The following is a 229,018-nucleotide window of genomic DNA, read 5'->3' as shown; positions in this document are numbered from 1 at the left end:
GGCGGCACCGACCCGCGCAATCCGGTCGGCAAGGCCGCGGTGCTCGCGCAGCCCTGAGCGGCCCGCGCGATCGCGACGCGCGCGGCGCTAGAGCCGTCGCGCGCGGTGCAGTAGATTGCGCCTTCGACACAACGGTGCGACGGACAGGGGCGGGCGGACAGTGACGGATCAACAGGACAAGCCCTGGTATGCACGCGTGCCGGCGATCTCGGTCGCGGTGCTCGCGTTTCTGGTCGGCCTGACCACCCTGGTCAACAACGTGCGCGACTGGCTCAGCGACGACGCGCGCGCGCAGGCGGCCGCCGCGCCCAAGCCGGCCGCGCTGCCGGTCGCCGCGCCCGCGCCGCAGGCGCCGCGCAAGACCGCGGTGCTGTTGACCCTCAAGCAGATCGAGGTGATCGACGACGGCACCAACGGCAGCACCGCCTGGTCGTTCGAGATCGAAGGCGGCGGCGAGGAGCTGTTCGCGCTGGCCGCGCGCGATTACGTGGACACCGGTACCGACGCGATCGCGCTGCCGCGCACCAGCGACCCCTCGATCGCGCGCGTGGTGCTGGTACCGGGCCAGGAGATGACGATCAAGATCACCGGCCGCGCCTCCGGCCTGATCAGCAGCACGGTCGCGCGCGGCAGCGCCAAGTTGCGCGCCGATGGCGGCCTGGCGCCGATCCGGGTGCTGGCCGAGGGCGGCAAGGCCGGCGAGTTCGTGTTCCATTTCGCCACCGTGGCCACGCCGCAGGACTGAGCGCGGCGGTGGGGGCGCGACTTGCGCGCTCCCTCCATGCGCTTTCGCCGCATCGCGCTATCGCGGCGCTAACGCTCGCGGAGTTACCCTATGCCGGTATCGCGGCGACGCCGTCGCCGCGCTGGCGAGCGCTTGCAGGCGCCCGCGACTCGTTCGTTCCCGCTGATCCGTCGGATGGCCGCGATGAAACTTTGGTCCGTATTGGGTAATAGCCAGAAACTCGACGGCGGCGCCATGTTCGGCAACGCGCCGCGCGCGATGTGGGCGAAGTGGTCGCCGCCGGACGATCAGAACCGCATCGACCTGGCCTGCCGCGCCCTGCTGGCCAGCCCGCTGGCCGGCAAGACCGTGTTGTTCGAGGCCGGCATCGGCGCCTTCTTCGAGCCCAAGCTGCGCGAGCGCTACGGCGTGGTCGAGGAGCGCCACGTCCTGCTGGAATCGCTGGCGCAGGCGGGCTTCGCGCCCGAAGACATCGACGTGGTGGTGCTGTCGCATCTGCACTTCGATCATGCCGGCGGCCTGCTCGCGCCCTGGGTCGAGGGCCAGGCGCCGCGCCTGCTGTTCCCGAACGCGAGCTATCTGGTCGGGCGCGCGCATTACGAGCGCGCGCGTCAGCCGCATGCGCGCGACCGCGCGAGTTTCATTCCCGAATTGCCGGGCCTGCTGGAGGCCACCGGCCGTCTGGAGCTGGTCGAGGGCGAGTACTCCAAGACCCTGGGCCACAGCGTGCGCTTCCACTACAGCGACGGCCACACGCCCGGGCTGATGCTGGCCGAGATCGTCGGCCCCGAGACCGTGGCCGGGCGCCCGCACGGCGGCGTGGTGTTCTGCGCCGACCTGATTCCGGGCCGGCCCTGGGTGCACGTGCCCATCACCATGGGCTACGACCGCAATGCCGAGTTGCTGATCGACGAGAAGAAGTCCTTCCTGGCCGACAAGCTCGAGCGCAACGTGCATCTGTTCTTCACCCACGACCCGGGTTGCGCGCTGGCCCAGGTGGTGCGCGACGACAAGGGCAAGTTCGGCACCGCGCACGAAGTGCCGGCCCTGCACGCGCGGGCCCTGGCTGCATGAGATCGGCGCGGGCGGCGCTGGCGCTGCCGATCGCCTTGTTCGTCGCCGCCGTCGCGGCGCAAACGCCCGCGCCGTCCGGCGACGCGGCCAGCGCGACCGCGCCGGTCGAGGAACCGCGCACCGCACGCGCGCTGCGCGACCGCGAGTTCGGCGTGATCAGCCGGCAGTTCGGGCTGGACCGCCGGGTCGAGATGTATCAGTGGCGGGCCACGGCCAACGGTTACGAGCGGGTCTGGAACGCGGCCCCGATCGATTCGCAGGACTATGCGCCCGGCCACCAGAATCCGCCCACGCTGCCGCTGGAGAATCGGCGCTGGTGGTCGGATTCGGCCAGTCTGGACGGTCGGCCGATCGAAGCCGGCGTGCTGCAAGCGCTCGGCGAATGGCGCGTGTTCCGGCCCAATTTCTCGCGCCTGCCGGCCAACCTGGCCGCGACCTTCCAGCCCGAGGGCGACGGCCTGGGCAGCGCCGAGAATCCGCTGGATCCGCAGATCGGCGATCTGCGCGTGAGCTGGCGCGAGCTGCGGCTGCCGCCGCTGGAAGGCAAGCTCGAACTGGTCGACGGCCGCTGGCGGATGTCGGCGACGACCGCGGCGGCGGCCTTGAACGCGGCGCCGGTACCGGCGCCCGTGGCCGCGCCCGAAGCCGAGGGCGCGCACCGCATGTGGCCGTGGTTCGGCGGCGGCGCGCTGGTGATCGTGATCGCGCTGGTCGCGCGTCGCCGCCGGCGCGTGCAGGCCAAAGCCAACGCAGCGGCGGAGTAGGGCGGAACGCCCCCGCTTTCTCCCCCTTTGCAAAAGGGGGGCTAAGGGGGATTTGCTTCTGCTTCAACGGCAGTAGCGACAGTCCGAGGCTGGGACGTTCGCGCCGCGTACCGCCGCGTGCATCAACCGTCGTGCTTGGTGCCGAAGATCTTGTCGCCCGCGTCGCCCAGGCCCGGCAGGATGTAGCCGACTTCGTTGAGGCGTTCGTCGACCGAGGCGGTGTAGACCTCGACGTCGGGGTGCTTGGCCTCCAGCGCGCGCAGGCCTTCCGGCGCGGCCACCAGGAACAGGCCCTTGATGCGGCGGCAGCCCGCGGCCTTGAGCATGTCCACGGTTGCGATCAGGGTGCCGCCGGTGGCCAGCATCGGGTCGAGGATGAGCGCGGTGCGCTCGTCCATGCGACCGGTGAGTTTTTCGTAGTAGCCGACCGGTTGCAGGGTGCGCTCGTCGCGCTGCAGGCCGACCACGCCGACCTTGGCCGAGGGGATCAGCTCCAGCACGCCGGTGAGCATGCCCAGGCCGGCGCGCAGGATGGGCACCAGGGTGACCTTGGCGCCCTTGATGCGGCGGATGGTGACGGGGCCGGCCCAGCCCTGGATCACCGCTTCCTCGGTTTCCAGATCGGCGGTGGCCTCGTAGGTCAGCAGGGTCGCGACCTCGGAGGCGAGCTCGCGGAACTCCTTGGTGCTGTTGCCGGCGCGACGCATCAGGCCGAGCTTGTGCTGGACCAGCGGATGACGGACTTCGACGATCTTCATGGGCGACCTTGTCTGTGTTGCGCCGGCGCGCGATGCCTGGCGCAAGCATTGATGGTTGGCGTGCGCGACGCAAGCGTCGCTGGATTGCGCTCTTTATTGAGGGGGCTGCGGCGTGGGGGCTTTCGCTTTCGACGGTGAGAGCAAAAGCAAATCCCCCCTAACCCCCCTTTTTCAAAGGGGGGAAGCGCACAGCGGCGCGCGGCTTAGTCGGCGCAGGCGTAAAGGTTGTCGCCGTCGGCCAGCGCGGCTTCGACGAAGGCTTGCAGCGCGCGCACCTGCGCCGGGTCGGCGCAACGCGCGGCCACGCGCGCCAGTTCCGCATGCAGGCCGCGCAGCTCGCCCAGCAGGAAGGTGGCGTCGGCATAGTAGTCGCGCATCTTGTGCAGCAAGGGATAGTCGGCGCGCGGTTGGGCGGCGGCCAGCAGCTGGGCGTGCAGGGATTCGTCGAGGGCGAAACCGCGATGCGAGTAGGGAGCGTCGCGGTCGTGCCGGGCCTGGATCAGGTCGAGCGCCATGGGCGTGGCGGGTGTTCGCGCAGGGCCGCGGCCTCGCCGCCGCGGCCGCTGCGCGCGCGCCGGCTCAGGCCGTGCGCACGTACTGGATCTCGACGCCGTCGCTGCTGCCGATCGCCGCGCGCAGCACGGTGATCAGCGAGCCGGCGTTGAGGTGATCGATCTCGATCATGTCGACGGTGGCGTGGTCGATCCAGTAGTTCTGGTCCTTGCTGTCCTCTTCCTCCAGCGCGGCGACCAGGATCTGCAGCTCTTCCTCGCTGATCTCGCCGATGTCGGCGCCGGTGTCCTTGTTCGACAAACGAATCATTCCGCGACTTCCTTGCATCAGTAGTGAGAAGAGAGAAGCGAGAAGCGGGCGAAGGCGGAGGCAGGCAGCGGCTTTCGCTCGCTCCTCACTCCTCCACGCTCACTCCTGCACTTTAAGCGGCGGCCTGCTGCTGCGCGCGCGGGCCTTCCTTGAGCGCGCGCCCGACCATCGACACCAGCAGATCGATCTCGGCGCTGGTGATGGTGAAGTTGGGGGTGAAGCGCAGCGAATTGACACCGCCGTGGATCACGCCGATGCCGCGCTCGCGCAGCCATTCCTCGGTGGAACCCGCGCCGTAGCACTTGAACTGCGGGGCCAGCTCGCAGGAGAACAGCAGGCCGGTGCCCTGGACCTTGGTGATCAGGCCGCCGAGCTCGTTCTTGAGCTGCTCCAGCTTCTGCAGCGCCTCGGCGCCGCGCGCGCGGATGTTCTCGCGCAGTTCCGGGGTGACCTGGGCCAGCACCGACACCGCCACGTCCAGCGCGCGCGGGTTGGTGGTCATGGTGTTGCCGTACAGGCCCTTGCGGTACAGCGAGGCGGCGCGTTCGCCGACCGCGAGCACCGACAGCGGGTACTGGCCGGCGTTGAGCGCCTTGGAGTAGGTCTCCATGTCCGGCGCGTCCAGGCCCTCGAAGCCCGGGTAGTCGATGATCGACAGCACGCCGTGCGCGCGCAGGCCGGCCTGGATCGAGTCGATCAGCAACAGCGAGCCATGGCTGCGGGTGAGCTCGCGCGCGGCGGCATAGAACGCCGGCGGCACGCCGCGGCCCGGGTCGCCTTCGCCCATCACCGGCTCCAGGAACATCGCCTCGATGAACCAGCCGTTGGCGTCGGCGTCGGCGAAGACCTTGTTGAGCGCCTCGATGTCGTAGGGCTCGACGGTGATCACCGAGTCCTCGTTGCGGAAGCTGGCCAGGTACTGCACGTAGGCCTTGCGCGAGGAATCCGAGTACAGCGCCGGACGCTCGGTGCGGCCGTGGAAGCTGCCCTTGACCACCACGCGCTTGATCGCGCGGCCGGCGTACTTGGCGCCGGGGTCGGTCATCAGCTTGGTGTTGACGTCGGCGATGCGCGCGGCCAGCGACACCGATTCCGAACCCGAATTCAGGCACAGGAAGCGGGCGTAGGGACAGCCGCCGCGGGCGACGCCGATCGCGCCGCGCAGGGCGCGCTCGAAGCGCAGCTGCGACAGCGACGGGGTCATGATGTTGGCCATCGCCTGCGGCTTGGCCATGGCGGCGGTCACCGCGCCCGGGGTATGGCCGAAACCGAGCATGCCGTAGCCGCCGGAGTCGTGCAGCACCGCGCCCTTGAGGGTCACGATCCAGGGGCCGCGCGCGACCAGGGCGACGTAGGGATTGACGCCGTCGTCGGTGTAGAAATTGACGTAGCCGCCCTGGACGGCGCGGATCTGCGCGTCTTCGTCCAGGTCGAGCAGGTCGGCGATGTCGGCGCGCACGGCCGCGTATTCGGCGGCGGCGGCCTCGATGGCCTCGATCAGCTCCGGGTGGCTGGCGGCGAAGCGGGTCACGGTGGCGTCGTCCAGGCCGAGGGTGCGGCGCGCGCCGGCATGGGCACGCAGCGGCGCGAGAGGGCTGAGCAGGGTCATCACAAGATCTCCAATGGTCGTCGGCAGTCCGGCCGAAGCATCGTGGGATGAAGAACAGGCCCGGCCTCCGTGGCCGGACGCTCGCAGTTGCAGCGCCCCGGGTGGTTCGGGTCGCCAAGCGCCGCCCTTCATGCAAGTCGAAACGCGCATGTCAGAAACGAAGATCGCCGCGGGCGCCCCTGAAAAGCGCGGCCAGCGGTTGTTTTTCGTTTCAATTCAATAGCTTGTGCGAGTTTATCACGTCCGGAGCACGGCGATAACCCCCATCCGGGCGGGGCGGGTGACAGCTGTCATCCGGGGCCGGTGACGGCGCCCACTGCCGGGCCGGGGCGCGGATCCCGACAGTGGCGCCACCCCGAAGCCGGCCGCGCCGGCGCCCATGGAGCTCCACGATGAAGATTCCCCAACCCACCTGGCTGAGCGTGCTGATGCTGGTCGTCCTGAGCGGCGCGGCGGTCGCGGCCGAGCCGGGTGGCGACGACGGCGACGATGTCGCCATCCGCGACGTGCGCGTGTTCGACGGCGAGCGCATGCTGCCGGCCACCACCGTGCTGGTGCGCGACGGCCTGATCGCGGCGGTCGGCCCCAAGCTCGCGATCCCGGCCGGCGTGCCGGTGATCGAGGGCACCGGCGGCACCCTGCTGCCGGGCTTGATCGACGCGCATACCCACAGCTACGGCGAGGCTCGCCGCGACGCCCTGCGCTTCGGCGTCACCACCGAGCTGGACATGTTCACCGACCACCGCCTGATCGCCGAGGCGCGCAAGGAGCGCGAGGGCCGCGCCCGTACCGACCGCGCCGACCTGTGGTCGGCCGGCACCCTGGTCACGGCCAAGGGCGGCCATGGCACCCAGTTCGGCCTGGCGATTCCGACCCTGGACGACCCGGCCCAGGCCGAAGGCTTCGTGCGCGATCGCCTCGGCGAGGGCTCGGACTACCTCAAGCTGGTGGTCGACGACGGCGCCGCCTACGTCGGCCGCCCGCGCACCCCGACGCTGTCGGATGCGTCCATGCGGGCTGCGATCGACGCAGCGCATCGCCGTAAGAAGCTGGCGATCGTGCACGTGGCCCAGGTCGGCGACGCGCGCAAGGTGGTCGATGCCGGCGCCGACAGCCTGATCCACATCTACAGCGACCGCGTCGCCGATGAGGCGCTGGTCGCCGAGATCAAGCGCCGCGACATCTTCGTGACCCCGACCTTGAGCGTGATGGCGACCCTGTCGCGCGCCGGCGAGGGCGCCAAGCTGGCCGCCGATCCGCGCATCGCGCCGATGCTGCGGCCGGCGCAGAAGGATGCGCTGGGCCAGACCTTCCCACTGCCCAAGGAGCTCGATCAGCATCTGCCCAACGCGCTGGAGAACGTGCGCCGCCTGCACGCGGCCGGCGTGACCCTGCTGGCCGGCACCGACGCCGGCAACCCCGGCACCACCCACGGCGCCAGCCAGCACGCCGAACTGGCGCTGCTGGTGCAGGCCGGCCTGAGCCCGGTGGAGGCCTTGCGCGCGGCAACCTCGGCGCCGGCGCAGCGCTTCGGCCTCAGCGACCGCGGCCGCATCGCGCCGGGCCTGCGCGCCGATCTGGTCCTGGTCGAGGGCGACCCCAGCGCCGACATCACCGCCACGCGCGCGATCCGCACGGTGTGGAAGAACGGCTACGCCGTGGCGCGCGTGGCCGGCAAGGCCGCGCCGCGCGTCGGCGTGGGCGCGGTCGAATTGTTGCGCGAAGGGCAGCCGGCGCCGAACTGGGCCGCGACCACCGACCAGCTGATCGGCGGCCATTCGAAGTCCAAGCTCGCGGTCGGGCAGGGCCGCGACGGCGGGCCGGCGATCGAGGTCGCCGGCGAAGTCGTCGCCGGCGCGCCCAGCCCCTGGGCCGGCATCATCCTGTTTCCGGGCGTGGAACCGATGGCCGCCACCGACACCAGCGGCGTGCGCGAGCTGGTGTTGCGGGTGCGCGGCGATGGCCGGCCGCTGACCCTGCTGGTGTTTTCCGGTGCCGACATGAACGGCCGTCCGGGCGTGCAGCGGGTCGAAACCGGCAGCGACTGGCGCGAGGTCAGCGTGCCGTTGGCGAGCCTGCCCAATGTCGACCTGACCCGTTTGCGCGGCGTCTCGCTGGCGGCGAGCGCGCCGGGCCCGTTCGCCTTCGCGGTCGAGGCGGTCGAACTGCGCTGAGTCGCGGCACCGGTCGCGCGCAGCGGGCCCCTCCCTCGGCCCGCTGCGCGCGATCGGTTTTTTGCGTTCCGGTGCGCGCCACCTGAACTTTCTGCCTCCGGATTACTTACAGTCGCGGCAGCGAAGGAAACACCCGCATGCGCATCAAAGCCCTGATCCAAGCCCACGAACACCCGCCGGTCTGGCGCTGGGTGTCGTTGCTGTACCTGATCTTCGCGTTCCTGCCGCTGTTCTACTGGCCGGTGATACCGCTGCGCGCGGTGCTCGTTTTCGTCGCCGCCGCGCTGGTGTTCGTGCTGCTGTACTTCGCCCATCACTACGCGGCCTCGCGGCGCAGGCGCGTGGCCCTGACCTTGGCGGTGGCGGCGCTGGGTTTCGTGACCATGCCGATGGGCGCGGGCGCGGCCTACGTGATCTTCTCCGTCGGCATGGCCGCGGACACGCTGCCGCCGCGGCGCGCGCTGCCGCTGTGCGTGGCGGTGATGGCGATCGAGGCTGTGTGCTTCTACCGCTTCATGCCGCCCGAGGCGATGCCGCTATCGAGCTACGTGATCAACGTGATAGTGGCGGCGATGGTGTTCGTGGGCGTGGTCAGCATCCGCAACCGCGAACTGCGCAACGCCGAGCTGCGCCTGACCCAGGACGAGGTGCGGCGCCTGGCCGGCCTGGCCGAGCGCGAGCGCATCGGCCGCGACCTGCACGATGTGCTGGGCCATACGCTGTCGCTGGTGGTGCTCAAGACCCAGCTCGCCGCGCGCCTGTTCGAACGCGATCCGCAGGGCGCACGCGCCCAGATCGGCGAGGTCGAGCGGGTCGCGCGCGAAGCCCTGGCCCAGGTCCGCGAGGCGGTCGCCGGCATCCGCGCGACCGGCCTGCAGGCCGAACTCGCGGCCGCGCGCCTGGCCTTGCTCGGCGCCGAGATCAGCCTGGATCACCGGCTGGCGCCGGTCGAGATTCCCGGCAGGGTCGAAACCGCACTGACCCTGGCGCTGCGCGAATCGGTGACCAACGTGCTGCGCCATGCCGGCGCGACCCGGGTCGAGGTCGAGCTGATAGACGAGGCGCGCGGCGGCCTGTGCCTGCTGATCGCCGACGACGGCCGCGGCGGCGCGGGCAGCGAAGGCCACGGCCTGACCGGCATGCGCGAGCGCTTGCGCGAGGTCGGCGGCAGCGTCGAAGTCGACAGCCCGGCCGGCGGCGGCACCCGTCTGCGTCTGATCCTGCCGCGCGAGGCGCTGTCCGCGGCGCGGCGCGGCGACGAGACGCCGGCGTTGGCGTTGGCGCGCACCTTCAACGAACGGGGAACGGCATGATCCGATTGGTGCTGGCCGAGGATCAGGCGATGGTGCGCGGCGCCCTGGCGGCACTGCTGAACCTGGAGCCCGATCTGGAGGTGGTGGCCGCGGTCGGCGACGGCGAGGCGGCCTGGGCCGCGGTGCAGCGGCTGCAGCCCGACCTGTTGGTCACCGACATCGAAATGCCGCACATGACCGGCATCGAGCTGGCCCAGCGCCTGCGCGAATCCGGGCTGGAGACGCGGGTGGTGATCGTCACCACCTTCGGCCGCAGCGGCTATCTGCGCCGCGCCCTCGACGCCGGCGTGCGCGGCTATCTGCTCAAGGACGCGCCCGCCGAACAGCTGGCCGAGGCGCTGCGCCAGGTCCACCGCGGCGGCCGCGCGATCGATCCGCAGCTCGCGGTCGCGGCCTGGGGCGAGGAAGATCCGCTGACCGAGCGCGAGCGCCAGGTCCTGCGTCTGGCGGGCGAGGGCGTGTCCACCGCCGAGATCGGCCAGCGTCTGCACTTGAGCCAGGGCACGGTGCGCAACTATCTGTCCGAGGCGATCGGCAAGCTCGGTGCCGGCAACCGCATCGAGGCCTATCGCCAGGCCCGCCAGAACGGTTGGCTGTAGCGCGGCGGGTTCCTCTCTCGGCGGTGGTGCGGCTGGGACGCGTCGTCGATCGATGCGCAGGCTGCTTGTAGGAGCGGGGCGGGCTGCGGCCGCGAATCCCGGCCACGTTGCCCGTTCCGGATTGGCCCCGCCTTCTGTGGGAAGCGGCGTAAGCCGCGATGGCGAACACCGGCTACGGCGCTGGCTGGGGTTTTGTTGAGATCCGCTGGCATCGGACTTCGGCTTTGGACCAAGGTCCTCCGCCTGCTGCGCGCGCGGGTCACTTGTTTTTGCTACTAGCTCCCTCCTTTGCTTCTAGCTCCCTCCTTTGTCAAAGGAGGGTTGGGGAGGATTTGCTTTTGCTTTGTTGTCGCTTCTTCTGACCGAAGGTCAACGGCTTCCGCCTGCTGCGCATGCGGGTCACTTTCTCTTGCTAGCCCAAGAGAAAGTAACCAAAGAGAAGGGCTAGCTTGACCAAACCTCCCCCGTGGGTTCGGGGCTGGCGCCGGGATTTTTCGAATGGACGTCCCTGTCCATTCGAAAAACGGCGCGCGTCCTGCGCGCCGCCCTTCGGGTCTACGGTTGGCTGTGTGAGTGCGGGGCTTTTGGACTTCAATGCCGCGGCAACGGCAACGGCAACGGCAACGGCAACTGCGGCTGCGGCTGCGGCTGCGGGAGCTGGAGCTGGAGCGGGGCAGGGATGCGCCACGCCTTATGGGCGCCCCGAACGCTGGCTGCCCGGGGTCCATCGTCAGGCTTCTGAACCGGCCTCTGCGCCCGCTTTTGCCCCCGGGGCCTCTGGCGGCCGATAATGCCGGGCTTCCGGCGCCGTTGGCTGCCGGGGCCCAGCGCCCTCGACCGATGTCCGGTCTCATCGCTCCCGACCGCATAGCGGCTCTTCGCCGCCGACCAAGACCCGTCCGTTGAAAAAATCCGATTTCCATTACGAGTTGCCGCCGGAACTGATCGCCCAGGCCCCGTTGCCCGAACGCTCCGCCAGCCGCCTGCTGCTGGTGCCGCCGGCACCGGCGGAGCTGGCCGACCGCAGCTTCCGCGACCTGCCCGAGCTGCTGGCGCCCGGCGACCTGCTGGTGTTCAACGACACCCGCGTGATCCCGGCGCGCCTGTACGGCCACAAGAGCAGCGGCGGCCGCGTCGAGATCCTGATCGAACGTCTGCTCGGCGGTGCCCAGGCGCGCGCCCAGCTGGGCGTGAGCAAGTCGCCCAAGGCCGGCGCGCGCATCGCCCTGGACGCCGGCGGCGAAGCCGAGGTGCTGGACCGCGAGGGCGAGTTCTATCGCCTGCAGTTCCATCTCGACGGCCAGCCGCACGGCGATTCGCTCGAGAACTGGCTGCTGCACGCCGGCCGTCTGCCGCTGCCGCCCTACATCCAGCGCGAGCCCGGCAGCGACGACGACGAGCGCTACCAGACCGTGTTCGCGCGCGAAGTCGGCGCGGTCGCCGCGCCCACCGCCGGCCTGCATTTCGACGAGGGACTGCTGGCGCGCCTGCGCGCGCGCGGCGTCGAGTTCGGTCACGTGACCCTGCACGTGGGCGCGGGCACCTTCCAGCCGGTGCGCGTGGACAGTCTCGAGCAGCACGTGATGCACAGCGAGTGGCTCAACGTCGGCGCCGGCCTGATCGAACAGATCCGGCGCACGCGCGCGGCCGGCGGCCGTGTGGTCGCGGTGGGCACCACGGTGGTGCGCGCGCTGGAGTCGGCCATACGCCACGGCGGCGGCGCCGACGGCGAGCTACGCCCGTTCGCCGGCGAGACCCGCCTGTTCATCCTGCCCGGCTACCAGATCCGTTCGGTCGACGCCCTGATCACCAATTTCCACCTGCCGGAGAGCACCCTGCTGATGCTGGTTTCCGCCTTCGCCGGCCGCGAGCGCGTGTTCGCCGCCTATGCGCACGCGATCCGCGAGCGCTACCGCTTCTTCTCCTACGGCGACGCCATGCTGCTGCAGCCGGAGGCCGCCGCATGAGCGCGCCCGCGAGCAGCCGCATGTCGTTCGAACTGCTGGGCAACGACGGCGCCGCGCGACGCGGCCGCCTGACGTTTCCGCGCGGCACGGTGGAAACCCCGGCCTTCATGCCGGTGGGTACCTACGGCTCGGTCAAGGGCATCATGCCCGAGCACGTGCGCGCGCTCGGCGCGGAAATCATCCTCGGCAACACCTTCCATCTGTATCTGCGTCCGGGCCTGGACGTGATCGGCGATCACGGCGGTCTGCACGGTTTCGCGCGCTGGAACGGCCCGATCCTGACCGATTCCGGCGGCTTCCAGGTGTTCTCGCTCGCGCATCGCCGCAAGATCACCGAGCAGGGCGTGACCTTCGCCTCGCCGGTGGACGGCAGCAAGGTGTTCCTGGGGCCCGAGGAAAGCATGCACATCCAGCGCGTGCTCGATTCCGACATCGTGATGATCTTCGACGAGTGCACGCCGTATCCGGCCACCGAGGAGGTCGCGCGCAAGTCGATGGAGCTGAGCCTGCGCTGGGCCGAGCGTTCCAAGAAGGCCCACGAGGGCAACGACGCGGCCCTGTTCGGCATCGTCCAGGGCGGCGTGCACCACGCGCTGCGCACGCGTTCGGCGGCGGGCCTCAAGGACCTGGGCTTCGACGGCTACGCGGTTGGCGGCCTGGCCGTGGGCGAGCCCGAGGCCGAGCGCAACGCCATGCTCGAACACACCTGCCCGCAGCTGCCCGAGGACCGCCCGCGCTATCTGATGGGCGTGGGCCGGCCGGAAGACCTGGTCGAGTCGGTGGCGCGCGGGGTCGACATGTTCGATTGCGTGATGCCGACCCGCAACGCCCGCAACGGGCACTACTTCACCGCCGCCGGCACCGTGCGCGTGCGCAACGCCAAGTACGAGCGCGACCTGCGCCCGATCGAGGAAGGCTGCGACTGCTACGCCTGCGCCAACGGTTTCAGCCGCGCCTACCTGCGCCACCTGGACCGCTGCAACGAGATGCTGGGCCCGATGCTGGGCACCCTGCACAACCTGCGCTACTACCAGCGCCTGATGGCGCAGATGCGCGCGGCGATCGAGCAGGGAACCTTTGCCGCCTTCCGCGAGTCCTTCTACGCCGCACGCTTATAGGACGCCGTTCGCCCGCAAGGCGGGCGAACCCTCTTTCCCCCTCTCCCGCTTGCGGGAGAGGGCAGGGGTGAGGGTCGCCCAGGCAAGCGAACCCTCTTTCCCCTTCTCCCGCTTGTGGGCGAAGGCAGGGGTGAGGGCCGCCCAAGGCAAGCGAACCCTCTTTCCCCCTCTCCCGCTCGCGGGAGAGGGCAGGGGTGAGGGCCGCCCACAAGGACGGCGAACTCCGCTTCCCATTCACCCGATCGCATTGCGGTCGGGCCGGTCTGGGCGGAGGTGAGGGCCGGCCCGCCAGCGATCCTGAAGCCCCGCTACCGGGCCACCAGGACCGTCCGGCGGCGGCGATCGCCAGGACGCACGGGCCCGTCCCGTTCGCCTCGCGGCCCGTCAAAGCGTGCGCCAGGGCTCATTTCGGGCCCGGCCATGGCCGCCAGCCGGCCATGGCATAATCCCCGGCTATTTTCGTTTCAGGACTTTCGTAGATGAACCTGCTCGACCTTCTGATCGCCCCCGCTTACGCCCAGGCTGCGGCCGGTGCGCCCGCCGGCGGCGGACTGTTCGGCGGCGGCCTCGGCGGCCTGCTGATGCCCGTCATCCTGATCGCGATCATGTACTTCCTGATGATCCGCCCGCAGATGAAGCGCGCCAAGGAACACCGCGCGATGCTGGAAAAGCTCTCCAAGGGCGACGAAGTGCTGACCAACGGCGGCATCGCCGGCGTCGTGTCCGACATCGGCGAGAGCTTCATCACCGTCGAAGTCGCCGACAACGTGCGCATTCGCGTGCAGAAGGGCGCGATCGGCAACGTACTGCCCAAGGGCACCTTGAAGTCGGCCTAAGCCGACGCCACGACACATGAAGCACGGCGGCCGGGGTGGCCGCCGCAGGGGCAATCGATGCTGACTTACTCGCGCTGGAAATATCTGGCCATCCTCGTAGTGTTGCTGCTCAGCGCGCTGTATGCGTTGCCTAACGTATTCCCGCAGGACCCCTCGGTGCAGATCTCCTCTGCCCGCGGCGCCGCGGTGGACGAGGCGCTGCGCAAGCGCGTCGCCGACGTCCTGAGCAAGGCCAGCGTGCCGGCCAAGTCGGTGGCGATCGAGAAGGAAGGCACCCTGCTGGTGCGGCTGAGCAACAACGACAGCCAGAACAAGGTCGCCAACCTGCTGCGCGATCCGCTCGGCAGCGATTACGTGGTCGCGCTGAACCTGGCCTCGACCGTTCCGGGCTGGCTGGAGAAGATCAAGGCCAAGCCCATGCAGTTGGGTCTGGACTTGCAGGGCGGCGTGCACTTCCTGATGCAGGTCGACCAGAAGGCCGCGTTGGACAAGCGCCTGGACGCGACCGCCGAGGACGTGCGGGTCAGCCTGCGCGACGCCAACGTGCGTTACGAGTCGGTCGAGCGCCGCGCCAACAACAGCATCGTCGCCACCGTCGCCAATCCGGCCGACGCCGACAAGGCGCGCCAGATCGTCGCCAAGGGCCAGCCGCTGCTGGTCCAGAACGTGGTCGGCAACACCGTCGAGATCCAGGTGCCCGAGGCCGAGCTGGCGCGCATGCAGGCGGAAGCGGTCGAGCAGAACGTCGGCACCCTGCGCAACCGCATCAACTCGCTGGGCGTGGCCGAGCCGATCATCCAGCGCCAGGGCAACGACCGCATCGTGGTCCAGCTGCCCGGCATCCAGGACACCGCCCAGGCCAAGCGCATCCTCGGCGCCACCGCCACGCTGGAGTATCGCGGCGTGGTCGAGGGCGACGCCCAGGAAGCCCTGCGCAGCGGCAGCGTGCCGCCGGAAGCGCGCATCTATTTCCGCCGCGAAACCGGCCCCGACGGCAAGCCGATTCCGATCCTGCTCAACAAGCGCGTGATCGCCTCCGGCGACCAGCTGGTCGGCGCCACCGCCGCGTTCGACTCGCAAAGCGGCACCCCCGCGGTGCAGATCCGCCTCAACGGCGTCGGCGGCCAGCGCATGTTCGACTACACCACCGAGCACGTCGGCAAGCCGATGGCGGTGGTCTACATCGAGCGCATCCCCGAGGTGCGCACTGTCGACGGCAAGGAAGTGCGCTCGACCCGGATCAGCGAGGAAGTGATCAACGTCGCCACCATCCAGGGCGTCTTCAGCAAGGAATTCAACACCAACGGCCTGGAGAGCCAGCAGGAAGCCTCCGACCTGGCGCTGCTGCTGCGCGCCGGCTCGCTGGCCGCTCCGATGGACTTCATCGAGGAGCGCATCGTCGGCCCCAGCCTGGGCGCCGAGAACGTCGCGCGCGGCCTGAAGGCGGTGAGCTTCTCGTTCGCCTTCGCACTGATTTTCTTCCTGATCTACTACCGCATGTTCGGCGTCATCACCTGTCTGGCGCTGCTGATCAACCTGCTGATGGTGGTCGCGCTGATGTCGCTGTTCGGCGCCACCATGACCTTGCCCGGCCTGGCTGGCATCGCCTTGACGGTGGGTATGTCGGTCGACGCCAACGTGCTGATCAACGAACGAATAAGAGAGGAGTTGCGCGCCGGCCTGCCGCCGCAGGCGGCGATCGCCAGCGGCTACGAACACGCCTCGGGCACCATCATCGACGCCAACGTCACCGCCTTCCTCGCCGGTCTGGCGATGGCGGTGTTCGGCACCGGTCCGCTGCGCGGTTTCGGTATCACCCTGATGCTCGGCATCGCCACCTCCGCCTACACGGCGGTGTCTGTGTCGCGCGGTATCGCGACGCTGATCTACGGCGGTCGTCGCAAGCTGAAAACGATCGCGATCTGACGGAGCACGCGACATGAAACCCTTCAACGTGTTCCCTTACGGCAGCAACATCGACTTCCTGCGCCTGCGCTGGGTGTCGATGGCGGTTGCTGGCCTGATCATGCTGGTCGCGATCGGCGCGATCGCGGTCAAGAGCTTCAACTTCGCCCTGGACTTCACCGGCGGCACCAGCGTCGAGCTGAGCTTCGCCAAGCCGGTCGACGTGGACGGCATCCGCACGCGCCTGGAAAACGCCGGCTACACCGGCGCCCAGGTGCAGACCTTCGGCACCGGCAACGAGCTGTTGATCCGTCTGCAGCCCAAGACCGGCAGCGCCAAGGACTCCAACAACACCATCAACGAAGTCCAGTCGGTCGCATCCACGCCCGACAACCCCGGCAAGATCAAGGGCGGCGGCTACGTCGGCCCGCAGGTCGGCCGCGACCTGGCCGCCAACGGCATCTGGGCGCTGCTGTTCGTGGTGGTCGGCTTCCTGATCTACATCTCGTTCCGCTTCGAGAAGAAGTTCGCGGTCGCCGCGGTGCTGACCACCCTGCACGACGTGGTGGTGGTGGCGGGCTGGTTCGCGCTGTTCGGCAACGAGTTCGACCTGACCGTGCTGGCCGGCATCCTGTCGGTGATGGGTTATTCGATCAACGACACCATCGTGGTGTTCGACCGCGTGCGCGAGAACTTCCGCACCATGCGCGCCGATCCGGAAACCATCCTCAACAAGTCGATCAACCAGACCCTGTCGCGTACGGTGATCACCTCGTTCGTGGCCTTCCTGACCGTGTTCGCGCTGTACCTGTACGGCGGCGGTTCGCTGGAAGGCATGGCGATCTCGCAGATGCTGGGCATCGTGATCGGCACCCTGTCGTCGATCTTCGTGGCCTGCCCGTTGCTGACCATGGGCTGGCTCAAGGTCACCAAGCAGGACCTGATGCCCAAGGCCAAGGACGAGGCGGCGCTGGCGCGCCGTCCCTGAGTCCCGCCCCGGGGCTTCGGCCCCAGGCAACGAAAAGGCCGCGCAGATGCGCGGCCTTTTCGTTTGCGTCGAGGCGGTGGGGCGGGGCGTCGCACAGGGGGTGTGACCGCGCAACGCGCGCTCCGTGGCTTTCTGTTGGAGCGGCGTGAGCCGCGATAGCGAGAGCACGCGCGGCCGCGCGACTTGCATCGCCATGCGGGGCAGGCCTGCGGGTCGCATAGGTCAATGCGGCTACGCCGGCAATCGATCGCGGCTTACGCCGCTCCCACAGGAGGCTTGCGTCGGCTTTGGGGTAGGAGCGGCGTGAGCCGCGACCCGGCGCTGCGACAGCATCGGAACCGGCGCGCTGGCCGGGCTTCGCGATCGCGGCTTACGCCGCTCCCACAGGAGGCTTGCGCCGCTCCTACAGGAGGCCTACGCCGGCTTTGGGGTAGGAGCGGCGTGAGCCGCGACCCGGAGCTGCGACAGCATCGAAACCGGCGCGCAGGCCGGGCTTCGCGATCGCGGCTTACGCCGCTCCCACAGGAGGCTTGCGCCGCTCCTACAGGAGGCCTACGCCGGCTTTGGGGTAGGAGCGGCGTGAGCCGCGACCCGGAGCTGCGACAGCATCGAAACCGGCGCGCTGGCCGGGCTTCGCGACCGCGGCGATCCTTGCGGCAACGAAAAAGGCCGCGCAATCGCGCGGCCTTTGCGTTCGCAGCCTTGCGGCGCCGGGCTCAGTCGAACGCGGCCGCGTAACCGGTGTTGACGATGCGGTTCTGCAGGGCGTCGCAGACCTTGAGGTTGCCGGCGACCAGCTGGCGGCCGATGGTGCCGCGCGCGTCCATGGGGCCGGTGCCGCGGCCGCGGAAGTCGCAGACCTTGCCGCCGGCCTCGCGCACCATCAGGGCGCCGGCGGCGATGTCCCAGGGCTTCACCCCGGCTTCGAAGTAGGCGTCGGCGCGGCCGCAGGCCACATAGGCCAGGTCCAGCGCGGCCGAACCGGTGCGGCGGATGTCCTCGGCCTCGGTCAGCAGCGAGTCCACGCACTTGAGGTGGGCGCTGGCGCGCGGGCGTTCGCGCGGCGGGAAGCCGGTGACGATCATGGCGCCGTTCAAGTCCTTGCGCTCGGCCACGCGCACGCGCTTCTCGTTGAGCTGGACGCCGCTGCCGCGGCTGGCGGTGAACAGCTCGTTGCGCAGCGGATCGAAGATCACGCCGTGGATCGGCTCGCCGCCCTCGACCAGGGCGATCGAGACGCAGTAGTGCGGGATGCCGCGCAGGTAGTTGCTGGTGCCGTCCAGGGGATCGATGACCCAGGTGTAGCGGCCGCTGCCGATCGAGCCGTTCTCTTCGCCGAGGATGGCGTAGTCGGGCGTGGAACGGCGGAATTCCTTGATGATCTCGGCCTCGGCCAGGCCGTCGACTTCGCTGGCGTAGTCCATCCGGTCCTTCTCGACCACGTTCAGCGCGTCCAGGCGGTACATGTGGCGGAGCAACACGTTGCCGGCGGCGCGGGCGGCCTTGACCATGAGGGTGACGGCGGGTTTCTGCATGGCGAACGGCCTCGGGAACGGAGGTGGGGGACGGGCTGGCGGGCTGAAAGAACGAACCGGCGCTATGGCCGGGGCGGGGAGTTTACCATTGCGCATGGCGAACGATCCCAATCCAGACCAAACGCCTTTGCTGGCGCGGCTGCGCATCGTGCTGGTGGGCACCCAGCACCCCGGCAACATAGGCTCCGCGGCCCGCGCGATGAAGACCATGGGCCTGTCCCGGCTGGTCCTGGTCGCGCCCGAAAAGGCCCCCAACCACGAGTCCGCGGCCCTGGCCGCGGGCGCCGACGACGTGCTCGCGGCCGCGGTCGTGTACCCGACCCTGGCCGAGGCACTGACCGACTGCCGGCTGGTGCTGGGCTGCACCGCGCGCAGCCGCCGGGTCCAGCTGGAGCAGTACGACCCGCGAGAGGCCGCCGGCCGCATGCTGAGCGAGGCCGGCGCCGACGCCGAGGTCGCGCTGGTGTTCGGGCGCGAGCGCACCGGCCTGGAAAACGAGGAGCTGCAGCTGTGCCACGCCGCCGTGCACATCCCGGCCAATCCGGGCTACAGCTCGCTGAACCTGGCCGCGGCGGTGCAGGTGCTGGCCTACGAGCTGCGTATGGCCGCGCTCGCGGCCGCGCCGGCGGCGCCCGTGCCCGCCCGCTCCGATCCGCCGGCCTCGCACGCGCAACTGGAGGGCTTCTTCAGCCAGCTTGGCGAGACCCTGGACGCGATCGACTTCCACAAGGGCCGCGCGCCCGAATCGGCGCTGCGCAAGCTGCGCCGGCTGTTTCTGCGCGCCGATCTGGACGAGCGCGAAGTGCGCTTGCTGCGCGGCATCCTCGCCGACGCCGAGCGCATGGCCATGCTGGCCGGGCAGCGCCGTTGACAGCGGGGCGGCCTGGCCGGGTCCCGGTGGTATCGGCCAGGGCCGGTTTCGATTACGCTGCGGCGGGCAGTCCCGATGAGTCACTTTCTTGATCGCTAGCGCGCGTTGCATCGCTGTCCTGCTCGGGCTCGCGTTGGCGGTCGCGGGACTGTCGGTGCCGGTTCCCGCGCAATCGGCCGACAGCGACGCCCGCGGCGTGCTGGTGCTGGGCCGGATCAGCGACGACCCCAAGGCCCACTACGAACAGCTCAAGCCGCTGCTGGACTATGTGGTCCCGCGCATGGCCGACGTCGGCATCCGCGAGGGCCGGATCCTGATGGCCAAGGACTCCCAGCAGATGGCCAGCTATTTGCGCCGCGGCCGGGTCGACTGGGTCACCGAGACCGCCGGCACCGCGATGCTGCTCAAGCAGCGCGCCGACGCTCGCCCGCTGCTGCTGACCGAGCGCGACGGCACCAGCCACTACCACAGCGTGTTCTTCGCCCGCCGCGACAGCGGCCTGCGCTCGCTGGACGATCTGCGCGGCCACAGCGTCGCCTTCCAGCGCCCATCCTCGACCAGCGCCTATTTCGTGCCCGTGGCCGAGCTGCTGGACCGCGGCCTGAGCCTGGAGATCCTGCTGTCGCCGACCGACCGCATCGAGCACGGCGAGGTCGGCTATCTGTTCGCGCGCTCGGAGCTCAACATCTCGACCTGGGTGCACAAGCGCCTGGTCGACGTCGGCGTGATGAGCAACCTGGACTGGGACAACCCGCGCCGGATGCCGCCCGCGTTCCGCCGCGACATGGTCGAGATCGGCCGCACCGGCGATTACCCGCGCGCGGTCGAGGTGGTGCGCGGCGACATCGATCCGCGCGTCGAGGCGCGCCTGCGCGAGGTGTTGCTGGACGCGGCTGGCGATCCCGACGCCGGCGAGGCCCTGCTGCGCTTCTTCAAGACCACGCGCTTCATGCCGATCGACCCGGCATCGACCAAAGCCCTGCAACGCATCGGCAACGGTGTGGCGCAAGTCCGGTCGGAGGTCGAATGAAGCTGCGCTTCGGCTTGCAGGCCAAGTTCCTGGCCATGATGGCCGTGGCCATGCTGGTCGTGCTGGCGCTGATCGTGCTGCTGCTCAACCGCCAGGAGCGCATGCAGCGCGAAGTGGTCGGGGTCAGCCGCGAGGCGATGAGCGGCATGATCGCCGACAACCTCAAGCGGCATAGCGAGGGCATGGTGTCGCAGTTGGCCGAGTCGCTGGCCAATCCGCTGTACTACTTCGATCTGGACGCGGTCGGCGTGCTCAGTCGCGCGACCCTGCGCAATCCCGGCATCAGTTACGTCCTGGTTTACGACACCGACGGCAACATCGTCCACGACGGCAGCGAGGAGATCCCGAGCTACGGCAAGCGCATGGACGACCCGATGGCGTTCGAGGTGATCGCCGCGCGCAAGCTGCACACCCAGTCCAGCGACGTGGTGATGGACGTGTCGGCGCCGATCATGATCGGCAACGAACGCCTGGGCGGCGTGCGCGTGGGCTACGACCTCAAGACCGTGCACCAGTTCCAGGACCAGGCCCTGGGCAACCTGCGCGGGCGCCTGGACGCGCTGGCCCAGCAGCACATGATCTGGATCGGCCTGCTCGCGGCCGGCCTGCTCGCGCTGGGCGCGCTGATGGTCTATCTGATCCAGCGTTTCCTGGTCCAGCCGATCCGCCAGCTCGCCGACGCCTCGATGGAAATCGAGGCCGGCCATTTCGACACCAGCACCCCGGCCAGCAACCGCCACGACGAAGTCGGCGACCTGATGCGCGCGTTCGGGCGCATGAGCCAGAGCCTGGCGCGCCACGACCGCGACATCCGGCGCATGGCCTATACCGACGCGCTGACCGGCCTGGCCAATCGCCTGGCGTTCCGCGAGACCCTGGACCAGCGCCTGCTGCAACTGCGCGGCGCCGGCCGTCAGCTCGGCCTGCTGTTCGCCGACATCGACGACTTCAAGCGCGTCAACGACACCCTCGGCCACGACGCCGGCGACGACGTGCTGCTGCAGTTCGCCAACCGCATCCAGGAAACCGTGACCCGCCTGGGCGGCGAGGACGCGCTGCTGGCGCGCTTCGGCGGCGACGAGTTCGTGATCCTGGTCCAGGACGGCGACGGCCACGAGGGCGGGGTGCGCGCGCGCGCCAGCCATCTGGCCGACGTGCTGGTGGCCGAGCTCGGCCAGCCCATCGTGGTCCACGACCGCCAGGTCTTCCTGGGCACCTCGATCGGCGTGACCCTGTTCCCCGAGGACGCCTCCGGCGCGACCTCGCTGATGAAGAACGGCGACATCGCCATGTACCAGGCCAAGGTCGCGGGCAAGAACTGCTACCGCTTCTACAGCCGCGCCATGGACCAGGCGGTGGAACGCCGCGTGCACCTGGAACACGAGCTGCGCGGCGCCTGGGACCGCGGCGAACTCAGCCTGGTCTATCAGCCGGTGTACCGCCTCGGCGACGGCGCCATGGTCGGCGCCGAAGCGCTGCTGCGCTGGCGCCATCCCGAGCAGGGCCTGGTCGCGCCGTCGGTGTTCATCGACGTCGCCGAGCAGAGCGGCCTGATCGAAACCCTGGGCCCGCAGGTCTTGCGCGCGGCCTGCCAGGACGCGGTGCGCTGGCAGCACGCGCGCCCGGGCGCGGAACCGCTGTTCGTGTCGGTCAACGTGTCGCCGCGCCAGCTGCGCACCGGCGATCTGCCCAACGTGGTCGCGGCCTGCCTGCACGAGACCGGCCTGGCCGCGCAGCGCCTGCACCTGGAACTCACCGAAACCGCGGTGATCGGCGACGAGATCCACGCCAGCAGCATGCTCGCGCGCCTGCGCTCGACCGGCGTGAAGGTGTGGCTGGACGATTTCGGCACCGGTTTCTCCGGCCTCAGCCACCTGCGCCGGGTGCCGGTGGACGGGGTCAAGATCGACCGCAGCTTCATCGCCGACGTGCTGCGCGACCCGGACGACCTGGCCCTGACCACGGCGATCATCGCCATGGCGCATTCGCTGGGCATCACCGTGGTCGCCGAGGGCGTGGAGAAGGAAGGCCAGTACGCGGTGCTGCGCGAGCGCGGCTGCGACCTCGCCCAGGGCTATTGGCTGGGCCACCCGGTGGGCGCGGAAGAGTTCCTGACTCTGTTGGGTTGATCGCGATCGCTGCGGCCTGGGGGTAGGAGTGGCGCCCCACAGGGATTTCCTTGGCTCGTGAGCCGCAGCCACGCAACTCCGGTTGGGTCGCGGTCGCGGCTTACGCCGCGCCTACCCCAAAGCGGTGACCTCACTGCAAGCGGTCGATCCAGCCGCCGATCAGCGTCGCCAGGCTGCCCGAGAGCACGCCGAAGATCGCCACCGCGATCGCGCCCACGCCCCAGGCCACCGCCATCAGGCGGCCGTCGCGCTCCAGCAAGGCCAGCGCGAACAGCAGCAGCAAGCCGCCGAACAGGAAGTTGGTGAACGGGATCGGCAGCGACAGCAGCACGCCCAGCAGCACCAGCAGCAGGCCGGTGAAGGCGCTGGCGAGGCGATGGTCGAGCAGGGCGGTGGCGCGTGGGCGGATCAGGCGCTCCAGCCGACTCAGCCAGGGCGAGAGCAGGTTGCGAAAACGCGCCATCGCCTGCCGGTGCGGTCCGCGCCGGGCCAGGAAGCCCGGCAGCCAGGGCTTGCGCAGCCCGATCAGCAATTGCGCGCCGATCAGGATCACCAGTGGGCCGCTGACCGCGCCGCCCACGCCCGGAATCGGAATGAAGGCCGGGATGGTGGAGACGAACAGCAGCATGCCGAAGGAGCGCTCGCCCAGCCCGGCCAGGACGTCGCCCAGGCGCAGCACCTCGGCCGGATCGCCGGTCGCGAAGTCGTCGAGCAGCGCGCGCGTGCCGGCTTCCTGCGCCGGCGGCGTGCGGTCAGCCGGAGGCGTCATCGGCCACCGGTTCCTGGGCGTCCTCGCGCGGCGCGGCGATGCGCTGCAGCAGCAGCTTGTCGATGCGCGGCCCGTCGAGGTCCACCACTTCGATCCGCCATACGCTCCAGTCGAAATGCTCGCCGACGTGCGGGATGCGGCCGAAGTGGGCGATCACCATGCCGGCGGCGGTGTGGAAGTCGTGTTCGTCCTCGTCCGGCAGGCGGCCGCCGCCGACCAGCTCGCGCAGGTCTTCCAGCGCCAGCGAACCGTCGAGCAGGTAGGAGCCGTCGGAGCGCTCGACCACCGGCGCGGCGTCGTCGTCGGTCTCGTTGGTCTGGATGCGGCCGATCACCGCGCCCATCAGGTCGTTGACCGTGACCAGGCCGGCGACGTCGCCGTACTCGTCCACCACCAGCGCCAGCGACTGCTGTTCCTCGCGGAAGATCTCCAGCAGCTTCAGCGCATGCGTGGATTCGGACACGAACAGCGGCGGGCGCAGGTCCGGAAACAGGTCCGGCGCGGTCTGGTCGAGGCGATCCAGCAGCGACTTGACCTCGAGCACGCCGAGCACGTCGCTGTCGTTGCCGCGATAGACCGGGTAGCGCGAATAGGCGTTCTCGCGCATGGTTTCCAGGTTGTCGGCGAAGCTGACGTTGGCGTCCAGCCAGGCGATGCGGGTGCGCGGCGTCATCAGGCTTTCGGCGGTGCGATCGCCCAGGCTGAGCACGCGGTTCATCATCTTGCGTTCGTCGGCGTCGATCACGCCCTGCTCGTGGCTCTCGGTCACCAGCAGGCGGATCTCTTCTTCGCTGATCTCGCTGCGAGCGTCGTCCTTGATGCCCAGGATGCGCAGGACCAGGCGGTTGATCGCGCCCAAGGTGGCCACCACCGGCCGCGCCGCGCGCGACAGGCCGTACAGCGGCAGCGCGACCGCGCTGGCGATGCGCTCGGGGTTGGTCAGGGCCAGGCGCTTGGGGATCAGCTCGCCGAAGATCACCTGGGCGGCGGTGATCAGGCTGACCGCGGTGCCGATGCCGATCGGGCGGGCATAGGTGGCGGCCTCGGCCCACACGTGCTGCAACCAGGTGGCGATTGCCAGGCCGATGGCCTCGCCGCCGAACACGCCGGTCAGCACGCCGATCAGGGTGATGCCGACCTGCACGGTCGACAGCAGATTGTCCGGATGCTCGGCCAGCGCCAGCGCTGTGCGCGCGCCGCGGCTGGTCTCCGCCATCTGTTTCAGGCGCAGCTTGCGCGAGGTCATCAACGACATCTCCGACAAGGCGAAGAAGGCGTTGAGCACGATCAGCGCAGCGACGATCAGCAGCTCGAGCATGCGGGCTGCTCCATCGAGGGGTCAGTGGCGGGGATGCCGGGGGCGTGAGCGGTAGGCCGCGGGCCGGACAGGGGGGCCGCGGTGGCGCGGGCGGGCGATGTTGGGTCGTCGTCCATTGGGGCAGGGTGGGCGGGGGATGCGCGGCCCCGATCTTAACAGGCGCCGCCGCGCCGGCCGCGTGAGCGGCGGGTGAGGGGCGCCATCGGGCTCGGTTTCGGGCCCGCCGGGGCCGGCACCGGCGCGAAAGACGGGCGCGTTCGCCATCAAACCGTCATAATCGCGCCCGCACAACCACCCCGGGCCGGTCGCGGCCGGCATTCAGAGGCTTTCACGCATGTTCTCGCTGCAGACCATCTTCGGCTCCGGCCAGCAGTTCTACACCCTGCTAGACGAGGCCGCCCAGGCCGCCTACGACAGCACCAAGGCACTGCACGCCATGATGAAGGCCAGCGACCGCCAGCCGGCCCTGGACGCCTTCAAGCTGGCCCGCCAGCGCGAGCGCGCCACCTCGGACAAGATCAGCCACGCCCTGGTCGACAGCTTCATCACCCCGATCGAGCGCGAGGACATCGAGTCGCTGGGCTCGGCGCTGTACAAGATCCCCAAGCAGGTCGAGAAATTCGCCGACCGTTATTCGCTGGCCATCCAGCACCTGGACGGCATCGACTTCGCGCCGCGCGCGGCGATGCTGGAGCAGGCCGCCGCGGTGGTGGTGGAGATGGTCCACGACCTGCAGAAGATGAACATCGACCGCATGACCGAGCTCAACGAGAAGCTGCGCTCGCTGGAGAACGAGGCCGACCGCCTGATGCTGGAGCTGTACCGCGACATCTATTCCGGCCGCCTGGACAACCTGCAGATGTTCCTGCTCAAGGAGTTCTTCGAGATCCTGGAAAAGGCCATCGACCGCTGCCGCGAGGCCGGCGTGGTCGCCTACCAGATCGTGCTGAAGAACAGCTGAGGCTCCCCTCGTGATGCTGACTCTGGTCCTAGTGGTGATCCTGGCCGCGCTCGTATTCGAGTTCATCAACGGTTTCCACGACACCGCCAACTCCATCGCCACGGTGGTGGCGACGAAGGTGCTGACGCCCGGCCAGGCGATCATGCTGGCCGCCACCACCAACCTGATCGGCGCGTTCATGGGCACCGCGGTGGCCAAGACCATCGCCTCGGGCCTGGTCGATACCGAGGTCGTCAACGTGACCTCGCAGGTGCTGATCTGCACCTTGCTGGGCGCGATCATCTGGAACCTGATCACCTGGTGGCGCGGCCTGCCGTCGTCGTCCTCGCATGCGCTGATCGGCGGCCTGTGCGGCGCCGCGCTGGCGGCCTCGCAGAACAACTGGGGCGCGCTGATCTGGTCCAAGGCCGGCGACGGCGACTGGGCCAGCAACAAGGGCCTGCTGTGGAAGGTGGTGGTGCCGATGATCACCTCGCCGCTGGCCGGCTTCCTGCTGGGCGTGGGCATCATCACCCTGCTGTACCTGATCATCTCCTCGATGATGAAGGCCGGCGGCCCGCTGGCGAAGCTGGCCAAGCCGCGCTGGGTCAACGCCTTCTTCGGCAAGGCCCAGTTGGTGTCGGCGGCCTACATGGGCCTGGCTCACGGGCGCCAGGACGCGCAGAAGACCATGGGCATCATCGCCCTGTCGATCTTCGGCGCGCAGTCGTCGGGCATCCTCAACGACCTGCCGGCCTGGCTGTCGTTCCTGCATCCGGACGGCGGCAAGGACGACATCGACACCTGGGTGATCGCGACTTGTGCCCTGGTCATGGCCGCGGGCACCGCCGCCGGCGGCTGGCGCATCATCAAGACCCTGGGCCACAAGATGGTGAAGCTGCAGACCATCGACGGCTTCGCCGCGGAAACCGCGTCGGCGACCATCCTGGTCACGGCCGCGCACTTCGGCATGCCGGTGTCCACCACCCACAGCATTTCCACCGCGATCATGGGCGTGGGCTTCGCCAAGAATCCGCGCAAGCTCAAGCTGGGCGTGATCGAACGCATCGTGTGGGCGTGGATCCTCACCATTCCGGCCGCCGGCGGCATCGCCTACGGCCTGTGGCGCCTGATCGAGGCGCTGGGCTGGGCTTGATGCCGGCGCATCGGTGAAACGAAAAAGCCCGCAGCGATGCGGGCTTTTTCTTGGACGGTATAGCGGACAGGGAACTACAGCAGGTCGCCGTCGGCCGACAGCATGCGCTCCATGCGGTCGCCCAGGCCGCCGATCTCCAGCACCAGGCGGTCGATCTCGGACGCGGCCAGGCCTTCCAGCGGACGGTTCTCGCACAGCTGCAGATAGGGCACGCCGTCGAGGTCGCCGATGGCGAGGTAACCGACATGGCTTTGCCAGTTGAAGATCAGGGCGCGGCGCGCGTCCAGGCCGGTGGTGGGCGCGATCGCGGTGCTCACGCGCAGGAACGGACGCTGGTCGTCGTCCTCCAACTCGGACAGGAAGATCGCCTGATGGCGCGTGCCCTGTTCCAAGGACAGCTCGATGCACAGCACCCCGTCGTCGTGCAGGGTGAGGTGGAAGCCGGACTGGGTAAGGTGCTTGCGGATTTGTTCGAATTTCATGGTCTGCTCCCTGCGGGCTTCTTTGTTCGTACGACTCGATAGCGCGTCATGCCCTTTGCGGCACTGTCCCGCGGGATTGCCGCGAGGCGGCCTGCCGCCCTTGCCAGGGGCCCGCCTTGGCGGCGGTCCGCGCCTCGCAGCGGCTCAGGCAGGCGGATGAAGCACTGCAAAGGGCTTAACACACGCTCTATGCTAACCCTCATGGACTCCGAGGTCGCCGCCCAACGCATCCTCGCCGCGATTCGCGCCATTCCCAAGGGCGAGGTCGCTGGCTATGGCGAAGTCGCCCGTCGCGCCGGCCTGCCCGGGCGGGCGCGCCTGGTCGCGCGCCTGCTCAGCCAGAACGACGACCCCAAACTGCCCTGGCACCGCGTGCTGCGCTCGGACGGCCGGATCGCCCTGCCGGAAGGCTCCAAGGGCTACCGCGAGCAATGCCAGCGCCTGCGCGGCGAGGGCCTGCGGGTGGAAGGCGGGCGGGTGCTCGGCGTTCGCGCCGCCGCGACGCTGGATGCCCAAATCTGGGGGCCGCCGGACTGACCGGCGCGTTCGCGCGCATGCCGTTCAAGACGGTGCGTGGGCGCAACGGCTACCATAGCCGCATCCCCCGGGAGTACCGATGTTCTCCAATTTGCCGCCCGTCACCAAGGCCTTGTTGATCGCCAACGGCCTGATGTTCCTGTTGCAGTTCGCGCTCGGCGACGCCACGTTCTACCCCTTCATGCTCTGGCCGCCCGGCGCGGAGAGCGACCCGTACGCAGGCTACGGTTTCATGCCGTGGCAAGTGCTGACGTACGCCTTCCTGCATGGCGGCTTCGCGCACCTGCTGTTCAACATGCTCACGCTGCTGATGTTCGGCGCGCAGATCGAGCATGTGTGGGGACCGCGCCGTTACCTGAGCTACTACCTGGTGTGCGTGGTGGGCGCGGCGCTGTGCCAGCTCGCGGTCGGCTTCTGGAACATGTCGCAAGGCGGCGAGGCCTATCCGACCCTGGGCGCGTCCGGCGGCATCTTCGGCCTGCTGCTGGCCTATGGCCTGCTGTTCCCGAACCAGCGCGTGATGCTGCTGATTCCGCCGATCCCGATGAAGGCGCGCACGCTGGTGATCATCTACGGCGTGGTCGAACTGCTGCTGGGGATCACCGGGCAGCAACCCGGCGTGGCCCACTTCGCTCACTTGGGCGGCATGCTGTTCGGCTGGCTGCTGATCCGCTACTGGCGCGGGCAGCCGCCGTTCGGGCGTCCGAAGCCGCCGCGGCCGCGCCTGGTGCGTTAGCCGCGCGGTCGGCACCAACAAAAACGGCGCGGAATCCGCGCCGTTTTTTTTACCCGCCGCGGGCGATCACGGGAAAATCGTGATCCGCTGTTCCGGCTTGGCCTGCATCGGCTGGCCGGCCTTGCAGGTGTAGGCTTCGCCGAAGCTGGGCTGGTTGAACAGCGGGCCGTTGGTGCGCCACTGGCCCGGCGCGTGCACGCTGGTGGATGCGCGCTGGGTGGCGACCTCGGTGCTGGCCTGTTGCGCCCACAGCCCGGCCCAGGCGCGATAGAAGGCCTGGTCGGCGTCCTTGGACGGGGTCGGCACTTCGCTACGGAAGGTCTTCCAGGCCAATTCGACGCCGGCGATGTCGGCGATGTTTTCGTCGCGGGTCTGCTGACCGTTGACCTTCACGCCCTTCAGGCCGGGGTATTCGTAAGCGCCGTACTGGGCGGCGACGCGGTTGCCCAGCGCTTCCCAGGCCGCGGTCTCGGTGGGGGTCCACCAATCGCGCACTTCCTGATTGGCGTTGACCAGGCGGCCGCGGCTGTCGAAGCCGTGGCTGAGTTCGTGACCGACCAGGGCGCCGAAGGAGCCGTACTGCGAGGCGGCGTCCTTGCTCATGTCCAGCACCGGCGCCTGCAGCACCGCGGCGGTCACGATCAGGCGGTTCTGGGCGATGTCGTAGGCCAGGGCCGGATCCTGCGGCAGCACGTCCCAGCGGCGGTCGGCGTTGCCGCGGCCGATGCGCTTCATTTCCTCGCGATGGCGCCAGGTCGAGGCGATCAGCATGTTGCTGCCGAAGCTGCCGCGGCCCATCGGCTGCACCGAGTAGTCGAGGTCGCGGTGCGGGGTGCCGACTTCGATCTTGAGCTTGGCCAGCTTGGCGCGCGCCTCGGCCTTGGCCGCTTCGCTGTAGCGGGTTTCGGCGTCGATCGCCTTGCCCAGGGTCGCCAGCACCTGCGACGCGATTTCCTCGGCGCGCTTGTCGGTGGCGGCGGGCAGGTACTTGGCGGCGTACTCGCGGCCGATCATCGGGCCGGCGGCCAGGTTCATCGCGTTCAGCACGGCCTGCTGGCGCGACGGCGGCGCGCTGCCGCGCAGGATGCGGCCGTGGAAGTCGTACTGGGCGTCGCGGAAGGGCTTGGCCAGGTAGGGCGCCATCGAGTCGCCGACGCGCCAGCGCAGGTAGACCTTCCACTGCTCGGGCTTGAGCGTGCCGACCAGGTTGTCGAGTTCGGTGAACAGCTTGGCGTTGCCGATCGACACGCTGTCGTCCTTGACGCCCTGGGCCTTGAGGAAGTCGCCCAACTGCAGGCGCTTGTACTGCTTGGCCAGCGCCGAGACCTGCACCGGGGCGTAGTGGCTGCGCAGCTGGCGCAGCTCCGGCAGCGACTGCGAGGCGCGCGCGATCCGGGTTTCCAGATCGATCACCAGCTGCGACTCGGCCGCCAGCTGGGCCTGCGGCGTGCCGGTCAGGGCCAGGATCTTCTGCACGTAGTTGTTGTAGTAGCCCAGCAGCTGGCGCGTTTCGGCGTCGCTGCGGGTGTAGTAGGCCGGGTCGGGCAGGCCCAGGCCGCCCTGGCCGAAGTAGCCGATGTGGCGGTTGAGGTCCTGCAGATCGACGTCGGCGGCGAAGTTGAACGCGACCGGGATGCCGACCTGGTGCAGGGCGGCGATCGAGGCCGGGATGTCCTTGGCCTTCTTGATCGCGGCGATGCGCGACAGCAGCGGCGCGATCGGCTGGGCGCCGTCGCGCTCGACCGCGGCCTCATCCAGGCCGCTGGCCCAGAAGTCGCCGAGCAGCTTCTGCACATTGCCCTGCGGCGCGGTCATGGCGCCGTTGAGCAGGTCCAGGGTCTGCTGGCGGGTGCGCGCGTCCAGCTGTTCCAGGGCCGAGACCGAGCCGGCGCCGGAGGGCAGCGGGTTGCCGCGCAGCCAGTCGGCATTGGCGTTGGCGTAGAAGTCGGTGCAGGCGGTGGCGACGGCGGCGGCCTTGGGCTTGGCGGCGGGTGCCCGCTTCTTCTTGGCGGCGTCGGCGGTCGGTAGGGCCAGGCCGGCGATCAGGCTGAGGGCGAGGGCGCAGCTAAGCGGGCGTAGGGTCGTCATCGCGGATTCCGTCCTGGTGATCGGGCCAGTTTAACAAGCGCCCGGCGCTTGCCTATGAACGGGTTTCGCGGTTGCGGAAGATGGCGCCGGCCGGTGCGCGTTCAGACGGGACGCAAAAGCGAAGGCCCGGGAAACCCGGGCCTTCGCGCCTGCCGACGAGGGCAAGTAACGCCTGTCGGCGCCGCCGCGGACGGCGGCGCCGGGTTTCATCACCAGATCACGACCTGCTTGTCGCCTTCACGCACCATCGGCTGGCCCGGCTTGCACGAGAACGCCGCGGCGAAGGCCGGCAGGTTCGACGGCGCGCCGATCGCGCGGAAGTTGGCCGGCGCGTGCGGGTCGGTGGCCAGACGCACCTTCAGCTCTTCGGGCTTGAAGTTGCGGCGCCACACGGTGCCCCAGTTGAGGAAGAAGCGCTGGTCGCGGGTCAGGCCGTCGGTCTTCGGGTCCGGCTGGCCGGCGGTGGCCTTGACCATCGCGTCGTAGGCCGTGGCCAGGCCGCCCAGATCGGCGATGTTCTCGCCCAGGGTCAGCTTGCCGTTGACCTTGGCGCCCGGCGCGGCTTCGTAGCCGTTGAACTGGGCGATCAGCTTGTCGGTACGGCCGCTGAAGCCCTTGGCGTCGGCCGGCTGCCACCAGTTCTCGAAGTTGCCGGTCGCGCCGAAGCGGCTGCCCTGATCGTCGTAACCGTGGGTCATCTCGTGGCCGATCACCGCGCCGATGCCGCCGTAGTTGGTGGCGTCGTCGGCGTTCGGGTCGAAGAACGGCGGCTGCAGGATCGCGGCCGGGAACACGATCTCGTTCTGCAGCGGGTTGTAATAGGCGTTGACCATCTGCGGCGGCATGCCCCATTCGGTGCGATCGACCGGCTTGCCGACCTTGCCCAGGTTCCACTTGTAGTTGAACTCGGTCGCGGCCATCACGTTGCCGTAGTAGCTGTCGCGGTTGGTCTGCAGGCCGGCCCACTCGCGCCACTTGTCGGGGTAGCCGATCTTGGGCGTGAAGGCGGCCCACTTGTCCATCGCCTTCTTCTTGGTCTCCGGGCTCATCCAGTCCAGCTTCTCGATGCGGACCTTGAGCGCCTCGCTGAGGTTCTTGACCAGGGTCTCCATGCGCGCCTTGGATTCGGGCGTGAAGGCGACCTTGACGTACATCTGGCCCAGGGCCTCGCCGACCTGCTCCTCGACGGTGTCGAGCACGCGCTTGCTGCGCTCCTTCAGCTCGGTCTGGCCGCGCAGGGTCTTGCGGTAGAACTCGAAGTTCTCCTTGACGAAGTCGTCCGACAGATACGGCGAGGCGCTGTCGACGGTGTGGAAGCGCAGGTAGCTCTGCCACTGCGCGGCCGGCACGTCGGCCAGCATCTTGCTGACTTCCTGATGGAACGCCGGCATCGCCAGCGAGAACATCTTCTGCGCGGGCACGCCCTGCGACTCGAAGAACTTGGTCCAGGGGAAGTTCGGGGTCAGCTTGTCGGCATCGGCCAGGCTGACCGGGTTGTAGTACAGGCTGGCGTCGCGCGAGAGCTGCTCGCTGGTCTTGGAGACCTTGGCCAGGCGGGTTTCGAACGCGATCACGTCCTTGGCCTGCTTGGCGGCGTCGGCCGCGGCCACGCCGCTGAGCTGCAGCACGTTGCCGATGTGCTTCTCGTAGGCGTCCAGCTTTTCCTTCTTGTCGGCCGCCGTGTAATAGGTCGGATCCGGCAGGCCCAGGCCGCCCTGCGAGGCGTAGGCGATGTTGTTCTTGGAATCCTTGAAGTCGGCCTCGGCGCCGAAGCCGAACAGCACGTTCTGGCCCTTGGCGGCGGTGGCGCGCAGGTAGTCGGCGATCTGGTCCTTGTTCTCGAGCTTGGCGATCGCGTCGAGGTCGCCCTTGATCGGGTTGATGCCCTGCGAGTTGATCTTGGCCGCGTCCATGCCGCTGGCGTAGAAGTCGCCGACGATCTTGTCCACGCCGGTGGCGTTGGGCAGCTCGGCGGCCTTCTCGGCGAGCTGCTTCTGCACCGCGGTGGAGCGCTCGTCGAGCATTTCGAACGCGCCCCAGGAGGTGCGGTCGCCCGGGATGGCGTTGGCGGCCAGCCACTTGCCGTTGACGTAGCCGCCGAAGTCGGTGCACGCGTCCTTGGTGGTATCGAGGTCGGCGACCTGGAAGCGGTTCACGCCCGGCAGCTTGCTGTCGTCGATCTTCACCGCGCCGGCGTCGGCGGTCGGCTTGGCGGCGTCGGCGGCCGGCGGCGCGGCTTCGTCCTTCTTGGTGCAGGCGACCATCGCGGTGGTGATGGCGAGGGTCAGCAGCAGAATTTGGGGTTTCTTCAAGGTCACAGCGGGCTCCGGCCTGGCGGCGTTTGGGAGTAGGGCAATGGAAACCGCCCCGGTCGGGGCGTGGCAGGACAATAGACCCCTTCGGCCTCACAAGGGGGTGTCGAAGGTCATGGCGGGGCCGCGCGCCCGGCTGCGTTGCGTGTGCGGCCCTGCGCCCGCCCGGGCAAGGGCCCGGGGAATCGGCGCGTCGCCAGCTTCGGCATAACAATTGCGCGGTTCTCGGCATACTCTGGCGCCGGACGCCGACTAACCCGCGGCACCGGGCAGGGAGCCACGGCGGTTTCCCCCTGCGCGCCGCGCCAGAGGGAACCCTATGAAGAAATCCTTGCTTACCCTGGCCGCCCTGGCCATGGCCGCGCCCCTGCTGCTGGCCGCAGGCTACGTCCGCAGCGCCGACGCCGCGGCTTATTCGCCGCGCGGCCAGCTGGTCTATCAGATCGTGCGCAAGTGGGGCCCGCACGTGCAGGAGGCCTACCGTGCCGACATGAACGTCTGGGCGCGTCAGATGGGACCGATCTTCGCCAAGTCGCCGATGAACGCGCTGCAGCGTGCCGCCGACGCGCGCGATTTCGACGCCATGAACGATGCCCTGCTGGGCAAGGCCGCCGCGAACGGCCAGGTCGTGCCGAGCGCGATCGGCAACCTGGCCGCCGACCTCACCTTCGTGCCGATCGCGCCTTGCCGGATCTTCGACACCCGCCTCGCCGGCGGCCCGATCCTGGCCAACAGCACGCGCGATTTCGACGTGTCCTCGGTCGCCGACTACAGCTTCCAGGGCGGCAGCGCCAGCAACTGCAATGGCGCCGGCTCGGTCGGCGCGATCGGCGCGGCGATGATCAACTTCGCCGTGGTCACGCCCGGCGCGGCGGGTTATATCACCGCCTATCCCTATCAAGGCGTGCGCCCGCTGGCGTCGAACGTGAACTACGCCGGTGGCGACGTGGTCAGCAACTTGGCCGTGGTCACGCTGGACGCCAGCGCCGCCGCCAGCGACATGACCGTCTACTCATTCGCGCAGACGCACTTGGTGGCCGACATCGTGGGTTATTTCATAGCGCCTACGCCGACTGCCTTGCAATGCACGACGGTGCAGACCATCAGCACCATGAACGGCAGCGCTTCGTTCACCGGTACCTCGCCCAGCTGTCCGGCCGGCTACACCAAGACCGGCGGCTACTGCCAGGCCGCGGGCACGGCCGGCCGAGTGGTCGCGTCCTACCCCAACGGAACGCTGCATCAGTGCGTGTTCGCCAACGAAAGCCCGACCGCGATGCAGGTGACCGTTTACGCCGAGTGCTGCCGTCTGCCAGGACGCTGACCGGTTACGGCGCGCTTGCGCGCGATACAGGCAAAAGGCCCGCCTCGTGCGGGCCTTTTGCGTTTCCGGGCCGGGGCCGGTGCGCTCGCCTGGTCTTATCGCCTGTGCGGCGACGGTTGCAACCGTGCCGGCGCCGCAACGCGGCTAGTCGTGACGCGTGGCGGCCTCGATCCGGAGGGGGCGGCACAACAATTGTTTTGTGATGGGTGTCCGGTTTTTGCCCTGGTTCTCGTCTCTGTGCTGGAGCGTCGGCGATACGGGTCCACTGGGACCCGACCCACGATTCGAACCTAAAGGGGATACAGGGATGAAGAAGTTGATTCTGGCGGCAGGGTTGTTCGCGCTTGCGCCGCTGCTGTCGCAGCCGGCCGATGCCGCCGGTCGCGGTGCGCGTGGCGAGCTCGTCTATCAGGTCGTGAAGAAGTGGGGGCCGTACGTGCAGGAAGCCTATCGCGAGGACATGAGCGCCTGGGCCAAGGAAATGGGGCCGATCTTCGCCAAGGCGCCGATGAGTGCGCTGCAGAGCGCCGCCGACGCATCCAACTTCGATGCCATGAACACGGCGCTGCTCGGCCCGAACGTGACCAGCAAGGCCGGCGCCGGGGTCACGCCGAACGCGCTGGGCGACCTCGCCACCGACCTGGTGTTCGTGCCGGTAACGCCGTGTCGCCTGTTCGACACCCGTCTGGCCGGTGGCGCGATTCCGGCCAACAGCGTACGCAGTTTCGATGTCACAGCGGTGGCCGACTATAGCTTCCAGGGCGGCGCCGCCAGCAACTGCAACGGCGCCGGCGCGGCCGGTTCGTTCGCGGCGGCGGCGATCAACCTCACCGTGGTCACGCCCAGTGGCGCGGGTTACATCACCGCGTTCCCGTTCGGCGGCACCCAGCCGGTGTCCTCGAACGTCAACTACGTCGCGGGCGCCGTCGTCGCCAACCTCGCCACGGTGGCATTGGACCAGGGCTCATCGGCCAATGAGTTGAGCATCTATTCGTTCGCCCAGACTCACGTGATCGGCGACATCGTCGGCTACTTCATCACCCCGCAGGCGACGGCACTGGATTGCACCCGAGTGCAGACCTCGCACACCCTCGCCGCCAGCGGTACCTTGAACGCGCCTTCGCCGGCGTGTCCGGCCGGCTACTCCATGACCGGTGGCGACTGCTATTCGGCCAGCTACAGCGGTCGTGTCGTGAGCTCGTACCCCAACGGCGCGGTGCACTACTGCTCGTGGGCGAACGAGAGCGCGGTGGCGATGAACGTCGTCGCCTTCGCCGACTGCTGCCGCGTGCCGGGTCGCCTGTAACCGCAGCCGCCTGGTCGAAGCAAGCGCCATACGCGAAAGGCCCGCCATGCGCGGGCCTTTCGCTTTGTGGATGTCGGCGATGGCGATGCCTGGGGTTAGCCCTTATGCCGCGCGTGGTGAACCGTGTCTGCAAACGTTTGCAGGCAATCGGCGAGTCGGCACGGATGGGCATAAACCCCTAAGTCCCGCTGGATTCCTCGCTACGCGTAGCGCCTGAAAGCGTGACAGATGTCCTCTTTTTCATGTGGTTCTCGTCCCTTTGAAGTGTCGGCGATCGGGTCCAAGGGGGACCCGACCCGCGCTTCGAACCTAAAGGGGATACACCATGAACAAGTTGATTCTGGCCGCTGGTCTGTTCGCGCTTGCACCTCTGCTGTCGCAACCGGCCGATGCCGCCGGTCGCGGTGCGCGTGGCGAACTCGTTTATCAGGTCGTGAAGAAGTGGGGCCCGTACGTGCAGGAGGCCTATCGCGAGGATATGGGCACCTGGGCGAAGGAGATGGGGCCGGTGTTCGCCAAGGCGCCGATGAGCGCGCTGCAAAGCGCTGCGGATGCGTCCAACTTCGATGCCATGAATACCGCGCTGCTCGGCCCGCGGGTGGCCAGCAAGGCCGGCCCCGAGGTTACGCCCAATGCATTGGGTGACGCGGCGACCGATCTGGTCTTCGTGCCGGTAGCCCCCTGCCGCTTGTTCGACACGCGCCTCGCCGGTGGCGCGATCGCCGCCAACACCGTGCGCAGTTTCGATGTCACCGCCGTGTCCGACTACAGCTTCCAGGGCGGCAGCGCCAGCAACTGCAACGGCGTCGGCGCGGCCGGTTCCTTTGCTGCGGCAGCCATCAATCTTACGGTGGTGACGCCCAGCGGCGCGGGCTACATCACGGCGTTCCCGTTCGGCGGCACCCAGCCGCTGTCCTCGAACGTCAACTACGTCGCCGGCGCCGTCGTCGCCAACCTGGCTACGGTGTCCTTGGACCAGGGCGCGTCGGCCAATGAGCTGAGCGTGTATTCCTTCGCCCAGACCCATCTGATCGGCGACATCGTCGGCTACTTCATCAACCCGGAAGCGACCGCGCTGCAGTGCGTCGAAGTCGACGGCACGGTGCTCAACCTCGCTGCGGGCGCGGCTGGCAACGCCTTCGCGGGTACCTGCCCCGCGGGCTATACGGCGGTCGAAACGCAGTGCCGTCCTTCGATCTTCGGCATGCGCGTGGCGGGTAGCTGGACCTCGCATTGCAACATGGTCAACGACAGTGCCTCGGCCGGAACGGTCACCGCGACCGCTCGTTGCTGCCGCGTCCCGGGCCGCTGAGTCCAAGTCCACAGGATTTATCCCGAAGGCCCGCCCAGTGCGGGCCTTCGGTCTTGTGGAGCCCGCGCGCATGCGCGATGGTGCGGACTACGACCGAACCGGCCCCGCCCTCGGAGCATCGCGATGAAAGTGCATTTCCACGGAGCCGCCGGCGAGGTCACCGGTTCGCTGCACGAGGTCGAGGCCGCCGGCCGACGCGTGCTGCTGGATTGCGGCATGACCCAGGGCAGCCCCGAGGCCGAGCGCCGCAACGCCGATCCGTTTGCGTTCGACGTTGCCGCGTTGGACGCGCTGGTGATCAGCCACGCGCATATCGACCATATCGGCCGCGTGCCGCTGCTGGTCCAGCGCGGTTTTCGCGGACACATCCACGCCCAGGCCGCGACCGCCGACCTGATGCGGATCATGCTGTTGGATTCGGCTCACATCGCCGAGAGCGAAGCCGAGCGCAGCAATCGCCGGCGCCGCGACGGCGAGCCCGAGGCCGTGCCCCTGTACACCCAGGCCGACGTCGAGGCCGCGATGGCGCGGGTACGCCCGTTGCCCTACGACCAGCGCAGCCAGATCCTGCCCGGCGTGGAAATCGCGTTTCGCGAGGCCGGGCACATCCTCGGCTCCTCCGCGGTCGAGGTGTATGCCGAGGGCCGCAAGCTGGTGTTCTCCGGCGATCTGGGGCCCAAGGGCACGCCGATTCTGCGCGATCCGGCGCGCATCGACAGCGCCGATCTGGTGCTGATGGAGTCGACCTACGGCGACCGCCTGCACCGCGACCGCGCCGAGACCATTCGCGAGCTCGGCCGCATCCTGGACGAGACCTGGCGCGACGGCGGCAACGTGCTGATCCCGGCGTTCGCGGTCGGACGCAGCCAGGAGCTGCTGTACTGGTTCGCCAAGCATTGGGACGAGTGGCAGATGGCGCGCTGGCGGATTTTCCTCGACAGCCCGATGGCGGCCAAGGTGGTCGCCGTCTATGACCGCCACGCCGACCTGTTCGACGAGGATGCGCAGCAGGTTTGGCGCGACCAGCCCAATCCGTTCCGGCTGCCGAACTTGCAGCTGACCGAATCCAGCGAGGATTCGATGGCGATCAACCGCATCGAGCGCGGCGCGATCGTGATCGCCGGTTCCGGCATGGCCAACGCCGGCCGCATCCTGCATCACTTCCGGCAACGCTTGGAGCGGCGCGAGACGCGGGTGGTATTCGTCGGCTATCAGGCCGAGGGCACGCTCGGCCGGCGCCTGGTCGATGGCGCCAAGTGGGCGCGCATCCACGGCCGCGACGTGCGCGTCAATGCCCAGCGTCACACCGTCGGCGGCTTGTCCGCTCATACCGACCAGCACGGACTCATGGAGTGGTACGGCGCGATCGCCGGCCATCCGCCGCTGGCCCTCGTGCACGGCGAAGACAAGGCGCGCGAAGCGCTGGCGGGCGAGATCGGCGAACGCTACGGCATCAAGCCCGTGTTGGTGCGGCCGGGCATGAGCCTGGACGTCTGATCGTCGCGGCGCGCGCGCGCCGCGCCTTGCCGTGCGCGTCAGGGGTTCGCGCGGATGCCCTGGCTCAGTGCGACGGCTGCAGCGCGCGCCGCAACGCCAGCCACTCCCACGCCGCCACCAGCACCAGGATCGCGGTGGTGGCGCCGCCCAGCGCCAGCGCCGACAGATGCAGGGGCCGCGCCGTCAGCGCCGTCGCCAGCAACAGAACCAGACCCGCCAGATGCGACAAGGGCGGAGTCCGACGGTCGTTCGTCGTCCATTTGAACAGCGCGTTGCCGAGCAGGTAGAGCGCGGGGCCGCCGAGGATCGCCGCGATGCCGGCGCTGTCGGCATGGCCCGGATGCATCAGCACGATCTCGTCGGCGACCGCGCAGACGATGATGCCGGCCACGATCAGCAGGTGCAGGTAGGTGTAGGCCATGCGCGCCTGACGGCCGGGATCGGCGGCATGGGCGATGCGATGGCTGGCGCGTTCGGCGCCGCTGTCGAAGTACAGCCACCACATCGCCACGCTGCCGACGAAGGCGATCACGAACGCGGCCGTATGCTCGGCATCCAGCGGCAGTCCGGCGAAGGTCGCGCCTGTGACCAGGATCGATTCGCCCAAGGCGATGATCACGAACAGTGCGCAGCGCTCGGCCAGGTGGCCGCCGTCCACGTCCCAATCGCCGATGCTCGAACGGCCCAGGCCCGGTACCCAGTAGAACGCGATCGGCCCGCAGAACTCGATCAGCAGCGCGCCCGCCCACCAGGCGAAACGCGCTTCGCCGGCGGCCAGGCCGCCGGCGATCCACAGCGTGCCCGAGACCATCAGCCACACCGCGATGCGCAGGAAATTGCGGAACAGGACCGGATGCACGCCGCGCAGCGCGAACACCATGAACAGCGTGCGCCCGACCTGCATCGAGGCGTAAGCCGCGGCGAATAACAGGCCGCGCTCGCCGAACGCCTCCGGCAGCGAACTCGACAACAGCAGTCCGCCCAGCATCAGCGCGAACAGCAGCAGACGTACCGGGGCGGTGTCCGGATCCAGCCAGTTGGTGCACCAGGAGGTGTAGATCCACACCCACCACACGGCCAGGAACAGCAGCAGGGTCTGCATCGCGCCGAGCAGGCTCAGATGCGCGAGCAGGGTGTGCGAGAGCTGGGTGACCGCGAACACGAACACCAGGTCGAAGAACAGCTCGACCATGGTCACGCGACCGTGCTCGTGGGCGTTGCGATCGCGCAGCAGCGAACGGACGGCGGCGCTCATGCGGCGGTCCCGCTCAGCGCCGCGGCGGGTGGCCGGCGTGCGCGATCAGCAGGAGCAGGCCGCCGATCATGCCCACGTTCTTCATGAAGTGCAGCAGCTGGGCGCCGCGCTCGGCCCCGGCCAGGCTCCAGAACGGGTGCGACATCGCCGCGTCCGCCGCCATCAGCAGGGCCGCCAGACCGGCCGTCCAGCGCAGCTTCCAGCCGCTGGCGATCAGCAGGCCCAGCACCAGCTCGACCGCGCTGAACACCAGGGTCGCGGTCGGCGTCGCGGTGCCGCCCCAGGCGGTGAGCAGGCGGTACAGGCCCATGACGATGAACACGCTCGCCATCAGCGTGCGTGCGGTGGTGGCGAGACTGCGATTGTCCATGGCCCGCTCCCCAGGCTGCGGTGGATCCGGCATTGCCGCGCCGCGCGCCCGGCGGACGCGCGGCTACGACCCTTTCTACCAGTCCACGCGCAATCCTGCATGGCCCTGCACGCTGCGGTGCTCCTCGCCCGACAGCTCGTGGCTGTAGTCGGCGACGAAATACAGGCCGACGCCCGGCGACAGCCGCCCGACCAGGCCGGCGCCGAATTCGACCGAGTCGGCGCGGCTCTCGGTGCGGATGCGGTCGCCGCCGAAGCGGGTGTCGTCGTCGCTGCCCAGCTCGCTCCACAGGTTGAGCTTGAGGTAGGGGCGCCAGCTCGCATCCGCGTTGGCGCCGTGCAGGCGCGCGCCGACGCGGGCGCTGAGGCCGTCTCCGGCGTCGAAGCTCACGCTGGAGAACGCGTCGGCGGTGTCGTCCAGCGAGCTGTGTTGCCAGACCAACTGCGCCTGCGGCTCCAGCACCAGGCGTTCGCCCAGCGCGATCGGCCAGCCGCCTTCCAGCGAGGCGATGAACTGCGAACCGTCGACGTCCGAGCCCAGGCCGCGGTCGGAACGCACTTTGGCGTCCAGGCGCGAACCCAGCAGCACCGCGTCGAAGTAGCGGCCGCGCTCGCCGATGCGCGTCCAGTACACGCCCAGGCTGCGGCTGTCGAGATCGAGTCGGCCGACGCGCTGCATGCGCCCGATCGCGAAACCGTCGACATCGCCGCGGCCGCGGCCGACGCCGACGAACAGGCCGTAGCGATCGCTGCCGCCGCCGTCGCGCTCGCCCGCGTACAGATCCACGCCCAACTGCAGGCCGCTGAGGTCGCCGTCGAAGCGCGGACGCGCCGCACCGTCCCAGCGCTGGCGCGTGCTCTCGCCGTAGGCGCGCAGCCAACCGGCGTCGAAACCGCCGTCGTGTCCTAGCAGCCGCTGCTCGCCCTGACGTTCGTGGAAGCTGCCGATCGTGGTCAGGCCGTTGATGCGCACCAGCGCCGGCAGCGCGCTGTACACCGCGGTTTCCGGACGGTAGAGCGGAATCGGATCTGCGCCCACCGGCGGTGTCGGCGGTGCGGGCGGCGGCGGTTCCGGCGGCTGCGGCGGAGGCGGCGCGGGTGGGGTCGGCGGAGGCGGCGGCACCACCGGTGGCGCGGGCGGCGGCGGCGGGGGTTCCGGCGGTGGCGGTGGCGTCACCGGCGGGGGCGGCGGCGGCACCGGCGGCGGTGGCGCCACCGAGTACGAGCGCAGGTACCAGTTGTCCTGTGTGCCGGCATCGACGCCGCCGCGGAACAGCAGGTACTCGAAGGCGCCGGCCGCGACCGGTTGCGCCAGCGTGAAGGCGCCGGCCTGGGTCTGCGCGCCGGCGATGGCCTGCACCACCAGGATTCCGTTGGTCAGGGTCTGCGCACCGCTGCCGCCGAGGTTGGTCACCCGCATCGAGGTGCTGCCGCTGGCCAGGCCGTTGGAGATCACCAGTTTGTCGGAGGCCGAGTTGTCGGCGCCCAATACGGTCTGCAGATGCAACTGCCCGCCGTTGCCGATGTAGTTGCCGATCACCGTGAGGCTGTCGCCGGCGACCGCGCCGCCGACGCCGAGATCGATGTAGCCGGCGTTGTTGAGGTTGCCGAACTGGCCGGCGCCGAACGGCCGCAACGAGCGCGCGCCGCTGACCAGCAGGGTGCTGGTGGCGTCGATGTTGAGGGCGCCGCCGCCGGTGCCGGCGTCGCCGAGCACCAGGTCCGCATCGAGCGTGAGACGGGTGCCGGTGTTGAGGTCCAGGGTTTCCCAATTGCGCAGCCGCGACACGCCGGCGACCGTGGCGTTGGCGAACAGCAGGCGGTCCGAGCCGGCGCCGCCATCGAAGGCATCGACCTCGGCGATCGCCGCCGCCGTCAGATTGCGTAGCGCGGCGCTGTCGTTGCCCGCGCCCAGCGAGATGCTGCCGCCGACCGTGCCCGCGTTGGCCCAGCTCAAGGCGTCGCTGCCGGCGCCGGTGAGCAGGCTGCCGGCGACGCTGCCGCCGGCTATGTTGAGGGTGTTGTTGCCGTTGCCGAAGTCGACGTTGCCGCCGATCGCGGCGCTGCCGCTGAGGTTGAGCAGGTCGTTGCCTTGCTCGGCGTTGAGCACGCCGTCGATGCTGCCGCCGCTCATGTTCATGATGTTGTCGCCGACGCGCAGATTGACCGAGCCGATCCGCCCGCCGCTCATGTCGACCACGTCGCCTTCGTTGAACGCGCCGATGATGCGGCCGCCGCGGATCACCGCGGTGTCGCGATCGGCGCCCTGATCCAGGGCCTGGATGGTGCCGCCGGTCATGCTGAAACTGTCCTGGCCCGAGCCCTGGTCGATCAGGCCGCCGACGATGCCGTCGCTGATGCTGAAGCCGTCGTTGCGGGTGCCGAAGGTGACCACGCCGCTGATCGTGCCGCCCGTCACCGTGACGCGGTCGCTGCCGCCACCGCTGAGGACCAGCGAGGGCGTGGGATCGGGCGCGCTGCCGTCGCAGTTGATGATGTCGTCGCCGGAGGTGGGCGCGGGCGTGCAAGTCGCACGGGCGGTGAGCGGGGGTAGGGCGAACAGCGCGGCGACGATGGCGATGGCCAGCGCATGCGGTCGGCCGACGGGCGCGACATCCATGAAAGCCTCCTGAAACCGATTGGGGGAAGATCGGGCAAGGTCGGGCGGCGTCGCAGCCAGCGGTGGCTCGCGTCCTGCGGCGACGCCGCCTCTGTAGCACATTCAGTGAGTATTTAGCGTGCATTTAGCTTGCGCCGCGGCCGCTCTGGAGGAGGCGGGGCGGTGCCAGCGCTAGGGGGCCGTGGAGCCCCCTGTACGGCCGGCAGGCACGCTGGCGGGCCGGCGCCCGTCCGCTCGGGGCCGCGCCGGCCGCGCACGTTTTTCCAAGCCCGACAAGAATTTAGCGCTGGCGGTAGCGGCGGCTTTCGCGTACAGTGCCGCCTGTTCAGCGCACGGCTGCCTCCCCGCAAGGGGTACGTTTCCCAGGTTGCCCGCCGCATCGCAAGAGCCCAATGCTCTTAGGCGATCGGCTTTATCCCGCACGTCTTTCGTAGCGCCGACACGGTCCGGAGCATCCGGCACCGTCATTTCGATTACTCGCAGCGCGGTTCTAGGGAACGCTCCGAGTGACTCCGCGACTCCGGTCCGCGGATCCTTAGTACTTGGAGTTCCACATGACGTTTGAATCCCTCGGGCTTGCGCCCGCGTTGCTGCGCGCGCTCGTCGAGCAGAATTACAACACCCCGACCCCGATCCAGGCCGAAGCGATCCCGCTGGCCATGGCCGGTCACGATCTGCTGGGCGGCGCCCAGACCGGTACCGGCAAGACCGCCGCGTTCGGCCTGCCGCTGCTCAACCGCCTGTCCAAGCTCACCGGCAGCAACGGCCCGCGCAAGCCGCGCGCGCTGGTGCTGGTGCCGACCCGCGAACTGGCGGTGCAGGTCAACGACAGCCTGCGCAGCTACGCCAAGCATCTGCGCCTGAGCATCTGTTCGATCTACGGCGGCGCCGGCATGGGCCCGCAGGTCGACATGCTGCGTCGCGGCGTCGACGTGCTGGTCGCCACCCCGGGCCGCCTGATCGATCACATGGAGCGCGGCACCGCCAAGCTCGACGCGATCGAAATCCTGGTCCTGGACGAGGCCGATCGCATGCTCGACATGGGCTTCCTGCCCGCGATCAAGCGCATCCTCGGCCGCGTGCCGCCGCAGCGTCAGACCATGCTGTTCTCGGCCACCTTCGAAACCGAGATCAAGAAGCTCGCGCTGGAGTTCATGCGCGAGCCGCAGCAGGTCCAGGTCGCGGCCAACAACACCATCGCCGACACCATCGCCCACAAGGCGCATCCGGTCGACGGCGGCCGCAAGCGCGACCTGCTGGTGCGCATCCTCGCCGAGCGCAGCACCGACCAGGTGCTGGTGTTCGGCCGTACCAAGCACGGCTGCAACCGCCTGGCCGAACAGCTGGAAGACGCCGGCTTCAAGGCCGTCGCCATCCACGGCAACAAGAGCCAGGCCCAGCGCCAGAAAGCCCTGCGCGACTTCAAGGCCAACAAGGCCCGCGTGCTGGTCGCCACCGACGTCGCCGCACGCGGTCTGGACATCCCCAGCCTGCCGCTGGTGATCAACTTCGACCTGCCGATGGTGGCCGAGGACTACGTGCACCGCATCGGCCGCACCGGCCGCAACGGCGCGACCGGCGAAGCCCTGTCGCTGGTGTCGCCGGACGAAGGCGGCCTGCTGCGCCAGATCCAGCGCATCCTCAAGGACGACATCCAGATGGTCACGGTCGAAGGCTTCGAGCCCAGCCGTCCGATCCGCATGGGTTCCGACGCCCCGGGCGCGCGTCGCCCCGGCGGTCAGCGTCCGGGCGGCAACAACGGCCCGCGCAAGCCGGCCCACCGTCCGCACGGCAAGCCGGCTCCGCGCCACGCCCACGCCGGTCCGCAGCACCGCAGCGGCGGCCGCTCGGGTTCGGGCAACGGCCAGCGTCGCGAAGGCGCGTAAGCGTTTCGCAGCGTCGATGAAAAAGGCCGGCATCGCCGGCCTTTTTCTTTGGCGGCGCGCAGGCGGGCAGACCGCGTCGCGCGTTAGGATTGGCCTTCCCACGGAGGGCTAGGAATACATCCATGAAGGCATTGCTCGCTCTGCTTGCCGCCTTGGTGCTGGCCTTCGCGCCCGCGCGCCTCGCGCATGCCACCTCATCCCTGCTGTTCGACGGCGACGGGTACTCGCTGAATCTGGAAGTCGGCTACGACAAACGCCCCGTGATCGGAAGCGTCTTCCTCTATCAGCCTGGCGATAAGGGGCAGGCGGTGCCCAGGCAGCGGGTGCGCGTCGAGGAATTCGATACCCAGCGCAAGCGTCTCAAGCTGCGCTACACCGCTACGGACGAAGCCCCCGGCATTCCCTCGTTCACGCTGGTCATGACCGAAACCGAGGCGGTGCTGACCCTGGCGGGTCGGCGCATTGTGTCGAAGGCGAACTGGCAGATGTAAGCGGTCATGGCCGCGGGGACGGGAAGTAGGATTGCGACGCGTTTCCAGGCCAATTCAATCGACGCGCTGTAGATCGGCGCGGGCTTGAGGCGTCACTAGGCCCAACAGCGGGCCAAGAAAGCGGCGGCGCGACGCGAATCGCACCGAGGCGTGCAAGGACAAGCAAAAAACGAGGGTCGAATGGATTACGTGTTTCCTATCTTGTTTTTCGGGATCGTCGCTTACTTCCTGCTGCGCTACGTGCGCAGCGGCAGTCTCACCGGTGCGCTGCTGGGCGGTACCATCAAGCGCGAAGTGGGCAAGGTCGAATTGACCGGAGGCGCGTTCACCTCGCAGACGCTCAACGTGATCCGCATGGAGGACTCCGACGGACAGAACTTCGTAGCGCTGTCGGTGGTGTCCAAGGCGCCGCTGGCGATCAGCATGGTGCCGTACCGGCTGACCAAGGCGCAGGCCCTGGAAGTGGCGAAGTTGCTGCAGCAGGCGGCGTTGTGAAGCGGATGCGGCTTGCGCATCGATCCTGCGTCCGCGTCTAGCGATCGACGTGGGCAGGGAGAGGCTGCGCTTCGGCGATCGCGCTCGTGCGCGGGCCAATTCTTGCGCGTGCTAGGGTAATCGCATGACCGATCTCGTCGCCATCGCCTACCGCAGCACCGCCGCGCGGCTGCTGTCGTCCCCGGAACTCGACGCCTTGCTGGTGGACGCGCGCGTGTTCAACGCCGCGGTGGGCGTGACCGGCGTGCTGTTTCATCACGACGGGCGCTTCTTTCAGTACATCGAAGGCGAGGCGGCCGGCCTGAATCAGGTCTACGAGCGCATCCGCAACGCGCGTGCGCATCGGGATCTGGCCGAACTCTTGCACGGCCCTGTGGCGCAACGGCAGTTCGATCGTTGGCACATGGGCTTCTGCCAGGCGCCCGAGAGCACCTTGCAGGAGCTGTCGAACGCCGCCTGGATAGAGGCGATGCCGATCACCCGTGTCAGCGACAAGGCGTCCGAAGGCGTGGGCCTGGCGCTGTACCACTGGAGCAAGTGGCTGGCGGAGCAGCCAGGCGGGGTTTCGGTTTCGAACTGATCCGCGTGGCCACACGCTTCGCCGTCGCCTCTTCGCCCATGTAAAAGCGCCCCGGAAACCGGGGCGCTCGAATCGACGCGTGTCTCGTGTCGATCAGGGGCTGGTGCGCAGGGTCAGGGAGTAGGTGCTGAGGATGGGGTTGATCGGCGTGAAGTAGCTGTTGCCGCCGCCGGTCCGGCCCTGACGGCCCTTGCAGCTGCCGCTGCCGCCCGACAGCACGCCCTGGGCCTGGCCGACGCCGGTGATGAAGGAGCCGCCGGAATCTCCGCCCTCCGCGCATGCGGTGGTCTGGGTCAGGCCGGTCACGGTGCCGTCCGGATTGCCCGCATCGTCCACGTAGGACACGGTCATGTTCTTGCTGCGGATCGCACCGCAACGCCAGCCGCTGGTGCGCCCGGAACGGCACAGCGCGGCGCCCACTGCGGCTTCGGTACTGCCGCGCACGTTGACGTCGCCGCTGCCGTAACCGTAGACGCTGGGCGACAGCGTGTGGGTGCTGTCCACCTTGACCCAGCCGCGGTCGGGCCCGGTCTGATTGCCATTGGGCATCGTGGAGGAAGCGAATGAACCGATGCGTACGCCCGGCGTCCATTGCGAGACTTCGTGATAGACGACTTCGCCTGTGGTGCCGCAGTGACCGGCCGTGGCGAAGCCCGGGGTGCTGCCCTGGGTCACGCTGAAGCCAACCGAGCAGGCGTACAGGTAGCCGTCGCCCGGATCGCGCAGGTAGCCGCGGCCGCCCTGCACCGCGATACGGCGTTGCGGCGCTTCATTGAGGGTTTCGAAACGCACGGTGCTCGCATCGATGCCGCTGCGTGCGACGAAATCGACGGCGGCCTCTTCCGCGCCCGGAGCGACGCCGAGGACCACGCTGTTGCTGGGCAGGTCCACCGCCCAGCTGTACACGCCCTTCGGCGCCCTGGCGCTGCGAGCGAGCTGGCCGTCGAGCTGGCCCTTGGCGGAGTTCAGCGCGGCCAGGCTGTAACGGGCCTGCCGCGTTTCGACGCCGTCGACCTTGCCCTTGGCCGAAGTGCTGGCGGCTACGAAGCCGAAGGAGCCGTCGGCCTTGCGTTCCAGCCAGGCGCCGGCGAAGTTGCGGCCCAACTGCCTTTCCGCGGATTTTTCCTGTTGTCCGGCCAAACGTTCGGCCTTGAGGTATTGGGCCAGCTGGGCACCGGAGAGCCCGAGGTCGCGCTGCATGGCCGACTTCAACGCGGGGGCGAGGTCGTCGGCGGCGAGGGCCGCACCGGAAACCAGCATGGCTGCCGTCGCAGCGATAACCGACATACTGAACTTGCGCATATCCAAAAGCTCCTTGGCAAAGAGAGGGATGCGAACAGTCGTTGCGGCGGGTGTAGTTCAACGCTGGGTCGGGGGCCGGCGATTTGGGCAGCGCTGGGTTGGGCCGCAGGGATAGAACGCCGCGCGATGCGATCACCCCTACCCGTGAACGCGGAAATGGGATGGCCTCGTTGAATTCATAAGTCTGAATGCGCGCTAGTCGCGCAGGCCATCGCCGGACCGCGCCTGGCGATTCGGCTGGGCCTGCGTGGCGGCGATCGGTAGGCATTTGCGAGTTGCAGGCAGGCGATCTCTGTCTGCGCCTGTGCGGCTGACGCGTGGAGCCGCTCGAATGGCATTTCGGCGACCCGGCCGGGCCGAGGTCGACGAGTCCGGTTACCGCCTCGCCATGGCCGCTTGCGTCCGCGATCGTGACGTCTCGGCGCTCACTCTTCCGCCGCTGCCGCTTCGCGTCCCTGTTGGCGGATCAGCGCTTCTTCGCGCGCGTCGTTGATCGCGTCTCGCACGCTGCCCAGGTCCACCGTCGATTCGTCGTGCACGAAGGTGCCGCTGAGTTCGCTGTCGGGGTGCAGCTCGCCGGCCTCGAACAGGGCCCACATTTCCTCGGCGTACCAGGTGTCCAGCAGCTCCGGCGCCCAAGCGCCCAGGCTGGCGGTGAGGTTGTTGACGTCGCGCAGCAGCATCGCGCGCGCGGCGTTGTTGCCGGCGGCGCTGACGACCTGGGGAAAGTCGATGATGACCGGCCCGTCGGGCGCGACCAGCACGTTGTATTCGGACAAGTCGCCGTGGATCAGGCCCACGCACAGCATCTTCACCACCTGGCGGACCAGGAAGCGGTGGAAGCCGCGCGCCTGGTCCGGCGCCAGCTCGACTTCGCCCAGGCGCGGCGCGGAGTGACCGTCGGCGTCGGTGACCAGCTCCATCACCAGCACGCCATGGAAATAGCCGTAGGGTTCGGGCACGCGCACGCCGGCGTCGCGCAGCTGGTACAACGCGTCGACCTCGGTGTTCTTCCAGGCGGTTTCCTGCTGCTTGCGCCCGTACTTGGTGGCCTTGCCGATCGCGCGCGCCTCGCGGCTGCCGCGCACCTTGCGGCCTTCCTGGTACTGCACGCGTTGCTGGAAGCTACGCTGGGCCATGTCCTTGTAGACCTTGGCGCAGCGCACCTCGTTGCCGCAGCGGACCACGTAGACCGCGGCCTCCTTGCCGCTTTTGAGCGGGCGCATCACTTCATCGATCACGCCGTCGTCGATCAGCGCCTGCAAGCCGGAGGGAGTCTTCATCTAGTCCTATGAGCGCGATTGGTCCGGTGGAAAGGGGGTTTTCCGCCGGGCGCGGGCGTATCTTTACACTTAACGCCTTTCCCGCCGACTTTTTCCATGTCTCAGCCCCTACGTCTAGATAAACGCGTCGCAGAACTGACGGGCTGTTCGCGCGCTCAGGCCCAGCAATACATCGAGGGCGGTTGGGTCCGGGTCGACGGCGAGGTGGTGGAAGAGCCGCAGGCGCCGATTTCGAGCCAACAGGTCGAACTGGACCCGGAAGCGCGGCTGGAACCGGCCGAGCCGGCGACCCTGCTGCTGCACAAGCCCGCCGGCGTGGATTTCAAGGACGCGCCGGGCCTGGCCCTGGCCTCCGCGCACGCCGAAGGCGATCTGTCCGGCGTGCGCATGCTCAAGCGCCATTTCCACAGCCTGACCCCGCTGATGCCGATCGACGCCGACGCCTCCGGCCTGGTGGTGCTGAGCCAGGACGGCCGCACCTGGCGGCGCCTGACCGAGGACTACGCCCAGATCGAGCAGGAGTTCGTGGTCGAGGTCAGCGGCGAGCTCGGCCCTTACGGTCTGAAGCGGCTCGCTCACGGTCTGGAGTATCGCGGCCGCCCGCTGGCGCCGTGCAAGGTCAGCTGGGCGAACGAGAACCGGCTGCGCTTCGCGATCAAGAACCCGATGGGTGGGCAGCTGAGGCACATGTGCGCGCAAGTCGGCTTGCAGGTCGTGTCCAGCAAGCGCCTGCGCATCGGCCGCATTCCGCTGAGCAAGATGCCGGTGGGCGAATGGCGTTATCTGCCGGTGGGCGAGCGCTTCTGAGGCCACGCGGGGAGATGCCAGCCGCTGCAAGGGTCGGCAACGGGATCGCCTGAAGTTCTTTCGGCATCGGCCTGGATTTCGATGTGGAGCCCGAGTCCGGAATTTCGAGCCTGCGGACGCGATGGCGGGATACGTTCGCGGATCGTGCGGCGGCTGAGCGCGATCTGATGCGGCGTTTCGCGAGTACATGGGACCCGGCCCCGAGTCGGAAGAGCGATAAGGATCGAATGGAGATGCATCGCTACTGGAACGATCCCGAGCACGCGGCCTGTCCGGTGATCGTCTCTTTCTTGGAGGCCTGGTGCGAGGCCATGCCCGACGAGCAGAGCCGCCACTGGCTGCCGCCGCTGCGCGATGTCGTACGCAACACCCGTGCGAGCGCCACGGTGCAGAGCGTCCGTTGCATCCAGGCGATGGATTGGCTGGTGCGCGAATATGCGCCGCTGTGGCTGGACGTCGATGGCCGGCCGCAACTGGTCGCGCATGCGCGTTCGCTGCGAGCGTTGCCTGCCTTGTCGACGACGGACGATCCGTTCGATGTGTGGATGCGCTCCAACCTGGGGCCCATCGTCGCGGCCGCAGGCGTACTGCCCGACGCCCAGTTCGACAGGGTCTCGCGCGTCGCCGACAGCACGCTCCACGCGATGGCGGGCGAACAGGCATCGGTGCTGGGCGTAGCGGCTTCGCAGGTCATCAAGTCGACCGCCGAAGGAGACGGCGCCGGCCGGGCCGCGGCCGTCGCGATCGGCACCGACGCGGCCTTGGCCGAGGCTTGGGAAACGGTGATGTCCGATGCCCTGTCCATCGCCACCGGCTCGATGCACGGGCGCATCCTGCTGGCGGTGCACGAGGGCCTCTCGCCCAGGATCGAAGCGCTGGTCGTGCCTGCGCTGGAACGCGCCGGCGTCGATTTCTCGCAGGCCCGGAGCGAGGCCCAGTTCGATAAGGCCTGGCGGAAAGTGCGTCGTATCGCGGAGCGGGCCGTGGACGGCGATGGGGCGCTGTACGACCAGGCTTGGCAGATGGGTTGGGACGCCATCAGCGGTGCGATCGAGGAGGCGCAGAGCCGCGCGTTCGAGCTGTTGGTGCGGATGGCCGAACAGCGGTAGGGTCCGGCGAGCGCATGCCGGGGGATGAAGCGTCGGGCGCGATGCGGCTACTCGGCCTCGACCGCCCGCGTCGCCGCATAGCCGTCGCGGCCGTTCTCCTTGGCGCGATAGAGAGCCGCATCGGCCGCGTCGAACAAGGTGCGTTCGCGGGTGTGGTTGCCGGGCACGCAGGTGTGCAGGCCGATGCTGATGCTGACCTTGGCGCCGCCGAGGGCGTCGCCGTGACGCAGGTTGAGGGCACGCATGTCGGCGAGCAGGGCCTCGGCGACCAGGGCCGCGCCGTCGGCGGCGGTGTCGGGCAGGACGATGGCGAATTCGTCGCCGCCGAAGCGCGCGGCGAGGTCGCGTGGGCGGCGCGCATGCGCGGCGATGATGTGGGCGACCTGGCGCAGCACCTTGTCGCCGGCGCGATGGCCTTCGGCGTCGTTGTAGGCCTTGAAGTGGTCGACGTCGATCAGGGCCAGGGTCAGCGGCGCGCGGGTGCGGCGCGCGCTGGCGAGCTCGCGTTCCAGCACATGATCGAAGCGGCGGCGGTTGGCCAGGCGGGTGAGGGTGTCCAGATGGGCCTGACGGCGCCAGTGGCGCAGATGCCCGATCATCCAGGCCAGATACGCCAACGCGATCGCGACGATCGCGGTCGCCGGCGGGAACCACAGATTGCCCATGCGCAGCAGCGCGATGCTGGCGGCGAGGGTGGCGACCGCGGCGGCGGAGGCCAACAGCAAGGGCCGCGGAAAGCCGGGCACGAGGATGCACAGCACCACCACCAGCACCACCGCGGCGGTGAGCGCGGCGGCCCATCGCGGCGCCAGCGGCACGATCGCGCGACCGTGCAGCAGCATCTCCATCACGTTGGCCTGGTACTCGGCGCCCGGCATGCGCAGTTCGTCGGACATCGGGGTCAGGAACGGCGGCGCCAGACCGGCCGCGGTCACGCCGACCACGACCCAGCGACCGCGCAACAGTTCGACCGGTACCCGGCCGGAGATCACATCGGCATAGGAGACCTGGGCGAAGCTGCCGGGCGGACCGGCATAGCGGATGCGCACGTAGTGGTCGCGCGTCCATTGATAAGGCGATCCGCCTTCGCTCGATGGCCGGCGCAAGCCGGGCAGCTGTCGGCGCGCGTACTCCGGATCCAGCCCGATGGTGGCCAGCGCCAGCGCCGGCCAGCGCGCTTCGCCGAGACCGGCACGCAGATAGATGCCGCGCGCGGTGCCTTCGGCGTCGAGTTCGATGTCGGTATGGCCCAGCGTGGCCGCGGCCGCGGCCAGCACCGGCGTCGGCAGCACTTCCACCGGCGGGCCGTTCTGGCTGGGCGCGGCGGCGATCACCGGCAGCGCCACGCGGCCATTGCGGCGCAGCGCCTCGGCCAGCGCGACGTCGTGCGCTTCGCCGCTGCGGTCGGGTTCGGCGAACACCAGGTCCAGGGCGACGCCGCGCACGCCGGCGCGGTGCAAGCGGTCCAGCAGTTGCGCGTGCAGGTCGCGCGGCCAGGGCCATTGGCCGAGTTCGCTCAGGCTCTGGTCGTCGACCGCGACCACGATGACGTCGTCGTCGGGCGGATAGGTCCAGGCCGCCAGGTGCTGGTCGTAGAAGGCGTCGTCCAGCCACCAGAACGTGCCGCTGACGCTGATCAGCGCCGCCAGCCCCGCGGCGGCGAAGGCGGCGACGATGCGCAGCGGCCACGACGGCGCGCGGATGTTCACAAGGTCAGCAGCAACAGCAAGGCGGCGCCGGCGCCGGCGTAGCAGACGCGGCAGGGCAGGCGGATGTCCTGGACCGGGCCATAGGGCGCGGCGTAACCGTCGTCGTCGATGGTCTGCACGCGCACGTACCAGCGGCCGCCGCCGGGACGGTCCAGGCTGACTTGAGGCTGTTCGACTTCGCGATCCAGCAGCGGCTGCGCGAAGTCGGCCTTGCGCGCGATCTGGATATGGAAACGCTGGCCCGGCGCCGCGTTCTTCCAACGCAGGGTCAGTTGGCCTTGCGCGGCTTCGGGCGGCTGCAGGCCGGGATCCGGCGGCGCGTCGCTGACCTCGAACGGGAGCGCGTCGCCGTAAGGGCCGCTGCGGCCGTTGCCGTCGTGCGAGGCCAGGCGCCAGTAGTAGCGACCCGGCGGCAGCGGTTCGGACGGACGATAGCGCTGGCCGTGCAGACGGGTCTGCAGACGCAGGCGTTCGAAGGCAGGGTCGTCGGCCAGTTCCAGGGTGGTGCCGGCGGCGTCTTCGATGCGCGCCCATTCGAAACGCGGGCGCGGCGTGTGCACGGTCTCGCCGTCCAGCGGACGCAGGGTCAGCGGCGGCAGCGGATGCTCGCTGACTTCGAGCACGCGCTCGGCGTCTTCGCCGCCCAAGCCGTTGGCGGCGACCGCGCGCAACAGCAGACGATGGCGGCCGGGCGGCAGGTCGGCGATGCGCAGGCGAGTGGCGGCGGTGGCCGCTTCGAACAGCAGCACGTCGGGCGCGTCGTCGCGCACCACTTCGATCCGATACGCGACCGCGTCGGGCATCGCGGTCCAGCTCAGGGCCATCGGCAACGAGGCCAATTGGGTGCCGGCGTCCTCCAGGGTCGGCGCCGGCAGCAGCCGCGTGGGCGCCGAGGTCGCCGCGCCGCTGGCTGCGACGCTGCCGTAGCCGGGACGCACCAGCACGCCGGCGCCTCGCGCGCCGCCGACCTCGACCTTGCCTTCCAGCACTTCGGTGCTGCCCGGCTGCGCTTCGTCGCCGGCGTTCACGCGGAAACGCGTGCCGCGCACGCTGGAGGTCGCCGACGGCGTTTCGATGATGTAGCGCGAGGCCGGACCGCGCGCCGGGATCACCCGGTTGGTGGCGCGACCGCGCTGCAGGCGCATGCGGGTGTCGACCATGCCGGTCTGGCCGTAGGCGCTGAGGCGGTCGAACACGATGCGGCTGTTGTCCATCAGCATCAGGCGCGAGCCGTCGGCGAACTCCAAGGTGGCGCTGGCGCCGGGTCCGGTTTCCAGCCAGCCGCCGATGCTCAGGCGCAGGCCCTGGCTGGCCGCGGCCACGCCCGCGCGCGCGGACACCTGCGCGCGCACCGCGCCGCGCAGCGCGACCAGACGCGCCTTGGCCGGCTCGATGCGCAGCCAGGACACCGGGAAACGCAGCAAGGTGCCCGGGGGCAGGCGGTAGGGATCGGCGACGCGATTGAGCTGCTGAAGACGGCGCCAGTCGACATCGGCGCGCAGATGGCGCGCGCTGAGCTCCCACAGGTTGTCGCCCGGCCGCACCCGATACGTCCACTCCTGGGCCGAAGCCGTGGCGGAGAGCAGGAGCGTGATCAGGAGAGTGACGAGAAATCGGCCCAGCGGACGCCATGGCCTGGCGTGGTGGGGCGGCACTGCAATGGCGAACATCCGTCTTCCGTGGCTGGCGCAAAGGGCTAGGGCGGGATATCGAGCCCAAAATGTGACGGGCCGCCCACTATTATGGGGCTTGAGGGTGCCCTGTGGCGATTTTTTCGCCGCCTGGGGCGTGGCCGCACGCCACGCCGGGTTCGCGTCCGGGCGCCGTCAACGCGCGGGGCGGCGGGCGCGCCACAGCGCGTACAGGCTGATCAGGACCAGCAGGGGCCAGAGCAGCAGCAGGTCGGCGCGGAGCGCGGCCTGCGGGGTGTGGAGCTGAATGGCGGCCTCGTACAGGGCGTAAGCCAGCCAGGCCACAGAGGCGACCAGCAGCACCGGATGCCCGCGGCGGCGCCAGGCCAGACCGAACAGGGTCGCCAGCAGCAGCGCGCCCAGGGCGATGCACAGGAAGAACAGCACCGGCGGCATGACGGCCTCCCGGGCGCCGGCTACGGCACCCAGGCGGAACTTACGCTGGCTGGGGTGAGGGCGCGGACAAGGCCTGTACGCCGGCACCGGTTGGGGCGGGCGGCGCCGGGCAAAGAAAAAGCCGGGCTAGCCCGGCTTTTTCCGTTCGATCGGGGCGTCGATCAGCCCTGCTTGCTGGCGATCCAGCGGTCGATCTTCTGCTCCAGCACGTCCAGCGCCACCGAGCCGTCCTTCAGCACTTCGGCGTGGAACTCGCGCACGTCGAACTTCGGGCCCAGCTCCTTTTCGGCCTTGCGGCGCAGTTCCTGGATCTTGAGCTCGCCGATCTTGTAGGCCAGGGCCTGGCCCGGCCAGGCGATGTAGCGCTCGGCCTCGGCGGTGGACTGGGTTTCGCTTTCGGCGGAGTTGTCGAGCATGTACTTGATCACCTGCTCGCGGGTCCAGCCCTTGCTGTGCAGACCGGTGTCGGTGACCAGGCGGATCGCGCGCCACAGCTCGTTCTGCAGGTAGCCGAAGTAGTCGTAGGGATCGGTGTAGACGCCCAGGTCCTTGCCCAGCGATTCGGCGTACAGGCCCCAGCCCTCGATGAAGGCGGTTTCGCCGCCGAAGCGGCGGAAGGCCGGAATGCCGGTCAGCTCCTGCTGCAGCGCGAGCTGGAAGTGGTGGCCCGGAATCGCCTCGTGCAGGTACAGATCCTCGGCGTCCCAGGTCTTGCGCGTGGGCAGGTCGTAGGTGTTCACGTAGAACACGCCCGGACGGCTGCCGTCCTCGCTGGGGCTGCGGTATTCGCCGCCGGCCGCGGACTGCGCGCGGAAGGGCTCGACCGCGCGGATCTCGAACGGCGCCTTCGGCACCAGCGAGAACTGCTGCGGAATCTTCAGGTTGATCTTGGCTTCCAGCGCACGGTAGTGCGCCAGCAGGGCGTCCTCGCTCTTGAAGCTGAAGCGCGGATCGGTCTGCATGAACTTGAAGAAGTCCTGCAGCGAGCCCTTGAAGCCGACCTGCGTCATCACCTTGCGGATCTCGCCGTGGATGCGCGCGACCTCGTCCAGGCCGATCTGATGGATCTGCGCCGGGCTGAGGTTGGTGGTGGTGCGCTGGCGCGCGTTGAACGCGTACCAGGCCTGGCCGTTGGGCAGCTTGTCGATGCCGACGCTGTCGCGCGTGGCCGGCAGGTACTCGTCGTTGATGAAAGTGCGCAGCTTCTTGTAGGCCGGCATCAGGCGGCTGGCGATCATCTCGCGGTAGGCCGCGGTCAGGCGTTGCTTGTCGGCGTCGGAGAAGTCCTTGGGCAGGTTGCTGATCGGGCCCCAGAACAGCGTCTCTTCCGGCTTGTCCTTGATCAGCGCGTCCAGCTGCGGAATCACCTTGATCATCAGCGCCTTGGGCTGGACCACGCCGGCCTTCATGCCCTGGCGCATGTTGTCGATCGCGGTGTCGAACAGCACCGGCAGCTTGTTGCCGCGCGCGAGCCAGTTGTCGTAGTCCTTGACCGTCTTGAACGGCTGCGGGCCGGTGCCCGAGCCCATCTGCACGGCGAAGCTGGCCATGCTGCCCATCTGGTTGATCGGCATCATCCAGTCGGGGAACTGCTCGGAGTCCAGCGAGCTCTTTGAGTCGCGCACGAAGGTCTCGTAGCTCAGCAGGTCCTGGCCCTGGAGGCCGGCCGGGCCGATGTCCTGCACGGTCTTGAGCCAGCGCACGGTGAAGTCGTGCGATTCCTTGCGGTATTCGGCGGTGCCGAAATCGGGCAGCTGATCGTTGTAGCGGTTGTCGCCCTGGAAGGTGGCCTGGACGGGGTTGAGCTTCAGCACTTCTTCCCAGTACTGGCCGTACAGGGTGTTGAGCTTGGCGGCCTTGGCCTGATCGACGGCGGCGGCCTTGGGCGCCTGCGCGGAGTAGGCGGGCGCGGCGGTCGCGGCGGCGACCGTAAGAGCGAGTGCGAGAGCGAGCGGACGCAAGGTCATTACGGGTTCCCCGGAGCGATAAGACGCCCAGCATGGCCGAGCGTCCGCGCAGCCGCCCCGGTCGGAAGTCACGGATCGCGCGCGGCGGGGCTCCGGATGCGCCGAACCGCGGCGCGCGTCGCGTTCAGGCAGCGGCTTCGTCGCGCAATTGCTGCGCCCGTGCGGCGCCCAGATAGCGCACGATCGCCGCACGTACCAGGTAGATCAGCGGAATCATCGCGATCGCCGCGAGCATCTTGTAGGCGTAGTTGACCGTGCTGACCGCCAGGAACAGCGAGGTCGGCCACTTCTGCGGCCCCAGCACGAAGGCGATGTAGAGCACCACGAAGCTGTCGACCAGCTGCGAGACCGCGGTCGAGCCGGTCGCGCGCAGCCAGATGTGCTTCTCGCCAGTGGCGTTGCGGATGCGGTGGAACACGGCCACGTCGATCAGCTGACCGAGCATGAAGGCGACCAGCGAGCCGGCGATGGTCCACAGGCCCTGGCCGAACACCGCCGCGAACGCGGCCTGGTAGTCGGCTACGCCCTGCGACTGAGCCGCCTTCACCCACCAGCCGGCCGGCGCCAGCGAGATCGCGGCGAACGCGAACACGAAGCCGTACACGATCAACAGCGCGGCCAGCCAGGAGATCGTGCGCACGCCGCGGCGGCCGAAGAACTCGTTGATGACGTCGGTCATCAGGAACACCACCGGCCACAGCAGGGTGCCGGCGGTGAAGCTCAGCGAACCGCTCTGGCCGAACAGGTTCCATTGCAGCGGCGCGATTCCGAGCGTGTCCTCGAGCGCGAAGATCTTGACCCCGATGAACTCGGCCAGCACCGCGTTCACGCAGAAGAACGCCGACAGAACGATGAACAAGCGCAGCGCGCGGTCTTCCAGCGTCTTGGTCACGATCCCGGGCGCGGATGCGCTCATCGTTTCGGTCTCACGTAATAGATCACGCCGTACTTGTCGTCGGTGAACAGGAACGCGTCGCGGCCCATGCGCAGCACGCCGCAGGGGCGGCCGTTGACCTTGGCGCCGTCGAGGAAGCCGGTGATCAGGTCGCCGCCGTTGCTGCCGTCGGCGTTGACCCGCACCAGCTTGTAGCCGTGGCCGATCTTGGCGTTGGTGGAGCCGTGCAGGGCGACCACGTACTGATTGGCGAGGCTGCCGTCGCCGGCCGGGAACCAGTCCACGCCCAGCGCGGAGGCATGCGCGGGGAACCAGCCGAACGCGCGCGGCACCTTGGCGCAGCCGGCCGGACGCGGGAACTTGGGATCGGCGTAGACCTTGCCGCGGCTGTGGTAGCAATGCGGCCAGCCGTAGTCGGCGCCGTCGGTCAGCTTGAAGAAGGTCTCGTCGGGCTTGTCCAGGCCGAGGTGATCGGCGCCCTGGTTGGTCGCGATCAGGCGATCGTCGTGGGCGATCAGGCCGACCGCGTTGCGCAGGCCGCGCGCGTACACGCGCGCACCGCTGCCGTCGGGGTTGTACTCCATCACCGTCGCGCGCACCGGCTCTTTCTCGATGCAGGCGTTGCAACTGCTGCCGACCGAGACGTACATCTTGCCGTTGTTGGCGAACGCGACCGTGCGGGTGAGATGCCAGCCGCCGTACTTGTAGCTCAGTCCGTAGTCGGGATAGGTCGCCAGCGTTTCCGGCGCCGAGCTGGGCGCGAGATCGCCGGCGCGGTAGCGGTAGCGCACCAGCTTGTCGGTCAGCGCCAGGTACAGCCACTGCTGGCCTTGCTTGTCGGTATGGAAGGCCAGGTTGTTGGGGTTGCGCTGATCGGTCAGGTAGGGGGTGATGCGGGCGAACTTGGCCTTCTTCTCGTCCCAGCCGTCGAGGATCAGCACGCGGCCCTTGCGGTTGTCGCTGAGGTCGCGCATGTCGGTGAGGAAGATGCGGCCGTCGGGGCTGCGCGCGAAGAAGCGGATGCGCTTGTAGCCCTGCGCGACCGGCACGACTTCGAGGTTGGCCGGCAGGGTGAGCTTGAAGCTGCGGCCGTCTTCGAGCTTGATCGTCTGCGGCAGCAGGGCGACCGATTCGGTGGCGCCGGCGGGCAGGGCCAGCGCCATGGCGAGCGACGCGAGCGCGGCGCCGCGGCGGAGGATGGAAAGGGCGGTGCGTCCGTGCGTGCGCATAAGGTCAGTTCGCGGTCTGGGTGTCGGTGGCGACGGGAACGGAGAACGGAATCGTCTCCGGCGATACCGCGCCGCCGGAGATGATGAAACTCATCGCCTGGTCGACGCTCCAATCGGTGGGCGTGATCTTTTCCACCGGCACGATCTCGAGATAGCCCGAGGTCGGGTTGGGCGTGGTCGGCACGTACACCGCCGCGAGTTCGCGGCCGGTGCCCTGTTCCTTGAGCACGCGGGTGACGAAGCCGATCGACTTCATCTCGGTATGCGGGAAGTCGATCAGGACCACGCGCTGGGTGCCGTCGGGCTTGGTCTGCAGGATGTCGAGCAACTGGCGCGCGCTGGAGTAGATGGTGCTGGCCAGCGGGATGCGCTTGATCAGCGCCTCGAAGCCGCGCAGCAGGGTCTGGCCGAACACGCGCCTTGCCATCACGCCCGACAGCAGGATCACGCCCAGCGTGGCGGCCAGGGCCAGCGCGGTGGCGAACCAGCGCTCGGTGAGCCAGCCCAGCGCCTGCGGATTGGTCGCGGCGAGGTTGGCCAGGAGCGGGTCGATCAGCGGCCGGCTGGTGTCGGACAGCAGCACGAACACGAACTTGACCACCACCCAGGTCAGCCAGATCGGCAGCAGGGTGAGCAGACCGGTGAGGAACAGGCGTTGCAGATTGGACATGCGCATGGCGCCAGATTGTAGGCGAGCGCGGGCATGCGCGGCGGTGCCGCGATGGGGGCTTGGGGTCGGCGTGGGCGCGGGCGGTCGTGCGGGGGGGCGACGGGCTGGCGCGAATGGCGCGGCCAGGGGCGTCAGGAGTCGGGCCGGTGTCGTCGGGACGATGGCGCGGCGATGCGGTTCGCCTTTGGCTCACCACCTCCTACGAAGGTCCTAGGGTGCGGTGATAACCACACCGTCGTCCTCGGGCCGGTCGCCGTGCGATGCGGTTCGCCTTTGGCTCACCACATCCTACGAAGGCTGTAGGGTGCGGTGATAACCGCACCGTCGCCATGGGGCTGGTCACCGGGCGATTTTGGCGCATGGCGTGCTACGAGGGGCTTGGCTTGAAGCGGAGCGGCGCTCCGCCGCTGCGCCCTTAGCGTTCGCGCACCAGGCGGAAACCGACGTCGTCGTAACCGCGCGCGGCGGCCAGCGGACGCTGGGCCTGGCCGCTGCGCCAGGAGGCGCCGCTAGCCTGGCGCTGCTGGCAGTCGCGGCCGCAGTCGCGCAGCCACATCGACAGCGCGCGGCCGGGAGTGTCGTTGAGGTTCTCGGCTTCGGCCGCCGACGGCAGGCGGTAGCGCCGGCCGGTCTGCTGGCTGTACCACTGCGCATAGGCCTCGGCGTCGGCCTGCGACACGCAGACCACCGGCTCGCCGTCGCTCTGCTTGAAGCCCGGCGATTCCCAGTTGCGCGGCGCCAGCACACGCAGCAGCGAGGCGCGTTCGCGGCACAGCGCCGGGCTGCGGTTGCTGGCGCTGGCGAAGCGCGCGTACTCGGCGCGGCTGACCGGACGCGGGCTGAGCGCGACGGTGATGCGGCTGTTGTCCTGGATCACGCTGCCGACCGCGACGGTCTCGCCGGGGCGCAGACCGCCGATCGCCTTGGCCTGCGCGATCAGGCGCGCGGAGGTGGCCTTGGGCAGGTCCAGTTCCGCCGCGAGCGCGGCCGAGCGCTGCGCGTCCTCGCGATCGTTGCGCTTGCCGTCCAGTTCGATGCGCGCCTGCAGCGCGGCCGCGGCCTGATCGCGCAACGCGCGCATCGCGGGCGAATCGGCGCTGCCGGTCTGCTGGGCCAGGGTGGTGGCGTTGAGCATGTGTTCGCGTGCGCGCTGGTCGTTGCGCTCGCGCACGGCCACGGCGAGTTGGTCGCCGAGCGCGCGGGTGAGTTCGGTCACGCCCGCGCGCACGTCGGGACTGGTGCTGTCGGCGTGCCAGGCGGTCAGCAGGCTGTTGTAGGCGTTGCCGTCGGCGGGCGCGGTCAGCTTGCCCTGGCGGATGTAGCGGCGCGCCTCCTCCAGCGAACGCTGCAGCGGCGCTTCGGGCAGCGGCGCGAGCATGGCGTCGGTGGGGTCGCCGACCGCCGCGCTGGCGGCGGCGCTGGCCGGCGCGGCGGCGCGCTCGACCCGGAAGAATTCGTCGTCCTGGGCGCTGCTGAGGCCGAAGCCGATCGCGACCACCGCCACCGCGGCCACCGCGACGCCGGCCCACAGCGGCACCGCCCACTGGCGCAAGCGTTGGGCGCGCGGTAGCAGGCGCTTGAGGCTGTGCACGAAACCGCTGCGCTGCACGTCGGCCAGCGCTTCGGTCATTTCGGCCGCGTCCTGGAAACGCTGGCCGGGTTGCTTGGCCAGCGCGCGGTTCATGAAGCGCTGCCAGTGACGCAGGTGCTGCGGCAGTTTGGGAATCGGGTCCTGCGCGTGCATCACCGCCATCGACAGCGCGTCGGCGGCTTCGAAGGGCAGGCGGCCGGTCAGCATTTCCCAGCCCAGCACGCCCAGGCTGTAGAGGTCGGCGCGGCCGTCGACGTCTTCGCCGCGCGCCTGTTCCGGCGCCATGTAGGCGGTGCTGCCCACGGCCAGACCGGCCGCGGTCACGCGCGGGCCGAAGCCGCGGCGCAGGGCGATGCCGAAGTCGGCCAGCAGCGGACGCTCGGCGTCGTCGAACAAGACGTTCTCGGCCTTGACGTCGCGATGCACGACGCCGCGCGCATGCGCGTAATCCAGCGCCGACAACAGGGTTTCCATGATCGCGATCGCGCGCGGCTCGTCCTTGCTCAGATCGCGCTGGCCCAGATGGCCGCGCGCCAGATACGGCATGGCGTAGTAGGGCAGGCCTTCGCGCGTGCGTCCGACTTCGTGGATGACCACGACGTTGGGGTGTTCGAGTCTGGCGATGGTGCGCACTTCGTTTTCGAAGCGGCGGCGGCTGACTTCGTCCGACAGCGCCAACGGCAGCATGACCTTGATCGCGACTTCGCGCGCCAAGCCGATCTGTTCGCCCAGGTACACGGTCGACATGCCGCCGTGATTGATCACGCGGCGCAGGCGATAGCCGGCGATCTCCGGCAACGGCGCTGATTCTTCGTGCGGATTTTGTGTAGACCTGGACATCGCGGCCCCCTGTCGCGAGTGCCCAGCATACGCCGATGCGCGCCGGGACTGACCACACTCACATCACGCAAACTACGTGAAGACGCGCCATCCATTGTCGCGCACGCCTATTGTGCCTCGTCGGAAGCGCAAGGCGACAGGCCACAGCATGGCGGCGGGCGCGCAGACGCCGCGACTGCGTCGGGAATGGACCCACCGCGTCAGAAATAGACCGTGGCCGGTCTTCACATCCTGCCAGCCGACCTGTTGCGCACAGTGCCGGGGTTCAGTCGCGGCCGGGTTTGCGCCGCACGTAGAGCTGTTTGCGCACGCGCGCGACCACGTCGCCGCCGGCGTCGATCACGTCGGTGTCGAACCAGCGCAGGGTTTTTTCGCCGCCGGCGGTGGCCTCGCGCAGTTGCTGCAGCACCTGCTCGTCGAGCGTGAATTCGGCGTGCACCGTGCCGCGTCCGGGCTTCACGAATTCGATCGCGCCGGCCTTGTCCCAGACGATGTAGTCGCGGCCCAGCGCGTTGAGCGTGAGCAACATCCAGAACGGATCGGTCATCGAGAACAGACTGCCGCCGAAGTGGGTGCCGACGTAGTTGCGATTCCACGGCCGCATTCGCAGCTCGACCCGCGCGTGGCGGTAGTCGGCTGCGATCCGGCAGACCCGGATGCCGCTGAACAGGAACGGCGGCCACAGGTTGAGGCCGAGTTTCAGGGTGCTGGCTTTCATGCGCGGTCGTGGCGGGCGGGGGCGTTCAGCCTGCCATACGCATGCGTATAGTCAAGGGCGGGGAGTGAGTTTGGAGGAGTGAGGAGCGAGCGAAAGCGGACGCTCGCTCCCGGGTGAGCGTGCGGCTCAGAACAGCAGCGAGGACATCTTGCGGCGGTAGCGGCCGACCAGATCTTCGTCCTCGACCACGCGGAAGGCGTCGATCAGGGCCTTGCGCGGCAGGCCGTCCTGGTAGGCGCGGTCGCGCCGCAGCATCTCGATGAACTGCTCCAGCGCGGCCTCGGACTGGCCGCCGATCAGGCGGTGCGCGCCGAGCAGGTGGCGTGCGCGCAGGTCGGTCTCGTCGCTGGCGATCGCCGCTTCCAGCACCTCCGGCGCGGGCGCGTCCTTGAGCAGGGCGGCGAAGCCCAGGCGCGCGCGGGCGCGCAGGGCGCGGTCGTCGGTGGCCAGGTTGGCGGGCAGCGCGTCGAGCAGCTGTTCGGCCTCGTGGGCGGCGCCGGTGCGCAGCAGGGCCAGCGCGAGTTCGAGCTTGCGCTCGGCCTGATCGGGCTCGGCCGCGACTTCGGCGCGCAGGCGCAGCACTTCGGCGTGCGGGTCCAGCGCGGGCTCGGCCTCGTCGGCCACGGGTTCCTCGACGGCCGCGGCCGGCTGGATGCCGTGGTGGCTGAGGAATTCGCGCAGCTGGCCTTCGGGCAGGGCGCCCGGGAAGCCATCGACGAGCTGGCCGTCCTTGACCAGGTACACGGTCGGGATCGAGCGGATCTGGAACATGCCGGCCAGTTGCTGCTCGGCGTCCACGTCGACCTTGGCCAGGACGAAGGCGCCGTTGTACTCGCCGGCCAGCTTTTCCAGCAGCGGGCCCAGGGTCTTGCAGGGCTCGCACCAGGCGGCCCAGAAATCGACCAGCACCGGCGTCTGCAGCGAACGCTGCAGGACCTCGGCCTCGAAGCGGTCGGTGGTGGCGTCGAAGACGTGCGGCTGCGGAGCGGAGACGGTCATGGGCGGTCCTGCGTAAACGATCAGCCGGACATGGTGCCAGCCCGGGGCGAATCCAAGACATGTAAAAAATACTTGACATGCTTTGGAGTGAATGTAATGTACAGCGTACATATTGTCTGGTCAGGGGTACACCATGATGACGCGTAGCTGGGGTCTGGCCGGTTTGCTGGCGGTGGCGGGGCTGTCGCTGTGGCTGCTGATCGCCAGCCCCTCGGCGCTGCTGGGCTTCGACGGCGGCAAGCTCGGGGTGGCCCTGTTGGTCACCACGGCCTGGGGCTCGCTGCTATTGCTGCATCGGGTGCCGCGTTCCGAGTTCGAGGGCCGCGCCGCGCTCGGCGAATGGCGGGCCTGGATCGGCCTGGGCTTCATGCTCGTCGCGGTCGCCTATTACCTGGCCAAGGTGCAGGTGTTCCAGGGCGCCGAGCTGTGGCGCAATCCGGAGGCCGGCGCGGTCGGCCGCCATCTGGTCCTGCTGCTGATCGCCTGGGCGGTGCTGTCGCAGGTGCTGAGCTCGCGCTGGCGCGGCGCGGTCGGCGAGGACGAGCGCGATCGCGAGATCGCCCGCCACGCCGCCGACTGGGGCCACGGTGCGCTGATTTTCGGCGTGATCGGAATCGCGGTGACGCTGGGCCTGAGTCCGGCCTCGCGCCTGGCCTGGGCGACGCCGGCGATGGTGTCCAGCCTGCTGGTGTTCGCGCTGATGTGGGGCTGGCTGTGCGAGTACGCGGCCAGCGCGGTCTACTACTGGCGCGATCGGCACTGAGCGCGCGCATGGTCGCCACCCCGATCCGCAACCACATCCGCCGCCTGCGCTTCGAGCGCGGCGAAATGACCCAGCAGGCGCTGGCCGATGCCTGCGGCGTGACCCGCCAGACCATCATCGCGCTGGAGGCCGGACGCTACGCGCCATCGCTGGAACTGGCGTTCCGGATCGCGCGCGCGTTCGAAGTCGGAGTCGAGGACGTATTCGTATGGGAGTTGTCGTGAAAGCCTGGAAAACGATCGCGGCCGCGGCCGCGCTGCTGTCCTTCGTGCTGGCGCTGGCGGGTTTCGGCGCGCTGTTCGACGGCTATGCGCATACCCAGCATCCGGTCGCCTGGCTGGGCGGTTCGGGGGTGCCTTACGCGCGGTGGTTCAACCTGTTCGCGTTCGCGCTGCCGGGCCTGCTCGCCGCGGCGGTGGCGCTGGGGCTGCGCGAAGCGCTGGCCGGCACGCGTTGGAGCGTACGCGTGGGCTCGCAGTTGGTGTTGCTGTCGGCCTTGGCTTTCGCTGCGCAAGGCCTGCTGCCGCTGGACACGCAGGACTTCGACTCCGCGCCCAGCCGCCTGCATGCGACGGTGTGGCTGCTGTGGTGGCTGGCCTTCGCCGCGGGCGCATTCGCGATCGCGCTGGGCAGCCGCAGCCGCGCGCGCCCGGAGCTGCACACGCTGAGCCTGGCCAGCCTGGTCGCCGCGCTGGCGGTGCTGCTGTTCGCGCTGGTGCTGCCCTCGCTGCTGCCGGCGGGCCTGGCCCAGCGCGCGGCGTTCGCGACCTGGCTGCTGTGGTGGCTGGTCGCGGCGCGCGCGCGGGCGGCGCCTCGCTGAGCCTCAGCCGTACTTGAGTTTCAGGCCCAGGATGGTCGCCGCCAGCGCGAAGGTGATCGCGTTGGACACGATCATCGGCCAGGAGTGCAGGGCCAGGCCGTAGCCGAACCAGAAGCCGACCCCGACGGTGAACACCACGTACATGCCCAGCGAGATGCCGCGCGTGTCGCGGCTGCGGATGGTTTTCACCGCCTGCGGCAGGAACGACAGCGTGGTCAGGGTCGCGGCGACGTAACCCATCCATTCCAGATCCATCGCGGCGCTCCCCGTGGTTGCCCGGCCTGGAGGCCGAAGCTAGCGCCTCATGCTAGCCCCGCAGGGGTTTGCAGGGCAGCAGAAAGTCGATGTGATAGTGCTCGTCGTGGCGCACCCAGGCTTGGCCCTGCATGAAGCGGATATGCCGCTTGAGGTAGGCGCCGCGCCGGGTCCGGTACAGCTGCGGCAGGTAGGCCGGTTCGAAGATCACGCGGGAGATGCCGACGCCCTGTTTCGCGGCCGCGACATGCACGGCGTGCAGGTGATCGGCGATCGCCTCGAAATCGATGCGCAGCTCGCCGTAACGCGCCTGGGCGTCGAACTCGATGTCGTAGCCGAACCGGTTGGCGAGGCTGGTGGGCAAGGCGAGCGAGCGTCCGCGTGCGTCCAGCACCGGCACCATGAAATCCACGGCCAGACCGTTCTGATGGGTGCGGTGCGGCTGGATGCGACCGCCCCGGGCCCAGCCGGATTCGCCGTACATGTAGGTGGTCGCGGGGCGCGTGCGTGCGAGCTCCGCATAGGCATCCACGATCGAGCGTCGCACCTTGGCATGCGCGTAGGTGCGCCCCAGTCCCACGCCGACGCTGCTGTAGGGCACGAAGTTGCGGCCCGAGACCGGCAGCTGCACGCCGTGCTCGAGCCGGCCATTGCCCGGCGTGCCGTAGCAGACGCTGTCGGCCGCGCCGGCCCAGGCCGGCGCCAGCGCGAGGATCAGCGCCGCCAGGCGCCGCGACGCGGGCGGCCTCAGTCGGTCGCGCCGGGCTGGCGGTAGACCTTGCCGTCCTTCATCACGAAGTCGACCTTCATCACCGCGTTGATGTCGGCGATCGGGTCGCCGGGCACGGCGACGATGTCGGCGCGCTTGCCGGCTTCGATCACGCCCTGGTCGTCCACGCCCAGCACCTCGGCGGCGCGGATGGTCGCGGCCTGCAGCGCGGTGGCGGCCGGGATGCCGGCTTCGACCATGTAGACGAACTCGCGCGCGTTGTCGCCGTGCGGACCCACGCCCATGTCGGTGCCGAACGCGATCTTGACCCCGCCGTGGTAGGCGCGGCCGGCGGTGTCCTGGATCTGGGCGCCGATGCGCGCGGCCTTGGGGCGCACCACTTCCGGGAAGTAGCCGTCGATCTTGGCCTTCTCGGCGACGAAGCGGCCGGCGTAGATGGTCGGCACGTACCAGGTTCCCTTCTGCTTCATCAGCGACATCACTTCCGGGCTCATGTAGGTGCCGTGCTCGATGCTGGTGACGCCGCCGAGCACCGCGCGCTTCATGCCTTCCTCGCCGTGCGCGTGCGCGGCGACGCGATAGCCGTAGTCCTTGGCGGTGTCGACGATGGCCTTGACCTCCTCGACGGTGAACTGCGGCGCGTCGCCGGACTTGGCGTAGGACAGCACGCCGCCGGTGGCGGTGATCTTGATCACGTCGCTGCCGTCCTTGTAGCGCTGGCGCACGGCCTGGCGCGCGTCGTCGATCGAATTGATCACGCCCTCGGTGGGACCGGGCGGGCCGATCAGGTGCGAGAGCGCGTCGTTGTAGCCGTTGGTGGGATCGGCGTGGCCGCCGGTGGTGGCGATGGACTTGCCCGCGGCCCAGATCCGCGGCCCGTCGACCAGGCCCTGGTTGATCGCGTCGCGCAGGTGCGGACTGACTTCGCCGCCGAGGTCGCGCACGCTGGTGAAGCCGGCCATCAGGGTCTTCTTGGCGAATCCGACCGAGCGGAACGCGAAGTCGACGTCGTCCAGGCGGAAGCCCTCGGAGTAGCTCTGCGGGCTGGACTGCGAGCCCAGGTGCACGTGCAGGTCGGTCCAGCCGGGGGTGCAGGTGTGGCTGCTCAGGTCGATCGCGCGCGCGCCGGCGACCTCGGCGCGGCCGGGCAGCACTTCGGCGACCTTGCCCTCGCGCACGACCACGGTGCGGGCATCGAGCAGCTGGCCGCTGCGCGCGTCGAACAGCTTGCCGCAGTGCAGCGCGGTCGGGGCTTCGGCGGCGGCCAAGGCGGGCGGGGCGAGGAGGGCGGCGAGGACGAACGATACGGCGGCGGACGGACGAGTCATCGTGGATTCCGGCTGTACACGTGAAATTGGGGCGCGCCATACGCTGGCGCACCGGCAGAGAATGCGACCGACTTCGCACATGCCGGTCCGAATGCGGTGACAATCGCCCGCGCGGCCCGGGAATGGGCCGCCGCAGCATGCAAGCGAACCTTTGCGGAAATCAACAGGAGTTCGTCCATGAAACTGACGCTCTGTCTGCTCCTCGCCGTCGTCGCGCTGTTGCCGACCCTGGCCATCGCGGCAAACCAGCCCCTGCTCCTGTGCCCGATCGGGCAAAGGGCGACGCCGGTATACGACAGCAACGGCAAGGTGATTGCCTGGGTGTGCACCAAGCGCTGAATCCTCTGCGCCGGCAAGGCGCGCCGCGGCCGGCTTCGGCCGGCCGCGGCGCATTGCCGGGCGCGATCAGCCGCCGGCGACCACGCGGTCGCGGCCCTCGGCCTTGGCCCGGTACAGCGCGACGTCGGCGATCTCCAGCAATTGCTGCGGCGTTTCGCGGTCGCCGTGGCTGGTGGCGACGCCGATCGAGGTGGTGGCCGGGCCGAAGGTCTTGCGCAGGTGCAGAATCGTGGTGGAGGCGATCGCCTCGCGGATTTCCTCGGCGCGGCGCAGCGCGGTCTCGGCGTCGGCCTCGGGCATGACCACGGTGAACTCTTCGCCGCCGTAGCGGCAGGCGATGTCCTCGTTGCGGGTCATCGCCTCCAGGGTCTGGCCGACCTTGGCCAGCAGCGCGTCGCCGGCGGAATGGCCGTTCTGGTCGTTGAAGCGCTTGAAGTGGTCGATGTCCAGCATCAGCACCGACAGCGGCAGGCCGCGGCGCTGGCAGCGCAGCAGTTCGCGCTGCAGGTTCTCTTCCAGATAGCGGCGGTTGTACAGCCCGGTCATGGCGTCGCGCAGCGATTGCACGCGCAGGGACTCGCGCAACTGCAGGTTCACGATCGCCAGGCTCAGCTGCTCGGCCACGGCCTGGATCAGGCCTTGATCGCTGGGGTCCAGCGGATGCTCGCCGTCGCCGCACAGGTAGAGCAGGCCCAACGAGGTGCTCTGCGCCATCAGCGGCACGCACAGGGTCCAATCGTCGTGCTCGGCGTCCAGCGCGCCCAGGTGGTTGCAGCGCATCGCGGTGTGGCGGGCCTCGACCAGATGGCGCTGCCCGCGGCGCAGGGCCCAGCAGTCGTCGGGGTGCAGCACGTCGTTGCTGGTCACGGCCTCGGCGCCGAAGCGCGCCGCGGTTTCGGCCAGGTTCTGCGAGGCCCGCAGCACGTAGCAGCGGCCGCCGACCTGCGGGATCAGGTCGGCGATCACGTGCGCGGTCATGTCCATCGCCTCCTGCAGGCTCTGGCAGCTTTGCAGCATGCTGGCGTAGCCGCTCAGCGCGCGCCGTTGCTCGGACAGGCGATCGCGCTGGATCAGGGTGGTCTGCAGTTCGTCCAGGGCGCGGCGGGCGTCGCGCTCCAGGGCGCGGCTGCGCCGGTTCTCGCGCATCAGGCCGATCAACAGCAGGCCGAGCAGGATCAGCGGCAGCACGATGCCGGCCACGACCAGGGAGATCAGCAGGTTCGCGCGGTGCTCGGTGCGCTGCAGGCGGGCCTGCAGCAGGCCCGCTTCGCGCTCGCGCACGGTCTGGGCCAGGCTCACGATCCGCTGCATCTGCTCGCTGCCCTGGCCGGTCAGCGAGGCCTCGCGCGCCTTTTCCGCGCCCTCGCGGTTCTGCAGCTCGACCAGGCCCTGGATCTCGTTCAGGCGCTCGAGAATCCGGCGTTCGAGCAGGCGCGTGTCGCGCAGCTGATCGGGGTTGTCGCGGGTCAGGCGGATCAGCTGACCGGCCTCGGCCTGGGCCGCCGGCACCGCGGCCAGGTACTCGGCCTGCAGCGAGGCGCGGCTGGTCAGGCGGTAGCCGCGGGCGCTGGATTCGGCTGAACGGGTCGAGGCCAGCGCCGATTCCAGCGTGGTCATGACCTGGTAGGAGTGATCGACCCAGCGGCTGCTGCTGGCGAAGCTGCGGATGCCCCAGATCGTGGCCACGCCGACCGACATCAGCAGCACGGCGGCCAGAACGAACGCGGGCAGGCGGTAGCGGCGGTTGCTGGGGCGCCGGTGGGGGCGGTCCGTCGACAAGGGCGGGACTCCTGGGGGACGTCGGAAACTATCCCATACGCGGATCGGGGCGCGTCGGATTCGTCCCCGCCATGGCGGGCTTTTGTGCGCTGCGGTAGGCTTTCCGGTCTTTCCTTGCCCTGCCAGACCCCCTCCGTGTCCAGCGACGTCGCATTAGCCCCCACCGACAGCAACGCCTTCGACCCCAAGTCCGTGGAGGCCGCCGCCCAGCGTTACTGGGACGGCACCCGCGCCTTCGAGGTCGACGAGCGCTCCGACAAGCCCAAGTACTACTGCCTGTCGATGCTGCCGTACCCCTCGGGCGCGCTGCACATGGGTCACGTGCGCAACTACACCATCGGCGACGTGATCAGCCGCTACAAGCGCATGACCGGCCACAACGTGCTGCAGCCGATGGGCTGGGACGCGTTCGGTCTGCCGGCCGAGAACGCCGCGATCAAGAACAAGACCGCGCCGGCCAAGTGGACCTACGCCAACATCGAGCACATGAAGGCGCAGCTCAAGACCATGGGCTACGCCATCGACTGGTCGCGCGAGTTCGCGACCTGCCGTCCGGACTACTACGTGCACGAGCAGCGCATGTTCGTGCGCCTGATGAAGCAGGGCCTGGCCTACCGCAAGAACTCGGTGGTCAATTGGGACCCGGTCGATCAGACCGTGCTGGCCAATGAGCAGGTGATCGACGGCCGCGGCTGGCGCACCGGCGCGCTGGTGGAGAAGCGCGAGATCCCGCAGTGGTTCCTCAAGATCACCGCCTACGCGCAGGAGCTGCTGGACGGCCTGGACGCGCTGCCGGGCTGGCCGGATGCGGTCAAGACCATGCAGCGCAACTGGATCGGCCGCAGCGAGGGTCTGGAGATCCGCTTCGACGTGCGCGACGAGGCCGGCCACGCGGTCGAGCCGCTGACCGTGTTCACCACCCGTCCCGACACCCTGATGGGCGTGACCTACGTGTCGATCGCCGGCGAGCATCCGCTGGCGCTGCAGGCCGCGCAGAGCGATCCGGACCTGGCCGCGTTCCTGGCCGACCTCAAGCGCGGCGGCGTCACCGAAGCCGAGCTGGAGACCCAGGAAAAGCGCGGCATGGACACCGGCCTGCGCGCGCTGCATCCGGTCACCGGCGAGGAGTTGCCGGTGTACGTGGCCAACTTCGTGCTGATGAACTACGGCACCGGCGCGGTCATGGCCGTGCCCGGCCACGATCAGCGCGATCACGAATTCGCCCTGCGCTACGCGCTGCCGATCAAGATGGTGATCGTGCCCGACGAAGTGCGCGACGCGCTGGACGAAATCGGCCGCCACGTCGCCCGCCACGACGACCCGATGCGCAGCGCGCTGGGCGAGGCGGGCGCGGTCGACGTCTACGACACCGGCGCCGCGGTGCAGGTGGTCGAGGACTTCCAGCGTCGCATCGCCGAGGAAAGCGCCTACACCGAGCGCGGTTGGCTGGTGAACTCAGGCGACTTCGACGGCATGGATTTTCAGCAGGCCCTGGACGCGATCGCCGCCCGCTACGGCGACGACGGCCGGGTCGTGCGCCGGGTCAACTACCGCCTGCGCGACTGGGGCGTGAGCCGCCAGCGCTATTGGGGCTGTCCGATTCCGGTGATCTTGTGCCCGCGCTGCGGCGACGTGCCGGTGCCGGAGGATCAGCTGCCGGTGGTGCTGCCCGAAGACGTGGAATTCAGCGGCGTGGCCTCGCCGATCAAGTCCGACCCGCAGTGGCGCAAGACCACCTGCCCGAGCTGCGGCGGCGATGCCGAGCGCGAAACCGACACCTTCGATACCTTCATGGAATCGAGTTGGTACTACGCGCGCTACACCTCGCCGGGCGCGGCCGCGCAGGTCGACGAGCGCGCCAAGTACTGGACCCCGGTGGATCAGTACATCGGCGGCATCGAGCACGCGATCCTGCACCTGATGTACTTCCGCTTCTATCACAAGCTCATGCGCGACCAGGGCCTGGTCGACAGCGACGAGCCGGCGGTCAACCTGATGACGCAGGGCATGGTGATCGCGGAAACCTTCTACCGCGGCCCGAAGGGCTCGGAGGACTGGTTCAATCCGGCCGACGTGGACGTGATCCGCGACGAGCGCGGCCGCATCACCGGCGCGACGCTCAAGGCCGATGGCCAGCCCGTCGAGATCGGCGGCACCGAGAAGATGTCGAAGTCGAAGAACAACGGCGTCGATCCGCAGCTGATGGTGGGCAAGTACGGCGCCGACACCGTGCGCCTGTTCTCGATGTTCGCCGCGCCGCCGGAGCAGTCGCTGGAGTGGAACGAGGCCGGCGTCGAAGGCATGGCGCGCTTCCTGCGCCGGCTGTGGACCATGGTGCACAAGCACGTCGCCGACGGCCCCGCGCCGGCGCTGGACCTGGCCACGCTGGACGCCGCGCAGAAGACCCTGCGCCGCCAGCTGCACGAGACCATCCAGAAGGTCGGCGACGACTACGGCCGCCGCCACAGTTTCAACACCGCGATCGCCGCGGTGATGGAACTGCTGAACCATCTGTCCAAGTTCGACGATGCCAGCGCCAACGGCCGCGCCCTGCGCCAGGAAGCGCTGGCGGCGGCGGTGCTGCTGCTCAATCCGATCACCCCGCACGCCAGCCACGCGCTGTGGCAGGTCCTGGGCCACGCCGAGACCCTGCTGGAGGATCTGAGCTTCCCGCAGGCCGATCGCTCGGCGCTGCAGCGCGACGCGGTGACGCTGGCGGTGCAGGTCAACGGCAAGCTGCGCGGCACCATCGAGGTCGCGGTCAACGTCGCCAAGGAAGACGCCGAACGCCTGGCCCTGGCCGAGCCGAACGTGCTCAAGTACCTGGAAGGCCTGACCGTGCGCAAAGTGATCGTGGTGCCGGGCAAGATCGTCAACATCGTCGCGAGCTGAGCCCGCGCGCATATCCCGCTCCGGCCAGCGGGCATGGCCCGCTGGCGTTCGGTCGCGCAGCAAGCTGCGGTTCGTAAACGCACGCCTTCACCCTATTCAAAGGGGAAGCGAAGCCGCGCGAGCAATCGGCTGATCCGCCTTTGCTGTTCCCCCCTTGGAAAAGCGGAAGCGAAGCCGAGCGAGCAATCGGCGGTTCCGCCTTTGTCGTTCCCCCCTTTGGAAAAGGGGGGCAGGGGGGATTTGCTACTCGCAACCCCTGAAGCCTCGTTCAGCCCAAGTCCGCCCCGCTATTGATGCGCGCGGCCCGCTCGTCCAGACTTCGCGCATGACCCGTCGTCCGTTCATCGCCGCCGCTACGGCTGCCCTCGTGCTGGCCTTGTCGGCTTGCGGTTTCCAATTGCGTAGCGCGCTGACGCTGCCGCCGGACCTGGGTCCGGTGCGCGTGGTGTCGGTGGACCGCTACAGTCCGCTGGCCGAATCGCTGGCCACCGCGCTGACCCGCGCAGGCGCGGTACCGGCCACGCCGGAGACCGAATCGGCGGCGGTGCTGGACCTGCTGTCCGAGCGCTGGGGCGATACCCCGGTCGCGCTGGACCAGCTTGGCCGTACCCAGGAATACAGCCTGCGCTACGCGGTGATCTTCGAGCTGCGCAAGGCCGACGGCACTGCCCTGGTGCCGCGCCAGACCGTCGAACTCTCGCGCGACTACGTCTCCAACCCGGTCAACTCGCTGGGCACCGAAGGCGAGCGCGAAGTCCTGCAGCGCGAAATGCGCCGCGAAATGAGCGCCTCGGTGCTGCGCCGCATCGACGCGGTGGTGAAGAAGGTCGACGGCGGCGCCGCCGCGCCCAGCGCCCGCCGCGAACGTCCGATCGCCACCGATGCCGCGCAGGCGGCGATGGAAGCGGCCGAATCGGTCGCGCCGCAAGCCCCCGCGAAGACCGAACCGGCACCGCCCAAGCCGCGCTGACGATGGAGCTCAAGCCGGAACAGCTGGCGACCCAAGTCGCGTCCGAGCCGCTGCGTCCCGCCTACCTGATCGCCGGCCCCGAGCCGCTGCGCGTGCTCGAAGCCGCCGACGCCGTGCGCGCCGCCGCGCGCCAGCAGGGCATCGCCGAGCGCGAAGTGTTCGAAGCCGAAGGCAATCAGCGCGAACCGGATTGGAACGCGCTCGAAGCCAGTTTCCGCGCGCCCAGCCTGTTCGCCAGCCGGCGCCTGGTCGAGCTGCGCCTGCCTACCGGCAAGCCCGGCAAGGACGGCGCCGAAGTCATTTCCGGTTTCTGCGCCGACCCGCCGCAGGACGTGTGCCTGCTGGTGACGTGCGGGGAGTGGAGCAAGCAGCACGGCGGCAAGTGGAGCGAGGCGATCGGCCGGGTCGGCCGGGTCGCGATCGCCTGGCAGATCAAGCCGCACGAACTGCCCGAATGGATCGAGCGCCGCCTGCGCGCGCGCGGCCTGCGCGCCGACCGCGATGCGGTGCAGAGCCTGGCCGACCGCGTCGAGGGCAACCTGCTCGCGGCCGCGCAGGAAGTCGACAAACTGGCCCTGCTGTCGGACGGCGAGAGCATCGATCTGGCGCGCATGGAATCCCTGGTCGCCGACGCCGCGCGTTACGACGTGTTCCGGGTGGTCGATGCGGCCATGAACGGGCAGGGCGCACAGGTCTCGCGCATGCTCGCCGGCCTGCGCGCCGAAGGCGAAGCGGTGCCGGCGCTGCTGGGCATGGTGGTGATCGAGTTGCAGCGCGGCGCCGCGCTCGCGCGCGTGAACGCACGCGGCGGCAACCTGGCGGCGGAGTTCAAGGCCCAGCGCGTGTGGGATTCCAAACAGCCGATGTACCGGCGCGCCTTGCAGCGCCACGACGCGCGGCGCTGGGACGTGTTCGTCGCTCAGGCCGGTCGCGTCGACCGCATGGCCAAGGGCCGCGAGGCCGGCGATGCCTGGGTCGCGCTGGAGCGCCTGCTGCTGGCCGTGGCCGAACCGCGCGCGGCGCGCCTGCTGACCGCGGGCAGCGCGTGAGCCGCCACGTTCCGCGCAGTTGCGCGGCGGTCGCGACGGCGGCGGCATGAGCCTGTTGGTCTTCTACGGCGGCACCTTCGATCCGATCCACGACGGTCACCTGGCGATCGCGCGCGCCGCGCGCGACGCCCTGGACGCCACGGTGCGCCTGATGCCCGCGGCCGATCCGCCGCATCGCGCGCCGCCGGGCGCGAACGCGGCCCAGCGCGCGCGCATGCTCGACCTGGCGGTCGCCGGCGAGCCTGGTCTGGTCGTGGATACGCGCGAGCTCGCGCGCGCCGGCCGTTCCTACACCGTCGAAACCCTGCGCGAACTGCGCGCCCAGATCGGCGCGGACGCGCCGGTCGCGCTGCTGGTGGGCGCCGACAGCTTCCTGGGCCTGCCGCAGTGGCGCGAATGGCAGGCTTTGTTCGATCTGGCCCATTTCGTGGTCGCCCAGCGCCCCGGCAGCCCGCTGGAACAGGGCCTGGCCCCGGAACTGAGCGCCCGGATCGCCGGCCGCGAGGCCGCCGGCGCGGACGCCCTGCGGCGCGCTCCGGCCGGCCTGGTGCTGCGCCTGAACCAGCCCCTGCACACCGAATCGGCCAGTCAGGTGCGCCAGCGCATCGCCGCCGGCCAGCCCTGGCAGGACCTGGTCCCGGCGCCGGTGGCGGTCTATATCGAGCGCCATGGCCTGTACGCGGGACAGGCCGGGGCCGGCGCTCCGCTATAATCTCCTGGCAAACCTCCGCGAGCCCCCCAGAGTCCTTTCCTTGACCAGCCAAGCCCACGTCATCAAGACCCGCATGCCGACCCCGCCCCCGTCCACCGACGCGCTGTTGAGCACGGTGCGCGCCGCGGTCGAGGAGCTCAAAGCCAAGGACGTCGTCGAGATCGATGTGCGCGGCAAGAGCAGCGTCACCGACTACATGGTCGTCGCCTCGGGCACCTCGACCCGCCACGTCAAGTCGATCGCCGACGAAGTGGTCAAATTCGCCAAGAACCTCGACGTCATGCCCTTGGGCGTGGAAGGCGAGCGCGAGGCCGAATGGGTGCTGGTCGACCTCGGCGACGTGGTCGTGCACGTGATGTTGCCGCGCGTGCGCGAGTTCTACGCGCTGGAGCGCCTGTGGACGGTCGGCGATCAGCCGCCCAGCTACGACGACGAATTGGAGACGGACGAGGAAGATCGGCTGTAAGCCGTTCTTCGTTCGCAACAGACGACGGCGCCCATGGGCGCCGTTTTCGTTTGCGCGATGGCGTAAGAGCAAATCCCCCTCAATCCCCCTTTTTCAAAGGGGGAGGCCGGTTCTCATTTGCGAGGGGAAAGTTGTTCCCTCCTTTGAAAAAGGGGGGCTAGGGGGGATTTGCTTCGAGTCGCGACAAGCCTCTACAACGGCCCACGCTCCCAAGGCCCCGTGATCGCCACCGTGATCCCCGGCGTCTGCATGTTCACGAACAAGGTGCGCGCGAACGGATCCCAGCAGGCGCCGCAGAACTCGGTGTCGCGGTAGTCGCCTTCGGGCACCGTCTTGCCGGCATCGGCGATCTGCTGCGAGGTCAGGGCGACGTTGTTCTTGGCGAAGTAGAAGGATTCTCCGGCCCGGGTCAGGCCGATCAGGCGTGCGCCGGGGCCGTACTCGTCCGGGCTCTCGCCGCCGTCCTCGCACAGGATCACGCCGCCGCGCGCGCTCACGCTGATGTTGTCGGGATTGTGCGCGGCCAGTTGGTTGCCGCTCACGAACAAGGCGCGCAGACGCTGGCTGGCCAAGTCCAGCACCCACACCGCGCCGTTGCCGCGGCCTTTGCGGCCCTGGGCGTCGACGCCGGTGCTGGTGTCGACGATGAACATCTTGCCGTAGCTGTACCAGATGCCTTCGCCGCGGCTCATGCGCAGCGCGCCTTCGCTCCAGGCCTGGGCGAAGGTGCCGCTCAGGGTTTCGCCGGCGGAGATATCGGGGTAGCCGGCGGGCGCGGCGATCGAGTCCAGATCCGGATCGGGCACATCCACCCATTCCAAGGCGTACTCGGTGCCGATGCTGGCGACGGTGAGGTCGGCGTTGCGGCGTCCGCGCACGCGCGCCGCCTGCAGACGGCCGCCGTGCTCCAGCGAGCCGTAGCGGCCGGCGCGGTCGTTGGGGATGAAGCGGTAGAGGCCGGCCTTGTTGCGGTCGTCCTCGGTGAGATAAACGATGCCGGTGCGCGGATCGATCGCGACCGCCTCGTGGCTGAAACGGCCCAGGCCGATCAGGGGCCGGCCGCTGGTGCGCTCGCTGCGCGGATCGACCTCGAACACGTAGCCGTGCTTGCGGCCGGTGCTGGAGACCGCGTCGCTCTTGATCTCCTCGCAGCTCAGCCAGGTGCCCCACGGGGTCGGGCCGCCCGCGCAGTTGACCAGGGTGCCGCCCAGGCTGGGTTCCAGGCTGCCCCATTCGCCGTTGCGGTAGCTCAGGGTGGTGGTGCCGCCGCCGGCATGCTGGCCACCGCCGAGGTCGCCGGTGTCGTACATGCCCGGGGCCTGGATCGGGCTGGCGGCGCCGCGCTCGTGATTGCGGATCAGCACGTATTCCGGGCCGTGCGGACGGAAGCGCTCGGCGCCGCCGCCATGCGGACGGCGCCGGCCCGGGCGCACGCTCACCACCGCCATGCCGTCGTGGCGGTCGGGGCAGGGCTGGCCGTCGTCCATGCGGTCGCCGCTCCAACCGAAGGAGCGGTAGCTGAAGCCGCGCGGCAGCTGCAGCAGCGGCAGTCCGGTGCTGCGGTCGGCCACCGGGGCGAGCGGGCCGTAGCGGCTGGGGATGGGGGCAAGCCGGGTCGGGTCGTGGGCGGCGAGCGCTTGGCGCGAGTACAAAGCGCCTAGCGAGCCCATCGCGCCGATCGCCATCGCGGCGGCGCTGCCCTTGAGGACCTGGCGGCGGGAGGGATCGAAAGCATCCATGGTGCGGCTCCTGCTGGCTGGGGGAGCCTGCACGCTAGGTCGGCGCGGTAACCGTTCGATGACACCTCGGCGACATCGCGTCTGAATGCGACGCAGACGGCGTTTAGTCCGTGCCTGCGTCGCGGACCGCTACCATGTGGCGATGAAAGCGAAACTCATCGCCGTCGGCGAACGCGCGCCGCGCTGGGTCGCCGAAGGCTTCGGCGAGTACCAGAAGCGGCTCTCGCACTGGCTGCCGCTGGACCTGGTCGAAATCGAACCCGGCCTGCGCGGCAAGGGCCGCGACGCCGCGCGCGCGACCGCCGACGAAGGCGCGCGCGTGATCGCAGCCTTGCCCAAGAGCGCCTGCGTGGTCGCGCTGGAAGGGCGCGGGCGGCTGTGGACCTCGGAGCAACTGGCGCAGCGCCTGGAACATTGGCGCGGGCAGGGGCGCGATCTCGCGTTCCTGATCGGCGGCCCCGAAGGCCACGCGCCGGAGGTGCTGGCGCGCGCGGACGAGCAATGGTCGCTGGGGCCGTTGACCCTGCCGCATATGCTGGTGCGGCTGGTCGCGGCCGAGCAGCTGTATCGCGCGGCGGCGCTGCTGGCGAATCATCCGTATCACCGCGCTTGAGCGTGCGCTCGGCTGTTGGCCGCGTGCCGTCGCGCCGTCTCGTTACGCGTCTCACCTCTTTGCTTGTCTCCCCTCTTTGCAAAGAGGGGCCGGGGGAGATTTGCTTTTCGCTTCTTTGGGGGCGGGGCAAAAGCAAATCCCCCCTAGCCCCCCTTTTTCAAAGGGGGGATGACAGCGGCATTTTCGCTGCGGCAGGTCTGCCTGCGCTGGTTTCCCCTCTTTGCAAAGAGGGGGCGGAGGAGATTTGCTTTTCGCGGCGCAAAAAAACGGCCCGTCCATACCGGCCCGGGCCGCCCCTCGCCAAAGGACCTAGCGTTCCAAAGTGAATTCGATCGGCACCCGGCCGCGCGCCTGCACCGGCTGGCCGCCTTCCATCGCTGGCTGGAAGGTCCAGCGCGACATGACCACGCGCTTGGCGGCCTGGTCGAGCACGCGATGGCCGCTGCTCTTGACCACGGTCACCTCGATCGGCTTGCCGTCGATGCCGACCAGGATCTCCAGCATCACCGTGCCGGTGAGCTGATTGCGCACCGCCTCGCCGGGGTAGGTGGGCGGCGGGTTGTTGACCACCTGCAGGGTCACGCCGGTGAGGACTTCGCCGCGGCCTATGTCGTTGCGCGCGAAGGTCTCGGGCTGCGGCGGCGTGTCGGGCACGACGATGCTGTCGCTCGCGATCGGGTCGACGATAGGCGGGGTCGGCGGGATCTCGATCGGCACCGGCTTGGGCGTCGGCGTGTTCGGGCGGATCTTCTCGACCTTCACGACTTCAGGCTTGGGCGGGTCGACCTTCTCCTTTTCAGGAGGGATGAAATTGACGATGACGTCATCGGGCATTTCCATCCATTGCGGCGCCGACATCGGCACCATCAGCAGCATCAGCAGCGCGACGTTGACGGCGATCGCGCCTGCGGTGCCGACGATGCGGCTGGGGTCCAGTTGACGGTCGGGGTGTTCGATCGCGTGCGCCATGGAAGCTCTCCTGGAGTGGTCTGCACGGATCGAAACGGACCGGAATTGCGGGTGGGGTTAAGCACGACGAAATTTTTTTCGGGGCTGCCGCGAGGCCGGTCGGGCAGAGCCTTGGGTCGCGCGCGCCGACGCGGTCGCGCCTGCCTGCCGGGGCGCGGGCGGCGCGGTGCGGACCTGCGTAGGGCGGCCGGTTTCGGGCCCCACAAAGCCGAAGGCCCGCTTGCGCGGGCCTTCGGTGCGACAAAGCGGCTTGCTCAATCCTTGGACGGATCGGGCTCGGTCACCGGTTCGCGGTCCAGACCGCCCTCGTCGGGATTCGGCGGCCGCTTGGGGTGCGGCTGGCGCGCGTCGTCCGGGTTGCGCGGCTGCGGCTCGGGGTAACCGGGCGTGGGCTTGCGCGGGTCGGGGGCGGTCATGGCGCTCACTTGCCCAGCTCGAACACCACATCCAGGTTGACCGACAACGCGCTTTCGCCTGGCGAGATCGAGGTGTCGGCGGCGGCGCCGGCCTTCTCCATGCGCATGGCCATCATCGGCACCGGCGGGTTGAAACGGCCGCCTTCGCTGATGCTGACGATGCGGCGCACCTTCATGCCCAGGGTCTTGGCGTACATCTCGGCGCGCGCCTGGGCCTTGTCGACGGCGCCGCGGCGGGCCTCGTCGTAGGCCACGTCCTTGACCTTGTCGTCGATGTCGAAGGTCGGGCCGTTGATCTGATTGGCGCCGGTGGCGACCAGGGCGTCGAGGATCTTGCCGAGCTTGGCGATGTCGCGCACGGTCAGGTTGACCGTGTTGCTGGCCTGGTAGCCGGTGATCACCGGCGGCTGGTTCTCGGCGTAGCGGTACTGCGGGTTGAGGTTCACGCCGCTGGTCTGGATGTCGCGGTCGGCGATGCCGGCGGCCTTGATCGCGGCCACGACCTTGGCCATCTGGTCGGCATTGGCGCGCATGGCGCCATTGGCGTCGGCGGCCTGGGTGACCACGCCGGTCGAGATCACGGCGATGTCGGGGACGCGCTTGACCTGGGACTCGGCCGAGACCGAGAGCAGGGTGCCGTCGGAGGCCACATAGGCCGGAGCGGTCTGGGCGGTGGCGGACATGGCGGTGACGGCTCCGAAGGCGAGGGTGGCGGCCAGCACCAGGGGGCGCAGGGCGAAACGGGACTTGGACGGCGAGGCGTGGTGCCGGCTTGGCGAGGACGACATTTTCAACTCCTGTTGATGATGGGAACTAGGGTGTTGCCGATCCAGTGAACGAATCGTGATCCACGGCGGGGTTGTCGCAACCCGCGTGGGCCGGCGCTCAGTCAGCGCGGGTTATGCTTCGCAGGATGCTCTATCTCGCCTCCAAATCGCCACGACGCCACGAATTGCTAAGCCGCCTGGGCCTGCCGTTCGGGGTCCTGGACCTCGATATCCCCGAGCATCGCCAGCCCGGCGAGCCCGCCGAGGACTACGTGCGCCGGGTCGCACGCGAGAAGGCCGGCGCCGGTTTGCTGACCGTGGTCGCCAATCCGAGCGCGCTGGTGCTGGGCGCCGACACCGAGGTGGTGCTGGACGACGAGGTGTTCGGCAAGCCGCGCGACGGCGACGATGCCGCGGCCATGCTGCGCCGCCTGTCCGGACGCAGCCACCGGGTGATCTCGGCGGTGTCGCTGGTCTCGCCGGCGCGCGAGTCGCAGACCGTCTCGGTGTCCGAAGTCGAATTCGAAGCCCTGGACGAGGCGCGCATCGCCGCCTACGTCGCCAGCGGCGAATGGCAGGGCAAGGCCGGCGCCTATGCCATCCAGGGCCGCGCCGAGGCCTTCGTGATCCGTCTGTCGGGCAGCTATTCCGGCGTGATGGGCCTGCCCCTGCACGAAACCGTGCGTCTGCTGCGCGAGGCCGGACTCGATGCGTGACCCGCGCGCGCCGGCCGCCGCGCTGCCTTCCCTCCACCGTTGACGACCCGCAGAGCGCCTTCCACGCCATGACCGAAGAAATACTCGTCAACGTCACCCCGCGCGAAACCCGAGTCGCGGTGGTCGAAAACGGCATGCTGCAGGAGCTGCACATCGAGCGTGGCTGGCGCCGCGGCGTGGTCGGCAACATCTACAAGGGCAAGGTCCAGCGGGTGATGCCGGGCATGCAGGCAGCCTTCGTCGAGATCGGCCTGGAGCGCGCCGCGTTCCTGCACGCGGCCGACATCGTCAAGCCGACCCAGGTCAGCGAAGGCGAGGGCGACGAGGCCCCGCTGCCGCCGACCCCGACCCGGCCGATCGCCGAGCTGCTGCGCGAGGGCCAGGAAATCATCGTGCAGGTGGTCAAGGACCCGATCGGCAGCAAGGGCGCGCGTCTGACCACCCAGCTCAGCATTCCTTCGCGCTACCTGGTGCTGCTGCCGCGCACGCGCGTGGTCGGGGTGTCGGCGCGGATCGAGGACGAGGCCGAACGGCAACGCCTGAAGGCGCACGTGACCGCGCTGGCGCCGGCCGGCGAGAACCACGGTTACATCGTGCGCACCAACGCCGAAAGCCAGCCCGCCGAGGCCCTGGCCGAGGACGTGGCCTACCTCAGCCGCGCCTGGGCGCTGATCGCCGAGAAATCGCGCAGCTCGCGCGTGGGCGAGCGCGTGTACGAGGATCTGAGCCTGCCGCTGCGCGCGGTGCGCGATCTGATGCGGCGCGACGTCGAGAAGGTCAAGGTCGATTCGCGCGAGACCTGCGAGCGCCTGCGCGTGTTCGCAGCCCAGTACATGCCGGGCCTGGACGAGAAGATCGAGCACTACACCGGCGCGCGTCCGATTTTCGACCTGTACGGGGTCGAGGACGAGATCCAGCGCGCCCTGGACAAGCAAGTGCCGCTGAAGTCCGGCGGCTACCTGGTGATCGACCAGACCGAGGCCATGACCACGGTCGACATCAACACCGGCTCCTTCCTGGGTCAACGCAACCTGGAGGAGACCGTTTACCGCACCAACCTGGAAGCGGCGCAGTCGGTGGCCCGACAGCTGCGCCTGCGCAACCTCGGCGGCATCATCATCATCGACTTCATCGACATGACCGACGCCGAGCACAAGCGTCAGGTGCTGCGCCAGCTCGAGAAGTCGCTGGCGCGCGACCATGCCAAGACCACGGTGTACGAGTTCTCGCCGCTGGGCCTGGTCGAGATGACGCGCAAGCGCACCACCGAAAGCCTGGAGCGCCAGCTCAGCGAGCCCTGCCACGAGTGCGGCGGCCGCGGCACCTTGAAGACGCCGGAGACGGTGACCTACGAAATCTTCCGCGACATCGTGCGCCAGGTGCGTCAATTCGACGCCCCGCGGCTGCTGGTGATCGCATCGCCGAAAGTGGTCGCGCGCATCACCGACGAAGAGTCGGCGGCGGTGGCCGAACTCGAGGAGTTCCTGGGCAAGTCGATCCGCTTCCAGCCGGACGACCAGTACGCGCAGGAGCAGTTCGATGTCGTGTTGCTTTAAAAAAACGCCTCTTGCAGCGCCCGTTCTCCCGCTAGCGGGAGAAGGGGGGCCGCAGGACCGGATGAGGGCACGCGCGGCCACAGTTGCGTCGCGACTCGCTACCTCGCGTCCCCTCACCCCAACCCTCTCCCGCAAGCGGGAGAGGGTGCGAGTGCTTTCGTGTTCCCTTCTCCCGCTAGCGGGAGAAGGTGGTCCGCAGGACCGGATGAGGGCACGCGCGGTAGCAGTTGCGTCGCGACTCGCAACCTCGCGTCCCCTCACCCCAGCCCTCTCCCGCAAGCGGGAGAGGGGGCCGGTGCTTTCGTGTTCCCTTCTCCCGCTAGCGGGAGAAGGTGGTCCGCAGGACCGGATGAGGGCAGGTGCGGTGGCAGTTGCGTCGCGACTCGCAACCTCGCGTGCCCTCACCCCAGCCCTCTCCCGCAAGCGGGAGAGGGGGGCGGTGCTTTTGTGTTCCCTTCTCCCGCTAGCGGGAGAAGGTGGTCCGCAGGACCGGATGAGGGCACGCGCGATCGCAGCTGCGTCGCGACTCGCTACCTCGCGTCCCCTCACCGCCCCCCTCTCCCGCAAGCGGGAGAGGGGGGCGGTGCTTTCGTGTTCCTTTCTCCCGAACCTGGGAGAAGCTGGACCGCAGGGTCGGATGAGGGCGCTCTAGTGCCGACCCCGCTGCGCCGCCGTCTGCGTTTCGCCCGCCGTAGCGTCGCCTACACCGGCGCGGTGCTGTTGGTGCTGCTGGCGGTGCTGCTGGGCGTGGCCAGTCAGATCCTGCCGATGGCGGAGCGCAATCCGGACCGGATCGCGGCGTGGTTGAGCCAGCGCGCCGGACGGCCGGTCGCGTTCGACCGGGTCGAGACCCAGTGGACGCGGCGTGGGCCGCTGCTGCGACTGGATGGGCTGCGGGTCGGCGAGGGCGCGCAGGCGTTCGTGGTCGGCGATACCGAAATGCTGGTGTCGATCTATGCCGGTCTGCTGCCCGGCCATTCCTTCTCGGAACTGCGCCTGCACGGTCTGGACCTGACCCTGGAACGCGCCGACGACGGCCGCTGGAAGGTGCGCGGGCTGCCAGGGCAGGAACAGCCGAGCAAGGATCCGCTGGCCGCGCTGGAAGGCCTGGGCGAGTTGCAGGTGATCGACGGCAAGCTGGCGGTGATCGCGCCCAAGCTCGGCGTCGATGCGCGCATTCCCAAGATCAATCTGCGCCTGCGCGTGGACGGCGACCGCGTGCGCGCGGGCCTGCGCGCCTGGCCCAGCGTCGGCGTCGCCGGCGCGCCCGCGTCGCCCCTGGATGCGGCTCTGGATTTCGACCGCAAGCGCGGCGACGGCCGCGCCTATGCCGGCGCGCGCCGCGCCGATCTCAGCGCCTGGGCGGCGCTGCTGCAGGTCGCCGGCATCGGCGCCGAGAGCGGGCAGGGCCGCGCCGAGGCCTGGGCCGAGCTGCGCGGCCACCGCGTCGCCATGGTCACCGTCGACGCCGCGCTGGAGCGTGTCGCCTTGCGCGGCGCGCCGCTGGGCGACGGCGACGACGCCGTGCCGCGGGTGCGATTCGACAGCGTCGAAACGCGCGCGCGCTGGCGCCTGGACGAGGGCGGCTGGCGCTTCGACGCGCCGCGCCTGCGCATCGGCGGCGGCGCCAAGCAACAAGTGCTGGACGGCCTGGCGATCGCCGGCGGCCAGCGTTACGCCTTGCTGGCCGATCGCATCGATGCCGGCCCGCTGCTGCAGGCCGCCGCGCTCAGCGATCGCGTGCCCGCGGGCCTGCGGCGCTGGCTGCACCAGACCCGGCCGCAGGTATCGCTGCAACGCATCTCGCTGGCCGGCCGTCGCGACGGTCCGCTGCGCGCGAGCGCGCGCATCGACGGCCTGGGTTTCGCCGCGGTCGGCACCGCGCCGGGTTTGAGCGGCCTGTCGGGCGACATCGACGCCGACGCCGACGGTTTCAGTCTGCGTCTGGACCAGGCCTCGCCGATGCGCTTCGACTGGCCGTCGGGCTTCGGCGTGGTCCACACCGTGACTCTGGACGGCACCGTCGCCGGTTGGCGCGAAGGCGCGGGCTGGCGCATCGGCACGCATGCGCTGACGATCAAGGGCGAGGGCTTCGGCGCGCGCGCGCGCGGCGGCATGTGGTGGCAAGGCGACGGCACGCGGCCGTGGATCGACATCGCCGCCGATCTGGACGAGGCCGCGGTGCCGGTGGCCAAGGGCTTCTGGATCCGTCACAGCATGTCGCCGAATCTGGTTCACTGGCTGGACTCGGCGCTGATCGGCGGCAGCGTGCGCAACGGCCATGCGATCGTGTCCGGCGATCTCGACAACTGGCCGTTCCGCGACCGCAACGGCCGCTTCGAGGCGACCGCGAAGCTGCACCAGGCGGTGGTCAAGTTCCAGCCCGAATGGCCGGCGGCCGAAGGCCTGGACGCCGACGTCGCCTTCATCGCCGACGGCTTCAGCGTCGACGGCGTCGGCAAGCTCGCCGGCGTCGGCATCCAGCAGATCCATGCCGGTATCGATCACTACAAGGACGGCACGCTGACGGTGCAGGCGCAGGCCGCCTCCGACGCCGCGCAACTGCTGACCATGCTGCGCCAGAGTCCGCTGCAGAAGCAGCACGCCGACACCTTCGCCAATCTCAGCGCCAGCGGTCCGGCCCAGGTCGGCTTCAACATGAAACTGCCGCTGAAGCCGGGCAGCGTCACCGCGATCTCGGGCTCGGTCGATCTGGCCGGCGCCAAGCTCGCCGACGCGCGTTGGAAACTCGCGTTCGAGGACGTGCGCGGCCGCGCCGAGTACGCGCGCGGCGGTTTCGGCGCCAACGACCTGGCGGTGCGTCACGAGGGCCAGCCCGGCAAGCTTTCGCTGCGCGCGGGCGACTACGTGCGCGATCGCGGCAACGTGTTCGAGGCCGGGCTGGACGCCAGCGTCGGCGCGCAGTCGCTGATCGAGCGCGCGCCCGAGTTGGGCTGGCTCAAGCCTTATCTGGATGGCCGCTCGAACTGGACCATCGGCATCGCGATTCCCAAGGCGATCGCCGGCGCGACGCCGCCGACCCTGCTGCAACTGCATTCCAATCTGGTCGGCACCGCCCTGGAATTGCCGGCGCCGCTACGCAAGCCGGCCGCCGGCAGCTTGGCGACCACCGTCGAAACGCCGTTGCCGGTGGGCAGCGGCGACATCCGGGTCGGCTTCGGCAACGTGATGGCGCTGCGCGCGCGCACCGTCAACGGCCGCACCGGCGTGCGCGTCGCCCTGGGCGCCACGCGCGTGGACGAAGCGCCGCCCGCGCACGGCCTGATCGCCAGCGGCCGCACCGGCACCCTGGATGCGATCGAATGGATCGCGTTCGCCGAGGGCGGCAAGAAGGGCGAAGGCGAGGGGCTGCCCCTGCAGCGCGTCGACGTGACCGCGCAGAAGCTGCAATTGCTGGGCGGCGTGTTCGCCGATACGCGCCTGGTGGTGGCGCCGGCGCCGCGCGGCGCCACCGCGGTGCGCGTCGAAGGCCCGTCGCTGGAGGGTGCGGTGCTGGCACCGGCCGATCCCTCCGCGCCGCTGGCCGGCAAGTTCGAGCGCGTGTACTGGCGCGCGCCGAGCGCGTCGGCCTCCGCCGGTAGCCCGGCGATCGGCGCGTTCGCGCCCGCGCCAACGACTCCGGCGCCGGCCGTCAATTCCGTCGACAACAGTTTCGACCCCGCCAAGGTGCCGCCGCTGACCATCGACATCGCCGATCTGCGCCTGGGCGACGCGCGCATGGGCAGCGCGCGCGTGCGCACCCGCCCGACCGCGAGCGGCATGCGCCTGGAACAGATCCAGACCCGCGGCGACAAGCAGGCCATCGACATCAGCGGCGACTGGAACGGCCGCGGCGCGGCCGCGCGCACGCGCCTGACCATGAACATCGACAGCGGCGACACCGGCGCGCTGCTCACCGGCTTCGGTTTCGGCGGCCTGGTCGCCGGCGGCAAGGCCAAGATCCGTTTCGATGCCGGTTGGCCCGGCAGTCCGGCCGCGTTCGCGTTGGGCTCGCTGGACGGCGGCCTGAGTTTGGACGTGCGCGACGGGCGTTTGCTCGAGGTCGAGCCCGGCACCGGGCGCGTGATCGGCCTGCTCAGCATCGCCCAGCTGCCGCGGCGCCTGGGCCTGGATTTCCGCGACCTGTTCTCCAAGGGCTTCGCCTTCAACCGCGTCGGCGGCCACATCGCCATCGGCGCCGGCAGCGCGCGCAGCGACGATCTGGTCATGGACGGTCCGGCCGCGACCGTGAACATCCGCGGCTCCACCAACCTGCGCGCGCAGAGCTACGACCAGACCATCGAGGTGCGGCCCAAGACCGGCAACCTGCTGACCGCGGTGGGCGCGATCGCGGCCGGGCCGGTCGGCGCGGCGATCGGCGCGGCCGCCGGCACCGTGCTGCAGAAGCCGCTGAGCCAGATCGGCGCCAAGACCTACCGGGTGACCGGCCCCTGGAAGGAGCCCAAGGTCGAGGTGATGACCCGCGAGCAGACCCGCAATGCCGGGCGCGAGGCGCCTCCGGCGGGCTGAACGGCCCGCGCGGGGTCGGTGTGCCCACGGCCAGTGGGAACCGCGCCCGAATCCTGAGCGCAGCGCCCAACCGCGGCGTGCCCACGGTTGAACCGGTCCCGCCCAGGCTCCATCTTCACTATCAGCCCCAACTGCCCAGCGGCCGCCCAGGCCGCGCCGGCCCCGGTTGGTTAGCATGTCTCCTTCACCGCCCCCGGATTGCCCATGACGCTGCCCCTGCAACTCGCCGAAACCCGCCTGCTGCTGCCCGCCGGTCTGGACGCCAGCGGCCTGGAACGCACCTTCGGCACCCTGCTCGGGCCGGGCGTGGATTTCGGCGATCTGTACTTCCAGCACGGCCGCCGCGAGAGCTGGACGGTCGAGGACGGCATCGTCAAGGACGGTTCGCATTCGATCGAGCAGGGCGTGGGCGTGCGCGCGATCAGCGGCGAGAAGACCGGCTTCGCCTATTCCGACGAAATCAACGGCGACGCCTTGCTGGCGGCGTCCAAGTCCGCGCGCGCGATCGCGCGCGACGGCGCCGCGCACAGCGCGCGCGCGCTGGTGCGCGGGGGCGGCCGTTCGCTGTATCCGGCCGAGGATCCGATCGACGGCATCGGCAACGAAGACAAGGTCGAACAACTGCGCCGGCTCGATCAGCTGGTGCGCGCCGCCGATCCGCGTGTGCAGCAGGTCACCGTCAGCCTGTCCGGCGGCGTCGACACCATCCTGGTCGCGCGCAGCGACGGCGTGCTCGCCGCCGACGTGCGCCCGCTGGTGCGGCTCAACGTGCAGGTGTTCGTCGAGCACAACGGCCGCCGCGAAAGCGGCTACGCCGGCGGCGGCGGACGCTACGGCTACGCCGAACTGTTCGCCGGCGGCAAGCCCGAGGCGCTGGCGCGCGAGGCGCTGCGCCAGGCGCTGGTGAATCTGGAGGCGATCGACGCGCCGGCCGGCGTGATGCCGGTGGTGCTGGGCAGCGGCTGGCCGGGCGTGCTGCTGCACGAAGCGGTCGGCCACGGCCTGGAAGGCGACTTCAACCGCAAGGGCACCTCGACCTACGCCGGCCGCATGGGCCAGCGCGTGGCCTCGCCCGGCGTGACCATCGTCGACGACGGCACCCTGCCGGGCCGGCGCGGCTCGCTCAACATCGACGACGAAGGCACGCCGACCAACTGCACGACCCTGATCGAGGACGGCGTGCTGGTCGGCTACATGCAGGACACGCTCAACGCGCGTCTGATGGGCATGGCGCCGACCGGCAACGGCCGCCGCGAATCCTTCGCCCATCTGCCGATGCCGCGCATGACCAATACCTACATGCTGGCCGGTCAGCACGATCCGGAAGAGATGATCCGTTCGGTCAAAAAGGGCTTGTACGCGGTCAATTTCGGCGGCGGCCAGGTCGACATCACCAGCGGCAAGTACGTGTTCTCGGCCACCGAGGCCTACCTGATCGAAGACGGCAGGATCACCGCGCCGGTCAAGGGCGCGACCCTGATCGGCAACGGCCCGGAAACCATGCAGAAGGTGCGCATGATCGGCCACGACCTGGCGCTGGACGAGGGCGTGGGCGTGTGCGGCAAGGACGGGCAAAGCGTTCCGGTGGGCGTCGGCCAGCCATCGTTGCTGATCGACGGGCTGACGGTGGGCGGCACTCAGTCGTGAGCCGCGCTAGGGGATCCCGCGCGCATCGTCCAGGGCGCGCAGGTAACGCAACAAGCGGCGCGGCGTGCCGTAGTGGCGATGCGTCGCCTGCGCCTGTTGTACCAGCCGCTTGAGTGCTTTCTTGTCCGCCGCAGGGTATTCCAGCAGGAAGGCGTCGATGGCCTCGATCCCCGTTTCCAGGAAGCGGGCGCGACAGGCTTCGATGCGGCGCAACTGTTCGGAAATCGCCGTGGCGGCGCCTGCGTCGGCTGGTTCGAGACGGGGTTTATTCGGCCTCGTCGTCGTCGCCGCCGGCATCGTTGCCGCCCATCATCACCGCGCGCAGTTCGCGGTAGAGCTCGCGGAACGAGTGCGGCGGCTTGTTGCGCTTGCGCTCTTCCAGGGTGTTGCGCACGAGCTGGCGCAGGCGCTGGCGATCCGCTTGCGGGTGTTCGTCGATCAGTTCGGCCAGGGCCGCGTCGCCGCCTTCGAGCAGGCGGTCGCGCCAGGACTCGGCGCGGTGCATGGCCGCGACCTCGCGCCGGCCGGCCTCGCCGTTGACGTCGAGCGCGTCGCGGATCGCTTCCAGGGTGGCGTCGTCCTCGCGCCGCATCTGCTTGGCCAGGTAGGCCAGCTGGCGCTTATGGGCGATGTGCGCGGTGATGCGCCGGCATTCGCGGATATGCGGCAGCAGGCCCTCCGGGATCGGCAGCCGCGCCAGCTGGGCGTCGGTCAGCTTGGACAGCTGTTCGCCCAGGGACAACACTTCCAGCGCCTCGCGCCGGTTCTGGCTGCGGCTGGGGCTGAAAAATTCGCCGGTTTCTTCGTCTCTGCCGCGCATCGCAAACCACCTCTCGTACCGTCAAACTGAATCGAAATCCCGTGGCGCACGGCGCCACGGCAGCTAAGGATAAGACATTGAACGCAGTCGCCCTCCGTCAGCCCGCTCCGGCCCACGTCATCACCGATCCGGAAGCGCGCCTGGACGCCCTGTCCGGGCTGTCCCAGCGCCTGCTCGCCGCCGCGCGCGCGCGCGGCGCCAGCCAGGCCGAGGTCTCGTGCTCGGAAGAGGCCGGCCTGAACGTGAACGTGCGCATGGGCGAGGTCGAGACCGTCGAGGCCACCCGCGACCGCGGCATCGCCATCACCGTCTACTTCGGCCGCCGCAAGGGCAGCGCCAGCACCGCCGACCTGCGCGACGACAGCCTGGAGGCCACGGTCGAGCAGGCCTGCGCGATCGCGCGCTACACCGAGGACGACCCCGCCGCCGGGCTGGCCGACGCCGAACTGATGGCCCTCGCCCAGGACGAGGGCGGCTGGCGCGCGTTCGACAGCTGGCACCCCTGGATGCTCGAGGCCGATCGCGCGGTCGATCTGGCCCTGGCCTGCGAGGCCGCCGGCCGCGAATACGATGCGCGGGTGGAGAACTCCGACGGCGCCTCGATCGGCACCGGCGCCAGCCTGGGCGTGTACGCCAATTCGCACGGCTTCATCGGCCGCGAGGGCAGCACCCAGCACAGCATGAGCTGCGCCCTGATCGCCGGCCGCGGCGAGGCCATGCAGCGCGACGGCTGGTACAGCATCGCCCTGGCCGAGGGCGACCTGGAAGCGGCCTCCGCGATCGGCCGCCAAGCCGCGCAGCGCGCGGTGTCGCGGCTGGCGCCGCGGCAGATCGCGACCGGCGAGTATCCGGTGCTGTACGCGGCGGAATCGGCGCGTTCGCTGATCGGTCATCTGTTGGGCGCGGTGTCGGGCGGCGCCTTGTACCGGCGCGCGAGCTTCCTGCTGGATGCCGCCGGCACGCGTCTGTTTCCGGAGTGGTTCTCGATCCGCGAGCATCCGTTCCTGCAGCGCGGTTTCCGCTCCAGCGCCTTCGACGCCGAGGGCGTGGCCACGCGCGAATCGGCGCTGGTGAGCGGCGGCGTGCTGCAACGCTATCTGCTGGGCAGCTATTCGGCGCGCAAGCTCGGGCTGCAGACCACCGCCAACGCCGGCGGCGTGCACAATCTCGAGGTCGCCGCCAACGCCGGCGATTTCGACTCCATGCTGCGCGGCATGGGCCGCGGCCTGCTGGTCACCGAGCTGATGGGGCAGGGCGTGAACACGGTGACCGGCGACTACTCGCGCGGCGCGGCCGGCTACTGGGTCGAACACGGACAGATCCAGCATCCGGTCGACGGCATCACCATCGCCGGCAATCTCAAGCGCATGTTCGAGGCCATCGAAGCGGTCGGCAGCGATGTCGATCCGCGCTCGCACCTGCACACCGGCTCGATCCTGGTCGGACGCATGACGGTGGCCGGCGATGCCGGCGAGGGCTGAGCCCGGCGCCGACGCCGGCTTGTCATCCTGACCGGTCATGCTGCGCCACCGTAGCCGTCTGGCCGTTGCCGGGCGGCGCCTGCGTTGCTACGAGGGCCGCGCCCTGCGGATCGTGCGTCGCCGTCCTTGACAGCGGTGGCTACGCGGCTGAGAGTGGGCCGGCTGGGGCGGCCGTACGGTCGTCGCCAATGCCATCCAAACGGGAACTGGAAAGGGGAAACAAGGAATGAGCGATATCAACGAATCATCGGCCGACGGCAGCTCCGAAGATCGGACCCTGGCGCTGATCACCCATCTGTCGGCCATCGTGGCAGGCTTCGTGGTCCCGCTGATCATCTGGTTGATCAACAAGGACAAGCCGGAGAAGTCGTTCCTGATCGATCAGGCGAAGGAGGCGTTGAACTTCAACATCACGCTGCTGATCGTCTATGTGATCTTGACCGTGGTCATCACGATCCTCACGATCGTCACGCTGGGCCTGGGTAGCGTTCTGTCGATCCTGATCTGGCTGGTCTGGCTGGGTTCGATCGTGCTGTTCATCATCGGCGGCATCAAGGCCAACAACGGGGAGCGTTATCGCTATCCGTTCGCGCTGCGCCTGATCAAGTAATCGATCGCGCAAACGTAGTGCCCGACGGGCCCGGCATTGCCGGGCCCGTTGCGTTTTGGGGGCTCGCTATCTCCGCGAAGGCGGGGGGCTGGTGTCTTTGGCGCCCTTCTACAGACGAGTCCTACGCTTCGCTTCTGGCTCCCTTCTTTTTTTTGCTCCTAGCTCCCTCCTTTGGAAAAGGAGGGTTGGGGAGGATTTGCTTTTGCCTTGCTGTCGCTTCTTCTGACCGAAGGTCAAAGGCTTCCGCCTGCTGCGCATGCGGGTCACTTTCTCTTGCTAGCCCAAGAGAAAGTAACCAAAGAGAAGGGCTAGCGGGACCAAACCTCCCCTGCGGGTTCGGAGCTGGCGCGGGGATTTTTCGAATGGACATCCCTGTCCATTCGAAAAACGGCGCGCGTCCTGCGCGCCGCCCTTCGGGTCTACGGTTGGTCGGGTGAGTGCGGGGCTTTTGGGCTTCAATGCCGGGGCAACGGCAACGGCAACGGCAACGGCGACGCAACCGCACTCGTAACCGAACTCGTAACCGCAACCGCCGCGCATCGCTCCTTTGTCGTCATCCCGGCGAAAGCGGAGATCCAGTGACTTTAGATCGCGGCCGAAACTGCGACGCTATTCGCCCGTAGGATGCGGTGAGCCTTAGGCGAACCGCATCGTCGCGGGGCTCCGGGTGATCGCGATGATGCGGTTGTCACCGCATCCTACGAGGCGCGCTCCGAGCGGGCGCTGCGGATGTTTGGGTAAACCGCATTGCTGTGCGGAGCCTGCGGTCGCGCGAGCGTCGCTCGCGCGAGTCAATGATTGCGTCGCGCCGTGAATCCGGCCAGTCCGTAGGATGCAGTGAGCCTTAGGCGAACCGCATCGTCGCGGGGCTCCGGGTGATCGCGATGATGCGGGCGTCACCGCATCCTGCGAGGCGCGCTCCGAGCGGGCGCCGCGGATTTTTGGGGCGGACCGCATTGCCGTGTGGCGCACGCGCTCGCGCGAGCGTCGCTCGCGCGAGTCAATGATTGCGTCGCGCCGCGAACTCGCCCAGTTCGGCCAGCGCCGCGGCCTTGGCGCCGAAGGGTGCCAGCGCGGTGTGCATGGTTTCCAGCAGCGCGTCCAGGCGCGCGCGCGAGCCGTCCAGGCCGATCAGGGCGGGGAAGGTCGCTTTGTCCTGGGCGGCGTCCTTGCCGGCGGTCTTGCCCAGCGTGGCGCTGCTGCCTTCGACGTCGAGGATGTCGTCGCGGACCTGGAAGGCCAGGCCCAGGGCGTGCGCGTAGCGGTCCAGCGCGTCCAGCGCCGCCGCATCGGCACCGCCGCAGAGCGCGCCCATGCGTACCGCCGCGCGGATCAGGGCGCCGGTCTTGAGCGCGTGCAGGCGTTCCAGCGCGGACAGGTCCAGCGCCGCGCCGGTGCCGGTGGCGGCGATGTCCAGGGCCTGGCCGCCGCACATGCCCGCCGCGCCGGCGGCCTCGGCCAGGGTGCGCAGCAGGGCCACGCGCACGCCGTCGGCGGTCGCGGTGTCGGCCAGCACCGAGAAGGCCAGCGACTGCAGTGCGTCGCCGGCCAGGATCGCGGTGGCTTCGTCGTAGGCCACGTGCACGGTCGGTTGGCCGCGGCGCAGGGCGTCGTCGTCCATCGCCGGCAGATCGTCGTGGACCAGCGAATAGGCGTGGATCAGTTCGACCGAGGCCGCGGGCGCGTCCAGCGCGGCCTCGTCGGCGTCGAACAGCGCGCCCGTCGCGTAGACCAGCAGCGGACGCAGGCGCTTGCCGCCGAGCAGCACGGCATGGCGCATGGCCGCGTGCAGCGCCTGCGGCGAGGCGTTCGGGTCGGGCAGCGCGCGTGCGAGCGCGGCGTCGGCGCGTTCGCGCCAGACGGCCAGGCGCGGATCACGCATCGGAGGCGTTGGGCGAGCCGGAATAGGGTTCGGCGCTGGCCGGATCCTGCGGGTCGCTGAGCAGGCGCACGCGCAGTTCGGCCTGTTCCAGCGCGGTCTGGCAACGGCGGTACAGGCCCACGCCGCGCTCGTAGGCGGCGAGCGAATCTTCCAGGCTCATCTCGCCGTGTTCCATCTTCTCGACCAACTGTTCGAGCGCGTCCAGCGACTGCTCGAAATCGGTCACGGGCGAGGGCTCGTTGGCGGCTTTACGTGGCATGCGACAAGTGTGCGGCGCGGGCTGCGCGGGGTCAACGCGTGCGCGTGTCGCGCGCCGCGCTCAGGGCCGCCAGACCAGGCGCGCCCGGCGCTCGCGCAGCCAGCCGTCGAACTCGGCGGAGTAGGCCAGGTCGCCGACCGCCAGCAGCGCGCCGTCGCGCGACAACAGCGGCAGGCGCCGGCGCTCCCAGGGCGGCACGCCCAGGCTCTGCAGGGCCTGCTTGAGGCTGTGGCCGTGCGCGCGGCCGGGCAGGACGATGCGTTCGCCGCCGACCCGCGCATGCGCCTCGCAGGGCGCCTCCAGGGCCGCGGCGCCTTCCAGCCGCAGTTCGCCGCCACCGGGCAGGGCCAGCGGTGCGCGGCCGTCCCAGTGCGCGCGCCAGTCCGCCGGCAGCGCCGGCGCCTGCGCCTGCGCATGCAGCAGGTCGCGCCAGGCGCGGATCACCGCGCCGCTCCAGGCGAACTCGGCCTCGGCGTCGCCGCGCGCGTCCAGTAGGTCGGTTTCGATCCTGAGCACGCCCTGGGCCGGCAGCGACGGCAGCCCCAGCGCGGCGATCCAGCGCCGCAGCACGCGTGCGCGGCGCGCGGGCGCCAGTGCGCGCAAGCCTGCGCGCGACAGCGCCTGCGGGTCGGCGCTGCGCACCTGGGCCAGGGCCAGCGCATCTTCGCGCTCCAGCAGCGTCGCCGCCTGCGCATTCAAGCCGGCCGAGGCCGCCAACGCGGCGTCGGCCTGGGGCCAGCGTTCGCGCAGCAGCGGCAGCACGCGACGGCGCAGGAAATTGCGGTCGTAGGCGTCGTCGGCGTTGCTGGGGTCTTCGATCCAGCGCAGTCCGTGCTCGCGCGCATAGGCCTCCAGCGCGCTGCGCGGCAGCTCCAGCAAGGGCCGCCACAGCCGGCCTGGGCCGCAGTCGCGCCAGCGCCGCATCGCCGCCAGCCCATCCGGGCCGGAGGCGCGCAGCGCGCGCAGCAGGAAGGTTTCGGCCTGGTCGTCGCGGTGATGGGCCAGCGCCAGGGTCTCGCCTGCGTCCAAGCCGGCCTCGAACGCGGCATGGCGCGCGCGCCTCGCCGCGGCCTCGGGCCCGTCGCCGCGATCGTGGGCCACGTTCACCCGCGACACCGTCAGCGGAACGCTGAGTGCCGCGCAGATTTCGGCGCATTGGGCTGCCCAGGCGTCGGCCTGCGCATGCAGGCCATGGTGCACGTGCCAGGCGCGCAGGCCCTGCGCGCGCGCGGCGGGCGTGGCCGCCAGCGCGTGCAGCAGCACGCTGGAATCCAGGCCGCCGCTGTAGCCCACGCACAGCGGCCCGGCCGGCAGATCGTGCAGGGCCTGGTGCAGCGGGGTGGGGGACGAAGACGGCATCCGCCGATGGTGCCACGGCGGTGGGACGGAGCAACCCATCGATGGCGCTGTTACCGCGCCGGCGCGCGCTTACTGTTTCCTCACCCCGTATCGAGACGCTCCGTTGGCCCGCCTGTTCGACCCGTACCCGCAACGCTCCGTGACCCTGCGCAACCGCATCGCGGTGTCGCCGATGTGCCAGTACTCGGCGATCGACGGTATGCCCGAGAACTGGCACCTGGTGCACCTGGGCAGCCGCGCGGTAGGCGGGGCGGGCGTGGTGCTGACCGAGGCCACCGCGATCTCGCCCGAAGGCCGCATTTCGCCCAGCGACACCGGCATCTGGAACGATCGCCAAGGCGAGGCCTGGTCGGAAATCGCCTGCTTCATCCGCGCCAACGGCGCGGTGCCCGGCATGCAGCTGGCGCACGCCGGGCGCAAGGCCAGCGTCGAGCCGCCGTGGCTGGGCGGACGCGCGATCGCGCCGGGCTACGGCGGCTGGACGCCGGTGGCGCCGTCGCCGCTGCCATTCGCCGACGGCCATGTCGCGCCGCGCGCGCTCGACAGCTGCGGCCTGGCCAACGTGATCGACGACTTCGCCGCGGCCGCGCATCGCGCGCTAGCGGCGGGGTTCCAATTGATCGAAGTGCATGCCGCGCACGGCTACCTGCTGCACGAATTCCTGTCGCCGCTGAGCAACCGCCGCGACGACGGCTACGGCGGCGACTTCGACAGCCGCACGCGCCTGCTGCGCGAAGTGCTGGCGGCGGTGCGCGAGGTCTGGCCGGAGCGTCTGCCGCTATGGCTGCGTGTGTCCGCCACCGATTGGGTCGAGGGCGGCTGGGACATCGAGCAGAGCATCGAGCTGGCGCGCATCGTCAAATCGCTGGGGGTGGACCTGATTGACGTCTCCAGCGGCGGGCTCATGCCCAACGTGCGTATTCCCGTCGGCCCCGGCTACCAGGTCCCGTTCGCCGCGCGCATACGCCGCGAAGGCGGCATCGCCACCGGCGCGGTCGGCCAGATCACCGATGCGACGCAAGCCGAAGGCATCGTCGAAAGCGGCGAGGCGGACGTGGTGCTGCTGGCGCGCGAACTGCTGCGCGATCCGTATTTCCCGCGCCGCGCGGCGGCGGAGCTGGGCGCGGAGCTGCATGGGCCGGATCAGTATTTGCGGGCTTGGTAGTCCGTCGCCGCGGCTAGCGTGGTACGTGTTCCGCCCACAAGGCTTCGAACACGGCTGCACTGATGGCGATGCCTTCAAACTGTGGGTCGCTGTTGATCTCTAGCAGCGATGGGACAGGAACCTCGCCCAGTCGAGTGTCCGAAAAGTCGTCTTCACGGCTCGAAGCCGATGCGACCCGGCCATCGAGGAAGAATTCGAGCTTGCGGGTCTCGTAGCCGTCGGCGTCGATTTCCGAGACCAGACGGATGGGGTAGTCGGGCTCGGCATGATGCCAATGCACGTCGATGTGCGTTGTGTTGATCTTCATCTTGGAGGTGCGACTACTGCGTGACTGCGGCGGGAGTGAGGCGGGCTAAATCTCGCTGCGGATCGATATGCGCAGGGTCGATTCCGAGCTCGCCGGCGAGATAAGCGTAACGTTCGTTGAACTGCTCGCGATTACGCATAGGCTCGCGGGATGGGAACTTCATCATCCCGACTAATGCGATGGTTTCGGCTCGCGTCAGTCGATCAGCCGGAACGCCGAAGTAAGCGGGCGCGGCGGCTCGTAATCCACGCGCATTCCGGCCGAACCAAGCCGTATCCAGACTGTAGTCGGCGATCTGCTCCGGCCGCCACTCGTTGCTCAGACGGATCATCGCTGCGATTTCCGCAACTATCCGGTTGGCGGGGCGCGAATCAGTGCGAGCCCGGGATAAGATCAAGCGCGCCGCTTCGCTCATCAGGGAGTGCGATGCGCGCGGGCCGAGCGGCTCTCGGTCGTCGATACTGACTGCGTGCAATACCTTCCAGCACAGCTTCAGCGGGTCCAGGCGCTCCACGCGCATCGGGCCTTCGCCGCCCAGCGATGCCCAATAGATACCGCGTACATCGTCCGAGTACTGATGCTGCGCGCGCGACAACTCTCGCGGCAGTGCGCTGGCGCCTTGCCAATAGAGGCCATACACCATCGACACGAACGCCGCAGCCAGTACCAAGATCGTGCCGACTATCCATTTCGGCCACGCACTCATGGGGCGGCCGGCTTCGAGGCAGGCTTCAAACGCGCCAAATCGCGTTCGAAGTCGATCGTGGAGGTATCGACGCCCGACCGTTCGGCGATGCGCAAGTAATGCCTACGAAAGCGATCCGGATGGCGATCCGGATCGTTGATCGAGGGATTGCCCATCACGGTAAAGAGAGCGAGCTGTTCCGCTCTGGTTAGTCGCTGTGCGGGCAGGCCGAAGTAGGCCTCGGCCGCCGCATCGTAGCCGAAGGCGTCGCGTCCGAATGCCGACTGCTCCAAGAGCAGGTCGATGATCTGTTCCGGCGTCCTTTCGTTGCTGAAACGTATCCAGGACGCGACGCTAGCCAGATGATGGCGCATCATCGAAATGTGATCCGTTCTCCGGATCGTCGCTAGACGCGAAGCGTGCGTTAACACTCGCTCCTCTGCCGTAGGTTTGGGGATGTGCTCGTCGCGAGTGAGGACGAAAACGCGCCAGACCAGCTTTAACGGGTCCATGCGTTCGATCTCGATTGGCTCGCGACCGCTCTCAGACCGCCAGTACGCCTGCCGCACTTCGGGGGGGTATGCACGCTGCGCCGTTGGCAGCTCAGCCGGCAACGCGCTGGCGCCGTACCAGTACAAGCCGTAGATCAGGCAAACGAACAAGGCGGCCAGCAGCGCCACAGTGCCGACGATCCATTTCGGCCAGCTGCTCACGTCCCGGGCCGCGCGCTTACGCGGCCTCGTAAGCCCCGTAGCCGCGCAGGCGCTCGTAGCGGCGCTGCAGCAGGTCCGGTGCCGGGATCTGTTCCAGGGCGTCGAGCTCGTTTAGCAGCACGGCCTTGAGGCGGGTGGCCATCTGCTTGGGGTTGCGGTGGGCGCCGCCGATCGGCTCGCGCACGATCTTGTCGATCAGGCCCAGCTCGAACAAACGCTTGGCGGTCAGGCCCAGTTGCTCGGCGGCGTCCTTGGCCTTCTCGGCGGTCTTCCACAGGATCGACGCGCAGCCTTCGGGGGTGATCACCGAGTAGGTGCTGTATTCCAGCATCAGGGTGCGGTCGCCGACGCCGATCGCGAGCGCGCCGCCGGAGCCGCCTTCGCCGATCACGGTGCAGATCACCGGGATCTTGAGTTCGGCCATTTCCAGCAGGTTGCGTGCGATCGCCTCGGATTGGCCGCGCTCTTCGGCGTCGATGCCCGGCCAGGCGCCGGCGGTGTCGATGAAGGTCAGCAGCGGCAGCTTGAAGCGCTCGGCCATCTTCATCAGGCGCAGCGCCTTGCGGTAGCCCTCGGGGCGCGGCATGCCGAAGTTGCGGCGGATCTTGCTCTTGGTGTCGCGGCCCTTCTGGTGGCCGATGATGACCACCGGACGGCCGTCGATGCGGCCCAGGCCGCCGACGATGGCGGCGTCGTCGGCGAAGGCGCGGTCGCCGGCCAGTTCCTCGAACTCGTCGCAGATCACCCGGATGTAGTCCAGGGTGTAGGGACGCGCCGGGTGGCGGGCCAACTGCGAGATCTGCCAGGGGCTGAGGTCGCGGAAGATCTGCGCGGTACGCAGGCGCAGCTTGTCCTGCAGGGCGTGGATCTCGGAATCGATGTCGACCGCCGGCCCGCTGTTGGCGTGGCGCAGTTCCTGGATCTTGGCTTCCAGGTCGGCGATGGGCTGCTCGAAGTCGAGGTAGTTCGGATTCATGCTCGGGCCGGGGCCGGAAAGGGGCACAGTCTAGCCCAGGGGGGCGGACCGTACCGAGGGGTAGGGGGAGGGGCAGGAGTGAGCGGAGAGGAGTGAGGAGTGAGCAAGGGCGGTGCCAGCTTTCGCTCACTCCTCACTCCTCCACGCTCACTTCTCGCTTCTAGCCTCCAGCCCAGGGCTTGGCCAGGGTCAGCTTGACCGCGCGCACGCCCGGCTGGGCGCGCAGCGTGCCGACCAGGTCGGCGTCCACGCGCACCGATTGGCCGCCGTTGAGGTCGAGCATGCCGGCTGCGCCCGCGCGCAGCAGGTCCAGGCGGATCGGCGTCTGCCCGGGACGGTTCTTGGCCAGCAGCGCGTCCACGCGCTGCCAGGTGCCGGGCACGCGCAGGTCCAGGCGCATCGACAGGCGCTGCGCGTGCTTGGCGCAGACCTGCGAGTACTCCCAGCAGCGCTGCGCGCGCAGGGCGAAGCCGCCGCTGAAGGCGTCCTCGCGCAGGCCGCCCTGCACGACCAGCAGGCGGTCGCGCGCGAGCAGGGAGGCGAACTCGCCGTAGGTCTCGGCGAAGAAGGCGCATTCGAGCCGGCCGCGGCCGTCCTCGATCTGCACGAACATCTGGCTGTCGCCCTTCTTGCGCAGGCCGACGACCTGGCCGGCCACCACCACTTCCAGTTCCGGGCGCCAGCCGCTGCGCGCGCTCTCAGGGCGGTTCTCCCAGATCCGGTCGAGTTCGCCCAGATCGTTGCCGACCAGGCCGCGCAGCTCGTCGCGATAGGGGTCGAACGGGTGGCCGCTGAGGTAATGGCCCAGGGTCTCGCGCTCGCCGGCCAGCAGCTGCGCCAGCGGCCACTCGTCGGCCTCCGACAGGTCCAGGTGCAGCGCCGGCGCGGCGGCTTCGAAGCCGCCGAACAGCGAGACCTGGCCGGCATCGCGCTCGCGCGCGAGCTGGTCGGTGGCCTTCAGCACTTCCGGCAGCTGCAGCATCAGGCTCGCGCGGTTCTTGCCCAGCCGATCCAGGGCGCCGGCCTGGGTCATCGCTTCCAGCGCGCGCCGGTTGAGCTTGCCGCTGTCGACGCGTTTGCAGAAATCCAGCAGGTCGTCGAAGGGGCCGGCGCGGCGTGCGTCGACGATCGCCTCGCAGGCGCCGCGGCCGACGCCCTTCACCGCGCCCAGGCCGTAGCGGATGGTGCGCGCGTCCTTGGCCTCGAACATGTAGGCCGAGGCGTCCACGTCCGGCGGCAGCACTTCCAGGCCCATGGTGCGGGCTTCGTCGAGGAAGCCGACGATCTTGTCGGTGTTGTCCATGTCCGAGGACAGCACCGCGGCCATGAATTCGGCCGGGTAATGCACCTTCAGCCAGGCGGTCTGATACGCGACCAGGGCGTAGGCGGCCGAGTGCGACTTGTTGAAGCCGTACTCGGCGAACTTCTCCATCAAGTCGAAGATCGGGCTGGCCTGCTTGGCCGGAATGCCGCGCTCGGCGCAGCCGGCCTCGAACTTGGCGCGCTCCTTCGCCATCTCCTCGGGCTTCTTCTTGCCCATCGCGCGGCGCAGCATGTCGGCGCCGCCGAGCGTGTAGCCCGCCAGCACCTGGGCGATCTGCATCACCTGTTCCTGGTACACGATGACGCCGTAGGTCGGCGACAGCACCGGTTCCAGCGAATCGTGCGGGTAGGTGACTTCGGTATTGCCGTGCTTGCGGTCGACCCATTCGCGGTCCATCCCCGAGCCCAGCGGGCCGGGACGGAACAGCGCGGCCAGCGCGATGATGTCTTCGAAGGTGTCGGGCTTGGCGCGCTTGAGCAGCTCGCGCATGCCGCGCGATTCGAACTGGAACACCGCGACCGTATCGCCGCGCGCGAACAGCTCGTAGCTGAGCTTGTCGTCCAGCTCCAGCGCGGTGATGTCCAACGGCGCTTCGCCGGCCGCGGCGCGGCGCAGATTGATCGCCTTCACCGCCCAATCGATGATCGTGAGCGTGCGCAGGCCGAGGAAGTCGAACTTGACCAGGCCGACGGCTTCGACGTCGTCCTTGTCGAACTGGGTGACCGGGTTGCGGCCGCGGCCTTCGCCGTCGTGTTCGGCGAACAGCGGGCAGAAGTCGCTCAGCGGCGAGGGCGCGATCACCACGCCGCCGGCGTGCTTGCCGGCGTTGCGGGTCAGGTCTTCCAGGCTTAGCGCCAGGTCGAGCAGGTCGCGGACGTCGTCCTCGGTGCGGTAGCGGTCGATCAGATCGGCCGAGGCCAGCATCGGGTTCTGCTTGGCGGCGTCGGTGTTGCCCAGCGCGTCGTCCAGGCTGATGCCCAGGGTGTTCGGGATCAGCTTGGCGATGCCGTCGACGAAGCCGTAGGGATGGCCGAGCACGCGTCCGGAGTCGCGCACCACCGCCTTCGCGGCCATGGTGCCGTAGGTGATGATCTGGCTGACGCGGTCGCGGCCGTACTTGGCGGCGACGTAGTCGATCACCTCGTCGCGCCGATCCATGCAGAAGTCGATGTCGAAGTCGGGCATCGACACGCGTTCGGGATTGAGGAATCGCTCGAACAGCAGGTCGTAGGGCAGCGGGTCCAGATCGGTGATGCCCAGCGCCCAGGCCACCAGCGAGCCGGCGCCCGAACCGCGGCCCGGACCGACCGGGATGCCGTGGTCCTTGGCCCAGTTGATGAAGTCCGCGACGATCAGGAAGTAGCCGGGGAAGCCCATCTTGATGATGACGTCGAGCTCGATCTCGAGCCGGTCGTCGTAATCCTGGCGGCTCTTGCCGTCCGCCAGCGGGGCCTTCTCCAGGCGCTTTTCCAGGCCCTCGCGCGCGGAGTTGCGCAGCCAGCTCTCGATGGTGTGCTCGCTGGGCACCGGGAACGCCGGCAGCGCGTACTCGCCCAGCTTGAGTTCGACGTTGCAGCGCGTGGCCAATGCCACCGCGTTGTCGATCGCGTCGGGGATGTCGGCGAACAGCTCGGCCATCTCCTCCGACGATTTCAGGTACTGCTCTTCGCTGTAGTCGCGCGGCCGCTTGGGATCGTCGAGCACGCGGCCCGAGGCGATGCACACGCGCGCTTCGTGGGCCTCGAAACCGTCGCGGTCGAGGAAGCGCGCGTCGTTGCTGGCGACCACGGCCAGGCCGCGCTTGCCGGAGGCGTGCAGGGCGAAGGCGTTGAACGCGTCCTCGCCGTCGCGGCGGCTGCGCGTGAGTTCCAGATGCAGGCGGTCGTCGAGCACGCTCTGCCAGTCGGCGATCCAGGCTTCGGCCAGTTCGTGGCGGCCGCCGATCGCCAGGCGTCCGCCCAGGCTGTGGCGGCCGGCCAGGGCGAACAGGCCGCCGTTGTCCTCGCGCAGCCATTCCGGGCGCAGCACCACGCCGTCGACGCGATGGCCTTCCAGCCAGGCGCGGCTGAGCAGGCGCGACAGGGTCAGGTAGCCGCCGCGGTCGCGGCACAGCAGGGTCATGCGCGAGGGCGTTTCGTTGCCGTCGGCCAGGCCGACGTCGGCGCCGATGATGGGCTTCAGGCCCGCGCTCTCGGCGGCCTTGTAGAACTTGACCGTCGCGAACAGGTTGTCGAGGTCGGTCAGGGCGACCGCGGGCTGACCCAGGCTCGCGCAGCGTTTGACCAACTCGTCGATGCGGATCGTCGAGTCGGCTAGCGAATACTCGCTGTGCAGGTGGAGATGAACGAAGCGTGCGGACATGCGACAACCGGCGTGACAGCCAGCAGGTTAGCAGCCCGGCCGCCGCGTACAAGGCTTGACATCGCGGCGACCGCGCCTGGCCCGCGCGGGAGCGCGCGAATCGGCGCCGTTGCGCGCCGATCGCCGCGCTTTCGTGTGCGTTCGAGCGCCCCGGGCCGGCTCGAACGCGTCCGCTTCAGGTCACCCGGAACGGCGACTGCGCGGCATGGAAGGCCGGTGCGTAGTGGTGTTCGTGGATGCGCACGCGCTGTTGCAGCAGGGCGATCTCGTCCAGGCGCTCGCGCACCCAGGACGCGCGCAATTCGGCGCCGTTGGCGTCCGGGTGGCGGACCTCGCGGTAGGCGCAGAAGTCGCGGTAGTCCTCGGCCTCCTCGGCGAAGGCGGGCCAGGCCAGTTCGATCAGCAGCACGTCGTCGAGCAGGCCCAGCAGCGGGATCCGGTCCGGGATCAGGTCGTCGCCGTTGTCGACATAGGCCAGCAGCTTGTCCAGGCGCGCGCGTACCGCCGGCGCGCAGTCCCAGTCGGGATCGGCCAGCATGGCGCGCAGCTCCTGCAGACGCTGCAGGCGTTGATCGACCACCGCGCGCGCTGCTTCCTTCGGCATCGCGCTCAGCCATACGGCCAGGCGCTGCAGGCGGGTGGCGTCGACGCGCGCGGCATCGGGATGGAGTTCGTGGACCAGGGCGTCGAAGGCGGCGATCGCCGCCGGCGTGACCGCCATGGCCGGTTCCAGCGACACCACCGGGGCGGTGTCGGACTCGAACGGCAGGGGCTGCGGGGTCGGGGTCGGATGGGGCATGCGCATGGAGCACCTCCGGTTCCGGCCATGGGGGCGGGGCGTCGGGCACGGCCGGTGTGCGTCGACCCTCATCCTTAGGGATGCCGCGGCAGCATGCGTGGTTGCTCAGCATGGGCGCGCCTGCGGAAAGTCGCCGTGACGTAGGACAGGTCCAGCCTGTTCAGCCGACAGGCGGTCTTCACACGCGCTCGCGCGCTGGTCTTTCCCTTGCGCAAAGGGTGACGGCGCGCGTTTACGAACCGCGGGTTCGGGTGCGACCGAACGCCCGCGGGCGGTGCCCGCGGGCCGGGCGAAGGGAGGCGATTGGCTGTCGCTGCCGGCGCAGGCGTTCGGCAGGGCTCAGGGCACGTCGGTCACCAGCGCCGCGCGCACCGGCGCGAAGCTGCGGCGGTGCTGCGGGCAGGGGCCGTGCGTGGCCAGCGCGGCCAGGTGCGCGGGCGTGCCGTAGCCCTTGTGTTCGTCGAAACCGTATTGCGGCCACTGCGCATGCAGCTCGCGCATGTGGCGGTCGCGCGAGACCTTGGCCAGGATCGAGGCGGCCATGATCGCGCGATCGCGCGCGTCGCCGCCGATCAGGGCCTCGGCCGGGCAGGGCAGGCCGCGCGGCAGGGCGTTGCCGTCGATGCGCGCCAGTTCCGCTGCGTGCGCGACCGCTTCGACCGCGCGCCGCATGCCGGCCATGGTGGCCTGGAAGATGTTGATGCGGTCGATTTCCTCGACCTCGACGTAGACCACGCTCCAGGCCAGCGCGCGTTCGACGATGCGCGCGTACAGCGCTTCGCGGCGCTCGGCGCTGAGCTGCTTGGAATCGTCCAGGCCGTTGACCGGCGTGCGTCCCGGGCCCAGCACCACCGCGGCCACCACCACCGGGCCGGCGAGCGGGCCGCGCCCGGCCTCGTCGACGCCGGCGATGCGCTGGGCGCCGCGGGCCAGGCTCAGGTCGAGCGCGAGTTGGCCGCCGGCCTTAGCCATGGCCGGTCGGCAGCAGATCGGCGACCGCGTCGGCGGCGCGTGCGGAGGCGTCGCGACGCAGGCTGAGGTGGATCTGTTCGAAACGCGCCGGCAGCGCGCTCGCGCGCTCGCGGTCGCGCAGCAGCGCGAGCGTGGCCTCGGCCAGTTTCTCGGGCGTGCAGTCGGCCTGCATCAGTTCCGGCACCACGCGCTCGCCGGCGAGCACGTTGGGCAGCGAATAGGTGTCGGTCTTGAGCAGGCCGAAGGTCTTGACCAGGGTGTAGGTCAGCGGCGCGATCTTGTAGGCGACCACCATCGGGCGCTTGGCCAGCATCGCCTCCAGGGTGGCGGTGCCGGAGGCCAGCAGGACCACGTCGCAGGCCGTCATCACCGTGCGCGCGCCGCCGTCGGTGACGTGCAACGCGGGGCGCAGGACCGCCGCGTCGGGGTGCGCGGCCAGCACGCGCTCGAATGCGGCACGCGCCTGCGCGTTGGCCATCGGCGCGACGATGCTCAAGCGTGGTTCGGCCGCGCGCAGACGCGCCGCGGCGGCCAGGAAGTCGCCGCTGAGGCGTTCGACCTCGCCGACCCGCGAACCCGGCAGCAGCGCCAGCACCGGCGCCTCGTCGTCCAGGCCCAGGCACATGCGGGCGTCGTCGCGATCGGGGTGCAGGGGCATCTCATCGGCCAGCGGGTGGCCGACGAAGCGCGCATCGACGCCGTGGCGTTCGTAGATCGCCGGCTCCATCGGAAACAGGCACAGCACGCGATCGGCCGACTGCCCGATCTTTTCCGCGCGTTTCTCGCGCCAGGCCCAGACCGAGGGACTCACGTAGTGCACGGTCTTCACCCCGCGCTGCTTGAGCCAGCGCTCCACGCCCAGATTGAAATCCGGCGCGTCGATGCCGATGAACACGTCGGGTTTCCAGTCCAGCACGCGCTTGCGCAGCTCGCTGCGCAGGCGCAGCAGCCGCGGCAGATGCTTGAGCACTTCGACCAGGCCCATCACCGCCAATTCGGAGGCGTCGTACCAGGCGTCCAGGCCGGCGGCCTGCATCTGCTCGCCGCCGATGCCGACGAACAGCGCACCCGGGTGACGGCGCTTGAGTTCGGCGATCAGTCCGGCGCCCAGCAGGTCGCCCGAAGCCTCGCCCGCGACCAGGGCGATGCGCAGCGCGGGCGGCGGCGGGGCCGGGAAGATGTCGTCGATGACGGCGGCGGGGGCGGTGGCGTTCATCGGGCGAGTGGCGCTCCAGTTTCGTGCTCGCAGGTCGCGCGGTCGAACGGGTCGCGCGCTGCGGGCGTCGGCTCGGGGGCTGAGCTGCCGGCATTGTGCCCTGCCGCGCGGCCATCGTCGTCCTCTTGGGTCACATCCTGCCAAAGCGCGTGATGGCGGTCCGGTTCGAGGCGGTGGCGGCTCACGGGGCGATGGGCGCGGGCGATGCGGTGGCTAGCGGCCGGAAAGGGCGTTGGGTGACGGGCGTGTGCGGGCGCGTCGGTCGCGGACGGAGGTTGGGCTTGCATGGCCTGCGCCTTCGTTCGGCCGCATGACGTGCCGGTAGGGCCGCGTCACGGGATGGGCGGCTACGCCGACGTGGAGCCGAGCCCGCTTTGGCGGGCATGACGAATCGAGTAGAGCGGCGGCAGCTTGGAGCCGCTATCGGTGCGACGTCGCAAGCGATCCAGGCCAGCGCGTGGCCGACCGTTGTGACATCCAGAGCGGCCGCGGCCGCCGTGCGAGCGCCGCGACAGCCTCAGCGCAGCAGCGGGCGCTCGCCGGCGTCGATGAAGGCCAGCAGCGCGCGCACGTCGTCGCTGTCGCCGGCCAGGGCGATCAGCTTGCCGCGCGCTTCTTCCAGCGAGGTGCCGGACATGTACAGGGCGCGGTAGGCGCGCTTGATCGCGGCGATGCGTTCGGCGTCGAAACCGCGGCGCTTGAGGCCTTCGCTGTTGATGCCGCGCGGGCGGCCGTAGCCGTCCTGCGCCACCATCACGAACGGCGGCACGTCGCCGTTGACGAAGGCGCCCATGCCTATGAAGGCATGCGCGCCGATGCGGCAGAACTGATGGATGCCGGCGAAGCCGCTCAGGATCACGTGATCGCCGACCTCGACGTGGCCGGCCAGGGTCGCGTTGTTGGAGAACACGCACTGGTTGCCGACCGCGCAGTCGTGGGCGACGTGGACGTAGGCCAGCAGCCAGTTGTCGTCGCCGATGCGGGTGGTGCCGCCGCCGTTGCCGGTGCCGCGGTTGACGGTGACGAACTCGCGGAAGGTGTTGCGGTCGCCGATCACCAGTTCGGTGCGCTCGCCGGCGAACTTCTTGTCCTGCGGTTCGCCGCCGATCGCGCACTGGCCGATGAAGCGGTTGTCGCGGCCGATCCGGGTCGGGCCGCGGATCACGCAATGCGGCCCAATTTCGGTGCCGTCGCCGATCTCGACCTCGTCGCCGATGTAGCTGAAGGCGCCCACGCGCACGCCGGCGCCGAGCTTGGCGCCCGGCTCGATCACCGCGCTGGAGTGGATCAGATCGCTCATGCGTACGCTCAGGCCTTGGACTCGGCGCAGACGATTTCGGCGCAGGCGACCTGCTCGCCGTCGACGCGGGCGATGCCGGTGTAGATGGCGACGTTGCGGATCACGCGCTTGACGGTCACGTCCAGTTCCAGGCGGTCGCCGGGGACGACCATCTTGACGAACTTGGCGCCGTCGATCTTGACCAGGTAGAACAGGCGCCCGTCGGCGCTGGACTGGGTCGACAGCTGGGTCAGGATGCCGCCGGCCTGGGCCAGGGCCTCGACCACCAGCACGCCCGGCATCACCGGGTGACCGGGGAAGTGGCCGTTGAAGAAGGGTTCGTTCGCGGTCACGTTCTTGTAGGCCAGCACGCGCTTGTGCGGCTCGAACTCGACCACGCGGTCGACCAGCAGGAAGGGGTAGCGGTGCGGCAGCAGGTGCTGGATCGCGGGCACGTCGATCGGGAGTTGCACGGGTTGGCTCATTTCGGTTCCTTGTCGGCAGCCGCCACCCGCCGTGCGAGCGCGTCGAGCTGCTTGAAGCGGGCGGCGTTCTTACGCCAGCTGCGATTGTCCATCAACGGGGTGCCCGAGGAATACTCGCCGGGCTCGCGAATCGAGCTGGTCACCAGGCTCATGGCGGTGACCGTGACCCGGTCGCAGATCTCCAGGTGGCCCAGCACGCCGGCGGCGCCGCCGATCATGCAGTAGCGGCCGATGCGGGCGCTGCCGGCCACGGCCGAGCAGCCGGCCATGGCGCTGTGGGCGCCGATATGGACGTTGTGGCCGATCTGGATCTGGTTGTCGAGGCGGACGTCGTCTTCGAGCACGGTGTCCTCGATCGCGCCGCGATCGATGGTGGTGTTGGCGCCGATTTCGCAATCGTCGCCGACCGACACGCCGCCCAGCTGCGGCACCTTGATCCAGTGCGGCTCGCTGTCGGGCAGGCGCTCGAAGGCCAGGCCGAAGCCGTCGGCGCCGAGCACCGCGCCGGGGTGCACCAGGACGCGCCGGCCCAGGCGCACGCGGGTGACCAGGGTGACCCGCGCGACCAGTTCGCTGCCGGCGCCGACCACGCAGTCGTCGCCGATCACGCAACCGGGACCGAGGCTGGCGCCGGATTCGATGCGGCTGCGCGCGCCGATGCTGACGAAGGCGCCGATGTGGGCGTCGTCGGCGATCTGGGCGCTGGGGTCGATCGCGGCGGAAGGGTGAATGCCGGCCTCGCGCAGCGGGCGCGGCTCGAACAGCGCGGCCAGGTGGGCGAAGGCGACGTAGGGATCGCGCGCGATCAGGGCGGTGCCGGCGTAGCCCTGCGCGTCGTCCTCGCGCATCACCACCACGCCGGCGTCGCTGTCGGCGAGCTGGCCGCGGTACTTGGGATTGGCCAGGAACGCGAGCTGGTCGGCGCGCGCGCGCGCCAGCGTGCCGACGCCGCGCACGCGCGCCTCGCCGTCGCCGCGCAGGCCGAGCGCGAAACGCTCGGCCAGTTCGCGGGCGGTGTAATCGGGCGTCAACACGGGGCGCCGGGCGCGACCGCCGCCGTCAGAACGTGCCGCCGAAGGTGAACTGCAGGCGCTCGAGCTCGTCGCCTTCCTTGATCTTCTGTCCGGAGGCGTTGAACACAGCGTCCTCCTTGCGCAGCGGGAAGGCGTAGCTGATCGAGATCGGGCCCATCGGCGAACGCCACATCAGCGAGATGCCGGTGGACGCGCGCAGGTCGCCGGCGTCGAATTCGTCGTAGTTCTTGTAGACGTTGCCGACGTCGATGAAGGCCGAGACGCGCGCCTGCGGCGTGTCCAGCAGGGTCGGGAAGTACATTTCCAGCGAGCCGACGGTCTTGAACGAGCCGCCGATGGGCTGGGTGAAGGTGCTGCCCGGCGTCGCGCCTTCGCGCGGGCCCAGGGTGTTGTCGGTGAAGCCGCGCACCGAGCGCACGCCGCCGGCGTAGAAGTTCTCGAAGAACGGCAGGCCGTCGGCGGTGACCGTGCGGCCGGTCAGCGGACCGGCGCCGTCCGGATCCGGGATCACCCGCGTGACCGCGTCGCCGTAGCTGTCGCCGTAGCCGAGTTCGGCGCGGGTGTTGAGCACGAAGTGGCGCGAGATCGGCCAGAACTTGGAGATGTTGTAGTTGAGCTTGTAGTACTCGACGGTCGAGCCGGGCAGGGTCATTTCCAGCCAGACGCGCTGCTGCAGGCCGCGGGTCGGGGTCAGCAGATTGTCCAGCGAGTTGCGCGACCAGCCGAACTCCGCGCGCCAGGCGTGGAAGGTGCGCGTGCCCAGCGCATCGATGTAGTCGACCAGGCTGAAGGCGGTGCCGCCGCGCGTGGTCAGGATCTCGTTGCTGTCGATGCCGAACATTGCCGAGACGGTGTCGGTCTCGGTGATCGGCAGGCCCAGCACGACCTGCGCCGCGCCGCTGGTGGTGGAGTACTGGGCGGTGTTGTAGTCGGAGTTGTCGAACTCGCGCCACCACAGGTTGTAGCCCAGCGACATGCCGTCGTCGGTGAAGTAGGGGTTGGTGTACGAGAAGTCGTAACGCTGCAGGTAGTCGTTGCGGCTGGCCTGCACGGACACGCGGTTGCCGCTGCCCAGGAAGTTGGCCTGCGACAGCTGGATCTGCGTGGTCAGGCCGGTCAGCTGGGAGAAGCCCAGGCCGAACACGAAGCTGCCCGAGGTGGTTTCCTTGACGTTGTAGACCACGTCGACCTGATCGTTGCTGCCCTGCACCGGCTGGGTCTCGACGTCGACGGTCTCGAAGTAGCCCAGGCCCTGCAGACGGATCTTGGAACGGTCGATCGCGGCCTGCGAGTACCAGCTGCCTTCGAACTGGCGCATTTCGCGGCGCATCACTTCGTCGGCGGTGCGGGTGTTGCCCTTGAACACCACGCGGCGCACGTTGACGCGCGGGCCCGGCACGACCTGCATGTTGATGGCCACGGTCTTGCCTTCGCGGTCCACGTCCGGAATCGGATTGACCTGCGCGAACGCGTAACCGACGTTGCCGAGGGTGGCCACGATCGCGTCGGAGCTGATCTCGAGCAGGCGGCGCGAGAAGATCTGGTCGGGCTTGACGATCACCAGGCGCTCGATCTGGTCCTTCGGCAGCACGGTGTCGCCGGTGACCTCGACCTTGGTGACCTTGTACTGCTCGCCCTCGTTGACGCCGGCGGTGATGAACATGTCCTGGCGGTCGGGGCTGATCGCGACCTGGGTCGACTCGATGTTGAAGTCGACGTAGCCGCGATCGAGGTAATAGTTGTTGAGCTTCTCGAGGTCGCCCGAGAGCTTCTCGCGCGAGTACTGGTCGTCGCGGCGGTACCAGCTGAGCCAGTTGTGCTCGCGCGACTCCCAACCGCCGACGATGTCTTCCTGGGCGAACTTCTCGTTGCCGACCAGATTGATGTGGCGGATCTTGGCGGCCTTGCCTTCCTTGACCGTGATGGTCAGGTCGACGCGGTTGCGGTCCAGGCGCGCCACCGTCGGGGTGATCTCGACGTTGTACTTGCCGCGGTTGTTGTACTGCTTGGTGAGCTCCTGGGTGACCTTGTCCAGGGCCAGGCGGTCGAAGGTGTCGCCTTCGGCCAGGCCGGCTTCCTTCAGGCCGCGCAGCAGGTCTTCGCTCTTGATGTCCTTGTTGCCGGTCAGGGTCAGCTTGTTGATCGCCGGACGCTCGGTCACGGTGACCACGACGATGGTGCCCTGACGGCCGATCTGCACGTCCTCGAAGAAGCCGGTCTTGTACAGCGCGCGGATCGCGTCGCCGGCCTTGGCGCCGTCCATGGTGTCGCCGCGCTCGATCGGCAGGTAGGTGAACACCGTACCGGCGGAGATGCGCTGCAGGCCGTCGACGCGGATGTCGCTGACGGTGAACGAACCCGGCGCCGGGGCCGGCGCGCCGGGTAGCGCGAACGGGTCGGCCGACTGCGCCAACGCTGGAGCTGCCGCGGCCGAGGTCAGCGCCGAGGCGAGGGCGAGGGCGAGCATGCGGCGAGGAGGGGTTCGCGTCATCATTACGTCCGGTTGGGGTTCGTTGACGCCCGTAACGGGGCGCCGGTTCGAGGCTTCGAGCGATCGAGGCATCGGGTCGATAGGCAGGGCCGGCATCAGCGCACCAGGTTGTTCACGATGTCGTTGTAGAACGCCAAACCCATCAGGCTGACGATCAACGCCAGGCCGACATACTGGCCGGCGGCCATAACGCGCTCGCTGACCGGGCTGCCCTTGACCAGCTCGATAAGGTAATACAGCAGGTGACCGCCGTCCAAGATCGGGATCGGGAGCAGGTTCAGGATTCCCAGGCTCAGCGACAGCAGGGCCAGCATCTGCAGGTACCACGCCGGACCGTGCTGGGCATGGTCGTTGGCGGCTCGGGCGATGGTGATCGGGCCGGCGACGGTGTTCTGCACCGATAGACGGCCGCTGAACGCACGTCCGATCATCGCCACCATGTCCTGGGTCTGACGGCCCATTTCGCGGAACGCGGCGGGGATGGCGTCGATCGGGCCGTAGCGCAGCACCGCATCGGGTTGCGGCTCGCCCTTGGCCACTTCCAGGCCCAGCAGCCATTGCTGCTTGCCGGTTTCGGGATTCTTGGTCTGCAGCGGGGTCAGCGGGAACGCCAGGCGGTCGCCGCCGCGCTGCACTTCGATCATGGCCTCGCCGCCGCGCTTGCCCAGCGCGTCGACCAGGCCGCCGATGTCGCCCCAGGAGGCGACCGGTTCGCCGTCGATCGCGGTCACGCGGTCGCCTTCGGCGAGCACGCCCCAGGCCGGACGATCGGGCAGCACGCGGCCGATCACCGCCGGCGTCAGCTGATGGCGCCAGATCAGGCCGGTGTGGTTGAGCAACTGGCGTTCGTCGATATCGGCCGGCAGCTTGGACAGGCGCAGGGTGCGGGTGGCCTCGCGGCCGTCCTCGCCGCGCACCTGCACCGGCACGTCGCTGCGGTCCAGCGCCGCCGACAGCAGGGCCAGGGCGGCTTCGCTGGTGGTGGGGGTGGCGCGGTCGCCGACCGCGACGATGATGTCGCCGCGGCTCAGGCCCGACTGCGCGGCCAGGCCCTCGACCTTGCCGACCGCGGGCGCGAAGTCGGGGCGGCCGATCACGAACATCAGCCAGAACAGCGCCACGCACAGGATCAGGTTGGCGATCGGGCCGGCGGCCACGATCGCGATGCGCTTGAACACGCTCTGCCGATTGAAGGCCTGCGCGACCTCGGCCGGATCGACGTCGCCCTCGCGCTCGTCGAGCATCTTGACGTAGCCGCCCAACGGAATCGCGGCGATCGCGAACTCGGTGCCGTCGCGGTTGCGGCGCATCCACAGCGGCTTGCCGAAGCCGACCGAGAAGCGCAGCACCTTGACCCCGCTGCGGCGCGCGACCCAGTAATGGCCGAACTCGTGGAAGGTCACGAGCACGCCCAGGCTGACCAGCAGCCACCAGACCGAGCCGATGAATTCGCTCATGGGAGTTCCACTCTTGGGGTCAGGCCCATGCGCTACGCCTTGTCATCGATGGCTTGCGCGGCGTACCGGCGCGCCTGCGCATCGGCATCGCGCAGGACCGCCAGCGAGGTCGCCGGGGTGGAGGGGAGCGCGGCGAGGGTATCCTCGACCAGCGCCGGTATCGCTAGGAAACCGATACGCCGCTGAAGAAACGCTGAAACCGCCACTTCGTTGGCGGCGTTCAACACCGCCGGGGCGGTGCCGCCCGCGCTCAGGGCCGCGAAGGCCAGGCCCAGGCAGGGGAAGGCGTCCAGGTCCGGCGCTTCGAAATCCAGCCGCCCCTGCGCCAGCAGGTCCAGTCCGGCCACGCCCGAGGCGATCCGCTCCGGCCAGCCGAAGCCCACCGCCAGCGCGGTGCGCATGTCGGGCAGGCCGAGCTGGGCCAGGGTCGAGCCGTCGACGAATTCGACCAGCGAATGGACCAGGCTCTGCGGATGCACCAGCACCTGGATGCGCTCGCCGGACACGCCGAACAGGTGGTGGGCCTCGATCACTTCCAGGCCCTTGTTCATCAGCGTGGCCGAGTCGACCGAGATCTTCGGGCCCATCGACCACTTCGGATGCGCGACCGCCTGTTCCGGCGTGACCTCGGCCAGGGACGCGCGATCGCGGCCGCGGAACGGGCCGCCCGAGGCGGTGAGCAGGATGCGCGCGAGCCCGGCGTGCGCGTGCGCGTCGGGCAGGCATTGGAAGATCGCGTTGTGCTCGCTGTCGATCGGCACGATGGTGGTGCCGGCCTCGTGCGCGGCGCGCATCAGCAGCTCGCCGGCCAGCACCAGCGATTCCTTGTTGGCCAGCAGCAGGCGCTTGCCGGCGCGCGCCGCGGCGAGCGTGGAATCCAGGCCGGCCGCGCCGACGATGGCCGCGACCACGGTGTCGCAGGCGTCGCCGGAGACCAGCGCGACCAGGGCTTCGTCGCCGCAGTGCGCCTGGGTGTCCAGGCCGCGCGCGCGCAGACCGTCGCGCAGCGCCGGATAGCAGGCCGCATCGGCGATCACCGCGTGCGCGGGGCGGTGGCGCTCGCACAGCGCCAGCAATTGTTCGACCCGGCCGCCGGCCGCGAGCACGCTCGCGCGCAGGCGCTCGGGATGGCGCGCGATCACGTCCAGGGCCGAAGTGCCGATGGAACCGGTCGCGCCGAGGACGGCGATGTGCTGCATGTTCAGAAGTCCAGCACGGCCTTGCCGAGCGCGAAAACCGGCAGCGCCGCGAGCACGCCGTCGACGCGATCGAGGATGCCGCCGTGGCCGGGGATGAGATGACCGGAATCCTTGACCCCGGCATGGCGCTTGAGCAGGCTCTCGAACAGGTCGCCGACCACCGAGAACAGTACCGCCACGAACGCGACCAGGGCCACCGCCGGCAGTTGGCCGGGTTGGGCGCCGGCGAAGCTGGCGAAGGCGATGCCGACCGCGACGCCGGCGAGCACGCCGCCGACCAGGCCTTCGACGGTCTTGTTGGGGCTGACCCGCGGCGCCAGCTTCAAGCGGCCGAACTTGCGCCCGGCGAAATAGGCGCCGCTGTCGGCGGCCCACACGATCGCCAAGGCGGTCAGCAGCCAGCGGTGGCCGTTGGGCTGGCCGGCGTGGATCCAGGCCAGCGCGCACCAGGCCGGGATCACGCTCAGCGCGCCGGCGGCGAGCTTGAACGCGCGCGCATAGGACTCGTGATTGCTCGCGAATTGATAACGCTGCAGCCAAAGCAGGGCCAGCAGCCACCAGATCACGCCGACCAGCGAGGCGATCTTGAACAGCACCATCGACGGCACGCCGGCGATCTCGGGCGCGCCCGAGCGCGAGGCCCAGACGATCGCCACCATCAGCGCCAGGTTGGCCGCCAGCAGCACGGTGCGCGACAGGGTGTCTTCGATTTCGGCCAGGTCGAACCACTCCCACAGCCCGATCAGGAACAGCACCGCGGCCAGCGCCATCACCCAGGGGGTGGGCAACAGCAGGATCGCCGCGATCGCGATCGGGGCCATCACCAACGCGGCGAGCAGGCGGGTTCGGGTCATTCAGCGGTCTCGTCGGTGTCGTGGGTGCGCGCGGCGATCTGCGCGCCGGTCAGGCCGTAGCGGCGTTCCCGGCCGGCGAAGTCGTCCAGGGCGCGCTGGAGTGTGGCCGCATCCAGTTCCGGCCACAACGCATCGGTGAACCACAATTCGGTGTAGGCCAGCTGCCAGAGCAGGAAATTGCTGATCCGGGTGTCGCCGCCGGTGCGGATGAACAGGTCCGGCGCCGGCAGCTCGGCCAGGGCCATGCGCGCGCCCAGGGCGGCCTCGTCGATGTCCTCCGGCGCCAGCCGGCCGGCGGCCACGTCCTGGGCCAGCGAACGCGCGGCCTGGGCGATGTCCCAGCGCCCGCCGTAGCTGGCGGCCACGGTCAGGTGCAGGACGTCGTTGGCGAGGGTCTGGCGCTCGGCCGCGGCCATGCGCTCGCGGATCGGCGCGGCGAAGCGCTCGCGCTCGCCGATGAAGCGCACCCGCACGCCGCGCCGGTCGAGCTCGTCGACCTCGCGTTCCAGGGCGTTGAGGAACAGCTTCATCAGGGCGCCGACCTCGTCCTCGGGCCGGCCCCAGTTCTCGCTGGAGAAGGCGAACAGGGTGAGGGCGCGGATCCCGCGCGCGATGCAGAAATCGATGCAGACGTCGACCGCGCGCGCGCCGGCGCGGTGGCCGATCATGCGCGGGCGGCGGCGACGCTCGGCCCAACGGCCGTTGCCGTCCATGATGACGGCGAGGTGGCGCGGGACGCGCGGCGCGGCGTGGGCGGGATCGGAAGGCATGGAGCCGGCGGCGGGACCTGGGTGCGGGTTCAAGTAAGCGGGTTCGGGGCGGCGGCGCGGTGCGCCGTCGCGGACCCGGCGGGCCGGGCCTGCCCGAGCAGGTCAGTAGCGGACCGGCGGCGCCGGCGAAAGTTCGATGCCGGCCGGATCGCGCCCGCCTGGAGCGTGGCCGCATGCAGGCGGGCTTGCGCGGCCGGCACGGGCTCAGACCGCCATCAGTTCCTGTTCCTTGGCCTTGATCACCTCGTCCACGTCCTTGATCGCGCTGTCGGTGATCTTCTGGATCTCGGTTTCGCTGCGGCCGGCCTCGTCCTCGGTGATCTGCTTGTCTTTCAGCAGTTCCTTGACCTGGTGGTTGGCGTCGCGGCGGATGTTGCGGATCGCGACCTTGGCGTTCTCGCCCTCGCTGTGCACGTGCTTGCTCAGCTCCTTGCGGCGCTCCTCGGTGAGGGCGGGCAGGTTGATGCGGATCACGGTGCCGGCGGTGTTCGGGGTCAGGCCCAGGTCGGAGGCCAGGATCGCTTTCTCGACCGGGCCGACCATCTGCTTTTCCCAGGGCGTGATCATCAGCGTGCGCGCGTCGGAGATGGCGACGCTGGCGACCTGCGACAGCGGCATGTCGGAGCCGTAGTAATTGACCTTCAGGTGGTCCACCAGCGCGGTCGAGGCGCGGCCGGTGCGGACCCGGGTGAGGTCGTGGCGAAACGCTTCGACGCTTTTGGCCATGCGGGTCTGGGCGTCTTTCTTGATGTCGTTGAGCATCGCCGGCTCCGGTCCTTATGAACGGTAATCGCGGGATTATATAGGCCCGGGCCGCTTTTGCGGCCCGTGGCGGTCGCGGGGGCCCGGCGCGGGCCCGGCCTCAATGCTCGTGCGAGTGTTCGCCGTGCGGCGCGCGGTCGTGGCGATCGTGCTCGCAGGCGCGCCCGTGTTCGACCTGCAGGGTCGGATGGTTGATGCCGTAGAGGTGGTCGAGCTCGTGGTTGAGGCGGTCGATGAAGGCGTCGTGGTCGGCGTCGTCGGGACGCACCAGGTGCGCGGTCATCGCGATTTCGCCCGCGCCCAGCGACCAGATATGCAGATGGTGCACCGCGGTCACCCCCGGTTGCTGCGCCAGGAACGCCGCCACCTGGGCCTGGTCGATGCCGCGCGGCACCGCGTCCATGGCCGCGTTGAAGCTTTCGCGCAGCAAGCCGAACGCGCCGACCGCGACCACCACGCCGATCAGCAGCGCGATCGCCGGATCCAGCCAGGCCCAGCCCAGCCACCACATGCCCACGCCGGCCAGCACCGCGGCCAGCGACACCGCCGCGTCGGCGACCAGGTGCAGGAAGGCGCCGCGGCGGTTGAGGTCCTGGGCGTGGCCGTCGCGCACGAACCAGGCCGCGCCCAGGTTGACCACGATGCCCAGCGCGGCGACCACCATCACCGGTAGGGCCGGAATCTCGGGCGGCGCGTTGAAGCGGCGGATCGCCTCCCAGGCCAGGGCGCCGGAGAACGCGACCAGCAGCAAGGCGTTGGCCAGCGGCGACAGCAGGGTGGCGCGGCGCCAGCCGTAGGTGTGGCGGTCGGTGGGCGCGCGCTTGGCCAGCACCGCCGCGCCCCAAGCCAGGCCCAGGCCGAGCACGTCGCCGAGGTTGTGCAGGGCGTCGGACAGCAGCGCCAGCGAATTGGTGGCGAAGCCGTAACCGGCCTCGATCGCCGTGTAGGCGAGGTTGATCAGGGTGATGAAGGCGAACGCGCGGGTGCCGTTCGCGGCGTGATCGTGGCTGTGCGAGTGCATGGCCGCAATGCTGTCACGGCGCGGGCGGGGACACTATTACAGCAGGGGTTTTAGCCCTCTAGCCGATGCACGTCGCGGGCCCAGAATCGGATGCCGGGTTCACCGTCGAAACCTCCGACGCGGATCCTGGCGTGCTCCCAGCCGAATCCGGATATGTCCAGGATTTCCAGCCCCATGCCGGCGTACGGAAAGCCGGGGTCGGTTTGGAGCTCGTGTACGTCGATGAAGCGCAGTACCAGCCTGACGCCATCCTTTTCCAGGGTCAGATCCAGTGTTCCGTACGGCGCCGTCGCGGCGATGTAGCGGAGTTCCACAATGTTGTAGCTATAAGGCGCATCGAGCACCTTATGGTCTGGTGCGCCCGCCAGATTCGCTTCTTGCAACGTGCCCATGCGGTACTCCTTGCCGATCAGGCGGGTCACCCGCAAAGGATCTAGCCGCGCCCTGCATCATCCGCGTCAGATCCGCGGCCGGGCCGGTCCTCCCCGATCTGGAAAAGGGGAGGGGAATTCGCTCTAAGCCTTCAGCCGCGCCCCTGCACCAACGTACCGATATTCTCGCCGCGCAGAATCCGCAGCAGCACGCCGGGCTGGCTCATGTCGAAGATGCGCAGCGGCAGGTCGCTGTCGCGGCACAGCGCGAACGCGGCCGTATCCATCACCTGCAGATCGCGCGCGATCACCTGGTCGTAGCTGAGCTTGTCGTAGCGGACCGCGTCGTTGTGCTTCTTGGGGTCCTTGTCGTACACGCCGTCGACCTTGGTCGCCTTCAGCAGCAGGTCGGCGCCGATCTCGATCGCGCGCAGCGCGGCGCCCGAGTCGGTGGTGAAGAAGGGGTTGCCGGTGCCGGCGGCGAAGATCACCAGGCGGCCCTTTTCCAGATGGCGGATCGCGCGCCGGCGGATGTAATCCTCGCAGACGTCGTTGATCTTGATCGCGCTCATCACCCGGGCCTTGGCGCCGAGCTTCTCCAGCGCGTCCTGCATGGCCAGGGCGTTGATGACGGTGGCCAGCATGCCCATCTGGTCGCCGGTGACCCGGTCCATGCCGCCGGCGGCCAGGCCGGCGCCGCGGAAGATGTTGCCGCCGCCGATCACCAGGGCTACCTCCGCCCCGGCGTGCTGGGCCTCGACCACCTCGCGCGCGAGCCGGCCGATCACCTTGGGGTCGATGCCGTAGTCCTCGTCCCCCATCAGCGCCTCGCCGGACAACTTGAGCAGGACACGGCGACAGGCGAGCTGGGACATAGGGACCTCCGGGTGAGCAAACCCAGCGATTCTAGCCGAGTGGGGCGGGTTCCACGAGCCGGGCCGGTTTGCCGGATTGCGATCGGCGTCGCGCTACGCCGGCTTGCGCATAGCCTGGCGCCAGCCTTTGACATAGCGGATTCCATGTTACAAAGCTAGCGCATGCCGGTTCGCCGCCCCGCGCGGCCCCTCCGGCGCTACCAAGCAACCCGCAACAGGGGCCAGGTGCCGATGAACGATCAGGTTTCCAGCGCAGCCACCGGTGCCGCAGGCCGCTGTCGGCCGCGCCCCCGACGCGCGGCTACGGTGGTTTAGGCCTTGGCCCGCCCCGTGCACCAGGCCCAGATGGACGTCTACCCGGATCCGCCGCTGCCGGACCGCCCCGCGCCCGGCCGTCCGGAGGCCTATCCGCGCGGCGACGACGGCTTCGAGCGCTTCGTGCTCGAGCACCGCGACGCCCTGATCCGCTTCCTGTGCAAGCGCACCGGCGAGGAAGACGCCAAGGACATCGCCCAGGAAAGCCTGGTCCGGCTGATGCGCTACCGCGGCCAGCCGGCCGAACAGCTCAAGCTGCTGATGTACCGGATCGCGATGAACGAGCTCAACGACCGCGGCCGTCGCCAGCAGAGCCAGCACGCGTCCGCGCACGTGAGCTTCGATCAGCATTTCCACGGCCTGCCGTCGGCGGATCTCGCCCACGACCAGCGCGTGGCCAACCAACAGGAGCTGGCGCGCGTGCGTGAGGCGATCCTGCGGCTGCCGACCAAGTGCCGGCAGGTCTACCTGCTCAACCGCATCGAAGGCATGAGCTATACCGAGATCGCGCGCCATTGTGGGATCTCCGTCAAGGCTGTGGAGAAACATATCGGCCGTGCGCTGGTCCTGCTGCGCTTGCGTTTGCGAGAAAATCTGTCAGACACGACAGGTGGCGCATGAATACGGCTAGCGCGAATTCCAACCGGTACGACGATCAGGACCAGGCCGAGGCCTGGGTAGCGCGTCTGAATGCGCCCGACAGCGACGCCCACGACCGCGAGGCGTTCGAGCGCTGGCTGGCGCAGTCGCCGGCCAACGCCCGCGACTACCGCGAGGTCGAGCAAATCCATCTGCTCTCGGCCCAGCTCGGCGACGACGATCTGCTGCGCGCGGCCGCGCGCGCGGCCCGCCGCGACAGCGCCGCGACCCGCCGCCGCTTCCACCCCTGGCTGGCCCCCGGCGCGGCGATCGCCGCCACCCTGGCCGTCGCGATCGGCGTGGCGGCCTGGATCCAGCGCGCGCCGCCGGCGCAGGTCGAGCGCTACGTCACCGCGATCGGCGAGCAGCGCACCATCGCCCTCAGCGACGGCACCACCTTGCTGCTGGACACCCACAGCGCGGTGACCGCCCGTTTCGACCGCGACAGCCGCACCGTCGAGGTCGCCCAGGGCCGGGTCCAGTTCGAGGTCGGTCGCGACAGCGGCCAGCGCCGCGGTCCGCGCCCATTCCTGGTCCGGGCCGGCGGCGGCACCATCCGCGACATCGGCACCACCTTCCAGGTCAGTCGCGACGGCAGCGCGGTCGACGTCGGCCTGATCGAGGGCGAGGTCGAAGTGGCGGTCGGCGGCGCCGGTGGCGCCCGCGTCACCAGCACCCTGGCCCCGGGCGAGCAGGTCCGCATCGAAGGCGGCGGCACCCTGGCGCCCAAGCGGCCGCTGGATCTGGCCGTGGCCCAGGCCTGGCCGCGCGGCGACCTGGTGTTCAAGAACCGGCGCCTGGACCAACTGCTGGACGAGATGAACCGCTATTCCAAGACCCAACTGCGGCTGGAGCAGCCGGCGCTGGGCGCGCTCAAGGTCAGCGGCGTATTCCACATCGACGACCAGGACGCGCTGCTGGCGGCGCTGGAACGCGGCTGGGCGTTGCAGGCGCGGCGCGTGGGCGAGCACGAGATCCTGCTGCAGACCGCGCGCCAGTGAGATCGGTTCAGAGGTTGTGCAACCAATAGTGGCGTCGCGTTGCAGGCCTACTCGGGCTTCCGTATGGTGGTCGGTTGGGGGGATAGACGCACCGGATGAATGGCCAAAGTTAGGCACACGTTAGCCATCTCGAGTGCGTTCTTGTTGTGCCTGGCAGCGCAGGGCACGCAGACCGCTGCGGCCGCGCCTTCGGCGCTCACTCGTTTCGCGATCCGGCCCGGCGCGCTGGACGACGCCTTGCAGTCCCTGGCCACTCAGAGCCGGGTCCAGATCCTCTACGCCCCGGCCCTGGTCGCGCGCAAGCGCAGCGCCGGCCTGCGCGCCGAGCTGGCGCCGGCGCAGGCGCTGGAGCGCCTGTTGCAGGGCAGCGGCCTGCGCGCGGTCCGGGTCAACGACGACACCTTCCTGCTCCAGCTCGCGCCGCCGGCGCCGGCCGTGGCCAAGCCCAAGCCGCCGCGTCCCGTGCCGCCGCCGCCGCCGCGCATCGAAGAGCCCACCAACCTGGGCACGGTCCACGTCACCGGCAGCCATATTCCGCGCAGCGACCTGGAATCGGTGCCGGTCTCGCCCATGACCCTGATCGGCCGCGAGGAGATCGAGGCCAGCGGCCACCAGACCCTGTTCGAGCTGCTGCGCTTCCAGCCCGGCATGGTCGGCCACCATCCGGTCGCGGTGGCCGCCGAGGGCGGCCAGCCCTATCAGCAGCCGTTCGCGGCCGCCGCCACCACCAGCCTCAATGCCCTGGGCCCGCGCGCCACCCTGTTCCTGGTCGACGGCCAGCGCATCGCCAACTACGGCCTGATCTCGGCCGACCTGGGCGGCCTGACCGATCTGGACGGGATCCCGCTGAGCATCGTCGAACGCATCGAGATCATCCGCGGCGGCGCCTCGGCGATCTACGGCGCCGACGCCATGGCCGGCGTGGTCAACATCATCCTGAAGAAGGACCAGCAGGGCTCGGAAGTGATCGCGCGCCTGGGCGTGTCCGACCGCAACGACGCCAAGCAGCGCCGCATCTCGGTCAGCTCCGGCGTCGACCTCAAGCGCGGCGGCAACCTGTTCCTCAGCGCCGACTACTTCCAGCAGGACGGCCTGTCCGGCGCGCAGCGCTCGTGGCGGACCATGGACCGCAGCGGCGACGGCCTCGGCGACTGGCGCATAGGTCTGGGGTACCACGACTACAGCACCGACATCACCTGGTCGTCGTGTCCTCGCCAATATCAGGACGCCCAGCGCCTGTGCTACCTGGACACGGCCAAGCATGTGAGCCTGCAGCCCGAGGCCGAACGCACTTCGTTCTACGCCCACTGGCGGCAGCCCATCGGTGCCGATACCGAGGTCTATGCGGACCTGCGCCTGGGCGAAGTGTCGCAGCAATTGCGCGGCGCGCCCTTCTACGCCGAAGTCACCATGTTCGGCGAGCATCCGGACGCGCTGTTTCCCGACGACATCAATTTCCTGCGCTACGCGTTCTACGACGTCGGTCAGATCCGCACCCGCAGCGTCGCCCAGACCGTGGATTTGAGCGCCGGCATCAAGCGCTATCGCGGCGACTGGGAATGGAGCGCGTCGTACGCGCACCACGAGAACACGGTGGTCAACCGCATCGACGGGCTGGTCAGCCTGAGCGCGTTCAACGAGTTGGCCAACGACCTGAGCTACCGCTTCAACCGTACCAACCGCCGCGACGTGCTGTCGGCCCTGTCGCCGCGCCTGACCGCGCGCGGCAAGGCCGAGCTGGACCAGGGCACGCTGGGCATCAACGGCCCCTGGTTCGAGTTGCCGGCCGGACGCACGCGCGTGGCCGCCGGGCTGGAGCTGGGCCGCGACGCGCTGGAGAACCGTCCCGACCCGCGCATGGTCGAACACGACGTCGCGCTCAGCCCGCCCAAGGTACGCGTCGACGATACCCAGATCACCGCGGCGCTGTACGCCGAACTCAGCGCGCCGCTGGCTTCGCGCCTGCAGGGCGAGTTCGCGCTGCGCGCCGACTACCGCGAACGCTACCGCCATAAGCTCTCGCCCAAGCTGGGCCTGAAGTGGAACGCGCTGGATACCTTGACCTTCCGCGGCACCTGGGCCACCGGTTATCGCGCGCCCTCGCTGTACGAGTTGCGGCGTCCGAACGTGGCCGACCAGACCGCGGTGGTGCAGGAGACCCAGGGCTTCGGCCCTTGCGACAATCCCATCGTCGGCCCGAACGGCGAAACCCAATGCCTGGTGTCGCGCAGCGCGTTCGAGAACACCAACCTCAAGCCGGAAACCTCGCGCAGCCACACCCTGGGCCTGGTGTGGTCGCCGAATGCCAGCTTCAGCCTGGCCCTGGACCATTTCGACATCCGCCGCCGCAACGAGATCCTGGCCGTGAACGGCCTGGCCGGCGACCTGATGTCGACGCGCGCGGCCAAGCGCGACGACGAGGGCGAGTTGGTCGGCGTGCAGGACTATTACGACAATGTCGGCGAGACCCACGTGCGCGGTTGGGAATTCGACGCCGAGTACCGTCTGCAAACCCAGCGTTGGGGACGCTTCACGCTGCGCATGGCCGGCAACTACCTCGAGCAATTGTCGCGGCGCATCGATGCCGAGACTCCGGCGCTGGACTACGCCGGCTACGGCGCGCCGGACCGCACGGCGCTGGCGGGCCTGCAATGGTCCTACGGCAACTGGAGCACGACCGTGAACGCGCGCATGCTCGGCTCGTCGCGCGTGGGCATGCCGGATCAGGACTGCCCGAAGCGCAACGTGCTGGCGAAGCATTGCCGCAATCCGGGCTCGACCACGCTCGATCTCAATCTCGACTACAACGTCGAACGTTGGCGCTTCTCGCTCAACGTGCACGACCTCGGCGATCGCACGCCGGTCAACTACGACGTCAGCAAGGGCGGTTACGACATCGCCTACGACGATCCGCGCGGCCGCTACTTCCTGCTGAGCGCGGCCTACCGCTTCTGAGGTCTCGCAGGCCTAACGTCTGCACGCGTTGGCATCTTTTTCGCGCATTTTGCGTTGAGTACAAGTAAGACGGCACGGGGCCGGCGATGCGCGCGGGTAGGGGGCCTGCGCGCGCTTGCGTTATTTCCTGTCAGGGGTCGCGTTGGCGACGGTCCGCATCCACCGGCGATCAGGGGAGCGGCTCGCGTCGCAGCGCACCCCTCCCCATCCCCACGCGATTCGATCGCGCCGCCACAGGAGCACCGGCAGCATGCAAAGCAGTGCAAGCGCAACAGCCACACCCCGTCGTCATCGTCGCAGCCACGCCCGTTCGGCGTTGTCGGCCGCGATCCTGTGCGGCCTGTTGCTGGGCGCGGCCGCGCCCGCGTTCGCGCAGGACGCGTACCAGGAAGGCGGCGTGATCGGCGATGCCGACAGCTGGCGCAGCGACGAGTTCAAGGCCGACTGGGGCCTGGGCGCGATCGGCGCCGAGTACGCGTATGCGCGCGGCCTGACCGGGCGCGGCGTGCGTCTGGGCGTGTTCGACAGCGGCGCGGCGCTCGCGCATTCCGAGTTCGGCGGCCGCGACCATCGCGCCATCCGCATCAGCGACCCCGGTTGCGTCGCCAGCAGCGCCATCAACGGCCCCAACGCCTGCTTCCTGTCCGACGGCGAGATCGCCCAGATCGAGGCCTATTACATCAACGACACCGTGCCGCCGGACCTGTCCTTCGACGGCGAAGGCACGCGCCTGCTCATCGAGTACAACAGCCACGGCACCCACGTCGCCGGCACCATGGTCGCCAACCGCGACGGCAACGGCTCGCACGGCGTCGCCACCGGCGCCAACCTGACCACGTCCAAGCTGTTCTTCAACCGCATCAACGAGTTCTACGCCGACGGCGACGGCTACCCGAGCCGGGTCCTGACCCAGGGCCCGGGCGAGGACGCGCTCAACAGCATGTTCGACCAGATGGCCGCGCAGGGCGTGCGCGCGATCAATCACAGCTGGGGCAACGGCACCGAGCCGACCACGCCCGAGGACATGGATCTCGAGTACGACACCTACCACGATTACTACCGCCTGTTCGCCGACGCCGCACTGCGCACCGGCATGATCAACGTCTGGGCCGCCGGCAACGACTACGGCAACATCGCCGGCGCCTACGCCACCTTGCCGCGCTTCGCGCCGGAGATCGAACAGTACTGGCTCAGCGTGGTCAACGTCGGCGAGAACCTCAGTCTCGACGGCAGCTCCAGCATCTGCGGCCTGAGCAAGGACTGGTGCGTGGCCGCGCCCGGTACCGACATCCTGTCGACGGTGATCGAAGGTGAGATCGACGGCCGCGTCGAGCAGAATCCCGACGGTTCCTACAACCTGGAAATCGACGCGACCCGTCCGGACTACTGGTACGGCTACAAGACCGGCACCTCGATGGCCTCGCCGCACGTGACCGGCGCGCTGGCCCTGCTGATGGAGCGGTATCCGTATCTGGACAATCCGCAGATCCGCGACGTGCTGCTGACCACCGCCACCGATCTGGGCGACGTCGGCGTGGACGAGTTCTACGGTTGGGGCCTGATCGATCTGCGCAAGGCGATCGACGGCCCGGGGCAACTGCGCGTCGACACCGACGTGGTCATGAACCAGCGTGCGGGCGGCGCCAAAGTCTGGGAAGGCGATGCCTGGGACGATTGGAGCAACGACATCTCCGGCCCTGGCCGCCTGACCAAGTCCGGCGCCGGCTGGCTGCGCCTGAGCGGCGACAACAGCTTCGCCGGCGCGACCGTGGCGCAAGGCCGCCTGGAACTGGCCGGCGGCAACAAGCTGTCCGGCGCGGTCGACGTGGCCGGCGGCGATCTGCTGCTCACCGGCGATCTGCACCGCAGCGCCTTGAACGTCGCCTCCGGCGTCGCCCGCATCGAAGGCGGGCTGCACGATCTGGCCTTCAGCGTGAACGGCGGTTGGGGTTTGGTCGCCAGCAGCGGCGTGCTCGACAACGTCGAGTTCAAGGTCAACGGCGGCAAGGTCGCGTTCAACGGCACCCAGCAGGGCGGCAGCACCGTGATCGGCGTGGGCGGCATGCTCGGCGGCACCGGCCGCCTGGGGACGACCCGGGTCGAAGGCACGATCGCGCCGGGCAATTCGATCGGCACCCTGACCATCGACGGCGACTACACCCAGGCCGCGGGCTCCACCTATCAGGTCGAGCTGGCGGCGCCGTCGGCATCGGACCTGCTGCAGATCAACGGCCGCGCGACCCTGTTGGGCGGCACCGTGCGCGTGTTTCAGGGCCCGGGCACCTATCTGCTCGGCCAGCGCTACAACATCCTGTCGGCGAGCTCCGGCGTGGACGGGCGCTTCGCCGCCATCGACCACAGCGCGTTCTCGCCGTTCCTGAAGTTCGATCTGGCTTACGGCGCCGACCGGGTCACCGTGGACGTGGTGCGCGGCGCCAGCATCGCCAGCGCCGCCAACAGCTACAACCAGCGTTCGGCCGCGCGCGCGGTCGATGCGCTGGCGATGAACCAGGGGCTGCCGCAGCCGTTGACCCAGCTGTTCCCGGCGCAGGCCTTGGACGCCTTGGACGACCTCAGCGGCGAATTGCATGCGAGCACGCGTTCGGTGTTGGTCGATAGCAGCCGGCACGTGCGCGAGGCCGCCCTGGCGCGCGCTCAGGCCGGCAGCGGCGCGTTCGATGCGGCGGCCGAGGGCGAGTCCGAATCCGCAGCCTGGATCCAACTGCTGAAGAACGGCGGCACCCTGCACGCCGACGGCAACGCCGGCGAAGTGGGCTACAACGGCGATGCCAGCCTGCTCGGCTACGACTATCGCTTCGGCAACGGCTGGCGTCTGGGCGTGCTCGGCGGCATCGGCCGCAGCGACGCCAAGCTCGACGCGCGCAGTTCGCGCGCCGAGGTGCGCTCGCGTCACCTGGGCCTGTACCTGGGCCAGCACTGGGGCGGTTTCGGCCTGCGCGCCGGCGCCAGCTACGCGCGCCACGACATCGAGATCGAACGCAACGTGAGCTTCCCGGGCCTGGTCGACCGCACCCGCGCCGACTACGACGGCGATACCCGTCAGGTCTTCGTCGAAGGTGCCTACCGCATCGCCACCGGCGCCTGGGAATGGGAACCCTATGCGCAGTACGCGCACGTGCGCGTGGGCAGCGACGGCTTCCAGGAAAGCGGCGGCGTCGCCGCGCTCGGCGGCGCCAGCGCCGACCAGCGCCTGGACCTGTCCACCCTCGGCCTGCGCTTCAACGTCGGCCTCAAGGGCGCGCAACAGGACAGCAGCTGGTTGAACCTGCGCGGCGGCATCGGTCGGCGCCATGCCGGCGGCGCCGAAACCCCGTCGGCCACGGTGGCCTGGCGCAACGGCGCGGCCTTCGACGTCCACGGCGCGCCCTTGGCCGAGGACGCGACGGTGTTCGAAGCCGGCCTGGCCGCGCGCCTGGGCGCCAACGGCCTGCTCGAGCTCAGCTACAGCGGCCAGTGGGCCGACGAAGCGCGCGATCACGCGGTGAACGCGCGCTATTCCCTGCAGTTCTGACCGTCGCACGACGGCAGCGAGCGCGGCGGCTGCGGCCGCCGCGCCGCGGCGACGGACCGCCGGGCGGCAGGGAGGCCGCGCGTGGCCAAGATCGGGATCTCTCCCAACACCTCGGGCCGCCCCACAGGCGGCCTTTTTTTGTCATGCGCGACGCGCGCGCGGTCGCTTATGCTGCCGCTTCCATTGGCGCAGGACCGCATATGAGCATCAAGAACCTCAAGGATTTCGTCGAAACCAGCAGCCAGAAGGATCTCAGCCCGGAGACCTTCGAACTCGAGAGCTCGCATCTGCTCGAGGTCAAACTCAACGGCCGCATCTGGGCCAAGTCCGGCTCGATGGTGGCCTACCGCGGCGGCGTGAAGTTCATTCGCCAGGGCATGCTCGAACAGGGCCTGACCAACCTGCTGAAGAAGGCGATCAGCGGCGAAGGCACCCAGATGATGAAGATGGAAGGGCAGGGCCGGGTCTATATCGCCGACGCCGGCAAGAAGATCACCCTGCTGCGCCTGGCCGGCGAGTCGATCTTCGTCAACGGCAACGACATCCTCGCCTACGAGGACGGCATCGCCTCGGAGATCAAGATGATGCGCAAGGTCTCGGGCATGATGTCCGGCGGCCTGTTCAACATGAAGCTGTCCGGCAGCGGCGTGGTCGCGATCACCTCGCACTACGAGCCGCTGACCCTGGCGGTGACCCCGGACCAGCCGGTGTTCACCGATCCCAATGCGACCGTGGCCTGGTCGGGCAATCTCAGCCCCGACATCGTCACCGACATCTCGCTGGGCACGCTGCTCGGCCGCGGTTCGGGCGAGAGCATCCAGCTCAAGTTCTCCGGCAACGGCTGGGTGGTGGTGCAGCCCTACGAAGAAGTGTATTTCCAGCAGCAGGGCTGAGCGCGCGTCGCTCGCCGACGAAAAGGCCGCGAGCGATCGCGGCTTTTTTTTGAACGTTGCGGTCTTGGGGCAGGAGCGGCGCAGGCCGCGACCGCGCCATCGCGACGGGCACGCCGGCCTCGGCTCGGGCGTTGCCATCGAGGCGCCGCCGGCTGGCGCGTGGTCCCTGCCGCGGCGTCGCCTTCACCTCGGCGCGGACAAACAAAAAGGCCGCGGAATCCGCGGCCTTCTTGCTGTCGCCTTAGCGCGCGACCGAAACAGCGGCGGCTTACGCCAGGCCGGCCTGCTTCATGACTTCGGCGGCGAAGTCGTCGGTCTGCTTCTCGATGCCTTCGCCCACGGCCAGACGCTGCGAGGTCACGACCTCGGCGCCGGCGGCCTTCAGGACCTGCTCGACGGTCTGGTTGGTGTCCAGCACGTAGGGCTGACCGTACAGGGTGACTTCGTTGACGATCTTGGCGATCTTGCCGCCGATGATCTTCTCCAGGATGTCGGCCGGCTTGGCCTTGTCCTTGTCGGTCATCTTGGCCAGTTCGATTTCCTTTTCCTTCGCCACGAACTCGGCCGGGACGTCGCTGGCCTTGATGTGGGGCGGGTTCATCGCGGCGACATGCATGGCCAGACCGCGCGCCAGGTCCATGTCGCCGCCCTTGACCTCGATCAGCACGCCGATACGGCCGCCGTGCACATAGGCGGCGACGTTGTTCGGGCTGTCGATGCGGACCAGGCGACGCACCTGCACGTTCTCGCCGACCTTGGCGATGACGGCGGCGCGGGTTTCCTCGATGGTCTCGCCCGAGGCGACCTTGGCGGCCTTCAGCGCTTCCGCGTCGGCGGCGCCGGAGCTCAGCGCGACCTGGGCCACGGTCTCGGTGAAGCCGAGGAAGTTGGCGTCCTTGGCGACGAAGTCGGTCTCGGAGTTGATCTCGACCAGCACGGCCTTGCCGCCGTCCTGGGCGACCGCGATGCGGCCTTCGGCGGCGATGCGGCCGGCCTTCTTGTCGGCCTTGGCCAGACCCGACTTGCGCAGCCACTCGGCGGCGGCGTCGATGTCGCCGTTGTTTTCGGTCAGGGCCTTCTTGCACTCCATCATGCCGGCGCCGGTGCGCTCGCGGAGTTCCTTGACCAGGGAAGCGGTGATTTCTGCCATGGGGTTACCTCAGGTGATTCGTGTAGCCGAATAGGAAGGCGCGACGGCGATCGCCGCGGGCGCCGCTCCTACTGGGTCGGATGCGTGAGAGACGCAGCCGCGCAGTCTCGCGCGGCTGCGTGACAAAGCGCTTACTCGGCCGCCGGAGCGTCCTTCTTGGCGCCGGCCGGGGCCGGGCCCTTCTTGGCCGGGGCGCGACCGCGCGGAGCGGCCTTGCGGTCTTCCTTCGCGATCGGGTTGCCTTCGGCGTCGAGCTCGACGAACTCTTCCTCGCGCACGCCGACGGCCGGCGCGGCGGCCTTGCCTTCGAGCACGGAGTCGGCGGCGGCGCGGGCGTACAGCTGCACGGCGCGGATGGCGTCGTCGTTGCCCGGGATGGCGTAGTCGACCAGGGCCGGATCGTAGTTGGTGTCGACGACCGCGATGACCGGGATGCCGAGCTTCTTGGCTTCCTTGATCGCGATGTCTTCATGACCGATGTCGATCACGAACAGCGCGTCGGGCAGACGGTTCATTTCCTTGATGCCGCCCAGCGAGGCCAGCAGCTTCTCGCGCTCGCGGCGCAGGCCCAGCACTTCGTGCTTGACCAGCTTCTGGAAGGTGCCGTCGGTTTCGCCGGCTTCCAGTTCCTTCAGGCGCGACACCGACTGCTTGACGGTGCGGAAGTTGGTCAGGGTGCCGCCCAGCCAGCGCTGGGTCATGTACGGCATGCCGCAACGCTCGGCCTCTTCCTTGATCGACTCGCGCGCCGAGCGCTTGGTGCCGATGAACAGGATGGTGCCGCGCTTCTGCGCGATACCCGAGATGAAGTTCATCGCGTCGTTGAACAGCGGAACGGTCTTCTCGAGGTTGATGATGTGGATCTTGCCGCGGGCGCCGAAGATGTACGGGCCCATCTTGGGGTTCCAGTAGCGCGTCTGGTGGCCGAAATGGACGCCGGCTTCCAGCATCTGGCGCATGGTGATCTGGGGCATTGCATGACTCCGATAGGCAGTGGAACCGACCGCCGCGGGAATGAGGGCGGTGCGCCGCAGGCGGGGCCGGCGGTGCGTGGTTCCGGGGTTGGGCCTCCCCGCTGCTTCCGTGTCCGAACCGCGTACGTCTAGCTGTACGAGGCACCCCGGCACGGGCTGTGGCAGCGGGTGTGTATTCGCCGGTGACGCCCGGCGTGGGCGGCGCGGAAGCCCTGGGGGCTCCACATAGCTGCGGAAGTGTAGCCGGATCAGGGCCTTGCGGCAACCGGCCGGGGCCGGCTCAGGGCAGGCTGTCGTAGACCGAGCCGACGAACTGGGCCGGCTTGACCCAGTTCTGGCCCCAGACCGGGTCCAGATCGGCGGTGGGCGCGGCCGCCAGCACCTGTTCGCGGGTCCGGCCGGCGCGCTTGAGCTTGGCGACGCGCTCGCGCACCTCGGCGAGCATGTCTCGCGCGGCCTTGAGATCGGCGCGGATGCCGATCGGGCCATGCCCGGCGACGATCCGGGTGCGCGGGTCGGACAGCGCCAGGCCGCGGTCCAGGGCCGCGATCAGGCCGTCGACGGTGCCGCCGACCCCGGTGTCGATGATCGGGTAGAAGCCGTTGAAGTAGCAGTCGCCCATGTGCAGCACGTTGGCGGCCGGGAAATGCACCAGCAGATCGCCGTCGGTGTGCGCGGCGGGGACGTGGATCAGCCGCGCCTCCAGCCCGTCCAGGCGGATGCGGCCGTCGCCGGCCAGGGTCACGCCGGGCAGGGCGGCGGCGGGCAGGGGCGGGATGACCCGGTTGTGGTGCTTGAGGAAGGTCGGCTCGGCCATGCGCCGGCGCGCGTTCTCGTGCGCGATCAGGGTCGCGCCGGTCGCGGCCAGGGCCTCGTTGCCGCCGGCGTGGTCGCCGTGCCAATGGGTGTTGACCACGTAGCGCAGCGGTTTGCGGCCGGCCAGGGCCTGGCCCAGCGCCGGCGCGGCCTTGGCGGTTTCGCTGTCGACCAGCAGCGCGCCGTGCTCGGTTTCGGCCAGCAGCACGGTGGTGGCCGGGCCGCTCCAGGCCGACAGGCCGGGGGCGAGTTCGACCCAGGCCGGGGTCGGCTCGGCGGCCGCGGCCGGCCCGTTCAGCGCCAGGGCCAGGACCAGAGAGACGACGGAAACGCGGCGCAGCGGCATGCGGATGGCTCCAATGGGGACGGGTGAGGACGGCGGCGGCACGCTGTGGACCGCGCGCCGCCATGATCGCGAGGCGTGAATAGGCGATAATGCCCGCATGCCCATCACCATCAAAACTCCGGACGAGATCGAGAAGATGCGCGTCGCCGGCCGCCTGGCCGCCGAAGTGCTGCAGATCATCGCCCCGCACGTGAAGCCCGGCGTCAGCACCGAGGCCCTGGACAAGCTCTGCCACGACCACATCGTGAACGTGCAGCAGGCGATTCCGGCCAACGTCGGCTACAAGGGTTTCCCCAAGACGGTCTGCACCTCGGTCAACAACGTCATCTGCCACGGTATCCCCAGCGAGTCCAAGATCCTGAAGGAAGGCGACATCGTCAATATCGATGTCACCGTCATCAAGGACGGCTGGCACGGCGATACCAGCCGCATGTACATCGTCGGCGCGCCCTCGGTCATGGCCAAGCGCCTGGTCGACGTGACCCGCGAAGCGATGTTCCGCGGCATCCGCACGGTCAAGCCGGGCTCGACCCTGGGCGACATCGGCGCGGCGATCCAGCAGTACGCCGAATCCGAACGCTTCAGCGTGGTGCGCGAGTACTGCGGCCACGGCATCGGTCGCATCTACCACGAAGACCCGCAGGTGCTGCATTACGGCCGCGCCGGCGAAGGCCTGGTGCTGAAGCCGGGCATGACCTTCACCATCGAGCCGATGATCAACGAGGGCGCGCGCCACACCAAGCTGCTGCCCGACGGCTGGACCGTGGTAACCAAGGACCGCAAGCTCTCGGCGCAATGGGAGCACACGGTCGCGGTGACCGAGGACGGCGTCGAGATCCTGACCCGGCTGCCCGGCGACGACAACGACCTATGACCGGTAGCGCCGCCGCCGGCTCTGGCCCGGCGGAGCCGGGCGCGAAGGCGCACAGCGCCGAGCGGGCGGCGTCGATCCGCACCGCCCTGAGCGCGGTCGACGCGGCGCTGGCGCAGCGGTTCGACGCCGGCGCCGACACCCCCGCCGACGGCATCGACATCGACCGTCTGCTGCGCGTGCGCGCCGACACCGTCGACGCCGAAGTGCGCGCGGCCTGGCGCGACAGCGTGCCCGCCGACGCGCCGCTGGCGTTGTTCGCGGTCGGCGGCTACGGCCGCGGCGAACTGTTCCCGCAATCCGACATCGACCTGCTGGTGCTGGCCGAGCCGCAGGCCCAGGCCGAGCATGCCGAGGCCCTGGGCCGCTTCTTCACCTTGTTGTGGGACGGCGGCCTGCCGGTCGGGCATGCGGTGCGCTCGGCCGCGCAATGCACCGAGGCCGCCGCCGACATCACCGTGCTCACCGCGATGCTGGAAGCGCGCCCGCTGGCCGCCGACCATCACGCCGGCGCCACTCTGCAGGCCGCGATCGCGCCGCTGTACGTGTGGCCGGCGCGCGAGTTCTTCCTGGCCAAGCGCGAGGAACTGCGCCAGCGCCACGCCCGCTACGGCGACACCGCCGACAATCTCGAACCCAATCTCAAGGAAGGTCCGGGCGGCCTGCGCGACGTCCAGACCCTGCACTGGATGGCGCTGCGCATCATCGGCACCGCCGACCTGGAGTCCCTGGTCGCGATCGGCCAGCTCGGCGCCGACGAGCTGGTCACGCTGGAGCGCGAACGCCGCGCCCTGTCGCGCCTGCGCTTCGGCCTGCACCTGGTCGCGCGCAAGCGCGAGGAGCGCCTGCGCTTCGACTACCAGAAGCTGCTGGCCGAGCGCCTGGGCCACGTCGACAACGCCGACAACCTCGCCGTCGAACAGATGATGCAGGGCTTCTACCGCAGCGCCGCGCTGGTGCTGCGGATCGGCGAGCGCCTGCTGCAGCGCTACGAGGAACAGATCGAAGGCGAGCCCACGCCGGTGCCGATGCGCGGCGCGTTCGAGGCCTTCGAGCTGCGTCGCGACTACATCGCCGCGCGCTCGCCGCAGTGGCCGCGCGACGCGCAGGACATCTTCGCCCTGTTCGCGGCCTGGGCCGAACACGACGGCGTGCGCGGCCTGCATTCGCGCACCGCGCGCGCGCTGGCCGAGTCGCTGTCGCGCATTCCCAGTTTCGAGGCCGCCGATCCCTCGCTGCGCGAGCGCTTCCTGGCGATCCTGCGCGGCCCGCATCCGGTGCACGCGCTGGAGCGCATGGCGCGCCTGGGCGTGCTCGGGCGCTGGATTCCGGCGTTCTCGAAAGTCTCCGGGCGCATGCAGTTCGACCTGTTCCACGTCTATACGGTCGATCAGCACACCCTGGCGGTGCTGCGGAATCTGGCCCGCTTCGCCTCCGGCGTGGCCGACGAGCGTTTCAGCATCGCCCACGAGGTCTGGCCGCGCCTGCGCAAGCCCGAACTGCTGCTGCTGGCCGGCCTGTTCCACGACATCGCCAAGGGCCGCGGCGGCGACCATTCCGAGCTCGGCGGCGACGACGCGCGCGCGTTCGGCACTGTGATGGGCCTGAGCGAGGCCGACACCGCGCTGATCGAATGGCTGGTGCGTCAGCACCTGCTGATGTCGGTGACCGCGCAGAAGCAGGACATCGCCGATCCGGAAGTGATCCACCGCTTCGCCACCAAGGTCGCCGACCGCGAGCGTCTGGATCATCTGTATCTGCTGACCTGCGCCGATATCGCCGGTACTTCGCCCAAGCTGTGGAACGCGTGGAAGGACCGGCTGATGGCCGACCTCTACACCGCCACCCGCCTGGCGCTGCGACGCGGCCTGGAGCATCCGGTGGCCGGTGCCGAACGCGCGGCCGAGACCCGCGCCGCCGCGCACGCCATGCTGGCGGCATTCGGCAGCGGCGACGACGAGATCGCGGCGCTGTTCGCGCGCATGCCGGACATCGGCTTTCAGCGCGGGCGCCCGGATCAGATCGCCTGGCAGGCCGCCTCGCTGCGCGGCGTGCTGGTCGGCGACACCCGCGTGCGTGCGCGTCCGGTCAGCGCCCTGGCCGGCGCGCTGGAAGTGTTCGTGCATTCGCCCGATCGCGACGGCCTGTTCGCCGCGATCGTGGCCACGCTGGACCGCCTCGGCCTGGCGATCCAGCAGGCGCGCGTGCTCGACGGCCCGCAGGGCACCATCTTCGATACCTTCGAAGTCGTGCCCACCGACCCGCGCCATCCGCCCTCGGCCGAGGAGGTCGAGCGCCGCCTCGCCGCGACCCTGGCCGCGCCGCTGGACCGGGTCCGGCCCGCGCGCCGCGCCCAGCCGCGCCACCTCAAGCATTTCCGCATCGTGCCGCAGATCGGCTTCAACACGGTCGACAAAGCCGGCAGCGACAGCGCCGGCGGCGCCGGCGGCGCCGGCGAGCGCACCCTGCTCAGCCTGGTCTGCACCGACCGGCCGGGCCTGCTCGCCGACGTCGCCATGACCTTGCGCAACCAGGCGCTGCGCGTGCACGACGCGCGCATCGCCACCTTCGGCGAACGCGCCGAGGACATGTTCCAGATCACCCGCCCCGACACCGACGGGCGCGATCGCGCGCTCGACGAAACGCAACAGCAGGCGCTGCGCGACGCGCTGCTCGCCTGCCTGGAAGGAGACCACCGATGAGCCCCGCCAAGACCGCCAAGAAGACCGTCCGCAAGAAGACCGCGCCCAAGGCGCCGGGCATCGACGAACTCAAGTTCATGATCGACAGCGCCTTCGAGCGTCGCAGCATGCTGACGCCGGACGAGATCGAAGGATCGACGCGGCCGACCGTGGAGCGGGTGATCTCGGGCCTGGAGCAGGGCGAGTTCCGCGTCGCCGAGCCGGACGGCAAGGGCGGCTGGACGGTCAACGAATGGCTGAAGAAGGCGGTGCTGCTGTACTTCCGCGTCAACGAGATGCAGCTGGTCGAGGCCGATCCGGCGCCGTTCTGGGACAAGGTCCCGGCGCGCTTCGAAGGCTACGGCGAGAGCGACTTCCGCAAGCTCGGCGCGCGCGTCGTGCCCGGCGCGATCGCGCGCCGCGGCGCCCACATCGGCAAGGACGTGGTGCTGATGCCTAGCTTCGTCAACATCGGCGCCCATGTCGGCGAAGGCACCATGGTCGACACCTGGGCCACGGTCGGCTCCTGCGCCCAGGTCGGCAAGCACTGCCACCTGTCCGGCGGCGCCGGCATCGGCGGCGTGCTGGAACCGCTGCAGGCCTCGCCGACCATCATCGAGGACCATTGCTTCATCGGCGCGCGCTCGGAGGTGGTCGAAGGCTTCGTGGTCGGCCACCACAGCGTGATCGGCATGGGCGTGTTCCTGGGCCAGAGCACCCGTGTCTACAACCGCGCCACCGGCGAGATCAGCTACGGCTACGTGCCGCCCTATAGCGTGGTCGTGTCCGGCCAGCTGCCCGCGAAGGACGGCTCGCATTCGCTGTACTGCGCGGTGATCGTGAAGCAGGTCGACGCCAAGACCCTGTCGAAGACCAGCATCAACGAGTTGCTGCGCGGCTTGGCGGACTGAGTCAGCCGATGGCGCGTCTGTCCGCCAACACGATGGTGGCAAGGACAATCACGTCGTGGACGGCGGGTGCTCTGGTGATTGCGCTCGCCTCACTCGCAATAGGTCATGTGCTCGGCCTCTACCGATTCCCGCTAGAGCTCTTGTTGATGCTGGGCCTCCTGACGCTCAATAGCGTGGCTTGGTGGCTGTATGCGCGGCGTTTCGCCGATAGCGTAGAAGAGGTGGGCGATGCATTGCGGGTGCGGCGTCGGGGGTTGGAAGAGCTGATACCGATCTCGGACATCGCCAAGGTGTCCGAGCAGATCGAGTGGCGGACCCGGAAAGTGGTGTTGTCCCTACGCGGTTCGAGCAAGTTCGGGCGACGGGTCGAATTCTTCCCGAAACCCAATTCGCCGTTCGGATCGCTCGGCGGCAGCGACGTCAGCCGCGCGCTGCGCGAACGCGTCGCCATGACCGCCGCCTTAGGTGCCATCGCGTCGGCAGGCGCTCGATCGCCGTCTGGCTGAGACAGAGCGAATGATGCGCATCTGCGTTTCGAGCGACCGTCGCGTCCATAAGGACATCCGCATCTGCGGGGACCGCGTCGGTGCAATACGGGCCGATAGCTGGGGTGCCGATTTGAATCGGGCGGAATATTCATGACCATGCGCCGCATCTCATCGTCGATGTCCTACCACTTCAAACGCACCTTCCCCATCGTGACGTTCGGTGCCTTTTCCGCCGCGCTGGTGGCCGCGCTGTTGCAGCGCCCGGTGCCGATCGAGACGGTGGGGGTGTTCGCGGTCGCCATCGTGGTCGGCGGAATCGTGACCTATCGCTACCTGCGCGATGTGCTGGACGAGGTCTACGACGACGGCGATCGCCTGCTGGTTCGCAACGGTGGGGTCGAGGATACGGTGCACTTGCGCGACGTGGTCAACGTCAGCTCGACCCGCTGGCGCACCCTGGTCCGCCTGACGCTGACGCTCTCCGTTCCGGGAAAGTTCGGGGATAAGATCGTCTTTCTCCTGCGCGACACCTTCCTGGACGGGATGCCGTACGCAGCGCCCGCGCAGATCAAGCAACTGCAAGACCGCATCGCGGCACTCAAACGCAATTCGACGGGGCAGCAATGACCACGCTTTATGGCTTGAACAACTGCGACACCTGCAAGAAGGCCCGTAAGTGGCTGGACCGCTTCGGCGTCGCGCACAGCTTCGTCGACTATCGCGACCACCGGCAGGCGGCGGAGACGCTGCTGGGCTGGCGCGACCAGCTCGGCGGTTGGGACGCGATGATCAACAAGTCCTCGACCACTTGGCGCACGCTGCCGCCGAACCGCAAGGAGCCGGCCTCGGATGCGGAATGGAAACTGCTGCTCAAGGAATATCCGCAGCTGATCCGGCGCCCGGTGGTGGTCACCGACGACGGCACGGTCACCCAGGGCTTCAGCGACAACGGTTTCAAGCTGCGCTTCGGAGTGGGCAAGTGAGCGATGTCCTGCAGCTGACCCGCGATCTGATCGCGCGCGCGTCGGTGACGCCGGAAGACCTGGGCTGCCAGGCGCTGATCTCCGAACGCCTGCAGCGCGCGGGCTTCCGCTGCGAGCACCTGCGTTACGGCGAGGTCGACAATCTCTGGGCCGTGCACGGCGAGGATGGGCCGACCCTGGTGCTGCTGGGCCACACCGACGTGGTGCCCTCGGGCCCGCGCGAGGCCTGGGCCAGCGATCCCTTCGTGCCCGAGATCCGCGACGGCGTGCTGTACGGGCGCGGCGCGGCCGACATGAAGGGCAGCGTGGCCGCGTTCGTGGTCGCGCTGGAGCGTTTCGTCGCCGCGCATCCGGGCCACGCCGGACGCGTCGCGCTGCTGCTGACCTCGGACGAAGAGGGCGACGCCATCGACGGCGTGCGCCGCGTCGCCGACACCTTCCGCGCGCGCGGCGAGCGCCTGGACTGGTGCGTGACCGGCGAGCCCTCGTCGACCGCCAAGCTCGGCGACCTGCTGCGGGTGGGCCGGCGCGGGACCTTGTCGGCGACTTTGAACGTGATCGGCGTGCAAGGCCATGTGGCTTATCCGGACAAGGCGCGCAATCCGATCCACCAGGCGATGCCGGCGCTGTCGGAACTGGCCGCGCGGCGTTGGGACGAGGGCTACGAAACCTTCCCGCCGACCAGCTTCCAGATCAGCAACGTGCACGCGGGCACCGGCGCCAACAATGTGATCCCGGGCGAGCTGCAGGTGCTGTTCAACTTGCGCTACAACCCGAGCTGGAACGCCGAAGCCCTGGAGCGCGAATGCGAGCAGGTGCTGCGCGCGCACGGGCTGGAATACGAAATCCGCTGGTTCCGCGGCGGCGAGCCGTTCTACACGCCGGAGGGGCCGCTGCGCGCGGCCGCGCGCGAGGTGCTGGCGAAGTTCTCCGGCGCAGCGCCCGCGGAGAGCACGGGCGGCGGCACGTCCGATGCGCGCTTCATCGCGCCGCTGGGCGCGCAGTGCATCGAGATCGGGCCGGTCAACGCCAGCATCCACAAGGTCGACGAGCACGTGTCGGTGGCGGATCTGGAGGCGTTGCCGGATCTGTACCTGGCCTTGATCGAGCGGCTGCTGGTCCAGGCGTCGTAGTCGTTCGACGCTGGCGATGAGGCGCGCCGCCTGGTGGTGGCGCGCCAAGCGCGGCGTCCTATCGCGGCTTACGCCGCCGCCACACAGGGCCGCGGCGTTTGCTTCCTGTGGGAGCGGCGTAAGCCGCGATCGCGCCGCTGCGCACGACCGCGCCGCTCCCGACGCGCCGCGCCTCAGCGCGGCTTGAGCGTCAGCGTATACCGCGTCGTCCCCGGCAGGAACGGCGAGGCGCGGCCCTCCACCCAGTCCTCGTGGCCTGCGCCCCAGTACGGCGACAGCGGATGTCCGCTCTGGCCGCCGGGCATGTGGATGATGCCTTCGGCTTCGTGGCCGGGCGCCACCACCATGCGTTCGGAGGCGCCGAAATCCTTGCGCTGCACGCGCGGCATGGCGACGTCGCCGGGCAGCTCGTCGGCAGGCATGCACAGCACCGGCTTGGCGAACTCGGGCAGGGCGCGCGACAGCGGGTGGCAGATCGCGGCGGTGTTGCGTTCGCCCCAGCGGCGCTGCGCGAGCGGGCCCTGCTGGGCGAGATCGTCGCGGACCTGACGTGCGGCATCCTCGAACAGCGCGTCCCAGGACGGGTAACGGCGCGGCAGCAGATGCGGCGGCCGCTGGGTCACCAGCGGCCAGGCCACGCCTTCGAACTGCGGCAGCTCGGGCATCTCGAAATCGCGGCCCTGGCGCACGCGCGCCGGCGCGGTCAGGCCGTCGATCAGGCGATCGTGCACGGCCAGGCGCCAGGAGCGCACCAGACGGTAGCTCACCGACTCGGGTATGGCGCGGCCCTCCCAGTGCGCGGACGCCGCGGCCAGTTCCTTCAAGGCCGGCGAATTCCTGGAGCTAGCCGCCTGGTCGCGCAGCAGCGTCCACCAGCGCGACAGGAACACCGCGCGATCGTCGAGCTGGATGCGCAGCAGGTCGCGTTCGTCCAGGCGCTGCTTGCTTATGAGGTCGTCGCGGATCTGCTGCGCGCGCGCGCCCAGGACCAGGCCGCCGTCGCCGATGCGCGCCAGTTCGGCGCCTTCCAGCGTGCGCGAGTTCGCCGTCCACAGGCGCCCGCCGGGCGGATCGATCAATTGCGGCGCGACATCGCTGCGCAGCGACCAGGGCGGGCAGGCTGCATCGGCGGCCATGGGCAGCGCCGGCGTGCAGCCCGGCGCGCGCTGCGGGATCGGGCCGAGCAAGCGCCAGGCGATCCGGCCCGTGCGGTCGGCCACCAGCAGGTTCTGCACCGGCATGGCGACGCCCTGGGCGTCGTCCAGGGCCTCGTCCAGCGACTGCGCGCGCACCAGCTTGGCCAGGCCCAGGTTGAGCCCGCCGGGCAGGTGCGCGGACCAGCGCAGGGCCAGCGCGCTGCCGTCGGGGTTGTCGTGCATCAACGGGCCCCAGGCGGTCTCGCGCACGCGCAGCACGCGCGCGGCCTCGCCCTTGACCTCGATGCGTTCCTCGTAGGTGCGCAGCCCGGCGCAGGCTTTGGGGGCGGGGCCGGCGCAGCCGGGCGCGATCGCCCAGTCCAGCCAGTCGCCGTAGCTGTTGGTGAAGCCCCAGGCGACATGGCCGTTGCTGCCGACCACCAGCGCGGGCAGGCCGGGCAGGGTGAAGCCGCCGGCGTCGATGCGGCCGCCGGGTACGCGCGCATCGGCATAGCGCAGGCGCGCGCGGAACCACAGGTTGGGCGCGCGCAGGCCCAGGTGCATGTCGTCGGCGACGATCGCGCGGCCATCGCCGGTGCGGCTGCCGGCGACGGCGAAATTGTTGCTGCCGACCTCGTTGCGGCGCGGCACTTCCACCGGCGCTTCGTCGGCGGGGATCGGCATGGCGCGCAGGTCGATGGTGGCCGCATCGGGCAGCTGCACGTCGCCGTGCGGATTGCCGAACAGGGGCGCGTCCCAGCTGCTGCTGCCGTGGGTGAGCAGTGCGTACAGGTTCGGCGACAGCGCCGGGCGCAGCTTCCACAGCGCGCGTTCGCGCACGTTGTCGGCGTCCTGCAGGTCGAAGTACATGGCGTAACCGACCAGCGCCGAGTCGGCCAGCTGCCAAGGTTGCGGTTGCGTGCCCAGCAGCAGATAGGGCCAGGGGCGTGCGCGCAGCGCGCCGAGGCCGTCGTTGACGCCGTCGGTGTAGGCCTGCAGCAGCGGGCGCTGCTCGCCGGCGAAGCTCTGCAGTTGCTGTTCGGTGCGTGCGCGCAGGCGATGCATGCGCCGGCGTTGGTCCACGTCGACCGCGATCGGGCCGAACAGCGCCGACAGCTCGCCGGCCGCGGTGCGGCGCAGCAGGTCCATTTCGAAGTAGCGTTCCTGCGCGTGGATGTAACCCAGCGCGCGGATCGCATCGGTCTCGTTGGCGGCGTCGATGGTGACCACGCCCTGCGCATCGCGCTGCACGGTCACCGGGGCCGACAGCCCCTGCAGGGCCAGTTCGCCGTCCAACTGCGGCAGGCTGCCGCGCAGCAACCACCAGGCGCCCGCGCCCGCGATCAAACCCATCACCAGCAGCGCGAGCAGGCCGCGCTTGATCCAATGTGCCATGAGGTGCCCTCCGCGGCGCAGCTTAGCCGATTGGCCGCTTCGGTCCGGAAGAGGGCGCGTTGGCTGGGGGCGGATTCGGCCGGTCCTGGCCCGGCCGCTTGCAAAACGCCCCGGCCTCAAGCAGGATCGGGCCATGAGCCGTCCCTTCGCCACCGTCCTGATCCGCAGCGCCGCCCTCCGCGGCCGCGCGGCCGTGGCCGTGGCGAACAATAACAATCGCAATAACGCCAGCCTCCCGCGGGCCGGCGATTAGCGCGCGCAACATACGCTCTTAATCGTCAACGAAGCCCGCGCCGACCAGCGCGGGTTTTTTTTGGTCTTTGCTGATCGTCCGTCCTTGAACAAGCGCCTGGCCATCCATGGCCAGGGATGCAAAGAAATGCAGTTCAACCTCACCTGGAGACTCCCCCGATGTGCTCGATCCTCGGCCTGTTCGACCTCCGCCCCGGCGCCGACTTGAGACCGCTCAGGCCGCTGGCCCTGTCCCTGTCGGCGCGCCAGCGCCACCGCGGCCCCGACTGGTCCGGCGTCAGCGTCGATCCGCGCGCGCTGCTGGTGCACGAACGCCTCGCCATCGTCGACCCCACCGGCGGTTCGCAGCCGCTGCGTTCGGCCGACGGCGAGCTCGCGCTGGCGGTCAACGGCGAGATCTACAACCACCGCGAACTCGAACAGCAGTTGGTCTCTCCCTACGAATTCCAGACCAAGTCCGACTGCGAGGTCATCAACGCGCTCTACCGCGAAGGCGGCGACCTGGGCGAGCTGCTGAACCGCCTCAACGGCATCTTCGCCTTCGCCCTGTGGGATGCGGCGCGCGGCCGCTATGTGATCGCGCGCGACCCGATCGGCGTGTGCCCGCTGTACTGGGGCCACGATGCCGACGGCCGTTTGTGGGTGGCCTCGGAGATGAAGGTGCTGGCGCGCCTGTGCGACGACGTCGCCGCGTTTCCTCCCGGTCATTACTACGACAGCGAAGTCGGCGTGCCGGTGAAGTACTACCAGCGACCGTGGCGCGATTACGAAGCCACGCGTGGCGTCGAGGTGAGCAAGGAGGAACTGCGCACCGCCTTCGAGCGCGCCGTGCACAGGCAGATGATGAGCGACGTGCCCTACGGCGTGCTGCTGTCGGGCGGGCTGGACTCGTCGCTGGTGGCGGCCTGCGCGGCGCGGTTCGCGCGCCGGCGCATCGAGGAGGACGATCAGGCCGAGGCCTGGTGGCCGCGCCTGCATTCCTTCGCGATCGGCCTGGACGGCTCGCCCGACCTGGCCGCGGCCGAGATCGCCGCGCAGGCACTGGGCACCGTGCACCACGGTTTCACCTACACCTTCGAGGAGGGCCTGGACGTGCTGCCGGACGTGATCCAGCACATCGAGACCTACGACGTCACCACCATCCGCGCCTCCACGCCGATGTTCCTGCTGGCGCGGCGGATCAAGGCCATGGGCGTGAAGATGGTGCTGTCGGGCGAGGGCAGCGACGAGATCTTCGGCGGCTACCTGTACTTCCACAAGGCGCCGAACGCGCGCGAGTTCCACGAAGAGCTGGTGCGCAAGCTCGACGCCCTGCACAGCTTCGACTGCCTGCGCGCGAACAAGTCGATGATGGCCTGGGGCGTGGAGCCGCGCGTGCCGTTCCTGGACGTCGAGTTCCTGGAGGTGGCGATGCGCATGGACGCGCAGGCCAAGATGGCCGGCAAGGGCCGGATCGAGAAGGCGGTGCTGCGCGAGGCCTTCGAAGGCTATCTGCCCGATTCCATCCTGTGGCGGCAGAAGGAACAGTTCAGCGACGGCGTCGGCTACGGCTGGATCGACGGGCTCAAGGCGCATGCCGAAGCCCAGGTCAGCGACCGCGATCTGGCCGCCGCGCCGGTGCGCTTCCCGATCAACCCGCCGCAGACCAAGGAGGCCTACTACTACCGCTCGATCTTCGAGCGCCACTTCCCGGGCACGGCCTGCGCCGAGACCGTACCGGGCGGCAAGTCGATCGCCTGTTCCTCGCCGGCCGCGATCGCCTGGGATGCGGCCTTCGCCAACGCCGCCGATCCTTCCGGGCGCGCGGTCGCGGGCGTGCATCAGGCCGCGTTGGCCTGAGCGGGTTCGATGCGGTCCGGTGCGGCGTGCGCTACACGGCGCGCCGCGCCGTCGGCGTTCGGACGACGCGCAAGGTTTCGACGCATGCGGCGAGGCGCGCATCGCCACGAATACGCTGCGTTATGATCCCGGCCACCACGAATCCGGGATGCGCGCATGGACAGACGCCGATTCATCGCAGTAAGCGGTTTGACGGCGGTCTCGCCCGTGCTCGCGCAAGCGGCGGCCGCGCCGGCGGCGGCCGGCCACGCCGACGCGGACTTGTTCAAGCACGTCAATTTCTACGACGACGGCCTGGGCCTGAGCTCGCGCGAGTACGCGGTGCTGCTGGAGCGCATGAGCGCCGGGGCCGGCATCGAAGCGGACAACTATTCCAACGGCGGCATCGTCGCCGAGCTGGAGGCCCGCTTCGCCCAGAAGCTGGGCAAGCCGGCGGCGATGTTCGTGCCCACCGGTACCCTCGCCAACCACATCGCGCTGCGCAAGCTGGCCGGCGCCGACCGCCGCGTGCTGGTGCAGGCCGAAAGCCATTTCTATAACGACAGCGGCGACGGCGGCGAGATCCTCAGCGGGCTCAACCTGATTCCGCTGGCGCCGGGGCGCAGCACCCTCACGGTGGACGAGGCGCGCGACTGGGTCGGCCGGTCCGCAGGCGGGCGCGTGCCGATGAAGATCGGCGCGATTTCGATCGAGTCGCCGGTGCGGCGCCGCGACCACGAGATGGCCGACTACGACGAGTTGGTGCGCCTGAGCGCGTACGCGCGCGGCGAGGGCATCCGCCTGCACCTGGACGGCGCGCGGCTGTTCAATCTGCCGTATCACTCCGGTCGCAGCCTGCAGGAGTACGCGGCCTTGTTCGACACCGTGTTCGTGTCGCTGTGGAAGCACTTCAACGGCATGTCGGGGGCCATCCTGGCGGGCGATTCGGCCTTCATCGACGGCCTGTATCACACCCGGCGCATGTTCGGCGGCTCCCTGCCGCAGGCCTGGCCGGGGGTCGCGGTGGCCGCGCAGTACCTGGACCGTTACGAGGCCGATTACGCGCAGTCCTGGCAGCTCACCGAGCGCATGCTGGCGCTGCTGGCCAAGGATCGTCGTTTCAAGTCGCGCAAGCTGCCCGCAGGCACCAGCCGCTATTTTCTTGCGGTCTCCGGCGATACGCAGGCCTTTCGCGAGCGCGCCAAGCAGCGCGGCTTGCTGTTGTCGCGGCCGCACCCGCAGACCGGCGAGTTCGCGATGCAGGTCAACCCGAGCGTGCTGCGCTCCAGCGCCGAGGCGATCGCGCAGGGTTTGATCGAAGCCGCGAAGGCCTGAGCCATCGCGCTCGCATGCGAAACGGGCGCCGCCTTGGCGGCGCCCGTTCGTGGCGACGGCTTAAGCGCGCTTACAGACCGCAGCCGACCCAGGTGCGTTCCAGGGTCTTGTATTCCCACTGACCGCTAGGGCAATGCACGCTGACCACGGCGTTGCCGGCCAGTTCGCAGGTCGCGGAGCGGAACGCCATCTTGGTCGCGCTGGCCGGCGAGGCCGGGTAGGACGAGACGCCTTCCAGGTTCTGGTCGTTGGTGGACCAGGCCGAGCCCGCGTCCGGACGGTGCGAGGCCGCGGCATAGACCGCGTAGTACGGCGGCGCGGGTGGGAAGGGACCGGCCGGCGTGCTGATCACGTTGGCCTTGGCGATGACGGTGGCGGTGGTGCCGGTGTTGCCGAAGTCCAGCGACATCACGGCGAAGTAACCGCCGTTGCAGATCGAGATGCGCGCGGTGGCGTCCGGGGGCGGTGTCGCCGCGGCGGTCAGGGGCAGCAACAGGGCCGCAGCGATCAGGGCGAGGCGAGGGTGGGTAGATTTCATGGACGCAGATCCTTGCGTGCTAGTGGGTAATGCCGGCAGCGGCCGTTCCTGACCGGCCCCCGAGGGGGCTGCGGCGGGACCGCCGCCGGCGGCAACGACGGCCGCGTGGCCGTCGTTGCCATTGTCGGATCTGCGCATGTCGCCGTCACTGCAATTCATCCCACGATTCCGTGGTTTCGTCGCATCGCGCGGGCGGCGAGGCATCGTGCCCATCGGGAGTTGCGCTTGGGCTGCGTTCGCATCGCGCGGCGCGAACGCCGGCCGCCATGACCCACCGGCGTCTAGCCTCAGTCGCGCTCCAGCGCGTAAACCACGGTGTCCAGCGCGGTCACGCCGTCGGCGACGAAGGCCGGTTGCTGGGCGAGGATGTCGCGGCGCTCCAGCGTGCGCAGCCGCCAGTCCGGCGAGTACAGGCGATGGACTTCCTGCTCGACCACCGAGAACGGCGGGCCCTGCTTCTCGTGCTGCGGATATTCCAGCGTGATCAGCAGGCCGCGGCAGCCGGCGGGCAGGCGCGGGTAGAGTTCGCCCGCATAGCGTTCGCGCAGCGGCGGCGGCAGGGCGATCAGGGCGGCGCGGTCGAACACGGCCGCGCAATCCGCCAGCAGTTCGGCGCTCAGCGCGAAGGCGTCGCCGCAGATCAGTTCGATCGCGCCGGCCCGGTAGTGGCGGCCGTAGCGGGTCGCCTCGACCGCGGGGCTCAGGCCGTGTTCGGCGAAGAACTCCTCGACCGCGATTTGCGACAGCTCCACGCCGAGCACGCGATGGCCCTGCGAGGCGAACCAGGCCATGTCCAGCGTCTTGCCGGCCAGCGGTACGAATACCCGGCTGGCCGACGCCAGGCCCAGCGACGGCCAATGCTTGAGCAGCAGCGGCGACGGCCGTTCCTGATGGAAGCCGATCTGCCGCTCGCGCCAGCGTTGCTGCCAGAACTCCGCTTCCACGTCGCTCAGCTCACTCGACCGACAAGCCTTCGACCTTCTGCCAGCCGCGCGGCAGCAGGCCGCCGCGGGTCGCGCGCGCGCCCACGTAGGCGTCCAGGTCCTTCCAGGACAGGCTCATGGTGCGCGTGCCCGAACGCACGCTCAGCGTCGTGCCCGGCGCGACCACCGCTACCGCGACCACGCGCTCGGTGCCGAGCTTGGCCTTGGGGATGTCGATGATCTTGTTGCCTTTGCCCTTGTCCAGCTCGGGCAACTCCGAGACCGGGAACGCGAGCAGGTGGCCGACGTTGGTCACCGCGACCACCCGGTCGGCTTCGACCGTGCCGACCGCAGCCGGCTGCAGCACCTTGGCGTTCGGGGTCAGCGACAGCATGGCCTTGCCGGCCTTGTTGCGGCCGGTCAGGTTTTCGAAACGGGTCACGAAGCCATAGCCGTGGCTGGACGCCAGCACGAAACGGCTGTCGTTGTCGCCGCTGGCCAGGGCCTGGAACGAAGCGCCGGCGGCGGGCGAGAAGCGCCCGGTCAGCGGCTCACCGTTACCGCGCGCCGAGGGCAGGCCATGGACCACGGTGGAGTAGGCGCGGCCGGTCGAATCCAGGAACGCGACCTGCTGCGTGCTGCGGCTCTTGACCGAGCCCAGCAGGCCGTCGCCGTCGCGATAGCTCAGGGTCGCCGCGTCGATGTCGTGGCCCTTGGCCGCGCGCACCCAGCCCTTCTCGCTGAGCACCACGGTCATCGGCTCGCTGGCCACCAGCTCGGTTTCCGACAGGGCCTGGGCGGCGTCGCGGGCGACCAGCGGCGAGCGGCGCGCATCGCCGAACTTCTTGGCGTCGGCCAGCAGCTCGTCCTTGACCAGCTTCTTGAGCTTGGCCTTGCTGCCCAGGGTGGCGATCAGCTGCTCGCGTTCCTTGGCCAGCTCGGCCTGTTCGCCGCGGATCTTCATCTCTTCCAGCCGCGCGAGCTGGCGCAGCTTGGTTTCCAGGATGTAGTCGGTCTGGTCCTCGCTGAGCCCGAAGCGCTCCATCAGCACCGGACGCGGTTCGTCCTCGGTGCGGATGATGCGGATCACTTCGTCCAGATTGAGGAACGCGATCAGCAGGCCTTCCAACAGGTGCAGGCGGCGCTCGACCTTTTCCAGGCGATGGGTGAGGCGGCGGGTGACGGTGTCGGTGCGGAACACCAGCCACTCGCTCAGCAGCGCCTTCAGGCCCTTGACCTGGGGGCGGCCGTCCAGGCCGATCACGTTGACGTTGACGCGGTAGCTCTTTTCCAGATCGGTGGTCGCGAACAGATGACCCATCAGCTGTTCGGCATCGACGCGGTTGGAGCGCGGCACCAGCACGATCCGGGTCGGATTGGCGTGGTCGGACTCGTCGCGCAGGTCTTCCAGCCAGGGCAGCTTCTTGGCGCGCATCTGCTGGGCGATCTGTTCGATGATCTTGCCCGGCGAGGCCTGGTAAGGCAGCGCGGTGATCACGAAGTTCTGCGCTTCCTTCACCCAGGTGGCGCGCGCACGCACGCTGCCCAGGCCGGTTTCGTACATCGCGATCAGGTCGGCGCGCGGGGTGATGATCTCGGCGGTGGTCGGATAGTCCGGGCCGAGCACGTGCTCGCACAGGTCGCGGGTGGTCGCGTCCGGGTCGTCGAGCAGGCGCACGCAGGCGCTGACGACTTCGTTGAGGTTGTGCGGCGGCACGTCGGTGGCCATGCCGACCGCGATGCCGGTGGTGCCGTTGAGCAGCAGGTGCGGCAGGCGCGCCGGCATCCAGGTCGGCTCTTCCAGGGTGCCGTCGAAGTTGGGCACCCAGTCGACCGTGCCATGGCCGAGCTCGCCCAGCAGCACTTCGGCGATCGGGGTCAGCTTGGACTCGGTGTAGCGCATCGCCGCGAACGACTTGGGATCGTCGCTGGAACCGAAATTGCCCTGGCCCTCGACCAGCGGGTAGCGGTACGAGAACGGCTGGGCCATGAGGACCATGGCTTCGTAGCAGGCGCTGTCGCCGTGCGGGTGGTACTTACCGATCACGTCGCCGACGGTGCGCGCGGACTTCTTGGGCTTGGCGGCGGCGTTGAGGCCGAGCTCGCTCATCGAATAGATGATGCGGCGCTGGACCGGCTTGAGGCCGTCGCCGAGGAAGGGCAGGGCGCGGTCGAGCACCACGTACATCGAATAATCGAGGTAGGCGCGCTCGGCGTACTCGCGCAGCGGGATCTGTTCGAAGCCGTGGAACACCGGACGGACGGAATCAGTCATGGAACGCAATCAACTCGCTAAGGCGTGACCGCACGATTCTACCCGTCGGCGTACTGCGCCGTGGTCGCGATCTCGCCTGGTGTTGCGCGTGCGGAGCCGCGCGCGTGCGCCGCACGCCACGCCGGCCAGTCCCCGGTGGGCCCCGGGGGCGGCCGGCCTTGCCGATTTCGGCGTTGAGCCGGCGTTGTGACAAAACCGTTGACAGCCGCCTCACCGCAACGCAACATACGCCTCCTCGCAGCGTCGACGGCGTTGCGATAGGCCCAGGTGGCGGAATTGGTAGACGCACTAGTTTCAGGTACTAGCGGGTAAAACCGTGGAGGTTCGAGTCCTCTCCTGGGCACCACTATTCAGAAAAACCCCTGAGAAATCAGGGGTTTTTCGTTTTCGGGCCCCGGAACGAGCGGGCTCATACGTAGGTCACGTGGCGGTTGTTGCGCAGCAGGGTGCTCTGCAGCGGCGACAGCGCGGTGCCGCGCAGTTGGCCGACGCCGCTGCTGCCGAACATCAGATTGGTCGGGTCCGAGACATGCCCCAGCGAGCAGGCGTGGGCGAGCTCGTGGGCCAGCACGGTCGGGTCGGCGCCGGCGCCGACGAAGCAGGCGCGTTCCACGGTGATGTAGTCGGTCAACGGCCCCAAGGAACAGCCGGTCGGGCCGCCCTCGATCGAGCGCACCACGAACGCGATCACCGGGCCGCCGAGGCCGATCAGACGCAGAAAGGATTCTTCGGTGCAGTTGGCGGTGGCGGCGGCCTCGTAGTAGCCGCCCGGTAGCCACAGTTCCTCCCAGATCGCGCCGGCCTCGCTATGCACGTCCAGTGCGTCGCGGGGCGCGGGCTGTCTGGGCTCGTGGATGCCCAGCACCTTCAGGCGCACTTTCGCGCCGCGATAGAACGTCGATTCGGCCAGCGCGATCGCGGTCGCCAGGCTGGCGGCGGGCGCGGTCAGGGCGCCGGAGTCCTCGCGCAAGACGATGATGCAGACCCGCAGGTATTTGGTGATGCGGATGCCGAGCAGGCGCGCGCCCGCGTCGACCAGGCCGACGCCTTGCGACCAGGCTTCCATGATCAGTCGGATCGCGCCGCGCACGATCGGCCCCAGAAACGGCACATTGATCAGCGTCGACAACGCGGCGCCGACCACGTACAGCACGGCGGTGACGAACTCGCAGACGACGCGGGACACCACCCGCACCACTTCGAGTATGACCACCACGACGATGCGGATGGTCTCGAAGATCACCCGCGTCACCAGCTTGCAGAACCAGTCCAGCGGCCAGGGCAGGGACTCGCAGACCTTTTCCTGGAATTCCTTGCGGATGGTTTCGACGGTCTCGCTGATGGATTCGCGGATTTCCTTGAAACGTTCCTCGACCTGCCGGCAGATCATCGCCATGGCCGCCACTCCTCCTGAGTGCTCCAAGGCAGGAAACGCCGCCTGCGCGGCGCGTCGGCCAGCGCCGGGCCGCGGTTTTCGCGTCGGACGACGGACGGCGCCGTAAGCCCCGCCGTTCGCGCCTCGGGCCCGCCCCGGCGGCGCTGAAACCGTCGTCGCCTTCGACGTATCCATGTCATCAACGCGACCGCGCGTCGCGCCATCAGGAGTCGCCTCTGACACCGTCCTCCCATGCCCACTCCATCGCCGTCGGCGCCTGCGTGCGCGTCGACGCCAGTCCCGCCGCCATCTGGGACTGCCTGATCGACCTCGACGCCTGGCCGCATTGGCACGAGCACATCCGCGTCGCCCATCGAATAGGCCCGGCACAGCCGGGCACCGCGCTGTGCTGGCGCGAGCACGAGGCGCTGGCGGTCGCGCGCCTGACCTGGGTGGAACCCGGGCGCCGGCTCGAATGGGCGTTGCTGCACGGGCCCTGGCCCGGACTGCACCGATGGCGGATCGAAGAAAGCGCCGGCGGCGCGCTGGTCTGCCACGCGCGCACCCTGGCGCTGACGGATACGCAGCAGGACGCGCGCTTGCTGCGTGCGCGCCTGCTGGACACGATCAACGATTGGAACAGCCGCCTGCAGGCGCATCACGCGCGCGAGCGGGCCGCCTGATCCCCGCATCGGCGCTTCGGTTCGGCGCATGCCGGCGTCTTTCGCCTGCCCGCCCGCGCCGGCCGGCGTTATTCTGCGGGCGATGGAACGGGGCCGCCTGCGGCTTCGCGGCGAGCGGCAAGCCCACAAGGAGAGCGGAATGTTGGATCGATCCGTCCGGCGCAAGGCCTGGACGATGCTGTGCCTGGCTGCATTGGCCTTGTCGGGCGGCGCCTGCTCGGCGCAGAACCCGCGACTCACGGCGACCAAGGCGGCGACGGGCGTCGGTACCGATCCGTTCGCCGGCGACTGGGGTTTCAGTACCCGCTGTTACAAGGGCCACTACGTCGGCATCACCCTCACCCGCGATGGCGCTGGCTATACCGGCACCTGGAGCGACGGCACCGACATCTGGGGCTCGGACGGCAATTTCCGGGGCAGGCTTCGGGACGACAAGCTCGAGGTGGACGTGTGCACCACCACCGAGCAGCGCGGCGGCTACGCGCGCTGTCCGGCCTATACCGCCGATGCCGCCTATTTCGTTCGCAGTGGCGAGCGATTGCTGTGGTATCGCCGGGAAGGCGAGGTCAGCGATGAGTACCTCAGCCTGAATCGTCAGGCGGCCCATCAGGTGCCGGTCGTCGAATCGGAAGAAGTCTGCGAAGAGTAAGCCCAGGAGGGGCAGCCATGACCGATACGCCTAATCAGCGCCCTGCCGCCAGGCCGGGCCTCACCGATGCCGAGTTGCGCGCGACGATCTACTTCGCGGTCGGCGTCACTTCCGAGAGCGGCGAAAACGCCTATCGACTTGCGGTCGCCGGCGACAACCCGCGCACCGCGCGGATCGAAACCGCCGACAGCAGCGGCTATACCATCGGCACCATCCAGACCGACCTGGGGCAGCACTACCAGCCGGGCGTACGCAACGGCGAGAACGTGCCGGCGGACCTCGTGAACGCCTACCAGGGCTGGGCGCGTACGCATCACCCGGACTGGGTGTTGAACAATGCGCAGGTCGCGCAGACGGTCTCGGATCTGGGCCGCGACGGCGGCCGGATCGGCAACGACCAGGGCCGCGACGTCGACGCTACCGTGCGCTCGCGCCTGGATAGCTTTCTCGCCTCGGATGCCGGCGTGACCTGGGTACACGACCGCGACGTCGCGCAAGTCGACAAGCTCATGGATCGCGCGATCGCCCCACTACAGCGCAGCCAGCTGTACCGCGACGCCAGCGGGGACGATCAGGTCAAGCTGACCGCCATGATCGCCAAGGTCTACAACCAGAACGAAACGCAGGCGCGTCCGATCCTGAGCGCGCTCGAACGCGGGCAGTATCGCAACGTGGCCGACGTCAGCGACGCCATCGGCGACATCAATCCGCGCGCGAACGACTACTTCCAGACAGGCCGCGACAAGGCGGTGCATGGCGCCGATGTGGTCAATGCGCTGCGCAATGCGCACCCCGACAGCCCGCTGCGCCCGGTCTGGGAACACGTCACCGCCAACCCTGTGATCAACCCGACGCGCCTGGATCAGGATCGCGCGCATCCGAACCTGCCCGGCGAGTACGCGACGGTGCGGCGCTTGTTCGTGAACTACGAGCAGGCCGAGCCCTTCATCCATGCCCTGGATCGCGGCGGCGCCTATCAGCAGGCGCGCACCAGCCAGGCCCAGCCGGGCCGGTTCAACGACAACGGCGTGTACGCGGCCGGCAACGACTTCGTGACCTGGGACCGCAAGGGCAACGGCCACGCCTTCGTGCGCGGCGCCTGGAGCGAGGTCGATCGCGACGACCTGTCGCGCGTGAATCAGGCCAACCGCGTCGTCGATCTCAACATCGATCGCAACGGCGCCTCCGAGCGCCTGCTGCGGGTGGATCGCAATGCGCCCGCGCTGCGCGCCGAGCCTGCGCCGGTCACGGCCCAGCCCGCGCCGGTGGTGGCGCCGCCGACCGCGAACCCGACCGGCCCTGCGCAGCCGCTGCCGCACACGCCGACGCCGGCCGAGCTGGACCGCCGCGGCAACGAGATCGGGCCGATCCCGGCGCCCGGCGCGCCGCGTCCCGCCGGTCAGCCCCTGGGCGCGAACGACGCGCGCGATCGTCAGCATCCCGACCACGCCGCCTTCGGCAGCATCCGTGGCGTGGTCGCGGCCGACGGACGCTGGAACGCCGAGCAGTGCGACAACATCTCCGCGCAACTGCTGTGCCGGCACAAGGCCGATCCGCTCAGCCACGCCATCGATCGCGTCGCGATCGGGCGGCCGACCGCGAACGGCGAGGTCCACGTGTTCGCGATGTACTCGCCGGCCGGCGAGCGCGGCCCGCATTTCCACGCCCAGGTCGAAGCCCACCAGGCCGCACGCGTGCCCGCGGCCCAGAGCTTCGACCAACTCGCCCAGATCGGCGCGCAGCAGAGCCAGCAGCAGAGCCAGGGCCTGGGCGGGCAGGACGCGCCCAGCCGCGGCGCGCAGCGCATGAGCTGAGTCCGACCCCGCCGCGCCGGGGCCGCGCACGCGTCGTCGGAAGCGACCCGACGACGCCGCGTTCATGGCGATGTGCGACCATGCCGCGATGAGTAAGAAGACCCCGGCCGGGGGCAAGCCCGGCAAATCCACCCGCGCACCCAGCGCGAAGGCCGGCGCCAAGCCGGCGCAAGGCAAGCAGGCCGCCGCCAGGCCCGCAGGCGGCAAGAAGAGCGCCGCGCCGCGACCGCCCTGGTTGCCCGACACCCTCCAACACGGTCCGCCGAGCAAGGGCGGCAAGCGCGGCAAGGGCGACGCGGCCCCGGCCTCCGCCCCGCGCGCGCGCCACGCGCCGCCGGCCTACAACGATCCCTACGCCGAGCGCGAGGCCAGCCGTTACGAGCAGCCCATCGCCAGCCGCGAAGCCATCCTGCAACTGTTGGCCACCGCCGACGGCCCGATGCGCGCCGAGGCCCTGGCCGAGACCCTGGGCCTGAGCGCGCCGGACCGTTTCGACGCGCTCGGCAAGCGCCTGGCCGCGATGCTGCGCGAAGGCCAGTTGCTGCAGAACCGCAAGGGCGAGTTCGCGCCCGCTGCGCGCATGGACCTGATCCCGGGCGTGGTGATCGCCAACCCCGACGGCTTCGGTTTCCTGCGTCCGGAAGCGGGCGGCGGCGACGACCTGTTTCTGCCGCCGTTCGAGATGCGCAAGGCCATGCACGGCGACCGCGTGCTCGCCAGTGTCACCGGCGTCGACCGCCGCGGCCGCCGCGAAGGCGCGATCGTGGAAGTGCTGGAGCGTCGCCTCAACCGCCTGATCGGCCGCTACACGGTCGAATCCGGCATCAGCTATGTGGTGCCCGACGATCGCCGCATCCAGCGCAACGTGCAGATTCCGCCGGACTCGCGCCTGGAGGCGCAGAACGGCCAGCTGGTGGTCTGCGAGCTGGTGCAGGCGCCGGACGCCAAGCGCCCGCCGATCGGCCGCGTACTGACGGTGCTGGGCGAACGCCTGACCGCGTCGCTGGCGGTGCAGGCCGCGATCCACGGCCACGAGCTGCCGCATGAGTTCCCGCAGCCGGTGCTGGACGAGGCCGCCGCGGTGCCGCTGACCGTGCCGCCGGCGGTGGCCGCGCAACGCGTCGATCTGCGCGCAACGCCGTTGGTCACCATCGACGGCGAGGACGCCAAGGACTTCGACGACGCGGTCTATTGCGAGCCCAACCGCGACGGCTTCCGTCTGGTGGTCGCGATCGCCGACGTCTCGCATTACGTGAGTCCGGGGACGCCGCTGGACGAAGAAGCCATCCGCCGCGCGACCTCGGTCTATTTCCCGGGTTTCGTGGTGCCGATGCTGCCGGAGACGCTGTCCAACGGCATCTGCTCGCTCAAGCCCAAGGTCGATCGCCTGTGTTTCGTCTGCGATATGCAGATCGATCGCGAAGGCCTGGTCGCTCATTCGAAGTTCTACGAAGCGGTGATGAATTCGCACGCGCGGCTGACCTACACCCAGGTCTGGAACGCGGTGGGCGAGGGCGTCGAGCCGGAAGCGCGCGAGGAGGCCCTGGCCCAGATCGGTTCGCTGCTGCCGAACATCCAGCGCCTGCACCAGCTCTACCAGGTCCTGTCCAAGGCGCGCCAGCGCCGCGGCGCGATCGAGTTCGAATCCAGCGAAGTGCGTTTCGTGCTGGACCAGCGCGGCGAAGTCGTGCAGGCCGGCATGCTCCAGCGCAACGACGCGCACAAGCTGATCGAGGAATGCATGATCGCGGCCAATGTCGAGGCCGCGAAGTACCTGATCGGCGCGCACGTGCCGGCGCCCTACCGCAACCACGAGCGCCCGCCGGAGCAGAAGTACGCCGACCTGCAGGAGTTCCTCAAGGAGTTCAAGCTGCGCATGCCGCCGTGGCCGCAGGTGCAGCCGCGCGACTTCACCGAACTGCTGAAGAAGGTGCGCGAGCGTCCCGACGCGGCCCTGATCGAATCGGTGCTGCTGCGCAGCCAGAGCCTGGCGGTGTACGCGCCGGACAACCTGGGCCACTTCGGCCTGGCCCTGGAGGCGTATGCGCACTTCACCTCGCCGATCCGCCGCTATCCCGACCTGCTGGTGCACCGCGCGATCAAGTACGCGTTGACCGGCGCGCGCCCGGACCAGTACCTGTACTCGCCGCGCGAGATGGCGGCGCTGGCGCTGCAATGCTCCGAACGCGAGCGTCGCGCCGACGAAGCCGAGCGCGAGGTCGACGAACGTTACCGCGCGGCCTGGATGGAGCAGCACGTCGGCGGCGAGTTCGAGGGCACCATCAGCGGCGTGACCAGCTTCGGCCTGTTCGTCGAGCTCGACGAATCCAAGGTCAACGGCCTGATCCACGTCACCCAGCTGCCGCACGACTATTACCACTTCGATCCGATCCGCAAGACCTTGCAGGGCGAGCGCACCGCGCGCGAGTTCCGGCTCGGCGACCGGGTCTCGATCGTGGTGATGAAGGCCAGCGTCGAGGACCGCAAGATCGACTTCAAGCTGGTCGAGGACCGCGGCGCCAAGCCGCTGCCGCCGCGCGGGCAGCCGGCCAAGCGCAGCAAGCAGAAGTACTGAGCTACTCCCGTCGCCCCCTTTGAAGAGGGGGCTGCGCCCTGCGCTAGAGCCGATACGCGGCTTGGATCGGGGTGCGGGGGATTTGCTTCTCGGAAGCAAGAGCGAATCCCCCTGGCCCCCCTCTACAAAGGGGGAACTGTCCGAGGGAGGGGGAGAACGCCGCGGACGGGCCTCTACACGCCCACTGGCTTAGAATCTCCCCCCTTGTCCTCCCGCCGCCCCGGCCCATGCCCGGCCGGCGCTCGCTCCCGTCTACGGAACCCTCATGAGCCAGAAACAATGGATCGCCGGCATCAACGCAGTCTCGGCGGCGATCGAGCACGACGCCGATAACGTGCGCGAGGTGCTGATCGAAGCCGGCGCCAAGAACCCGCGCCTGGCCGAGATCGAAAGCAATGCGCGCCGCGTCGGCATCGACGTGCGCAAGGTCGCCAGCCAGGCCGTGGACGGCGTCGCCGGCGGCCTGCGCCACCAGGGCGTGGTCGCGCGTTACGCCGCCGCCAAGACCTGGAGCGAGAACGAACTGCAGGGCCTGATCGAAGCCGCGCAGGGCCGCGCCCTGGTGCTGGTGCTGGACGGCGTGCAGGACCCGCACAACCTCGGCGCCTGCCTGCGCAGCGCGGCCGCGGCCGGCGTGACCGTGGTGGTGATCCCCAAGGACCGCGCGGTGCAGATCAACGCCACCGTGCGCAAGACCTCGGCCGGCGCCGCCGACAGCGTGCCGATCATTCCGGTCACCAACCTGGCGCGCTCGCTGCGCGAGCTGCAGGAGCTGGGCGTGTGGTTGTACGGCCTGGCCGGCGAGGCCGAGGCCTCGTTCTACGACATCGATCTGCGCGGCAACGTCGGCCTGGTGCTGGGCGGCGAATCCGACGGCCTGCGCCGCCTGACCCGCGAGAACTGCGACCAACTGGTCAAGATCCCGATGCCGGGCGGCGCCGACGGCATCTCGGTCGAGAGCCTGAACGTATCCGTAGCCACGGGCGTGACCCTGTTCGAAGCGGTGCGCCAGCGCCTGGCGCCCGTGAAATAATCCACGGGCAAGCAGGAAGCGGGGACGACCCCGCCTCTCCAGTCGCCCGGGGACGGCCCCATCGCGAAGGAGACCTGCCATGCCTTGGATCATTCTCGTACTCGCCGGCCTGTTCGAGGTCGGCTGGGCCATCGGCCTCAAATACACCGACGGTTTCAGCAAGCTCTGGCCCACCGTGGGCACGGTCGCCGCGATGGCGATCAGCCTGGGCCTGCTCGGCATCGCCATGAAGACGCTGCCGGTCGGCACCGCCTATGCGATCTGGGTGGGCGTGGGCGCGGTCGGTACCGTCATCCTCGGCATCGTGCTGTTCCACGAGCCTGTGAATGCGCTGCGCGTGATCAGCGTGCTGCTGATCGTGGCCGGCCTGGTCGGGTTGAAGCTCGCCACTCCCTGAGATTCGTAGCGGCGGCGCCTTGTCCGTCTGTGAGCGCTGCGCACGTTGCACAAAGAGTGGGGCCCTGTGGCCCCGCCACGGACGCATGCGCGCGGCCCTTCCGCCCGGTACCGCGGGACGGCCGTGCGCGGACAAGGAGGAGTCGACATGGAACGTGCTTCGGGTTTGGTCTTACTGCTGCTGTTGGCCTGCGCCACGGCGACGCAGGTGCAGGCGCAGGCGTGCCGCTGGGACGGCACGGCGATTCTCTGCGACGGCACGTGCGGTGCCGACGAGAGCGAGAAGATGCGTTCGCGGGTCGGCGGGCCGGCCATCGACCGCATTGAATCGGTCAACCGGTTCGGTAACGACTGTCTGACCGGCACCAAGGCGCTGTGCTGCAAGACCCCGGGGCGCAGTTGCCGCTGGGACGGCACGGCGCCGTTCTGCGACGGCGGATGCCGCGCCGGCGAGTCGGTCGCGGAGCCGCCGGCGGACAGCAGCAGCGGCATGCCCTGCGCCACCGGCTCCAAGGTCTATTGCTGTCGGGTCACGTCGGCGCCCCCCATCCATCAGCCCTTCGAGACGGCGCCACCGCCACCGCCGCCTCCGCCGCTGCCGCCTCCGCCGGACGCGCCCACCGGTTGCCGCATAGCGCCGGCCAGCACGCCGCGCTGCGGGGCCTTGAGCATCGAATGCGATCGTCCTCTGCCGATGGCCAATCAGATCCTGATCGGCAGCGATTCGGGCACGCGCGTGCTGCGCACGGTGCCCGAGCTAGGCCTGATCCAAGGCGAGTACATCAACGAGGGCAACGCCATGCTTACGGTCTGCGCCAAGAACGAAGGCGGGATGCGTTGCAGCGAGCGTTTCGCCGCCACCCTGGGCCCGACCTTGTGCGTGAATCCGCCGGTGCACCCGGTGTGTCCTTCCGGTTCCAGACCCTGTCCCGGCAAGGGCTGCATTCCGAACAACCGGCGCTGCGACCCCATACAGTGACCGCGGCACCTGCGGCGACGGCTTCGAACAAGCCGCCGCCGCGTCCATGTTCGAAGCATCAATCGAGCAGCGCGACGTTCGCTGCGGCCATCCGCGCCGGGTCGGCGATGATCTCGATCGCGACGATGCGGTCCTCGACCACCGTGAAGGCGAAGGCGACACGCGGCGTGCCGTCCGGGGCTCAGGTCTAGTCTGCGGTTCGCGAGATCGGTGCCGCGCTGGCACCGACCTCGCGCGGACCGACGAGCGCTTGTGGTCGCTAGGCTCAGTTCAGACCGTAGCGCTCGACCACATGCAGTACGGCGGCGTCGTATTGCCACAGGGTGGTGGTGCGATCAACGTCGGCCAGGGGCAGGGCGGTCAGTTGCTCGCCCCAGCGCACCATCGTGGCGAGGTCCAGGTGTCGTTTGAGCGCCGCCCGCAGGGCTTGGGCCTGCGGTTCGGGAAAGAAGGCGAACTGCGGCGCATCGGGCTCAAGTTTGCGAGAGGGATCGCTGCCGTCGTGCAAGAAGGACCAATACCAGTCGATATCCAGATGCTGCGGGTTTTCCAGGCGCTCGGGCTGCCCGGCATCGAGCACCAAGGTGCTGGCGCCCGCGAGCCAGACCACGAAGACGCAACGCCAAGCCGTGTCGTCGATGGCGAGCACCGATGCGAGCCAGCCGTCGACGGCTTTGGCGTCCAGGTATCGCAGCACCAAGCAACAGGCCGCCGAGAAGGCACCATGGGCTTCGAGCCCGTAATAGGTGTTGGACAGCGGCTGCAACAGCCCGTCGCTGCCGCCTGCGCGACCATCGCTCCAGCACGACGGCGCCATCAACCTGCGACCCAAGGTGTCGAGCAGGTCCATGCGGAAGCGAGGCGGGAACTCGGGCAGGGCCGGGTCCAGGCAATGCACGAACACCGCGCTGACCAGCACCTCGTAGACATCGCGATCGTCGGCGCGCTCGAGTACGCGCGGCAGCAGGAACGCGAACCACTCGCTCCATTCGTCGATGTGGCCGAAAGCCTTCGGCCCGGTCGTCAGCGCCTCTAGTGCGTCCCGCAATTCGTGACTGGGCCAGTCCTGCGGATCGGATTGCATCAGGCCGGTGTACATCTTCCGCTCGCTACCCATGAACCAGGCCTCGCCCATCGGCTCTTTCGGCGGCGGCGCGCGTTCGCGCAAGCGCTTCAGCGCTTCCGTATCGGGGCCCTGTCCGGGCGTCCAGAGATAAGGAGCAGCGGTAGGCATGCGGTCCAACCTGCGGCAAGGAGCTACGCGAGCGGCTTAAAACGCGCCGTTGCGCGACTCAGTTGCGCGGCCAAGCGTTGACCACCTTGCAGAACAGCTGTGCGGTGCGTTCGGCGTCGTAGACCGCCGAATGCGCTTCCTCGGCGTTCCATTCGAAACCCGCGGCCTGGACCGCGCGTGCGAGCACGGTCTGACCGTAGGCCAGGCCGCCCAGGGTCACGGTGTCGAACACGCTGAAGGGGTGGAACGGGTTGCGCTTATGGCCGCTGCGCGCGACCGCGGCGTTGAGGAAGTTGAGGTCGAAATGGGCGTTGTGGCCGACCAGGATCGCGCGCTGGCAGCCGTGGCGCTTGATCGCCTCGCGCACCGGCGCGAACACGCTTTCCAGGGCGAGCCGCTCGGGCTTGGCGTCGCGGAACGGATGGTCGATGTCGATGCCGGTGACTTCCAGCGACTTGGGGTCGATCTCGGTCCCCAGCGCCGGCACCACGTGCGCGCTGGAGGTGGTGCCGGGGTAGAGCAGGCCTTGTTCGTCCAGCTCCAGGGGCACCACGGCGATCTCGAGCAGGGCGTGGCGGTTCCAGTCGAAACCGCCGGTTTCCACATCCACCACGACCGGCAGGAAGCCGCGGAAACGGTTGCTCAAACGGGGCGGAGCGGGGGCGGTTTGGGGGGCGGGGCCGGCATCGATCATGCGGAAAGCCTAGCAGACGGCGATGGCGGGGCCGCTGCGGCGACGCGCCCGCGCGTACTTGCGCAGGCGCGGTGCCCGCGCCGCGCCGCCTCTCGCAAGCGGGAAGAGGCCGGCGGGGCGGGGCGTTAGCGGGTGCGCGGACGCAGCCGGCTCGCCGTCAGCAGGGCGATGCCGGCCGCGGCCAGGATCAGGCCCGGCAGCGGCAACAGCATCGCGGCGACCGTGCCGAACAGCAGCAGGCCGGCGCCCCAGCCCAGGGCGTCGTTGCGCGCCTGCGCCGGTGCGGCGCCCAGCGCGCGTTCGATCAGCGCGTCCACGCTGAGACGGCCCGGGCCGCGCAGGATCAACGGCCACAGCATCACCAGGAACAGCAGCGGCAGCTTGTAGTTGCCGGCGCCCTGGTCGGTGATCGCATAGCCCTGGGCGAGCTGGCTCAGGCCCATCCAGTCCTGCGGCCAATGCACGGCGGCGATCGCGACCACGGTCAGCACGAACAGGGCGGCGGCGAAGAAGCGCGTGCCCAGTCCGATCAGCAGGGCGATGCCGCCCAGCAGCTCGAACCAGGTCGCCAGAGTCCAGCTCAAGTCGGCCGGGACGCGGTCGAACGGAAACGGGAACGCGGCCATGACCTCGGCGAACCAGTTCTGGCCGTGCAGCTTCTCGCGTCCGGATTCGTAGAACTCCCAGGCCAGGACCAGGCGCAGGCCCAACGGGGCGGTCCAGGCGCCGAGGCCTTCGAGGCGGTCGCGCAGCGCATGGGCGCAGCGGGTGAGGAAAGGCATGGCGTGCTCCGGCAGGAAACGCGCTGGTACCGCCAGCGCTTTCCCTACAGAGGCGGCGATCAGGCCAAACGGTTCGCGAGCGCGCCGGGCACGACGCCGCTGGCGCGCATTTGCTCAAGCAGGGCGCGGCCCTGGGCGACGAAGGCGTCGATATCGTCGCTGCCGGCTTCGGCGGCGAGCGCGCGCAACTGCTCGCGGCCGCTGAGCTCGGGCGATTCGCCCAGGCGTTCGACCAGGCGGTAGGCCAGCGGGCTGAGTTCGGAGAAACGCACTTCGCCGTCGGCCTCGCGCCGCAACAGCAGCAGGGTGGGTTGCGGCGGCGGCGCCGCGGGCTGGAACGCGGGGCCGATGCGGTGCACCGGCCAGGCGTAGGCCAGCGGCCAGGCCAGCGGCGACAGCACCGGCACGCCGTCGAGCAGATCGGCCCGAGGGTCGATCGTGGACGCATCCAGGCCGGCGTCGGACAGCTGCAGGGCCAGCTCGACCCATTCGTAATGCGCCAGCTCGATCAGGAACGCGGGGTCGAGCTCCTCGCGGTCCTCGAGGTAGCGCAGGAACTCGCGCGCGAGTTCCGGGAACAGCGGCGTGCGGCTGCGGTGGTCGCGGAAGAAATCGCGCACCAGCGCGGTCCAGCGTTGCTCGCCCAGCAGCTCGTGGACGACCGGGAAGTTGCCGGCCAGCAGGCCTTCGATGTTGTTGAACAGCAGCCCGCGGTAGACCTCCAGGCGGCGTTCTTCGATGCCGGCCGGCGCGGGGCTGGCCTGCGGATCGCGCAAGTGACGGGTCAGTTCGAACTGCTGCGCGCGCAGCCGCGCGGGCGCCTGGCTGCGCGGCTCAGCCATGAGCCTGGCGCGCGGCGGCGGGCGCGTGTTCGCGCAGGACCGCGCGCACGGTGTCGAGTTCGCTCACGAGTTCGGCGTAGGGCGGGAAATTGAAGTCGCGTTCCAGCAGGGTCGGGCGCGCGCCGAAGCGGCGGTAGGCCTCGCCCAGCAGCGACCACACCGCGTCCTTGACCGGGGCGCCGTGGGTGTCGATCTTGAGATCGTCGGCCTCGTCGTAGTGGCCGGCGACATGGATATAGGCGATGCGTTCGCCCGGCAGCGCGGCCAGGAACGCGCTCGCGTCGTAACGGTGGTTGATCGAATTGACGTAGACGTTGTTGACGTCCAGCAGCAGGTCGCAGTCGGCCTCGGCCAGCACCGCGTTGGTGAAGTCGATCTCGCTCATCTCCTGGTGCGGAGTGGCGTAGGTCGAGGTGTTCTCGACCGCGATGCGGCGGCCGACGATGTCCTGGGTCTGGCGGATGCGCGCGGCGACGTGGTGCACCGCTTCCTCGGTGAAAGGAATCGGCAGCAGGTCGTAGAGATGGCCGTCGTCGCTGCAGTAGCTCAGGTGCTCGCTGTACAGGCGGACCTGGTGCTGGTCCAGAAAGCGCCGGACCCGGATCAGGAAGGTCTCGTCCAAGGGCTCGGTGCCGCCCAGCGACAGCGACAGGCCGTGGCAGACCAGGGGGTGGCGCGCGGCGAGTTCGCCCAGGGCGTCGCCGTAGCGGCCGCCGACTCCGATCCAGTTCTCGGGCGCGAGCTCGAGGAAATCGAAATCGGTGGGCGCGGCCGATCGCAGCGGGCCCAGCAGGGCCCGCCGCAAACCGAGGCCGACGGCGTCCGCGTTCAGCGGACGCGCGCCGTCCATGCCGCGTGGCTCAGACCGAGCCACCGCACTTGCCTTCGCCGCACTTGCCTTCGGCGGCCTTCTTTTCGCCCGCCTTCTTGTCCTTGTCGGCGCCGCACTTGCCTTCGCCGCACTTGCCCTCACCGGCCTTCTTCTTGTCGGCGCCGCACTTGCCTTCACCGCACTTGCCTTCCGCGGCCTTCTTCTTGTCGCCGCCGCAGCTGCCTTCGGCGTGCTTCTTGTCGGCGCCGCACTTGCCTTCGGCGGCCTTGGCGTCGGTGGCCTTGGCATCGGCGGCCTTCTCGGCCGTCTGCGCCTGCTGGGCGCCGAGCAGGTAACCCTGCGAAAGGTCGCTCATGGCGAAGGCGGACGCGGACAGGGTGAGACCGCCGACCAGGGCGGCACCGAGCGCGAGGGCGACGGGTTTCTTGATCTGCTTGGACATGCGCTTGCTCTCCATTACGTTGGCGATGATGACGGGGCAGGCCCGCCGGTGAAAAACACGGGGCGGAAGCCGGCGCAGTGTGCCCGGTTCCGCGTGTGAAAACTGTTCATGGATCCAGATATTCTCGCGCCAGCGCGCGTGCGCGATGCAGACGCGCCTTGACCGCCTCGCGCGTGAGCGACAAACGGTCGGCCATTTCGGCGATGCTCAGGCCCTCCAGATCGCGCAGCAGCACGACCTCGCGGTAGTGCGCGGGCAGGGATTCGAGCGCGGCGGCGACGTCGTGGCGCCATTCGCAGGGCTCGGGCAGCACCACAGGAAGGATGTTTTCGGTGATCGCGTCGCCGGTGAGCAGGCGCATGCCGCGCTTGAGGCGGTTGCACTCGCGCTTGACGATGCGGAAGGTCCAGGAGACGAAGCACTCCAGCGAGCGCAGGTCGCGCAGCTTGCGCGAGACCGTGATCAGGGTTTCCTGGACCGCGTCCTCGACGTCGTTGATGACGCAGTGGAACTCGGCGTAGCGGCGCAAGTCCTGGCGCGAGCGCACCAGCACGCGCTCGAGCGCGTCGCGGTCGCCCGAACGGGCCGCTGCCAAATCGCCATGGGCCATCGAAACGCTCATGCCCTTCGTATCCCTCCGAATCCTTGCTACAAGACCGTAGCGGGGCGCTACGGACATGTACCAAGAGTTAGGGGTTACGGCAAACGGTTCGCGGCGGAGGCAGCCCGGCCGGTTTTGTTGGGTTTGCGTTCAGTTAGCGGGCGCTGGAAACGTTTGCAGATTTGCTGCACCGCAGCGTGCCGGTGCGGCGCCCCGGGCGGGCGCCGCGACCCGGTCCGCGCGGCGCGCGGCCGGGCAGGGCGCGCTCAGAGCGCGCCGGTGGTGTTGGTGTCGTCGCGCTTCTCGCGCGGCGGCAGCAGTTCCTCGCCCTTGACCAGGAACCACACGTTCTCGGCGATGTTGGTGGCGTGGTCGCCGATGCGTTCGATGTTCTTGGCCATGAACAGCAGGTGCGTGCACGGGGTGATGCTGCGCGCGTCCTCCATCATGTAGGTCAGCAGTTCGCGGAACAGGCCGGTGTAGGCGGTGTCGATCTCGGCGTCGCGCGCGCGCACGCGCTGCGCCAGCTCGACGTCGTTCTCGCGGTAGGCGGCCAGCACGTCGCGCAGCTGCTTGACCGCCAGCGTGCCCAGCGCGTGCAGACCGGCGATGTGCGGCAGCGGCGGCGACAGGTTGAGCGCGGTGGAGCGCTTGGCGACGTTGGCCGCGTAGTCGCCGACGCGTTCGATGTCGGAGGCGATGCGGATCGCGGCCAGGATCTCGCGCAGGTCGCGCGCCATCGGCCCGCGCAGCGCCAGCTTCATCACGTCGTGGCTGATTTCCTGCTCCAGCGCGTCGATCGCCTCGTCGTTGGCGATGATGCGCTCGGCGGCCTTGTCGTCGCGGCGCTCGACCACGTCCAGCGCGGCTTCGAGCTGGGACGCGGCCATCTCGCCCATGCGCAGGGTTTCGTCGAGCAGGCGGCGCTGCTCTTCGTCGTAGCTCTTGACGATGTGATCGTGCATGTGGGTGCTCATATAAGTGTCCTGTGTGCGCTTCCCTGCTTCCGCGGGCGGGAGAAGGTGCCCGAAGGGCGGATGAGGGCCTCCTGGCCCGGTTAACGATGCGACCTGCGTCCTGCGTGCCCTCACCCCAACCCCTCTCCCGCGAGCGCGAGAGGGGCTCAAAGCGGTATCAGCCGAAACGTCCCGTGATGTAGTCCTCGGTCTGCTGCTTGCTCGGCTTGGAGAAGATGGTTTCGGTGGGGCCGTGCTCGATCAGGTCGCCCAGGTACATGAAGGCGGTGAAATCCGATACGCGCGCGGCCTGCTGCATGTTGTGGGTCACGATCGCGATCGTGTATTCCTTCTTGAGCTCCTCGACCAGCTGTTCGATGCGGCTGGTGGAGATCGGGTCCAGCGCCGAGGTCGGTTCGTCCAGCAGCAGCACGTCCGGGCGCAGCGCGACCGCGCGCGCGATGCACAGGCGCTGCTGCTGACCGCCGGACAGGCCCAGCGCGCTTTGGCCCAGCTTGTCCTTGACCTCGTCCCACAGCGCGCCCTGGCGCAGCGCGTGCTCGACGCGGTCGTTCATTTCCGACTTCGACAGCTTCTCGTGGTGGCGGATACCGTAAGCCACGTTCTCGAAGATGGTCATCGGGAACGGCACCGGCTTCTGGAACACCATGCCGACCTTGCTGCGCAGGCGGTTCATCGGGTACTTGGGGTCGAGGATGTTGTCGCCGTCCAGCAGCACTTCGCCGCGCGCTTCCAGCTTCGGGTACAGCGCGTAGATGCGGTTGAAGATGCGCAGCAGGGTCGACTTGCCGCAACCGGAGGGGCCGATCAGCGCGGTGACCTGCTTCTCGGGGATCTCCAGGTTGATGCTCTTGAGCGCATGGAACTTGTCGTAATAGAAGTCCAGCCCGCGCGCGGCGAGCTTGACCGGCGCCGGAGCGGCGGCAGTGCTGTCCCGCTCGGGCGTGGCGAGATTGAGGCGGGCGTCGTTCATGGCCGGAGTCCGGTCTAGGTTGCGAAGGGTGAGGTCAGTCATTGGAGATTCGCTTGCGCAGGATCACGGTCCGCGCGAACAGGCTGACGAAGAGGACGAAGCAGGTCAGGACCAGGGCGCCGGCCCAGGCGATGGTGTTCCAGTTCGCGTCCGGGTTGTTGGCGAAGTTGTTCATCGTCACGGGCACGCTGGCCATCTCGCGGAAGATGTCCATGCTCCAGTACTGGTTGCTCAGGGCGGTGAACAGCAACGGCGCCGTTTCGCCCGAGATGCGCGCCAGCGCGAGCAGGATGCCGGTGACGATGCCGGCCGAAGCGCTGCGATACAGCACCTGCACGATCACCTTCCACTGCGGCACGCCCAGCGACAGCGCGGCTTCGCGCATCTGGCTGGGCACCAGCCGCAGCATTTCGTCGGTGGTGCGCACCACCACCGGCAGCACGATGAAGGCCAGCGCCAGCGCGCCGGCGATCGCCGAGAACTGGCCCATCTGCGCGACCACCAGCGAGTAGATGAACAAGCCCAGCACGATCGACGGCGCCGACAGCAGGATGTCGTTGACGAAGCGCACCACGGTGCCGAACTTGCGCGCGTTGCCGTACTCGGCCAGCCAGGTGCCGGCGGCGACACCGAGCGGAGTGCCGATCAGGATCGCGATCGCGCACATCACCGCGCTGCCGAAGAAGGCGTTGAGCAGGCCGCCTTCCTGCTGCGGCGGCGGGGTCATCTGGGTGAACAGCGCCCAGTTGATGCCGCCCAGGCCCTTGGCGACCAGGGTCCACAGGATCCAGCCCAGGAAGAACAGGCCGAACGCGGCGGCGGCGCAGGCGGCCAGGATGGCGACCGCGTTGCCGATGCGGCGGCGGCGGTAGAGCGCGTCAGCGGCGCGCATCTGCGGAGTGACGACGGCCATCAGTTGCCCTCCTTGCGCGAGAGCTGCATCAGCATCAGCCGGGCCACGGCCAGCACCGCGAAGGTGACGATGAACAGCACGAAGCCCAGCAGCAGCAGCGCCGAGCGGTAGGTCTCGGTGGCCTCGCCGAAGTCGTTGGCGATGACCGCGGCGATGGTGGTGCCCGGTTCCAGCAGCGACACCGAGAAGTTGACGCTGTTGCCGATCACGTAGGCCACCGCCATGGTCTCGCCCAGGGCGCGGCCGAGGCCGAGGAAGACGCCGCCGATCACCGCCGAGCGGGTATAGGGCAGGACGATGTCCCAGCTGACTTCCCACTTGGTCGAGCCCAGCGCATAGGCCGACTCCTTGAGCCGGGTCGGCACGGTCAGGAACACTTCGCGCATCACCGAGGAGATGAAGGGGATCACCATGATCGCCAGCACGATGCCGGCGGTGAGCATGCCGATGCCCAGCGGCGGGCCCTGGAACAGCGGGCCGATCACCGGCCAGGTGCCGAGGTGATCGTTGAGCCACGGGGTCACGTATTCGGTCATCACCGGGACCAGCACGAACAGGCCCCACATGCCGTAGATGATCGAGGGGATGCCGGCCAGCAGTTCGATCGCGGTGCCGATCGGGCCGCGCGCCCAGCGCGGCGCGACCTCGGTCAGGAAGAAGGCGATGCCGAAGCTGACCGGCACCGCGATCAGCATCGCGATCAGCGCGGTGACGATGGTGCCGTAGATCGGCACCAGCGCGCCGTACTGGTCCTCGACCGGATTCCACTCGGCGGTGATGAAGAAGTCGATGCCTTCCTTGGCCAGCACGGTGCGGCCGCCCCAGAGCATCGACAGCGCCGCGCCCGCGAGCGCGATCAAGACGAAGATCACGGTGGCGGTGAGCAGATAACGGAACAGACGGTCGTTGCGCGCGTCGGCGTGGTCGCGCGCTAGCGGTGCTGCGGGGAGGGCGGTCGCGTTCATTGCGATCTGAGGTCCGTGGGGCGCGTGAGGTGGTGAGGCCGGGTGGGGTGTGCTGCTCGGTGCGACGCGCTTGGGTCACTGGATGTTCGGCTCCGCCGACCTGAAGCGGAGCCCGCTTGCGCGGGAATGACGTTCCGATACGGCCGCGCCCGCAACGGCGGGCGCGGCCGAAACGTCATTTGAACTCCGCCGCCCAATACGCCTCGACCTGCTTCACCAGCTCCGGCGGCAGCGGCACGTAGTCCAGCGCGCTGGCCTGGGTCTGGCCGTTCTCGAACGCCCACTTGAAGAAGGCGCGGGTGTCGGCGCTGCGCTTGGCGTCCTTGGGCTGCTTGTACATCAGGATGAAATTGGTCGCGGTGATCGGCCAGGCGTTGGTGCCGCTGGCGTTGGTGATCACCAGATTGAAGTCCTTGGCGTTGGCCCAGTCGGCGCTGGCGGCGGCGGCCTGGAAGGACTCGGCGTTGGGCTGCACGAAGTTGCCCGAGGCGTTCTGCAACTGCGCGTAACCCATCTTGTTCTGCAGCGCGTAGGACAGCTCGACGTAGCCGATCGAGCCCTTGATCTGCTTCACGTACGAGGCCACGCCTTCGTTGCCCTTGCCGCCGACGCCGCCCGGCCACTGCACCGAAGTGCCTTCGCCGACCTTGCTCTTCCAGGCCGGGCTGACCTTGGACAGATAGTTGGCGAAGTTGAAGGTGGTGCCCGAGCCGTCGGAGCGGTGGACGATGTTGATCTTGGTCGCCGGCAGGGTCGTGCCCGGGTTGAGCGCGACGATCGCCGGATCGTTCCAGACGGTAACGGTGCCGAGGAAGATGTCGGCCAGCACGGGGCCGGTCAGGCGCAGCTTGCCGGGCTCGAGGCCTTCGACGTTGACCACCGGCACCACGCCGCCGATCGCCGACGGAAACTGGCCCAGGCCCGCGGCCGCGAGTTCCTCGGCAGACAGCGGCTTGTCGGAGGAACCGAAGTCGACCGTGCCGGCCTTGATCTGGGCGATGCCGCCGCCGGAACCGATCGACTGGTAATTGACCTTGGCGCCGGTGGCCTTGTTGTAGTCGTCCGACCACTTCGACAGCAGCGGATAGATGAAAGTCGCGCCGGCGCCGGTGATCATGGCGGCGGTCTTGTCGCCCGCCGCAGCAGCGGCGTCGGCCGGTGCGGCGCCGTCGGCGGCCGCCTTGGGGGCGTCGGTGCCGGGCTTGCACGCGGCCACGGCCAGCGTCAGGGCGAGAGAAAGGGCGGCGATACGGGCCGGCGACGATTTCATGCGCAACTCCATGAGGGTGCCGACGAGACTGGCCGGCGGGGCTGCGCCATTTGATGATCTTTTTGTTACAGCGCTATGACATCGTTCGGTCACGAATTTGTAGTGAAAGGCTGAAAGGTCGCAGCGACGGGGCTGGGGGCGTGGGGCGGGGCGTCGGAGGGCGGTGAGGGCGGTGTCAAAAAGCTCTGCGTGGGGAGCCTCACCCGCCTGCGGGGAGAGGGGTGAGGGCCCGGCGCGCGGGCGCGGCTCCAACCTCGTCCCGGGCCCTCATTCGCCCTTCGGGCACCTTCTCCCGCTCGCGGGAGAAGGGAATCCAAGGCCCTACGCATGAAGCCCCTCTCCCGCTTGCGGGAGAGGGGTTGGGGTGAGGGCCCGGCGTGCGCGCGCGGCTCCAACGTCGTTCCGGCCCTCATCCGCCCTCAGGGCCGCTTCTCCCGCAAGCAGCAGGGAATCCAAGACCCTGCGTATGTAGCCCCTCTCCCGCCTGCGGGAGAGGGGTTGGGGTGAGGGCGCGCGCAGCAACAAACTCACGCCGCCGCTTGCGCTTCGCAGCCCCTCAACCGACCCTGCGCGCCACCTACTCCCGCGGATAGGCGGAGGGATTAGGCGCAGAACCCCAAAACGCAGAACGGGCCCGAAGGCCCGTTCCTTGCAAGCCGATCCCCGAAAGGATCAGTAGTTCATGTTCGCCGACCAGTAGGCCTCGATCTGCTTGATCAGGGCGTCCGGCAGCGGCACGTAGTCCAGGGCTTTGGCCTGGGTGTCGCCGTTGGCGTAGGCCCAGCGGAAGAACTCCTTGGCGTTCTTGGCGCCGGCGGCGTTCTTGGGCTGGCGGTACATCAGGATGAAGTTGGTCGCGGTGATCGGCCAGGACTTTTCGCCCGGGGCGTTGGTCATCACCAGGTAGAAGTCCTTGGCGTTGGCCCAATCGGCGCTGGCGGCGGCGGCCGAGAAGGTCTCGTCGCTGGGCAGCACGTAGTTGCCGGCGGCGTTCTTCAGGCGCGAATAGGCCATCTTGTTCTGCAGCGCGTAGGACAGTTCGACGTAGCCGATGCCGCCCTGGATCTGCTTGACGTAGGCGGCCACGCCCTCGTTGCCCTTACCGCCGATACCGACCGGCCACTTGACCGCGGTGCCTTCGCCGACCGAGCTCTTCCACTCGGCGCTGACCTTGGACAGGTAGTTGACGAAGTTGAAGGTGGTGCCCGAACCGTCCGAGCGGTGCACGACGGTGATCTTTTTGGCCGGCAGCTGCACGCCGCCGTTGAGGGCGACGATGGCCGGGTCGTTCCACATCGTGATCTTGCCGAGGAAGATCTTGGCCAGGGTATCGCCGTCGAGCTTGAGCGCGCCCGAAGCCACGCCCGGCACGTTGATCACCGGCACCACGCCGCCGATCACCGACGGGAACTGGGCCAGGCCGAACTTGGCCAGCTCATCGGGCTTCATCGGCGCGTCGGAGGAACCGAAATCGACCGTGCCTGCCTTGATCTGGGCGATGCCGCCGCCGGAACCGATCGACTGGTAGTTGACCTTTTTCTGGGTGGCCTTGGCGTAGTCGGCCGACCACTTGGACATGATGGGGTAGACGAAGGACGCGCCGGCGCCGGTGACGTCGGCGGCCTGAACGTTGGCGACGAACGCAGTCGCGAGCGCGAGTGCGGCCAGGCGGAAGCGGAGGGACTTGAACACGGAGGGCTCCTGGAGAGAGACGACGGGCATTGACCCGCTCGGGGCGCATTTCATAACGGTTCGATGACAGCCGCGGGTCGGCTATGTGACAGGTCGGTGACATCCGACATGTGGCTGACACGCGCGGCCGCTGGCGGGGCCGGAATGCGGACGCAAAAAGGGGCGCGGCGATGGCCGCGCCCCGAGGCGATTCGCGAAGGTACAGCCAGTGGGGGAGAGAGGAGACGCTAGCGCTTACCAGTAGAACTGCATGCGCACTTCGGTGATGTTCGGGTTGTCGTCGACGTAGCGACGGGTGGTGCCGCCGACCCACTTGCTGCTGTCGACCTTGACGTAGTTCAGCATGAACTTGAAGTTAGAACGCCAGTACCAGTTCACGCCCAGGGTCCACGCGTCCTGCTCGCCGCCGAGCACGCCGGTGGTGGCGCCGGTGGTGACGTTGCCGCTGCCGTCGTTGAGGTCGATCGTGTCGTAGCGCAGGCCCAGCTGCCACATGCCGGCGGCGGGGTTGTCCGGCAGGCCGGTGACCGGGGTGCCGGACTTGTAGGTCCAGGTCTCGCCGGTGATGTTCCACAGGCCGCTGATGTAGCCGCCGTCGAAGTCCAGATCCGGCGCCACGCCGTAGCGCTTGACGCTGGTCTTCATGTACTCGCCCTGCAGCTTGAACGGGCCGTGCACCCACAGGCCTTCGAAGCCGGTGGTGGCGACGCGGTCGGAGCGGGTGATGTTGCCGGTGCTGACCAGGGTCTGCGAGATGTCGGCCAGCGGACGCGCGCTGAACGACACGGTGTCGCCGGTATTGAGCGCGGCGGTGCCGCCCAGGTCGGCGTCGTAGTCCACGTGCGACAGGCCGAAGTGCAGGATATTGCCGGCGTCGAGGATCGGCGCCCAGGTGCCGCGCAGGCCGAAGCCGTTGCCGTGCTTACGGTTGCGGGTCAGCTCGCGGCTGAAGTAGGTGGCGTTGACGCCCCAGTTGACGTCGCCGTAGTAGTAGCCGACGCCGACGCGGCGCGCGATGCCGAAGGTGTTGGTGATCGAGCCCTTGGCGACGAAGTCGTTGTTCTTCGTCGAGGACAGCTCTTCCATGCTGTTGGGCTGCTTGAACTGGCCGACCTGGATGAAGTGGTTGGCGTTGTTGCCGAACTTGTACTTGACGTTGGCGTCGAGGAACTTGTCGTCCTTGGCGTCGTAACCCAGCACCCACTCGAAGTTGCCCGGGCCCTTGCCCTTCAGCACCAGCTCGGCGCGACGCAGTTCGTTGTCCGAATCGGAGCCGTCCGGGGCGTCGACGTTGAGGTTCTTGAGGTCGTTGCCGTAGCTGTAGTAGTCGGCCTGGAGCAGGCCTTCGAAGCTGACTTCGGAGTTGCCGATCACGTCGAGGGCGACCTCGGCGTGCGCGGCCGGAGCGACGAGCGCGGCGAGCAGCGCGACGGACAGGGTGCTGCGGGAGAGTTTCATGGCGGGGCCCTAGGGCGTGGTTGGATGCCGCGCAGGCTAGGGTGTGAAAGTTGCGTAAATATGACAGGACTGACTTATTTCGCTGCCATGACCGCGGGATGACGGTCGCGCGGGCGATCCCGCCAGGACCCGTCAATCCGCGCAAATCAAGCGGCGACGGGCTCCGGCTCGCCCGGGGTCTTGTCCGGATAGCGGCACAGGTCGCGGATCGCGCAGTGCGGGCAGTCGGGTTTTCTTGCCTTGCAGACGTAACGTCCGTGCAGGATCAGCCAGTGGTGCGCGTCCTGCAGGTAGTCGGCCGGCACGCTCTTGAGCAGGCCGTCCTCGACCGCGCGCACGGTCTTGCCGGGCGCCAGGCCGGTGCGGTTGGCGACCCGGAAGATGTGGGTGTCGACCGCCATGGTCGGCTCGCCGAAGGCGGTGTTGAGCACCACGTTGGCGGTCTTGCGGCCGACCCCGGGCAGGGCTTCGAGTGCGGCGCGCCCGCGCGGGACCTCGCCGGCGTGCTCGGCCAGCAGGCGCTGCGACAACGCGACCACGTTGGCGGCCTTGGTGTTGTAGAGCCCGATGGTGGCGATGTAGGGCTTGAGCCCCTCGACCCCGAGCGCGACGATCGCCTGCGGCGTGTTGGCGACCGGGAACAACTTGCGGGTGGCCTTGTTGACGCCGACGTCGGTGGACTGCGCCGACAGCGCGACCGCGACCAGCAACTCGAACGGCGTGCTGTATTCGAGCTCGGTGGTAGGCGTGGGATTGAGCGCCTTGAGCCGGGCGAACATCTCTTCGGCGTCGGCCGGACTCAGACGGGCGACGCGCTTGGCGGCCTTGGGCTTGGCGGGCGCCTTCGCGCCCGCGCCGGTCTTGTTCTGGCCGGTCCCGCGTTTCGCGGCGGCTGGCGTGGACTTGCGTGCGGGGCTCACGGCTTCTGGCGCTCCGCGGCTTTGGCCTTCGCGCGCGCCAAAGCCGCCGCCGCCGCGGAGGGCAGGGCCGGACGCGCCGCCGGCGCGGCCGCCGCTGGCGCCGCGCTTTCGGACGCGGTGGCTTCCAGCGGCGTCGCCTCGATCGGCATGCGTGCGCCCGCGCGTTGCGCCGCGCGCTCCTGCGCGCGCTGCGCGAGGCGTGCGTTGCGTGCGCGATAGCGCGCGCGCGCGGCGAGCGCGGTGCGGCGCGCGTCGCGTGCGGCGATCACGTCGGCACGGCATTCCGTCGCGCAGTGCTCGCAAGGCGCGCAGTCGAGCAGGCCCAAAGCGAGCGCGCGATCGAGATCGTCGCTCGCCAGCGCGAGCGCGATCGCGTGCGTGCCCGCCGCGGTGGCGTCGGTGCAACCGCAGCGGCAGGGCGCCGCCGCGCTCACGTGCCGGAGAACACCGGCTTGCGGCGTTCCAGGAAGGCGGTCGTGCCTTCGCGCATGTCGTCGGTGGCGAACATCAGGCCGAACTGTGCGGTCTCGTATTCCAGACCTTCCTCGATGCCGCACTCGCCGCCGACCGCGACGCAGTCGAGCACGCCACGCAGCGCCAGCGGCGCCGATGCGGCCAGTTGCTCGGCGAGCTTGTAGGTCTCGGCTTCCAGTTCGGCCGCGGGCACCACCCGATTGACGATGCCCAGTTGGCGCGCGCGTTCGGCGTCGATGGGCGTGCCGACCAGGCACAGCTCCAGGGTCGCGGCGCGGCCGGCCAGGCGCAGCAGGCGCTGGGTGCCGCCGAATCCGGGAATCAGGCCCAGGTTGACTTCGGGCTGGCCGACCTTGGCGCTGTCGGCGGCGATGCGCAGGTGGCAGCCCATCGCCAGTTCCAGGCCGCCGCCGAGGGCGAAGCCGTTGACCATCGCGATCACCGGCTTGGGCATTTTCTCGATCCGGCGCATCAGCTTCTGCCCGCGCAGCGAGAAATCGCGGCCCTGGACCGGGGTCAGGCCGTTCATCTCCGAGATGTCGGCGCCGGCCACGAAGGCCTTGGGGCCGCTGCCGGTCAGGACCACGCAGCGCACCGCCGGGTCGGCGGCCGCGGCCTCGAAGGCCTGGTGCAGCGCGTCCAGGGTCTGCGCGTTCAGGGCGTTCAGCTTGTCTGGGCGGTTCACGGCGATCACGCGTACGGCGCCGCGATCGGTGGTCAGCAGGGGCGATGAGGACATATGAATAGGTGTCTGCAGGGAGGGGGTACGGGCGCCGGCGAGGAACTCCGGCGCGCCCGCGGGGTCAGAGCCCGGGATGTCAGTGGCGGTTAAGCCTTGCGGCCGCTATCCTACCCCGTCCATCTGGGGGCTTACGACCCGATGGACCTTTCTATCGGGGCGGTCTTATCCGCCCCGTGTCATTACCGGAGATTTCAACGAATGAAGTTGCGTTTGATTGCTGCCGCCGTCGCGGCCCTGGCTCTGACCGCCGGCAACGCCGTCGCGCAGGACACTTCGTCCGAGAAAGGCAAGCTTAGCTACGCGCTGGGCTACGACCTCGGCCGCAACGCCGTCGAAAGCGGCGAGCAGGTCGATGTGAACACCATCATCAAGGGCCTGCAGGACGGTTACGGCAAGAAGCAGCCGTCGGTGCCGGTCGACCAGCTGCGCACCGCCGTGCAGAACATGCAGAAGCGCCAGCAGGACAAGGCCAAGGCCGAGTGGGAAAAGGCCGCCGCCGAGAACAAGACCAAGAGCGACGCCTACCTGGCCCAGAACAAGGCCAAGGCCGGCGTGAAGACCCTGCCCAGCGGCGTGCAGTACCGCGTGATCGAAGTCGGCACCGGCGCCAAGCCGACCCAGACCAACACCGTGCAGCTGGAAGTCGCCGGTCCCTACGCCTGGGGCGAGCGTCCGGCGCAGGCGCGTCCGGCGCAGGCGATCCCGGCCATCAAGGTCAGCGAGATCGAGATGGCGGCGATGCGCGAAGTGCTGCTGCAGATGCCGACCGGTTCCAAGTGGGAAGTGACCCTGCCGCCGGCCTCCGCCTACGGCGCCGACCCGCGCACGCCGTTCCCGCCGAACGTGGCGGTGCAGTTCGAAATCAAGCTGATCAGCACCAAGTAAGCCGATCGCTGTCAGTCAAGTTGCGCCGGCCCCGCCGGCGCAACTTTTTTGAGCGGTCCACCGGCCTGGCCGGAGTACCTTATGCATCACCCGTCGGCTTCGCCGGCGGGGCGTTGAACCCGGCTTCGGCCGGTGCGATGCGGCCCCTGCGGCCGCCCTGACGGTCGCGCGAGGATGCGCGGCTTGGTGGTGTGGCGAATGAGCTTCCAATTTCGTGCGGTACTGAGCCCTTGCATCGGCGTTTGCACGCTGGATGAGCAGGGCCTGTGCGAAGGCTGTCACCGCACCACGGCCGAGATCGCGCGCTGGTCGCAGATGAACGACGACGAGCGGCTGCGGCTGATGGAGCACGTGCTGCCCGACCGCGAGTCGCGGCGCCGGTGAGCGCGTTGTCGCCGGCCACGCCACTCGACTTTCCACGCTTGCGCGAGGCGCTGTACCCCCTCGCCCGCGAGCCCGTTGGCGACGCCTGGAACCTCGAAGAACTGCACGGCCTGCTGCCCGAGACCGAACCCGCGCGCGCCGCGGTGCTGGTGGGCCTGGTCCCGCGCGCGGACGGCACCCGCGTGCTGCTCACGCGCCGCACCGATGCCCTGCGCCAGCACGGCGGCCAGGTCAGCTTCCCCGGCGGCCGCATCGAAACCGCCGACGCCGACGCGGTGGCCGCGGCGATCCGCGAAACCGGCGAGGAGATCGGCCTGGCGCCGGCGCAGATCGCGCCGCTGGGCTATCTCGACCCGCTCGCGACCATCACCGGCTATCGCGTGCTGCCGGTGGTGGCGACCATCGACCGCGAGTACGTGGCGCGGCCCGATCCGAACGAAGTCGCCGACGTATTCGAAGTGTCGCTGGCCTATCTGATGGATCCGGCCAACCTCACCACGCACACGCTGGACTACCGTGGCCGCGCCCGCCAGGTGCTGGAGTTCCGCTATCCGGACCAGCGCATCTGGGGCGCGACCGCGTCGATGCTGTTGAACCTGCGGCAACGACTGGAGGCGATCGCATGACCGACTGGACCACCCTGGTATCCGCGCAGGACCTGGCCGCGCAGTTGGGCCGCGAGGATCTGATCGTGATCGACGCGCGTTCCGGTCTGGGCGATCCCGAAGCCGGCCCCGCCGCGTATGCGCAGGCGCATATCCCGGGCGCGCGCTACGCCCACCTGGACCGCGATCTGTCCGATCACCGCAAGCGCAACGCCGGCCGCCATCCCTGGCCCGACGCCGCCGACTTCACTGCCACGCTGCAGCGCTGGGGCGTCTCGCCCGACGATCAGGTCGTGGCCTACGACCACGGCGATGGCGCCTTGGCCGCGGCGCGCCTGTGGGCGCTGCTGCGCCTGCTCGGCCACCGACGCGTGGCCGTGCTCGACGGCGGCTGGCAGCGCTGGACCGCGCTCGGTCTGCCGACCGACGCCGTGGTGCCGACGCCGCAGCCGAGCCGCTATCCGGGCAATTTCGACCAGCAGCGCCTGCTGGACGCCGATGCCGTGCGCGCGCATCTCGACGCCGGCGGCCTGCTGATCGACGCGCGCGCGGCCGAACGCTTCCGCGGCGAAGTCGAACCGCTGGACCGCGCCGCCGGCCACGTGCCCGGCGCGCGCAACCGACCGTATGCGCAGAACCTGCAGGACGGCGGTTTCAAGCCGGCCGGCGAACTCGCCGAGGGTTTCGCCGCGGTGATGGGCGACTACGCGCCGCAACAGACCGTGGTGATGTGCGGCTCCGGCGTCACCGCCTGCCATCACCTGCTGGCGATGGAACATGCCGGCCTGCCCGGCGCGGGCTTGTTCACGGGCTCGTGGAGCGGCTGGATCGACGATCCGTCGCGCCCGATCGCGACCGGCGACGCCTAAACCTCCACTGGCTTTTGTTTCGCCCTTGCTCGTCTTCCCCCTTTGAAAAAAGGGGGATTGAGGGGGATTTGCTTTGCGATTCCCGCGCAAGCGATTCGACCGCGTCTCCACGAACGCAGGGTGCGGTGAGCGAACCGCGCCATCGCCGGCTCCCGCGCCGGTGCGGTTATCACCGCACCCTACCGACTTGTCTTCCCCCTTTGAAAAAGGGGGATTGAGGGGGATTTGCTTTGCGATTCCCCACGCAAGCGATTCGACAGCATCCCCACGAAAGCAGGGTGCGGTGATAACCGCACCATCGCCGGCTCCGACTCCCGTGCCGGTGCGGTTGTCACCGCACCCTACGGGTTGCTCGGCGCTACTTACCCAACTTCGCCACCAAAGCCTGCAATGCCCCCTGCGTCGACGGCTGATACCAAGCCTCGATGAAATGCTGCAGGCGGATGTACTCGGGCTGCATCGCCTCGATCAGATCGGCGCGCGCGATGCTGCGCGTCTGCAGCATGGCCTGACGCGGCAGCGTCAGCAGCTGTTCCAGCCAGACGCGTGCGCGGGTGGCGACGTTGTCGATATCGGTCAGCTCGTCGACCAGACCCGCCTGCAAGGCCTGCTCGGCGTCCAGCATTTCGCCGGCGACCAGCAGGCGCTCGGCGCGGTAGTTGCCGACCACGCGCCGCATCAGGCGCTGGATGCCTTCCGGCGCGACCAGGCCGACCTGGGTTTCGTTGAGGCCGATCCGGAACGGGCCCGAGGCCATGACGCGGTAGTCGCAGCACAGCGCCAGCACGCAGCCGCCGGCGGGGGCGTGGCCGGCCAGCGCGGCCACCACCGGCACCGGGCTGGCGGCCAGCGCCAGCGCGGTGTCGAAGAAGGCCTGCCAGGCCGCCATCAGCGCGTGGCGGTCTTCGCCCAGCGACAGCAGATGCGGCACGTCCAGGCCGGCCGAGAACACCTTGGGCCCGCCCGCCAGCACGATGCCCTGGGCGCCGTCCGCGATCGCCTGGCCCAGCGCGGCGCGCAGGTCCTGGCATAGGCTGGGGTTGAGCGCATTGACCGGCGCGCGCGCCAGTTGCAGCTCGACGATTTCGCCGTGGGTGGTGGCGGTGACTAGGCTCATGGGGCGCTCCTGCGCGGCGATTCGGGACGGAAAGCTCAGGCGCTATCATAGGCCGATGAAGCCGCTCCTTACTCGCACCGCACTGCAGGTTCTGGCGCTGCTCGGCGCCCTGTGCCTGGCGCCGTCGGCGCAGGCGCGCGGCTGCACGGCGCGCATCGTCGACGGCTGGGTGCGCCTGCCGCCGGCGCAGATGCCGATGATGGCCGGCTTCGGCCGGATCGAGAACCGCTGCCCGACCCCGATCACCATCGTCGGCGTCAGCAGCCCGGCCTTCGGCGACTCCTCGCTGCACGAAACCCGCATCGTCGACGGCATCAGCCGCATGCGCGCGCTGCCGGAACTGCGGATCGCGCCCGACGGCAACGCCACCCTCAAACCCGGCGGCATGCACCTGATGCTGATGCAGCCGCACGCGCCGTTGAAGCCGGGCAGCAAGGTCGTGGTGGAGTTCGCGCTCAAGGGCGGCGGGGTGCTGCGCGGCGAGCTGGAAGCGCGCAAGCCTTGAGGCGATGCCGGTGCGCTGATCGCCGCCGCCCACGACGACAACACGCTCGTCTATCTCCCTTCGACAACGGATGCGGGTGCGCGTCGTCGAACCGCCGCTTCGGACACGACCGAACGCCAACGGGCTATGCCCGCTGGCAGAACGGATGACGAGGGCTTCGCCGTGCGCTGCCTGCGAGCGCCTCAGCGCCGGATCGCTTCCAGTACCGCCGCCGGCAGCGGCACCGGGCGGCCGCTGGCGCGGTCGATCCAGACCACCACCACGTGGCCGTCGCAGTACAGCGCGCTGCCGTCCTCCGAGACGATGCGGTGGCCGATGGTGAGGCTGGTGCTGCCCACGCGCTGCGTGTACAGCTCCACCGCGACCGCCGACGGGTAGGGGATCGGCAGGCGGTAGTTCAACTGCACCGCCGCCAGCAGCGGCGCATTGGTCTCGCTGACCCATTCGCCGTCCCAGCTCGCGAACCAGCGGATGCGGGTTTCCTCGAGGTAGGTCAGGAAGTTGGAGTTGTTGACGTGATTGAACGCGTCCAGGTCGCGCCAGCGCAGCTCGATCGGCATGCGGAACAGCACGGGGGCGTCGGTGTCGTGGCTCTGACTCATGCGGCGGACTTCTTCTTGCCCTTGGCGGCGGCGGGCTTGGCGGCAGCCGCCTTGCGCACGGCCTTGGCTTCGGTGCGCTTGGCCGGCGCCATGCCCAGCAACGGCGCCAGGAAGTGGCCGGTGTGCGAATGCGGCAGCGCGGCGATCTGCTCCGGCGTGCCGGTGGCGAGGATGCTGCCGCCACGGTGGCCGCCTTCCGGGCCCAGGTCGATGACCCAGTCGGCGGTCTTGATCACGTCCAGGTTGTGCTCGATCACCACCACGGTGTTGCCGTCGTCGCGCAAACGGTGCAACACCGCCAGCAGGTGCTCGATGTCGTGGAAGTGCAGGCCGGTGGTCGGCTCGTCCAGGATGTAGAGCGTGCGCCCGGTGTCGCGGCGCGAGAGTTCCTTGGACAGCTTGACGCGCTGCGCCTCGCCGCCGGACAGGGTGGTCGCGCTCTGGCCCAGCTTGATGTAGCTCAGGCCCACGTCCATCAGCGTTTCCAGCTTGCGCGAGATCGCCGGGATCGCCTCGAACAGACCCAGCGCATCCTCGACCGTCATTTCCAGCACGTCGTTGATGTTGTAGCCCTTGTAGAGGATTTCCAGAGTCTCGCGGTTGTAGCGCTTGCCGCCGCAGACGTCGCAGGGCACGTACACGTCGGGCAGGAAGTGCATCTCGACCTTGATCAGGCCGTCGCCCTGGCAGGCCTCGCAGCGGCCGCCGCGCACGTTGAAGCTGAAGCGGCCCGGCGAATAGCCGCGCGAACGCGCCTCGGGCACCTGCGCGAACAGCTCGCGCAGCGGCGTGAACAGGCCGGTGTAGGTGGCCGGGTTGGAGCGCGGCGTGCGTCCGATCGGCGACTGGTCGATGTCCACGACCTTGTCGAACAGCTCGATGTTCTCGACCGACTTGTACGGCGCCGGCGTGTGCGAGGCGCCGTTGAGTTCGTTGGCCGCGATCGCGAACAGGGTGTCGTTGATCAGGGTCGACTTGCCCGAGCCGGACACGCCGGTAACCGCGGTGAACAAGCCCGACGGAATCGTCAGGTCGACGTCCTTGAGGTTGTTGCCGGTGGCGCCGCGCAGATGCAGGCTGGTCTTGGGATTGGGCTTGTGGCGGGTCTTGGGGATCTCGATCCGGCGCTTGCCGCTGAGGTACTGGCCGGTCAGCGAGCGCGGCGCCTTGAGGATGTCCGGGAACAGGCCTTGGGCGACGATCTCGCCGCCGTGCACGCCGGCGCCGGGGCCGATGTCGACGATGTAGTCGGCCAGGCGGATCGCATCCTCGTCGTGCTCGACCACGATCACGGTGTTGCCGAGGTCGCGCAGGCGGGTCAGGGTGCCGAGCAGGCGTTCGTTGTCGCGCTGGTGCAGGCCGATCGAGGGCTCGTCGAGCACGTACATCACGCCGACCAGGCCGGCACCGATCTGGCTGGCCAGGCGGATGCGCTGGGCTTCGCCGCCGGACAGCGAGTCGGCCTTGCGTTCCAGGGTCAGGTAATCCAGGCCGACATCGACCAGGAAGCGCAGGCGGTCGGCGATTTCCTTGACGATCTTGACCGCGATCTCGCCGCGCCAGCCGGGCAGGTTGAGCGACTTGAAGAAGCTCAGCGCCTCGTCCACGGGCAGCACCACCAGTTCCGGCAGCGGGCGCTCGGCCACGAACACGTTGCGCGCGGCGCGGTTCAGGCGCGCGCCGCCGCACTCGGTGCAGGCGCGTTCGCTGATGTACTTGGCCAGTTCCTCGCGCACCGCCGCCGATTCGGTTTCGCGGTAGCGGCGCTCCAGGTTGGGCACGATGCCCTCGAAGCGGTGCTTGCGCTGGCTGCGGCCGCCGTTCTCGGTGATGTAGCTGAAATTGATCAGCTCATCGCCGCTGCCGTACAGCACGGCGTTGCGGGCCTTTTCCGACAGCGACTGCCAGGGCGCGTCGACGTCGAACTTGTAGTGCTTGGCCAGCGACTGGATCAGCTGGAAGTAGTAGGCGTTGCGGCGGTCCCAGCCGCGCACCGCGCCGGCCGACAGCGACAGCTCCGGGTGCACGACCACGCGCGAGGGATCGAAGAACTGGGCCACGCCCAGGCCGTCGCAGGTCGGGCAGGCGCCGACCGGCGAGTTGAACGAGAACAAACGCGGTTCCAGCTCCGGCAGCGAGTAGTCGCAGACCGGGCAGCTGTACTTGGACGAGAACAGCAGCGGCGCGGCCTCGGCATTGTCCAGCGACATCACCTGGGCCATGCCGTCGCCAAGCTTGAGCGCGGTCTCGAACGATTCGGCCAGGCGCTGCTTGATGTCCTCGCGCGGCTTGAAGCGGTCGATCACCGCCTCGATGGTGTGCTTCACGCGCAGCGCCAGCGGCGGCACCGCGTCGATCTCGTACAGCACGCCGTCCACGCGCACGCGCACGTAGCCCTGCGCGCGCAGCTGCTCGAAGATCTGGGCGTGCTCGCCCTTGCGCTCGCGCACCACCGGCGCCAGCAGCATGTAGCGCTGCTCCGGGTCCAGCGCGATCACCTGATCGACCATCTGGCTGACCGTCTGCGCTTCCAGCGGGTAGTGGTGGTCCGGGCAGCGCGGCGAACCCACGCGCGCGTACAGCAGGCGCAGGTAGTCGTAGATCTCGGTGATCGTGCCTACCGTCGAACGCGGGTTGTGCGAGGTCGACTTCTGCTCGATCGAGATCGCCGGCGACAGGCCTTCGATGTGATCGACATCGGGCTTCTCCATCACGCTGAGGAACTGACGGGCGTAAGCCGACAGCGACTCGACGTAACGGCGTTGGCCTTCGGCGTAGATCGTGTCGAACGCCAGCGACGACTTGCCGGAGCCGGACAGGCCGGTGATCACGATCAGCTTGTCGCGCGGAAGGTCGAGGTCGATGTTCTTGAGGTTGTGCGTCCGCGCGCCGCGGATGCGGATGAAATCCAGCGCCATCGTTTGCCTGCAATGGGGGAGGGCGCCGACGCCCGAGGCGACGGCGAACAGAAGAGCGTATCGAGTGCGGAAGATGGGGGCAAATCCGCAGAACGGAAGGGCCGCGAGAGGGGGCTGTCGCAGGCCTGATCGCGACGGTGGTTTCGTTTGCGGCGAAGCGGCGGCGGAGGCGGGTGTGCTGGATCGAGCATTGGGGAAGAGCAAATCCCCCTAGCCCGTTTTTCAAAGGGGGGATGGCTGGCTTCCTTCACTAATAGGGAAGCTCCTCCGATTCTTGAGGGCTAGCTTGTCTTCCCCCTTTGAAGAGGGGGATTGAGGGGGATTTGCTTTTCCCGCCCCCCGCCCAAAAAAACGCCGGCGCAAACAGCTCGCCGGCGAGGGCCTGGAGAGAGGCCGGTTACGTAATCGGGGGCGGCCGCTGCGGTGGCGGCCGGGTTATTTGACGAGCTTGAAGCTGATGCCGCGGCCGCTGTCGGGCCCGCCGGCTTTGGTCTCGATCGCGCCCGGGCTGACGCCGTTCACGACCAGCAGCACCTTGACCGCCTCGGCACGGGCCTTGGACAGCGCCTGCTCCTCCTCGCTGGCGCCGCCGCCGGGCGGGCCGTAGATCTCGACCCGGGTCTGCGCGGGCGCGGCCTGGATGGCCTTGGCGGCCTCGCCCAGGGCGTCCAGGCTGGTGGCGGCGATGCGCGCGCTGTCGCCTTCGAACGCGATCGGGGTCTGGTTCAGGGCCCGGACCACCTCGGCGGCGCTGGCCTGCTTGTCCAGCGCGGCCAAGGCGGCGTTGGCCGGCCCGCCGCCCACACCCTCGAACAGGCCGGTGTAGGCGTAGCCGGGGTAGAGCGCGCGCGCCTGCTCCAACAGGGCGGCGCGATCGGCTTCGGCGACCTGGCCGCTGAGCTCGATGCGCTGGCCCTGGAAGCTGACCGCGGCGCCGGGCTGCTGGAAGGCCGCGGCGAATTTGGGCAGGTTGGCCGCCCAGTCGGCCGGGCGCGCGTAGCGGTCGACGGCGAGGTCGCCGGACACCTTCTCGGCGCCGTAGGCGTGGGCGAGCGCGGCGATCACCGCCTGCTTGGCGGCCTCGCTGTCGACGTTGCCGTCGTAGCGCAGGCTGCCGTTGTTGTTGACCAGGCTGAGCTTGGCGTCGTAACGCGGCACCGGCGCCGCTTCGGCGGTCTTGGCCGTCTCGGCTTCGGTGCCGGCGGGGCCGCGGTTGCAGGCGGCCAGGCCGGCGACGCAGGCCAGCGTCAGCAACACGGCGCCGGCGCGATGCCGGCGCGGAAATGGGGTGTGGGACTGCATGCGGACTCCAGAACGGTACTAGGGGAACGACGGACCGACGCTCGCGCGCATGCGCGGCGGCTCGCGGCCCGGTAGCGGAGGGCCCGGCGTGCCGGGCCCTCCGTGTTGCATGCCGCGATCAGCGCTTGGAGGAGGCGTACTCGATCTCCACCGGGTCGGCGCATTCCTGCGTACCGTTGTTGCACAGCTTGTAGCTCATGGTACCGGTGCCGATGATCCGGAAGGTATCGGTGGTGGCGCCGTTGTTGCGCACGGTCTTGAGGATCGCGCCGTTACGGTAGATGTCGATGTTGCGCTTGCCCTTCAGCCAGGTCAGGTCCACGCGGGTGCGGTGGTTGCTGAGCGGGGTCGCCTCGGCCTCGACCGCACGCGGCCAGTTGGCGTCGGTGAAGCTCGGGTACAAGGACACGCCGGCCGAGTTGCTGAAGCCCTTGATCGTCACGTACCAGATGCCGCCCTGCGGTGCCGGGAAGAAGCAGTTCTCGTTGTTGCCCGACGAGAACGGACGGCAGTCGTAGGAGGTGTTGGTCGGCGGGGTGCCGCGCTTGACGTAGATGTCGGCGTCGCCGGTGCCGCCGTACATGGCGAACAGCAGGTTGGACGCGCCGTTGGGCACCAGCAGCTGGTAACGCACGTTGCCGCCGGCCAGCACTTCGATGCCGGTGACGGTGACGCCGTTGGACAGCTCGATGGCCGGCGGCGGTTCCGGTGCCGGCGGCGGATCGGCCGGCAGCGGTTCGGCGCCGGAGGCCACGGCCACCGCGTAACGGGCATCGACGATGCCGGCGCCGCAGGGCTTATCGTAGTTGCAGCCGGCCGGGAAGCCGCCGGAGGCGTAGGCGGTGTTCTCGAGGATCTTCTCGATCTGCGCCGGGGTCTTCGGCGTAGCGGCGGCGGCCTGCATCAGCGCGACCACGCCGGCGACGTGCGGAGACGCCATCGAGGTGCCCGCCATCCAGGCGTAGCCGTCGCCTTCCTGACCCTGCAGGCCCAGGTTCAAGGTCGAGAGGATGTTGTCGGCCGCCGGAGTGACGCCCGAACCGCCGGGCGCGGCCACGTCGACCACGGCGCCGAAGTTCGAGTAGCCGGCCAGCGTGCCGGTCGGGCCGACCGCGGACACGGTGATCACGTCGTTGCAGCTCGCCGGCGAGTAGCCGGCCGCATCGGCCGAGGAGTTGCCCGCCGCGACCACGACCGTGGTGCCGCGCGCGACCGCCGCGGTGTAGGCGGCCTGTTCGGCGACCGAACAGGCACCGCCGCCGCCGAGGCTGAGGTTGATCACTTCGGCCGGGGTGGCGTTGGCCGGCACGCCGGTGACGGTGCCGCCGGAGGCCCAGGTCACCGCATCGATGATGTCGGACTCGTAACCGCCGCACTTGCCCAGCACGCGCACCGGCTGGACCTTGGCGCCGAACGCGACGCCGGCCACGCCGACGCCGTTGTTGGTCGAGGCGGCGATGGTGCCGCTGACGTGGGTGCCGTGCCAGCTGCTGTCCTCGGGGATGCCGAAGATGTTGCATTCGCCGTCGTGCCAGTCGCCCGGATCGTTCGGATCGGCATCGCGACCGTCGCCGTCGACGCTGACATCCGTATCGATGATGAAGTCGTAACCGGCGACCAGGTTGCCGACCAGATCGGCGTGCGGGGTGATGCCGGTGTCGAGCACCGCGACGACCACGCCGTTGCCGGTGCTCAGGTCCCAAGCCGGTTCGGCATTGATGCCGCCGGGGCCGTTCTTGTAGTGCCACTGCTGCGCGTAGCCCGGATCGTTCGGAACCAGCAGCGGCTTGCGCAGACGGTCGGGTTCGACCGCGAGCACGTTGGGATCCTTCATCAGCTCGATCATCAGCGCCTTGCTGGCCGCGCTGTCGAGCTTGCGATCGGTGCGGATCAGCGCGCTGCCGGTGGCGAGCGTGCGCATCGGCGCGATGCCCAGGCCCAGCGCCTTCGACGCGCTGGCGAGTTGGGTGCCGACCTTGGCCGCGGCGACGCCCTTGGCGTTGGCCGAGCCCTTGTAAGTGATGATGAAGCGGTCGGTCAGAGCCGGCTGTTCCTTAGCCGCCTTCGCCGCCTGCGGGGACAAGGTCGAGACCTTGGTCTTGTTGGCCGTCGGCAACTTGCCGCCGGAATAGGCCGCGGGCGCGACCACGATCGCGGTGGCGATGGCCAATGCGGTCCATTTCATAGAACGTACTTTGCGAGTCATGACAAACATCCTTGATTTCGTAGCTCATGATCCCCGACGCATCCCCTGATAGCGTCGGGCGCTGGTCCGCGGCTATGGCATCTTTCCTCGCCGCGGGACTTCGGTGCGCAGGCCGCGCGTGAACGCCCGTCCGGGGCGCCGCGCAGTCGCGGTAATGGGGGAGTGGAAACGCAGGAGCACAGCCTCGCGCATCGGCGTCGCGGTGGCTGCGACGCATGCGAACGCATCGTTACGCACGTGCTGGAACGAAGCGTGAGGTGCCGCGCATGCGCAGCGGTCGCCGTCGCGGCGAGACGCGGGAAGGCTGGATGAATCCAGTCGCATGCAGAGGCCCCCTGTGTGTGGAACCGGCGATCTCCGCCGACGTCGCGCGCGCTGGCGTGCGACTCAGCATCCTTGCTGGTTCGATCCCGACGCGACCCCCTGCAGGCGCGTCCATGGCAAGCTAATTCAAGCGTTGCGATGCGCGCAAGTGGCATGCACTACGACTAAAGCAGGCACCGGTGTTGCGCGGATATGTAACGCCGCATGTAACGTGGATGCAGCCGCGGTGCTGCAAATCGAATGCGATACTGAATTCGCTACGAAAAATGCGCTCCTTCACAAACACGAACGGGCGCAAGGCAAGCGCAAGTCGCGCCGACCGCAGCGCGCGAACGCCATGTCGATAGTGTGAACTGCGTCGCTCCGCAATTGCGGCGCACTTCGCGTCGGCTTGCGTTGGCTTAGCGTTAAGCGCGCAACAGCAGCGCCAACGCGATCAGGAACAGGGCGATGAGCAGCCAGGGCAGCGCGCGGCGCGCGAACGATTTCGTCGAAGCCAATGCCGGCGTGTCGTCGGCGCGATACAGCGGCGCGGGCTCGGACGACAGCGGACCGGGCGCGGCATCGCGGATCGGATGCAGTCCGATCGACTCGGCGGCGGGTGGCGCCATGCGTGGGGCGTCCTCGCCGGACGCCGCGGACGCCTCGAATCGGTAGGGTTCGGTTTCGGTGGGTTCGTCGCCGGTCACCGCGTTGCCGCCGTGCCAGCGACCGTCCTCGCCCAGGGTGTCGACCGCCTCGGGCAGGATCGCGGCCGAGGCGCTGGCCACGGCCGCCGCCGGCAGGTCCAGGGCACGGGCGAGGGCGGCGATCTCGGCCTCGCCGAACACCCGCTCCAACTGGTCGGCGGTCAGCGGCCGGTTCGGGCCGGGGGCGATCCAGGACGCCGCCAGCTCTTCCAGGCCTTGGGCCCGGAACGCCTGAACGAAGCCCGTGGTGCCGCCGTGGGCGGGGTCGAAGATGCGGTCCAGCCAGGCCGCCAGCAGGCGCCGGGCCTGATCCGGGCTGAGGCCGTTGCGGCTTCCGATCTGGTCCAGCAGATGTTCGAACATGCGGCGATCCCCGCAGAATAGGGCGCCACGGGATCCTTGGCAGCGTGCTCACTACAACATGAGACGCGTTAAGGCCGCGACAGGCGGCCAGGGCTGGCCCCGGGAGCGCCCCGGCGGAGCGGGATAGTTGCTCTAAGCCGCTGAAGCACCTACAATTCCGCTTCTGTCCGCCCGCTATTGGGTGCGGCAGCGACCAAAATAACTACAGAGGAATACCGGTCATGTACGCAGTACTGGTCACCGGCGGTAAGCAATACCGCGTGATGCAAGGCGAAACGCTCCGCGTCGAGCTGCTCGATGTCGAAGCCGGCAGCGAGATCAAGTTTGACACCGTCCTGATGCTGGGCGATGGCGAAGGTGTGAAGCTCGGCGACGCGCTCAAGGGCGCCAGCGTCACCGCCAAGGTCGTCGGCCACGGCCGCGCCGACAAGGTGCGCATCGTCAAGTTCCGCCGTCGTAAGCACCATCGCAAGCAGATGGGCCACCGTCAGCACTACACCGAAATCGAGATCACCGGCATCGCCGGTGGCGACAACAAGTAAGGAGCAGCAGCCATGGCACACAAAAAGGGCGTAGGTTCTACCCGCAACGGCCGCGACTCCAACCCGAAGTACCTGGGCGTGAAGATCTACGGCGGCCAGGCCATCGAGGCCGGCAACATCATCGTGCGTCAGCGCGGCACCCAGTTCCATCCGGGCGCCGGCGTCGGCCTCGGCCGCGACCACACCCTGTTCGCGCTGGTCGACGGCAAGGTCGAGTTCTCGACCAAGGGTCCGAAGAAGCGTCGCACCGTCAGCGTCGTCGCCTAAGCGCGACGCGCGGTACGCGAAGGGCCCCGCTTCGGCGGGGCTTTTCGTTTCAGGGGCCGGGGCTGGGGTTTCGTAACCGCGAAAACCCGGTATCCACCCCCGCTACAATCCTGGTCTGTCCACCTTCTGCTTCACGCATCACCCCTCCCGAATCACGAATCCCGGCTCCTATGAAACTCGTCGACGAAGCAGAAATCCAAGTCATCGCCGGCAACGGCGGCAACGGCTGCATCGGCTTCCGTCGCGAGAAGTTCATCCCGCTGGGCGGGCCGGACGGCGGCGACGGCGGTGCCGGCGGCAGCGTCTGGCTGGTCGCCGACGAGAACGTCAACACCCTGGTCGATTTCCGCCATCAGAAGCAGTTCCGCGCCCAGCGCGGCGAGAACGGCATGGGCCGGCAGGCCTACGGCAAGGGCGGCGACGATCTGGTCATCGTGGTCCCGGTCGGCACCGTGGTCACCAACGTCGAGACCGACGAGGTGATCGGCGACCTGACCACCAGCGGCGACCGTCTGCTGGTCGCGCGCGGCGGCAAGGGCGGCCTGGGCAACATGCATTTCAAGAGCTCGACCAACCGCACCCCGCGCAAGGCCCTGCCGGGTCTGCCGGGCGAACAGCGCGAGCTCAAGCTGGAACTCAAGCTGCTGGCCGACGTCGGCCTGCTCGGCTTCCCGAACGCGGGCAAGAGCACCCTGATCCGCGCGGTCTCGGCGGCCACGCCCAAGGTGGCCGACTATCCGTTCACCACGCTGTATCCGAACCTGGGCGTGGTCAGCGTGGAAGCGCATCGCAGCTTCGTGATCGCCGACATTCCGGGCCTGATCGAGGGCGCCGCCGACGGCGCCGGCCTGGGCGCGCAGTTCCTGCGCCATCTGCAGCGCACGCGTCTGCTGCTGCACCTGGTCGATATCGCGCCGATGGAAGGCGGGGTGGAGGGCGTGAGCCCGGCCGAGCAGGTGCGCGCGATCGAGCGCGAACTGGCCAAGCACGATCCGGAACTGCTGGCCAAGCCGCGCTGGCTGGTGCTCAACAAGGCCGACCTGCTGCTGGAAGAAGAGCAGAAGGCCGCGGCGCAGGCGATCGTCGACGAGCTGGGCTGGAAGGACCGCTGGTATCTGGTCTCGGCGATCGGCCGCGACGGCACCTGGCCGATCATGCTGGACGTGATGGCCTTCTTCGATCGTCAGCGCGAAGAGGCGCTGGAAGCCGCGAACGCCGCCGGCGAACATGCGCCCTGAGCCGCGGGCTCGCCGTTCAATTCCGTTCCTGAGCGGCGCCCGTCGCGCGCCGAACCTGGCCGCGTGCATCGCCGGCCGCGCCGTCGCCGCGCGAGGCGACGGCGCACGACACTTCGTACTCGCTTCACGCGCGGCGCCGACGATGCGCCGCATGTCCCGGCACGCATATGGCGCGGCTTCCGTCGCGAATGTTTCCGCACGCGCGGCCGCGTGCGTCGTGAATCGCCTACCCGCGAAAAGCAAAAACCCGGCCGAAGCCGGGTTTTTGCATGCTGCTGCGGCGCAAGCCGCAGTCGCGTCGCAATCAGGCGGCGGACAGCGCCTTGATGCGGGCCGACAGGCGGCTCTTGTGGCGCGCGGCCTTGTTCTTGTGGATCAGGCCACGGGAGCTGAAGCGGTCGAGGATCGGCTGAGCGACGTCGAACGCGGACTTGGCACCGGCGGCGTCGTTCTCGCCGAGGGCCTTCAGCACCTTCTTCACGGCGGTACGCAGCATCGAACGCTGGCTGGCGTTACGGGCATTGCGGACGACCGTCTGCTTGGCGCGCTTCTTGGCGGACTTGATGTTTGCCACGGGTGGTTTCCTGGAAAATTTGGTTGAAAGCTGTGATGGAACTGGGTGCAAAAATGCAATTGCGGAAAATCAGACCCAAAAGTATGGCCGATTCAGTGACTTGCGTCAACTGGGCCGCCGCGGCGACCGGAACGGCCGGGGGCGGGCGATGAGCAAGGCCGGTTTGCTGCGGTCCTCGGTGGTTTTCAGCGCCATGACCCTGATTTCGCGGGTCTCCGGTCTGGTCCGCGACCAGGTCTACGCCTGGCAGTTCGGCGCCAGTCCGGCCATGGACGCGTTCTTCATCGCGTTCCGGATCCCGAATTTCCTGCGCCGGCTCTCGGCCGAGGGCTCGTTCTCGATGGCCTTCGTGCCGGTGTTGGCCGAGTACAAGGAAAAGCAGGATCACGCCGCGGTCAAGGAACTGGTCGACCGGGTCACCGGCACCCTGACCGCCGCCTTGCTGGTGCTGACTGCGGCGGTGGTGCTGGCCGCGCCCTGGGTGATGCAACTGTTCGCGCCGGGCTTCGAGCCGGGCAGCGAGCAGTACCGCCTGGCCACCGAAATGCTCCAGATCACCTTTCCCTATGCCTTGTTCATCTCCCTGGCCTCGCTGGTCGGCGGGGTGCTGAACAGCTACGAGCGCTTCGCGATTCCGGCGCTGTCGCCGGTGCTGCTGAACCTGTCGATGATCGCCGCCGCGGTCTGCGCGGTGCCGCTGATGCGGCCGCTGGGCCTGGAGCCGGTGCTGGCGCTGGCCTGGGGCGTGTTCGTGGCGGGCATCCTGCAACTGGTGTTCCAGTTGCCCGCGCTGTCCAAGCTGGGCCTGCTGCCGCGGCCGCGCTGGGGCGGGGCGCATGCGGGTGTGCGCAAGATCATGCGGCTGATGGTGCCGACTCTGTTCGGCTCCTCGGTGGCCCAGCTCAATCTGCTGCTCAATACCGCGCTGGCCTCGTTCCTGATCGCCGGCAGCGTGACCTGGCTGTATCTGACCGACCGCCTGCTGGAATTTCCGCTGGGCATGTTCGGCGTCGCGATCGGCACGGTGATCCTGCCGCATTTGTCCAAGCGCCACGCCGCGACCGATCCGCAGGGCTTTTCCAAGGGCCTGGATTGGGGTTTCCGGCTGTGCCTGCTGATCGGCATCCCGGCCTGCCTGGGCCTGGTGCTGTGCGCCGAGGCCTTGATCGCGACCCTGTTCCAATACGGCCGCCTCAGCGCCACCGACACCGCGATGATCCGCCTGAGCCTGATGGCGCAGTCCACCGCGGTGCCGGCCTTCCTGCTGGTGAAGGTGCTGGCGCCGGCCTTCTATTCGCGTCAGGACACCAAAACCCCGGTGAAATCGGCGGTGGTGTCGGTGATCGTGAACCTGGTCGCGACCGTGGCCCTGTTGCTGAGCGCGCTGTACTTCACCGAGGCCGGCCAGGCCGCGCTGACCCGCAGCGGCGGGCACCTGCGCGAAGCCCTGGGTTACGTGCCCGGCGCGCATGCCTGCCTGGCCCTGGCGATCGCGATCGCCGGCTGGGTCAACGCGCTGCAGCTGGCCTGGTACCTGCGGCGCGCGCGGGTGTATGCGCGCCAGCCCGGCTGGGGCCGCTTCCTGCGTCAGATCGGCGTGGCCGCGCTGGCGATGAGCGCGGTGGTGCTGGCCCTGCTGTGGCTGTGGCAGGGCTGGACCGCGTGGCCGTGGTGGGAGCGCGGCTGGAAGCTCGCGGTGACGGTGGGCGCGGGCGGCGCGGTCTATGCCGCGATGCTGTGGCTGCAGGGCATCCGCCCGCGCGACCTGCGCGGACACTGAGTCCGGCGCGGGCGGCTTGAGAGTCGCCCGCGCCGGCTATACTTCCTGATTCATCCTTTTGAACGCTCCTTTCGAGCCGGTCCCCCACGCAATCCCATGAGCAGGCTGTTTCGTGACGTCGAGGGCGGGCCCCGTTGCCCGCACGGCAGTGTGGTCTGCATCGGCGCCTTCGATGGCCTGCACCTCGGGCATCGCGCGCTGGTGCGCCACACGGTCGCGCGTGCGCATGCGCTGGGCGTGCGGGCGGTGGCCTTGAGCTTCGAGCCGCTGCCGCGCGAATTCTTCGCCCCGTCGGCGCCGCCGCCGCGCTTGCTGCTGCCGCGCGCCAAGGCCGAGGGCTTGCTCGCGCTGGACGCCGATCAGGTCGGCCTGCTGCGTTTCAACGCCCGCCTCAGCGGCCTGGACGCCGAGAGCTTCGTGCGCCGGGTGCTGGTCGAGCGTCTGGGCGCGCGCGAGGTCTGGGTCGGTCCCGAGTTCCGCTTCGGCAAGGCCCGTGGCGGCGATATCGGCGTGTTGCGCCGGCTCGGCGAGGAATGCGGCTTCGAAGCGCACGAGATCGAGCCCGTGCACCACGATGGCGAACGCGTCTCCAGCACCCGCATCCGCGCCGCGCTGCTGGCCGGCGACTTCGCCGCCGCTGCCGGCCTGCTCGGGCGCCCCTATGCGATCGGCGGACGCGTGGTGCGCGGCCAGCAGCTCGGCCGCACCCTGGGGTTCCCGACCGCCAACCTGCGCTTCGGCGGCAAGACCCCGGCGCTGTCGGGGATCTACGCGACCTGGGTGCACGGCGTCGGCGAGCGTCCGCGCGCGTCGGTGTCCAGCCTGGGCACGCGGCCCACGGTGGACGGCGTCGAGCCGCTGCTGGAAGCGCATCTGTTCGACTTCGACGGCGACCTGTACGGTCGTCGCATCGAGGTCGAGTTCGTCGCCCACCTGCGCGCCGAACTGAAGTTTCCCGATCTGGCCTCGCTGACCCAGCAGATGCACCGCGATGCCGCCCAGGCGCGCGAGCTGCTGCTGCTCGACGCGCAGCGCCGTTCTGCGCAAGCGCACACCGATCTTCCGCACCACGACCCTCGACGTGCGTCTACGTCGCCAGCTCGGGCCGCCGACGCGGCCGAGAAAACTGCCTGAGACCCGCTGTGACCAACGACCCCAGCCAACCCGCCCCCGGCAACGCCTACAAGGCCAGCCTGCTGCTGCCGGCGACCGATTTCCCGATGCGTGGCGATCTGCCCAAGCGCGAGCCGGAAACCCTGGCGCGCTGGGAGAGCGAAGGCCTGTATCAGCGAATCCGCGAGAAGACCGGCGGCCGCGAGCGCAGCTTCGTGCTGCACGACGGCCCGCCGTACGCCAACGGCGAGATCCACATCGGCCACGCGGTCAACAAGGTGCTCAAGGACATCGTGGTCAAGTCCAAGCTGCTGGCCGGCTTCGACGCGCCCTACGTGCCGGGCTGGGATTGCCACGGCTTGCCGATCGAACACAAGGTCGAGAAGGAATATGGCAAGGTCGGCAGCACGGTCGACGGCCGCGTGCTGGACGCGGCTGCGTTCCGCGCCAAGTGCCGCGAGTACGCGACCACTCAGATCGACATCCAGCGGCGCGATTTCAAACGCCTGGGCGTGATCGGCGATTGGGACAATCCCTACCGGACCATGGATTTCCGCTACGAGGCGGACATCATGCGTTCGCTGGCCAAGATCGTCGATCGCGGCCACCTGGTGCGCGGCTCCAAGCCGGTGCACTGGTGCTTCGACTGCGGCTCGGCGCTGGCCGAGGCCGAAATCGAATACCAGGACAAAGAGTCCACCGAAATCTACGTGCGCTACCCGGTGTTGGACCGCAAGCGCGTGTTCGACGCCTTCGGCCTCGCCGACGACGGCGCGCCGCTGTCGGTGCCGATCTGGACCACCACACCGTGGACGCTGCCGGCCAGCCTGGCGGTCACGCTGGGTCCGGAAGTGAACTACATGCTGGTCAAGCTGGAGCCGGGCGCGGAAGGCCTGTTCCGCGAGGACGGCCGGCGTCCGGAATACCTGCTGGTCGCGCACGACCTCACCGCGGGTTTCCTGACCACGCTGGCCAACCGCGACGCGCTGAAGCAGGGCGCGAGCGTGCAGGCGAGCGAATGGGGCCCGCAGCCGGGCGTCGCCTTCGAAGGCCTGCGCCTGCAGCACCCGTTCTACGAGCGCGAGATCCCGGTGCTGCTGGGCGACCACGTCACCGTCGACGCCGGCACCGGCGCGGTCCACACCGCGCCCGGCCACGGCCAGGAGGACTACGCGGTCGGCCTGAAGTACGGCCTGGTCGAGCGCTACAGCGCCGCCCAGATCAACCCGGTCGACGCGCGCGGTCTGTACCTGCCGTCGACGCCGCCGGCCGACGGCCACGTACTCGCCGGCCAGCACATCTTCAAGATCGATCCGGTCATCGTCGAGGTGCTGCGCGCGCGCGGCGCGCTGCTCGCCGCCGGCCGCATCAAGCACAGCTACCCGCACTGCTGGCGCCACAAGACGCCGGTGGTGTTCCGCGCCACCCCGCAGTGGTTCATCTCGATGGAGCAGGCCGGCCTGCGCCGCGACGCATTGGCCGCGATCCCGGGCGTGTCCTGGGTGCCGGGCTGGGGCGAGGCGCGCATCTACAACATGATCGAAGGGCGCCCGGACTGGACCATCTCGCGCCAGCGCTACTGGGGCGTGCCGATCGCGCTGTTCTTCCACCGCGAAACCGGGCTGCCGCATCCGCGCACCGGCGAAATCATGCGTCGGGTCGCCGACGCGGTCGAAAGCGCGGGCGTCGATGCCTGGTACGCCATGACCGCCGAGCAGTTGCTGGGCGAGGAGGCCGCGGACTACGAGAAGGTCAACGACATCCTCGACGTCTGGTTCGACTCCGGCACCAGCCACGAATGCGTGCTCGCGCAACGCCCGCAGGACGGCCTGCACAAGCCCGCGGATCTGTATCTGGAAGGCTCCGACCAGCACCGCGGCTGGTTCCACAGCGCGCTGCTCAGCGGCGTGGCGATGGACGGCGTAGCACCGTACCGGCAGGTGCTGACCCATGGCTTCACCGTCGATGAGAAAGGCCTCAAACAATCAAAATCGCTGGGTAACGTCGTAGTGCCGCAGCACGTCATCGACAAAATGGGCGCTGATGTACTTCGCTTGTGGGTCGCGGCGACCGACTTTAGTGCCGAAATGTCGGTGTCCGATAGCATCCTCAAGCAAAATGGCGACGTCTACCGCCGCATCCGCAACACCGCGCGCTTCCTGCTCGGCAACCTCAGCGGCTTCGACCCCGCGCGCGACCTGGTCGCGCTGGACGATATGGTCGCCCTGGACCGCTGGATCGTGCATCGCGCGGCCGAGCTGCAGGACCGCATCGCCGCCGCCTACGAGCGCTACGACTTCGCCGAAATCGTGCAGGCGCTGTCGAACTTCTGCAGCGTCGACCTGGGCTCGCTGTACCTGGACGTCACCAAGGACCGCCTGTACACGATGCAGGAGAACTCGCGCGGCCGCCGTTCGGCGCAGAGCGCGATGTACCGCATCGCCGAGGCCTTCGTGCGCTGGATCGCGCCGATCCTGGCCTTCACCGCCGACGAGATGTGGCGCCACCTGCCGGCCAATACCGAGCAGGGCGCGCGCGAAGGCAATGTGCTGTTCACCACCTGGTACGACGGCCTGGCCCTGCTGTCCGATGAGGCGCCGCTGTCGGCCGAGGACTTCGCCCGTCTGCTGGCGCTGCGCGACGACGTCAGCAAGACCCTGGAACCGATGCGCGCCGAAGGCAAGATCGGCGCCGCGCTCGAGGCCGAGATCGCGCTGCGTTGCGGCGTCGCCGACCAGAACTGGCTGGCGCCGTTCGCCGACGAGCTGCGCTTCCTGTTCATCAGCGGCGACGTCGAAATCGTCGCCGACGACGCGATCAAGGACATCGCGGTGACCGCCGCGCCCACCGCCAAGCGCAAGTGCGTGCGCTGCTGGCATTACCGCGCCGACGTCGGCAGCGACCCCGCGCATCCGGAACTGTGCGGCCGCTGCGTCGAGAACGTCGCCGGCGCGGGCGAGGACCGTCGCTGGTTCTGAACCCTCGTCCCTCATCCGCTCCGCGTCGATCCGATGCGGAGCGGTAGCCGAATCACCGGGTCCCTCGCGGACCTCTTCACCGGGCTTCCGGCCCCGCCGGAACCAGGAGCGCAACACGATGTCGCAACTCCCCAGCAAGAACGCGCTGCCCTGGCTGATCGTCTCGGTCGTGGTGATCGTGCTCGACCAGCTCAGCAAGGCCTGGGTGCTGTCCTCGCTGCCCGAATACACCGCCATCCCGGTCATCGAAGGCGTCTGGAACTGGTACCGCACCTACAACACCGGCGCCGCCTTCAGCTTCCTCAGCGACGCCGGCGGCTGGCAGAAGTACTTCTTCGTGGTGCTGGCGGTGGCCATCAGCGGCCTGCTCGCGGCCTGGCTGCGGCGCACCGCGCGCGGCGACTGGAAGACCGCGCTGCCCTACGCGCTGGTGATCGGTGGCGCCCTGGGCAACGTCATCGACCGCCTGCTGCACGGCCACGTGGTCGACTTCATCCAGTGGCATTGGCAGGAGCACTACTGGCCGGCCTTCAACCTGGCCGACTCGGCGATCGTGGCTGGCGCGGTCGGGATCGCCCTGGTCGGCCTGTTCGCGACACCCCCGGCCAAGCCCAAGGGCTAGGGCAGGAGTACAATCGGCCCATGGACGTCCTGCTCGCCAATCCCCGCGGTTTCTGCGCCGGCGTCGACCGCGCGATCGAGATCGTCAAACGCGCGATCGAGACCCTGGGCGCGCCGATCTACGTGCGCCACGAAGTCGTGCACAACCGCTTCGTGGTCGACGACCTCAAGCACCGCGGCGCGATCTTCGTCGAAGAGCTCGACGAAGTGCCCGACGGCGCCACCGTGATCTTCAGCGCCCACGGCGTGTCCAAGGCCGTGCGCGAGGAAGCCGAGCGCCGCGGCCTGAAAGTGTTCGACGCGACCTGCCCGTTGGTCACCAAGGTCCACCTGGAAGTCTCGCGCCACTGCCGCGCCGGCCGCGACGTGATCCTGATCGGCCACGAAGGCCATCCCGAAGTCGAAGGCACGATGGGCCAGTGGCGGCGCGAAGCCGGCTCCGGCCGCATCTACCTGGTCGAGGACGCCGACGACGTCGCCGCGCTCGACGTCGACCAGCCCGAGAACCTGGCCTACACCACCCAGACCACGCTGTCGGTGGACGACACCCGCAGCGTGATCGAAGCCATGCGCGCCAAGTACCCGGCCATCCAGGGCCCGCGCCACGACGACATCTGCTACGCCACCCAGAACCGCCAGGACGCCGTGCGCGAACTGGCCGCAAAGTGCGACCTGGTGCTGGTGGTCGGTTCGCCCAACAGCTCCAACTCCAACCGCCTGCGCGAGCTGTCCGAGCGCGAGGGCGTGGAAGCCTACCTGATCGACGGCGCCGTCGAGATCGACCCGGAATGGGTCAAGGGCCGCAAGCGCATCGGCATCACCGCCGGCGCCTCCGCCCCGGAAGTGCTGGTGCGCGGCGTCATCGAGCGCCTGCGCGAACTCGGCGCGCAGCGCGTCAACGAGCTCGACGGCGAGCCCGAGGACATGGTCTTCGCCCTGCCCAAGGAACTGCGCCTGCGCCTGGTCGGCTGAGGCCGGGAGCGGGCAGGGCGCCTTCCGACCCGGCTGAATTGACCCGCCCCGGTGCCCAACCCTACAATTCACACCCCCGCGGCCCGCCCGCGGACGCCCACGCCGCAAGGCCGGGGCCCGTAACACCGCCGGAATAGCTCAGTTGGTAGAGCGGCGCATTCGTAATGCGTAGGTCGTAGGTTCGATTCCTATTTCCGGCACCAATATTTCAAAGGCCCGCTCGCGCGGGCCTTTTGTTTTTTGCGCGGCGCAAAGCGCAGGCGAGCCGGCATGCGGCAGAACGGTGCCCATTCGGGCTTGCGCGACGGACCGTTTGCCCCGCGTCGGCCCTAGAATCGCGCGGGGGAACAGGAGCAGGGGAAACAACCATGGGAATGCGCTTGATCGCGACGGTCCTGGCATGCGGACTGGGCGCCGTGGCGGGCTGGCAGTGGGTGGCGCCGCCATCCGATACGCAGCGGCCCGCGCCGCGCCGCGACCGGCCGCTGCAAACGCCGGCCGCACCGAGCGCCGCGCCCCAGGCGCGCGCGTCGCGTCCGCCTTTGGCCGAGCGCCAACCGGCCTTGGCGGCGTCCGATGCCCCAGCGCTGCTGAGCCCGATGACGCCGTTGCAACTGGGCAGCCCCGTGGACGCCGTGGCCATCGGCGACGTCACCGGCGACGGCCGCAACGACATCGTCGTGTCCACCCATCAGAACGCCGCGGGTTCGGGCGCTTCCACCGCAGGCGACTTCAAGGTGTCGGTGTTCGTGCAGCAAACCGATGGCAGCCTGGCCGCGCCGCTGCAGGCCGGGTTCCCCGGTTTCATCATGCACCTGCCCAGCAAGGGCATCGCCCTGGTCGATCTGAACCAGGACGGCTTGCGCGACATCGTGCTGGCCTACGGCGGCGGCATCTACATCTACGAAGGCGCCGCCACCGGTCAGCTCAGCGGCCGCGCCGTGCCTGGGCTGTCCAGCGAAATCTTCACCGTGTCCGCACTGGACGTGAACAGCGACGGTCACGCCGACATCGCCGCCTTCGATGGCTTCCGCGTGCGCATGTTTCTGGGCGACGGCCAGGGCAACCTGACCCATAGCTATACCTTCTCCACCTCGCCGGTGGGCCTGACCAATCTCAACGCGCACATGGCGCCCGGCGACCTCAACGGCGACGGCCGCACCGACCTGGCCTTCTACGACGGGCACAACCAGGGCGTGGTCTTCGTACAGACCGTCAGCGGTACGTTTGAACGTTGGTTGTACAGCTTCGGGCCGTACCCTTCGGCGTACTTCACTGCGCTGGCGGTCGCGGATTTCGATGCCGACGGCGACCAGGACCTGATGCTGGCCGCGCGCCAGACGGAGCGCTACATTCCGCTGGCCAGGCATCAGCTGTATCGCCAGTCCCACGGTCAGTTGCTGGAGCCGCTGCGCTGGGGCGTGTATGAAGTGGGTTCGGGCATGATCGGCGCCGACCTCGACCGCGACGGCCGTCAGGACCTGGTCACCGTACGCTGCCCGACCAACATGAATGCCTGGATCGGTTATTCGCGGCAATTGCCCGAAGGCGGCTTCGACACCGAGATCCAGTTCCCGTTGCCGCGCATGATGGACAGCATCAGCCCGCGCGGCCTGGCCGCCGGCGACTTCACCGGCGACGGCTGCACCGACTTGGCCGCCACCAGCGGCACCCAACTGATCCTGTACCGGGCCCGGTGCGCGCCGCCGATGACGACCGGCGGGCGCTTGCCGGCCGAGCTGCTGGCGTCTGGCACCGGCGCATCGGCCGGTGCTGCGTCTTTGCAGGCGCCTGCGTCCGTGAGGGGCCAAGTGGGTAAGGCGAAGCCGCCGACGCCGCTCCGCATCGCGACCCGGCAAGGCGTGCAGCGCTGATGCCTCCGCTTGCCGGGCCATGACCGTGCAAGTTGCGGACGCCTTCTACTAGCGCCGAAATAGCTCAGTTGGTGGAGCGGCGCATTCGTAATGCGTAGGTCGTAGATTCGATTCCTATTTCCGGCCCCATACCTCAAAGCCCCGCGTCGCGGGGCTTTGTCGTTTCTGGCTTGCCGCCGCACCGGCCGCATTCACCAACGAATGCTCCCGGTCCCAGGGTAGGAGCGGCGCAAGCCGCGACCACGAACCCCAGCCGCCGCAAAAACACCGATCGCCCGCTTCGCGCTTCAAGCCCCCTCCTTTGAAAAAGGAGGGCTGGGGAGGATTTGCTCTTGCCCCACCTGCTGCCAAGCCAAAGCCGTGCCTCCGGTCTGCCTCGGAACCTTCACAACCCCGCGCCGCCGCCAATCGCACCAACCTGTCGCTACACTCCCGAAACGCACAACCCAATCCATCCAGGAGCCCCCATGCGTTTTCGATTCCTGTCGTTCACGCTGGGGCTGACGCTCCCTCTCGCAGCGTTCGCCACTCCCCAGGCCCCCGACATCGTCGGCGCCTGGACCTGCGGCCCCTACGAAACACCCGGCCCCGACCTATCGACTTCGACCATCGACCGTCGCGTCTACTCCGACAACGGCTACTTCACCGAACACAGTTTCGTCACCTACACCCGCGAAGGCCTGCAAATCCGCACCGAAACCCGCAACACCGGCACCTGGTCGCTGCGGGGCGACTTGATCGAGGTCCGGTTCAACTCGTCGAAGTTCCTTTCCTCCGACCATCCCGCGTTCACGGTCGCCCACGGGCAGGCCACGTTGGATGCCATGAGAGCCCGCAAGAACGCGGAGACCAAGCGCATCCTCCAGTTCGACGGCCAGAGCATGGTCACGATCCCGTTGGATTCGATGGACCCACAGGGCGAAGTGCAGGTGTCCTGCAGCAGAGGTTGATCGTCGCTGGCGCGGGCGAGATGCCTGTCAATGCATGAAAGGTCAGGGGGAAGTGATGAGCATCCGCCTCTCGTTCGTCACGTCGATCCCAGCCGATCAGGCCGCCGCTGCGGTGCAGTACGCCATGAGCGCCCTAGGCGACGCGGCGAAACATACGTGCGAGCCGGTCTCATCGGATGTGGATGATGCGTTCAAGAAACCGTCGCTTTCAAAAGCTTCTTAGGCTCACCCTATGACCCCGCCGGCACTGACAGATCCCACCTTCGATCGCCTCGTGTCCTTGCGCGATGCCTACCGCATCATGGAACGCTTCGCATCGGCGTACCTGGCCCGCGGCGATACCACCGTCTCGGACTTCCTGCACGCCTATGCCGGCGAGACTGCGAGTGGGCAGACCGCCGATCCTGCGGCGGTCGAAGATTTCTTGGCGGCCGCGGAGTCGATGACAAGCAAGGAGTAGACCGAACTTGCCCAGCACCGTCATGGGTCGTTAGATAGCAGGTGCCTTGATGGCAGTTGACCGATGGGAGCTTCGGAACGTCACGACGGAGGCCGGCTCTCCAGTAGGCGATGAAACAGGATCGGAGTGGGTATCCCGATCTTCGGCCGGCTTGAATGAATCGTTATCGCGCTCGACTGGTCGCACTTATTTTCCAGGCTTGCGCGCTTCCTTCAGCAGCGCGAGCGTGTGATCAAGCAATTCTGGCCCACCTACCTCTCCGTGTCCCGGAATGACGACCTTCGCTCTTGTGTAACGAGCGCGCGCCAGGCGGATGGCCTCTGGCCACGCCGTCATGTTCGCATCAGCGATACCTCCGAGCGAATCGGCGGCGGCAGCGCGCACAGCACACCCGCCAAACAGCACACGCTGGGATGGAACCCACACCATGAGATTGTCCGGCGCGTGGCCCGGCCCAGGGTAGAAAAGCTCGACTGAGCCGAATTGAACGCTTGCTGCTGGCGTGTCCAGCCCCGCCAACGCCTGGTCTGGGACCGGCATCCCTTCCCCAACTGCGCGCCGTTGAGTCAGCGGCAGGGCATAAACCGGAATGCCCCGCGCCTCGAGTGCGTCAGTGCCCGCAATACGGTCTCCGTGAGCATGGGACACGATGGCACGACGGACAGGAAGCTTGATTGAGGCCTCGATCTGATCGAGTAAGGTAAGCGTGAGGCGTTCTCCCCATGCCGTATCTATAAGAAGAAGACCGTCGCCTTCACGGACGATGAGGCCATTGGCGGGATAGCGCACGCCGCCGGGATAGGTGTAATACGAGGTGTGAATCCACACGCCGGACCGCAGCTCGCGGATCTCTACATCGGCGGGAATCCCGATGGCCGCGGTATCTGCCGCCGCCTTCGTGGCCTGCGCAGCCGCACTGGATACCGGTGTCGCCGCAACACCAACGAGTAAGGAAAAAGCGGCTGCTTTGAGGACAGACATGCTGGTTCCTGAGGGTCTGTTGTAGAGAGCGTCCTAACAGCCGAATGGAGCCGAGCGGCGAGGCGGCCTCGGCTTGAATGCACTCTCGGGCACGCCAGCTGCTACTTCATCCATCGGCCGGCTCGTCCAGGCGCAGCATCAGATAACGCATGAAAAACTGCGTGATCGGCCCCACGCATAGCGCGAACACGATAGTGCCCACACCGGCTGTGCCGCCCAGCACCACGCCCATCGCCAGCACCACGATCTCGATGCCGGTGCGCACGCGCTGGATCGACCAACCCGTACGGCGCGAGAATCCGGTCATCAGACCGTCGCGCGGCCCTGGACCGAGTTGCGCCCCGACGTAGAGCGCAGTGGCCAGTGCGCAGACCACCACTCCACCGACTAGGTAGGCGCAACGTAACGGCAATGACTCGGGTGCATCCAGCATCCGGAGATTGAAGTCGGTGAACGGCCCCAGCAGCAGCGTATTGGCGACGGTACCCAGCCCGGGCATCTGCCGCAGCGGAATCCACAGCAACAGTACCGCCACGGCCACCAGGACCATGACTAGGCCGAGCGACAACGGCAGGTGCAGCGCAGCGCCCTGGTGGAACACGACCCACGGCGAGCCACCGAGCGCACTTTCCATCAACAGCGCGTTGGACACGCCGTACAGCCACAGTCCAGTCAGTAGGCGCAGCAGCCGTTCGGGCAGGCGCCCGGCACGGAGCTGGGCGAGAGGACCGAGATTGGCCAGTAGGGGGGAGGTGTTGGGATTCATGGGCGCCAGTATCTGAGAGAGTGGCGCTATCACGTAGATCCACTTTCGTCATAATGGCCTCATGAACCGTTCCATGACCTCGGAGCATCTGGCCACTTTGATCGGCCAGTTCCCGCGCAAACCGGCCTACCGGGGGCTCCGCCAGGCCCTGCAGGAGCTGATCGGTACCGGCCGCATTCCCCTCGGCACGCGTTTGCCCAGCGAGCGGGCGATATCCCAGGCGCTCGCCGTCTCGCGCAATACGGTGACCCGCGTCTATACGGACCTGGTTGCTGCGGGTTTCGCGACCGCGCGCCAGGGCGCGGGCACGTTCGCCGCCGTTCCTGACGATCGTCGGCGCGCGCATGAACACTCGCTGCGCTCGCTCGCCGGCGTGCATGCGTCCGAAGACGCCATCGACCTCAACTGCGCCGCAACTGTCGCCATTCCCGGCATCGCCTCGGCTTACGAACGCGCTCTGGAACGGCTGCCGCGCTACCTGGGAAGCGACGGCCACCGCCCCACCGGTCTGCCGACTCTGCGCGCCCTGATCGCGCAGATATACGCACGGCGAGGCTTGCCGACCGACCCCGAGCAGATCATGGTCACCTCCGGCGCGCTGGCGGGCACGGCCGTCGTCGCGCGCGCACTGTCGCGGCCGGGCGACCGGGCGATGATCGAGTCGCCGGTATATCCCAACGTGATCGAAGCGCTGCGCCTGGGCGGCGCGCGCCTGGTCGCGTCCCCGATGGGCGATGCGCTGGGAGAGGAGGGCTGGGATTTGGATGGGATCGAGGCCACGCTGCGACAGACGCGGCCGCACCTGGCCTATCTGATCCCCGACTTCCAGAATCCCACCGGATTCCTGATGCGCGATGACCAGCGCGCGCGCTACGCCGCCGCGCTGCAAGCCACGCGTACCACCGCGGTCGTCGACGAATCGCTGCAGGCCATCGCGCTAACGGACGCCGACATGCCCCTGCCATTCGCCGCGCATGCACCAGGCGCCATCACGATCGGCAGCGTTTCGAAGCTGTTGTGGAGCGGATTGCGCGTCGGATGGATCCGCGCTCCGCACGACCTGATCGATCGGCTAATCAAGGCCCGATTGCAGTTCGACCTGGGCACGGCGCTTTTCGACCAGCTGGTGGTGATCGAATTGCTGGACGACAGCGAGGTCATCGCGATGCGTCGCGCACAACTCCGCCAGCGTCGCAATGCCCTGGCCCAAGCTATCGGCGAACGACTGCCGGAGTGGCGTTTCCGACTGCCCGACGGCGGAATGACCTTATGGCTGCAGTTGCCGCGGGGCAGCGCCACGCAGCTGGCGGTCAACCTGGAGACCGTTGGCGTCCACGTCCCACCCGGTCCGATGTTCAGCGTCGAAGGTGGCAACGACCAGTGGCTGCGCATCCCATACGTACGACCGGAAGAGGAGTTGATAGAGGCCGTTCGGCGCATCGCGGATTTTTGCTCGAGGGCGCCAGCCGGAGCTTCGGGTCGCCGGGATGGCTCGCGGGCGGTCATTCTTTAGAACAAGTTTCGCGTTCCCAATGATTCGGTTATGGGAAAAAATGGTACGGGTACTACAACTACATAACGTACTTCCCGTCTACCTCTACCTATGCTTGGATGGATCACGGCAAAGAGTTCGGGCCGCAAACAGCCAGTCTTGATTCGTATCCGGTTAGCGACCCCGAGTTCCCTAAGGCCATCTGATGCAATACTTGGCCCGCTGTTACCGTCACTCACACATCCAGCCTTCGATCGCCTCGTGTCCTTGCGCGATGCCTACCGCCTCATGGAACGCTTCGCGTCGGCGTACCCGGCCCGCGGCGGGTTGGCATTGGGGCGAAACAAAAGCGGCTCGGTCAAGGCTGTGACCGAGCCGCTGCAAATCCAACGATAGGCCTGGAGCAGAGCTGACGCGTATGGCGCCTAGTTGCAACTGCCCTTGTGCTTGGCGCGAACCCCGCGACAGCGGAACATCCCGTTCTCCAACTGCACGCAGGTATCGAGCTTCGGGTACGTACTCACGCAGCGCTTCGCCGCTTTGGCGGCGGCCTCGACATTGCGGGTGGCGGCGGCCATCGCTTCTTCCAGCGTAGCGCCGTCGCCGGTCACGACGACGCCGGCATAGGCTGGCAATGACAGCGCTAGCAGTGTTCCCAAGATGAGCGGTGCGATCGCCCTCGGCTTTCTGGCTTTCATCACTGGCCTCCCGTCAAGAAGGCTTTGGCGGCCGGGCCGCTCAGGCCGTTCGCTGCTTTGATCAGATTGTCCAGGTCCGAAGGCTTGTTGGCGCAGCTGCCCTTGTGGTTGGCGCGGATGGCCTTGCACTGAAAATAGCCCGCGAACTTCGCCGACTCCTCGCAGGTGTCGAGCGACGGGTAGGCGGATACGCAGGTGCCGTGTGCGATGGCAGCTTTCTCGACGGCGGCGACGCTCTTTTCCAGAGCGACGCCGAGGTCCTTGTCGACGCCGTACACCGGCTCACCCGCCGCAGCCTGCCCGGAAAACACGGCCAATCCCAAGGCCGTTACGATCAAAATTCGATTCATACATCCCCCTGTATGCGTAGTTTTGAAAGCCCTACGATGCCGGGTGTGCTGTGGCTTTCCCCATCGGCACCGCGCAAGGATGCTAACCAGTGGGGTAGGAGCTTCGCAATGAGTCCGCCGGTCCGAGCGGCGGAGTAATGTTAATCCGCCCACGCGCCGGTGCTGCATCGCCGAAACAGGGGGGCGGAGTGGGGTTTACTTTCCGAAAGCCGACTCCGACGTCTATTCCCCGCTCGGTGTCCACTGTCTTTCGCGCATCTCCTGTGCCAAATCCATCGCATTGACACCTTTCCGCCACCGATCCCAGACTTCAACCGCATCCAACGCCGACAGGGGGCATCAATGGGGCACGCAATCCTCTCGTTCGTAAAATGGTTCTTCGCCGCGACCGTCGTGGGCTTACTCGCCGGCGGCATCCTCGGCGGCATGATGGGCACGGACTTCGACTCGTCCCGCCGCGCCGGCCAACTCATCGGCATCCTCATCTGGCCCATCGTTCTCATCGTCGCCATCGCCGGCACCTGCTACAGCGTCGCCCGCGAAAAGAAGCGCCATGCCCAAGCCTTGGCTGGCCCCCGCATCAGCGACCAATACCGCCACGACCACGACGGCTCCCCTTGAGCCCCGCCTAGCCGTCGATGAAATCGCGACGCCAACGTCCCCTGGCCGATCCTGACCTCACCCTGGGCGGTCGCCTGGCCGCCGCATTCGGCTCGCTGTTCTTCTCGGTGCCGCTGGCGGCGTTGTACTGGCTGCTGTTCAACAGCCAGGTCGCGCCATTCACGGGGATGTCCGTGTCCATCGCTCACATCGGCGTGGCCGTCGTCGCCTTCGCGTTGTTGAGCTTCGTCTTCCCGCGCTTCGCGCCCACCGTGTTCGGCTGGGCGAGCGACCTGTTCGTCGGCATCGCCAAATGGTGGTAAGCCCGCCCGCCGATGCACCCATCCGGTGACTCCCATGATCCAACGCCTCGCCTTAGCCCTCCTGCTGGCCATCAGCTTGGCGGCCTGCCAGCGCACGCCCAGCCCAGCCGAACTGGAAGACTTGATCATCGAAGTCCCCGAGCTGCGGCAGGCCGCACCCGTGGGCCGGGACATCCCTGCCGCGCAATGGCCGGACGCCCTCCAGCGCCTGAACCCCAAGCGCGTCTACAACACCGCCGATGGGCTGTACATCGCCACCTCGTCGTTCTTCGTAACGGAGCAGGGCATATACGTGCCGCGCGATGCGCAGTGGGTGCCGCCCGCCGGTTCGGACCCGGCATACACGCCGATCGGGTTGGGGTTTTACTCGTATCGCATCGAAGGGTGAGGGCGGAAGACCGGGACACCTAATTTCTTAGGTGGCTATTGTGGACATATGGCCGCCCAGAGCCGTCAGCCCACTGGATACTGGGAGAGGCTCAGGCCTTCCGCCCTAGCTCTTGCGCAAGCCCGATAAGCAGGCCATCGGGCCCCCGGATGTAGCACAGCCGATACACGTCCTGGTACCGGACCACTTCGCCGACCAACGTCGCGCCGCGCTTGCGCAGCCGGGCGAGGGTGTCGTCGACATCCTCCACGGTGAACATCACGCGCAGATAGCCGAGGGCGTTCACCGGAGCGTTGCGGTGATCGGCGACCACGGGCGGCGCGAGGAATCGGGAGAGTTCGAGCCGGCTATGGCCGTCCGGCGTGCGCATCATGGCCATCTCGACGCGCATGTCGCGCAGGCCGGTGACGCCGTCCGCCCAAGCCCCTTCGATGGGGGCACGCCCTTCGAGCTCCAGGCCCAGTTCGGTATAGAACTCGATGGCGGCGTCGAGGTCTTCCACCACGATGCCGACGTTGTCCATGCGCTTGATGGTCATGAGGTCTCCTGGAGCTGGGTTGAATCGCGCCGGAAAGAACGGTGGGCGACGCCGGCGTCGATTGCCGATGGGGGCGGGGCACGGATCGATAGTCCAGCGGCTCAGACTCAAGGTCAACGGCCGAGTCGCCGCTCACCGGCGCCCGGGCGTCCTCGCCGTACTATCGCGGGGCGAGAGCGGTCCAGGTCGAAGCTGAGGGCCGATGTGTGCGAAATCCTTCCCGGGCTCATGTCGAATTCGGGTCCGCCTGTTCGTCGCCATGGTGTAAGCAGCCAAATCGCCCCCTTGCCACCTGGAGCACGCCGATGACCATCACCATTACCGCCTTCGAACGATCGCCCGACGGGGGCAAGGGCTTGGCGCGCGACACGCGCGTGCGCTGGGCGCTGGAGGAAGTGGGGCAGCCTTACGACGTTCGCCTGGTGTCGTTCCGTGACATGAAGGAGCCCGCGCACCTACGCCTGCATCCCTTCGGCCAGATTCCCACCTTGGAGGAGGACGACCTGGTCTTGTTCGAAACCGGTGCGATCGTCCTGCATCTCGCCCAAAGCCGGCCCGGCCTGCTGCCGGATGATGCCCATGCGCGGGCGCGCGCGATCGCCTGGATGTTCGCCGCGCTCAATACCGTCGAACCGCCGATCCTCGACATCGTCGTCGTCAAGTTCCAGGAAGGCGACAAGCCCTGGGCGCAGGAACGGCTGCCGCTGGTGATGGACCGTATCCGCGCCCGGCTGGTGCAACTGGCGGCGCGGCTGGGCGATGCCGAATGGCTCGACGGCGCGTTCAGCGCGGGCGACTTGATGATGGTGTCGGTGCTGCTGCGGCTGAGGCCGTCGGGCTTGCTCGACGAGTTCCCGGGCCTGGCCGCCTATGTCGCCCGCGGCGAAGCGCGGCCCGCCTATCAGCGCGCGTTCGCCGCGCAGTGGGCGGTGAATGCCGCCCCGCCGCCGGCCGCTTGACGGCGCCGTTCGGGACGCGCGGCCGAGGGCAAACGTCCGCTCTGGGCCAGAGACTTCCTGCAGCCATTGCGAATTCCGACTGGACAGCGCTTGAGCAGCATTCGCGTCGTCTTCGCTTTGGAGTGCGTTCAACGCCGCCAGGCTGCCTCGGCGGCGCTTCGAACGCTTACAGCTCGGACTTGCTGGTGACGAACACCGGCAACGGTACGTCCAGCGCTTCAGCGGCGACCGATCGCCCGGCGAGGAAGTTGGCGATGCTCTCGGCAATGCCCGCGTTGCCCAGCCACAGCTCGTTGTCATGGCTGGCGCCGCGAACCAGCAGTTCCTTGCCCTGGCTGAAACCAGGCAGCAGCGCCTGCGCGTTGGCGTGCGGTGTGCGCCCGTCCAGCGTGCCGCTGACGAAAAGCACAGGTACGTCGCTGCGCAGCGGTGCGCGGAATGCCTCCCCCAGATCGACGAGTCCGAGGCCGTCGGCGAGGTCCGGGAACGGGAAGTTCAAGGCGTCGCCGAGCATGCTTTCGCGCGCCTGCGCCTCGGCCAGGGCGCGGCGCTGGGGACTCTGACCGGATGCCACATCCATCGCCAACGGCATGGCGCGAAATCCGCCCAGCTCCTCGCGCACCATCAGGACGAAGCTCGCCAGCAGGTCATAGTCGCCTGCTTCGGCTTCGCGCAGCATCAGCGGCAGCATTCGCTGGGTGGAGCGCCGGCCCAGCGCAATGGCGATCGCCAGCTTCGCGTCGTACTCGCCGATGGTGACCTTTCGGCCGCCGTGCTTGGGGCTGCTGCCCCGGGCCGGTTGACGGCGCAGCGTTTCCAGCACGCGTCGGGCCGATCCTTGCAGATCGTCGAAGCCGTCCTTCTTGGCGATCACGGCCAGATCCGCCAACAAGGCATCCGCGGCCAATGGCAGCTTGATCGTATCGTCAGGGCCCTCGGAGCCCATCAGCACCACACGCTCGACGCTCGTGCCATGCCGGCGCACGGTGGCCAACGCCAGATGCGTGCCATAGCTCATTCCCCATAGGCTGACGCGCTTCAGGCCCATCGCACGCCTCAGGGACTCGATGTCGTCGGCGCTTTCGGCCGTGGTATAGGCGGCCAGGTCGACGCCGCCCTTTCGCCATTCGGCGATGCAGCTGACCGCGGTTGCGCGCAGCGCCACCAGCGCGGCCTCGCGCTGCAGCGGTTTGTCGTCGTCGAAGCGATGCGCGTGCGAGCATTCCGGCGGCATGTCCGAAAAGTCCGTGCCGCGCTGGTCGAGCAGCAGCACATCGGTCTCGCGCCGGATGCGGTCGAACACCGGCCAGCGCGGCCCGAGCGCCGTCCCGAAACCGGAGCCGCCCGGGCCACCGGCCAGGTAGACCACGGGCGCGCTGCGACCGTCTCCGCCGGTTGCGGGCAGGCGCACCACGCGCAGACGGATGCGCGGCCCGTCGGGTTGGCTGTGTCTACGCGGCACCTCCAGGAAGGCTTCCTCGGTCGCGATCGTGCCATTGCCCTTGGTCTCCATCGCATAGGGCTTGAACACCAGCGGCGCCTGCGCATCGCGGGCCAGTGCCGGTGCTGCGCAGGCCAGTGCGATACACATCGCCGCCAGGCGTCCGGCCCGATGCGGGGGCGTACCGCGATTGCCGACAACGAATAGCGATTTTCCGAACATGGCGAGCTCCGATTGGGAGAGGATCTGGACGTGGACGAGGGCTCCCGTCTCTGGAAGAGCAGGAACGGCCTTCGCCACGGGATCAGCATCCGCTTCGACGCCGCGGCCAGGCCGCGCCGGTCCGCCGAACAGCTCCAAACGGCTGTCCAGTGTCTCCGTGCCGCCGATAAGATGGAGGCATGCAGATCTCGCGCACCACCTTGGCCGTACTCGTCGTGTGGCTCGCCGCCGTCGCCGCGTGGCTGGTCGTTGCGAAGCCCGACATGAAGACGGTGCAGATCCTGGCCGGAGAAATGGCGCCCGCGACGATGTCGGCGGACGGCGAACTACCGCAGCGCCCGCCGGCCGACGCGGATTGGCGTCCGCTCGATCAACGCGTCCTCGCGGGTTGGCGCGACCCCTATTGGCTGCGCTGGCGATCGACCGCACCCGCGGTGCAGGGCGGTGCCGACCGCGCGTTGCGCTTTTCGCTGCGCGGCGCCAGCCGGCTCTACTGGAACGGGCGGCCGTTGGCCGGCAACGGCATCGTCGGCCGCACCGTCGCGGAGGAGCGGCCGGGCCGGCTCGACATCGTGCGCGTGCTGCCGCCATCGGCCGGCGCCGGCACGGACGAGCTGGTCGTGCTCGCTTCCAGTCAGCATCAAGGCCTGCGGCTGCTCAGTGCCGATGCCTTTGCCGTGGTGGCTCCCGCTGAGCTGCTCTACGGCCAGGCCATGCTGCCGTGGCTGATTGCCGCCTTCGCCACCGGTGCGCTCGCGGCGGCGTATCTGTATTTCCTGGCGGTCCAGCGCGGCCGTCGGCGCAGGCCCGGCGCTCGGCTGCTGCTCGCGCTCTGCGCCGTCGGACTGGCCTTGCCTATGGTCGAGGGCTGGCGCGCGCTGGTGGGCTATGCCTATCCGTGGCACGGCCCGCGCCTGTTCGTTCTGCTGGGTTTGCACATGGCAGCGGCGATGTTGCTGCCGGCCTACCTGGCGCGCCACTTCGGCCTGTCCGTGCCCATGGGCGTGCGCATCGCCTATCCGGCGACGCTGGTGGCGGTCGCGGCGTTCATGCCCGGCTTCGATGCGCGCTCCGCTGCGGTACTGCTGTTGAGCCTGCTCGCCTCGGCGGGCTTGCTGCTGCGCGTCCAGGGCGCGCAGGAGGAACGTGGGCCGATCCTGGCGCTGGTGCTTGCCGGGGCTTTGGCGATGGCGGTCGCGCACAGCGCTTTCCTCGACGGTCCGTATTTCCTGTTGCTGGCGATACTGATGGGCTTCCTGCTCTTGCGCCACGCCGCGCACCTGCGTGCCTTGGATCGCCACAACGCGAAGCTGCGCGAAGAGCGCGCCCAGCTCTCCTTGCAGCTGTTGCAGCGGGGCATCCATCCGCACTGGCTCATGAACACCTTGACCTGCCTACAGGAGTTGATCGAGCAGGCGCCGCCGCGCGCCAGCCGTCTGGTCGAGTCGCTGGCCGAGCAGTTCGACCGCCTGCGCGACAGCAGCACCCGCCAAAGCGTTTCGCTGGAGGACGAATTGGCTTTGTGTCGCAGCCACCTGGACATCGTCGGCCTGGCCTCCGATCACCCGCTGTCGCTCCAGGTCGAGGCCGACGACACCCGCTTGTCGTTGCCGCCGGGCATCCTCCATGCCCAGATCGAGAATGCGCTGACCCACGCCGGCACCGGGGCCTGCGCGCAGCATCCGTTCCGATTGCGCGTACGTCGCGACAACGATCGCTGGACCCTGGAATTGCGCAGCGCTCGCGGATCGGCGCCGCACCGCGGTCGCGGCACCGGCACGCGCTATATCGAGGCCAGCCTGGCTACCGCCTATCCCGACGGCTGGCGCTTCGTCCAGGGCGTCGATGGCGCCGATTGGTGCGGTCGGATCGAGCTGACATGCGCATCCTGATCGTCGAGGACGAACCGCTGGTGCGCCAGCGTCTGTTGCGCCTGAGCACGGAGCTGGCCGGCGCGCGTGCGCGTTTCGATGCGGTGGCGGACCTGGAATCGGCCGGGGACAGACTCCAGCGCAGCGTCTACGACGGCATCTTGCTGGATCTGAACCTTGAGGGCGAGGACGGTTTCGAACTGCTGCGGCGTGCGGTATCCGGGCGCTACCACTGCGTTGTGGTCTCGGCCCATCGCGAACGCGCGCTGCAGGCCTTCGAGCATGGCGTGCTGGATTTCGTCCCCAAACCGTTCTCGCGCGAACGCCTCGGCCAGGCCCTCGAGCGCCTGCTCGATGTCGGCCGTTATCGCTCCGGCCGGGCCCGTTACCTTGGCATCTGGCGCGCCCAAGGCACGGCGCTGGTCGAACTGGCCGACGTGGTGTGGATCCGCGCGGACGGCGACTACAGCGAATTGCGCATGCGCGACGGCCGCAGCGAATTGCACGACAAATCCCTGGCCGGCCTGACCGGCGTGCTGCCGCCTGATTTCGTGCGCTGCCACCGCTCCTATCTGGTCAACCTGCGCCATGTCCGCACCCTGCATGCCGGCTCGGGCAGTCGTTACTGGCTGGTGCTGGGCGACGGTGCGGAGCTGCCGGTGGGGCGCGTCTATGTAGGGGCGTTGCGCAGCGAGCTCGCGCTTGAATGAGGGCGCGACAGGGCGCTACACACGCTGGCCTCTTTCGACCGACAGGCCGAGCCTGCATGCTTCGCTAGTTGAGTCCGACGCCCGAACCGGTGTGCGACAAGGCTGGGCGCGTCGATCAGCCTCGACCGCGCACGTCCATGTCGCGAGCGGCGAAGCACGTACGGCCTGCCGGCGCTGCGCGCCGCCGAACCGTAAGCCGGTCGATGGTCTCGCTGGGTGGCGGGCGCTACGATGCGCGGACGCCCCAGCGCGTAGCGGGGCATTCGCGATGGCGCCGGCCTTATGATCACGATCCCTTACTGGTGGCTACCGGTGCTGCTGTTCGCGGTCTGGTCGCTTTGGGCGTTCGCGGCCGTCGCCGAGTTGCGCGCCAAGGAAGCCCGTGAGGGCGTCGCCAAGGAACAGCGGGGCGGGGTCAGCGTGGTGCCGGTGCTGCCATTGTTCCCGCTGGGCTTCTGGGGCGCGGCGGCGCTGGTGGACGTATGGGCTGCCCCTTGGGGCACGGTGGTGATCGGAGCCTTGCACCTGTTGTTGGCGCTGGCGATGGTGTTCACCCTGGTGCGCGATCTGCGCTACTGCCTTAGGCGCGAACGCACCTAGCGTCGACCGCGGGGCATCCGAGCCTAGCCGACGGCCTGGCGGCCGGAGGCGGCGCAAAACCCGACCGGGAAAAGGGCAAGCAGACAGGGCTTCATGCGACGGTCCTGGTTCGATGCCGGGTCAAGCCATGCCCATGCCGCGGATGCGGTCGCAACCCAGGATTGGCGTCGAAATCGCGGTAAACGTGCAGGTTTTCCGCTTTCACGACGGCCTAGTACCGCCATGCTAGGCTCTTGCCGTCCGGACGCCAATCATCTCCAGGGACGGTTCATGCGCAAGCAATCGATCATCTTTGGGGCTACGGCCCGGCGCGCGCTGCAGCGCGTGCGGGTAAGCGTTCTGTTGATCCCCCTCCTACTGACGGCCTGCGCCATGCACGAGACTGCGACCTTCGATTCGGCTGCCTGGAAATCGCAACGCGGCGCGAAGCCGTTGGACAACCGACGCGGCTCGATGGTGCCCGCGCTGGCGAAGGCGATCACCGACGGCATGACGCGCGACGAAGTGATCATGGTGTTGGGCGACCCCGACGCCAGCAACACCGCGACCGGCGTCGACATCTACGAGTTGGGCGTCTCCGACGCCGGCATCGACGAAGAGTATTACGAGATCCGCTACCAGGACGGGCGCGTCGCATCGCGCCGCTGGGCGCGCAGATAAGGCGAGCTGCCGCCGACCGCTGTCAGCGTCGCGCGGCAACGAACGAAGGCAAGCGAAAAGGAGAGCGCGATGTCGGATCCACGTCCCAACCTCAACGACATCCGGACCAACTACCAGGTCGCCGACGACGAGGTCATCACCTACCGTCCGCGCGCGTTCGGCGCGATCGATATCCCGTTCACCGACGGGCGCGAGATGACCAAGACCGAGGGCGCCTTGCTCGATCGCCTGACCCGCGATCGCGGGCTGGTCGGCCTGAGCGGGTTCCGCGACATCGCCCGCGAAGCTTTCGCCGAGGGCGAGCGGCGCTTCCCCGACAATCCGGTGCCGGCCGGCGTCCCCGCCGATCGCGCGCGCGAATGGCAGGGCAACGACGGCCATCGCGATGCCTTCCGGCATGCGTACTGGAGCGCGCGACTGGCGCAGGAGTACGGCCCGGACTGGGGCAAGGCCTTCACCACCGCGCACGAGGGCCTGCCCGGCAACTGGGCCAACCGCGAGGCGATGGACCTGTACAACAACTCCATCGGCAACCAGATCGGTGCGGCCAATCGCAATGCGACGCCGCAGGAACTGGCCAACTTGATCGGGCAGCAGCTGGATCAGGGCAAGCTGGTGGTGATGAACAGCGGCGGCAACATGGAATGGAGCGACCGCGTGCGCGTGGGCCAGCACGGCCTGTCGCCGGACGACGTGATCGGCCCCAAGCTGCCGACGCCGGGCGCGGTGTCCACCGACAGCCGGGTCAGCCTGAATTCGCCCGAGGCGACGCCCGGCGAGCGCACCGCGCTGGCCGCGCTGGATCCGAACGTCGCGCGCATGCGCGAGGACCCGATGTACGGGCAGGTGGTCGCGGCGATGCGCACGCACGGCATGGCCGACGATCAGGTGGCGGCCAACTTGTACGCGGGCGCGAAGCTCAAAGGTTTCGACACGGTGACCGGCATCCAGCCCGGCAACGCCGTGGTCGACGCCAACGGCCAGCCGGACCGCAACCTGTTCGTGTTCGACGGCAGCAAGGGTCCGACCGGCCCGAACTACGCGATGGTCAGCGAGAACCAGGCGCGCGGGGTGCGCGAGCAGGACGCCGCGAGCGTCGCGGTGCATGCTCAGGCCAACCCGCAGGCCCAGACCCAGCTGGCGGCTGCGCAGACGGCCGAGCAGCCCGAGCATCGCAAGGCGATGGGCTAGGCGGCGCAGCGCGGTAGGCGCCGGCCCGCATCGGCAAGCCCGCCGCTCGGGCGGGCTTCGTCCAGGCAGGGCGATCGGGTGATAAGCCAGCTTCGATTCCTATTTCCGGCACCTGAGTGCGCTTGGCGGGGCAGCGGCTTGTCGTCGCTTTCCCGCTCCTAGGCGTCCGTAACGGTGTTGAGGCCGACCGGAGCGGACGCGCACGCTTCTGTTCGTAATGTCCGATGCGCTACGCTGTTATGGGGGATCGTGGGATGTCTTGCCGGGCCGGCACGCGTTTGGGCCGGGCTGGCACTCGGACTGCAAGCAGCATTCGTCGCCGACAGGTTCGGCGGCAGACGCGCGACGTTCCCTCGGGTTGTTGCAGAGAGGGTGAGCGCGCCGATGGCTCGCCCTTTCGCGAAATCGTAATGCCCTCTCGTCGACGGTCGCCGGGAGGGTGTAGGCAAGTGTTGGCAGCGTTCTGCCAGGTCCCCTGATCGGGCCACGGATGGCGATGACTGCTTGGATGGCTATGCTCTGGGGAGCGCGGTATGAACAGGGAAAACGGTCGTAGCGGCCGTAGTTTGCGTACGTTCGCCTGGGGATTCCTGGGCGCGGTGGTGGTGGCAGGCGCGGTGCTCGCGTCGGGTGCCCAGCAACGGCTGATCGAAGCCTTCGGTGCGTCTACGCCGGACGCCAACTTCTGCGCGATCTATCCGATCGCGGTCCCGGCCTCCCTGCTGCAGGACGCGACGCCCGGCACCGTGTTCGAACGCATGCCGCGTGGTACCGGGGCCGGCAACTACAGCTGGCTCACCTGGAGCGGCCACCCCAGCGCGCCGACTCTGGCCGCCAGCCTGGTGCCGCCGGGCGACAGCGACACCTACCGCAATCCCGACGACGCTCAGGACCAGCGACTGGATATCGGCGACTGGGCGCAAGGCGCTCCCGGCTCGATGAATGCCGCGCAGGTGCGAAAGAACATGGCCGCCCTGGTCGGACGCGACATCGTCGTGCCCGCGTACTCGCAGACGCGCGGGCAGGGCAACCGCTACGACTACCGCGTCCAGCAGTTCGCGGTGATCCGCTTGCGCGACTATCAGCTCACCGGCCACGGTTGGCTGAGCTTCGAGTTCCGCGGCTACCAGCGCTGCTACAACCAGCCGCCGGTCGCGCAGGACCAGAACCTGTCGACGCCGGAAGACACCGCGCTGACGCTCAGGCTGACCGCCAGCGACACCCAGTCCGACAGCCTGACCTACGAAGTGCTGGAACAGCCGCAGCACGGCACGCTCACCGGCAGCGCGCCGGATCTGGTCTATACCCCGTCGCCCAACTACAACGGCCCGGACCGCCTGACCTTCCGCAGCAACGACGGCGAGTTCGACTCCAACGTGGCCACGGTCGCGATCGAGGTGACGCCGGTCAACGACCCGCCGCATATCACCAGCGTGCCGCCGCTGCGGGCGCTGGACAATACGCCCTACCGCTATCCGGTCACCGCCGAAGACATCGACGTCGGCGACGTGCTGACCTATTCGCTGGTGAACGCGCCGGACGGCATGCGCATCGATCCGGCCACGGGTCTGATCGAGTGGTCGCCCGGCGTCGACCAGGCCGGCGAGCATCCGGTGACCGTGGCCGTCACCGACCGCGCCGGCGCCAGCGATGCGCAGTCCTTCGTGGTGGTGGTGGAGCGCAGCAACCGTCCGCCGCTGATCGTGACCTCGCCGGTGCACGACGCGCCGGAACTGGAAGGGTATCTCTACCCGCTGCGCGCGCAGGATCCGGACCTCGGCGATCTGCTGCGGTACCAACTGCTCAAGCGCCCGGATGGCATGACCATTGCGTCCGATACCGGCGATATCGCCTGGAATGGCGCCGGCTGGGCCGGCAACAACCGCCTGCCGAACGCGATGTGCATGGCCGGCGGCGAGCGCACCTCCAGCCTGGCCGCGGCCGCCGACGTGGTGGTGGTGGTGGACGAGTCCGGCTCGATGTCGGGCGAACACGACTGGATCGCCGACTTCGCCGCGCCGCTGGAGGCCCACCTGACCACCAACGGTGTCGGCGACGGTGCCGTGCCCAATCGCTACGGCCTGCTGGCCTACGATCCGGTACCGCTGCCGATCAACGTCGGCACCACCCTGACCGGCGACTACCGCCAGTTCATCACCGCGAGCGCGCAGTTGGCGCTGCGCGGCAGCGGCACCGAGGACGGTTGGCGCGCGGTGCGTCACGCCATCTTCCAGTACCCGCTGCGCGAAACGACCGCCCGCAACATCATCCTGGTCACCGACGAAGACCGCGACAACACAGACGCGTCGATCACCTACGCGTCCTTGCTGGGCGAGATGCGCGCGCAGAAGGCCGTGCTCAACGCGGTGGTCAACGCCCGCTTCAAGTGCGGCGACGGCAGCGCGGCGCTGGGCTTGGGCCAGCACAAGGTCGGCTACAAGGCCGACGGACGCGGCGGCTTCCAAACCTGCGCGAACGCCAGCGCCTACGGCGGCGACGGCACGACCATCGCCGACTACGTCAACATGGCGCTGGAGACCGGCGGCGCGGCCTGGGACATCGAAGTCCTGCGCGACGGCGGCCGAGTGGCGCAGTCGTTCACCAACGCGCTGCTGAAGATCAAGGTGCAGGAAATCCTGCAGCAGCTGCCCACCCGCAATCTGCCCGACGTCTACGTGCACGGGCTGAGCTCCAACGGCGCCACCATCGAGCTGGACATCGGCAACCGCGGCCTGGCGCCGGTGGGCGACGCGGTCGCCGTGCAGATCTTCGCCGACGACCAACTGGTGTCGGTCGAGGCCGTGCCCGATCTGGCGGCCGGTGCGCTCTCGCACCTGACCGTTCCGTGGTGGGTGCAGGCCGGCACCGAGCCCAGTCGTCTGAGCGCGCGCATTCTGGTGCCCACCCAGGTCGCCGAATGCGCCAGCGACAACAATGCGCTGGACGTGGCCTGGGTGCGCGCACGCGTGACCGACCGCGCCGGCCTGTATGCCGAGCAGAGTTTCTCGGTGCAGGTGCTGGATCAGAATCAGGCGCCGGCCATCACCTCCACGCCGGTGACGACCACCGGCGTCGGCCGGCGCTATGTCTACGCGCCGACCGTGGCCGACCCCGACCGCGGCGACGCGATGTCCTACACGCTGGCGGTCGCGCCGATCGGCATGGCGATCAATCGCCTGACCGGTGAGCTCACCTTCGTGCCGGATGCTTCGCAGGCCGGTACGCATACGGTGGAGCTGGTGGTGCGCGATCTGGCCGGCGCCGAGGTGCGGCAGCGCTATACGCTCGGTGTCGACGCCGCGATCCTGCCGCCTCGCTTCGTCTCCGAACCCGAGCGCCGCGCCGTGCAAGGCACGCTCTACGCCTATGCGACGCAGGTCACCGCGGCGCCGTCCTCCGAGCTGCGCTACGACGTCTTCATGGGACCGGCCGGTCTGAGCATCGACGCGGCCACAGGCGCGGTGCAGTGGCAGGTGCCCGCCGCGTTCGCCGGCAAGAGCGAGCGCGTGGTGTTGCGCGTGCGCGACCAGCACGGCAACTACGATCTGCAGGTCTACACCCTGTTGGGCGATCTGCCCAATCAGGCGCCGCGCATCACCAATGCGCCGGCGCTGCAGGCCACGCTGGGTTCGGCCTACTCGTACTCGCCGACCGTCAGCGACGTCAACGTGCTGGAGCAGTTCGCGTGGCAGGGCACGACCCTGCCGCCGGGCGCGGACGTCGACGGCCTGAGCGGACGCCTGAGCTGGCCCGCCGCCTCGGTGAACTCGCGCTATCCGGCCGCCATGGCCGCGGCCAATCCGTTCTGCCTGGCGCGCGATCCGGCGGTGGGCGAATTCGCGCCCGGTTCGCGTTGGGCCAACGCCAAGGTGCGGTTCCCGACCCAGCCGTTGGTGGGTCCGATCCTCGACACCGACATGGACGGCCAGCTGACGTCCGCCGACCTGACCGCGGTGGTGGCGATCAGCTGGACCGACACCACCGTCGGCAATCGTCGTCTGCACGCGTTCGACGCCGACACCGGCGAGACGCTGTGGAGCTACAACCAGCGCACGCCGGATTGGTACATCCAGCCGGCGATGGCCGACCTGGAAGGGCAGGGCAACGTCTCGATCCTGTTCGTCGACAGCCAGCGCTACCTGGTCGCATTGCGTCCCGACGGCAGCCAGCGCTGGGTCAGCAACGTGCCGGTGGCCGCCAACGCGCTCAACTACAACGCGATCAGCGTGAGCGACCTGGACGGCGACGGCAGCGCGGAGATCCTGATCGGTCCGTCGGTGTTCGGCGCCGGCGGCACGCTCAAGTGGCAGTTCCCGGCCAGCGCCGACAGCCGGGGCCAGGCCCTGGCGATCGACCTGGATCAGGACGGCCGCCGCGAAGTGCTGTACCGCGGCGAGATCCGCGACGCCAACGGCGCGCTGCGCAAGAAGCTGCCCAGCGCCCTGGACGGCACCGTCAATTTCGCCTACTACGCGCCGGTGCGCGTGGCCGGCAGCGCGCGAGCGCATATCGCGATCAGCGAGTCCACCAGCCGTGGCTATCGCCTGAGCCTGGTGGACGCCGACGGCAACAACGTGTGGCTGCGGACCTCGCAGGTCTCGGTCGCGGGGCCGCTGCTGGTCGCCGACTTCACCGGCGACGGCAGCGAGGACGTCTTCGTGGCGGCTTCCGGTCGCCTGCATTCCAGCGCCGGCGGCGAGACCCTGTGGGACATCAGCGGCGCAACCAACTGGAGCGCGAACAATTCGCGCGCCGCGATGGCGGCCGACATCGACCGCGACGGCGAGCTCGAGATCTTCACCACCAATCCCGGCTATGTGCAGGTCGTGGCCGGTCGTACGGGTGCGGTGCTGTGGCGCTTCACCGGCATGAGCGACCATCATTCGCACACGCCGACCCTGGTGGACCTGGACGGCGACGGCAACGCCACGCTGCTGGTCAGCGAGAGCAATGCGTTGCGTGCCTACGCCTCGACTTCGCTGCCTTGGCATGCGGGTTCGCGCGTGCTGCATCAGAGCGCCTTCGCCTTGGACCAGGTCCGTAGCGACCTGCGACCGACCCCTGCCGACGTGTCGCGTCCGCCGGCGGCGCTGTACGTGCAGGGCCAGCGCCAGGCGGTGAGCCAGGCCACCGCGTTCCGCTCCGACCTGCGCGTCTCCGCGCCGTACGGCGTGCAGAACGGTGCGGGCATCACCCTGACCGCGGATGTCGGCAACCGCGGCACCGCCGCCAGCCGCCCGCTGGAGGTCGCGTTCTATCGAGGCGGCGTCGACAGCGGAAGCCTGATCGGCAAGGCGACCGTGCCCGCCGTCGCGCCGGGGCAGAGCGTGGCCGCGCAGTTGGCGACCACGATCGAGGCGGTCGGCAACGAGGAGGTCACCGCGGTGATCCTTGCTGCCGCCGACGAGAACGAGTGCGAGCTCGGCAACAACATGGCGTCCGGCCGCATGGCGTCGATCAGCGTGGCCGACCATGGCGGGCTGCAGGCCCGCTTGCTGTGGGTGATCGCGGTGAGCGAGCGCATGCTCGCGCCCAGCATCACCAGCACCGCGCCGCGCAACGCGATCGAGCATCAGGCCTACCGCTATCAGGCCGCGGCGACTTCGCCGCACCTGGGCGACGCGGTGACCTACGAGTTGAGCAGCGCTCCGGAAGGTGCGATCGTCAATCCGCGCACCGGTGAGGTGACGTGGATCCCGCGCTGGGGCCAGGTGGGTCGCTATACCTTCGTGCTGGCCGCACGCAGCCTCAACGGCATCGCCACCCAGCAATCCTGGACCGTCGACGTGTCGGTCTCGACCGAACCCAATCGGGCCCCGACCATCGTCTCGACCGCAGTCACCGCCGCAACGGTGGACCAGGTCTACCGCTATGACGTGCGCGCCACCGACCCGGAGGGTCAGCGCATCCGTTACTCGCTGGAAGGCGCGCCGGCGGGCATGCAGATCGACGCGCGCACCGGCACCGTGTTGTGGCAGCCCAGCACCGCCCCGGCCACGCCGGTCGCGGTCAAGGTGGTGGCGACCGACGAGCGCAACGCGCGAGCGGAACAGGCCTACGCGATCAAGGTCTACGCCACGCCCAACCGCGCCCCGTCCATCACCAGTACGCCCGGCTTATCGATGACGCTGGGCCAGGCCTACGAGTACGCCGCGGCCGCCGTCGATCCGGACGGCGATCCCTTGAGCTACGTCTGGAACCGCCTGCCGGCGGGCGCCGCGATCGGCCCGGATTCGACCGTGCGTTGGACGCCGAGCGCGGCCCAGGCCGGCGCGGCCGAGTTCGAGCTGGAAGTACGCGACGACCGCGGCGGCTGGGCGCGCCAAACCTTTACGGTGTACGTCAACGATCCGGTCAACCACGCGCCGCAGATCGTCAGCACGCCCAACCCGCGCGCGATCGTCGGCCAGGCGTACGTCTACGACGTCGCTGCCGAGGACGTCGATGGCGATAGCCTGAGCTACAGCTTGCTCGAGTACCCGCGTGGCATGGTCATGGCGGCCGATACCGGCCGCATCGAGTGGACGCCGGCGCTGAACCAGATCGGGCAGCACGCGTTGAAGGTGCAAGTGGCCGACGGCCGTGGCGGCGTGGCTTGGCAAACCTTCACCCTGGAAGTGGTCGAACAGAGCAGCGGCGGCGGCAACGGCGCGCCCGTGATCCACAGCGCGCCGGCGACCTCGGCCAAGCTGGGGCGCGCCTACCGCTACGACGTGCTGACCCTGGACCCGGACGGCGATCTGCTGGCTTACAGCCTCACCCAGGCGCCAGCCGGCATGACGATCGACGCCCAGACCGGCCGCATCGACTGGCAGCCCAGCCAGACCGGCGACTTCCCGGTGCGCCTGCGCGTCAGCGACGGCGCGCTGTGGACCGAGCAGGCCTGGTTGCTGCACGTGGTCGAGGGGCTGCCCTTCAGCGCGACCCTCGATGTGCAGCCGCCGCAGGTCGGCCCGAACGAGGTGGTGACCGTGCAGGTCCTGCCGGTCAATGCCGGTTCGCAGGTGAGCGTGGAACTGCGCATGGACGGCGCTTTCGTGCCGGTGGACGCGAACCTGCGCGCGCTGGTGCAGACCACCCTGATCGGGCGTCATGCCCTGGTCGCGATCGTCAGCGATGGCACCGACACGGTCGAGGTCAGCGGCGAGTTCACGGTCCTGGACGCCAACAGCAGCGAGGGGCCGACCCTGACCCTGACCGCGCCTGCGGACGACGCCGTGGTCACCGCGCCGACGACCGTCACCGGTTCGGTGCAGGACGCCGATCTGGCGGGATGGAAGCTGTTCCTGGTCGACCGCGACGGCAGCCATGCGCAGCAGCTGGCCAGCGGCACCACCGCGGTGTCGGGCGCACTGGGGCAACTCGACCCCACGCGCCTGCTCAACGGCCAGTATGTGGTCGTGCTGGAAGCCTGGGACAGCGCCGGCCATCAGTCCAAGGCGTTCAGCAGCATCGTGATCGACGGCGAGATGAAGCTGGGCCACTTCAGCCTGAGCTTCCCCGACGTGTCGATCCCGGTGATGGGCATTCCGATCACCGTCACGCGCACCTACGACACCCGCCGCAGCCACGAGAAGCTCGATTTCGGCTATGGCTGGAGCGTCGACTACCAGAACGTGCGCGTGCATGAATCGCGCACGATCGGCCTGGGTTGGAGCTTGAACGAGTACCGATCGGGCTTCTTCAGCAACTGGTGCGTGCAGCCGCAGGGGGATCCGATCGTCACCGTCGCGCTGCCGGACGGCAAGCTGGAGAAGTTCCGCGCCAAGGCGATGCCGGAGTGCCAGTACATCGTGCCCAACGTCGACGTGCAGATCGTGTTCGAGGCGCTGCCGGGGACGACCTCCAAGCTGGAGCAGACCACCCTGGGCAACGTGAGGCTGGCGGGCAACCAACTGATCGATCTGGGCGAGATCGGTCCGGCGGACCCGAACGACTACGCCCTGACCACCAAGGAGGGCATGCGCTACGACCTGCGCCAGGGCGTCGGCATCCGCCGGGTCACCGACCTGGACGGCAATACCCTGACCTACACGCGCGACGGCATTGTGCATTCCAGCGGCGTGGGCGTGCAGTTCATCCGCGACAGCGCCGGCCGCATCTCCACCATCCGCCTGCCGGACGGCAACTTCATCGACTACACCTACGACTTCGCGGGCAATCTGAGCGCGTCGGTGGATCAGCGCGGCGGCGTCACCCGTTACGGCTATCTGGAGGGCCGTTTCCCGCACTACCTGCAGGACATCATCGATCCGCGCGGCATCCGCGCCTCGCGTAGCGAGTACGACGAGAACGGGCGCCTGATCGCGCATATCGACGCGGAAGGCAGGCGGATCGAGTACACCGTCGATCTGGTGGGCCGCACCCAGGTGGTGAAGAACCGCCTGGGCCAGTCCACGACCTACGCCTACGATGAGAACGGCCGCGTGACCCAGGAGGTCAATGCGCTGGGCGAGGTCACCAAGCACGGCTACGACGTGTATGGCAACGAGCTCAGCCGCGAGAACGGCGAGGGCGAGGTCTGGCGTTGGGAGTACGACGCCGCCGGCAACAAGATCAGCGAAACCAATCCGCTGAATCAGACCACGCGCTGGACCTACGACAGCCGCGGCCAGGTCCTGACCCAGACCGATGCCAGCGGCGCCACGATGGCGAACAACGTCTACAACAGCCGTAATGGTCAGTTGACGTCGGCCACCAACGCGTTGGGCCTCAAGACCGAGTATGGCTACGCCACCAGCGGCGATCTGGCCAGCGTGCGCTTGCCGGACGGGACGACCACGTCGTACGCCTACGACAGTCGCGGCAACAAGACGCGCGAGACCAATGCGCTGGGCTCGGTCATCGTGTACACCTACGACGATGCGGGCCACGTCTTGACCGAGACGCGCACGCGCACGGCGGCGGACGGCAGCACGCGTTCGCTGGTCACCCGGCATACCTACGACGCCAAGGGCAATCGTACGTCCACCACCGATGCGGCCGGCCAGGTATCGCGCTGGGAGTACAACGCGATCGACAAGCCGTCGGCGGAAATAGACGCCAACGGCAACCGTACCGAGATGGATTACGACGCGTTCGGCCAGCTGGTCGAAACGCGCCATCCGGACGGCACCCGCGACCGCTCGGTCTACGACGCGGAGAGCCGCGTGATCGCCACCATCGATCGCGCCGGGCGCACCACGACCATGGTGTACGACGCCGCGGGCCGTCTGATCGAGACCCATTTGCCCGATGGTGCGGTCAATCGCGTCGGTTACGACAAGGCCGGACGCGAGGTTCGGCGCGAGGATGCGCGCGGCAACGTCACCACCATCGCCTACGACGATGCCGGACGCCAGACCGTGGTGACCGACGCGCTGGGGCGGTCGACGACGACCGCCTACAACGTCAATGGCACCAAGGCCAGCGTCAAGGACGCGCTGGCGCGCACGACCAAGTTCGTCTACGACCCGATGGGCCGGCTGGTCGAGACCATCCACCCCGACACGACGACCGCCGACACCGACAACCCGCGTAGCCGTGTCGGCTACGACGCCCAGGGTCGGAAAGCCAGCACGACCGACGAAATGGGCCGCGTCACCGCCTTCGAGTACACGCCGACCGGGCAACTGTCGGCGGTGGTGGATGCCGCGGGTAGCCGGACCACGTTCGGCTACGACGAACTCGGCAACAAGATCGCGCAGACCGACGCATTGGGGCGCGTCACGCAATGGGCCTACGACGACGCCGGCCGACCGGTCGCGCGGACCTTGCCCGGAGGGCAGGTCGAAACCTGGACGTACGACGGCAACGGCAATCGCATCGGCCACGTCGATTTCAACGGCGCCCAGCGTCAGTTCCGATACGACTCGATGAATCGCGAGCTCGAGGTGCGGCATGCCGACGGCTCCGGTGCGGTCACCACCTACACCGCGACCGGGCAGATCGCCACCCGCGCCGACGCGGCCGGTACCGCGACCTACGGCTACGATGCGGGCGACCGCCTGAACTCGGTCGTGCAAGCCGACGGCGTGACCATCGCCTATCAATACGATCTGATGGGCAACCGCCTGCGGATGACCACCGCGAATCAGGACATCGCCTACAGCTACGATGAGCTGAACCGCCTGGCCACCGTCGTTCGCGGCGGCGCCACCACCACGTACGGGTACAACGAGGTCGGCAGCCGCAGCCTGCTGCAGTTGCCCAACGGCAACCGCGCCGACTACACCTACGACGTACGCAACCGCCTGAAGACCCTCACGCATCGTTCCGCGGCCAACGCGGTCCTGTTGGGCTTCACCTACACGGTGGACAACACCGGCCTGCGTACCCAGGCGGTGGAAAGCAGCGTGGGTTCGACGCGCACCGTGACCTATCAGTACGATGCGCTCAAGCGGCTCAAACGCGAGCAGGTGGTCGACAGCACGCGCGGCAACCGCACCACCGACTGGACCTACGACGCGGTCGGCAATCGCCTTACCCAGGTGCGGACCAAGGCCGGCGTCACCGCCAGCACGGCCTATACCTACGATGCCAACGATCGCCTGGAACGCGAGGATGTCGGCGGCGGCGGGTCGGTGCAGTACCGCTACGACGCCAACGGCAGCTTGATCGAGCGCAGCGACGTCGCCGGGCTGAGCGTGTACAGCTACGACGGCGGCGATCGTCTGGTCGATGCGGTCACGCCCACCGGCGCGATGTCCTACCGTTACGATCCGGCCGGCATCCGCCAGGGCCAGACCGTCAACGGCGTGACCACGCGCTACGTGGTCGATCCGACCGCGCGCAACGATCAGGTCATCGAAGAGCACACTGGCTCGCGCGCGGTGCTGTACCTGATAGGCGACGATCGCATCGGCCGCAGCGACGGCGCTCAGACCGTCTATCTGCACGGCGACGGGCTGGGCAGCACGCGCCTGCTCACCACTTCGGCCGGTGCGGCGGCGGACCGTTACTGGTTCGAGGCCTTCGGCGAGACCGAGTCGCATACCGGCTCCAGCGACAACGCGTTCCTGTTCGCCGGCGAGCAGCTCGATCCCAACCTGGGCTTCTACTACCTGCGAGCGCGTTACATGAATCCGGCCAACGGGCGTTTCACCCAGATGGACGCCTACGCCGGCGACGGCAGCGATCCGGTGAGCCTGCACAAGTACCTGTACGCCAACGCGAACCCGGCCTATTACGTGGATCCGAGCGGCTATTTCAGCGACCTGGGCGGTATGACCATGGGGCTGCAGATCCAGGCGCAGCTGTCCGTTACCGCTGTGCCGTCGCTGGTCACCGCGGGACTGATCGCCAAGGTGACGTTGTATTCGGTCGCCGCCGTGACCGGTACCTACGTGCTGACCGACGTGCTGATCCGCACCAAACTGGAGGAGTGCATCAACTCCGCGAAATCCGGCCAGAACAAGTGCAAGCCGCAGTTCGCCATGTTCCTGGTGGGCGACGACAGTTCGGAGGTGCGCGAGCATGTCGGCGACGCGCTCAGCGAGGGCAAGCCGTCGATGCTGTCGCGACAGGAACCCCCGCATAGCCGCGCCTGGCTGCGTTTGAACAAAGGGCCGGGTCGCGCCTGCGCCGGTGGCGCCGGCACGGATTGCGACGAGTATCCCTGGGCGGCCAGTCGCGAAGGCGGCGCGGCCAACGACGTGTCGTTGCGCAGCGTCAACGAATCGCAGAACCGCAGCGTCGGCTCGCATCTGCGCTGGTTCCATGCGCGCTGCGGTATCCCGGCCAACACGCCCAGCCGCAAGTACAAGGTGGTGGCGGTGCGCGGCCTGCCCGTCACCGGCTATGTCTGCTCGCGCTAAGCTGATGCACCGGCGGCTTCTGGTGGCAGCCCTGCTGATCCTGGCAGGCTGCTCCCGAACGCCGCCGGATACGCCGAGCCAGAGCGAGCACGCCATGACCTTGGATCAACGGGTTTCCGGATACGCAGGTACGCCGGCCGATTGGCGCCGGTTCCTGGATTGCTGGTCGCGCGAGGTCGGACAGGCGCGCAGCGCAGGCCCGGAGCCGCTGGTCGCGACGGTCGCGTTGGCGCCGGATGACGGTGCGCTGGAGCGGACCATCGAGGAGCGCCAGCGCGCGCTCGGCGTCGCGTTGCCGCGGTCCTATCTGGACTTCATTCGTGCGCAGCGGCCGCAGGCGGACTGGCGGACGATCGCGCACGGCGCCGGCTTTCTATCACTGGGCGCGGTCGACACGGTCGCGCGTCTCGACCCGGAGGGGTTGGCGCTCGCGCAAGCCCAGCCGCTGCATGCCGACGATGGCCAGTATTTCGTCTACGGCATCGATCAGGACAGCGCCACGACGCGTTCGCGCTACCTGCAAGACGCCCTCGTGGTAGGCAAGTACGGCGATAGCCTGTACGAGCAGATCGTGCTGTTCCCGCAGGTCCGCACCCGCGACGGGGAGATGGAAGCCGCTTTGCTGGGGTGGGCCGGCACGTTTCGAGCGACGTCTTTCGCCGAGCTGATGCGCCAGCTTCACTACTTGGACCTGGGGCGTTCCGATCAACTGCCGCCGTACGCGCAGGACCGGCTTCGCGGCACCTGTGCCGATGCGATGCCGATGCGCGAGGTCTGGTGGAAGTAGGCGGGGCGTAGCCGATCATGGGAGCCCGTAAACGACGCTATGTAGGCCGGGCCGTCCCGGGCGACGGCTGGCGCGTCTGGGACAACAGCCTGAAACGCTGGTGGGGTAACGTGTTCGCCGACTATCCGCAGGCGGTGTTGGACGAACTCAACGGCCAGGGTTCGCCTGAGCGCCTGACCGAATTGGGCAAGCAGTCGCACCGTCCCAAGGCGGCACGCAAGCCCTTCGGTTAGCGGCGCGCGCGTCGCTCCTGGCCGATTCGCTATGCTTGAACCGTGCAGGTGCGCGGCCGGCGTCGCAAGCCGCGCGGTCGCTTTCCGCGCTCAGCTTTCCATTCCAAGCCAACTCCAGGAACCGATCATGGACGACAAGATCACTCCCGCACCGATTATCGACGCGGACATCCAGGCACGGACACAGGACTCTGCCTCCACCGCGATGGAGGCGATCGCCTCCCTGCGTCGAGTGTCGCCCGACGCCGCCGACCTGGTCGCGCATTCGGCGGCCGCTTACTTCGACGGCATCTCCAAGCTCGCCCTGGCCAGCCAGGCGGTATTGCTGAAGCAGATGACCCAGGAACTGACCGATCAGGCGCCGAACAACGCCGCGGAAGATGCGCTGGGCATTCTGGCCACGGACCTGTTCATGAGCGCGGCCGCCGCCGTCGCCGCGGCGGCCGGCGCGATGGAAGCCGAGTCGGCGGGCTTCGCCATCGACAAGATCGATCAGAGCATCGCCAAGTACTCCGAGCTGCTGCGCAACCGCGGAGGCTGAGCGCGCAGGGACTGGGGCCCGGGACCGGCAGGGCGTACCCGGGCCGCCGCGCTCGGCGATGCCACGTGCGCGAACCACTGCGATCGCGTCGGATGGTGACGCAGATCTGAACCGCACCGTATCGCGGTGCGGAACCCGCGCGCGCTACGCCGGTCACATCCGCGAACGCCTAAGTGCGCGCCGCCGTTGCAGTGTCATCCGGTGAGACGCGCGCCGCCTAGGCTCCTCGCCCGTCGTCGCCGACGCGCCCTCCCAGGAACCGCCGTCCATGCACTACAGCTCCGCGCAGATCGAAGACGAACTCCAGCGCCTGGATGCGACGCTCGCGCGCGTGGGCGCGCGAGCGGGGCGCGGCTTGGACTACGAGATCGAGCGCCGTCTCGACGCGCATCGGCGCACCCTCAACGACATGCTCGGCAGCGACGGCACGGTGCTGGTGCTGGACACCGTGAACGCGGCCAAACACGCGATGGGACAAGAGCGTCCGAGCGACTATCTGGCGGCGATGGAGATGTCGCGCCGCACCCTGGCGCTGGTGGTGCGGCGCATGCTGAATCGCTTCGAGGCGGCTTAGACGCCTGGCGACCCGATCGCATGAGCGCATAAGCAACGGTGCTTAGCCCGGCCTGAGCGCTAACGCTAGTTTCACCGTTCGGCCATCTTTCTTTCACGAAATTTTTCTTGCGCGCTCGCCACCATGGCGCGCCATCGGGCGACGCGGTCGACCGGTGCGGCAGGCGAGGAGACGATCGATGCGTGTGGATGTGTTCGTGGTCGGCGACGACGAGGGCTATGTGGTCGCGCCCGCCGGGCGGCCGCTGCCGCTGGACGAGATGTTCGCGCTGGGCGCCTTGCGCTTCGGCTGGACCATCGAGAGCAGCATGGCGGCACCGCGCCTGGACTGGCGCGGCATCGCCGCCGATATCGATGCGCGCGGCTACGGCATCGTGCCGCGCGCCGACGTGCCCGGTCTGCTGGCCACGCCGCAGCGCTGGCTGCCGGCGTTGTATCCGGAGCACCACCGGCCGCTGGCGGCCTGAGCCATCGCGGCCACCGCGTTCAGCTAGAGGGCTAGGGCGGTAGGCCTAGGCCTACGCCGGCGGGCGGCATTCGCCTACGAGGCGTTCGGCGCTTGCGGTCTCGCGCCTTGCGACCGGCTCCCGGTACAGTGCCGGTCAGTTTCCGCCAGCGATCCCCATGTCCAAACCCGCCAGCAAGCCCGCCGCCAAGGCGCGCACCGCCTACGTCTGTTCCGAATGCGGCGCCGACCACACCAAGTGGCAGGGCCAGTGCGGCGAGTGCGGGGCCTGGAACACCCTCAGCGAGTTCGTGGTCGAGCCCGCGGCCAAGGGCGGCGGGGTCGCCGCGACACGGCGCAGCAGCTGGGCCGGGCGCGCCGACGCGCCCGCGGTCACCGCCCTCAAGGACGTCCAGCACGGCGAGGAGTCGCGGGTCAGCACCGGCATCGGCGAGTTCGACCGCGTGCTCGGCGGCGGCCTGGTCCACGGCGCGGTGGTGCTGGTGGGCGGCGACCCGGGCATCGGCAAATCGACCCTGCTGCTGCAGGCGATCGTGCGCATGGCCCAGACCCTGCCGGGCCTGTACGTGACCGGCGAAGAATCCCTGGCCCAGGTCGCCGGGCGCGGCGCGCGCCTGGGCCTGCCGCTGGACGGCGTGCACGCGCTGGCCGAGACCGGGGTGGAGCGCATCCTCGAACACGCCGCGCGCATGAAGCCGGCGCTGATCGTGGCCGACTCGGTGCAGACCCTGTGGACCGAGCAGCTCAGCGCCGCGCCGGGCTCGGTCAGCCAGGTCCGCGAGAGCGCGGCGCGTCTGGTGCGCTATGCCAAGGAAACCGGCACCGCCGTGTTCCTGGTCGGCCACGTCACCAAGGAGGGCGGCATCGCCGGTCCGCGCGTGCTCGAACACATGGTCGACGCGGTGCTGTACTTCGAGGGCGAGAGCGGCAGCCGCTTCCGGGTGCTGCGCGCGTTCAAGAACCGCTTCGGCGCGGTCAACGAACTGGGCGTGTTCGCGATGGGCGACAAGGGCCTGCGCGAGGTGCCCAACCCGTCGGCGATCTTCCTGTCCGGCAGCCGCACGCCGCAGCCGGGCAGCTGCGTGATGGTCACTCGCGAGGGCACCCGGCCGCTGCTGGTCGAGGTGCAGGCGCTGGTCGATTCCTCGCCGCTGTCCAACCCGCGCCGGATCGCGGTGGGCATGGAGCAGAACCGTCTGGCCATGCTGCTGGCGGTGCTGCATCGCCACGGCGGGGTCGGGGTCGGCGACCAGGACGTGTTCGTCAACGTGGTCGGCGGCATTCGCGTGCAGGAGACCGCGGCGGACCTGCCGGTGCTGCTGGCGGTGCTGTCCTCGCTGCGCGACCGTCCGCTGGCCGAGCAGACCGTGGCCTTCGGCGAGGTCGGCCTGTCCGGCGAGATCCGGCCGGTGCCCAACGGCGAGGAGCGATTGAAGGAGGCCGCGACCCACGGCTTCAAGCGCGCGATCGTGCCCAAGGCCAACGCGCCCAAGAGCGGGAAGGTCGGCGAGATGACGGTGGTGGCGGTGGAGCGTCTGGCCGATGCGCTGGAGGCGTCGGCGGATTGAGGTCCGCGGTTGGCCGACGTGGGCGGGGCCTTCGGTCGCGTTAGCGGACCGGCGTGGCGGGCTGCGCGGCGACCGGCGGCTTCGGCTCCGAGGCCTGCGCGCGCTTGGCTTCCTCCAGCGTCGGCAGCGGGATGTCCTTTTCCTCGGTCGGCAGGCCCAGGCCTTTGCGGCTGAACTTGATGCCGTCGGGCATCGGCGGCGGTTTCAAGCCGCGGGCCAGGGCGACCATCTGGCACTTACGTTGCCATTCGACCATGTGCGGTTTCACTGGCAGCCAGAAGATGGATTCGAGGATGGGCATGCGCTCGCCCTGGCTCTTGTCATCGAAGTCCGGTGGCAACCACATCTTGCGCGCTGGGTCGGCGCCGTGCTGCAAGAGCCAATAGGCTTTGTCGAAATTGCCCAGGCTCGCGTACCAATTGAGTACGGTGTCGTGGCCCTCGTAACTTTCGGATTTCGCGAATAAAGGCTCATTGATGCGCGCACCGCGCTCGACCAATAACTGCACGTTCTGCCATTGCCCGCGCAGATACGCCACGTGCAGCAGTGACTCGTTGTTCGAGCTGAGCGTATTGGGATCGCCGCCGTGGTCTAGCAGCAGCTTGAGATAAATCGGGTTCTTGCTGCGCGCGGCCAGCACCATCGCATTGTTACGGTACTGCCCTCGCTTGCGTTCCGGCTCGTGCTTGCGCGCATTCGGGTCGGCGCCGTTCTCCAGCAGCAGGCGCAGGCCTTCGGGGTTCTCATTGAACACCGGCCAGGCCACCAGCGGCATGTCGCCCTTGTCGAATAAATGATCGGGATTGATGCCTTTTTCGTGGATCATCCAGCGGATCTGCTCGGCCTTGCGACGGTCGCTGGCGACCGCCAATTGCAGGGCCGGGCCCTCGAAGTAGTCGCCCGGGTCCCAGGGCAACCGGTCGCCGCCCGAGGGGGGCATCGCCCAGCATGCG

At 69.0% G+C, this 229,018-nt stretch carries 194 protein-coding genes, 3 tRNA genes and 3 pseudogenes (1 of these 200 cut by a window edge); 103 read left to right on the top strand and 97 right to left on the bottom strand.

The window, feature by feature from the left end; genetic code table 11:
- The 4 genes from ggt to BMZ45_RS00975 all read left to right on the top strand — a co-directional run.
- Positions 1-57 carry the final stretch of a gamma-glutamyltransferase gene (gene ggt / locus BMZ45_RS00990; protein ID WP_091631438.1) on the top strand. 1,668 nt of this gene lie to the left of the window's left edge, so 57 of the gene's 1,725 nt are visible here — the last part of the coding sequence; its start codon lies beyond the left edge, outside the window; its stop codon occupies positions 55-57.
- A 103-nt stretch (positions 58-160) separates the two neighbouring features.
- Positions 161-745, top strand: coding sequence for a hypothetical protein (locus BMZ45_RS00985; protein ID WP_091631437.1), 585 nt, complete (start codon positions 161-163; stop codon positions 743-745).
- 183 nt (positions 746-928) lie between these two features.
- The gene (locus BMZ45_RS00980) at positions 929-1,819 is read left to right on the top strand and encodes an MBL fold metallo-hydrolase (RefSeq protein ID WP_091633922.1); all 891 of its coding nucleotides are present in this window, start codon (positions 929-931) and stop codon (positions 1,817-1,819) included.
- Positions 1,816-2,583 (top strand): TMEM43 family protein, encoded by a 768-nt coding sequence (locus tag BMZ45_RS00975; protein WP_091631435.1) that lies wholly within the window; start codon positions 1,816-1,818, stop codon positions 2,581-2,583. The genes BMZ45_RS00980 and BMZ45_RS00975 overlap by 4 nt, the downstream gene beginning before the upstream one ends.
- Before the next feature lie 122 nt (positions 2,584-2,705).
- Here BMZ45_RS00975 and upp read toward each other — a convergent pair whose 3' ends face one another.
- From upp to BMZ45_RS00955, 4 genes are all read right to left on the bottom strand, one after another.
- Entirely contained in the window at positions 2,706-3,341 is a 636-nt protein-coding gene (upp, locus tag BMZ45_RS00970; RefSeq protein WP_056181832.1) for a uracil phosphoribosyltransferase, read from the bottom strand.
- A 203-nt stretch (positions 3,342-3,544) separates the two neighbouring features.
- Positions 3,545-3,856 (bottom strand): hypothetical protein, encoded by a 312-nt coding sequence (locus tag BMZ45_RS00965; protein WP_091631433.1) that lies wholly within the window; start codon positions 3,854-3,856, stop codon positions 3,545-3,547.
- A gap of 64 nt (positions 3,857-3,920) precedes the next feature.
- Entirely contained in the window at positions 3,921-4,163 is a 243-nt protein-coding gene (locus BMZ45_RS00960; protein WP_057164631.1) for a hypothetical protein, read from the bottom strand.
- A 112-nt stretch (positions 4,164-4,275) separates the two neighbouring features.
- Positions 4,276-5,772 (bottom strand): aminotransferase class III-fold pyridoxal phosphate-dependent enzyme, encoded by a 1,497-nt coding sequence (locus tag BMZ45_RS00955; protein ID WP_091631432.1) that lies wholly within the window; start codon positions 5,770-5,772, stop codon positions 4,276-4,278.
- Positions 5,773-6,164: 392 nt separating this feature from the next.
- Between BMZ45_RS00955 and BMZ45_RS00950 the strand changes: the two genes are divergently transcribed.
- The 8 genes from BMZ45_RS00950 to secF all read left to right on the top strand — a co-directional run bounded on the left by BMZ45_RS00950 (position 6,165) and on the right by secF (position 16,672).
- Entirely contained in the window at positions 6,165-7,946 is a 1,782-nt protein-coding gene (locus BMZ45_RS00950) for a CIA30 family protein (RefSeq protein ID WP_091631430.1), read from the top strand.
- A gap of 137 nt (positions 7,947-8,083) precedes the next feature.
- Positions 8,084-9,259 carry a sensor histidine kinase gene (locus BMZ45_RS00945; RefSeq protein WP_091631428.1) on the top strand — a complete coding sequence of 392 codons (1,176 nt, stop codon included), beginning with the start codon at positions 8,084-8,086 and terminating at the stop codon, positions 9,257-9,259.
- A complete protein-coding gene (locus tag BMZ45_RS00940) occupies positions 9,256-9,858 on the top strand; it encodes a response regulator transcription factor (protein WP_091631426.1) in 603 nt (200 codons plus the stop codon). Before BMZ45_RS00945 ends, BMZ45_RS00940 begins: the two co-directional genes overlap by 4 nt.
- A gap of 902 nt (positions 9,859-10,760) precedes the next feature.
- Positions 10,761-11,825 carry a tRNA preQ1(34) S-adenosylmethionine ribosyltransferase-isomerase QueA gene (queA, locus tag BMZ45_RS00935; RefSeq protein ID WP_091631425.1) on the top strand — a complete coding sequence of 355 codons (1,065 nt, stop codon included), beginning with the start codon at positions 10,761-10,763 and terminating at the stop codon, positions 11,823-11,825.
- Positions 11,822-12,943, top strand: coding sequence for a tRNA guanosine(34) transglycosylase Tgt (gene tgt / locus BMZ45_RS00930; protein WP_091631423.1), 1,122 nt, complete (start codon positions 11,822-11,824; stop codon positions 12,941-12,943). Before queA ends, tgt begins: the two co-directional genes overlap by 4 nt.
- 479 nt (positions 12,944-13,422) lie before the next feature.
- Positions 13,423-13,779, top strand: coding sequence for a preprotein translocase subunit YajC (yajC, locus tag BMZ45_RS00925; protein ID WP_091631422.1), 357 nt, complete (start codon positions 13,423-13,425; stop codon positions 13,777-13,779).
- Between the two features lie 57 nt (positions 13,780-13,836).
- Complete coding sequence (secD, locus tag BMZ45_RS00920) at positions 13,837-15,705, top strand: protein translocase subunit SecD (protein ID WP_091631420.1); 1,869 nt, start codon at positions 13,837-13,839, stop codon at positions 15,703-15,705.
- Between the two features lie 13 nt (positions 15,706-15,718).
- Entirely contained in the window at positions 15,719-16,672 is a 954-nt protein-coding gene (secF, locus tag BMZ45_RS00915) for a protein translocase subunit SecF (RefSeq protein ID WP_091631418.1), read from the top strand.
- 716 nt (positions 16,673-17,388) lie between these two features.
- On the opposite strand, the gene BMZ45_RS00910 is transcribed toward secF, so the two are convergent.
- On the bottom strand, positions 17,389-18,207 hold the full coding sequence (locus tag BMZ45_RS00910) for an inositol monophosphatase family protein (protein WP_056181868.1): 819 nt from the start codon (positions 18,205-18,207) through the stop codon (positions 17,389-17,391).
- 94 nt (positions 18,208-18,301) lie between these two features.
- On the opposite strand from BMZ45_RS00910, the gene BMZ45_RS00905 reads away from it, so the two are divergent.
- From BMZ45_RS00905 to BMZ45_RS00895, 3 genes are all read left to right on the top strand, one after another.
- Complete coding sequence (locus tag BMZ45_RS00905) at positions 18,302-19,078, top strand: RNA methyltransferase (protein WP_091631417.1); 777 nt, start codon at positions 18,302-18,304, stop codon at positions 19,076-19,078.
- Positions 19,079-19,169: 91 nt separating this feature from the next.
- Complete coding sequence (locus BMZ45_RS00900) at positions 19,170-20,108, top strand: phosphate/phosphite/phosphonate ABC transporter substrate-binding protein (protein WP_254776548.1); 939 nt, start codon at positions 19,170-19,172, stop codon at positions 20,106-20,108.
- Positions 20,105-22,237, top strand: a complete 2,133-nt coding sequence (locus BMZ45_RS00895) for a putative bifunctional diguanylate cyclase/phosphodiesterase (protein ID WP_091631415.1) — start codon at positions 20,105-20,107, stop codon at positions 22,235-22,237. The genes BMZ45_RS00900 and BMZ45_RS00895 overlap by 4 nt, the downstream gene beginning before the upstream one ends.
- Before the next feature lie 130 nt (positions 22,238-22,367).
- Here BMZ45_RS00895 and BMZ45_RS00890 read toward each other — a convergent pair whose 3' ends face one another.
- Both BMZ45_RS00890 and BMZ45_RS00885 read right to left on the bottom strand, forming a co-directional pair.
- Positions 22,368-23,006 carry an exopolysaccharide biosynthesis protein gene (locus BMZ45_RS00890; protein WP_091631413.1) on the bottom strand — a complete coding sequence of 213 codons (639 nt, stop codon included), beginning with the start codon at positions 23,004-23,006 and terminating at the stop codon, positions 22,368-22,370.
- Entirely contained in the window at positions 22,990-24,324 is a 1,335-nt protein-coding gene (locus BMZ45_RS00885; protein WP_091631412.1) for a hemolysin family protein, read from the bottom strand. The genes BMZ45_RS00890 and BMZ45_RS00885 overlap by 17 nt, the downstream gene beginning before the upstream one ends.
- Positions 24,325-24,658: 334 nt before the next feature.
- On the opposite strand from BMZ45_RS00885, the gene BMZ45_RS00880 reads away from it, so the two are divergent.
- Both BMZ45_RS00880 and BMZ45_RS00875 read left to right on the top strand, forming a co-directional pair.
- The gene (locus BMZ45_RS00880) at positions 24,659-25,285 is read left to right on the top strand and encodes a DUF47 domain-containing protein (RefSeq protein ID WP_091631410.1); all 627 of its coding nucleotides are present in this window, start codon (positions 24,659-24,661) and stop codon (positions 25,283-25,285) included.
- A gap of 13 nt (positions 25,286-25,298) precedes the next feature.
- Positions 25,299-26,420: an inorganic phosphate transporter gene (locus BMZ45_RS00875; protein ID WP_091631408.1), complete on the top strand. Its 1,122-nt coding sequence runs from the start codon at positions 25,299-25,301 to the stop codon at positions 26,418-26,420.
- 74 nt (positions 26,421-26,494) lie between these two features.
- Here BMZ45_RS00875 and BMZ45_RS00870 read toward each other — a convergent pair whose 3' ends face one another.
- Positions 26,495-26,902, bottom strand: coding sequence for a hypothetical protein (locus BMZ45_RS00870; protein WP_056181890.1), 408 nt, complete (start codon positions 26,900-26,902; stop codon positions 26,495-26,497).
- Positions 26,903-27,091: 189 nt separating this feature from the next.
- Here BMZ45_RS00870 and BMZ45_RS00865 point away from each other — a divergent pair, with 189 nt between their 5' ends.
- Together BMZ45_RS00865 and BMZ45_RS00860 are read left to right on the top strand one after the other, a co-directional pair.
- The gene (locus BMZ45_RS00865; protein WP_057159685.1) at positions 27,092-27,439 is read left to right on the top strand and encodes an MGMT family protein; all 348 of its coding nucleotides are present in this window, start codon (positions 27,092-27,094) and stop codon (positions 27,437-27,439) included.
- Between the two features lie 79 nt (positions 27,440-27,518).
- Positions 27,519-28,175 carry a rhomboid family intramembrane serine protease gene (locus BMZ45_RS00860; protein WP_091631405.1) on the top strand — a complete coding sequence of 219 codons (657 nt, stop codon included), beginning with the start codon at positions 27,519-27,521 and terminating at the stop codon, positions 28,173-28,175.
- 66 nt (positions 28,176-28,241) lie between these two features.
- Here BMZ45_RS00860 and BMZ45_RS00855 read toward each other — a convergent pair whose 3' ends face one another.
- Together BMZ45_RS00855 and BMZ45_RS00850 are read right to left on the bottom strand one after the other, a co-directional pair.
- On the bottom strand, positions 28,242-30,263 hold the full coding sequence (locus BMZ45_RS00855; RefSeq protein ID WP_091631403.1) for a M13 family metallopeptidase: 2,022 nt from the start codon (positions 30,261-30,263) through the stop codon (positions 28,242-28,244).
- 209 nt (positions 30,264-30,472) lie between these two features.
- Complete coding sequence (locus tag BMZ45_RS00850) at positions 30,473-32,557, bottom strand: M13 family metallopeptidase (RefSeq protein WP_175488955.1); 2,085 nt, start codon at positions 32,555-32,557, stop codon at positions 30,473-30,475.
- A 337-nt stretch (positions 32,558-32,894) separates the two neighbouring features.
- Here BMZ45_RS00850 and BMZ45_RS00845 point away from each other — a divergent pair, with 337 nt between their 5' ends.
- From BMZ45_RS00845 to BMZ45_RS00830, 4 genes are all read left to right on the top strand, one after another.
- The gene (locus BMZ45_RS00845) at positions 32,895-33,899 is read left to right on the top strand and encodes a hypothetical protein (protein ID WP_091631402.1); all 1,005 of its coding nucleotides are present in this window, start codon (positions 32,895-32,897) and stop codon (positions 33,897-33,899) included.
- A 307-nt stretch (positions 33,900-34,206) separates the two neighbouring features.
- Positions 34,207-35,205, top strand: coding sequence for a hypothetical protein (locus BMZ45_RS00840; protein WP_091631400.1), 999 nt, complete (start codon positions 34,207-34,209; stop codon positions 35,203-35,205).
- A gap of 325 nt (positions 35,206-35,530) precedes the next feature.
- Positions 35,531-36,517: a hypothetical protein gene (locus tag BMZ45_RS00835; protein WP_091631399.1), complete on the top strand. Its 987-nt coding sequence runs from the start codon at positions 35,531-35,533 to the stop codon at positions 36,515-36,517.
- A gap of 123 nt (positions 36,518-36,640) precedes the next feature.
- Positions 36,641-38,014, top strand: coding sequence for an MBL fold metallo-hydrolase (locus BMZ45_RS00830; RefSeq protein WP_091631398.1), 1,374 nt, complete (start codon positions 36,641-36,643; stop codon positions 38,012-38,014).
- A gap of 64 nt (positions 38,015-38,078) precedes the next feature.
- Here BMZ45_RS00830 and BMZ45_RS00825 read toward each other — a convergent pair whose 3' ends face one another.
- The 3 genes from BMZ45_RS00825 to BMZ45_RS00815 form a co-directional block, all read right to left on the bottom strand.
- Positions 38,079-39,269: a low temperature requirement protein A gene (locus tag BMZ45_RS00825; protein WP_091631396.1), complete on the bottom strand. Its 1,191-nt coding sequence runs from the start codon at positions 39,267-39,269 to the stop codon at positions 38,079-38,081.
- Positions 39,270-39,282: 13 nt separating this feature from the next.
- Positions 39,283-39,639, bottom strand: a complete 357-nt coding sequence (locus BMZ45_RS00820) for a DoxX family protein (RefSeq protein ID WP_091631394.1) — start codon at positions 39,637-39,639, stop codon at positions 39,283-39,285.
- A 75-nt stretch (positions 39,640-39,714) separates the two neighbouring features.
- Positions 39,715-42,258, bottom strand: a complete 2,544-nt coding sequence (locus tag BMZ45_RS00815) for an autotransporter family protein (protein ID WP_139215347.1) — start codon at positions 42,256-42,258, stop codon at positions 39,715-39,717.
- Positions 42,259-42,812: 554 nt separating this feature from the next.
- Between BMZ45_RS00815 and BMZ45_RS00810 the strand changes: the two genes are divergently transcribed.
- The 4 genes from BMZ45_RS00810 to BMZ45_RS00795 all read left to right on the top strand — a co-directional run bounded on the left by BMZ45_RS00810 (position 42,813) and on the right by BMZ45_RS00795 (position 45,710).
- Entirely contained in the window at positions 42,813-44,144 is a 1,332-nt protein-coding gene (locus BMZ45_RS00810; RefSeq protein WP_091631391.1) for a DEAD/DEAH box helicase, read from the top strand.
- Positions 44,145-44,266: 122 nt separating this feature from the next.
- Complete coding sequence (locus tag BMZ45_RS00805; RefSeq protein WP_091631390.1) at positions 44,267-44,635, top strand: hypothetical protein; 369 nt, start codon at positions 44,267-44,269, stop codon at positions 44,633-44,635.
- Between the two features lie 180 nt (positions 44,636-44,815).
- Entirely contained in the window at positions 44,816-45,130 is a 315-nt protein-coding gene (locus BMZ45_RS00800) for a hypothetical protein (RefSeq protein ID WP_091631389.1), read from the top strand.
- 124 nt (positions 45,131-45,254) lie between these two features.
- The gene (locus BMZ45_RS00795; RefSeq protein ID WP_091631387.1) at positions 45,255-45,710 is read left to right on the top strand and encodes a BLUF domain-containing protein; all 456 of its coding nucleotides are present in this window, start codon (positions 45,255-45,257) and stop codon (positions 45,708-45,710) included.
- A gap of 93 nt (positions 45,711-45,803) precedes the next feature.
- On the opposite strand, the gene BMZ45_RS00790 is transcribed toward BMZ45_RS00795, so the two are convergent.
- Positions 45,804-47,012 (bottom strand): S1 family peptidase, encoded by a 1,209-nt coding sequence (locus tag BMZ45_RS00790; RefSeq protein ID WP_091631385.1) that lies wholly within the window; start codon positions 47,010-47,012, stop codon positions 45,804-45,806.
- A 425-nt stretch (positions 47,013-47,437) separates the two neighbouring features.
- Positions 47,438-48,295, bottom strand: coding sequence for a PA4780 family RIO1-like protein kinase (locus tag BMZ45_RS00785; RefSeq protein WP_091631384.1), 858 nt, complete (start codon positions 48,293-48,295; stop codon positions 47,438-47,440).
- 96 nt (positions 48,296-48,391) lie between these two features.
- Between BMZ45_RS00785 and BMZ45_RS00780 the strand changes: the two genes are divergently transcribed.
- The gene (locus tag BMZ45_RS00780; protein ID WP_091631382.1) at positions 48,392-49,102 is read left to right on the top strand and encodes an rRNA pseudouridine synthase; all 711 of its coding nucleotides are present in this window, start codon (positions 48,392-48,394) and stop codon (positions 49,100-49,102) included.
- A gap of 83 nt (positions 49,103-49,185) precedes the next feature.
- The gene (locus BMZ45_RS00775) at positions 49,186-50,211 is read left to right on the top strand and encodes a hypothetical protein (RefSeq protein ID WP_139215346.1); all 1,026 of its coding nucleotides are present in this window, start codon (positions 49,186-49,188) and stop codon (positions 50,209-50,211) included.
- A 47-nt stretch (positions 50,212-50,258) separates the two neighbouring features.
- Here BMZ45_RS00775 and BMZ45_RS00770 read toward each other — a convergent pair whose 3' ends face one another.
- The 10 genes from BMZ45_RS00770 to trxA all read right to left on the bottom strand — a co-directional run bounded on the left by BMZ45_RS00770 (position 50,259) and on the right by trxA (position 62,916).
- Entirely contained in the window at positions 50,259-51,920 is a 1,662-nt protein-coding gene (locus BMZ45_RS00770; protein WP_175488866.1) for a CHASE2 domain-containing protein, read from the bottom strand.
- Positions 51,917-53,590 carry a FecR domain-containing protein gene (locus BMZ45_RS00765; RefSeq protein WP_091631378.1) on the bottom strand — a complete coding sequence of 558 codons (1,674 nt, stop codon included), beginning with the start codon at positions 53,588-53,590 and terminating at the stop codon, positions 51,917-51,919. Before BMZ45_RS00765 ends, BMZ45_RS00770 begins: the two co-directional genes overlap by 4 nt.
- 156 nt (positions 53,591-53,746) lie before the next feature.
- On the bottom strand, positions 53,747-54,007 hold the full coding sequence (locus BMZ45_RS00760; RefSeq protein ID WP_091631376.1) for a hypothetical protein: 261 nt from the start codon (positions 54,005-54,007) through the stop codon (positions 53,747-53,749).
- Between the two features lie 161 nt (positions 54,008-54,168).
- Positions 54,169-55,974 (bottom strand): DUF885 domain-containing protein, encoded by a 1,806-nt coding sequence (locus BMZ45_RS00755; protein WP_091631374.1) that lies wholly within the window; start codon positions 55,972-55,974, stop codon positions 54,169-54,171.
- Between the two features lie 124 nt (positions 55,975-56,098).
- On the bottom strand, positions 56,099-56,890 hold the full coding sequence (locus tag BMZ45_RS00750; protein WP_091631372.1) for a queuosine precursor transporter: 792 nt from the start codon (positions 56,888-56,890) through the stop codon (positions 56,099-56,101).
- Positions 56,887-58,032 (bottom strand): PQQ-dependent sugar dehydrogenase, encoded by a 1,146-nt coding sequence (locus tag BMZ45_RS00745; RefSeq protein ID WP_091631370.1) that lies wholly within the window; start codon positions 58,030-58,032, stop codon positions 56,887-56,889. Before BMZ45_RS00745 ends, BMZ45_RS00750 begins: the two co-directional genes overlap by 4 nt.
- A 70-nt stretch (positions 58,033-58,102) precedes the next feature.
- A complete protein-coding gene (locus BMZ45_RS00740; RefSeq protein ID WP_091631368.1) occupies positions 58,103-58,774 on the bottom strand; it encodes a DUF502 domain-containing protein in 672 nt (223 codons plus the stop codon).
- 409 nt (positions 58,775-59,183) lie between these two features.
- On the bottom strand, positions 59,184-61,157 hold the full coding sequence (locus BMZ45_RS00735; RefSeq protein WP_175488878.1) for a bifunctional serine/threonine-protein kinase/formylglycine-generating enzyme family protein: 1,974 nt from the start codon (positions 61,155-61,157) through the stop codon (positions 59,184-59,186).
- 307 nt (positions 61,158-61,464) lie between these two features.
- The gene (locus BMZ45_RS00730; RefSeq protein WP_091631364.1) at positions 61,465-61,917 is read right to left on the bottom strand and encodes a DUF4442 domain-containing protein; all 453 of its coding nucleotides are present in this window, start codon (positions 61,915-61,917) and stop codon (positions 61,465-61,467) included.
- Positions 61,918-62,043: 126 nt separating this feature from the next.
- Positions 62,044-62,916, bottom strand: coding sequence for a thioredoxin (gene trxA / locus BMZ45_RS00725; RefSeq protein WP_091631362.1), 873 nt, complete (start codon positions 62,914-62,916; stop codon positions 62,044-62,046).
- A gap of 133 nt (positions 62,917-63,049) precedes the next feature.
- Here trxA and BMZ45_RS00720 point away from each other — a divergent pair, with 133 nt between their 5' ends.
- The 3 genes from BMZ45_RS00720 to BMZ45_RS00710 are packed head-to-tail and all read left to right on the top strand — an operon-like array spanning position 63,050 to position 64,499.
- Entirely contained in the window at positions 63,050-63,679 is a 630-nt protein-coding gene (locus BMZ45_RS00720) for a hypothetical protein (protein ID WP_091631360.1), read from the top strand.
- Between the two features lie 23 nt (positions 63,680-63,702).
- On the top strand, positions 63,703-63,903 hold the full coding sequence (locus BMZ45_RS00715) for a helix-turn-helix transcriptional regulator (protein WP_343124200.1): 201 nt from the start codon (positions 63,703-63,705) through the stop codon (positions 63,901-63,903).
- Complete coding sequence (locus tag BMZ45_RS00710) at positions 63,900-64,499, top strand: DUF998 domain-containing protein (protein ID WP_343124193.1); 600 nt, start codon at positions 63,900-63,902, stop codon at positions 64,497-64,499. The genes BMZ45_RS00715 and BMZ45_RS00710 overlap by 4 nt, the downstream gene beginning before the upstream one ends.
- A 3-nt stretch (positions 64,500-64,502) precedes the next feature.
- Here the strand turns inward: BMZ45_RS00710 and BMZ45_RS00705 are convergent, their stop codons facing one another.
- From BMZ45_RS00705 to BMZ45_RS00695, 3 genes are all read right to left on the bottom strand, one after another.
- Complete coding sequence (locus BMZ45_RS00705; protein ID WP_091631356.1) at positions 64,503-64,754, bottom strand: SemiSWEET transporter; 252 nt, start codon at positions 64,752-64,754, stop codon at positions 64,503-64,505.
- A 52-nt stretch (positions 64,755-64,806) separates the two neighbouring features.
- Positions 64,807-65,385 (bottom strand): penicillin-insensitive murein endopeptidase, encoded by a 579-nt coding sequence (locus tag BMZ45_RS00700; RefSeq protein ID WP_217643129.1) that lies wholly within the window; start codon positions 65,383-65,385, stop codon positions 64,807-64,809.
- A 116-nt stretch (positions 65,386-65,501) separates the two neighbouring features.
- Positions 65,502-66,812: a metal-dependent hydrolase family protein gene (locus BMZ45_RS00695; protein ID WP_091631355.1), complete on the bottom strand. Its 1,311-nt coding sequence runs from the start codon at positions 66,810-66,812 to the stop codon at positions 65,502-65,504.
- A gap of 177 nt (positions 66,813-66,989) precedes the next feature.
- Between BMZ45_RS00695 and BMZ45_RS21460 the strand changes: the two genes are divergently transcribed.
- Positions 66,990-67,151 (top strand): hypothetical protein, encoded by a 162-nt coding sequence (locus BMZ45_RS21460; protein ID WP_175488877.1) that lies wholly within the window; start codon positions 66,990-66,992, stop codon positions 67,149-67,151.
- Between the two features lie 66 nt (positions 67,152-67,217).
- Here BMZ45_RS21460 and BMZ45_RS00690 read toward each other — a convergent pair whose 3' ends face one another.
- Positions 67,218-68,930 (bottom strand): sensor domain-containing diguanylate cyclase, encoded by a 1,713-nt coding sequence (locus BMZ45_RS00690; RefSeq protein WP_091631353.1) that lies wholly within the window; start codon positions 68,928-68,930, stop codon positions 67,218-67,220.
- Positions 68,931-69,065: 135 nt separating this feature from the next.
- On the opposite strand from BMZ45_RS00690, the gene leuS reads away from it, so the two are divergent.
- From leuS to rsfS, 5 genes are all read left to right on the top strand, one after another.
- Positions 69,066-71,822 carry a leucine--tRNA ligase gene (gene leuS, locus BMZ45_RS00685; RefSeq protein WP_091631351.1) on the top strand — a complete coding sequence of 919 codons (2,757 nt, stop codon included), beginning with the start codon at positions 69,066-69,068 and terminating at the stop codon, positions 71,820-71,822.
- 325 nt (positions 71,823-72,147) lie between these two features.
- Positions 72,148-72,792 carry an LPS-assembly lipoprotein LptE gene (lptE, locus tag BMZ45_RS00680; RefSeq protein WP_091631349.1) on the top strand — a complete coding sequence of 215 codons (645 nt, stop codon included), beginning with the start codon at positions 72,148-72,150 and terminating at the stop codon, positions 72,790-72,792.
- Between the two features lie 2 nt (positions 72,793-72,794).
- Complete coding sequence (holA, locus tag BMZ45_RS00675) at positions 72,795-73,841, top strand: DNA polymerase III subunit delta (RefSeq protein WP_091631348.1); 1,047 nt, start codon at positions 72,795-72,797, stop codon at positions 73,839-73,841.
- A gap of 46 nt (positions 73,842-73,887) precedes the next feature.
- The gene (nadD, locus tag BMZ45_RS00670; RefSeq protein ID WP_091633910.1) at positions 73,888-74,553 is read left to right on the top strand and encodes a nicotinate-nucleotide adenylyltransferase; all 666 of its coding nucleotides are present in this window, start codon (positions 73,888-73,890) and stop codon (positions 74,551-74,553) included.
- A 40-nt stretch (positions 74,554-74,593) separates the two neighbouring features.
- Positions 74,594-75,019, top strand: a complete 426-nt coding sequence (gene rsfS, locus BMZ45_RS00665) for a ribosome silencing factor (RefSeq protein WP_056176203.1) — start codon at positions 74,594-74,596, stop codon at positions 75,017-75,019.
- A 191-nt stretch (positions 75,020-75,210) separates the two neighbouring features.
- Here rsfS and BMZ45_RS00660 read toward each other — a convergent pair whose 3' ends face one another.
- Positions 75,211-76,758, bottom strand: a complete 1,548-nt coding sequence (locus BMZ45_RS00660; RefSeq protein ID WP_091631346.1) for an alkaline phosphatase PhoX — start codon at positions 76,756-76,758, stop codon at positions 75,211-75,213.
- 142 nt (positions 76,759-76,900) lie between these two features.
- Between BMZ45_RS00660 and rlmH the strand changes: the two genes are divergently transcribed.
- Positions 76,901-77,371, top strand: coding sequence for a 23S rRNA (pseudouridine(1915)-N(3))-methyltransferase RlmH (gene rlmH, locus BMZ45_RS00655; RefSeq protein WP_091631345.1), 471 nt, complete (start codon positions 76,901-76,903; stop codon positions 77,369-77,371).
- Between the two features lie 309 nt (positions 77,372-77,680).
- Here the strand turns inward: rlmH and BMZ45_RS00650 are convergent, their stop codons facing one another.
- The 3 genes from BMZ45_RS00650 to BMZ45_RS00645 form a co-directional block, all read right to left on the bottom strand.
- A complete protein-coding gene (locus tag BMZ45_RS00650) occupies positions 77,681-78,340 on the bottom strand; it encodes an energy transducer TonB (RefSeq protein ID WP_091631343.1) in 660 nt (219 codons plus the stop codon).
- A gap of 254 nt (positions 78,341-78,594) precedes the next feature.
- Entirely contained in the window at positions 78,595-78,756 is a 162-nt protein-coding gene (locus tag BMZ45_RS21455) for a hypothetical protein (protein WP_175488876.1), read from the bottom strand.
- A 5-nt stretch (positions 78,757-78,761) separates the two neighbouring features.
- Positions 78,762-79,544: an SIMPL domain-containing protein gene (locus BMZ45_RS00645; protein WP_091631342.1), complete on the bottom strand. Its 783-nt coding sequence runs from the start codon at positions 79,542-79,544 to the stop codon at positions 78,762-78,764.
- 125 nt (positions 79,545-79,669) lie between these two features.
- Here BMZ45_RS00645 and BMZ45_RS00640 point away from each other — a divergent pair, with 125 nt between their 5' ends.
- The 4 genes from BMZ45_RS00640 to tldD all read left to right on the top strand — a co-directional run bounded on the left by BMZ45_RS00640 (position 79,670) and on the right by tldD (position 87,972).
- Positions 79,670-80,239 carry a Maf family protein gene (locus BMZ45_RS00640; protein ID WP_091631340.1) on the top strand — a complete coding sequence of 190 codons (570 nt, stop codon included), beginning with the start codon at positions 79,670-79,672 and terminating at the stop codon, positions 80,237-80,239.
- A gap of 68 nt (positions 80,240-80,307) precedes the next feature.
- Positions 80,308-81,795, top strand: a complete 1,488-nt coding sequence (gene rng, locus BMZ45_RS00635; protein ID WP_091631338.1) for a ribonuclease G — start codon at positions 80,308-80,310, stop codon at positions 81,793-81,795.
- A 651-nt stretch (positions 81,796-82,446) separates the two neighbouring features.
- A complete protein-coding gene (locus BMZ45_RS00630) occupies positions 82,447-86,325 on the top strand; it encodes a YhdP family protein (RefSeq protein ID WP_091631336.1) in 3,879 nt (1,292 codons plus the stop codon).
- A 204-nt stretch (positions 86,326-86,529) separates the two neighbouring features.
- Positions 86,530-87,972, top strand: coding sequence for a metalloprotease TldD (tldD, locus tag BMZ45_RS00625; RefSeq protein ID WP_091631335.1), 1,443 nt, complete (start codon positions 86,530-86,532; stop codon positions 87,970-87,972).
- Between the two features lie 6 nt (positions 87,973-87,978).
- Here tldD and BMZ45_RS00620 read toward each other — a convergent pair whose 3' ends face one another.
- Both BMZ45_RS00620 and yjgA read right to left on the bottom strand, forming a co-directional pair.
- Positions 87,979-88,269: a dual-action ribosomal maturation protein DarP gene (locus BMZ45_RS00620; RefSeq protein WP_091631333.1), complete on the bottom strand. Its 291-nt coding sequence runs from the start codon at positions 88,267-88,269 to the stop codon at positions 87,979-87,981.
- The gene (yjgA, locus tag BMZ45_RS00615) at positions 88,238-88,792 is read right to left on the bottom strand and encodes a ribosome biogenesis factor YjgA (protein ID WP_091631332.1); all 555 of its coding nucleotides are present in this window, start codon (positions 88,790-88,792) and stop codon (positions 88,238-88,240) included. Before yjgA ends, BMZ45_RS00620 begins: the two co-directional genes overlap by 32 nt.
- Before the next feature lie 119 nt (positions 88,793-88,911).
- On the opposite strand from yjgA, the gene pmbA reads away from it, so the two are divergent.
- The gene (pmbA, locus tag BMZ45_RS00610; protein WP_091633908.1) at positions 88,912-90,273 is read left to right on the top strand and encodes a metalloprotease PmbA; all 1,362 of its coding nucleotides are present in this window, start codon (positions 88,912-88,914) and stop codon (positions 90,271-90,273) included.
- 226 nt (positions 90,274-90,499) lie between these two features.
- Positions 90,500-90,883 (top strand): DUF4870 domain-containing protein, encoded by a 384-nt coding sequence (locus tag BMZ45_RS00605; protein WP_091631330.1) that lies wholly within the window; start codon positions 90,500-90,502, stop codon positions 90,881-90,883.
- Positions 90,884-91,883: 1,000 nt separating this feature from the next.
- Here BMZ45_RS00605 and BMZ45_RS00600 read toward each other — a convergent pair.
- The 3 genes from BMZ45_RS00600 to tilS are packed head-to-tail and all read right to left on the bottom strand — an operon-like array spanning position 91,884 to position 94,383.
- Complete coding sequence (locus tag BMZ45_RS00600; RefSeq protein ID WP_091631328.1) at positions 91,884-92,765, bottom strand: polyprenyl synthetase family protein; 882 nt, start codon at positions 92,763-92,765, stop codon at positions 91,884-91,886.
- Positions 92,758-93,024, bottom strand: coding sequence for an exodeoxyribonuclease VII small subunit (locus BMZ45_RS00595; protein ID WP_056176161.1), 267 nt, complete (start codon positions 93,022-93,024; stop codon positions 92,758-92,760). Before BMZ45_RS00595 ends, BMZ45_RS00600 begins: the two co-directional genes overlap by 8 nt.
- A gap of 60 nt (positions 93,025-93,084) precedes the next feature.
- Positions 93,085-94,383, bottom strand: a complete 1,299-nt coding sequence (gene tilS, locus BMZ45_RS00590; RefSeq protein ID WP_091631326.1) for a tRNA lysidine(34) synthetase TilS — start codon at positions 94,381-94,383, stop codon at positions 93,085-93,087.
- A 103-nt stretch (positions 94,384-94,486) separates the two neighbouring features.
- Here tilS and BMZ45_RS00585 point away from each other — a divergent pair, with 103 nt between their 5' ends.
- On the top strand, positions 94,487-95,548 hold the full coding sequence (locus tag BMZ45_RS00585) for an NADH:flavin oxidoreductase/NADH oxidase (RefSeq protein ID WP_056176156.1): 1,062 nt from the start codon (positions 94,487-94,489) through the stop codon (positions 95,546-95,548).
- A 13-nt stretch (positions 95,549-95,561) separates the two neighbouring features.
- Here BMZ45_RS00585 and BMZ45_RS00580 read toward each other — a convergent pair whose 3' ends face one another.
- The 20 genes and pseudogenes from BMZ45_RS00580 to pyrH form a co-directional block, all read right to left on the bottom strand.
- Positions 95,562-95,855, bottom strand: a complete 294-nt coding sequence (locus BMZ45_RS00580; protein ID WP_056176153.1) for a DUF6881 domain-containing protein — start codon at positions 95,853-95,855, stop codon at positions 95,562-95,564.
- Positions 95,856-95,868: 13 nt separating this feature from the next.
- On the bottom strand, positions 95,869-96,561 hold the full coding sequence (locus BMZ45_RS00575; protein ID WP_091631324.1) for a transglycosylase domain-containing protein: 693 nt from the start codon (positions 96,559-96,561) through the stop codon (positions 95,869-95,871).
- A complete protein-coding gene (locus tag BMZ45_RS00570) occupies positions 96,558-97,253 on the bottom strand; it encodes a transglycosylase domain-containing protein (RefSeq protein WP_139215345.1) in 696 nt (231 codons plus the stop codon). The genes BMZ45_RS00575 and BMZ45_RS00570 overlap by 4 nt, the downstream gene beginning before the upstream one ends.
- Positions 97,254-97,269: 16 nt before the next feature.
- Positions 97,270-98,229 (bottom strand): acetyl-CoA carboxylase carboxyltransferase subunit alpha, encoded by a 960-nt coding sequence (locus BMZ45_RS00565; protein WP_091631320.1) that lies wholly within the window; start codon positions 98,227-98,229, stop codon positions 97,270-97,272.
- Between the two features lie 160 nt (positions 98,230-98,389).
- Positions 98,390-101,914 (bottom strand): DNA polymerase III subunit alpha, encoded by a 3,525-nt coding sequence (dnaE, locus tag BMZ45_RS00560; protein WP_091631318.1) that lies wholly within the window; start codon positions 101,912-101,914, stop codon positions 98,390-98,392.
- A 175-nt stretch (positions 101,915-102,089) separates the two neighbouring features.
- A complete protein-coding gene (locus tag BMZ45_RS00555; protein WP_091631316.1) occupies positions 102,090-102,719 on the bottom strand; it encodes a DUF1232 domain-containing protein in 630 nt (209 codons plus the stop codon).
- Between the two features lie 351 nt (positions 102,720-103,070).
- Positions 103,071-103,685: pseudogene (gene rnhB / locus BMZ45_RS00550) on the bottom strand (ribonuclease HII); the annotation flags it as partial.
- Entirely contained in the window at positions 103,678-104,901 is a 1,224-nt protein-coding gene (lpxB, locus tag BMZ45_RS00545; protein WP_091631313.1) for a lipid-A-disaccharide synthase, read from the bottom strand. The pseudogene rnhB and the gene lpxB, both read right to left, overlap by 8 nt.
- A gap of 517 nt (positions 104,902-105,418) precedes the next feature.
- Positions 105,419-106,201 carry an acyl-ACP--UDP-N-acetylglucosamine O-acyltransferase gene (gene lpxA, locus BMZ45_RS00540; RefSeq protein WP_091631311.1) on the bottom strand — a complete coding sequence of 261 codons (783 nt, stop codon included), beginning with the start codon at positions 106,199-106,201 and terminating at the stop codon, positions 105,419-105,421.
- An 8-nt stretch (positions 106,202-106,209) separates the two neighbouring features.
- Entirely contained in the window at positions 106,210-106,665 is a 456-nt protein-coding gene (fabZ, locus tag BMZ45_RS00535; protein WP_091631310.1) for a 3-hydroxyacyl-ACP dehydratase FabZ, read from the bottom strand.
- Positions 106,662-107,699, bottom strand: coding sequence for a UDP-3-O-(3-hydroxymyristoyl)glucosamine N-acyltransferase (gene lpxD, locus BMZ45_RS00530; protein ID WP_091631308.1), 1,038 nt, complete (start codon positions 107,697-107,699; stop codon positions 106,662-106,664). Before lpxD ends, fabZ begins: the two co-directional genes overlap by 4 nt.
- Positions 107,700-107,724: 25 nt before the next feature.
- Positions 107,725-110,190 carry an outer membrane protein assembly factor BamA gene (gene bamA / locus BMZ45_RS00525; RefSeq protein WP_091633905.1) on the bottom strand — a complete coding sequence of 822 codons (2,466 nt, stop codon included), beginning with the start codon at positions 110,188-110,190 and terminating at the stop codon, positions 107,725-107,727.
- A 95-nt stretch (positions 110,191-110,285) separates the two neighbouring features.
- The gene (gene rseP, locus BMZ45_RS00520; RefSeq protein ID WP_091631307.1) at positions 110,286-111,647 is read right to left on the bottom strand and encodes an RIP metalloprotease RseP; all 1,362 of its coding nucleotides are present in this window, start codon (positions 111,645-111,647) and stop codon (positions 110,286-110,288) included.
- 32 nt (positions 111,648-111,679) lie between these two features.
- The gene (locus tag BMZ45_RS00515; protein ID WP_091631305.1) at positions 111,680-112,846 is read right to left on the bottom strand and encodes a 1-deoxy-D-xylulose-5-phosphate reductoisomerase; all 1,167 of its coding nucleotides are present in this window, start codon (positions 112,844-112,846) and stop codon (positions 111,680-111,682) included.
- A 2-nt stretch (positions 112,847-112,848) separates the two neighbouring features.
- Complete coding sequence (locus BMZ45_RS00510) at positions 112,849-113,700, bottom strand: phosphatidate cytidylyltransferase (protein ID WP_091631304.1); 852 nt, start codon at positions 113,698-113,700, stop codon at positions 112,849-112,851.
- Positions 113,697-114,470, bottom strand: a complete 774-nt coding sequence (gene uppS / locus BMZ45_RS00505) for a polyprenyl diphosphate synthase (protein ID WP_091631302.1) — start codon at positions 114,468-114,470, stop codon at positions 113,697-113,699. Before uppS ends, BMZ45_RS00510 begins: the two co-directional genes overlap by 4 nt.
- A gap of 204 nt (positions 114,471-114,674) precedes the next feature.
- Positions 114,675-115,232 carry a ribosome recycling factor gene (gene frr, locus BMZ45_RS00500; protein WP_091631301.1) on the bottom strand — a complete coding sequence of 186 codons (558 nt, stop codon included), beginning with the start codon at positions 115,230-115,232 and terminating at the stop codon, positions 114,675-114,677.
- A gap of 100 nt (positions 115,233-115,332) precedes the next feature.
- Positions 115,333-116,253, bottom strand: a complete 921-nt coding sequence (locus BMZ45_RS00495) for a cation diffusion facilitator family transporter (protein ID WP_091631299.1) — start codon at positions 116,251-116,253, stop codon at positions 115,333-115,335.
- 50 nt (positions 116,254-116,303) lie between these two features.
- Positions 116,304-116,675: a hypothetical protein gene (locus BMZ45_RS00490; RefSeq protein ID WP_139215344.1), complete on the bottom strand. Its 372-nt coding sequence runs from the start codon at positions 116,673-116,675 to the stop codon at positions 116,304-116,306.
- Between the two features lie 101 nt (positions 116,676-116,776).
- A complete protein-coding gene (pyrH, locus tag BMZ45_RS00485; RefSeq protein ID WP_091631296.1) occupies positions 116,777-117,499 on the bottom strand; it encodes a UMP kinase in 723 nt (240 codons plus the stop codon).
- Positions 117,500-117,817: 318 nt separating this feature from the next.
- Here pyrH and BMZ45_RS00480 point away from each other — a divergent pair, with 318 nt between their 5' ends.
- The 5 genes from BMZ45_RS00480 (at position 117,818) to BMZ45_RS00460 (ending at position 126,834) form a co-directional block, all read left to right on the top strand.
- Positions 117,818-118,435 (top strand): RNA polymerase sigma factor, encoded by a 618-nt coding sequence (locus BMZ45_RS00480; RefSeq protein ID WP_254776495.1) that lies wholly within the window; start codon positions 117,818-117,820, stop codon positions 118,433-118,435.
- Positions 118,432-119,454, top strand: a complete 1,023-nt coding sequence (locus BMZ45_RS00475; protein WP_091631293.1) for a FecR family protein — start codon at positions 118,432-118,434, stop codon at positions 119,452-119,454. Before BMZ45_RS00480 ends, BMZ45_RS00475 begins: the two co-directional genes overlap by 4 nt.
- Positions 119,455-119,595: 141 nt before the next feature.
- Positions 119,596-122,409 (top strand): TonB-dependent receptor, encoded by a 2,814-nt coding sequence (locus tag BMZ45_RS00470; protein ID WP_175488874.1) that lies wholly within the window; start codon positions 119,596-119,598, stop codon positions 122,407-122,409.
- Between the two features lie 316 nt (positions 122,410-122,725).
- Entirely contained in the window at positions 122,726-125,941 is a 3,216-nt protein-coding gene (locus BMZ45_RS00465) for an autotransporter domain-containing protein (protein WP_254776494.1), read from the top strand.
- Between the two features lie 200 nt (positions 125,942-126,141).
- The gene (locus BMZ45_RS00460) at positions 126,142-126,834 is read left to right on the top strand and encodes an AIM24 family protein (RefSeq protein WP_056176092.1); all 693 of its coding nucleotides are present in this window, start codon (positions 126,142-126,144) and stop codon (positions 126,832-126,834) included.
- Between the two features lie 268 nt (positions 126,835-127,102).
- Here the strand turns inward: BMZ45_RS00460 and tsf are convergent, their stop codons facing one another.
- From tsf to BMZ45_RS00445, 3 genes are all read right to left on the bottom strand, one after another.
- Positions 127,103-127,984: a translation elongation factor Ts gene (tsf, locus tag BMZ45_RS00455; protein ID WP_056176086.1), complete on the bottom strand. Its 882-nt coding sequence runs from the start codon at positions 127,982-127,984 to the stop codon at positions 127,103-127,105.
- A 131-nt stretch (positions 127,985-128,115) separates the two neighbouring features.
- Entirely contained in the window at positions 128,116-128,958 is an 843-nt protein-coding gene (gene rpsB / locus BMZ45_RS00450) for a 30S ribosomal protein S2 (protein ID WP_091631288.1), read from the bottom strand.
- 280 nt (positions 128,959-129,238) lie between these two features.
- Positions 129,239-130,120 (bottom strand): MBL fold metallo-hydrolase, encoded by an 882-nt coding sequence (locus BMZ45_RS00445; RefSeq protein ID WP_175488873.1) that lies wholly within the window; start codon positions 130,118-130,120, stop codon positions 129,239-129,241.
- A 97-nt stretch (positions 130,121-130,217) separates the two neighbouring features.
- On the opposite strand from BMZ45_RS00445, the gene map reads away from it, so the two are divergent.
- The 7 genes and pseudogenes from map (at position 130,218) to dapE (ending at position 137,187) form a co-directional block, all read left to right on the top strand.
- A complete protein-coding gene (map, locus tag BMZ45_RS00440; protein ID WP_091631285.1) occupies positions 130,218-130,994 on the top strand; it encodes a type I methionyl aminopeptidase in 777 nt (258 codons plus the stop codon).
- Positions 130,916-133,693: a [protein-PII] uridylyltransferase gene (gene glnD, locus BMZ45_RS00435; RefSeq protein WP_091631283.1), complete on the top strand. Its 2,778-nt coding sequence runs from the start codon at positions 130,916-130,918 to the stop codon at positions 133,691-133,693. Before map ends, glnD begins: the two co-directional genes overlap by 79 nt.
- Positions 133,630-134,583, top strand: a pseudogene (gene dapD / locus BMZ45_RS00430) (2,3,4,5-tetrahydropyridine-2,6-dicarboxylate N-succinyltransferase); the annotation flags it as partial. The gene glnD and the pseudogene dapD, both read left to right, overlap by 64 nt.
- Before the next feature lie 8 nt (positions 134,584-134,591).
- Complete coding sequence (locus tag BMZ45_RS00425; RefSeq protein ID WP_091631282.1) at positions 134,592-135,089, top strand: hypothetical protein; 498 nt, start codon at positions 134,592-134,594, stop codon at positions 135,087-135,089.
- Between the two features lie 132 nt (positions 135,090-135,221).
- Positions 135,222-135,698, top strand: coding sequence for a hypothetical protein (locus tag BMZ45_RS00420; RefSeq protein WP_091631280.1), 477 nt, complete (start codon positions 135,222-135,224; stop codon positions 135,696-135,698).
- Positions 135,695-136,054: a Spx/MgsR family RNA polymerase-binding regulatory protein gene (locus tag BMZ45_RS00415; RefSeq protein WP_091631278.1), complete on the top strand. Its 360-nt coding sequence runs from the start codon at positions 135,695-135,697 to the stop codon at positions 136,052-136,054. The genes BMZ45_RS00420 and BMZ45_RS00415 overlap by 4 nt, the downstream gene beginning before the upstream one ends.
- A complete protein-coding gene (dapE, locus tag BMZ45_RS00410) occupies positions 136,051-137,187 on the top strand; it encodes a succinyl-diaminopimelate desuccinylase (protein ID WP_091631276.1) in 1,137 nt (378 codons plus the stop codon). The genes BMZ45_RS00415 and dapE overlap by 4 nt, the downstream gene beginning before the upstream one ends.
- A gap of 173 nt (positions 137,188-137,360) precedes the next feature.
- Here the strand turns inward: dapE and BMZ45_RS00405 are convergent, their stop codons facing one another.
- A complete protein-coding gene (locus tag BMZ45_RS00405; protein WP_091631274.1) occupies positions 137,361-139,718 on the bottom strand; it encodes a penicillin acylase family protein in 2,358 nt (785 codons plus the stop codon).
- Positions 139,719-140,129: 411 nt separating this feature from the next.
- Between BMZ45_RS00405 and asnB the strand changes: the two genes are divergently transcribed.
- Entirely contained in the window at positions 140,130-141,809 is a 1,680-nt protein-coding gene (gene asnB, locus BMZ45_RS00400) for an asparagine synthase B (protein ID WP_091631273.1), read from the top strand.
- Positions 141,810-141,965: 156 nt separating this feature from the next.
- Positions 141,966-143,123: a threonine aldolase family protein gene (locus BMZ45_RS00395; protein ID WP_091631271.1), complete on the top strand. Its 1,158-nt coding sequence runs from the start codon at positions 141,966-141,968 to the stop codon at positions 143,121-143,123.
- 70 nt (positions 143,124-143,193) lie between these two features.
- Here BMZ45_RS00395 and BMZ45_RS00390 read toward each other — a convergent pair whose 3' ends face one another.
- From BMZ45_RS00390 to parC, 3 genes are all read right to left on the bottom strand, one after another.
- A complete protein-coding gene (locus BMZ45_RS00390; RefSeq protein ID WP_139215342.1) occupies positions 143,194-143,661 on the bottom strand; it encodes a hypothetical protein in 468 nt (155 codons plus the stop codon).
- A gap of 287 nt (positions 143,662-143,948) precedes the next feature.
- Entirely contained in the window at positions 143,949-144,605 is a 657-nt protein-coding gene (locus BMZ45_RS00385) for a thiopurine S-methyltransferase (RefSeq protein ID WP_091631268.1), read from the bottom strand.
- 10 nt (positions 144,606-144,615) lie between these two features.
- Complete coding sequence (gene parC / locus BMZ45_RS00380; RefSeq protein WP_091631266.1) at positions 144,616-146,859, bottom strand: DNA topoisomerase IV subunit A; 2,244 nt, start codon at positions 146,857-146,859, stop codon at positions 144,616-144,618.
- 261 nt (positions 146,860-147,120) lie between these two features.
- Here parC and BMZ45_RS00375 point away from each other — a divergent pair.
- Positions 147,121-147,205, top strand: a tRNA-Leu gene (locus BMZ45_RS00375).
- A 63-nt stretch (positions 147,206-147,268) separates the two neighbouring features.
- Here the strand turns inward: BMZ45_RS00375 and BMZ45_RS00370 are convergent.
- Positions 147,269-148,255, bottom strand: coding sequence for a hypothetical protein (locus BMZ45_RS00370; protein ID WP_091631265.1), 987 nt, complete (start codon positions 148,253-148,255; stop codon positions 147,269-147,271).
- A 260-nt stretch (positions 148,256-148,515) separates the two neighbouring features.
- Between BMZ45_RS00370 and BMZ45_RS21450 the strand changes: the two genes are divergently transcribed.
- The 7 genes from BMZ45_RS21450 to BMZ45_RS00335 all read left to right on the top strand — a co-directional run bounded on the left by BMZ45_RS21450 (position 148,516) and on the right by BMZ45_RS00335 (position 156,363).
- Entirely contained in the window at positions 148,516-148,917 is a 402-nt protein-coding gene (locus tag BMZ45_RS21450; protein ID WP_175488872.1) for an SRPBCC family protein, read from the top strand.
- A gap of 28 nt (positions 148,918-148,945) precedes the next feature.
- Positions 148,946-149,566 (top strand): hypothetical protein, encoded by a 621-nt coding sequence (locus BMZ45_RS00360; protein WP_139215341.1) that lies wholly within the window; start codon positions 148,946-148,948, stop codon positions 149,564-149,566.
- Between the two features lie 17 nt (positions 149,567-149,583).
- A complete protein-coding gene (locus BMZ45_RS00355) occupies positions 149,584-151,380 on the top strand; it encodes an XVIPCD domain-containing protein (protein WP_139215340.1) in 1,797 nt (598 codons plus the stop codon).
- A gap of 88 nt (positions 151,381-151,468) precedes the next feature.
- Positions 151,469-153,955 carry a ribonuclease R gene (gene rnr, locus BMZ45_RS00350; RefSeq protein WP_091633902.1) on the top strand — a complete coding sequence of 829 codons (2,487 nt, stop codon included), beginning with the start codon at positions 151,469-151,471 and terminating at the stop codon, positions 153,953-153,955.
- Positions 153,956-154,220: 265 nt separating this feature from the next.
- Complete coding sequence (rlmB, locus tag BMZ45_RS00345) at positions 154,221-154,988, top strand: 23S rRNA (guanosine(2251)-2'-O)-methyltransferase RlmB (RefSeq protein ID WP_091631258.1); 768 nt, start codon at positions 154,221-154,223, stop codon at positions 154,986-154,988.
- Between the two features lie 79 nt (positions 154,989-155,067).
- Positions 155,068-155,385 carry a quaternary ammonium compound efflux SMR transporter SugE gene (gene sugE / locus BMZ45_RS00340; RefSeq protein ID WP_056176021.1) on the top strand — a complete coding sequence of 106 codons (318 nt, stop codon included), beginning with the start codon at positions 155,068-155,070 and terminating at the stop codon, positions 155,383-155,385.
- Positions 155,386-155,532: 147 nt separating this feature from the next.
- Entirely contained in the window at positions 155,533-156,363 is an 831-nt protein-coding gene (locus tag BMZ45_RS00335; RefSeq protein ID WP_139215339.1) for a hypothetical protein, read from the top strand.
- 265 nt (positions 156,364-156,628) lie between these two features.
- On the opposite strand, the gene BMZ45_RS00330 is transcribed toward BMZ45_RS00335, so the two are convergent.
- The 17 genes from BMZ45_RS00330 to BMZ45_RS00250 all read right to left on the bottom strand — a co-directional run bounded on the left by BMZ45_RS00330 (position 156,629) and on the right by BMZ45_RS00250 (position 172,171).
- Positions 156,629-157,531: a hypothetical protein gene (locus BMZ45_RS00330; protein WP_091631255.1), complete on the bottom strand. Its 903-nt coding sequence runs from the start codon at positions 157,529-157,531 to the stop codon at positions 156,629-156,631.
- Between the two features lie 124 nt (positions 157,532-157,655).
- Positions 157,656-158,291: a ribonuclease T gene (gene rnt, locus BMZ45_RS00325; protein WP_091631253.1), complete on the bottom strand. Its 636-nt coding sequence runs from the start codon at positions 158,289-158,291 to the stop codon at positions 157,656-157,658.
- 125 nt (positions 158,292-158,416) lie between these two features.
- Positions 158,417-159,073 (bottom strand): HvfX family Cu-binding RiPP maturation protein, encoded by a 657-nt coding sequence (locus tag BMZ45_RS00320; RefSeq protein WP_091631251.1) that lies wholly within the window; start codon positions 159,071-159,073, stop codon positions 158,417-158,419.
- 59 nt (positions 159,074-159,132) lie between these two features.
- Positions 159,133-159,915, bottom strand: a complete 783-nt coding sequence (locus BMZ45_RS00315; RefSeq protein WP_091631249.1) for an HvfC family RiPP maturation protein — start codon at positions 159,913-159,915, stop codon at positions 159,133-159,135.
- On the bottom strand, positions 159,908-160,765 hold the full coding sequence (locus BMZ45_RS00310) for an HvfB family MNIO-type RiPP peptide maturase (protein ID WP_091631248.1): 858 nt from the start codon (positions 160,763-160,765) through the stop codon (positions 159,908-159,910). Before BMZ45_RS00310 ends, BMZ45_RS00315 begins: the two co-directional genes overlap by 8 nt.
- 10 nt (positions 160,766-160,775) lie before the next feature.
- Entirely contained in the window at positions 160,776-161,189 is a 414-nt protein-coding gene (locus BMZ45_RS00305) for an HvfA family oxazolone/thioamide-modified RiPP metallophore (protein WP_091633901.1), read from the bottom strand.
- Between the two features lie 106 nt (positions 161,190-161,295).
- A complete protein-coding gene (locus BMZ45_RS00300) occupies positions 161,296-161,811 on the bottom strand; it encodes an RNA polymerase sigma factor (protein WP_091631246.1) in 516 nt (171 codons plus the stop codon).
- A 245-nt stretch (positions 161,812-162,056) separates the two neighbouring features.
- Complete coding sequence (gene phoU, locus BMZ45_RS00295) at positions 162,057-162,767, bottom strand: phosphate signaling complex protein PhoU (protein WP_091631245.1); 711 nt, start codon at positions 162,765-162,767, stop codon at positions 162,057-162,059.
- A gap of 157 nt (positions 162,768-162,924) precedes the next feature.
- Positions 162,925-163,740, bottom strand: a complete 816-nt coding sequence (gene pstB, locus BMZ45_RS00290) for a phosphate ABC transporter ATP-binding protein PstB (protein WP_091631243.1) — start codon at positions 163,738-163,740, stop codon at positions 162,925-162,927.
- Between the two features lie 34 nt (positions 163,741-163,774).
- On the bottom strand, positions 163,775-164,632 hold the full coding sequence (gene pstA / locus BMZ45_RS00285; RefSeq protein ID WP_091633898.1) for a phosphate ABC transporter permease PstA: 858 nt from the start codon (positions 164,630-164,632) through the stop codon (positions 163,775-163,777).
- A 20-nt stretch (positions 164,633-164,652) separates the two neighbouring features.
- Positions 164,653-165,618 carry a phosphate ABC transporter permease subunit PstC gene (pstC, locus tag BMZ45_RS00280; protein WP_091631241.1) on the bottom strand — a complete coding sequence of 322 codons (966 nt, stop codon included), beginning with the start codon at positions 165,616-165,618 and terminating at the stop codon, positions 164,653-164,655.
- Between the two features lie 175 nt (positions 165,619-165,793).
- Positions 165,794-166,888, bottom strand: coding sequence for a phosphate ABC transporter substrate-binding protein PstS (gene pstS / locus BMZ45_RS00275; RefSeq protein ID WP_091633895.1), 1,095 nt, complete (start codon positions 166,886-166,888; stop codon positions 165,794-165,796).
- Between the two features lie 672 nt (positions 166,889-167,560).
- Positions 167,561-168,580, bottom strand: coding sequence for a phosphate ABC transporter substrate-binding protein PstS (pstS, locus tag BMZ45_RS00270; protein WP_254776493.1), 1,020 nt, complete (start codon positions 168,578-168,580; stop codon positions 167,561-167,563).
- A gap of 234 nt (positions 168,581-168,814) precedes the next feature.
- The gene (locus BMZ45_RS00265; RefSeq protein WP_091631238.1) at positions 168,815-170,038 is read right to left on the bottom strand and encodes an OprO/OprP family phosphate-selective porin; all 1,224 of its coding nucleotides are present in this window, start codon (positions 170,036-170,038) and stop codon (positions 168,815-168,817) included.
- Positions 170,039-170,184: 146 nt separating this feature from the next.
- Positions 170,185-170,817 carry an endonuclease III gene (gene nth, locus BMZ45_RS00260; protein ID WP_091633894.1) on the bottom strand — a complete coding sequence of 211 codons (633 nt, stop codon included), beginning with the start codon at positions 170,815-170,817 and terminating at the stop codon, positions 170,185-170,187.
- A gap of 137 nt (positions 170,818-170,954) precedes the next feature.
- The gene (locus BMZ45_RS00255; RefSeq protein ID WP_254776492.1) at positions 170,955-171,392 is read right to left on the bottom strand and encodes a hypothetical protein; all 438 of its coding nucleotides are present in this window, start codon (positions 171,390-171,392) and stop codon (positions 170,955-170,957) included.
- Positions 171,389-172,171: an enoyl-CoA hydratase/isomerase family protein gene (locus BMZ45_RS00250; protein ID WP_091631236.1), complete on the bottom strand. Its 783-nt coding sequence runs from the start codon at positions 172,169-172,171 to the stop codon at positions 171,389-171,391. Before BMZ45_RS00250 ends, BMZ45_RS00255 begins: the two co-directional genes overlap by 4 nt.
- Positions 172,172-172,372: 201 nt before the next feature.
- Here BMZ45_RS00250 and BMZ45_RS00245 point away from each other — a divergent pair, with 201 nt between their 5' ends.
- From BMZ45_RS00245 to BMZ45_RS00235, 3 genes and pseudogenes are all read left to right on the top strand, one after another.
- Positions 172,373-173,059, top strand: coding sequence for an FKBP-type peptidyl-prolyl cis-trans isomerase N-terminal domain-containing protein (locus BMZ45_RS00245; RefSeq protein WP_091631234.1), 687 nt, complete (start codon positions 172,373-172,375; stop codon positions 173,057-173,059).
- Between the two features lie 174 nt (positions 173,060-173,233).
- Positions 173,234-174,069: pseudogene (locus BMZ45_RS22185) on the top strand (DUF1289 domain-containing protein).
- Positions 174,066-174,917 (top strand): sulfurtransferase, encoded by an 852-nt coding sequence (locus BMZ45_RS00235; RefSeq protein WP_091631233.1) that lies wholly within the window; start codon positions 174,066-174,068, stop codon positions 174,915-174,917. The pseudogene BMZ45_RS22185 and the gene BMZ45_RS00235 overlap by 4 nt, the downstream one beginning before the upstream one ends.
- Positions 174,918-175,275: 358 nt before the next feature.
- On the opposite strand, the gene BMZ45_RS00230 is transcribed toward BMZ45_RS00235, so the two are convergent.
- The gene (locus tag BMZ45_RS00230; protein WP_091631231.1) at positions 175,276-176,034 is read right to left on the bottom strand and encodes an enoyl-CoA hydratase/isomerase family protein; all 759 of its coding nucleotides are present in this window, start codon (positions 176,032-176,034) and stop codon (positions 175,276-175,278) included.
- A 55-nt stretch (positions 176,035-176,089) separates the two neighbouring features.
- On the opposite strand from BMZ45_RS00230, the gene BMZ45_RS00225 reads away from it, so the two are divergent.
- Positions 176,090-176,539, top strand: a complete 450-nt coding sequence (locus tag BMZ45_RS00225; RefSeq protein ID WP_091631229.1) for a copper chaperone PCu(A)C — start codon at positions 176,090-176,092, stop codon at positions 176,537-176,539.
- A gap of 182 nt (positions 176,540-176,721) precedes the next feature.
- Here the strand turns inward: BMZ45_RS00225 and BMZ45_RS00220 are convergent, their stop codons facing one another.
- From BMZ45_RS00220 to BMZ45_RS00200, 5 genes are all read right to left on the bottom strand, one after another.
- A complete protein-coding gene (locus BMZ45_RS00220; protein ID WP_091631227.1) occupies positions 176,722-177,141 on the bottom strand; it encodes an acyl-CoA thioesterase in 420 nt (139 codons plus the stop codon).
- Positions 177,138-180,059: an excinuclease ABC subunit UvrA gene (gene uvrA / locus BMZ45_RS00215; RefSeq protein WP_091631225.1), complete on the bottom strand. Its 2,922-nt coding sequence runs from the start codon at positions 180,057-180,059 to the stop codon at positions 177,138-177,140. Before uvrA ends, BMZ45_RS00220 begins: the two co-directional genes overlap by 4 nt.
- 435 nt (positions 180,060-180,494) lie before the next feature.
- Positions 180,495-181,361 carry an OmpA family protein gene (locus BMZ45_RS00210; protein WP_091631223.1) on the bottom strand — a complete coding sequence of 289 codons (867 nt, stop codon included), beginning with the start codon at positions 181,359-181,361 and terminating at the stop codon, positions 180,495-180,497.
- 118 nt (positions 181,362-181,479) lie between these two features.
- Positions 181,480-183,567 (bottom strand): S8 family peptidase, encoded by a 2,088-nt coding sequence (locus BMZ45_RS00205; protein WP_254776491.1) that lies wholly within the window; start codon positions 183,565-183,567, stop codon positions 181,480-181,482.
- A gap of 731 nt (positions 183,568-184,298) precedes the next feature.
- Positions 184,299-184,943 (bottom strand): YidB family protein, encoded by a 645-nt coding sequence (locus BMZ45_RS00200; protein WP_091631220.1) that lies wholly within the window; start codon positions 184,941-184,943, stop codon positions 184,299-184,301.
- Between the two features lie 221 nt (positions 184,944-185,164).
- Here BMZ45_RS00200 and rplU point away from each other — a divergent pair, with 221 nt between their 5' ends.
- The 3 genes from rplU to cgtA all read left to right on the top strand — a co-directional run bounded on the left by rplU (position 185,165) and on the right by cgtA (position 186,990).
- On the top strand, positions 185,165-185,485 hold the full coding sequence (gene rplU / locus BMZ45_RS00195; protein WP_036113830.1) for a 50S ribosomal protein L21: 321 nt from the start codon (positions 185,165-185,167) through the stop codon (positions 185,483-185,485).
- 12 nt (positions 185,486-185,497) lie between these two features.
- On the top strand, positions 185,498-185,752 hold the full coding sequence (rpmA, locus tag BMZ45_RS00190) for a 50S ribosomal protein L27 (protein ID WP_056175940.1): 255 nt from the start codon (positions 185,498-185,500) through the stop codon (positions 185,750-185,752).
- A 170-nt stretch (positions 185,753-185,922) separates the two neighbouring features.
- A complete protein-coding gene (gene cgtA, locus BMZ45_RS00185; RefSeq protein WP_091631218.1) occupies positions 185,923-186,990 on the top strand; it encodes an Obg family GTPase CgtA in 1,068 nt (355 codons plus the stop codon).
- Positions 186,991-187,294: 304 nt separating this feature from the next.
- Here the strand turns inward: cgtA and rpsT are convergent, their stop codons facing one another.
- Positions 187,295-187,564 (bottom strand): 30S ribosomal protein S20, encoded by a 270-nt coding sequence (gene rpsT / locus BMZ45_RS00180; protein WP_056175933.1) that lies wholly within the window; start codon positions 187,562-187,564, stop codon positions 187,295-187,297.
- A gap of 148 nt (positions 187,565-187,712) precedes the next feature.
- Here rpsT and murJ point away from each other — a divergent pair, with 148 nt between their 5' ends.
- From murJ to BMZ45_RS00125, 11 genes are all read left to right on the top strand, one after another.
- Positions 187,713-189,344 (top strand): murein biosynthesis integral membrane protein MurJ, encoded by a 1,632-nt coding sequence (gene murJ / locus BMZ45_RS00175; protein ID WP_091631217.1) that lies wholly within the window; start codon positions 187,713-187,715, stop codon positions 189,342-189,344.
- 96 nt (positions 189,345-189,440) lie between these two features.
- Positions 189,441-190,478, top strand: a complete 1,038-nt coding sequence (locus BMZ45_RS00170) for a bifunctional riboflavin kinase/FAD synthetase (RefSeq protein WP_091631215.1) — start codon at positions 189,441-189,443, stop codon at positions 190,476-190,478.
- An 86-nt stretch (positions 190,479-190,564) separates the two neighbouring features.
- On the top strand, positions 190,565-193,435 hold the full coding sequence (ileS, locus tag BMZ45_RS00165; protein WP_217643154.1) for an isoleucine--tRNA ligase: 2,871 nt from the start codon (positions 190,565-190,567) through the stop codon (positions 193,433-193,435).
- A 118-nt stretch (positions 193,436-193,553) separates the two neighbouring features.
- On the top strand, positions 193,554-194,057 hold the full coding sequence (gene lspA, locus BMZ45_RS00160; protein ID WP_056175926.1) for a signal peptidase II: 504 nt from the start codon (positions 193,554-193,556) through the stop codon (positions 194,055-194,057).
- A gap of 20 nt (positions 194,058-194,077) precedes the next feature.
- Positions 194,078-195,028: a 4-hydroxy-3-methylbut-2-enyl diphosphate reductase gene (gene ispH, locus BMZ45_RS00155; protein WP_056175923.1), complete on the top strand. Its 951-nt coding sequence runs from the start codon at positions 194,078-194,080 to the stop codon at positions 195,026-195,028.
- 127 nt (positions 195,029-195,155) lie between these two features.
- A tRNA-Thr gene (locus tag BMZ45_RS00150) sits at positions 195,156-195,231 on the top strand.
- A 165-nt stretch (positions 195,232-195,396) separates the two neighbouring features.
- Positions 195,397-196,902, top strand: coding sequence for an FG-GAP repeat domain-containing protein (locus BMZ45_RS00145; RefSeq protein ID WP_091631212.1), 1,506 nt, complete (start codon positions 195,397-195,399; stop codon positions 196,900-196,902).
- 53 nt (positions 196,903-196,955) lie between these two features.
- A tRNA-Thr gene (locus BMZ45_RS00140) sits at positions 196,956-197,031 on the top strand.
- Positions 197,032-197,369: 338 nt separating this feature from the next.
- Positions 197,370-197,852 (top strand): hypothetical protein, encoded by a 483-nt coding sequence (locus BMZ45_RS00135; protein WP_091631211.1) that lies wholly within the window; start codon positions 197,370-197,372, stop codon positions 197,850-197,852.
- Positions 197,853-197,907: 55 nt separating this feature from the next.
- Positions 197,908-198,075 (top strand): hypothetical protein, encoded by a 168-nt coding sequence (locus BMZ45_RS21445; RefSeq protein ID WP_175488867.1) that lies wholly within the window; start codon positions 197,908-197,910, stop codon positions 198,073-198,075.
- Between the two features lie 9 nt (positions 198,076-198,084).
- Positions 198,085-198,312, top strand: coding sequence for a hypothetical protein (locus tag BMZ45_RS00125; RefSeq protein ID WP_091631208.1), 228 nt, complete (start codon positions 198,085-198,087; stop codon positions 198,310-198,312).
- Positions 198,313-198,498: 186 nt separating this feature from the next.
- On the opposite strand, the gene bla is transcribed toward BMZ45_RS00125, so the two are convergent.
- Positions 198,499-199,293, bottom strand: coding sequence for a subclass B1 metallo-beta-lactamase (gene bla, locus BMZ45_RS00120; RefSeq protein WP_091631206.1), 795 nt, complete (start codon positions 199,291-199,293; stop codon positions 198,499-198,501).
- Between the two features lie 106 nt (positions 199,294-199,399).
- Complete coding sequence (locus tag BMZ45_RS00115; RefSeq protein WP_091631204.1) at positions 199,400-200,059, bottom strand: membrane protein YczE; 660 nt, start codon at positions 200,057-200,059, stop codon at positions 199,400-199,402.
- A 61-nt stretch (positions 200,060-200,120) separates the two neighbouring features.
- On the opposite strand from BMZ45_RS00115, the gene BMZ45_RS00110 reads away from it, so the two are divergent.
- Positions 200,121-201,572 carry a MocR-like transcription factor YczR gene (locus BMZ45_RS00110; protein ID WP_091631202.1) on the top strand — a complete coding sequence of 484 codons (1,452 nt, stop codon included), beginning with the start codon at positions 200,121-200,123 and terminating at the stop codon, positions 201,570-201,572.
- 404 nt (positions 201,573-201,976) lie between these two features.
- Here BMZ45_RS00110 and BMZ45_RS00105 read toward each other — a convergent pair whose 3' ends face one another.
- A complete protein-coding gene (locus BMZ45_RS00105; protein WP_139215338.1) occupies positions 201,977-202,249 on the bottom strand; it encodes a hypothetical protein in 273 nt (90 codons plus the stop codon).
- A complete protein-coding gene (locus BMZ45_RS00100; protein WP_139215337.1) occupies positions 202,249-202,599 on the bottom strand; it encodes a hypothetical protein in 351 nt (116 codons plus the stop codon). Before BMZ45_RS00100 ends, BMZ45_RS00105 begins: the two co-directional genes overlap by 1 nt.
- Before the next feature lie 342 nt (positions 202,600-202,941).
- On the opposite strand from BMZ45_RS00100, the gene BMZ45_RS00095 reads away from it, so the two are divergent.
- The 3 genes from BMZ45_RS00095 to BMZ45_RS00085 are packed head-to-tail and all read left to right on the top strand — an operon-like array spanning position 202,942 to position 203,910.
- Complete coding sequence (locus tag BMZ45_RS00095; RefSeq protein ID WP_091631197.1) at positions 202,942-203,220, top strand: hypothetical protein; 279 nt, start codon at positions 202,942-202,944, stop codon at positions 203,218-203,220.
- A 17-nt stretch (positions 203,221-203,237) separates the two neighbouring features.
- A complete protein-coding gene (locus BMZ45_RS00090; protein ID WP_091631195.1) occupies positions 203,238-203,522 on the top strand; it encodes a hypothetical protein in 285 nt (94 codons plus the stop codon).
- A gap of 34 nt (positions 203,523-203,556) precedes the next feature.
- Positions 203,557-203,910, top strand: a complete 354-nt coding sequence (locus BMZ45_RS00085; RefSeq protein WP_091631193.1) for a hypothetical protein — start codon at positions 203,557-203,559, stop codon at positions 203,908-203,910.
- Positions 203,911-204,001: 91 nt separating this feature from the next.
- Here BMZ45_RS00085 and BMZ45_RS00080 read toward each other — a convergent pair whose 3' ends face one another.
- Entirely contained in the window at positions 204,002-204,448 is a 447-nt protein-coding gene (locus BMZ45_RS00080) for a VOC family protein (RefSeq protein WP_091631191.1), read from the bottom strand.
- 305 nt (positions 204,449-204,753) lie between these two features.
- Between BMZ45_RS00080 and BMZ45_RS00075 the strand changes: the two genes are divergently transcribed.
- Positions 204,754-205,407: a glutathione S-transferase family protein gene (locus BMZ45_RS00075; RefSeq protein WP_091631190.1), complete on the top strand. Its 654-nt coding sequence runs from the start codon at positions 204,754-204,756 to the stop codon at positions 205,405-205,407.
- Positions 205,408-205,573: 166 nt separating this feature from the next.
- Here the strand turns inward: BMZ45_RS00075 and BMZ45_RS00070 are convergent, their stop codons facing one another.
- Positions 205,574-207,208, bottom strand: a complete 1,635-nt coding sequence (locus tag BMZ45_RS00070; RefSeq protein ID WP_254776490.1) for an alpha/beta hydrolase — start codon at positions 207,206-207,208, stop codon at positions 205,574-205,576.
- Positions 207,209-207,249: 41 nt separating this feature from the next.
- On the opposite strand from BMZ45_RS00070, the gene BMZ45_RS00065 reads away from it, so the two are divergent.
- The 12 genes from BMZ45_RS00065 to radA all read left to right on the top strand — a co-directional run bounded on the left by BMZ45_RS00065 (position 207,250) and on the right by radA (position 228,065).
- Positions 207,250-208,962: a histidine kinase gene (locus BMZ45_RS00065; protein ID WP_091631186.1), complete on the top strand. Its 1,713-nt coding sequence runs from the start codon at positions 207,250-207,252 to the stop codon at positions 208,960-208,962.
- Positions 208,950-209,651 (top strand): LytR/AlgR family response regulator transcription factor, encoded by a 702-nt coding sequence (locus BMZ45_RS00060; protein ID WP_091631184.1) that lies wholly within the window; start codon positions 208,950-208,952, stop codon positions 209,649-209,651. Before BMZ45_RS00065 ends, BMZ45_RS00060 begins: the two co-directional genes overlap by 13 nt.
- A gap of 282 nt (positions 209,652-209,933) precedes the next feature.
- Positions 209,934-210,251, top strand: a complete 318-nt coding sequence (locus tag BMZ45_RS00055; protein WP_091631182.1) for a hypothetical protein — start codon at positions 209,934-209,936, stop codon at positions 210,249-210,251.
- A gap of 270 nt (positions 210,252-210,521) precedes the next feature.
- Complete coding sequence (locus BMZ45_RS00050) at positions 210,522-210,911, top strand: hypothetical protein (RefSeq protein ID WP_139215336.1); 390 nt, start codon at positions 210,522-210,524, stop codon at positions 210,909-210,911.
- Between the two features lie 69 nt (positions 210,912-210,980).
- Positions 210,981-212,102, top strand: a complete 1,122-nt coding sequence (locus tag BMZ45_RS00045; RefSeq protein ID WP_091631179.1) for a DUF6973 domain-containing protein — start codon at positions 210,981-210,983, stop codon at positions 212,100-212,102.
- Between the two features lie 533 nt (positions 212,103-212,635).
- Positions 212,636-223,897 (top strand): putative Ig domain-containing protein, encoded by an 11,262-nt coding sequence (locus BMZ45_RS00040; protein WP_091631177.1) that lies wholly within the window; start codon positions 212,636-212,638, stop codon positions 223,895-223,897.
- Positions 223,898-223,919: 22 nt separating this feature from the next.
- Complete coding sequence (locus tag BMZ45_RS00035; RefSeq protein WP_139215335.1) at positions 223,920-224,684, top strand: hypothetical protein; 765 nt, start codon at positions 223,920-223,922, stop codon at positions 224,682-224,684.
- 17 nt (positions 224,685-224,701) lie between these two features.
- On the top strand, positions 224,702-224,917 hold the full coding sequence (locus tag BMZ45_RS00030) for a hypothetical protein (protein WP_091631173.1): 216 nt from the start codon (positions 224,702-224,704) through the stop codon (positions 224,915-224,917).
- A gap of 127 nt (positions 224,918-225,044) precedes the next feature.
- Positions 225,045-225,458, top strand: a complete 414-nt coding sequence (locus BMZ45_RS21775; RefSeq protein WP_254776489.1) for a hypothetical protein — start codon at positions 225,045-225,047, stop codon at positions 225,456-225,458.
- Positions 225,459-225,726: 268 nt separating this feature from the next.
- On the top strand, positions 225,727-226,032 hold the full coding sequence (locus BMZ45_RS00020; protein WP_091631170.1) for a hypothetical protein: 306 nt from the start codon (positions 225,727-225,729) through the stop codon (positions 226,030-226,032).
- Positions 226,033-226,210: 178 nt separating this feature from the next.
- Positions 226,211-226,498, top strand: a complete 288-nt coding sequence (locus tag BMZ45_RS00015) for a hypothetical protein (RefSeq protein WP_091631168.1) — start codon at positions 226,211-226,213, stop codon at positions 226,496-226,498.
- A 157-nt stretch (positions 226,499-226,655) separates the two neighbouring features.
- Entirely contained in the window at positions 226,656-228,065 is a 1,410-nt protein-coding gene (radA, locus tag BMZ45_RS00010; protein WP_091631166.1) for a DNA repair protein RadA, read from the top strand.
- 40 nt (positions 228,066-228,105) lie between these two features.
- On the opposite strand, the gene BMZ45_RS00005 is transcribed toward radA, so the two are convergent.
- Positions 228,106-229,018, bottom strand: a 913-nt coding sequence (locus BMZ45_RS00005; RefSeq protein WP_217643127.1) for an ankyrin repeat domain-containing protein, incomplete at its 5' end; no start/stop codon positions are given.

The sequence above is a fragment of the Lysobacter sp. cf310 genome, assembly GCF_900114355.1.
In the GTDB taxonomy this organism is placed as follows: Bacteria; Pseudomonadota; Gammaproteobacteria; order Xanthomonadales; family Xanthomonadaceae; genus Lysobacter.
This window is presented reverse-complemented; position numbering and strand designations above follow the sequence as displayed.

What these genes read in the sequence shown, in the direction of transcription:
- BMZ45_RS00980 (WP_091633922.1), top strand. Translation starts at nt 929, where the DNA reads ATGAAACTTTGGTCCGTATTGGGTAATAGCCAGAAACTCGACGGCGGC.
- BMZ45_RS00975 (WP_091631435.1), top strand. Translation starts at nt 1,816, where the DNA reads ATGAGATCGGCGCGGGCGGCGCTGGCGCTGCCGATCGCCTTGTTCGTC.
- upp (WP_056181832.1), bottom strand. Translation starts at nt 3,341, where the DNA reads ATGAAGATCGTCGAAGTCCGTCATCCGCTGGTCCAGCACAAGCTCGGC.
- BMZ45_RS00965 (WP_091631433.1), bottom strand. Translation starts at nt 3,856, where the DNA reads ATGGCGCTCGACCTGATCCAGGCCCGGCACGACCGCGACGCTCCCTAC.
- BMZ45_RS00960 (WP_057164631.1), bottom strand. Translation starts at nt 4,163, where the DNA reads ATGATTCGTTTGTCGAACAAGGACACCGGCGCCGACATCGGCGAGATC.
- BMZ45_RS00955 (WP_091631432.1), bottom strand. Translation starts at nt 5,772, where the DNA reads ATGACCCTGCTCAGCCCTCTCGCGCCGCTGCGTGCCCATGCCGGCGCG.
- BMZ45_RS00950 (WP_091631430.1), top strand. Translation starts at nt 6,165, where the DNA reads ATGAAGATTCCCCAACCCACCTGGCTGAGCGTGCTGATGCTGGTCGTC.
- BMZ45_RS00945 (WP_091631428.1), top strand. Translation starts at nt 8,084, where the DNA reads ATGCGCATCAAAGCCCTGATCCAAGCCCACGAACACCCGCCGGTCTGG.
- BMZ45_RS00940 (WP_091631426.1), top strand. Translation starts at nt 9,256, where the DNA reads ATGATCCGATTGGTGCTGGCCGAGGATCAGGCGATGGTGCGCGGCGCC.
- tgt (WP_091631423.1), top strand. Translation starts at nt 11,822, where the DNA reads ATGAGCGCGCCCGCGAGCAGCCGCATGTCGTTCGAACTGCTGGGCAAC.
- yajC (WP_091631422.1), top strand. Translation starts at nt 13,423, where the DNA reads ATGAACCTGCTCGACCTTCTGATCGCCCCCGCTTACGCCCAGGCTGCG.
- secD (WP_091631420.1), top strand. Translation starts at nt 13,837, where the DNA reads ATGCTGACTTACTCGCGCTGGAAATATCTGGCCATCCTCGTAGTGTTG.
- secF (WP_091631418.1), top strand. Translation starts at nt 15,719, where the DNA reads ATGAAACCCTTCAACGTGTTCCCTTACGGCAGCAACATCGACTTCCTG.
- BMZ45_RS00910 (WP_056181868.1), bottom strand. Translation starts at nt 18,207, where the DNA reads ATGCAGAAACCCGCCGTCACCCTCATGGTCAAGGCCGCCCGCGCCGCC.
- BMZ45_RS00905 (WP_091631417.1), top strand. Translation starts at nt 18,302, where the DNA reads ATGGCGAACGATCCCAATCCAGACCAAACGCCTTTGCTGGCGCGGCTG.
- BMZ45_RS00895 (WP_091631415.1), top strand. Translation starts at nt 20,105, where the DNA reads ATGAAGCTGCGCTTCGGCTTGCAGGCCAAGTTCCTGGCCATGATGGCC.
- BMZ45_RS00890 (WP_091631413.1), bottom strand. Translation starts at nt 23,006, where the DNA reads ATGACGCCTCCGGCTGACCGCACGCCGCCGGCGCAGGAAGCCGGCACG.
- BMZ45_RS00885 (WP_091631412.1), bottom strand. Translation starts at nt 24,324, where the DNA reads ATGCTCGAGCTGCTGATCGTCGCTGCGCTGATCGTGCTCAACGCCTTC.
- BMZ45_RS00880 (WP_091631410.1), top strand. Translation starts at nt 24,659, where the DNA reads ATGTTCTCGCTGCAGACCATCTTCGGCTCCGGCCAGCAGTTCTACACC.
- BMZ45_RS00875 (WP_091631408.1), top strand. Translation starts at nt 25,299, where the DNA reads ATGCTGACTCTGGTCCTAGTGGTGATCCTGGCCGCGCTCGTATTCGAG.
- BMZ45_RS00870 (WP_056181890.1), bottom strand. Translation starts at nt 26,902, where the DNA reads ATGAAATTCGAACAAATCCGCAAGCACCTTACCCAGTCCGGCTTCCAC.
- BMZ45_RS00865 (WP_057159685.1), top strand. Translation starts at nt 27,092, where the DNA reads ATGCTAACCCTCATGGACTCCGAGGTCGCCGCCCAACGCATCCTCGCC.
- BMZ45_RS00860 (WP_091631405.1), top strand. Translation starts at nt 27,519, where the DNA reads ATGTTCTCCAATTTGCCGCCCGTCACCAAGGCCTTGTTGATCGCCAAC.
- BMZ45_RS00855 (WP_091631403.1), bottom strand. Translation starts at nt 30,263, where the DNA reads ATGACGACCCTACGCCCGCTTAGCTGCGCCCTCGCCCTCAGCCTGATC.
- BMZ45_RS00845 (WP_091631402.1), top strand. Translation starts at nt 32,895, where the DNA reads ATGAAGAAATCCTTGCTTACCCTGGCCGCCCTGGCCATGGCCGCGCCC.
- BMZ45_RS00840 (WP_091631400.1), top strand. Translation starts at nt 34,207, where the DNA reads ATGAAGAAGTTGATTCTGGCGGCAGGGTTGTTCGCGCTTGCGCCGCTG.
- BMZ45_RS00835 (WP_091631399.1), top strand. Translation starts at nt 35,531, where the DNA reads ATGAACAAGTTGATTCTGGCCGCTGGTCTGTTCGCGCTTGCACCTCTG.
- BMZ45_RS00830 (WP_091631398.1), top strand. Translation starts at nt 36,641, where the DNA reads ATGAAAGTGCATTTCCACGGAGCCGCCGGCGAGGTCACCGGTTCGCTG.
- BMZ45_RS00825 (WP_091631396.1), bottom strand. Translation starts at nt 39,269, where the DNA reads ATGAGCGCCGCCGTCCGTTCGCTGCTGCGCGATCGCAACGCCCACGAG.
- BMZ45_RS00820 (WP_091631394.1), bottom strand. Translation starts at nt 39,639, where the DNA reads ATGGACAATCGCAGTCTCGCCACCACCGCACGCACGCTGATGGCGAGC.
- BMZ45_RS00815 (WP_139215347.1), bottom strand. Translation starts at nt 42,258, where the DNA reads ATGGATGTCGCGCCCGTCGGCCGACCGCATGCGCTGGCCATCGCCATC.
- BMZ45_RS00810 (WP_091631391.1), top strand. Translation starts at nt 42,813, where the DNA reads ATGACGTTTGAATCCCTCGGGCTTGCGCCCGCGTTGCTGCGCGCGCTC.
- BMZ45_RS00805 (WP_091631390.1), top strand. Translation starts at nt 44,267, where the DNA reads ATGAAGGCATTGCTCGCTCTGCTTGCCGCCTTGGTGCTGGCCTTCGCG.
- BMZ45_RS00800 (WP_091631389.1), top strand. Translation starts at nt 44,816, where the DNA reads ATGGATTACGTGTTTCCTATCTTGTTTTTCGGGATCGTCGCTTACTTC.
- BMZ45_RS00795 (WP_091631387.1), top strand. Translation starts at nt 45,255, where the DNA reads ATGACCGATCTCGTCGCCATCGCCTACCGCAGCACCGCCGCGCGGCTG.
- BMZ45_RS00790 (WP_091631385.1), bottom strand. Translation starts at nt 47,012, where the DNA reads ATGCGCAAGTTCAGTATGTCGGTTATCGCTGCGACGGCAGCCATGCTG.
- BMZ45_RS00785 (WP_091631384.1), bottom strand. Translation starts at nt 48,295, where the DNA reads ATGAAGACTCCCTCCGGCTTGCAGGCGCTGATCGACGACGGCGTGATC.
- BMZ45_RS00780 (WP_091631382.1), top strand. Translation starts at nt 48,392, where the DNA reads ATGTCTCAGCCCCTACGTCTAGATAAACGCGTCGCAGAACTGACGGGC.
- BMZ45_RS00765 (WP_091631378.1), bottom strand. Translation starts at nt 53,590, where the DNA reads ATGTTCGCCATTGCAGTGCCGCCCCACCACGCCAGGCCATGGCGTCCG.
- BMZ45_RS00760 (WP_091631376.1), bottom strand. Translation starts at nt 54,007, where the DNA reads ATGCCGCCGGTGCTGTTCTTCCTGTGCATCGCCCTGGGCGCGCTGCTG.
- BMZ45_RS00755 (WP_091631374.1), bottom strand. Translation starts at nt 55,974, where the DNA reads ATGACCTTGCGTCCGCTCGCTCTCGCACTCGCTCTTACGGTCGCCGCC.
- BMZ45_RS00750 (WP_091631372.1), bottom strand. Translation starts at nt 56,890, where the DNA reads ATGAGCGCATCCGCGCCCGGGATCGTGACCAAGACGCTGGAAGACCGC.
- BMZ45_RS00745 (WP_091631370.1), bottom strand. Translation starts at nt 58,032, where the DNA reads ATGGCGCTGGCCCTGCCCGCCGGCGCCACCGAATCGGTCGCCCTGCTG.
- BMZ45_RS00740 (WP_091631368.1), bottom strand. Translation starts at nt 58,774, where the DNA reads ATGCGCATGTCCAATCTGCAACGCCTGTTCCTCACCGGTCTGCTCACC.
- BMZ45_RS00730 (WP_091631364.1), bottom strand. Translation starts at nt 61,917, where the DNA reads ATGAAAGCCAGCACCCTGAAACTCGGCCTCAACCTGTGGCCGCCGTTC.
- trxA (WP_091631362.1), bottom strand. Translation starts at nt 62,916, where the DNA reads ATGACCGTCTCCGCTCCGCAGCCGCACGTCTTCGACGCCACCACCGAC.
- BMZ45_RS00720 (WP_091631360.1), top strand. Translation starts at nt 63,050, where the DNA reads ATGATGACGCGTAGCTGGGGTCTGGCCGGTTTGCTGGCGGTGGCGGGG.
- BMZ45_RS00705 (WP_091631356.1), bottom strand. Translation starts at nt 64,754, where the DNA reads ATGGATCTGGAATGGATGGGTTACGTCGCCGCGACCCTGACCACGCTG.
- BMZ45_RS00695 (WP_091631355.1), bottom strand. Translation starts at nt 66,812, where the DNA reads ATGACTCGTCCGTCCGCCGCCGTATCGTTCGTCCTCGCCGCCCTCCTC.
- BMZ45_RS21460 (WP_175488877.1), top strand. Translation starts at nt 66,990, where the DNA reads ATGAAACTGACGCTCTGTCTGCTCCTCGCCGTCGTCGCGCTGTTGCCG.
- lptE (WP_091631349.1), top strand. Translation starts at nt 72,148, where the DNA reads ATGACCCGTCGTCCGTTCATCGCCGCCGCTACGGCTGCCCTCGTGCTG.
- holA (WP_091631348.1), top strand. Translation starts at nt 72,795, where the DNA reads ATGGAGCTCAAGCCGGAACAGCTGGCGACCCAAGTCGCGTCCGAGCCG.
- nadD (WP_091633910.1), top strand. Translation starts at nt 73,888, where the DNA reads ATGAGCCTGTTGGTCTTCTACGGCGGCACCTTCGATCCGATCCACGAC.
- BMZ45_RS00660 (WP_091631346.1), bottom strand. Translation starts at nt 76,758, where the DNA reads ATGGATGCTTTCGATCCCTCCCGCCGCCAGGTCCTCAAGGGCAGCGCC.
- rlmH (WP_091631345.1), top strand. Translation starts at nt 76,901, where the DNA reads ATGAAAGCGAAACTCATCGCCGTCGGCGAACGCGCGCCGCGCTGGGTC.
- BMZ45_RS00650 (WP_091631343.1), bottom strand. Translation starts at nt 78,340, where the DNA reads ATGGCGCACGCGATCGAACACCCCGACCGTCAACTGGACCCCAGCCGC.
- BMZ45_RS21455 (WP_175488876.1), bottom strand. Translation starts at nt 78,756, where the DNA reads ATGACCGCCCCCGACCCGCGCAAGCCCACGCCCGGTTACCCCGAGCCG.
- BMZ45_RS00645 (WP_091631342.1), bottom strand. Translation starts at nt 79,544, where the DNA reads ATGTCGTCCTCGCCAAGCCGGCACCACGCCTCGCCGTCCAAGTCCCGT.
- BMZ45_RS00640 (WP_091631340.1), top strand. Translation starts at nt 79,670, where the DNA reads ATGCTCTATCTCGCCTCCAAATCGCCACGACGCCACGAATTGCTAAGC.
- rng (WP_091631338.1), top strand. Translation starts at nt 80,308, where the DNA reads ATGACCGAAGAAATACTCGTCAACGTCACCCCGCGCGAAACCCGAGTC.
- tldD (WP_091631335.1), top strand. Translation starts at nt 86,530, where the DNA reads ATGACGCTGCCCCTGCAACTCGCCGAAACCCGCCTGCTGCTGCCCGCC.
- BMZ45_RS00620 (WP_091631333.1), bottom strand. Translation starts at nt 88,269, where the DNA reads ATGCCGGCGGCGACGACGACGAGGCCGAATAAACCCCGTCTCGAACCA.
- yjgA (WP_091631332.1), bottom strand. Translation starts at nt 88,792, where the DNA reads ATGCGCGGCAGAGACGAAGAAACCGGCGAATTTTTCAGCCCCAGCCGC.
- BMZ45_RS00605 (WP_091631330.1), top strand. Translation starts at nt 90,500, where the DNA reads ATGAGCGATATCAACGAATCATCGGCCGACGGCAGCTCCGAAGATCGG.
- BMZ45_RS00600 (WP_091631328.1), bottom strand. Translation starts at nt 92,765, where the DNA reads ATGCGTGATCCGCGCCTGGCCGTCTGGCGCGAACGCGCCGACGCCGCG.
- BMZ45_RS00595 (WP_056176161.1), bottom strand. Translation starts at nt 93,024, where the DNA reads ATGCCACGTAAAGCCGCCAACGAGCCCTCGCCCGTGACCGATTTCGAG.
- tilS (WP_091631326.1), bottom strand. Translation starts at nt 94,383, where the DNA reads ATGCCGTCTTCGTCCCCCACCCCGCTGCACCAGGCCCTGCACGATCTG.
- BMZ45_RS00580 (WP_056176153.1), bottom strand. Translation starts at nt 95,855, where the DNA reads ATGAAGATCAACACAACGCACATCGACGTGCATTGGCATCATGCCGAG.
- BMZ45_RS00575 (WP_091631324.1), bottom strand. Translation starts at nt 96,561, where the DNA reads ATGAGTGCGTGGCCGAAATGGATAGTCGGCACGATCTTGGTACTGGCT.
- BMZ45_RS00565 (WP_091631320.1), bottom strand. Translation starts at nt 98,229, where the DNA reads ATGAATCCGAACTACCTCGACTTCGAGCAGCCCATCGCCGACCTGGAA.
- dnaE (WP_091631318.1), bottom strand. Translation starts at nt 101,914, where the DNA reads ATGTCCGCACGCTTCGTTCATCTCCACCTGCACAGCGAGTATTCGCTA.
- BMZ45_RS00555 (WP_091631316.1), bottom strand. Translation starts at nt 102,719, where the DNA reads ATGCGCATGCCCCATCCGACCCCGACCCCGCAGCCCCTGCCGTTCGAG.
- lpxB (WP_091631313.1), bottom strand. Translation starts at nt 104,901, where the DNA reads ATGAACGCCACCGCCCCCGCCGCCGTCATCGACGACATCTTCCCGGCC.
- lpxA (WP_091631311.1), bottom strand. Translation starts at nt 106,201, where the DNA reads ATGAGCGATCTGATCCACTCCAGCGCGGTGATCGAGCCGGGCGCCAAG.
- fabZ (WP_091631310.1), bottom strand. Translation starts at nt 106,665, where the DNA reads ATGAGCCAACCCGTGCAACTCCCGATCGACGTGCCCGCGATCCAGCAC.
- bamA (WP_091633905.1), bottom strand. Translation starts at nt 110,190, where the DNA reads ATGACGCGAACCCCTCCTCGCCGCATGCTCGCCCTCGCCCTCGCCTCG.
- rseP (WP_091631307.1), bottom strand. Translation starts at nt 111,647, where the DNA reads ATGAGCGAATTCATCGGCTCGGTCTGGTGGCTGCTGGTCAGCCTGGGC.
- BMZ45_RS00515 (WP_091631305.1), bottom strand. Translation starts at nt 112,846, where the DNA reads ATGCAGCACATCGCCGTCCTCGGCGCGACCGGTTCCATCGGCACTTCG.
- BMZ45_RS00510 (WP_091631304.1), bottom strand. Translation starts at nt 113,700, where the DNA reads ATGACCCGAACCCGCCTGCTCGCCGCGTTGGTGATGGCCCCGATCGCG.
- uppS (WP_091631302.1), bottom strand. Translation starts at nt 114,470, where the DNA reads ATGCCTTCCGATCCCGCCCACGCCGCGCCGCGCGTCCCGCGCCACCTC.
- frr (WP_091631301.1), bottom strand. Translation starts at nt 115,232, where the DNA reads ATGCTCAACGACATCAAGAAAGACGCCCAGACCCGCATGGCCAAAAGC.
- BMZ45_RS00495 (WP_091631299.1), bottom strand. Translation starts at nt 116,253, where the DNA reads ATGCACTCGCACAGCCACGATCACGCCGCGAACGGCACCCGCGCGTTC.
- pyrH (WP_091631296.1), bottom strand. Translation starts at nt 117,499, where the DNA reads ATGTCCCAGCTCGCCTGTCGCCGTGTCCTGCTCAAGTTGTCCGGCGAG.
- BMZ45_RS00475 (WP_091631293.1), top strand. Translation starts at nt 118,432, where the DNA reads ATGAATACGGCTAGCGCGAATTCCAACCGGTACGACGATCAGGACCAG.
- BMZ45_RS00460 (WP_056176092.1), top strand. Translation starts at nt 126,142, where the DNA reads ATGAGCATCAAGAACCTCAAGGATTTCGTCGAAACCAGCAGCCAGAAG.
- tsf (WP_056176086.1), bottom strand. Translation starts at nt 127,984, where the DNA reads ATGGCAGAAATCACCGCTTCCCTGGTCAAGGAACTCCGCGAGCGCACC.
- rpsB (WP_091631288.1), bottom strand. Translation starts at nt 128,958, where the DNA reads ATGCCCCAGATCACCATGCGCCAGATGCTGGAAGCCGGCGTCCATTTC.
- BMZ45_RS00445 (WP_175488873.1), bottom strand. Translation starts at nt 130,120, where the DNA reads ATGCCGCTGCGCCGCGTTTCCGTCGTCTCTCTGGTCCTGGCCCTGGCG.
- map (WP_091631285.1), top strand. Translation starts at nt 130,218, where the DNA reads ATGCCCATCACCATCAAAACTCCGGACGAGATCGAGAAGATGCGCGTC.
- glnD (WP_091631283.1), top strand. Translation starts at nt 130,916, where the DNA reads ATGGGAGCACACGGTCGCGGTGACCGAGGACGGCGTCGAGATCCTGAC.
- BMZ45_RS00425 (WP_091631282.1), top strand. Translation starts at nt 134,592, where the DNA reads ATGGCGCGTCTGTCCGCCAACACGATGGTGGCAAGGACAATCACGTCG.
- BMZ45_RS00420 (WP_091631280.1), top strand. Translation starts at nt 135,222, where the DNA reads ATGACCATGCGCCGCATCTCATCGTCGATGTCCTACCACTTCAAACGC.
- BMZ45_RS00415 (WP_091631278.1), top strand. Translation starts at nt 135,695, where the DNA reads ATGACCACGCTTTATGGCTTGAACAACTGCGACACCTGCAAGAAGGCC.
- BMZ45_RS00405 (WP_091631274.1), bottom strand. Translation starts at nt 139,718, where the DNA reads ATGGCACATTGGATCAAGCGCGGCCTGCTCGCGCTGCTGGTGATGGGT.
- asnB (WP_091631273.1), top strand. Translation starts at nt 140,130, where the DNA reads ATGTGCTCGATCCTCGGCCTGTTCGACCTCCGCCCCGGCGCCGACTTG.
- BMZ45_RS00395 (WP_091631271.1), top strand. Translation starts at nt 141,966, where the DNA reads ATGGACAGACGCCGATTCATCGCAGTAAGCGGTTTGACGGCGGTCTCG.
- BMZ45_RS00390 (WP_139215342.1), bottom strand. Translation starts at nt 143,661, where the DNA reads ATGAAATCTACCCACCCTCGCCTCGCCCTGATCGCTGCGGCCCTGTTG.
- parC (WP_091631266.1), bottom strand. Translation starts at nt 146,859, where the DNA reads ATGACTGATTCCGTCCGTCCGGTGTTCCACGGCTTCGAACAGATCCCG.
- BMZ45_RS00370 (WP_091631265.1), bottom strand. Translation starts at nt 148,255, where the DNA reads ATGGCGATGATCTGCCGGCAGGTCGAGGAACGTTTCAAGGAAATCCGC.
- BMZ45_RS00360 (WP_139215341.1), top strand. Translation starts at nt 148,946, where the DNA reads ATGCCGGCGTCTTTCGCCTGCCCGCCCGCGCCGGCCGGCGTTATTCTG.
- BMZ45_RS00355 (WP_139215340.1), top strand. Translation starts at nt 149,584, where the DNA reads ATGACCGATACGCCTAATCAGCGCCCTGCCGCCAGGCCGGGCCTCACC.
- rnr (WP_091633902.1), top strand. Translation starts at nt 151,469, where the DNA reads ATGAGTAAGAAGACCCCGGCCGGGGGCAAGCCCGGCAAATCCACCCGC.
- rlmB (WP_091631258.1), top strand. Translation starts at nt 154,221, where the DNA reads ATGAGCCAGAAACAATGGATCGCCGGCATCAACGCAGTCTCGGCGGCG.
- sugE (WP_056176021.1), top strand. Translation starts at nt 155,068, where the DNA reads ATGCCTTGGATCATTCTCGTACTCGCCGGCCTGTTCGAGGTCGGCTGG.
- BMZ45_RS00335 (WP_139215339.1), top strand. Translation starts at nt 155,533, where the DNA reads ATGGAACGTGCTTCGGGTTTGGTCTTACTGCTGCTGTTGGCCTGCGCC.
- rnt (WP_091631253.1), bottom strand. Translation starts at nt 158,291, where the DNA reads ATGATCGATGCCGGCCCCGCCCCCCAAACCGCCCCCGCTCCGCCCCGT.
- BMZ45_RS00320 (WP_091631251.1), bottom strand. Translation starts at nt 159,073, where the DNA reads ATGCCTTTCCTCACCCGCTGCGCCCATGCGCTGCGCGACCGCCTCGAA.
- BMZ45_RS00315 (WP_091631249.1), bottom strand. Translation starts at nt 159,915, where the DNA reads ATGGCTGAGCCGCGCAGCCAGGCGCCCGCGCGGCTGCGCGCGCAGCAG.
- BMZ45_RS00310 (WP_091631248.1), bottom strand. Translation starts at nt 160,765, where the DNA reads ATGGACGGCGCGCGTCCGCTGAACGCGGACGCCGTCGGCCTCGGTTTG.
- BMZ45_RS00305 (WP_091633901.1), bottom strand. Translation starts at nt 161,189, where the DNA reads ATGTCCAAGCAGATCAAGAAACCCGTCGCCCTCGCGCTCGGTGCCGCC.
- BMZ45_RS00300 (WP_091631246.1), bottom strand. Translation starts at nt 161,811, where the DNA reads ATGAGCGTTTCGATGGCCCATGGCGATTTGGCAGCGGCCCGTTCGGGC.
- phoU (WP_091631245.1), bottom strand. Translation starts at nt 162,767, where the DNA reads ATGAGCACCCACATGCACGATCACATCGTCAAGAGCTACGACGAAGAG.
- pstB (WP_091631243.1), bottom strand. Translation starts at nt 163,740, where the DNA reads ATGAACGACGCCCGCCTCAATCTCGCCACGCCCGAGCGGGACAGCACT.
- pstA (WP_091633898.1), bottom strand. Translation starts at nt 164,632, where the DNA reads ATGCGCGCCGCTGACGCGCTCTACCGCCGCCGCCGCATCGGCAACGCG.
- pstC (WP_091631241.1), bottom strand. Translation starts at nt 165,618, where the DNA reads ATGAACGCGACCGCCCTCCCCGCAGCACCGCTAGCGCGCGACCACGCC.
- pstS (WP_091633895.1), bottom strand. Translation starts at nt 166,888, where the DNA reads ATGAAATCGTCGCCGGCCCGTATCGCCGCCCTTTCTCTCGCCCTGACG.
- BMZ45_RS00265 (WP_091631238.1), bottom strand. Translation starts at nt 170,038, where the DNA reads ATGAAACTCTCCCGCAGCACCCTGTCCGTCGCGCTGCTCGCCGCGCTC.
- nth (WP_091633894.1), bottom strand. Translation starts at nt 170,817, where the DNA reads ATGTTCGCCCGGCTCAAGGCGCTCAATCCCACGCCTACCACCGAGCTC.
- BMZ45_RS00250 (WP_091631236.1), bottom strand. Translation starts at nt 172,171, where the DNA reads ATGTCCTCATCGCCCCTGCTGACCACCGATCGCGGCGCCGTACGCGTG.
- BMZ45_RS00245 (WP_091631234.1), top strand. Translation starts at nt 172,373, where the DNA reads ATGAAGTTGCGTTTGATTGCTGCCGCCGTCGCGGCCCTGGCTCTGACC.
- BMZ45_RS00235 (WP_091631233.1), top strand. Translation starts at nt 174,066, where the DNA reads ATGACCGACTGGACCACCCTGGTATCCGCGCAGGACCTGGCCGCGCAG.
- BMZ45_RS00230 (WP_091631231.1), bottom strand. Translation starts at nt 176,034, where the DNA reads ATGAGCCTAGTCACCGCCACCACCCACGGCGAAATCGTCGAGCTGCAA.
- BMZ45_RS00225 (WP_091631229.1), top strand. Translation starts at nt 176,090, where the DNA reads ATGAAGCCGCTCCTTACTCGCACCGCACTGCAGGTTCTGGCGCTGCTC.
- BMZ45_RS00220 (WP_091631227.1), bottom strand. Translation starts at nt 177,141, where the DNA reads ATGAGTCAGAGCCACGACACCGACGCCCCCGTGCTGTTCCGCATGCCG.
- uvrA (WP_091631225.1), bottom strand. Translation starts at nt 180,059, where the DNA reads ATGGCGCTGGATTTCATCCGCATCCGCGGCGCGCGGACGCACAACCTC.
- BMZ45_RS00210 (WP_091631223.1), bottom strand. Translation starts at nt 181,361, where the DNA reads ATGCAGTCCCACACCCCATTTCCGCGCCGGCATCGCGCCGGCGCCGTG.
- BMZ45_RS00205 (WP_254776491.1), bottom strand. Translation starts at nt 183,567, where the DNA reads ATGACTCGCAAAGTACGTTCTATGAAATGGACCGCATTGGCCATCGCC.
- BMZ45_RS00200 (WP_091631220.1), bottom strand. Translation starts at nt 184,943, where the DNA reads ATGTTCGAACATCTGCTGGACCAGATCGGAAGCCGCAACGGCCTCAGC.
- rplU (WP_036113830.1), top strand. Translation starts at nt 185,165, where the DNA reads ATGTACGCAGTACTGGTCACCGGCGGTAAGCAATACCGCGTGATGCAA.
- rpmA (WP_056175940.1), top strand. Translation starts at nt 185,498, where the DNA reads ATGGCACACAAAAAGGGCGTAGGTTCTACCCGCAACGGCCGCGACTCC.
- cgtA (WP_091631218.1), top strand. Translation starts at nt 185,923, where the DNA reads ATGAAACTCGTCGACGAAGCAGAAATCCAAGTCATCGCCGGCAACGGC.
- murJ (WP_091631217.1), top strand. Translation starts at nt 187,713, where the DNA reads ATGAGCAAGGCCGGTTTGCTGCGGTCCTCGGTGGTTTTCAGCGCCATG.
- BMZ45_RS00170 (WP_091631215.1), top strand. Translation starts at nt 189,441, where the DNA reads ATGAGCAGGCTGTTTCGTGACGTCGAGGGCGGGCCCCGTTGCCCGCAC.
- ileS (WP_217643154.1), top strand. Translation starts at nt 190,565, where the DNA reads ATGCGTGGCGATCTGCCCAAGCGCGAGCCGGAAACCCTGGCGCGCTGG.
- lspA (WP_056175926.1), top strand. Translation starts at nt 193,554, where the DNA reads ATGTCGCAACTCCCCAGCAAGAACGCGCTGCCCTGGCTGATCGTCTCG.
- ispH (WP_056175923.1), top strand. Translation starts at nt 194,078, where the DNA reads ATGGACGTCCTGCTCGCCAATCCCCGCGGTTTCTGCGCCGGCGTCGAC.
- BMZ45_RS00145 (WP_091631212.1), top strand. Translation starts at nt 195,397, where the DNA reads ATGGGAATGCGCTTGATCGCGACGGTCCTGGCATGCGGACTGGGCGCC.
- BMZ45_RS00135 (WP_091631211.1), top strand. Translation starts at nt 197,370, where the DNA reads ATGCGTTTTCGATTCCTGTCGTTCACGCTGGGGCTGACGCTCCCTCTC.
- BMZ45_RS21445 (WP_175488867.1), top strand. Translation starts at nt 197,908, where the DNA reads ATGAGCATCCGCCTCTCGTTCGTCACGTCGATCCCAGCCGATCAGGCC.
- BMZ45_RS00125 (WP_091631208.1), top strand. Translation starts at nt 198,085, where the DNA reads ATGACCCCGCCGGCACTGACAGATCCCACCTTCGATCGCCTCGTGTCC.
- bla (WP_091631206.1), bottom strand. Translation starts at nt 199,293, where the DNA reads ATGTCTGTCCTCAAAGCAGCCGCTTTTTCCTTACTCGTTGGTGTTGCG.
- BMZ45_RS00115 (WP_091631204.1), bottom strand. Translation starts at nt 200,059, where the DNA reads ATGAATCCCAACACCTCCCCCCTACTGGCCAATCTCGGTCCTCTCGCC.
- BMZ45_RS00110 (WP_091631202.1), top strand. Translation starts at nt 200,121, where the DNA reads ATGAACCGTTCCATGACCTCGGAGCATCTGGCCACTTTGATCGGCCAG.
- BMZ45_RS00105 (WP_139215338.1), bottom strand. Translation starts at nt 202,249, where the DNA reads ATGAAAGCCAGAAAGCCGAGGGCGATCGCACCGCTCATCTTGGGAACA.
- BMZ45_RS00100 (WP_139215337.1), bottom strand. Translation starts at nt 202,599, where the DNA reads ATGAATCGAATTTTGATCGTAACGGCCTTGGGATTGGCCGTGTTTTCC.
- BMZ45_RS00095 (WP_091631197.1), top strand. Translation starts at nt 202,942, where the DNA reads ATGGGGCACGCAATCCTCTCGTTCGTAAAATGGTTCTTCGCCGCGACC.
- BMZ45_RS00090 (WP_091631195.1), top strand. Translation starts at nt 203,238, where the DNA reads ATGAAATCGCGACGCCAACGTCCCCTGGCCGATCCTGACCTCACCCTG.
- BMZ45_RS00085 (WP_091631193.1), top strand. Translation starts at nt 203,557, where the DNA reads ATGATCCAACGCCTCGCCTTAGCCCTCCTGCTGGCCATCAGCTTGGCG.
- BMZ45_RS00080 (WP_091631191.1), bottom strand. Translation starts at nt 204,448, where the DNA reads ATGACCATCAAGCGCATGGACAACGTCGGCATCGTGGTGGAAGACCTC.
- BMZ45_RS00075 (WP_091631190.1), top strand. Translation starts at nt 204,754, where the DNA reads ATGACCATCACCATTACCGCCTTCGAACGATCGCCCGACGGGGGCAAG.
- BMZ45_RS00065 (WP_091631186.1), top strand. Translation starts at nt 207,250, where the DNA reads ATGCAGATCTCGCGCACCACCTTGGCCGTACTCGTCGTGTGGCTCGCC.
- BMZ45_RS00060 (WP_091631184.1), top strand. Translation starts at nt 208,950, where the DNA reads ATGCGCATCCTGATCGTCGAGGACGAACCGCTGGTGCGCCAGCGTCTG.
- BMZ45_RS00055 (WP_091631182.1), top strand. Translation starts at nt 209,934, where the DNA reads ATGATCACGATCCCTTACTGGTGGCTACCGGTGCTGCTGTTCGCGGTC.
- BMZ45_RS00050 (WP_139215336.1), top strand. Translation starts at nt 210,522, where the DNA reads ATGCGCAAGCAATCGATCATCTTTGGGGCTACGGCCCGGCGCGCGCTG.
- BMZ45_RS00045 (WP_091631179.1), top strand. Translation starts at nt 210,981, where the DNA reads ATGTCGGATCCACGTCCCAACCTCAACGACATCCGGACCAACTACCAG.
- BMZ45_RS00040 (WP_091631177.1), top strand. Translation starts at nt 212,636, where the DNA reads ATGAACAGGGAAAACGGTCGTAGCGGCCGTAGTTTGCGTACGTTCGCC.
- BMZ45_RS00030 (WP_091631173.1), top strand. Translation starts at nt 224,702, where the DNA reads ATGGGAGCCCGTAAACGACGCTATGTAGGCCGGGCCGTCCCGGGCGAC.
- BMZ45_RS21775 (WP_254776489.1), top strand. Translation starts at nt 225,045, where the DNA reads ATGGACGACAAGATCACTCCCGCACCGATTATCGACGCGGACATCCAG.
- BMZ45_RS00020 (WP_091631170.1), top strand. Translation starts at nt 225,727, where the DNA reads ATGCACTACAGCTCCGCGCAGATCGAAGACGAACTCCAGCGCCTGGAT.
- BMZ45_RS00015 (WP_091631168.1), top strand. Translation starts at nt 226,211, where the DNA reads ATGCGTGTGGATGTGTTCGTGGTCGGCGACGACGAGGGCTATGTGGTC.
- radA (WP_091631166.1), top strand. Translation starts at nt 226,656, where the DNA reads ATGTCCAAACCCGCCAGCAAGCCCGCCGCCAAGGCGCGCACCGCCTAC.